The sequence below is a fragment of the Dietzia sp. IBK-p2-16D genome (assembly GCF_057773085.1).
In genome coordinates this window covers 1-228981 of sequence record NZ_JBYMTL010000006.1, presented here as the reverse complement: position 1 = coordinate 228981, position 228981 = coordinate 1, and the positions used below count along the sequence as shown (strand labels likewise).

Genomic DNA, 228981 nt, shown 5'->3' with positions numbered 1-228981 from the left:
CTGTCGTCGGAGAGTTGGTCGCGCAGGAGGTCGACCACACTCTTCTCGGAGGGGTGTCCGTAGACGGGGTGAGCGGGGATGACACGGGGCATACATAAGAACTACCTTCGCCACCACCCCGCGGGCCGGCCACACGCCGCGACTCACCGCGTCAGGGCCTCCGGACGGCCTTGACGACGACGTCGTGGACCGTCACCGGGACGACCCCGCGACCCGGCATGGCACGAGAGGTCTCCTCGGCGAATCCGATCTCCCACCCCTGCGCCTCGAGCCGCGCGGTGACGGTGGCCGCGGTGACGCCGGCCCCGGCCGGCGGATGAGCACCGCCACCGTGCCCCTGGTGATGTCCGTGCCCCTGGTGATGTCGGTGTCCCTGGTCATGCCCCTGCCCCTCGTGGTGCAGGTGCCCGACTATGAACAGCGTCCCGCCGGGCGCCACCCACCGGGCCAGCCGGTCGTAGAAGTCCAACTGCGGTATCGACGGGTGCGCGTAGTGCGTGGTGACGAGGTCGTACCGCGCCGGGGGTTCCCAGCCGGAGAGGTCGGCCTCGACCCACGACACCCGATCGGACAGCCCGCGTTCCGCAGCGCGCCGGGCGGCGATCGCCAGCGCCTCGGCGGCGATATCCGCCCCGGTGACCTGCCACCCCTGCGAGGCGAGCCACAGCGCCTCGGACCCGGCGCCGCACCCGGCCTCGAGTGCCGTGCCCGGATCCAGCGGAGTGACCGCCCGGATCAGGTGCGGGTTGGGAGGGCTCGCGGCCATCGCGGCCGCGCGGTCGCCGGCACCCGTCCAGACGTCGCCCCAGTAGGCGCGGTCAAACTCGGGCGCCATCGTGCACCTCGATCGCCTTCTTGAGGTCGGCCATGATCAGCGCGGCATTGATCTGCTGCGCGGCCCGGGTCCCCTGCGCCGCCGCGCCGCCGACCTGCGCCATGGGGTCCGCGCAGTTGCCCGCGGCCCACACCCCCGGCACCGGGGTGGCGCCGAACTCGTCGGTCGGGATGACCGTGCCGACCGGGTGATCGACCGCCACCAGACCGATGGCCGCGTAGGGCTCCACCCGAACGGTGATCCGGGTGGCCACCACCACCGCGTCGAGTCCGATGACCTCGTCGTCGTCGACCCTGACCCCGACCACCCGCCCACCGTCGGCCTCCACCCGCGAGAGCCCACGCTCCTCGGTCGGGATGCCGAGCGCGGCCAGGTGGAGCCGGTCCTGCTCCTCGATCGGGCGACCGCCGCCGAAGAACGTGATGTCCCGACTCCACTGGTGGAACAGCACGGCCTGGTGGGCGGACATCGGATGGGTCCCCAGGATCCCGATCCGCTGGTCGCGCACCTCCCAGCCGTGGCAGTACGGGCAGTGCAGGACGCCGTGTCCCCACTGCTCCCGGACGCCGGGGACGTCGGGCAGTTCATCGGTCACGCCGGTCCCGATGAGCAGCGTGCGGGTGGGCAGCACGGCCCCGTCACGCAGGATCACGTCGAAGCCGTGTCCGGCAGCGCGGGTGTCCACGACCTCGCCGTCGATGACCTCGCCGTCGTATCCCCTGACCTCCGCGCGGCCCCGGGCGAGCAGCTCCAGCGGGCCCACCCCGTCCAGCGCGAGCAGCCCGTGGACGCCCTCGGCGGGTGCGTTGCGCGGCTCGCCGGCGTCCACCACCGTCACCCGACGGCGCGCACGGGCCAACGTCAGGGCGGCACCCAAACCGGCCGCTCCGCCGCCGACCACCACCACGTCCCGCAGTTCCCGGTCGTGCGTGTCCATGTCCGTCCCCCTGTCCGTCCCCCTGTCCGGGCCACCGGTTCCGGCCCGCATCCCTCGACGATGACCTCCGTGCGCACGAGACGCAACATTCATTGCCGTTCTGGCAAAGTCGGTCCCATGACCGATCCGAACGGGACCGACCCGACCGCCCGCACCCTCGACGCGGTGGGGCCCCGACTGCGGGCCCTCCGGCAACGCCGCGACCTCACGCTGACCGCGCTGGCGGAGTCCACCGGCATCTCCACCAGCACGCTCTCCCGACTCGAGTCCGGGCAACGCCGCCCCACCCTCGAACTACTGCTGCCGCTGGCGCGGGCACACGGCGTCACCCTGGACCAACTCGTCGACGCCCCGCCGACCGGCGACCCGCGGGTGACGCTGCGGCCGATCGCCACCGACCACGGCGCGACCGTGATCCCGTTGTCGCGCCGGCCAGGCGGGATCCAGGCGTACAAGTTCGTACTCCCCACCGGTCGCGACGACGACGAGCCCCACCTCCACGTCCACGAGGGCTACGACTGGGTGTTCGTCCTGGACGGCAGGCTGCGACTGGTCCTTGGCGAGCACGACCTCGTCCTCACGCCTGGCGAAGCGGCCGAATTCGACACCCGCACCCCGCACTGGTTCGGCGCCACGAGCGCAGGCCCGGTCGAGTTCCTCAGCCTGGTGGGCAGACAGGGCGAGCGGGCGCACATCCGGGCGACACCCGCCCGGTGATCTTCGCGACACGATGTCAGTATCTTGTCGACACGGAGTTAGGATAATTCTCGTCCCCCACGTCGACGCCGGAAGGCCTCCATGTTCCTCGCTTGGCGCGAACTCATACACGCGCGTTCCCGATTCACCCTGATGGGCTCCGTCGTAGCCTTGATCAGCGTCCTGATGGTCCTGCTGGCAGGGCTGACCTCCGGCCTCGTCAACGACGGCGTCTCCGGCCTGCAGCGCATGCCCGTACAGGCGGTCGCCTTCGCCCCGGAGACCAAGACCGACTCGGCCTTCACCCGCTCCGTGGTCGGGCCGGACCAGGTCGAGGCCTGGGCCGCACAACCGGACGTCGAGATCGCCACCCCGATGGGCCTGTCGATCATCAACGCCAAGTCCTCGGCCGGCACGCCCGTCGATCTCACGTTGATCGGCGCCGACCCGGACGGGCCGCTCGTGCCCGCTGCGGCGGAGGGCCGCACCCCGACCGCGGACGGCGAGATCCTCGTCAGCTCCACGGCCGCCGAGAACGTCTCGATCGGCGACACGGTGACGGTCGACCGGCTGGAGATCCCGCTGACCGTTGTCGGCATCGCCGCCGACCAGCACACCTTCGGCCACGTCGACATGGCCTTCACCACCCTGACCACCTGGCAGGACGTCAACTCCGGCACCCGCTTCGGCGAGGAGCCCCGTGCCGGTGCCCGCGAGGAGTACAGCGTGGTCGCCCTGGCCGGCGTCGACGGGAAGATCCCCGACCTGGCCGCCGGCGACGCCGTCGCCGACACCTCGGCGCGCCCGATGGAGGACGCCTACAACGCCTCCCCCGGTTATCAGGCGGAGACGACGACGATGTCGATGATCACCTGGTTCCTCTACGCGATCTCCGCGCTCGTCGTGGGCGCGTTCTTCGCGATCCTCACCGTCCAGCGCTCCCGCGAGATCGCGGTCCTGCGCGCCATGGGCGCGTCGACCGCCAAGCTGCTGATCGACGCGGTCGGCCAGGCGCTCATCCTGTTGGCGGCCGCCATCACCGTCGGCGTCGCGATCGGCGTGGGCCTGGGCTCACTGCTGGTCGGGACCGGGATGCCGTTCGCACTCGAGGCCGGACCGATCGTCCTCGGGGCCGTCCTCCTGCTGGTCCTGGGCCTGGTCGGCGCCACGCTCGCCACTGTCCGTATCAGCTCCGTCGATCCGCACAGCGCACTGGGAGAGAACCGATGACCACGACCGCACACACCGACGCCACCGCGGGACTGCGCTTGAGCGGGGTCGAGCTGGCCTTCAAGGACGGCGACGAGACCCTCTACGCGCTGGCGGGGATCGACCTCGAGGTCGCCCGCGGGGAGGTCCTCGCCGTGGTCGGCCCCTCCGGCGCGGGCAAGTCCAGTCTGCTGGCCGTGGCTGGCGGCCTGGCGACCCCCACCGCGGGCACCGTCGAGGTGGGTGGCCGCGACATCACCGGCCTCGGCCGACGTGAGCTCACCCGCTTCCGCCGCGACCACGTGGGCTTCGTGTTCCAGTCGGGCAATCTCGTGCCCGCCCTCACCGCCCGCGACCAGCTCCGGCTGGTGGGCACGCTGGGCGGCGACCGCTCCCGACTCCGCGACCCGGACCAGCTGCTCGAGGCGGTCGGTCTCACCCACCGCGCCCGGCGCCGCCCCGCCACCATGTCGGGTGGCGAGCGGCAGCGGGTGGGCATCGCGCGCGCCCTGATGTCCTCGCCCGATCTGCTGCTGGTCGACGAGCCCACCGCCGCGCTCGACCGGAAGAACAGCCACGACGTGGTCCGACTGCTGGCCGAGGAGACGCATGAGCACGGGGTGGCCACGGTGCTGGTGACCCACGACCACGAGATCCTCGAGCACTGCGACAGGGTCCTCGAGATGGTCGACGGGCGCCTCGCAGCGCACGTATGATCTGCACTTCTCCAGTCCGCTGACCCGGGAGGTCCTCATCCCCCGCATCGACGCCCCCACCGTGGGCGAACACCGTGACGCGCGGCGCCGGGCCCTGCTCGACGCCGCGCGCTCGATGCTCTCCGAGGCACCAGGGACCCCTCCGGACATCAACGAACTGACCACCCGCGCCGGGATGACGAGGTCGAACTTCTACACCTACTTCCCGTCGCGGGCGGAGCTGATCGTGGGCGTCGCCGAGGACCTCATGCCCCGGTGGATCGACACCGTCACTGCCGCGGTCCGGGAAACCGACGGCGGCCGGGCCGGAGTCCTCGCATTCATCCGGGCGACCCTCGACCGCGTGGCGGCGGGCGACCACGCGATCCTCACCGCACTGGCCGCCCAACTCCCCGAGGGCTCCGCACGGGATGACCTGCACCGGATGCACGGCCAGATGACAGCCCCACTGCGCGAGTGCCTCGTGGAGATGTCCTCCGCGGACCCCGAGGTGCTGACGGAGATCGTCATGGCGGCGACCTTCAAGGCGTCCGAGCTGGTCGAGGGTGGCCGGCGGGTGGACGAGGTGCTGCCCGCGGTCGAGGTGCTGTTGGCGCCCGCACCCATCACCCCGGGGTGACCGCCCACCCCGAGGTCATCTGCCCGGCGAACTCCGGAAGACGCATCACTATCCGGTTCTGCTCGGCGCGCGGGCGAAAGCCCACGTCGAGATACCGCGGCGCCTCGTCGGGCCGATCGCGGACGAGCGATCGGTACGCGGGCACCAGCTCCTGTTCGATGTACTCCCACCGCGGCTCCCTGTCGGCCCAGTTGAAGGCCGGCAGCGGCGTGTGCGCCACCATCGGCCGGCCACTCACGTCCGCGCGGACGGAGAGCGGCCGGAACTGACCCAGCGTGCGGGCACCCGGGATGTCGGGGGCACCGCCGACGGTGGTGATGTAGGTGAGCACCCTGCCGAGGTCGCCGCGGTCGGCGGCGGTGGCGTCCCACTGGTCGGCGATGATCTGGTTCTGCTCCCGGGAGGCCATCCGCTGCAGCGCCTCGGACAGGCCGTCGGGGGATCCCTCGTCGAGCATCCGCCAGGACTCCAGCGCGTAGTCGTCGTACGCCCCTCCCGCGGCGAGCTCGTCGACGGCCGTCAGTCCCCCCTCGGCGTAGGCCTCGTGCACCGGGATCATGTCCGTGAAGATGTGGCGCTGCATGACGAGTAGCCGGTGCATGTACCAGTCGACGTCGGGTCGCCGCAGGGTCGGACCGGCGGTGGCCAGGAGGCGCACGTCCCGGGGCATCTCGCGGGCCACCTCCCACGGCATCCCGGCCATCGCTCCCCCGACCCCGAGTCCCACCTCGTGCACGCCCGGCACGGTGAGCAGCCCACCGACATCGTCGAGGTCCCAGAACCCGGCGGCGAACGACATCCCCGCGAGCCCCGCCATCCCCGACCACCAGAACCCGTCGTGGGAGTTGTAGAGCCGGAGGTAGTTGACGTACACCTTGTCGACCGTGTCGAGATTCGCCGCCAGGCCCCGGGCCGGTGCCCACTCGTCGAGGTCGATGCGGGCGTGTTCCGCGCCCACCGCCAGCCAGTACTGGCGTGTCAGGGTCGAATAGCGTCGCGGGTCCACCCCGGCCGCCCTCACCACGTCGAGCGCGGCGCGGAGCTCGTCGACATCGGTGGTCAGCCCGGTGGAGACGCCGCCCGCCGACTCACCGTCCGCGTTGTCGGCGGGGACGTCGAGGTAGGCCGCGTACGTCGCGGCGTCGGCTGCCGCCGGCGAGTGGACACCGGACGCCACGACGAGGATGAGCGCCGCCAGGAGAGCGGTGAGGATCGCGCCGGGTCCGCTTCGTGCTCGTGCCATCCCGTACCGCCCCCGGACCGTGGTGTGTGATTCACGTCACTTTAGGCACGATCCCGGCCGGTGGCGACCGAACCCGCCGGTGCCCGATGAGGTCATCCGACGTGACAGGCGCGACAATGGACCGCATAAGGGGTGTCAACCAGCACCCGCGGAGCCAAGGAGTCCAGTGAGCATCCCCGTCGACCGGGCCCCGGCCCGTAGCGCCACCCGAGACCTCGCCCAGATCGCGGTGTTCGCCGCCCTCATCGTCGTCCTGGGCCTGCCCGGTCAGATCAGCATCGGCTCGGCCGGCGTGCCCATCACCCTGCAGACGCTCGGCGTGATGCTCGCCGGCTCACTGCTCGGGTGGCGCAAGGGCGCCCTCTCGGTGCTCGCGGTCATTGTCATCGGCCTGGCACTGCCCGTGCTCGCGGGCGGCCGGACCACGCTCACCTCGCTGGCCGGCCCCACCGCGGGCTTCCTCATCGGCTGGATCCCGGCGGTCATCGTGATCGGCCTGCTCACCGCGTGGATCATGCCGCGCTACCGCCTCGTCCCGGGACTGCTCATCAACGTCCTCGGCGGCATCGTCGTCATCTACGCCGTCGGCGTGACCGGGATGCTCATCCGCACCGAACTGACGCTCGGCGGTGCGATCGCCGCCAACACGGTGTTCCTCCCGGGCGATCTGGTCAAGGCGGTCGTCACGGCGATCGTCGCGACCCAGGTCCACAAGGCACGCCCCGGCCTGATCGCCCCGCTGCGCCGGAAGTGACCAGAACGGAGATCCGGTTCGACGGTGTCGGTCACGCCTACGGTGACCGGACCGTCCTCGCCGACGTCGACCTGACGCTCACCGAGCGACGCATCGGGGTCGTCGGGGTCAACGGCAGCGGCAAGTCCACGCTGGCGCGGATGATCAACGGGCTCGTCGTCCCCACCTCCGGCACGGTGACCGTCGGCGGTCTCGACACCCGCCGCAAGGGCGCGGCGATCCGCCGCCGGGTGGGGTTCTGCTTCACCGACCCGGACACCCAGATCGTCATGCCGACCGTGGAGGAGGACGTGGACTTCTCCCTGCGCCGTTCGGGTCTGAACCGGGAGGAGCGACGACGACGAGTCGCGGAGGTGCTCGAGACCTACGGCCTGGCCGGCCATGCCGAACATCCGTGCCACCTCCTCTCCGGGGGGCAGAAGCAGTTGCTGGCCCTGGCGGCGGTGTTGGTGATCGAACCCGCCGTGGTGGTCGCCGACGAGCCCACGACCCTGCTCGATCTGCGTAACCGCGCGCTGGTCGCCGAGACGTTCGCCGGGTTGGAACAGCAGCTCGTGGTGGTCACGCACGACCTGGACCTCGTCGCCGACTTCGACCGCGTCCTGGTGGTGGACGGTGGCCGCGTGGTGATCGACGACGCCCCCGGCCCCGCGCTGGCGGGCTATCGGCGGATCGCCTTGGGCCCGGGGCCGGGGGCCTAGGTGTTCGCCACCTATCAACCGGGGAACTCGCTCCTGCACCGACTGCCGGCGGGGCTCAAGATCCTGCTGGTGTGCGTGCTCATCCTCGTCGCCACCCTGGCGATCCGGGAGCCCTGGCACGTACTGCCCGCCCTCGCGCTCACCGCGGCCCTCTACGCGGTCGGGCGTATCCGTCCCCGGGCGGCGTGGGACCAGGTCCGCCCGGTGCTGCCGATGCTCATCGCGATCCTCGTCCTACAGTGGATCGTCGCCGATCTCGACACCGCCCTGAGGGTGTGTGGCGCGCTGCTGGTGGCGATCACCGTGGCGGGCCTCGTCGCCCTGACCACGCGCGTCTCGGACATGCTCGACGCGGTCACCCGCGCAGCCCAGCCGCTGCGGCACGTCGGGGTCTCGCCGGACCGGATCGCGCTCGTGCTGGTCCTCACCATCCGGGCCATCCCCCTGCTCGCGCGTCAACTCCGCCAGGTCACCGAGGCCCGCAGGGCCCGCGGCCTGGGGATGTCGATCCGCGCGCTCGTGGTACCGACCGTGCTCGGCGCGCTGACGACCGCCGACCAGCTGGGCGACGCGTTGGCCGCCCGCGGCGTGGATGACTGAACACGACCGACGACCGAGCCCGGGCCCGCGCCGTTCCGCGCAGCGCTGCGTATCGTGGGGCCATGTCCCGACGCACCCGGAACGCCGGCCGCGACTACGCCGAAGCGGGTTCGCCAGCTGAGCCTTCTTCCCCCCAGCCCTCCTCCCTCGTGCCCTCCGCCCTCGTGCCCTCCGCCCTCGTGCCCTCCACGCGCGAGTCGAAGGAGGTCGCACTGCGCTCGGCTCCGCTGGCCAGCCTGGCCGGGTCGGCATTCGGCGCCGTCGCCGCGGTGGCGCGGCTGGCCCGCCCCAAGGCCCTGCACCCCAAGGGCGTCATCGCCGAGGCCACGCTGAGCGTGACCGGGGTGGGACGCACGGGTTCGCCCTTGCTGGACGTGACGGGCCGCTGGCCGGCGACCATCCGGTTCTCCCGCGCGGTGGGCCTCCCGGACGCGGTGCCCGACATCGGCGGCATGGCGGTCCGGATCCACGCCGAGAGGCCGGTCGACATCCTGCTCGCGAGCACGGGGACGGGCCCGCTGAGCCGCTACCTCCTCACCGCGGGCTGGCGCACGATGGGCCGCACCATGACGTCCATGTTCCCGGTGCTCATCGCCGGTCGCCCGCTCCTCCTGGCCGCGATCCCCGCCGGCGACGGCGGCACGTGGACCCTGCAGCACGCGACGCCGCTCGGCAGGTGGAAGACGCTGGGCCGGCTCGAGGTGGACTCGTGGGAGGACGACGACGAGGGCCTGCACTTCGATCCGATCGGGAACCGTCTGCCCGGGTCGCGCTATCCGCATGTCCTCAGGGCGTTGCGGGACCCGTCGTACCCGCCGGCCGACCGCGGCGTTTAGAACCGGTCAGCACTCGGCGGTCCCACGCCGCCAGTAGCCCATGAACGCCACGGCCCCCTTGGGGATCCCGGCGGCGTCCACGGCGAGGCGGCGCATCGCCCGGACCAGCCCCGCCTCCCCGGCCAGGAAGACGTAGGGCTCGCCTGCGGAGACCGCGGTCGCGGGTTGCCATTCGCGTTCCGCGGGTCGACGCCCGTCCAGGACCGTGTGCACGCAGTCGTCGCCCAGATCGAGGACGGCGGCCAGGTGCCGGGCCACCGCGGTGCCGGGCTCCCCCTCCCTCGGCAGCACGGTGACGAAGTCGGGGGCGCCGTCGGCGAGCGCCACGGCGTCGGCGGGGGTCGGGACCTCCACGACGATCCGTACCTGCCGCCGGTGGGCCGACCCGACCGCCTTCGCCTCCGCGGCGAGTTCCTCGGCGATCGCGAGCAGCGCCGGGGCCGCGGTCTCGTCGCCGGCACACACCACACGTTCGGCCCGCCCGGGGGCCCAGGCGGCCCACGGTGCGTGACCGCGGCCCGGGCCGGCGATGTGCACGATGTCGCCGGGCCGTACGGAGCGAGCCCAGGCGGATCCCGGCCCCTCGTCGCCGCCGGGGTGGACCACCATGTCCACCGTCAACGCGGGAACCGGTCCCCCGTCCATGTCGACGGTGTCCGCGCGACGCACGGTGTACGTGCGCATCCAACCGCGCTCGCACTCGGACAGGGCGAGCCAGTCGCGGATCGCCGCGGCGTCCGGGAGTACACCGCCGCCGCCCGGTGGGGGCACGATGACCTTGATATAGGCGTCCCGCGCGGTGCCCGGGTCCACCACGTCGGCTGACCAGCGGAGCAGCTCGGGCCCGGCCACCACGAGGCGGACGAACGAGTCGCCCAGCGGGCGGGCGGCGATGACCCGGGTCCGCGAGACGACGATCGGTGCCTCTACGGCGAGTGCGGTCATGGTGTCCCTTTCCGTCGTCCCCGTGGGAGTACCACGGGGTGGCCGGTGGCCGGGTCGGTGATGATGTCGGCGTCCAGGTCGAACACGCGACGCAGGGTCTCCTGGGTGATCACCTGGTCCGGCGGGCCGGCGGCGACGACGCCGCCCTCGGCGACCGCCACCAGGTGATCGGCCACCCGGGCTGCCAGGCTGAGTTCGTGCAGCACCGCCACCACGGTGCGTCGGCCGCTGCCCCTGCCGCCGTGGACGGCGGGCAGCGGCAGGTCGCGGACGAGGTCCAGCACGTCGAGTTGATGCGCGAGGTCGAGGAACGAACAGGGTTCATCCAGCAGGAGGGTGGGGGTGGCCTGGGCCAGCACGAGTGCGACCCAGACGCGTTGACGTTGGCCGCCGGACAACTCGTCGACCCGCCGGTGGGCGAATTCGGCCGTGCCGGTCATGCCCAGGGCGTCGGCGACTGCGGTGTCGTCGTCGTCGCCCCCTCCCCACCAGCGACGGTGCGGGTGCCGACCACGCGCGACGAGTTCGGCCACGGTGAGTCCCTCCGGCACCAGTGGTGACTGCGGCAGGAACGCCACCGACCGGGCGTGCTCACGGGCCCCGACCTGGGACAGCGGGCGGCCATCGGTCTCGATCGAGCCGGACAGTGGCCGCAGCTGTCTCCCCAGGGCGCGCAGGATCGTGGACTTGCCGCAGCCGTTGGCGCCGATCAGCACAGTGGTCCGCCCGGCGGGGATGTCCAGGTTGAGGTCGCGGATCACCGGTTCGGCGCCGTAGCCCAGGGTCAGGCCGCGCATGCGGAAGGCGGGGTCGGGTTCGGGTCCGAGGTCCATGGGCAGGACCGGGGTCACGGAGGCGACGGGCGCGGGGATGCTCATCAGGCCACCTTTCTCGAGCGCAGGAGGATCCACAGCATGGCGGGGGCACCGAGGGCACCGGTCACCACGCCGGTGGGCAGGTCGACGGTGCCCAGGGCTTCGGAGGCGACGATGTCGGCGGCCACGACGATCACGGCGCCGGTGAGCGCGGCCGCACCGATGTGAGGCCGCCCGCGACCGAGCGCGGCGGCGACCGGGGTGGACAACAGGGCGACGAACGCGAGCGGGCCGGCCACGGCCGTCGCGACGGCGGCGAGCAGGCTGCCCACCCCGAGCGCGGCGGCGCGGGTGGGGATCGGGCGCGATCCGAGCCCGACGGCGAGCTCGGGACCCAGCTCGGCGGGCCGGAGAGCGGCGTGCAGCCACATGCCCGGCGGGAGCAACACCACCAGCGCGACGGCGAGCCAGACGATGCGCTCCCCCGATGCCCCGGACAACGAACCGACGGTCCACACCGCGGCCTCCCGGGCGCCGTTCAACGGCACTCGAGCGATGAGCTGGGTGACCACGGCGGTGCCGAGCGCGGCGACCGCCACGCCGCCGAGCAGGAACCGCTGGCCGACGATACCGGTGTGCCGTCCCGCGGAGGCTGCCAGGACGACAGCGAGCGCGGCTGCGGACCCGAGCAGCGCGGCGGGCACGACCCCGACCCCGCGCAGTCCCCACAGCGTCATCCCCGCCACGGCCCCCGCGGAGGCCCCGTGGGAGATGCCGAGGATGTCGGGGCTGGCCAGGGGGTTGCCCAGGACGCGACGGAACAACGCCCCGGACGCGCCGAACGCCAGACCGGCGAGCGCGCCGAGGACCGCGCGCGGCAGTTTGTCCTCCATCACGACGAACGTGGCGCCGGGGATCGTCGCGCCGCCGAGGATGGATATGAAGTCGGGGATGGTCACCATGTAGCGCCCCAGCAACACGCGCGCCGCCATCACCGCCAGCAGGGTGGCGCCGAGCCCGACGATCACGAGGAGCGCGTGCCTGCGCCGGCGGGCCGACAGACCGCGCACCACCCGCTCGGTCCCGGGGTGGTCGGCGCGGGCGGCGGGGTCGGCGGAGCGGTCGAGGACGTCGGGGCTCACGAGCCGCTCACCCCCCGGTTCGCGCGCAGGAGGGCGATGAGGAAGGGCACCCCTATCGCCACGGTCATCACGCCGACGGCGATCTCCCCGGGCGGGGCGATCACTCGCCCGACCGTGTCCGCGAACAGCAGGACCACGGGCCCCACGATCGCCGACAGTCCCAGGACGACGCGGTTGCCCACCCCGACCAGCCGACGGAGCAGGTGCGGCACGAGCAGTCCGAGGAAAACGATGGGGCCGGCGAGCGCCGTGGCGACCCCGGACAGGATCACGACGCCGGCGAGGACAACGGCGCGCCCGGCGACGGGTCCCACGCCCAGTCCCCGGGCCAGGTCGTCCCCCAGCGCGAGGGCATCGAGGGTAGCGGCCCCGGCCAGGACCAGTATGAGCCCCAGGAGAATCAACGGCGCGGTGGCGCCGATCTCGGGGGCGGCCGCACGGGCGACCGAGCCCAGACCCCAGAAGCGGAACCGGTCGAGAACGCCCGGGAGGGCGATGACCAGGGATGAGGTGACCGCGGTGCAGCCCGCGGTGACTGCGGCCCCGGCGAGGACGAGCCCGGTGCCGGAGTCGGCGCCGAGTCTGCCGGCGGCCACCACCACCATTCCGGCGGTCAGGGCACCGACGACGGCGAACACGGCGACGGCGGACGGGCCCGCGGCCGGCGCCAGGGCCAGGCCGAGCACCACACCGAGCGCGGCGCCCGCGGTCAGTCCGAGCAGGCCCGGGTCCCCGAGAGGGTTGCGCGTCGCGCCCTGCAGACCGGCACCGGCCACCGCGAGAGCGGCGCCGACGAGGATCGCGGTGATCGTGCGCGGCACCCGTGCGGCCACCACCACCTCGTCCATCCCGGCACCGGATCCGGGGGCGAGGGCGGCCGAGAGGTCCCCGGCGAACAGCTGGCCGGGCAACGCCGTCAGCGCCGCCCACACCACGGCGGGGTCGACGGGGCGGGCGCCCACGAACAACGACGCGGCCACGCCCGCGGCGAGCAGCACCAGCGACGCCGCCGTACCGATCGCGACACGCCGGCGCCCCGGCACGGGGGGCGTCGGCACGGGGGGCGTCGCCGCCCCGGATCCCGCGGGCACGGCAGATCCGCCCGCCCGTGGGGCGGGCGGGACCGTGCTCGTCTCGGGGCCGGTCACCGGGGTCAGGCCCGCTCTGCCGCCGCGATGATGTCGGGCACGACGTTCTCCAACGCCCACGGCAGGCTCAGCGGCGAGGCGGCCGAGATCGAGAGCACCTGCTGCTCGTCGGTCTGGACCACCATGCGGCCGGCCTCGACCGCGGGGATGCGCCCGAGCAGCGGGTCGGCCTCGATGGCCCGGCGGACGTCCGGGGACGCGGCGTAGGTGACGAGGATGTCGGAGGCCAGTTCGTCGGCGCGCTCGGGCGACCAGGTCACCGCGAACTCGTCGGGCGATCCACTGGAGGCCTCGGCGATGACCGGTGCCTGCACCATCCCGAGCTGCTCGAGGAAGCGGGGCCGGTTGTCGACGTCGGTGAAGGCGTAGATCTTCTCCGCGGCGTCCGGGTCGACCGTGCCGTAGATGAAGGTCGTGTCGCGGATGCCCGGGGTGTCTGAGGCGACCTGCTCGATCTGGCCCTCGACGTCGGCGATGAGCTCCTCGGCCGCATCGGAACGCCCGAGGGCCTCGCCGATGAGCCGGGTCGAGTCCTGCCAGGCGGTGCCGAACGCGACGTCTCCCTCCGGCATCGCGATCGTGGGAGCGATCTTGGAGAGGGTCTCGTACTCCTCCGCGGTCATCCCGGAGTAGGCACCCAGGATGAGGTCGGGCTCGAGGGCCGCGATCGCCTCGGTGTTGATCCCGTCGGTCTCCGAGTAGAGCGTGGGCATCTCGCCACCGACGGCCTCGAGCTCCGCGTCGAACCAGTCGGTGGAGCCGCCCGCGTTGGCACCGAACGAGTTGCGGGGCATCCCCACCGGCACGACGCCCAGCGCCAGCGAGACGTCGGCGTTGACCCAGGAGATCGTGGCCACCCGCTGGGGTGCCTCGGCGATCTCGGTCTCGCCGTAGGCATGTGTGATGGTGCGGGGGAACTCACCCTGCCGCTCGACGCCGCCTGTCGTGCCGGACTCCCCCGACCCGCCGACCGCGCCGGTCGAGCAGCCGGCGAGCACCGCGAGGAGGGCGACGAACGCCGCGAGGACGACCAGCATCGCCCGGGCCCGCCGGCGCTCGGGCGCCCCGGGTCGGGCGAGGGTCAGCCGGGAGCGTGCGGCAGGTGCGGTCATCGGGTCTCCATCTGCTGTGGGAACGTCGCCCAGGCGACTTAGGCATGGCTTACCTTGGTGGGCGCCACAGTAGGGGCGAAATGACCCCCAACGCAACAGCTACGCCGAAGGTTTCCAGCTCGCCTGTATCAGTGAGTGATTCATATCACCCAACGGTTGCTTAGGTAAGGCTAGCCTGCATAGCGTGCGCCGTACCGAATTCCCCGAGTAGGTCGGAGTACCCGTGAACGATCCGTTGTTGGGCAGTCGAAACCGGGAGGCCCACGCCGCCGCCCTCGCGGCCGCGGCCGCCGAGGTGAATCGCTATCTCGTCGGTCGGACCACACCCCGCTCGTCCGTGTCACCGGCGACGCTGGCCGCCCAGACCGCCGCCGTCGACCTCACCACACCCCTGGGCACACTGGACAAGGCGCTCGACGAAGTCCGCTGCCTGTACCTCGACCATGCGGTCGGCTACCACCACCCGCGCTACCTCGCCCATCTCAACTGCCCGATCACCATCCCCGCCGTCGCCGCCGAAACGCTGGCGACGTCGGTGAACACCGCAGTCGAGACGTGGGACCAGGGCACCTCGGCATGCCTGATCGAGCAGAGGCTCATCGACTGGGTCACCGGCCTCATCGGGTTCGCGTCCTCCGAAGACACCCCCGACCACCCGGACGACTCCCACCGGACACGCGGCGCCGGTCCTGACGGCGTGTTCACCACCGGTGGTACGGCCTCCAACCTGCAGGGTCTGTTCACCGCCAGGGAGGACCGCCTCAGCAGGCCGGGGCCCGGGCGGCGCACCGGTAGCGACGGGGCCTCCGATCGGGGCGCGCGACTGTCGCGCCTGCGCATCGTCACCGGCGAACACGCCCACCTCAGCGTGGTCAAGGCGGCCCGCCTGCTGGGACTCGCGCCGGACGCCGTCATCACCCTGCCCGGCGACGGCGATCGCATGGACCCCGCGACCCTGGACCGGACCCTGTCCGCACTGACCGACGCCGGGGACGAGGTCGCGGCGGTCGTCGCGCTGGCCGGTACGACCGACCACGGAGCGATCGACCCACTGCGGGAGGTCGGTGGGATCTGCCGCCGCCACGACGTCTGGCTACACGTCGATGCGGCCTACGGCGGCGGGCTCCTGGTCTCCCCCACGCGCCGGGACCTGCTCGACGGGATCGAGCTCGCCGATTCGGTGACGGTGGACTTCCACAAGACCTTCTTCCTGCCGGTGGCCGCCTCGGCGCTGCTGTTGCGCGACGGTTCGGGCTTCCGCCACTCCACCGTGAGCGCCGACTACCTCAACCCCGCCGACGGCGAGGACCACGCAGTGGACAAGTCCCTGCAGACCACCCGCCGTTTCGACGCCCTCAAACTGTGGATGACGCTGCGGGTGATGGGCGCCGACGGCATCGGCCGCTTGCTCGACGGAGCGATCGACGTCGCCGCCCGGATCGGCCGGACGATCGACGCCGACCCGGAACTCGAGCTGGTGCGCCGCCCCGACCTGTCGACCGTGCTGTTCCGACCCCGCCCCGCTGCGGTCGCCGGCGACGAGTCCGACGCCCTCGTACGTCCCGTCCGCGACGCGCTGTTCGCGGAGGGCCGTTCCGTGGTCGCGGCGACGGTGGTGGACGGCAGGCCCTGCCTCAAGTTGACCGTGCTCGACCCGTACCTGCGCGACGAGGACGTGGACGCCGTACTGGCCGATGTCCGTGACGCCGCGAGCTACCTCGCCGAGGGGATGCGACAGGCCACGACCGCGGGGGTACTGACATGAGCGCGAGCGCCCACCACGCCCGGAGACCCCCGCACCCCGAGCACGTCCACGACCTGCTCGGCGTCGGTATCGGGCCGTTCAACCTCGGCCTGGCCTGCCTGTCCGAACCACTCGGACTCGACGCGGTCTTCCTCGACGCCCGCGATGGCTTCGCCTGGCACCACGGGCTCATGTTCGACGACGCCACCATCCAGGTCCCGTTCCTCGCCGACCTGGTCACGTTGGCCGACCCCACATCGCCGTACTCGTTCCTCGCGTACCTCAAAGAGATCGGGCGCCTGTATCCCTTCTACATCCGTGAAGACTTCCAACCGCTCCGTGCCGAGTACGACGCCTACTGCCGATGGGCCGCGGACCGGGTCCGCGGAGTGCGGTGGGGACGGGAGGTGGTCGACGTCCGACGGGAAGAGGGGAACGACGACGAGTCCCCCGTCTACCGGGTCACCGCCATCACCTCCGAGGGCACCGAGACCTATCGCGCCCGACACCTGGTGCTGGGGATCGGCACCACGCCCTGGACGCCGATCGAGGTGGACCCGCTCGACGGTGGCGACACCGTGGCTCTCCACGCCTCCGACTACCTCCACCGGCGGGAGGATCTGCTCTCACTCGGGTCGGTGACCGTGGTGGGCAGTGGCCAGTCGGCTGCGGAGATCTACCACGATCTGCTGTCCGCCACCGGGGCGGCCGGCCCGCGGATCGACTGGGTGACCCGCTCGCCGCGGTTCTTCCCGATGGAGTACACCAAGCTCACGCTCGAGATGACCTCGCCGGAGTACATCGACCACTTCCACGCGCTGCCCCCGGACCGACGAGACCGGATGCTGCGGGAGCAGCGCTCGCTGTACAAGGGCATCGATGCCGAGCTGATCAACCAGATCCACGACCTGCTCTACCGCCGCTCGGTGCAGGGCCTCGGCACCGGGCTGCTGGCGGCCGCCACGGCCCTCGACGGTGCCCGCCGGGAGGCCGACCCCGCCACCGGTGCCGCCCTGCGCCTGGACCTGCACTGCACCGACACGGGCAGGCCGTGGACCCACCACACGGAGGGGCTCGTCCTGGCGACGGGCTACTCCCCCACGCCGCCGCGGTTCCTCGACGGGATCGCCGACGAGATCGACCGGGACGAGCGGGGCCGCTACCGCGTGGCCCGCGACCACACGGTCGATCGCGCGCACTCGTTCATCCACGTCCAGAACGCCGAGGAGCACACCCACGGGCTCACCGCCCCGGACCTGGGCATGGGCGCGATGCGCAACAGCATCATCCTGCGCGGCATCTGCGGCCGCGAGGTCTACCCGATCGAGTCCTCGATCGCATTCCAGCAGTTCGGCGCCCCCGCCGCCCGGCACCAGGAGGCACGATGAGCCCCACCCGCACCAGCACCACCTGCACCAGCACGTTCCACTCCCCCGCCGGGTTGGTCACGCTCGAGTCCCTGACCCTCGACGCCGACACCGTCCACACCCTCCACGCCTGGTTCGATCACCCCGGTTCGGCCTACTGGGGACTGCGGGGCACGACCCCGACGCAGGTCGAGGCGTTCCTGTCCGACTGGTCGGCGAGTCAGCACCGGTCGTTGCACATGGTGCGCATCGACGGCCTGCGCGTGGGCCTGGCGGTGTTCTACGACCCGGCCGCCGTAGAACTCGTCGGTCGATACCCGCACGAGCCCGGCGATCTCGGGATGCACCTCCTCGTCGCGCCGACCCGCACCCCGGTACCCGGGACCTCCGCGGCCGTGATGGGTGCGATCTGCGCGACCGCGTTCGAGGTGCCGTTGTCCGGGAACTCACCGGCCCGCCGGGTCGTGGTGGAGCCCGACATCCGGAACACCGCCGTGCACCGGCTCAACGCCCGCGCCGGCTTTCGCGAGGACGGCCCCGTCGACCTGCCCGACAAGACGGCACTGCTCTCCATCTGTAGCGCCGACGAGTTCCGCGGTTCGGAGCTCGGCCGCGTGACGAGGTCGGTCTCGTCGTCGACCCCGTTCCCGGCGCTGCCGTCGCCGACCGGCATCCACGCCCACGCCCATCTCACCGGTCACGCAATGCGCCGCGCGCACCGCCACCTCTGTGCCAAGGCGCTGGCCGAGTTCTCCCATGAACGACTCCTGGCGCCCGTCCGCACCACCGATACCGACACCGACACCGACGCCGGCCCCGACACCTACGAGGTGCGCGCCGGCGACGAGCGGTGGACGTTTCGAGCGCGGGTGTTGCCGCTGGAGCACTGGGCGATCGACGAGGCCACGCTGCGCCGCGAGGTCGACGGCGCCCCGACCGAACCGGACGCACAGGAACTGGTCATCTCCCTCGCGCCGCACCTGGGGATCCCCGAGTCGCTCGTGGGCATCTACCTGGAGGAGATCGCGGCCACGCTCGGCTCGGCGGCGTTCTGTCTACATCATCGCGATCGCCCCGCACAGCAGCTGGCGGAGGCGGGCCTGCAGGAGGTCGAGGGCGCGATGACCGAGGGGCACCCCGGATTCGTCGCCAACAACGGCCGCGTGGGCCTGGGGCTGTCCGACCGTCACCGTTACACGCCCGAGGCCCCGTCGACCGTCCGGCTGGTGTGGCTGGCCGCCCGCCGCGGACTCAGTCATCTGGCCACCGTTGCGGGCCTCGACGAGCATGAGCTCTATGTGCACGAGTTCGGCGCCGACACGCTCGAGCGTTGCGATGACCGGTTGCGTTCACTGGGGCTCGACCCCGCCGACTACCGCATCCTGCCCGTGCACCCGTGGCAGTGGGAGCACGAGGTCGCGGTGGCGTTCGGCCCCGATCTCGCCCGCCACGACCTGGTCCACCTCGGCGAGTCCGACAGCGAGTACCGGCCACAGCAGTCGGTGCGCACCTTCTTCGATGTCTCCCACCCCGAGCGCGGCTACGTCAAGACCGCTCTCGCCGTGCAGAACATGGGGTTCACCCGCGGCCTGTCGCCCAAGTACATGCGCGACACCCCGGCGGTCAACGACTGGGTGGCCGGGGTCGTCGCCTCCGATCCGGTGTTGCGCGCGCTGGATTTCCAGATCCTGCGCGAGGTCGCCGCCGTGGGATACACCGGCGACGCCTATCACCGGGCGGCCGCGGCCGGGATCTCCGACGAGGGCCCGCACACCAAGATGATCGCGGCACTCTGGCGCGAGAGCCCCGTGCCCCGACTGACTCCCGGAGAGCGGGCCGTCACGCTCGCCTCGATGCTGCACGTGGACCTCCACGGGCGGGCCCTCGCCGTCGAACACCTCGAGCGGTCCGGCCTGGACGCCCGCACCTGGCTCCGGGCGCTGCTCGACGCCTACGTGGTGCCCGTGGCGCGGTGCCTGCTCGTGCACGGACTGGTGTTCATGCCGCACGGCGAGAACGTCATCGTGGTGATGGGTCCCGACCACACGGTGCGCCGGGTGCTGTTCAAGGACATCGGCGAGGAGGTGGCCGTCGTTCGCGACCGCCCCCTGCCGGCGCGACTCGAGCGGATCCGCCACGTGGTGGACGCCGAGACCGGCGCGCTGAGCGTCCACACCGACGTCATGGACGGGGTGCTGCGCCACCTCGCCGCGGTCCTCGACGTCGCCGGGGCGCTGGACGCCGATCAGTTCTGGGACGAGACGCGGCAGTGCCTGGAGACCCTGGGGCCCGGCGCGGGAGGTCGCGGCGGCGGAAGTCGCGGTGGCAAGGGGAACGACAACGAGGACGACGACGACAACGAGGTGCACCGTCCCACCTGGGAGGCGCTGTTCGCTCCGCGATTCAGACATTCGTGCCTCAACCGACTGCAGCTGCGGAACACCCGGCAGATGGTGGACCTGACCGATCAGGCCGGGTCGCTGCAGTTCGCCGGGACGCTGGCCAACCCTCTCGTCGCCGGGTCGTCATGCGCGAACGACACGCAGGAGCACTCGGGGCGGGACACCCGGCCGGACGCCGGGGCGGTGACGGTAGCGTCGACGCCGTGAACGGACGGGAACTCCAGAAGTGCGCCGCGATGCGGGCCCGCGAACTGCCCGCATCGACTCTGGAGTTCCCGTTCGGGCCGGGCGTCGACGTGTTCAAGGTCCGCGGGAAGATGTTCATGTTCCACACAACCGTCGACGGCGAACGCCAGGTGATCCTCAAGGCGCTGCCGTCTGATTCGATGTCGCTCCGCGATGCGCACGCCGACATCACGCCCGGATACCACATGAACAAGCGGCACTGGATCTCGCTGCACCCGGGCGGATCCCTGGACGCGGACATGGTGTCCGAGCTGGTCACCGAGTCCTATCGGCTCGTGGTCGCCGGCCTGCCCAGGACGCAGCAGCCCGTCGAGCCGCACGCGTTCGGCCGCGGGCAGCGGTAGCTTCCGGCACCCCTACCCGGGATTCACCCGGCCCCTCGCCCCTCGGTCGGGCGCGGGGCGGGGCGCGTCTCAGTTCCCCGGCGTCAGCGAGGTCTCGGCGAGAGAGCCGAGCCGATCGCCCACAGAACCTTCCACCGACTCGGTGGCCGACCCTGTGTCCAGTTGATCCTCGAGCGAGTTGCCGACCAGCGGCACGCCTGAGACCACGGCACCCACGGAGCCCGCGACGTCACCCTTGAGCAGTGAATCCGCAGACGCGGCCACCGGGTTGAGCACCATGCAGACCACGCCGACCGGAACCTGCAACGGCGCCCCCATCAGGTTGGCGGCGGCGCCGACCGCGGACCCGATGTTGCACGCGAGCGTGGCGGTGGACCCCAGCGGACCGGAGGCGTAACCGGGCAACGACCCCGTCACGGAACCCGGCAGCAGCTCGCCTGCCTCACCGAGGTAGTCGCCCTCGGTCTCGGACGATCCCGTGAAGGAGTTCGAGCTGGTTGCGCCTGAACTCTGCGCAGTTGCGGCTCCCGTCGACATGACGACTAGCGCGGCAGCGACCGCTCCGGCACAGGCAAGAGTCTTGGACATGGAACGCCTCCGAGGTGTGGGTCCACGGGGCATTCACCCCGAACGATAAAAAAGAGTGGACCACAGATCAGGCCGAGGTGGGCTCCCGTTGCTCCGGAGCCCCTGCACCAAGATCCTCTGAAGTGACCCTTGCCGGTGCGAACCTACTTTCGTATACTAGAACACAAGTTCGATGCCGGGTTAGCGACGACGGAGGGGGTGGGTGGATGCAGGAGGACGCGGATCGCGCGGCCGCTGGCCCCGCCTCCCCCGCCTCGCCCGGTTCGTCTGGTTCTCCCGGTGCCTCGAGTTTGTTGTCGGGTCTGCGGGCGGCGGTGCGTGCGGGTTGGATGGGCGAGAATCGTGCGGCGGCACGCCGGTTCGTGGCGTGTTACGAGTTGTTCCTCGAATGCCAGCGCCGGGAGGAGTCCGGGGCGGGCGCCGGTGAATGCCGACCCGGGCATGCGGTGGTCGATCCCATCGACGTCGCGACCGGGTACGTGGTCGCGGCGATGGCGATCTCGTCCCGGCGGGCCACCACCATGATCTCCTTCGCCTTCGACCTGCACACCCGGTACCCGGCGATCCTGACCGCGATGGCGCAGGGGCGTCTGGACCAGCGCGCCGCCGAGGTGCTCGCCTCCCAGATGGCCACCGTCCACGTCGACGTGCTGGATCTGGTGCAGCAACAGGTCGTCGACGAGTACCTCGCCGCGATCGAGGGCGGGATCCGCCTGGGCGAGAAAGTCATCCGCAGCAACGTCGATGCCATCATCGCCGGCTACGACGCCAATGGCATCCGCCTGCGCCGCCAGGAAGCCGCCCGCACCCGCGGGGTACGCGTGAACAAAGGCATCGACGGCATGTCCACCATCTCGGCGATCCTGGCAACCGAAGAGGCCGCCGTCCTGGCCGAGGCCCTCGACCACCGCGTCGCCGACCACCGGGCCACCGACGCCGCAGCTGCCGCCGACGCCGCCGCCAACGCCCGCGATGGCGACGGTGATGGTGAGGCCGCCGGTGAGGTCGACGATTACTCCCTGGCCGAACGCCGCGCCGACGCGTTGATGTCTCTGGTGTGCGGCGACGTCGGCCCAGGCGGCGCCCGCAACGGCTCCGACACTGCAGCCCACCCCGGCCAGCCGGGTGCCGCGGGCCAGTCCGCCATCGCGGGTGCCGGGGTGGCGCCGTTGCGGCCACGGGTCACCGTCATCGCCACCGGCAATCACGCCCGCGACGACGGCGGAGCCCGGGTGGAGTTCGCCCGCACCGGCCAGGCCGCCCTGCAGTCCCTGCTCGACATGCTCGCCACCAGCGACGGGGCCACGTTTGAGGCCGTCGATCCCCGGATCGGGGCCGCCGACGACGCCCGGGCCGCCCTGACCTATCGGCCCGGCGCCGACCTGGCCCGCCGCATCCGACTGCGCGACGGCACCTGCCGCCACCCCGGCTGCGCGATCCCGGCCGAGGCCTGTGATCTGGACCATGTGGTGCCGTTCGATCACACCGACCCCGAGCGTGGCGGGCACACCACCGAGGCCAACCTCGCCGCGATGTGCCGGCGCCACCACCGGTTCAAGACCTTCTCCGACTGGCGCTACCACCTCCACCCCGACGGCACCCTGACCGTGACCACCCCCGAGGGCTCGACCATGCTCACCCGCCCCTCCGGCCCACTGGCCGACTACCGACGCGAACACGCCCACACCGAGACCCGCGCCTGGGCCCGTCAGCAACGCCGCACCCCCCACCCCACCGGCGACGAACGGGCCGACGCCGAACCGACCTACTGGTCCCGCCGCGCCGCCCGCCACCGCACCGAACGTGCCCGCACCGCAACAGGGGACACCGCCGCCACCACCGACACGATCCCCACCCCACCGGCCGAGTCCAGCCGCTGGTGGGACCGCAACGCCCCACACGCCAGCGCCATCGAATTCGGCATCCGCACCCTCCTACTCGACCACCACCGCCAACGCCTCGACGACATCATCGACCCACCACCCTTCTAACGACGCAGCCGGAAGCCGGGCAGTCGGGCCCCGCCATGAGATGCAGTCGCCCATCAGTCGCGTATCTCCCCCGACCCGCGGGACTTGGGGGATGGTGAGGACATGATCGCGATCCCGACCAGCCCGTCCGAGAATTCGCTCGCCGATGTCATGCCGTCGATCGCCGCCGCCTTGGGTACCGGCTTCCGCAGCCCGCTGGAGATAGCCCCCACGAGCGATGCGGTGCTCGTACTCATCGATGGCCTGGGGGCCGAACTCATCCGCCAGCACGCCGAGGCGGCTCCCACCCTCGCGGCGACGACCAACCGAATGATCTCTGCCGGGTTCCCCGCGACGACGGCCACGAGTTTGACGAGCCTCGCGGTGGGCGCCCCCTGCTCCAAGCACGGCATCGTGGGATACAGCTTCCGCATGTCAGACGACTCCGGCGCCCCACCGACGTCGTTCAATCCGCTGCGGTGGACTCTCGAGTCGTCAAGCGGCCCCTCGGCGTTGGATCGCTTCCCGCCCCGGCAGGTCCAGCAACAGCCGAGCCTGCTCGAGTTGTTGGCAGCCGACGGGGTCGATGTCACCTACGTCATGCGTGAGGACTTCCGTGATTCCGGCCTGACCCGAGCGGCGTTCCGGGCGGGAGGCGACTACCTCCCGGCGAACTCACTTGACGAGATCCGCCAGGGAATCCTGGACACCTTCAGTCAGCCGTCCCGCGCCCGACGATTCGCATACGCCTACTTCGGCGACCTCGACCTCATCGGCCATATCCACGGCCCGGGATCATCCCAGTGGCTTCAGTCCCTGCGCGAAGTGGACAAGTTCGTCACGGACCTCGCCACCGATCTCCCCCGCGACTGCAAGCTCCTGCTGACGGCGGACCACGGAATGGTCGCCGCTGAGACCGTGATCGACATCGACGCGACCCCAGCGCTCCTCACCGACGTCGAGGCAGTGGCCGGGGAGGCCCGGGTTCGTCATGTCTATGCCCGCCACGGGGCGGCGCGGGACGTCCTGCACTCGTGGCGGGCACAATTGACCGACCTCGCCCGGGTCATCAGCCGCGAGCAGGCCCTCGTCGAGCAGCTTTTCGGCCCAGACCGCGACCACGCCGACCGCCTCGGGGACGTCATCGCCATCGCGACCGGCGGCGTTATTCTCGCGCGGCCACAACTCGAGAAGATGGAATCCTCCCTTCTCGGTCATCACGGGGCCAACACCGCGGCCGAGCAGCACATCCCACTTCTCGTGCGATAACTACTGTCCGGCCCGTCGCGGGTTCAGCAGCTCACGAGGGCGGACGGATCACTAGTTGTGTCCAGCCATCGCCCGTAGGCCGGCGGGCCCGCTGCCCGCACGTCGCCGCACAGCTCCTGCCTCGTATAACCAGACGGCTGGTAGACCGCGTAGATGACGTTGCCGTTCTCGTCCCGGGGGCGCAGCGACGGGCACGCCATGTCCGTGCGGAGGTACGACGATCCGGGGTACGTGGCCAGTGCGGAGGAGATCTCCTGTGCATAGGCGCCGGGGGTGACGGCGGAGTAGAGCACCACGATCCCCCGCCCGTCGCAGAGTGGCCTCGTCATGGGCGTGGACAGGCCGAGGTCTCCCGTCGACACCTCTGATCGCGGGCACTCGTCGAGAAGCCGCGACAGTTCGGCGGGCATCCCGTCACTCTCCGCGTCGTCTGCGCAGATACCCGAGGGAATGCTGGTGTACCGGCTCCATGCCCCGTCGACGCGGCCGACGATGTACTGCGTGTCGCCGGCCGGTTCGCCGGGCGGAACATAGACGTGGGCGAGCGCCCAGTCGCCCAGACATCGGTCGATGTTCACATTTCGACGGGCTATTCCCGCTTCGCCCGAGATTTCGTCGGGGTCGCAGGCGGTCACTCCAGCCGGGGAGATCGGCACGCCGTCCTCGTTCGAACCCGTGGGGGTGGTCCGCGGCGTCGAGGGCTCGATGGTGGTCGACCTGGGGGCAGGGGCTGCAACCGGCCGGTGTTCGTCGGATGCGAGGAGGTACCCGACGATGCCTGCGAGGGCGATCAGCAGTACCACGATGAGCACCCCCGTCGCCCAGACCAGTGGGCTGCGTCGCGGGACCGACGGAGGTGTTCCATACGGGGCGTGCCCCCATCCGTCGTCGCTCCAGCCAGATCCGTTGGGCGGACTACTCATGGTCACCACCGTTGACGGGGCCGGGTAACCGACCTATCCGATCTGAATGGTGGTTACTTTATTCGGCTCGGCGTCGAAGAATCTTCGATTCGGTTCGGCCCGGCGCGGAACCAGCCGTCACGCCCCGCGCGTCATACAGGTTGCAGGAATGAAACAGCGCCGGGGTACGGCCATCACGACAGCAGGGCGGGTATGAAGACGACGACGAGGACGACCACACCTCCAGTGCGCTCGCACCGGGATGAGCTGAACCGGTTCGGGGACGCATTGTCGTCGAAGCGGGGCTCGCGATGACCGGGCCGCTGCACGTCGCACCGGTCGAATTGCACGATCTGGCCGGGCGGATCGATGGATACTGCGTCGACGTCGGTGAGATCGCACCGGAGGTCTCGCTCACGGCCGCGGCCGCTGTCCTGGGAGAGAGCAGGGTCGCTGCCGTCACGCGCAAACTCGCCTCCCGGTTGGGCGAGTCGACCGACAGGCTGAGCTCCGACCTGTCCGCGGCAGCAGACCGACTTCGGAACGCTACCGACGCGATCGTCGACTCGGATGTCCACAACGCGACGACCTTCGGCGGGAGGTGACCCGGTGTCCGTGCGCCTGAGCGAGGCCCTCTCCTGGCGACTGGACGCGGTCGAGTCGCAACTGACCGCGGTTCGTGCCGGAGTCGCCACCACGAGCGACGTGGCGGATCTTCTGCGGGACGACGTGGAACGAACACTCGACGAGATGCGGGGTCACTCCGTCGAATCGGCGCGACTCGCTCTCGGCGACCTGCGGAGAAGGTCCTTCGCGGTCGGGGACGACTTGCGTAGTACCGCCGACACGTTGTCGTCGTTCGCTCGGGCCGCGGCGTTCCACCGGGACCGGTTGGCCGTGGATGTGGAGTCCGTTCATCAGAGGGGTGGTGCAGTCGGAGAGGACGGGACGGTGACGCCCCCGGCAGCTGCGGAGTCTGCTGTCGAGGAAGAACTCGACGAACTCGGAAAGTCGATCATAGCCACGCTGCGGGCGCTCGACTCGCTCGATGTCGAGACGTCCCGGGAGCTCGCTCTCCTCAATGAGTCCATTGCGTTCTACGGTGACAACGCCGATCCGAGGACTGCGATCGCAGGGTTGGTCATGGGCGCCATGACGCAGCCGCTCGGAGCCCTCATCGACGCGAGCGACGATGGGTTGCGGGGCACGCGGCTCGTGGCGAAAGTACTGGGTCCTTTCGGGAACGCACTCGGGTTCGTCGCCGGAATCGCAGGAGCACCGGACGACGAGCGGATGTCGGAGACGCTCGCCGCCGAGGGCGGCGGACTGGTCGCGGGGTTGTTCGTGGGCGCTGCGGCCGGCAGTTTCATCCCCGGTGCCGGGACTGTCGCGGGCGCCGCGTTCGGACTCCTCATGGCGAGCGGCGCCGGTTACTTCACCACCGTCGCTATTCGGAATCACTTCGATGACGAGCGAGAAGGCGGCTGATCAGATGACTCATGTCAGGACCACCCACGGAGTCACAGCCGAGATGGCGTGGGAATACCGCGTGGCGCAGAATCCCCGGTGGATCTGGGTGCTGTCGGCACCGCTGTTCCTCGCGCTCGGAGTGGAGACCAGCGCAGATTTCTTTCACGATCCGGGCCGGGCAACGGTCTCGTCCCTGGCCGGCGCAATCACGATGTTCTCCCTGTTGGGGCTTGTCCCGGTCGTGGGTGGGTTCGTCTATCTCAGTCCGGCCCGACGGCTCAAGGAGCCGACCGGACCGATTCCCACGGTCACCCTTGCACGCTTCCATGTACCGACGCTCGTCGGCGTTGTCGCATTGGCCACCTTCGCGGCACTCGAGTACCTCGAACCCCACATGACGCTCGGCTCACGATTCGCACCGCCGCGACTGCTCGTGACGGCTGTCGGGTTGTACGGATTCGTTCTGTTGTCGTTTCTCCTCGCCGGGCATCGGCACCTACTGCGTTTCACCCCGGAAGGGTTGGAACACCACCGCGGGCGCTTCCGCACGACCATTCCGTGGACAGAGGTACTCGACGTCAGGGCGATCGGCGACGCGAACCTCAAGCACGGCGGCGGCTCCCGGATTTACTACGCGAACAGGCGCAACCTACGGGCCGGGGTACAGGTGTCGGTGCGAGACGAGGTCCCGAGCCGCGGAAGGGGGAAGCGATTCCGGTTCAACGGCGTCGACGTGATCAATATCGATTGCTCCGGGTACAAGATCGACCCCAATACCCTGATCAATGCCATTTACCTGCTGATCGAGAACCCAGAGCTGCGTCCGCTGCTGGCCACGCCCTGGGGTGCTGAACTGTTCGTCGGTCCGGGATGGAACACCCGCCGGAAGATGCGCGTCGGGGACCGCTGGGAGCGCGGTACCGGAGAGATCATCCGCGCCGGCGAGGAAAGCGCCCGATGACGACGCTCCCAGAATTCCTGCAGATTCACGGCTGCGTCCTCGAACCGCTGGAGGAGCCGTCACTGAGAAGCCTCGACCCCGGCGACGGCTGGCGGTTGGTCGAGCAGAACGAACCGGTCGGCAACGCCGCGGTGTGGGTGCACCCGGGCCTGGGCAGGGAGGGTTTCCAACCGACGGTCGTGGTCTCCACTGCGAGGATCAGACCGGCTGTGGACTGCACGACGGTCCTCGACAGGCTCGCCGATACTGCGGCGGTTCTCGGCGGGTGGCGGCTACGGGCGACACAGCGGGTGAAGGATGCCCGAGGCCGGTGGGTCGCGGACACCCTGGGCGAGTTCCGCGTGGGCGACCATGAACTCACAGCCTCCACGATCGCCACCGTGTGGCGCGACGACGGAGGCGACAGCGGCGAAGGAGTCGTCAGCGGAGACACCGCCTGCGAATCGGGAGGTGGGGCGACGGTACTGCGCCAGGTGGTTGTGACGACATTCGCCGACCAGTTGACGAGTCATGCGGAGGTCTTACGCGCACTGGATTGACCTCCGACCGCGGCGAGCCGGTGGCCACGTCTACCGGATGCGGAGGCCGCCCTGCGTTATTACGGTCGGAGGCATGCGTGAACGCGCATGGCACGACCAGAGAGGAGCCCGCTCATGAAGGCAGTCACCTGGCACGGCAAGCGCGACGTCCGCGTCGAGGACGTCCCTGATCCACAGATCCAGGAGCCCACCGACGCGATCGTCAAGATCACCAGCACCAACATCTGCGGATCGGATCTACACCTGTACGAGGTGCTGGGTCCCTTCATGAACGAGGGCGACATCCTCGGACACGAGCCCATGGGAATCGTGGAGGAGGTCGGCGCGGAGGTGACCGGGCTCAAGCCCGGCGACCGCGTGGTGATGCCCTTCCAGATCTCCTGCGGCCACTGCTTCATGTGCGACAAGGGCCTGAACACCCAGTGCGAGACCACCCAGGTGCGTGACCAGGGCATGGGGGCGGCGTTGTTCGGCTACTCCGAGCTGTACGGCAGTGTCTCGGGCGGTCAGGCCGAATACCTGCGGGTCCCCCAGGCGCAGAACACCCACATCAAGGTGCCGCACGAGCATTCGGATGACCGATACCTTTACCTCTCCGACGTCCTGCCCACCGCCTGGCAGGCCGTGGAGTACGCGGAGATCCCCGACGGTGGCACGGTCGTCGTGTTGGGCCTCGGGCCGATCGGCGACATGGCCGCACGCATCGCCGCGCACCGTGGACACCGCGTGATCGGCGTGGACCCCGTAGCCGAGCGCCGGGCCCGCCAGGCCCACCGCGGGGTGGAGGTGATCGATCCAACTGACGTTCCCGGCGAGATCGGCGACGTCATCCGCGACATGACGGACGGCCGCGGGCCCGAATCGGTGATCGACGCGGTCGGCATGGAAGCCCACGGTTCTCCCGTGGCGAGCGCTGCGCATGCCGCGGTCGGTCTGATGCCCAAGTTCTTCGGCAAGAAGATGATGGAGCACGCCGGGGTCGACCGACTCGGGGCGTTCTACTCGGCGATAGACATCGTGCGCCGCGGCGGGGCAATCTCGCTCTCGGGTGTGTACGGAGGCACCGCCGATCCGCTGCCCATGCTCACGTTGTTCGACAAGCAGATCACCCTGAAGATGGGCCAGGCCAACGTCAAGCGCTGGGTTCCGGAGATCATGCCGCTGCTCACCGACGACGATCCGTTGGGCGTCGACGACTTCGCCACCCACCGGCTCCCGCTGGCCGACGCACCCCGCGCATACGAGATGTTCCAGAAGAAGGAGGACGGCGCCGTGAAGGTGGTCCTCGAGCCGTGACCGAACTCGCGGGACTCCTGCTTGTCCGCCACGGCCAGAGTGTCGGCAACGTCGCCAACGACAATGCCCGCGCCGCCGGTGCCCACCAACTCGACCTGGACCACCGCGACGCCGACACGCCGTTGTCGGACGCCGGGGTGCGCCAGTCCCGGGCGGTGGGTGCCTGGCTCGGGGACCTGCCCACCGAGGCCCGCCCGACCGTGTGGCTGACCTCGCCGTACCGCCGGGCGGCGGACACGGCCTCGGCGGCACTCGAGGTGGTCGGTGGTCATGCGCGCGGAGCTGGGTCCGGCGGTGCCGCGCTGCTCACCGACGAACGGCTGCGTGAGCGTGATCTGGGGATTCTCGACGGATTCACCGGCCGTGGGATCCGGGAGCGGTATCCGGAGGAAGCCGAGCGGCGGGACCGTATCGGCAAGTTCTACTACCGTCCTCCCGGTGGCGAGAGCTGGACCGATGTGCTCCTGCGGGTGCGCTATCTACTGACGGATCTGCGTCAGCAGTACGCCGGCGAGCGGGTCGCGGTCTTCAGCCACCAGGCGGTCATCATGTGTTTCCGCGTGGCACTGGAGCAGATGGCCGAGGAGGAGGTCCTCCGGATCGACCGGGAGGACCCCCTGCCCAATTGTTCGGTGACGACGTACCGGGTGGGCACGGGTACAGGCCCGCGCGCCGACGCCCGGACCGAGCGACTCGAACTCGAACGCTACGCGGACACGACGGCCGTAGAGCGAGCTGACGAACCGATGACCCGGGAGATCCCGGCTGGGACGGAGGAGGCGGTGCGGTGAGCAGCAGCGAGTCGGTCCTCACGCCGCACCTGCTCCGCGGGTGGGCTCTCCCCTCCCCCGACGGCGGGAAGGAGGGTCGAGGGCGGGTCCTGGTCGTCGGTGGCAGCCGGTCCACCCCGGGCGCGGTGCTGCTGGCCGCGGAGGCGGCGCTGCGGTGCGGGGCCGGCAAACTGCAGATCGCCACGGCCGGGTCGGTGGCGCCGACCCTCGCGATCCATATCCCGGAATCGAAGACCGTCGGTCTTCCCGAGGACGACGCCGGCGAACTCACCGCCGCGGGGGCCGACACGATCGTCGAACTCGCTCAGGGGTGTGACGCAGTGGTGTTGGGCCCGGGCATCTGCGACAAGGTCGCCGCGGTGGAGCTGCTCTCCGATGTCGTGCCCCGGCTGGACACCACGCTCGTGCTGGACGCGCTGGGGATGGCCTACGTCACGGAGAATCCCGACGGGCTCGCGCACCTCGAGGGGCGCGCGGTCCTCAGCCCTAATCCCAGGGAGCTCGCCCGCACCCTCGACGTGCCCGAGGACGAGGTGGAGTCCGACACCCCGGGACACGCCACCGAGCTCGCCGGGCGAGCCGGGGCCGTGGTGGTGACCGGCACCGCGACCTCGTGGATCGCCGCGCCGGACGGCCGGTTATGGCGGGACGAATCCGGCTCGTTCGGTCTCGGCGTCTCGGGGTCGGGTGACGTCAAGGCCGGGCTCATCGGCGGGTTGCTCGCCCGTGGGGCCGAACCCGCCCAGGCCGCCGCGTGGGCGACCTTCGTTCACGGTCGGGCCGGGGAGCGGTTGTCCGCCCGGGTCGGTGTGACCGGATTCCTCGCGCGCGAACTGCTGCCCGAGATCCCCGGTGCGCTGGTGGAACTCTCGTCCTGAACGGGTCGACGCGGAAGGTGGGGAATCGCATGCACGTCCGTCGAAATCCAGTCGAGCGTGGTCGTACCCGCGGCCCGCTGGAGACGACCGGCCGAGGCGTCGTCTCCGTCGCTCACTCCGTCGTTCTCACCGTCGTCGTCGCGGTCCTCGTCGCGGTCCTCGGGGCCGCCTGCGGCGGACCACTCCCCAAGGACACCGACGGCAGTCTCGGGCGCATCACCGACGGCGTGCTGAGGGTGGGCGTGTCGGAGAACCCGCCGTGGACCGAGGTGTACGACGACGGCCGGGTCGCCGGGCGGGAGGTCGACCTGGTCACCGGATTCGCCGAGTCATACGCCGCGGACGTCGAGTGGACGCCCGGCGCGGAGAGTGAACTCGTGATGGCGATGGTCCGCGGGGACCTCGACGTGGTCGTGGGCGGACTGACCTCCGACTCCCCGTGGGAGAAGGAGATCGCGTTGACGAGGCCGTACACCGACGAGGTCACCCCCGACGGGGACACCGAGAAGATGGTGATGGCCACTCCGCTCGGGGAGAACGCGCTGTTGGTGGCGCTGGAGACCTACCTCGCCGAATCCGAGGGCGCATCATGAGTGCCGAGAGGGACGACGACCGACGGAGCCGCGGCGCGTCGGGGCTCGGGCGCGACGACTTGCCCGACGATCAACGATCCGCGCTGCGTCGCGCGGTCCGCCTGGAGTGGGCGACCCTCGCGGTACTGGTCGTCACCGTCGCAGCGGTGTACGCCGTGTCCGGCCAGTCGCAGGCGATGAAGGCCGCCTGGATCGAGGACTCGCTGTCCCTCCTGCCGCCGATCGCGTTCCTCGTGGCGGTGCGGATCGCGCGCACTCCGCCGTCGGCTCGTTTCCCCTACGGCCGGCATCGCGCCGTCGGGATCGGGCATCTCGTCGCCGCGGTGGCTCTACTGACTATGGGGGCGTTCCTCGTCTTTGACTCCGTGACGGGTCTGGTGACGGGCGAGCGGCCGCCGCTGGGGGTCGTGGAGATCGGCGGGTGGGTGGTCTGGTCCGGGTGGCTGATGATCGTGGTGATGGGGTTGTCCGTCATCGGGCCGTTCTTCCTCGGCCGGATGAAGGCCGCACCCGCCGAGACGCTGCACGACAAGGTCCTCTACGCCGATGCGGACATGAACCGCGCGGACTGGAAGACCGGCCTGGCCACCATCGTCGGCGTCCTCGGGATCGCGGTGGGCCTGTGGTGGGCGGATGCGGTGGCGGCGTTGGTCGTGAGCGTGTCGATCGTGCGGGACGGGTGGTCGAACCTGCGCGGTGCGATCGAGGGCCTGGCCGACGCGCGTCCCACCCGGTTCGACGGCACCGACCCGCATCCACTCGTGTACCGGATCGACGACCTCCTGGCGGGTGTCGACTGGGCAGACGACCACGGCGCGCGGGTTCGCGACCAGGGGCACGTCTTCCATGTGGAGGCCTTCCTGGTCCCGTCGCCCGGCCGGGAGATCACCGTCGAGCGGCTCGCGGACGTCCGGCGTCGGCTGGCCGAGCTGAGCTGGAAGATCGAAGACGTGGTGGTGACGGTGGTGCCGCAGGTGCACGACGCCCACCGCCCCTGCTGACCGGCTGCACGCCGCCGCCCGGACTGGCAGGCTCGGGGTATGACCTCACTCGAGACCATCCGAACCGCCATCGACGCCGCGACCGAACCCGAACAGCCCGCACTGGAACGAGCCCGCATGATCGTGGTCGACAAGCTCGGCGAGCGGGACAGCCTGGCACTCGACGAACTGATCGAGTCGGTGTGCGAGGCCTACGAGGCACCGTCGGGCGAGCCGCTCCGGCTGGCCGACGTGGACCCGTCCGCCCCCGAGACGGACACCCCGGCCCTGCGCAACCTGCGTTACGCCCGCGCCGCGCGCACGGCGATCATCGACCTGCTCGACGAGGGGACGATCGTGGCCGTCGATCCGCTACCCGGCGACGGTGAGATGGTCCGCGCGACCGGCGAGGGCGACCCTGCCGGAGGCGGTTCGGGTGATGGCGCTGTGGGCGATGGCGCTGCGGGGGATAGCGCTGTGGGCGAGACCGGTGGGAGCGACGACGACGAGGTCACCGCTGCCAAGGAGACCACCGACGCGGCGGCCGCCGAGGCCGGAGCCGACGAGATCGTCCTCGCCACGGGCCCGCGGCCCGAGGGGCGGCGATTCGCCCTCGGGGACCGCTGACACGCGGCCGGCGGGGCCGGGGCACGGCAGGGCCGGTTACAGGGCGACCGTCTCGTCCGGGTGGTCGGTCTCCTTGAGCGGCTTCTGGGCCCCGCCGGACAGGGTGGTCTCGCCGAGACGGGCGTCCCGGTAGCGCTCCGCCTGGGCCTGGGTGATGGGCTCGCGGGCACCGTCCTTGGCGTAACTGACGGGCAGCCAGGCGCCCTCGTTGTCCAACCTGGCGACGATGCGCTGCCGGAGCCGGAACGGCTGGATCGTGTCGGACCAGGCCACCAGCAGGTCGAGGTCGGCGCCACGGGCGTCGGGCGTGGAATCGGTACTGCAGAAGTGCTGCACACTGCGCCACACCGCGAACTGCGCTCCGGTCACCGCGAGCGGGTCGACGGTCGGGGCCTTGGCGGTGCGGGCGGAGCGCGTCGGCCTGGTGCTCCTGGCGGGTGCGGGCAGAGGGGGCGGCGAGGTGTTCTCCCCCGCCTCGACGCGGCGGCGCGCCTCCTCCATCCGCTGCAATCGTCGTTCCGCTGCCGTGCTCTTCTCGCCTGAGTCCCAGAACCCCGTCATGGTCCTCGACTTTACGCGGACCGCGGCCGGTGGCCCGAGCCCGAAGGCCACGGTGGGGCGGACCTCACATATCCAGTCCCAGATCGAGCACCGCGACGGAGTGGGTCAGGCCCCCGACCGCCAGATAATCGACCCCGCAGCGGGCGTAATCGGCCGCCGCGTCGAGCGTCAACCCACCGCTGGACTCCAGGCGGGTGGCCGGTGAGACCTTGTCGCGGCGCTGGACCGCGATCTGGGTCTGCCAGACGGGGAAGTTGTCGAGCAGGACGAGGTCCACGCCGGCTCCCAGCATCTCGTCCAGTTGCTCGAGCGAGTCCACCTCGACCTCGCACGGCAGATCCGGGAAGCGCTCCCGCACCGCGGCCAACGCCGGGAGCACCCCGCCAGCGGCCACCACGTGGTTGTCCTTGACCAACACCGCGTCGCCCAGGCCCAGTCGATGGTTGACCCCGCCACCGCAGCGGACCGCGTACTTCTGCAGCAACCGCATCCCGGGCATGGTCTTGCGGGTGTCGCGAACGGCGCAGCCCGTCCCGGCGAGCTCGTCGGCCCACGCGCGGGTCGCGGTGGCCACGCCGGACAGGTGGCACACGAGGTTGAGCAGGGTCCGCTCGGCGGTGAGCAACCCGAGCGTCGGAGCGCTGATCTCGGCGACCACGTCGCCGGCCGAGACGCGGTCCCCGTCGTGGGCGTGCAGAACCACCGAGAAGTCCGCCCGCCCCGGCTCGGCCCGGCCGAACACCTCGGCCAGGACCATCTCCACCAGCGGCAGTCCGGCCACGACCCCGTCGGAGCGGGTCGCGAGGCGGGCCGTGGCGCGGGCGTCTGCGGGCACCGTCGCCAGCGAGGTGGCATCCGGGCCGTATCGCAGGTCCTCCTCGAGGGCACGCCGTACCGCGATCAGGGCGTCGGCACGGGTGTCGGGGTCGAAGACCTCGTCGTCGTCGTCCCCGGGTGCAGCGCCGCTCACTCCCCCGACCCCGGATTGCCGATCGCGATCATCCGCTCGACGGACCCGCGCGCGGCCTCGGCGGTGACCGGGTCGACGTGCACCTCGTCGGCCCCCTCGACGAGGGCGCGCAGCAGCGCGGCCGGGGTGATCATCTTCATGTAGGGGCAGCTGGCCTGGTCGTTGACCGGCAGAAAGTCGATCTCCGGGGCGGCCTTGCGCAGCTGGTGGATCATCCCGACCTCGGTGGCCACGAGGACCTCGCGGGCACCCGAGGCGCGGGCGGCGTCGACCATCCCGCCGGTGGACAGGATCTTGACCTGGTCGGCCGGGACCGCGCCCTCGGTGGCCAGGTGCAGGGCACTCGTGGCGCAACCGCACTCGGGGTGGACGAACAGCTCGGCGCCCGGGTGCGCCTGCGACTTGGCGGTGAGCTGGTCACCGTTGATCGCGGCGTGGACGTGACACTCGCCCGCCCACACCAGGACGTTCTCGCGGCCCGTCTTGCGCCGGACGTGCGCGCCGAGGAACTGATCGGGCAGGAACAGCACCTCGCGGTCCGGGTCGATCGACTCGACCACCTCGACCGCGTTGGAGCTCGTGCAGCAGATGTCGGTGAGGGCCTTCACCGCGGCGGTCGTGTTGACGTACGAGACCACCACCGCGTCCGGGTGCTCGGACTTCCACTCCGCCAGCTGCTCGGCGGTGATGGAATCGGCCAGCGAGCAGCCCGCGGCCTCGTCGGGGATGAGGACCGTCTTGTCCGGGGACAGGATCTTCGCGGTCTCCGCCATGAAGTGGACGCCGCAGAAGATGATGGTCGACTGCTCTGCCTCCGCCGCGATGCGCGACAGGGCGAGGGAGTCGCCGACATGGTGGGCGATGTCCTGGATCGCGGGGACCTCGTAGTTGTGCGCGAGGATCACCGCGTCGCGCTCGGCGGCGAGTCGGCGGATCTCGGACGCCCACTGCGCGTCGGGCTCGACGCCCGTGTAGACCGCGCCGTCGTGACGGATCTTGGCCGCGAGCGGCGAATCGAGCCGTCCGGCGACGGTGTCCGGCCTCGGTGCGACCGTCGTGCTCGCGGTGTTCAGTCCTGTGGCAGTGCTCATCGCTGCCCCCTCCCGGGTGAATCGGTGCGGACCGGCAAACCACCGGCCGGCCGTTTTCGACTTACAATCGAAAACATGATGCAGTGTAACACCGGTCACGAGGTCCTCGTCGTGGTGACCCAGGTGCGGCCGGTCCCCGGGGCCGCCGCTCCCGCGCTCCACGTCCTGCTGTGGCGACACTCCCTCGGGCCGGCCGCCGGCAGGTGGGCTCTACCCGGTGGCGAGGTCCGCGACGACGAGGACCTCCCCGCCTCCGCCACCAGGCAACTCGCCGAGAAGGTCGACGTCCGATCACTGAGTCACCTGGAGTCCGTCGCCGAGTTCTCCGACCCCGCCCGCGTCCCCGGCCGGCGCGTGTTCGCCTCCGGCTTCCTCGGAGTCCTGCCCAGTGACGCGGACCCGGCGATCCCCGCCGACACGGCATGGTTCCGGGTCGACCAGCTGCCGGACACCGTCTACGACCACGCCGAGATCGTGGCCCGCGCACGAGCCCGACTGGCGGCCAAGCTCTCCTACTCCACCCTGGGGTTCGCCCTGGCGCCCGAGGAGTTCACGCTGTCATTCCTCGCGCAGCTCTACGGCGCCGCCCTCGGCCACCCGGTGGACCCGACCAACCTGCAGCGCGTCCTCACCCGCCGCGGCGAGCTCGTGCGGTGCGGGCGCAGCGCTCCGCCGGGACCGTCGGGGGGTCGGCCGGCGGCGCTGTACGCGTTCGCCGAACGACGGCTACGGATCACCGACCAGTTCGCTACGCTGCGCCCGCCGACGACGGCCGGGTGACGGACGGGTCACGCAGATCCCCCGAGGGACTGAGGTACGCCAGGACCGCCACGGTGAACGCCGCGATCATGCCCCCGAGGACAACCCAGTCGAAGCCGGGAGGGAACCAGTCCCACGCGGGGCCGGAGGTCCCGAAGACCATGCGGTCGAAGAACAGATCGCCGGCGGCCGGCGCCTGCCGGACGAGCTCGCCGTAGGGGGCATCGACCGGGGGCGCGGCCAGCACATCGGCCAGCGGGGTGGCGGCCGCGGCGGCGAGCGCGCAGATCACGCCCGGCAGCACCGCGAGCGCGGGAACGCCCGCCGGCCGCCGGAGATGAGGATGTCGCCGCCACAGAACCATTACCGCGCAGACGGTCGCGAACCCCAGCAGGACGACCAGGACGAGCAGCTGACTGCCGCCGTCCGCCCCCGAATCCGGTAGCCGCAGCCCCCGGCCGCCGCCCACCGACAACAGTTCCGCGCGGGGCGCCGCGACGATCCACAACAGCACCGCGGCGAGGAACGGGCCCACCACGCCGAGCAGGGTCGACGCCGCGTGCGCGACCGTACCGCCCGGGCGCGCGGGAGGGGTCGACGACGACGGGCTGGTCATGCGCACGGACTGTACCAACGCCGGTGGTGCCGACCCGTTGTGGTGTAATCGGACCCGGCTCCGCCGGCTTCCGGCACGGTGCCCGGACGCCGGGCCGGGCCCCACCGACCAACCGGACGACACGTCAGGAAGTACCCGCCAGTGGCCACCACCTCTGCTCCCGCGCCTGCCGGTCGGCGCCGCGGGACGATGGCCTACCGGCACGACATCGATGGCCTGCGCGGCCTCGCGATCGCGCTCGTGGTGGTCTTCCACATCTGGATGGGCCGGGTCTCCGGCGGCGTGGACGTCTTCCTCACCCTGTCCGGCTTCTTCTTCCTCGGGTCGCTCCTGCGCGGCGCCGGAGACCCGGGCTCCCCGCTCTCCCCCCTGCCGCACCTCAAGCGACTGGTTCGCAGGCTCTACCCCGCCCTGGTCGTGACGATCGCCGCCACCGTCCTGGGCACCGTGCTCATCAAGCCGCCGACCCAGTGGTCGGCCATCTTCGAGCAGACCGTCGCCTCGCTGCTCTACTACCAGAACTGGGAATTGGCGTTCACGGCGTCGGACTACGCCGCCGCCGACGCCACCATCTCGCCGCTGCAGCACCTGTGGTCGATGTCCGTCCAGGGGCAGTTCTACCTCGTGGCCCTCGCGGTGATCCTGGGCGGGACCGCCCTCTGGCGCCTGGTGATCCGACGCGGAACACCGAAATGGCTGCTCGTGGGGGTCGTCGCCGCGGGGACCGCGGCCTCGGCATGGTGGGCGGTCCTCGGGCAGGCCACCAACCAGGCGTGGAACTACTACGACACCGGCGCCCGCATGTGGGAGCTCCTCGTCGGTGGCCTGGTGGCCATCGTGCTCGCCGGGATCGTCCTGCCCTGGCCGCTGCGCCTGCTCACCACTGCCGCCGGCCTGTTCCTCGTGGTGAGCACCGGCTTCCTCTTCGACGGCGCCGGGTACTTCCCCGGCCCCCTCGCCTGGTACCCCATCGGCGGCGCCCTGCTCATCATCCTCGGCGGCAACCTGCCGCCCGGTCAGCGCGCCACCCCGTGGAAGGACCCGATCACCTGGCTCCTGTCCGCGCGGGTGTTCCGGCGCCTGGGGGACATCTCCTACTCGCTGTACCTGTGGCACTGGCCGCTGCTCATCCTGTGGTTGTCCCACGACCGCGAGGCCGAGATCACCGTGGTCTCCGGACTCGTGATCATCGCCATCTCGATCGTGCTGGCACTCATCACCGAGAAGTACGTCGAACGCCCGGTGCGGATGCCCAGCCGGGCACGCGGACGCACCACCCCGGCGGCTGCGGCACGCGACCGGAAACGGGGCGGTCCGGCCCGTTCGGCCCGTGAGCAGAGGCTGTTCGTGGGCGCCAGCGTCCTCGTCGTCGTCGCCGCCGTCGCCAGTCTCGGCACCGTCGGCTGGTGGGGCGCCACCTCCAACTCCCGCTCGGCCGTCCCCTACGTCGACTCCCTCACCGACCCGGACCACCCCGGCGCGCGGGCGTACCTCGAGGACGTCCCCGTGCCCGACGACGTGTCCTACGTCCCCTCCCTCATCCAGGTCGGCAACGACCTCCCCGCCAGCACCCTGGACGGCTGCATCTCCGACTTCGAGTCCACCGAGGTCGAGATGTGCGTGTACGGCGACGTCACCTCCCCCCGCACGATCGCCCTGACCGGCGGGTCCCACGCGGAACACTGGATCAGCGGCCTCGACGAGGTCGGCCGGCACTACGGCTTCCGGGTGGTCACCGTCCTCAAGATGGGCTGCCCGCTCACACTCGACGCCTCGGTCTCCGACGGTGACGAACCGCTGTACGAGAGCTGCGCACAATGGACCCCCGAGGCGCTCGCCGCCCTCGTCGGACTGAACCCGGACTTCGTGTTCACCACCGCCACCCGCCCGGTCGGCGTCGTGGGGCCCGACGTCACCCCCCGCCAGTACGTGGACCTGTGGCGGGCGCTGGGCGAGCAGGGCATCGGCGTGATCGCCATCCGCGACACCCCGTGGCTCAACCGGGGCCGCGGCCCCATCCGCGCCAGCGACTGCCTCGGCGACGGCGGCACCCCGGAGGAGTGCGGTATGCCGCGGGAGCGCTCCATCTCCCCCATCAACCCCGCCGCGATCGCCGCCGCGGGCCTGGACTCGGTTCGCCTGCTCGACCTCAGCGACGGCCTGTGCAACCCGGAGGACTGCCCCGCCGTGGTGGGCAACGTGATCGTCTACCACGACTCCCACCACCTCTCGGGCTCGTGGGTCCGGTCCGCCTCTGGCGAACTCGCCCGTCAGATGGGGCCCGCCACCGGGTGGTGGTGACCCGCCGCTGTCCGCACAACGGCGGCTCGACGCCGCTAGGCACTACCCTTGGTTCTCGTGACCCAAGACGACGAGACGCAGTCCGCCCCGGAGCTCATCCGAGCCTGGCCCGGTACCCCCTACCCGCTGGGGGCCACCTATGACGGCACCGGCACGAACTTCTCGCTGTTCTCCGAGGTAGCCGAGCGGGTGGAGCTCTGCCTGATCGACGACGACGGCAACGAACAGCGCATCGAGCTCACCGAGGTCGACTACCACATCTGGCACTGCTACCTGTTCGGCGTCACGCCGGGGCAGCGGTACGGATTCCGCGTCCACGGACCGTACGAACCCGAGAACGGCCTGCGGTGCGACGCGTCCAAGCTGCTCATGGACCCGTACGGCAAAGCCTTCGACGGCTCCTTCGACGGGGACCCGAGTCTGCACAGCTACGACCTCGAGAACCCGGACGAGCGCAACACCGACGATTCGCTCGGGCACACCATGACCACCGTCGTGATCAACCCCTACTTCGACTGGGGCAACGACCGGGCGCCCGGGCACGAGTACCACAACACGGTGATCTACGAGGCCCACGTCAAGGGCATGACCGCCACGCACCCGGAGATCCCCGCCGAGATGCGCGGCACCTACGCCGGGATGACCCACCCGGCGATCATCGACTACCTCACCGAGTTGGGCGTCACCGCGATCGAGCTCATGCCGGTCCACCAGTTCATGCAGGACCAGCGACTGATCGACATGGGGCTGCGCAACTACTGGGGCTACAACAGCTTCGGGTTCCTGGCGCCGCACAACGAGTACGCGTTCTCCGACCGGCCCGGGGACGCGGTCAGCGAGTTCAAGGCCATGGTGAAGGCCTTCCACGAAGCCGACATCGAGGTGATCCTCGACGTGGTCTACAACCACACCGCCGAGGGCAACCACATGGGCCCGACCATCGGTTTCCGTGGCATCGACAACCAGGCCTACTACCGACTGGTCGAGGGCGACGAGAAGCACTACATGGACTACACGGGTACCGGCAACACCCTCAACGTCCGGCACCCGCACTCGCTGCAGCTCATCATGGACTCCCTTCGGTACTGGATCCTGGAGATGCACGTCGACGGGTTCCGCTTCGACCTGGCCTCCGCGCTGGCCCGGGGCCTGCACGACGTCGACCGACTGTCCTCGTTCTTCGATCTCGTCCAGCAGGACCCGGTCGTCAGCCAGGTCAAGCTCATCGCCGAGCCGTGGGACGTGGGCGAGGGCGGGTACCAGGTGGGCAACTTCCCACCGTTGTGGACCGAGTGGAACGGGCAGTTCCGCGACACCGTGCGCGACTTCTGGCGCGGCGAGCCCGCGACCCTGGGGGAATTCGCGTCGCGCCTCACCGGGTCCTCGGACCTGTACGAGCACACCGGTCGCCGGCCCAACGCCTCGATCAACTTCGTCACCGCCCACGACGGCTTCACGCTCAACGACCTGGTGAGCTACAACGAGAAGCACAACGACGCCAATGGTGAGGACGGCAACGACGGCGAGAGCCACAACCGCTCCTGGAACTGTGGCGTCGAGGGGCCGACCGACGACCCGGAGGTCCTCCGGCTGCGCCACCGTCAACGACGCAACCTGCTCACCACGTTGATCCTCTCGCAGGGCACGCCGATGATCGCCCACGGCGACGAGATCGCCCGCACCCAGGACGGCAACAACAACGTCTACTGCCAGGACAACGAGATCTCCTGGATGGACTGGGATCTCGACGACGAGAAGCAGGATCTCCTGGACTTCACCCGTCGCCTGGTCCAGCTGCGCAAAGACCACCCCGTGTTCCGTCGCCGCCGGTTCTTCGGTTCCCCGCTGCGGGGCGAGGAGGAGCCTCAGGACATCGGGTGGTTCACGCCCGAGGGGTCGGAGATGACCAGCAAGGACTGGGACTCCGGGTTCGGCAAGTCCATGGCCGTGTACCTCAACGGCGAGGGGATCCACGAGCCGGATCCGCGCGGCCAGAGGATCGTCGACGACTCGTTCCTCATGCTGTTCAACGCCCACCACGAGCCCATCGACTTCTCCCTCCTCGGCTCCGACTACGCCGAGAAATGGGAGGTCGTCCTCGACACCGCCGACCACCTGGAGGAGCGCGCCGGAGAGTTGAGCTCGGACGACACCATCAGCGTCGCCGACCGGGGCACCATCGTCCTGCGCAAGGTCAGCTGAGCATGGCCGTCGAGGACCCGACCGGGGCGACGCCGCTGGCCCGCGCAGCAGTGCTGGCGAGCACCTATCGCCTCCAGCTGCGCACCCCCGCCTCGGATCCCGACGGCCGCGGCTTCACCCTGGCCGACGCCGAGGACCTCGTGCCCTACCTGGCAGACCTCGGCGTGGGCGCGGTGTACCTCTCGCCCGTCCTGACCGCCACACCCGGTTCCACGCACGGGTACGACGTCGTGGATCCGACCACGGTCTCGGCCGAACTCGGCGGGATCGACGCGCTGCGCTCACTGCGGGCGGCGTGCCGGTCCCACGGGCTGGGTCTCGTGGTGGACATCGTCCCCAACCACCTCGGTGTGGACGAGCCGGCCGCCAACCCGTGGTGGTGGGACGGGCTGAAGCGGGGCCCCGACTCGCCGCATTTCCCGTTCTTCGATTTCGACACCGAGGACGCGAACGGGGCCGGCGGCAAGATCGCGATCCCCGTCCTTGGGTCACCGGACGACGTGGCCGACTTCGTCGTCGTCGCACCCACCGACACCGACTCCGGCGAGGCCGAGCTCGGCTTCTACGACCACCGGTTCCCCATCACACCGGGCACCGCCGACGGCACCGCGCAGGAGGTCCACGACCGCCAGCATTACCGACTCGTCCACTGGCGTGAGCCGCTGCTGGGCTACCGGCGGTTCTTCACCGTGACCGGGCTGGCCGGGCTGCGGCAGGAGGACCCCGCGGTCTTCGACGCCACCCACGCCGAGGTACGCCGCTGGTGCGAGGAGGACCTCGTCGACGCCATCCGCGTCGATCACCCCGACGGGCTCGCCGACCCCGTCGGGTACGCGCGTCGGCTGCGGGAACTCGCCGGTGACGACCGTGTACTGCTGGTGGAGAAGATCCTCGCGCCCGGTACCGATTCGACCCCGCCCGAGGTGCTCGACCCCACCATGGGCGTCGACGGCACCACCGGGTACGACGCGCTGCGGCTGATCGACCACCTGCTCGTCGACCCCCGCGGTGAGGGCCCGCTGTCGGAACTGGCCCGACGGTACAGCGGCGGCCCCGGCGACGAGGACCAGGTCCACGCCCAGTCCGCCGAACTCAAGCGGCAGATCGTGGAGGAGGATCTGGCGCCCGAGCTGTCGCGGTTGGCGCGCGCGGTGCGCCGCGAGGCCGCTGTGGGGCCGGGCGGCTCCGGGGTCGACGGTTATGGAAGCGACGACGGATATGGAAGCGACGACGACGAGGACGCCCTCCTCCGGGAAGCACTGATCTCGGTGGTCGCGCGCACGCCGTTCTACCGCGCCGACTACCCCGTCCTGCGCGGCACCCTGCCCATGATCCTCGGGGAGCTGCGTCGGCAGCGGCCCGAGCTGGCACCCGCGCTGGGGCTCGTGGCCGGGGCGCTGGCCCGCGGCGGCGAGGCGTCCACCCGGCTCGCGCAGGTCACCGGCGCCGCCACCGCCAAGGCCGAGGAGGACCGGTTGTTCTACCGGCTCGGGCGGCTGGTCTCACTCAACGAGGTCGGCGGCTCCCCCGGGCGGATGGGCCTGCCGGTCGAGGCGTTCCACCTGACGATGGCCGAACGGGCCCGCGACACCCCGCTGGCGATGACGGCCCTGAGTACCCACGACACCAAGCGCGGCGAGGACGTCCGCGCGCGGATCTCGGTGCTCTCGCAGCTCCCCGACGAGTGGGCGGGTTTCGTCTCGCGCGTGTTCGACCGGTTCCCGCCGCCCGCCGAGGACGCCGGATACTTCCTGCTCCAGGTGATCGTGGGTGTGTGGCCCGAGCGGGGCGGGCCGACCGACGAACTGCGGTCGCGCCTGCACGACTACGCCGACAAGGCGATGCGTGAGGCCGCCGTCCACACCACGTGGACTGATCAGGATGCCGATTTCGAGTCCGGCGTGCACCGGTGGATCGATGCTCTGATCGACTCCGGCGGCGGGGTGCTCGGGCCGTTCGTCGAGCGCATCGCGCCGGCGGGCCGGGACAACTCGCTGATCGCCAAGGCCGCGCAGCTGCTCGGCCCCGGCATCCCCGACGTCTACCAGGGGACGGAGGTGTGGGAGGACTCCCTCGTCGACCCCGACAACCGCCGGTTCGTTGATTACGGGCCGCTGCGCTCCGGCGCCGTCGCCCGCGCGGGACACCCGAAGTTCGTGCTGGTCCGCGAACTGCTGCGGTTGCGGCGGGCGTATCCGGAGGCCCTGACCGGCGGGGCGTACGTGCCGCTGCCCGTGCAGGGGCCCGCCGCCTCCGACGTGGTGGCGTTCACGCGGGCCGTCGATGATCGGCCGGCGGTCGGGATGATCGCGCGGCGGCGCACCGCGGTGTTGCCCGCCGCGGAGTTCACCGGGACCGAGGTGCTCTTGCCGGAGGGGTCGTGGTCGGTCCGCCCGGACGGGTCGCCGATCTCGGGCCGCGTCGATCTCGGCGAGCTGCTCAGTGACACGGCGGTCGTGGTGATCGTCCGCGAGGACGGCTGACTCGCGAGCTCGCCGGGTCGCTCGGACGCGGGGCCCTCGGTCGCGGTTTCTGAGTCGCGGGGCCCTCGGTCGCGGGCTCTCAGTCGCGGGGCCCTCGGTCCGCGGCGCTCTCAGTCGCGGCCCAGCAGCCGGTCGGTCTCCCTCCGCTCCCGCTTGGTGGGCCGTCCCGCGCCGCGGTCCCGCCGCGGCTGGGAGGCCAGGACCTCCTTGGGCGGAGGCGGGGGCGAATGGTCGATGTAGCAGGTCGCGGCCACCGGGGCGCCGACCCGCTTGTTGACCGTCCGCACCACCTCGAGGATGCGGACCCGCCCGAGGGCGCCGGTGACCTGCACGCGGTCGCCGGGTACGACGGGCTTCGACGGCTGCACCGCCTCGCCGTTGACCTTGACGTGCCCGCCACGGCAGGCTGCCGCCGCCTTGGTCCGCGACGGGAACAACCGCACCGACCACGTCCACGCGTCCACCCGAACACTCATGGCGCGAGGATAACCCCACCATGCCCGCAACCTGACCTCTCGGATTCCGCCTCACCTGCGGGACCCCACGGGTCAGGCAGAATCGGACAGGTCAGCCGGGATGGGTAGCCACGACGGGCAGGGCGGGCGGGACGGAGTGACGGGTCTTGCCGCGCCGTGTCGTGGTTCCCCGGCGCCCTCCGCACTCCCTCGGCTCACGCGGCGGCCGGGTAGAGGACTTTTCGAATCCGCTCGGCGAGGAGACGCGGCTGCTCGAGATCCGCCCACCGCCAGTGCAGGACCCGATAGCCGAGGGCCAGCAACTCAGCGTCCCGGTCTTTCTCACGAGCCAGTCGGCGTCTGAGTTCGAACCCGTCCGCGCCGTCGAAGTACTTGCCGAACCCATCGCATTCCCCGATCACCCCGAACTCGCGCCACAAGAAATCCACCCGCGCGATGCGGTTGCCGTGGGTGTCGAAAATGTTCGCCTGGGTCTCGGGCGTCGGCAGCCCGTGATCGATGAACGTCAGCCGGCTCAGCGTCTCCGCCACGCTCTCGCTCCGATGATCGACCAGGCCCAACGCCGACCGGGCCTTCCTTATCCCCATTCGTCCCGAGGCCTGCTGCAACGCGAGTTCCACATCCGGGTCCGTGACGAGTCCACGATGCCGGGCGGCGTCCGCGACCGACACCGCAGCGTCCCTTCCCGTTGACAGCGCGACATCCACCACCGTCCTCGCCGGAGTCGTCACCTGCAGCCCGTCGACTCTGGTGACCTCCTCATCGTCGAGCCCCACCGTGTGGTGCGTGACCAGACGCGACGTACGGCTGCGGCCCTTGTCACCCGCAGCCGAGGTGGTGACCCGCCCCAGCGGCAGACCCCATCCGGGCAAGCCGTGCACCAGAGCGGCAGACGAGTGGGAGAACACGGGCGAGCCCAGGGCAGCATCCGCCGCCAACACCGACAGCAGGTGACGGGACTCCCGCGGGAGCTCCTTGGCGGTGCCCGGGACATAGAACCCGGGTCGCAGCCTGACCAGTTCTCCGGAGGCCACCGATCGGCTGAGCAACTGGCTGGACATCCCCCGGCCGACCAATTCGTCGGTCGTCAACAGCATCTGGCGTAGTTCGTTGATCTCGTGCACACGCTGATGATCACCGAGGCACCGCTCCGGGCCGGGTTTCGGATGCCCGATTCACGCTCACCTGTGGAGGCGGCAGCGGTTGTGGACAACGGGCACCGCCACTCCCGTTGGACCCTCGTCCGCCGAGCGGCGACTGCCACGGACCGGGGCGACGCATCGTGACCTGTCCGATTCCGACTCACCTGCGGGATCCCGCGCGTCAGTCGGAATCCGACAGGTCAGTCGGAATCCGACAGGTCAGTCGATCGCCCGCGGTCCCGTGGCTCGTGCTGTGCTCAGCCGCGGGTGCGGCGGCGGGTGCGGCGGCGGGTGCGGCGTCGGATGCGGGTGCGGGTGGGGCGGATGGGGCAGTAGTGGCAGTAGTGGCAGCGCAGGCGGCTGCAGCCCCTGTCACGTCGCCCGGGGCACCGTGCGAGACTGGGATCACATCGCCCCGCCGCCCACTGGAGGACCCATGACCGACGCCGCCGCCACGCTCGACGCTGCCGCCACGCTCGACGCCGCTGCCACGCTCGAGCAGATCCTCGACGGCCGCAACAGCTGCCGGGGCTTCACCTCGGAGCCGGTCCCGGAGGAGACGATCGACCGGATCTTCCGGATGGCCCAGCGCACGGCATCGTGGTGCAACTCGCAGGCCTGGCAGGTGGAGCTGGTGACGGGGCAGGCGACGGCCGCATTTGGTAAGCACCTCACCGACCACGTGCTCTCCAGCGACATGAGCTCGGATTTTCCCGCGCCGGAGCGGTATGACGGTGTGTATGGCGATCGCCGCCGGGCGAGCGGATTCGGGCTCTACTCGGCGCTCGGCATCGAGCGGTCGGACAAGGATGCGCGGCTGCGTCAGATGCTGGAGAACTACCGCTTCTTCGGCGCCCCGCACGTCGCGGTGATCACTTCGGACGCGGGCCTCGGCACGTACGGCGCGGTGGACTGCGGCGGCTATGTGTCGACGTTCCTCGCGGCGGCCACGTCACTGGGAGTCGCCACGTGCGCCCAGGCCGCGATCGCCCTCTACTCGGACGCGGTCCGCGAGCACCTACAGATCCCCGAGGACCGGCTCATCGTGTGCGGGATCTCGTTCGGTTACGCCGACGCCGACCACCCGGCCAACACGTTCAGGGCCGAGCGCGCCGACCTGACCGACGTGGTGCGCCGCCACGGCTGAGCCCGGAGCGACCGGCTCGCCGCGCTCGAGTCCGCCCGCGTCGCAGCCGGTCCCCCCCGGTTCGTCTCAGTACAGCTCGCGCTTCTGCCCGGACTTGCCGGAGATGGCCTTGCGGACCTTGTTGCCGTTGTAGATCGCCACGATCGCGGCCAGGATCGCCACCACCGTGAAGAACGAGCTCGCGAACAGCGCGATGGGCAGCGACACAGCCGTCACACCCAGCGCGATCGCGGTGGTGCGCGCATCCTTGCGGACCTGCTGCTTCTGCTGCTCGATCGAGTTCGGCTGGTAGGGCTGCATGCTCATGTAGTCAGGATTCCATATCCGGGCGAACGGCCGCGTTCTCGGTGGTGGCCACACCCGCGGACTCCCATTCGACCCCGCCCGAGGTGCGGGTGGCAAGGATCGGGCCGAGCACGTCGATCTGGCCGGCGACGGTCAACCGCACCCGCCGGCCGTAGTCGACGTCCATCACCCGGGCACCGACCGAGCGCAGCGCCCCCTCGAGACCGCCGGCCACGGCGTGGTCGACCTCGGCCGCCCACGCGGGGGTGCGGGTGACCTCCGCGACGCGACCATCAAGCCACGCGGAGTCGACCGCCTCGGACACCGCCGCCGAGTAGGCCCGCGCCAGCCCGCCGGTGCCCAACTTGGTGCCGCCGAACCACCGCACGACCACCGCGCACACCCCGGTGAGGCCACTTCCCCGCAGCACGTCCAGCATGGGTGTCCCGGCGGTGCCGGAGGGCTCGCCGTCGTCGTTTGACCGCTCGATTCGGCTGGACCCGGGAACGTCCACGATGAAAGCACTGCAGTGGTGGCGAGCCGACGGGTGCGCCGCCCGGAGTTCGGCGATCAGGACGCGGGCGTCCTCCTCGTCGTCGCACCGTCTCAGCACGGCCACGAACCTGGAGCGTTTCTCCTCGTACTCCCCCGTCACGTCCGGTCCGGCGGTGAGCCGGAGCACGCGGGGCGGGGAGTCGGTCATGTCCCCAGTATCGCCGTTGGTCGTGGATGGGCGCAGGTCGGCCGACGGTGATCGCTCGCGTCTCCCCGCGGCGGCGCGTTTTCCCTACGCTGGGCGGTGTGACCTCACCGAGCCAAGCGACCCCGCCCGACTCGAGCGCGACAGCCACGACCGCGCCGACCTCGTCCACCGTCCCCGCCGGCGCCACCCCGCGCGACGAGATGTTCTCCGTCTGGGCGCCCACGGCCCGCGGGGTGGGGCTGGTGCTCGACTCCCCCGACGCCGACCCGGTTCCGATGCGACGCGCCCCGGGCGGCTGGTGGACGTCCGGCATACCCCGGGAGCAGGGCAGGGACTACGGGTTCGTGGTGACCGGCGACGACGACGAGGTCAGCCCGCCGCGGCCCGACCCGCGGTCGCCGCGTCAGCCGAACGGGGTGCACGGGCTGTCGCGGGTGCACCGCCTCGACCCGTCCCGCTGGACGGACGAGGGGTGGACGGGGCGACAGCTGGCCGGATCGGTGATCTATGAGATGCACGTGGGCACCTTCTCGGCCGGCGGGACGCTGACCAGCGCGATCGGGCACCTCGACGAGCTGGTCGAACTGGGCGTGGACATGGTCGAGGTGATGCCGCTCAATGCCTTCAACGGCGAGTATGGCTGGGGCTACGACGGCGTCGCGTGGTTCGCGGTGCACGAGCCGTACGGCGGGCCGGACGCGTTCCAGGATTTCGTCGACGCCTGCCACGCGCGGGGTCTGGGCGTGTGTCTGGACGTGGTCTACAACCACCTGGGCCCGTCTGGGAACTACCTGCCGGAGTTCGGCCCGTACCTGTCCGCCGCGGACGGCCCGTGGGGGTCGGGGCTCAACCTGGACGGCGAGCACGCGGGCGAGGTGCGGCGCTACATCATCGACAACGCGCTGCGCTGGTTCGACGAGTTCCATGTGGATGCGCTGCGGCTGGACGCGGTCCACGCGCTGCACGACGCGTCGGCCGTGCATCTGCTCGAGCAGCTGACGGTGGAGGTGGAGTCACTGTCGACGCATCTGGGGCGGCCGTTGTCGCTGGTGGCGGAGTCGGACCAGAACGATCCGCGACTGGTCACCGCGCGCGAGGGCGGCGGCTACGGCCTGGACGGGCAGTGGGACGACGACGTGCACCACGCGATCCACGCCGCCGTGTCCGGGGAGCGCCAGGGCTACTACGCCGACTTCGGGTCGCTCGAGTCGCTGCGGCAGGTGCTCACGGGGGCGTTCCTGCACGCGGGGACGTTCTCGACGTTCCGGGGGCGCGTGCACGGGCGGTCGCTGGACGTGGGCCGCGTGCCGGGATCGCGGTTCGTGGCCTACACGCTGACGCACGACCAGGTGGGCAACCGCGCGGCCGGCGATCGTCCGTCGATGAACCTCACGCCGCAGCAGCAGTTGGCCAAGGCCGCGATCGTGCTGTGTTCGCCCTTCACTCCGATGCTGTTCCAGGGCGAGGAGTGGGGCGCGCGGACGCCGTTCTGCTTCTTCACCTCTCATCCCGAGCCGGAGCTGGCCGAGGCGGTGCGCCGGGGCCGGACCCGCGAGTTCGCGGCGATGGGCTGGGATCCGGACACGGTGGCGGACCCGCAGGATCCGGACACGTTCCGTCGCTCGGTGCTCGACCGCACGGAGCAGGCGGCCGATGAGCACGCCGAGATCCTGCGGAACTACCGCGCGCTCATCGCCCTACGGAAGGCCGAGCCCGAACTCAGCGATCCGTGGCTGGGCTCGGTCCGGGTGGACTGCGGCGTGGGGGCCGACGACAACCGCTGGCTGGTGGTCCACCGCGGCTCGCTGGCGCTGGTGGTGAACCTGGGCACCGAGCCGTCGCGGGTCCCGCTGGCCGGCGAGGCGGTGTTCGCCTCGGGGGCGGTCGCCGACGACGACTCGGTGTTCTGCCAGGCGTTCGGGTTCGCGGTGGTGCGGACCGGCTGAATGGGACAGCAGTGTCCGGGCCGACCAGGCTCTAGTTTGCGAACCCCACCGAGAACCTGCCGCCCTGCCCGATACTCCCGGTCAGCCAATCCCACACCAGCTGAGGCGCGCGGAAGAATCCTTCGAGGCTGACCGACCCCTCGCCGCCCTCTGGCAGGGGCGAGCTCGGGTTCGTCCCGGTGACAATGGCAGCGACGGAGACCGGCGATTGTCCCGCGTAACGGTCCAGGTCGTTGATGATCAGGGGCACGATCTCGGCGCGGTAGCGGTAGGTCTTGGTGTTCTGTGCCTGCGTCAGGGTGTCCACCGGAAAGGCGATCTGCTTGGTGCCCGTGCCGCTGGGCACGGGCAGCGGAGCACCGTGCGGCTGGTCGTCCTTGTACAGCTGGATCTGGAGGTTCGCCGGGAACGAGCGCCCGGACGGTGGGGTGACGTTGGCCCTGAGAGTGACGGGCATGGTGCCATTCGCGAGCTGCCCGTTGGTGGACGAGAGGGCAACCGTCGCGTTGATCTCGTTGTAGCCCACCGAGTAGCTCATCGGCGCGGACGTGCTGGCCTCGATGTCATCCGCTCGCCCGGTGTACGTGGCGGTCACCTCGTAGTTGTCGCGGATCTCCCCGATAGAGATATCGGGGAACGTGTAGGTGGTCGACGCCACGCCGGTGGCGTTGATGTTGGCGGTCGGCGAGGCGATGATCGCGCCGGTCTCGAGATCTTTGATGTCGAATCGCATGAGCGCCCCTCCAGCAATCACATTCGTCATCAGCTCCTCACTCGTTGAGACCTGCGCCGAGAGGGTCGCACTGAGGCTTGACCTGGGCAGATGCGTCCCCGCACTCGTCATGGCGGTGGAGGTCTTGGCGATGTATCGAGGACGGGAACCATCGACATTGGTTGAAGAGAGAGCGGCGCCTGCGGACGACGTTCCGCAGTAGAGGAGCATCGTGAAAGTGTTCGAGCTTCCCGACTGCTCGGAGAGCATAATGGTGTTCGCCGTACCGTTCGTATTGCTGCCACTCCCCCCCTGAGCGGCCTTCACGCCCGCCCGGATGGTGGTCCCACCCGAGTTGACTGGTGCACGCACGGTCATCATGACCTCCGGAAGACGGAAGGTCGTGTTGGCTTCGACTTCAATGCCCCCCTGCCACTTGTTGACCTGGGTGGTGTCAGCCCAGGTGTCCGTCTCGAACGAAGTGGCCGTCCCGCCCCAGAGCCGGGCGAACGCGCCGTTCGCATCAGGCGCGCCAGCTGCGTTCACCCGTGCGACCGACGGCGTACCGGAGAAGTTGGCGCCGCCGCCATAATTCGACGCAGCCAGTCCCACCGCTCCGCTCGGGAACGCGATGTCGTAGCTGACCTTCCCGACCTTTCGGTTGCCGGTGGCCATTTGCCCGGGCTGGACGAATATGTTGAACACCTCACCTGGCGCAACCGTCGCAGGGTGCCGGACCGTCACCGTCTCGGGACTCACCGTGACGCGCTGCCCCTTCTCGGTATCCCACCAGTTGTTGAACCGAGTACAGGAGTGGGTGACCGAGGTCGGCGTGGTCACCAACCCGTCCGCGAGCGCTGACGGCACGGTCGGCAGTGCCACACCTCCCACTACTGTCGCCGCCACCAACGCTAGGGACTTACGCCACAGGCCCATTCGCAGGCTCCTTTATAAATTCGTAACTGGAATTTGCAGACACGGGGCCGCTACCTAACGGACCGTGAGACGCTCGTCACACTAGCAGTCGAAGCTTAGATTGAAGGTACCTGCGCGGAGATCTTCGGCTCACCTGCACAGATCTCCTTAACAAGAGATTAGAGAAGGATGTTGTATTTTGGGTCACACAGATTCATACTTCAGTGAACCTCGCCGATCGCCGATCGCGGCGACGAGATTGCGCGACCTCACACCCCAGGAGTTAGACGGATGCCCACTTGGCGGAACCTCGGCCATCTCGCAGCGGCAGTTGCCGTCCTCAGCGCATCCGGGACGGGCGCGGTGGCGTCGGCACAGCTGCCCGGGGTGACTCCGGGCAAGAGCGTGGTGATCGTGGACGACACGACCATTCAGGTCGCCGTCGACGCCCCCAACCTCGCGGCCGGCACCGTCGGGGTAAGTCTGCAGAACAATTCGGACTCCGCTGTGACGTGCTCCGGAATCCGCGGCGACAGGTCAGGCACCATGACCCGGGCCGGAACCGTCACGACCTCTGAAATCGTCAGCCGCACGGTCGACTACTACGCCAAGTACCTCCACGCTTTCGACCCCAGCCTGCCCATCTACGTGGGCAGCGGGACGCTCATCAATATGAACATGGCTGCGGGTCTCGGGAGCGTCACCGATCTGGTCCCGGGCAGCATGACCGGGGGGCTTCGCCCGGAGTTCGGGGCGGCCGGCCGCCTGGGCGAGCTGTACACCGAGGCGCGCGTAAACGGGCTCGTCGCCACGGTCAGTTCCGTGTCCATTCCGGCACGGAGCGGAATCACCCTCACCGCCCAACTGAACGATCCCGCCGCCGGGCCTCGTCCTGCGAACTTCCGACCGGCCGCTGTATTCGGCTGCCAGCGCGGTGGGCAGGACTACATCTACTCCGGCTACCACGGAGAGGACACCCCGAGCATTCCGCTGGGGAGCATCTCGTCCTCCGAGACCGGCCGCTTCGGCAGCTGACCCCGAACTTGCCCCTCGTGCCGTACCAGGAGAGACCATTGAAGACACCTTCCCGTCGTGCCCTCGCCGGCATGGCCGCCATCGTCGTGGGCTTGAGCTCGTCGGGCGCCGCAAGCGCCCAGATTCCCGGAGCAATAGACACCGGAACGGTGGTGATCACCAACAGTGACCGCCTTCTCGTCCGTGTCAATCCCGCGGGAGCGGCCGCCACACAGGTCACGGGCACCATTCAGAACACCACCGGAACCACCTTCCGGTGCGCCACGCCCGGCGTCCGTAGCAACGAGTACCCGGGGCAAGTCACCGAAGCCATGATCGTGGCGAGGTCGATGAAGTACTACTCCAAGAACGTGTTCGTTCCGGTCGGGGGCGTCGAGTTGGACGTGGAGGCGCCCATCACCCTCGACCCCCTCGCCTTCGGAAGCCTCCTGGATTTCTTCCCGACCGGGAGCTTCAACAAGCCGGTGGGCGACACTCGCTCCGAATACATGGGCATCTACGCCGCCCAGACCGACGCGCGGATCAACGGTCACACGGGAGACCCCAAGGTCAGCAACGCGACGGCGTTCAACGTGGGCGGTAATGCAACCGTCAACTGGACCGCAGCCCTCGGAACTCCGGCCTCCGGAATCCGGACCGACTTCGACGCAGGCGCGATGTTCTACTGCCGCACCACCAGCGGCAGCCCGGAACGCCACTACGTGTTCGCCGGCTACGAGACCGGCTCCGCGCCCACCATCTGACCGAAGATCCCGACGGAGAGAACCTATGACACTGGCACGACGCGCCTCGCTCATCGCCGCGGCAGCCATGGCCATCGCCGCCGTCGCGGCACCGACAACAGCCCTGGCCCAGAACGTGATCCCCGGAGACCTTGCTGCCGGGAAAACCGTCATCACCTGGCTGCCCGGGGTCGACATCGCCGTAACCCAGCCGGATTCCGCGAGCGTGCGATTCGTGATGACGAACAATTCCGGCCGCAATCTCACATGTAATGGACCTGCCAACGACTCCGGGATCGGCGCGACGGCGACGACTGCGAGGGTCGCCCAGGCCGCTGTCCAGTACTACGCGAACTTTCCCTACAAACCCGACCCCAAGGACAGTTTCGGCAGCACCGGCAACGTCGGGGCGGGCGATGGCGACCTCACGGTTGATATCGGATGGGCGCCCATTCTCGGTTTTCTCCCGACCGGAAGCATCGCGCCGTTCCTCGGCGACTCCTACGCCGCTCGCGACTGGATCTCCAGTCAGCATTACAAAGCGACAATGAAGGGTCAGACCGGCACGACCGCCAACTTCTCCCTCAACAGCGGCGCCGCCCCCCTGACAAGAACCATCAACCTCGGACCGCCGAGCAACGGGGTGCGGGACATGAACAAGCTCGACGCCGGTGTCTACCTCGTATGCACGTCCGGGGACGACGCCTTCGCGTTCGCCGGGTACGAGAACGGGCCTCCGTCGCCAACCAACGAGGGAACTCTGCCGATCGGTTCGACGGGCAACCGCTAGCACCGGGGCGGGACCACTCAGTCGCTCACATGATCGCCGGGACATGGTTCTCGGCGACCATGCGGGCGGCCACGTGTGGTTACGAGATCATCACGAGAGCAGTGATTAAATCCTCACGCTTGACCCGAGGGGTGTCACGGACCGCGCTCAACGCCCCGGAGACGGAGAGGCGCCGGACTTATCCGCGCTGCTCATAGGGGTTTGCCTTATCGAGAAGCGCTGCTGCTGGACACTTTTCAGAAATGTGTTTGCAATCACACTCCGCATATGTAACGCTTAGCAAGCGTCCAGTTTGTAAGGCGCATCACAGTCTCGGCCATCAGGGGAACGAGACCTTCCAACATCCTTAAGGGGACTCTTCATGGCATCCGCCTCGCTTCGTTCGACCCTGCGTTCCGCCGTCGCCGTCGGCGCGTTCGGTGCACTCGCAGTGTTCGGCACCGCGGCCACCGCCGGCGCCCAGCCGACCGGGCCCGTCCAGGTCGACGCACCGTCCTTCGGCAGCCTCGGTTCGTTGTCGGGCCTCGTCGGAAACTGGACCAACCTGGACGGGTTCTTCGACGGCTCCGTTGGTGAAACCGGCTCGCTCACCGGCTCGGTCGGTTCGGTGTCGGGTTCCGCCGAGTCGGACTCCCAGCAGGGTGTGGCCGAGACACTCGAAGCAGGGTCGTCCACCGGTTCGGCGGGCTCACTGGGCCAGATCGCCGGCAACATCGACCCCGACGGTCTCGAGGACGCCAACACCGGTTCCGCGGGCATGTCTTCCGACCTGCTCGGAATGGTCGGAAACGTGCCGGCCGGTTCGGTCGGCGACTTGATCCAGTCCGGCTCCACCGCGCTCGGCGCCTTCAACCCGCCGGCCCCGTGATCCCCTGATCAAGACGCACGTCTGACACCGTCTAGCTGACACCAGGCCAGAACCCCTGCAGGACGAGAGATCGTCCGGCAGGGGTTCTGTTGTGTCAGCGGTCGGAACGGAGGGAGCCGTCGGTACGGCGGCGCAGCCCGCCCGTCAGGTCAGATACTCGTACGCGGCGGTGCCGGGCTCGAGGCGCTCGCAGTCGATCCGGGAGGCGTCCATCCGCTCCAGCAGCGAGTGCAGGCCGGTGGCCGAGCCGAGCTCGATGCCCACGAGCGCGGCGCCGTATTCACGGTTGTTGCGCTTGAGGTACTCGAACTGCGTGATGTCGTCCTCGGGGCCCAGGACCTCGTCGAGGAACCGACGGAGCTGGCCGGGCTCCTGGGGGAACTTGACCAGGAAGTAGTGCTTGAGCCCCTTGTGGACCAGGGAGCGCTCGATGATCTCGCTGTAGCGCGAGACGTCATTGTTGCCGCCCGAGACCAGGCAGACGACGGTGGCGCCCTCGTCGATCTCGAGCTGATGCAGAGCCGTCACCGACAGCGCGCCGGCGGGCTCGGAGATGATGCCCTCGTTCTGGTACAGCTCCAACATCTCGGTGCAGACAGCACCCTCGTCCACGGTGAGGACCTGGATCCGCTCGGACATCGACGAGATGATGCCGAAGGGGAACTCGCCGAGTCGGGCGACCGACGCCCCGTCGACGAAGGTGTCGACGGTGTCGAGGGTGATCGGCTCCCCCGCCTCGAGCGCCTTGGTCAGCGACGGGGCCCCGGTGGGCTCGACCGCGATGATCTTGCAGTCGGGCGCGTACTCGGCGAGATAGGTCGCCACGCCACCGACCAGGCCGCCGCCGCCGACGGGGACCACCACGGCGTCGGGCGTCTCGTCGAGCTGGGCGAGGATCTCGGCGGCGATGGTGCCCTGCCCCGCCATCGTGTCGGGGTGGTCGAACGGCGGGACCATCGTCGCCCCGGTGCGCTCCGCGTCGGCCCGGGCCGCGGTCTGGGCGGCGTCGAAGTTCGTCCCCGTCACCACGAGCTCCACCCAGCTGCGTCCGTGGGCGAGGATCCGGTCCCGCTTCTGTTTGGGCGTGTTGGTCGGTACGTAGATCCGCCCGTTGATGCCCAGCACCCGGCAGGCGAACGCCACGCCCTGGGCGTGGTTCCCGGCACTGGCCGTCACGACGCCGGCGCTGCGCTCGTCACTGTTCAGCTGCGCCATGAGGTTGTAGGCGCCGCGGATCTTGTACGAGCGGACGTCCTGCTGGTCCTCGCGCTTGAGCAGGATGTGCGCGCCGGTCTGCTCACTCAGCCGCTCACTGATCTGGAGGTCGGTGCACCGGACCACGTCACCGATCCGGCGGGCGGCTTCGTCGATGTCGTCGGGGGTGACGACCTGGGTCGTGGTGGAATCGGTGACGGTCACAGCCACCAGTGTCCCACCGCGCCCACGATCACCGCCAACCCGGTCAGCCCGTGAGGCAGCCGGGGCCGAGCAGCGCCTTGAGATCCCCCATCAGTGAAGACGATGTCTCGACCCGCAGGTGGTCGTCGAGCCGCAGGACGGTCGAGGAACTGCCGTTGACCAATCGCAGGTGCACGTCCGACGGGCCCGGGTGTCGCCCCAGAACCTGCTTGAGGGCGGTGACGGTCTCGATGGTGCACATCCTCGTCGGCAGCGTGAGCGCCAGCGGCGCCCCGTTCCCGCCGACGACCAGATCCGGCACCTCGAGGGTGTCTCCGAACACCGAGACGCGGTCCTCACGGATGTTGATGCGCGCCTTTACCAGGACCACCGCGTCCTCGGCGATGTCCATTGCCGCGAGTCGGTAGGTCTTGGGGAAGAACAGCACCTCGACGCTACCGTTGAAGTCCTCGATGGTGACGATCGCCCACGGCTCGCCGTTCTTGTTCACCCGCCGGTCGACGCCCGAGATGATCCCGCCGATCGTCACGGCGGTGCCGTGGGAGAGCTCGCCCTCGTGGATGGTGGCGATGGTGGTGTCGGTCTTGGCCTCCAGTGCGGCCTCGAGCCCGTCGAGGGGATGACCGGACACGTACAGACCCAGCATCTCGCGTTCCAGCGCGAGCTTCTGTTTGATATCCCATTCCTCGTCGGGGACCCGCACGGCGAAGACGTCATTGAACGACCCCGCGCCGGAGTCGTCGGTGTCTCCCCCGCCGAACAGGTCGAACTGCCCCACCGCCTCGGCCTTCTTGGTGGACATCACCGATTCCACGGCGTCGGCGTGGACCAGGAACAGGCCCTTGCGCGGGTGGCCGAGCGAGTCGAAGGCGCCGGCCTTGACGAGGGACTCGGTGACCTTCTTGGTGCAGGCGGTCTGGTCGATCTTTGCCAGGTAGTCCGAGAAGTCGCTGAACTCGCCCTTGGCCTCGCGGGCCGCGACGATCGAGTCCACCACCTGGGCGCCGACGTTGCGCACGGCGCCGAGCCCGAAGCGGATGTCCGTGCCCACCGAGAGGAAGTTGGTCAGCGACTCGTTCACCGAGGGCGGCAGGACCTTGATGCCCATCTGGCGGCAGTTGGACAGGTACAGGGCGGCCTTGTCCTTGTCGTCACCGACGGAGGTGAGCAGCGCCGCCATGTACTCGGCCGGGTAGTTGGCCTTGAGATAACCGGTCCAGAAGGACACCAGGCCGTAGCCGGCGGCGTGGGACTTGTTGAACGCGTACGAGGCGAAGGGCTCGATGGTGCCCCACAGCGCGTCGACGGCGTCCTTGGAGAAGCCCCGCTCGAACATTCCGCCGGAGAACTTCTCGTACTCGGCGGCCAGCACCTCGGCCTTCTTCTTGCCCATGGCCTTACGGAAACCGTCGGCCTCGCCGGCCGTGTATCCCGCGAGCTCGCGGGAGATCGCCATGATCTGCTCCTGGTACACGATCAGACCGTGGGTCTCACCGAGGATCTCCCGCAGCGGCTCCTCGAGCTCGGGGTGGATGGGCACCAGATCCTGCTTGCCGTTCTTGCGGTCGGCGTAGTTCCAGTGCGTCCCCATGCCCATGGGGCCGGGGCGGTACAGGGCGAGGGCGGCCACGATGTCGTTGAAGCCGGTGGGCTTCATCCGCTTGAGCAGCTCGCGCATGCCACCGGAGTCGAGCTGGAACACGCCCAGGGTGTCGCCGCGGGCCAGCAGGTCGTACGTCGCCTGGTCCTCGGTGCTCAGGGTGTCGAGGTCGATCTCCTCGCCGCGGTTGAGCTTGATGTTCTCCAGGCAGTCGCCGATCACCGTGAGGTTGCGCAGGCCCAGGAAGTCCATCTTGAGCAGGCCGATGTCCTCACACGACGGGTAGTCCCAGCCGGTGATGAGGGCGCCGTCCTGGGCGCGCTTCCACATGGGGATCACGTCGAGCAGGGGCTCGGAGGACATGATCACCGCGCACGCGTGCACGCCGGCCTGGCGGACCATGCCCTCGAGCCCGCGGGCCGTGTCGTAGATCCGCTTGACGTCGGGATCGGTCTCGATGAGCTGACGGACCTCGGCGGCCTCACCGAAGCGCTCGTGCTTGGGGTCGGTGATGCCGGATAGCGGGATGTCCTTGGCCATGATCGCCGGCGGCAGCGCCTTGGTGATCCGGTCGGCGATCGCGTATCCGGGCTGGCCGAAGTTCACGCGCGCGGCGTCCTTGATCGCGGCCTTGGTCTTGATGGTGCCGAACGTGATGACCTGGGCGATCTTGTCGGCGCCCCACTTGTCGGACGCGTAGCGGATCATCTCGCCGCGGCGGCGGTCGTCGAAGTCGATATCGATATCCGGCGCGGACGGGCGCTCGGGGTTGAGGAACCTCTCGAACAGCAGCCCGTGCTCGATCGGGTCGATGTTGGTGATCTTCAGCGCGTACGCGACCAGGGCGCCGGCGGCGGAGCCTCGGCCGGGGCCGACCTTGATCCCGATGGAACGGGCGTGCTCGATGAGGTCACCGACCACGAGGAAGTAGCCGGGGTAGCCCTTGCCCTTGATGACCTCGAGCTCGAACGCTGCGCGATCGAGATACTCCTGCGGGACGCCGTCCGGGAACCGCCACTCGAGGCCCTTGTGGACCTCCCGGGCCAGCCAGGTGTCCTCGGTCTCGCCCTCGGGCACGGGGAACTTGGGCATCCGGTCCTTGGGCGCCCAGATGTCGTCGTACGGCTGGACGCGCTCGGCGATCCACAGGGTGTTGTCGCACCCGCCGGGGACCTCGGTGTCCCACTGGGCGCGCATCTCGTCGGCGGACTTGAGGTAGTAACCGTCACCGTCGAACTTGAAGCGGTTCTCGTCGGCGAGGGTCTTTCCGGTCTGCACGCACAGCATGGCCTCGTGGTAGTGGGCCTGCTCGCGGGTGACGTAGTGGCAGTCGTTGGTCACCAGCGGCGGCATCCCCAGGTCCCTGCCGAGCTTGAGCAGGTCCTCGCGGACGCGCCGCTCGATGTCGATCCCGTGGTCCATCAGCTCGAGGAAGAAGTTGTCCTTGCCGAAGATCGACTGCCACTTCTCCGCGGCCTCGTAGGCCTCCTTCGTGTGGCCCAGGCGCAGCCGCGTCTGGATCTCACCGGAGGGGCACCCGGAGGTCGCGATGATCCCCTCGGAGTGCTCGGCGAGGATCTCGGCGTCCATGCGCGCCCACTTGCCCAGCTGTCCCTCGTAGGAGGCCAGCGAGGACAGCAGGAAGAGGTTGCGCAGGCCGGTGGCGTTCTCGGCGACCATCGTCATGTGGGTGTACGCGCCCGAGCCGGCGACGTCGTCGCTCTTCTGGTGCTTCTCGCCCCACAGCACGCGCTTCTTGTTGAAGCGCGACTCGGGGGCGACGTACGCCTCGATCCCGATGATCGGCTTGATGCCGGACTTCTTGGCCTGCTTGTAGAAGTCCGAGGAGCCGTACATGTTGCCGTGGTCGGTCATCCCGACCGCCGGCATCCCGAGCCTGGACGCCTCCGCGAACAGCGGGTCGATCTGCGCCATCCCGTCGAGCATCGAGAACTCGGTGTGATTGTGCAGATGCACGAACTGGTCGCCCACGCAGCATTCCTCCTACGGCTTGTCCGAGACAGTCTAGGTCGGTTCTCCGACAGGACCAGAAACGCCAGTTCGACGGGAGCGTGGTTGCCTACCGGCCAGCGTGAACGCGATCACCGCGGCCCAGATGAGCGCGAACCCGACCCATTGCACGGCGTCGAGCCGCTCGCCCACGACGAGCAGTCCCCAGGCCATCTGCAGCACCGGGACGATGTACTGCAGCATCCCCACGGTGGCCAGCGGGATGCGCTGCGCGGCCACGGCGAACAGCAGCAGCGGGACCACCGTGACCAGGCCCGACGTCGCCAGCAGGGCGGAGTGCCCCACGCCCTCGGTGCTGAACGTGCCCGCGCCGGTCGCCCCCAGCCACAGCAGCAGGACCGTCGCGAACGGGGCGATCACCAGCACCTCGCCCGTCATCCCGATCACCGGGTCCACGCGCAGCTTCTTCTTGAACACCCCGTACATGCCGAAGCTCAGCGCGAGGATGACCGAGAGGTACGGGAAGTGACCGTATCCGGCGGTGAGGACCCCCACGGCGACGACGGCGAGGGCCACCGCGAGCCACTGTGGGCGGGTGAGCCGTTCGCGGAACAGCAGGACGCCCAGCAGGACCGAGACCAGAGGGTTGATGGTGTACCCGAGGGCGGCTTCGGTGACCCGCTCGGAGTTCACCGCGTAGACGTACACGCCCCAGTTGGCGGTGATGAACAGGGCTGCGCCCGCGACCCGGGCCCACGAGACGCGGTCGATGGCCCACAGGTCGCGCCAGCGCCGCAGCACCGTGAGGACCACTGCCATCACGACGAGCGACCACACGATCCGGTGACCGACGATCTCGACGGCGCCGGCGGGCTCGAGCAGTGGGAAGAACGCGGGGAAGAATCCCCACAGGGTGTAGGCGGCGATGCCGGCGACCATCCCGCCGGCGGCCGACTTCTCGCTGTTGCTCACCCGCCCGCTCGGACCCCTGTTGCTCACCGGCGCAACCCTAGCCACGCCCCGGTTCGGGCCCGCGGGGCGTGCGCCGTTCGGGGGTGGGGGGCCCGCCGGCAGGTGCCGTCCCGAGGACGAGCACGCGCCGTCGGTGGGTGTGCGCGGTTCAGGAGGCCGGGACGGGGCCGTCGTCGGGCAGCGGGTAGGCCGCGTCGACCTGCTGCGGCTGCAGCGGGCGGACGGCGAAGCGTTCCCACACCGCGTCCGGCGGCAGGGCCTCGACCGCGCGGACCCAGGGTTGATCGGCCACCGCGCGCAACTGCGCGGTGGTGCCGCGGGCGAGCAACCCGATGATCGCCGGCTCACCGGTACGGATTCGCGCGACGGTCAGGTTGGAGGTGGCGGCGGCCCGTCCGGCGTCGGACGGCTGCGGCACCCCGGGTCCGGTCGGCGGCCCCGCCTCGAGGCGCCGGATCACCTGCTCGAGACCGCGGTGGAAGACTGACTCGCGTCCGGTCTCCCCCGCCACCGGCTCGGCCAGGGTCGCCCCGGTGACGGGCATCGCGACCCCGTCGACCGGCACCTGCACGTACAGCCCCGAGACGCGCGGCAGTTCCCGGACCACGCCGGCCGCCTCGGGCACCGTCCACGCCCAGCCCGCCGTCACGAGGGCCCAGCGGTGGGCGTCGGTGTCGGAGGCGGGGGCGTCGTCGTCGTCGTCATCTCCGCCGGAACCCCGTGCGGCCTCTCCCCCGCCGTCCGCGGCGACCAGTGAGTCGGCCGCGCGGGCGAGGTAGTCGTCGACGCGCTCGCCGTCGGTGGGACCCAGGGCGTCGGTCATCACGCCGGGACTGCGCGGCAGCTCGGTGCGCAGCGCGGTGAGGACCGCGACCAGTGCCAGCACGATCACCACCCCCACGCCGGCCACCTTGAGCACCCGCGCGGCGAGGGTCATGCCGAGCGCAGGACGTCGATCGCGTGCTGGAGATCGTCGGGGTAGGTACTGGTGAAGTCCACCCGCGAGCCGGTCCCCGGGTGCTCGAAGCCCAGCCCCACCGCGTGCAGCCACTGCCGCTCGAGGCCGAGCCGCCTGGCCAGGACCGGGTCGGCGCCATAGGTGAGGTCGCCGGCGCACGGGTGGTGCAGCGCGGAGAAGTGCACGCGGATCTGGTGGGTGCGGCCGGTCTCGAGCTTGACCTCCACGAGCGTTGCGGCCTGGTGTGCCTCGAGGGTGTCGTAGTGGGTGATCGAGTGCTTGCCGTCGGAGGTGACGGCGAAGCGCCAGTCGTTGGACGTGTGTCGGCCGATCGGCGCATCGATGGTCCCCGAGATCGGATCGGGGTGGCCCTGCACCAGCGCGTGGTAGGTCTTGTCCACGGTGCGGTCGCGGAACGCCCGCTTGAGTAGCGTGTACGCCCGCTCGGACGCCGCCACCACCATGAGGCCGGAGGTGCCCACGTCGAGCCGGTGGACGATCCCCTTGCGCTCCGGCGGGCCGGAGGTGGAGATGCGGTACCCGGCGGCGGCCAGGCCGCCGATCACGGTGGGACCGGTCCAGCCGACCGAGGCGTGTGCGGCGACGCCGACCGGTTTGTCGACGACGACGATGTCCTCATCCGAGTACAGGACCGCCATCCCCTCGACCGGCTCGGCCACCACGGCCGGCTCGGCCCGCGGTGCGGGCATCTCGACCTCGATCCAGGACATCCCGGTGAGCTTGTCGGACTTGCCCACGGTGTGCCCGTCGAGCAGGACCTTGCCCTCGCCGGCGAGGTCGGCCACCGCGGTCCGCGAGATGCCCAGGAGCCGGGAGACCCCGGCGTCGACCCGCATCCCGTCGAGCCCGTCGGGGACGGGGAAGGTGCGGACCTCACCCATCGGCGGGGTCTCTCTCGGCCTCGCCCGCGGCGCCGGAGTGGCCCGACACCCGCGAGCCGTCGACGTCGATGTTGCGGAACACGGCCACAGCCACCACGATCACCCCGGCGACCAGGCAGGAGTCCGCGACGTTGAACACGGGCCACCAGCCGATGGACACGTAGTCCACGACGTGGCCCTGCAGGATGCCGGGCGCCCGGAGGTAGCGGTCCACGAGGTTGCCGGCGGCGCCGCCCAGGATGAGGCCGAGGCCCCACGCCCACCACCGTGAGTGGACCCGGCGGGAGAACCAGATCAGCCCCGCCACCACGACCGTGGCGATGATGCTCAGCACCACCGTGAACTCGGTACCCATGGAGAACGCGGCGCCCGGATTGCGGAGCAGGACCAGACGGACCGTGTCGCCGACGAGTTCCACGGGCCGCGCGTTCTCCAGGTTCGCCACGGCCAGCACCTTGGCGACCTGGTCGATGAGGATGATCACCGCGGCGATCACCAGCATGACCACCGGCCCGTGCCGGAAGTAGTGGGGCAGAGGGTTGTGGGGCGCGGGGTTGTGGGGCGCAGGGTTGTGGGGCGCGGGGTTGTGGGGCGCGGTGCTCGCGGGCGAGGCATCCTGGGGTGCCGCACTGCCGGGCGTGGGCCCCGGTGCGTCGGGCGGCGTCCCGTTGGTCTCCGTCATGGGCACCAGTATCCCTGATCCCGCCGCGGGCCCGCCTGCGCCGGGTGGGCGACCCTCTAGGCTCGGGGCCGTGGATCTGCGATCGAACGTCTCCCCCAGCCCCTCCCGCACCGCCCGCCGCGGTCGACGTCTCGTCGCGGCGGCGCTGGCCGTGACGCTGGTGGCAGGCGCGTCCGCGTGTGGCGAGGACGATGCCGCGGGCCCCGCCGCCGACGGCCCGGGGTCGTCGTCTGCGCAGGACGGACAGGGCCTCGAGCCGGAGTTGACCGTCGATCCCGGCCCCGCCCCGGTCGTGGACCTGATCCACGCCGGTGGGGGCGAGCGGCGGGTCCTGGCGTACGCCCCCTCCCGGGAGCCGGCGGTCGTGGCCGTCACCCGGTCCGCCACCTCGCGGACCGAGGTTCCGGGGGCGGAGCCGCGCTCCGACGACACCCCCGCGCAGACGCTCACCGTCGAGGGGCGGTCGGAGCCCGACGTCGACGGCGCGCAGCGGGCCACCGTCACCGCGCGGGAGTTCACCTCCGTCGACGAGCTCCGCAACGCCCAGTTCGCCACCGCTCCCGGTTTCACCGTCACCTGGAGCCGCAGCGCCGACGGCGTGGTCCGGGAGCTGTCGCTGGCCGCGCCGTCGGCGGCCACCGACGCCGCACGCGCCGGCGTGGAGATCACCGCCAACGCGGTGTCGGACGCGACGGTGGCGTTCCCCACCGAGGCGATCGGCGTCGGCGCCCGCTGGACCGTCACCCGACAGGTCGACGACGCGGTGGCCCCGACGCGGGTCGTCACCTACGAACTGGTCGGGCTCGAGGGCGACGTGGCCACGGTCCGGTCGACGACCACCGCCCCAGACCCGGCCGCCACCCTGGCCGCGCCGGCCCCCGACGGCGGGCCCGGCGTGACCCTCGATGTGGAGTCCTACGAGGTCGACGGCTCGGGCGAGCTCACGGTGGATCTGCGGGCCGCGTTACCCGTGGACGGAACGACCGAGTCCTCGACGCGGGCCGTCTACGTCGATCCCGACTCGGGACGACGGACGACCTACGACGAGGACTCGGTGCTGCAGTTCCGCAGCGTGGACTGACTCGCGAGCAGTCCGGTGCGATCCGCGATCAGACGCCGGCGCAGGTGGCCGGCGGCTCCAGACCGGCGTTGGTGATGAGCGCGCAGGCGAACGCCTTCTGCAGCTGCCACTGACCGCCCTGGTCGATGAACTGGGCCTGGACGTTGATGTTCTCCTGGCCGGGCTGGGCGATCACCGCGTTGGCGATGAGCGTTCCGGGGATGTCTCCCTCCGCCGCGCCCGTGATCGTCACGTCGGCCCCCTGCTCGGCCTTGAGGGCGGCGATCTGGTCGAAGATCTCGGGCGCCTCCGCACCGCCCTCGACCAGGTTGACCTTCTCCTCGACCGGGACCGCCGGGTCGGACGCCCGGGCGAGCAGCTGGGTCAGCTCCTCGGCGGTGGGGATGGCGGTCTCCTGCGCGCTCGTGGTGGGCGCGGGGGCGGTCTCACGCCCGCCGTCCTCCCCGCCTCCACAGGCGGCGAGGCCGCCCAGGGCGAAGGCGGACAGGGAGACGGCGGCGATGGTGCGTCGAAGGCTCACACGGGGTCCTTTCGTCGAGATGTGCGGCACCGGGCATGCGGTACCGAGCCGGTCATGGCTGGCGGGCCGGGTCACCGGCCCAACGAACACTGATGCGCCATTGTTCCATCGTCGGCGGCCGGGATGGTTGACGACGGGCCGTCGGCCCAGCACTGTGGACCGGGTGACCAACGCCGAGACCAGCACCGATACCCCCCACATCGTGATCTGCACCACCGGGGGCACGATCACCGCCTCGACGACGCCCGAGGGGGCGGTCCTGGCCGGCGATTCCGACCCCGCGACGCACGCCATGCTCGACGGCCTCCGCGCGGTGTTACCGGAGGAGATCCGGGTGAGCGCGCGGACGGTTCTCGACGCCGACTCCTCCACCTTCGGCCCCGCCGAGTGGGACCTGCTCGTCGACGCGGTGGCCGACGTGTTGTCCGATCCCGGGGTGTCCGGGGTCGTGGTGACCCACGGGACCGACACCCTCGAGGAGACCGCGATCGCGCTCGATCTGCACCACGACGACCCGCGGCCCGTGGCGATCACCGGGGCGCAGCTCCCCGCCGACCACCCCGAGGCCGACGGGCCCGCCAATCTGCTGGACGCCGTGCTCCTGGCGGCGGACCCCGTCTCCGGCGGCCTGGGGGTGCTCGTGGTGCTGGGCCGGGCGATCCTCCAGGCCCGCGGCGTGCGCAAGTGGCACACGACCGACCCCGTCGCCTTCGCCCGCAACTCACCCGAGCACCCGGTCGAGGACCTGCCCCCGGAACTCGAACGCCCCACCCTGCCCGCCCGGGCCCGGTTCGCCGACACCCGGGTCGACGTGGTCGCCTGCCCGCCCGGCGCGGACGCGGTCGCACTGCTCGCCTGTGTCGAGGCCGGCGCGCGCGGACTGGTGCTCGAGGGCTCGGGATCCGGAAACCTGCCACCGCTCGTCGCCGACGCGGTCGCCCGCCTCGCCGAGGAGCGCCCGGACCTCGTGGTGGTCGCGTCCACCCGGGTGCCACGGGGCGAGGCGAGCTCGACCTACGGTGGCCCGGGCGGTGGCGCCGAGCTCGCGACCCGCGGCGTGCTGAGCTGCGGGTACCTGCGGTCCGGGCAGGCCAGGGTCCTGCTCGCGGCGCTCCTGTCCACCGCGGACGCTGCAAACGGTCCCGGCGGTGACAATGGCGATGGTGGCGACGGCGGTGACGGTGCGGCCGCAGAGGTGCGTCGACGGTGGGCTCGCTACCACCTCTACAGCTGAGCGGCCTGCGCAACAAACCCCTTAGGCGCTGCGCCCCCTTCGGCCTGCGCGCCCCCTTTGCGCACGAACCGCCCGGGTGCGCTGCCGGAATGGACCGATCCGGGCGCGTACGTCCCGGGGGATGGTCGGCGAACTACCAGCCCAGGGAGTCCAGGGGGTCCGCGGGTTCGAGGTCCGGGTCGTCCTCGGCGAACGTGCGCATCCGGCCCGGACCCGTCGCCGCCGTCTCGAACCGCACCGACACCCGGCCGTGGCCCGACCCCTGCACCCAGCCGTGCCCGAACTCCGGGTGTCTCACGTCCGCGCCCGTCTCGAAACGCTGGTGCCCGGCCTGCCGCCACGCCCCGATCGCCGGGAGTTCCGCGGCCTCCCGCCCCGCGGACGCCCCGTCGCCCGCTGGCCCCGACCCGGGGTCGGCCACGTCTGACCCATCGGTGGTGACCGTGGTGCCCACTCCCACGATGTCGGGCAGGTCCTCGTCGTCGTCACCCGGCCCCGTCCGGTCCCCGGGGACGAACTCCTGCTCGAAGAGCGCGTCCTGGTAGAAGTCGGTGAGGCCCGACACCCCCACGCCCAGCAACCGAATCGCCCCGAACTCCACCGGGTCCGGTGCCAGCGATCGGGCGACCGCGACGATCGTCTCCAGTGACGTGGTGCCCTGCGGCAGGGTGTACGAGCGGGTGATCGAGGTGAAATCCGACCGCTTGACCTTGACCGTCACCGTGCGCGCCGCGCGGCCGTCGGACAGGAGTCGGCGGTGCGCGGCCTCCGCCGCCCGGCGCACCGCTGCCGTGACCTGGCCCGGAGTGGTGAGATCGGCGGCGAACGTGCTCTCCGCACTGATCTGCTTGGCCTCGGCGCGCTCGTGGACCGGACGGTCGTCGTACCCGCGGGCGATCCGGGCGATCGCCGGGCCCACGGACCTGCCGAGCGCGTGGGCCACGTCGTCGTCGTCCATCTCCGCGAGGTCCCCGATCGTGGCCACACCGAACTGGGACAACCGCTCCCCCGCCACCGGGCCCACACCCCACAGGCTCCGGACGGGCAGCGGATACAGCACCTCGGCGTGATCGCGACGCGGCACCACCGCCACCCCGTCGGGCTTGGCCAACTCCGACGCGATCTTGGCGTACTGCTTCCCCGCGCCCGCCCCCACCGAGGCGGGTAGCCCGGTGGCCTCGCGGATCGCGGCCCGCAGCTCGTGGGCCCACCGCCGCGTCCGCTCGACATCCGCACCGCGCAGTTCGGGCGGCTCGAGGAACGCCTCGTCCACGGAGATCTGCTCCACGACCGGCGCGTGCTCGGCGAACACCTCGAACACCCGGCGGCTCAGTGCCCGGTAGACCGGCATCCGCGGGGAGACGAACACCGCCGAGGGGCCCACGAGCCGGCGGGCCTGGTGCGACGGCATCGCCGACCGCGCCCCGAAGGCCCGTGCCTCGTACGAACAGCCCGCCACCACGCCGCGGCCACCCTGCCCGCCGACGAGCACCGGCCGACCCCGCAGGGTCGGCCGGGTCAACTGCTCACAAGACGCGAAGAACGCGTCCATGTCCACGTGCAGGACCCACCGGTCCTGCCCGCCACTCATGACGAGCCGCCGGTCAGACCCGAGCCAGCGTCATCCGGACGCCCTCGGCGAGTTCGACCGGGGTCCCGTCAGCGGGGTCCAGCGCGTCGACCACCGCGAAATCGGTGGCCAGCACCTCCCCGGCGATGAGCTGCGCGTGACGGTCCGCCCACTCGCGGCGGGCGGCCGGTACCTCCATGCGCACCCGGATGCGGTCGGAGATGTCGAACCCGGCGCCGCGGCGGGCCTCCTGGATCTCCCGGATCCGGTCCTTGGCCCAGCCCTCGGCCTCGAGCTCCTCGGTGACCGTCAGGTCGAGCACGACCAGGCCGGCACCGCCGGGCAGCGCCGCCGTGGACTCGGGATCGGCGGCCACGAGCCGGTGCTCGTACTCGCCCTCCTGAAGCTCCACGCCGCCGGCGACCACGACACCGTCGGTCTCGGTCCAGTCGCCGGACTTGGCGGCCTTGATGCAGGCCTGGACCTGCTTGCCCAGCCGCGGCCCGGCGGCGCGCGCGTTGACCGCCAGCTCCATCCGGCCGTGGGCGGCCACGTCACTGGTGAGGCGCACCTCGCGGACGTTGACCTCGTCGGCGATGAGCCCGGTGAACGGCTGGAGCCGCTCGGCGTCGGGCATCGCGACGGTGAGCGAGTTGAGCGGCAGGCGCACGCGCAGGTGCTTGGCCTTGCGGATCGAGGACACGGTCGAGCACACGTCGCGCACGGCCTCCATCGCCTCGACCAGGCCCTCATCCCCCGGCAGTTCGTCGGCAGTCGGCCAGTCCACCAGGTGCACCGACTCCTCGCCGGTGAGGCCGGTCCACACGACCTCGCTCATCAGCGGCAGCAGCGGGGCCGCGAGGCGCATGGTGGTCTCGAGCACCGTGTAGAGGGTGTCGAAGGCGTCGCGGGAATCCTGGCCACTGTCCTCGCCGGCCCAGAAGCGCGAGCGCGACCGGCGGACGTACCAGTTGGTCAGGGCGTCCGCGAACAGGCGCAGCTCGTCGCAGGCCGCGGCGATGTCGGTGGCGTCCAGTGCGTCGGTCATGGCGTCGCGGGTCGAGGCCAGGCGGGACAGGATGTAGCGGTCCAGCACGTGCTCCGAGTCCGTGCGCCAGGTGGCCCGCCGGGAGGCGTACAGCTGGAAGAAGCTGTAGGTGTTCCACAGCGGCAGCATGGCCTGGCGGACGCCCTCGCGGATGCCCTGCTCGGTCACCACGAGGTTGCCGCCCCGCAGGATCGGCGAGCTCATGAGGAACCAGCGCATGGCGTCCGAGCCGTCGCGGGAGAAGACCTCGTTGACGTCCGGGTAGTTGCCCTTGGACTTGCTCATCTTGAGGCCGTCGTTGCCCAGGACGATCCCGTGGGCGGCGACGTGCGTGAACGCCGGGCGGTCGAACAGCGCGGTCGCCAGCACGTGCAGCGTGTAGAACCAGCCGCGGGTCTGGCCGTTGTACTCGACGATGAAGTCGCCCGGGTTGTGGGTCTCGAACCACTCCTTGTTCTCGAAGGGGTAGTGGACCTGGGCGAACGGCATCGAGCCGGACTCGAACCAGCAGTCGAACACGTCCGGGATGCGGCGCATCGTGGACTTGCCGGTCGGGTCGTCGGGGTTGGGTCGGGTCAACTCGTCGATGTACGGGCGGTGCAGGTCGGTGGGCCGGACGCCGAAGTCGGCCTCCAGCTCGTCGAGGGACCCGTAGACGTCCACTCGCGGGTAGGCGGGGTCGTCGGACTCCCACACCGGGATCGGCGCCCCCCAGTAGCGGTTGCGGTTGATGTTCCAGTCCCGGGCGCCCTCGAGCCACTTGCCGAACTGCCCGTCGCGGACGTGCTCCGGCATCCAGGTGATGTGCTCGCGGTTGAGCTCGACCATGCGGTCCCGGAACGCGGTGACCTTGACGAACCACGCCGGCAACGCCATGTAGATGAGCGGCTGCCCGGAACGCCACGAGTGCGGGTAGGAGTGCTCGATGGTCTCGTGGCGAATCAGCCGGCCGTCGGCCCGCAGGTCGCGGGAGATCGGCGCGTTGGCGTCAAAGACGAGCTGGCCGGCGTACGGCGGGACCTCGGAGGTGAACTTGCCGTCCGGGCCCACGGGGATGACCAGCTCGATCCCGGCGGCGTCGCAGGCGTCCTTGTCCTCCTCACCGAAGGCGGGTGCGAGGTGCACGACGCCGGTACCCGACTCGGTGGTGACGTAGTCGGCCGAGAGCACCACGTGGGCGCCGGCGTGCCCGGCGAAGAAGTCGAACGGCGGGGTGTAGCGCAGTCCCACCAGCTCGGAGCCCTTGACGGTGGTCACGACCTCCGCGTCGTCGCCGAACTCGGCGGCGTACACGCCGCGGCGAGCCTCGGCCAGGACGAACAGTCGGCCGGCGAGCTCTCCGGAGTTGACCCGGACCACCGAGTAGTCGATCTCGGGATGCACGGCGGCGGCGAGGTTGGACGGGAGGGTCCAGGGCGTGGTGGTCCACACCAGCGCCTCGGCGCCGTGGAACGGGCTGTCCTGCGGGGCCTCCAGCGGGAGCCCCACGGTGACGGCCGGGTCCTGACGCATCTTGTAGGCGTCGTCCAGGCGGGTCTCCTGGTTGGACAGCGGGGTCTGCTCGTACCAGGAGTACGGCAGCACGCGGAAGCCCTTGTAGATCAGGCCCTTGTCGTACAACCGCTTGAAGGCCCACAACACGGACTCGGTGAAGTCGATGTCGAGCGTCTTGTAGTCGTTCTCGAAGTCCACCCAACGGGCCTGACGGTGGACGTACTTCTCCCACTCGTCGGTGTACTGCAGAACCGACTTCTCGCAGGCGTTGTTGAACTCGGCCAGACCCATGTCGAGGATCTGGGACTTCTCGGTGATGCCGAGCTGCTTCTCGGCCTCGAGCTCGGCGGGCAGTCCGTGGCAGTCCCAGCCGAAGCGGCGCTCCACCTTGTAGCCACGCATCGTGCGGTAGCGCGGGACGACGTCCTTGACGTACCCGGTGAGCAGGTGGCCGTAGTGGGGCAGGCCGTTGGCGAACGGGGGCCCGTCGTAGAAGACGTACTCCTGCGCGTCTGCGCGGTTGCGGATGGACCGGCGGAACGTGTCGCGCTCGTCCCAGCGCTGGAGGACCGTCTCCTCGAGGGCGGGGAACGACGGCGTCTGGGACGTGGTGCCCCCGGCGAGGTCGAGCACGGGGTACGCGCTGCCGGTGGCAGCGGGCTCGCCGTCGGCGCGCTCGGTCGCTACGGGTTCGGTGCTCATCTGGGCGGACTCCTCGCGTACGGGGCCCGCACGAGTTCGCATCCGTGGGGCCGTCAGGCCTGCGCTCGGGGACGATCCGGAACGCGACTGGCGCGTTCCGTCCGCGGTACCACCCCGTTTGGCGACGACGTGCGACGCCCACTCGTGGGTCGGGCTGTGACGGGCTCCCCCGTTCGGTTCTACTGAGCGGGCCCGATACGCGGGCTCCCGCCGTTCTTCCGAGCGCTCCCCGGTGATGGCCGGATCACAGCGCATCCGGCTCGCGGCCGGACAGGACCCGATATTACCCGTCGGTGCGGGCGTCCGCCTCTTCCGCGGTCACCGGCGGCTCGTGGCCGCGGTCCGCTCGACCCCGGACCAGGTCGACCACCAGCAGAACGAGCCCCAGTGCTCCGACGACGATGCACGCCCACGCCCACCCGATCTGACCGGTCGCGACGGCCGCCACGAGGAAGCCGAAGCCGAGGATCGTCAGTCCGAGAGCGGCGACGAGCATCCGTGCCTCCTGGTGCGTGCGAATCCGTGGTGCTGAATCGTGGTGCTGTGCGAATCGTGGTGCTGTGCGGTGCGGGTCGGGAACGCGCACCGTCGGCGGCGACCCCGTCCTCCCCCGAATATACGTCGGTCCCCGCACCCTCGGGCAGGGGCGGGGACCGTTCGTGTCACACGGTGTAGATCACACGGTGTAGATCACACGGTGTAGATCACACGGTGTAGATCACTCGGCGCGGTGGCCGCCGTCCTTCTTGGCCGCCTGGTCCGACGAACCGGGGGCACCCGGGACGTCGCCGCCGGCGGACGAGGTGGACGCGGACGAGGCGGCCGGGGCCGCCGATCCGGTCTTGCCCAGCTCGGACAGCTGGTTCTCCAGGTAGCTGGTGAGACGGCTGCGGTAGTCCTTCTCGAACGTGCGCAGCTGGTCGATCCGGCTCTCGAGAACGCCACGCTGCTGGTTGATCGTGGCCATGATCTCGGTGTGCTTGCGCTCGGCGTCGGCCTGCAGGGCGTCGGCCTTGGCCTGCGCCTCCCTGACCTGCTGCTCGGAGCGGGCCTGGGCGTCCTTGACGATCCCGTCGGACTTGCTCTTGGCCTCGGCGAGGAGCTTGTCGGCCTCCTTGCGGGCGTCGCCGACCATCTTGTCGGACTGCGACTTGGCGTCACCGACCAGCTTCTCGGACTGGGTCCGGGCGTCGCCCACCAGGCGGTCGGACTCGCTGCGGGCCTTGGCCATGAGTCCGTCGGACTCCTTCTTGGCCTCTCCGGTGAGCCGGTCCGCCATCTCCTGGGCCATGGCCAGGACGCGGGCGGCGCGCAGGTGGGTCTCGTTGTTGGCGGCGCCGTCGTCCTCGCTGCGGCCCAGCGACGGGGTCGCCGCGGCGGGAGTCGGGGTGGCAGGCGCCGGGGTGGTGGGCGCCGGGGCCGGAGCCGGGGTGGGCGCGGGCGCCGCGGCGGCCGGCTGCTGCGCGGCACCGGAGCCACCGGAGGACTTGCCGGCCTCGTCGGCGGCCTTGCGCGCCTTCTCGAGGTCGCGGGTCAGCTCCTCCACCCGCTGGCGCAGGTCCTCGTTGTCCGAGACGAGTTCCGCGAGCTCCGTCTCGACCAGGTCGAGGAACTGGTCGACCTCGTCCTCGTTGTAGCCCCGCTTGCCGATCGGCGGCTTGGAGAACGCGACGTTGTGCACATCGGCTGGTGTCAACGGCATGGGATACCCCTCGTGGTCGTCTCGGGTGCCGGCCCGGCGATTTCGCACCGGACCCACGACTTCATTACTACCTTAACGGTGGCCAATCTAGTCACAATCGGCCCGCGCGTCACCAGCGGCCGCGGCTCGGCCTCACGCCACGCTCATCATCAGCCCGCGCAGGATCACCTGGATGACGATGATGATGACGAACAGCACCAGCACGGACAGGTCCAGGGAGATCTGCCCCAGACGCACGGGCTTGATCACCTTGCGGAGCGCCTTGACCGGCGGGTCCGTGACGGTGAACAGCCACTCCAGCACCACGGCGAGGATGCCGCGCGGGGTCCACCCGCGGGAGAACGACGCGATCATCTCGACCACGATCCTGGCGAGGAGCATGTACCAGAAGACCTGGGTGATGATGTAGAGGACCAGCAGGGTTTCACGCACGGCTCAACCCTACTGGCCCGCGGCGTCGCGCCGTCACGGGCATGCTGTCGGCTCCGGTCAAGATGGTGGGCGTCAGCGCCGGAAGGCGCCGTTGACGGCGTCGCGGACCTCGGCCTCGGTGAGGTCCATGCCGGCCGGCTGCAGGAGGAAGGTGCGCTCGCGGTCGGCGACCTTCTCCATGCGGCCGTCGAGGCCGAACACGAGGCCGGCCGCGAAGTCCACCATGCGACGCGCGTCGCCGGAGGCCATGGTCGACAGATCCAGGACGACGGCGCGACCGGCGCGGAAGTGCTCGCCGAGACTCTTGCCGTCACCGAAGCCACGGGGGCGCTCGACGACGGTCTCGGGCACGGTCACCAGGCCGTCCTCCACGAAGTCCTCCTCGGGCGCGAGCGCGACGGCGCCGCGGGTGGCGGGCACGCCGCGCAGGGTGGCGCGCGCTCCGGCCTCGGCGGCGTGGTAGCGGCGCGGGCGGGGGGCGGGCTCGTCGACGTCGGCGCGTCGCGGTGCCGCGGGGCGCTCGTCGGCCGGGCCCAGATCGGCGAGGCGACCGCGGGGGGCGGGCTCCTCCGGGTACCGGTCCACGGCGTAGCCGTAGTCGTCGCGGCGGTCGCGGACAACCGGGCCGAGGTCGTCCGTCTCGTGGATGCCCCGGGGGGCACGCACGTCGTGGTGGACGGGCCGGTCGTAGTCGTCGAGGTACTCGTCGTCGTACGCCGCGACGGGCGCCATTCCGAAGTACTCCTTGAACCGGGCGATTGCGCTCATCTTCCGGGCCCTTCCTGGTAACGGGGTCGTCGCGGGCGTGTGTTCTTCGCGGGCGGGTGTCCCCGCGAGGCTGGATCTCAAACTACTGGCCGGCGGCCGAGGATGGCCGTTCCGACACGCACGCAGGTGGAACCCGCCGCGATCGCCACCTCGATGTCCCCCGACATCCCGGCGGAGAACTCCGCCGCCCCAGGATGCTCCCGGCGCAGGGCTTCCGCCACCGCGGCGGCATCGGCGAAATGGGCGCCCGCGTCGCCCTTGAGCGGGGGGACCACCATGAGCCCGGCGAGGCGCAGGTGGTCCAACCCCGCCACGTGGTCGGCGAGGGCGGGCAGATCCTCACGGGTCACCCCGCCGCGCGAGGTGTCACCGTCCAGGCTCAGCTGGAGCAGGACGGGCAGGGGCGTGACGCCCTCGCGCTCGCCGGCCGCGCGGGCCCGGCCCTTCTGGAGGCCGTTCGCGACCTTGACCGAGTCCACGGAGTGCACCCGGTCGGCCCACCCGGCCACCGCGGCGGCCTTGTTGGACTGGATGTGCCCGACCATGTTCCAGCGCACGGTCGTGGCCAGCGCGGCGTCGGCGGCGGCCAGGTCGGCGACCTTCGCGGCGGCCTCCTGGACGCGGTTCTCACCGACGTCGCGCACCCCGAGGCGGGCGAGCCGGAGGACGTCGGTGACCGGGTGGTATTTGGTGACGACGACGAGGTCGACCTCGTCGGTCCGTCCCGCGGCCGCCCGGGCCGCGTCCAGACGCTGCCGGGTCTCGGCCAGTCGGGTGGCGAGTTCCTCGGCCCTGGGATCGGTCATGTCCCCCTCTTCCTTTCCGGGCCGGCGGGTCCGCCCGGCGGCCTCCTGCGGTCCCGTTACCCCTGCCGCCAGATCACGCTGGCCTGGCGCCCGGTCCGTCCCTGTCGACGATAGGAGAACAGGGAGTCCTCGGCGATCGTGCATCGCGGGTCGGAATCGACGCGGGTGACGCCGAGCCCGGCGAGCTGGCGGGTGAGGCCCTTGCGCAGGTCCACCCCGGCGGTGCCGGCGAGGGTCCGGGCGCGACTGCCGGGGAGGGCGGCCTCGACCTCGCCCACCATCTCCGGGGGCAGCTCGTAGTGCTCCCCCGCCGCGGCCGGCCCGAGGAGCACGGTGATGCGTTCCGCGCGGGCGCCCAGCGAGGTCATGGCGCCGATGAGCGCGGGGACGATCCCGCCGACCGCGCCGACCCGGCCCGCGTGCACGGCCCCGATCACCCCGGCCTCGGAGTCCGCGGCCAGGACCGGCACGCAGTCGGCGGTGAGCACCGCCAGCGCCAGGCCCGGCCGGTCGGTCACCAGGCCGTCGGTGGCCGGGACCGGCCCGCCCGTGGGCCGGGTGACGCGGGCGATCCGGGTGCCGTGGACCTGGTCCATCCACACGACGTTGGCCGCGGGCAGGCCGAGCCGGCGGGCCAGGCGCGCCCTGTTGGCGGCGACCGCCGCCGGGGAGTCCCCGACGTGGTCACCGAGGTTGAACGAGTCGAAGTCTCCGGTCGACGCGCCGCCGCGGCGGTCGGTGACCACCCGGCGGACGCGCCCCGTACCGTCGGCGGTCACGGGTCGGGCCGTCAGTGCCGCATGAACGGCGGGACGTCGATGTCGTCATCGTCGTCCCGGCGGCGGGAGGAGGATGATCCCGCGGAGGACGACGACGTGCCGGCCGAGGAGGCGGGACCCGGGTAGGCCGACTCCTCGCGGCGGCGACCGTCGAGGGGGGTCGATCCGAGCTCCGAGGCACCGCCGGTGTCGCCGGAGGCGCCGGGGACCGACTCGTCGTCGTCGAGGTGGTGGCGGCCGCGGCGCGGCTGGCCGGCTCCGGCGGTGACCGGGCGCGACCCGCCGTCGAACCCGGCGGCGATGACGGTCACGCGGACCTCGTCGCCGAGGGAATCGTCCACGACGGTGCCGAAGATGATGTTGGCGTCCGGGTGCGCCTCCTCCTGGACGAGCGACGCGGCCTCGTTGATCTCGAACAGGCCCAGGTCGCTGCCGCCGGCGATGGACATGAGCACGCCCTTGGCGCCCTCCATCGTGGTCTCGAGAAGCGGGGAGTTGATGGCGGCCTCGGCGGCCTTGAAGGCGCGCCCCTCGCCGCGGGAGGAGCCGATGCCCATGAGAGCGCTGCCCGCACCCGACATCACGCCCTTGACGTCGGCGAAGTCGACGTTGATGACGCCGGGCGTGGTGATGAGGTCGGTGATGCCCTGGACACCGTTGAGGAGGACCTCGTCGGCGGTCTTGAACGCCTCCATCATCGACACGCCCGCGTCGCCGAGCTGGAGCAGGCGGTCGTTGGGGATCACGATGAGCGTGTCGCAGGCCTCGCGCAGCTGGTCGATGCCGGTGTCGGCCTGTCCTCCGCGGCGCTTGCCCTCGAACGAGAAGGGGCGGGTGACCACGCCGACGGTCAGGGCACCGAGCTTGCGGGCGATCGCGGCCACGACGGGCGCGCCGCCGGTGCCGGTGCCGCCACCCTCGCCGGCGGTGACGAAGACCATGTCGGCCCCCTTGAGGACCTCCTCGATCTCGTCCTTGTGGTCCTCGGCGGCCTTGCGACCGACCTCCGGGTCCGCGCCGGCGCCCAGCCCGCGGGTGAGCTCGCGACCCACGTCGAGCTTGACGTCGGCGTCCGACATGAGGAGGGCCTGCGCGTCGGTGTTCACGGCGATGAACTCGACGCCCTTCAGGCCCTCGTCGATCATCCGGTTGACGGCGTTGACGCCGCCGCCGCCGATCCCGACGACCTTGATGACTGCGAGGTAGTTGTGCGGTGAGCTCATCGAGGCCCGGCCTTCCTATGGGGGTGTCGTGCTCGGTTGCATGCTGTCTCGACGAAAGTTCCGCGAACCTAAAGTCTCACCCTCTAGTTGAGGGTTAAACTTGCTGGTCAGAGGCCTTTTCCGCCGTCTGCACACACGGTAGGGCCAGCGGCGCCGCGCGTCCACGAGGCTCGCGGGCGTGTCGTGCCCAACAGATGTCCGTGGCCCGGTATCCCCGGGCCCGGCGGCTCTACCGCGAGGCCGGCAGGGCGGGGTTGGACACGTTCCAGGTCTGCCCGGGCTGCTCCAACACCATCCGCAACGCGACGGCCTTCTCGTGGTCGCGTCCCGCCGCGCCCCACTCGACGATCCGACCGTCGGCGAGCGTGAGGACGATCGACGCGGGTGTTTCCACCTCGACCGAACCGATCTCCTGACCCGCCGTGTCGCGCACCTCGGTGAACACGGTCGCCAGGTCGCGGACGATCGAGGGCAGGTCGGACCCCGCCGCCTCGCCCACGGTGAGCAGGGGCGTGCCGGGAGGGGCCTCGCCGGGCCCGAAGTCGATGCCCTGGGCGTCCACCAGGTGCTGGGCACCGTCGACCTCCACGACCACCAGGGCGGTGCGCTCGACCATCTCGATCCGCAGCGCCGACGGGTAGTCACGCTTGACGGTCACCTGGTCGACCCGGGGCAGCCCTGCCACCCGCCGCGCGACGGCGTGGGTGTCCACCTGGAGCAGCGGGGTCCCGGGCGCGACGGCCGCGCGCTCGGTCACGACCTCCGACGCGATGGTCCGTGTGCCCACCACACTGATCCCCCGAACCGAGAACACCGGTAGGAAGTACAGGGCGATGTACCCGATGAGCAGTACCACCAGCGCCACCCCGAGGCCGGCGTAGATGCGGTTGGTCCGCCGCCGACGCCTGCGCAACCGCGCGCGGACCGCCGGGTCGGAGTGCCGGACCCGCTCGTCGGATCCGCGGACCGTGGCCGCGGCGAGCCGGCGGTCGGGGTCATCGGTGAACGCGGCCTCCGGCCCGTCGACGGGCGCGTCGTCCGGTCGCTGCCCGGGGTGATCGGTCACCGCGCGGCCCTCCTCACGAACCCCGGCCCCACGGACCGCTCTCGGCGACGATCCGCGGGCCGAGGGTGGTGATGTCCCCGGCCCCGAGCGTGAACACCACGTCCTCGGGCTCGAGGAGGTCGAGCACCGCCGCCAGCGCGGAGTCCAGGTCGGGCACGTGCTGCACGGGGACCGTCACGTGCCGCGCGACGGACCCGCCGTCGATGCCGGGTTCGGGCTGTTCGCGGGCACCGTAGACGTCGAGCACCACGACCCGGTCCGCCAGGGAGAGCGCCCGGCCGAACTCCTCGGCGAAAATGCGCGTCCGTGAGTACAGGTGGGGTTGGAACACGGCGACCAGACGACCACCGTCCGTCTCGACGATCTCCCGCGCCGCGCCGAGCACCGCCGCGACCTCGGTCGGGTGGTGTGCGTAGTCGTCGAACACCCGGGCCCGTCCACCGTCGACGACGGCCTCGCCCTTGGGCTCGAAGCGGCGTCCCACTCCCCCGAACCCGGACAGGCCCGCGAGGAACCCGTCGACATCGAACACCCCGGAGTCGAACCCGGAGGCTCCGATCCCGCTCGCGGCGATCCCGCCGGTGGCGGTCACCTCGCGCGCGGCGAGCAGGGCGGCCACCGCGTTGAGGGCCATGTGCTCGCCGGGGGTCCCGACGTGGAGTTCGCCGTGGGGGACGCCGTCGAGCGTGAGGTCGGCGCGGGTGCCGGCGGAGTCGACGGCGATGTCCGCGAGTTCGCCCGCCACGGGCAGGTCCGTGGCCGGTCCGTTCGCGGTCCGGTACCCCAGCACGCGCACGCCGGCCGCCGCGGCCCGCCGGGCGCGTTCGGCGGCGCCCCGGTCGTCCAGGCACACCACCAGCGCCCCGGTCGCGGGGATGCGGGCCAGGAAGGTGTCGAACACCTCGTAGTAGGCCTCGGCGGTGCCGAAGTGGTCGAGGTGATCGGGCTCGGCGTTGGTGAGGATCACCACGTCGGGCTCGTAGTGGACGAGCGAACCGTCGGACTCGTCGGCCTCGGCGACGAACACCGGGTCGTTCCCGCCCCGGGCGTTGGTGCCGAACTGCAGGACGGTGCCGCCCACCGCGAACGACGGGTCGGACCCGGCGGCGAGCATGCCGGCGATGAGCATCGAGGTCGTCGAGGTCTTGCCGTGCGTCCCGCAGACCATGACCGATCGGCCAGACCGTGCCAGGTGTCCCAGTACCTGCGACCGTGTGACGACGGGGATCCCCGCCGCGCCGGCCGCCGCCAGCTCGGGGTTGTCGGCGGGGATGGCGGCCTTGGAGATCACGACGATCTCCGGTGGTGCGCCGAGGGCCTCGAGATTCTCGGCACTGTGCCCCACCCGCACGATCGCCCCCCGGTCGGCCAGCGCCCGGAGGCCCGCCGAGTCACGGGCGTCACTGCCCGAGACCGCGACGCCGTGGTCGAGCAGGATCCGGGCGACTCCGGACATGCCGGCGCCGCCGATCCCGATCATGTGGACGCGGGTGAGGGTGGAGGGGACGTCATCGACGGACGCCGTGGTCGTCGGGGCCGGCGGGACGGACGGGGTCGGCGGGGTGTGATCGGTCAACGAGGGGCCTTTCCGGCGGCGTCGAGCGCGATCCGCGCCACGACCTCCGCCGCGTCTCGGGAGCCGCCGCTGACGGCGGCGGTGGACATCGAGGACAGGCGGCCGCGGTCAAGCAGGAGCGGCAGGACCTCGGTCCGCAGGTAGTCGGGGGTGAGTGCGCCGTCCTCCACGAGGAGGGCGGCCCCGCCGGAGACCAGGTCGCGGGCGTTGAGGGCCTGCTCGCCGTTGCCGTGCGGGAGCGGGACGAACACCGCGGGCAGTCCGACGGCGGAGACCTCGGCGACGGTGATGGCGCCCGACCGGCACAGGATGAGGTCGGCGGCCGCGTAGGCCAGATCCATCCGGTCCACGTAGGGCACGGTCACGTACGGGGCGCCGCCACCGGGCACCCGGGGGGCGTCGGCGACGTTCTTGGGGCCCACGGCGTGCAGGACGGCCACCCCGGCCCCGGAGAACTCCTCGGCGACGCCCGCCATCGCGGTGTTGAGCGAGCGCGCGCCCTGGGAGCCACCGACCACCAACAGGGTCGGCACGTCGGGGTCCAGTCCGAAGAACTCCCGGGCCTCGGCGCGCAGGGCGGCGCGGTCGAGCGTGGCCACGGAACGCGAGACGGGGTTGCCCACGACGCGGGCGTCCAGGCCCGAGCCGGACACGGCGGCCAGAGTGGCGACGGCGAAGCGGGCGCCGAGCTTGTTGGCGATACCGGCGCGGGAGTTGGCCTCGTGGACGACGATCGGGATCCGGCGACGCCCCCGGGATCCCGGGCGGCTGATCGGTGCCGCCGCCGCGAGGTACACCGGCACGCAGGCGTAGCCACCGAACCCCACCACGACGTCCGCCTCGGTGCGTCGCAGGACCTCGCGGGCACCCCGCACCGCGCGGACGAGCCTGGCGGGCAGCCGGACCAGGTCGCCGCCGATCGTGCGCGGCAACGGGACGGGGTCCACCAGTTCGAGCGGGACACCCCGCCGCGGGACCAGTTCGGTCTCGAGGCCGCGGGGTGTGCCCACCGCGGTGACCCGGGCGGTCGGGTCGAGGGCGGTGACCGCCTCACCGACGGCGAGGGCCGGTTCGATGTGCCCGGCGGTGCCGCCGCCGACCACGAGGACGGACGGTCCGCCGGTCCGTGGGGCGGTCATCGCTCCCGCCCCCGGTGGATCGGGCTGGGCCGGGAGACACCGGGCGTCTGCCGGGTGCCCGCGTCGGGCGCGGGGCGACGCGGCTGGCGACGCTCGGCCTCGCGTCCGCGCACGGGTCGGGCGGTGCGCCCGGTCATCGCGGTGGCACCGCGGCGCCGGTCACGGGCGGCCTCGGCGGGGATGGGCATCGTCTCGTACGCCGGCGGCCGCGGGGCGCCCCGGGGCGGGCGCGGGACGGGGGCGGGCTGGGCCGTGCGGCGACCGCCCGCGGACCGGTCCCGCGGCGCGGGTCCGCCGCTGCGCGTCGGCTGCGGCCGGGTCACCGGGTCCCCGTACCGACGGGTGCCGGCGCTGGACCGGCCGGGCGTGGCGGAGGCCGGGACCGGGCGCTCGGGCGTGTAGGGCCGCGGGTCCGGCAGTGAGAGCCAGCGGCGACGCCGCCGCGCCGGGGAGCTGAGGATCGCGGAGATGGCCTCCGGCTCGTGCCGTGCGCAGTTGGCGAGCAACCCGAGCGAGGTCAGGGTGACCACGGCCGAGGTGCCGCCGTTGGAGATGAGCGGCAGCTGCAGACCCGTCACCGGCAGCAGGCCCACGACGTAGCCGATGTTGATGAAGGCCTGGATGACGATCGTCGCGGTGATGGTCCCGGCAAGCAGGCGGCGGTACGGGTCGACCGACCGCAGTGCGACCCGCATGCCGACCCACCCGAGGGTGAGGTACAGCGAGACCACGACGGCGGCACCGAACCAGCCGAGTTCCTCGCCGATGATCGCGAAGATGAAGTCGTTGGTGGCCTCGGGGAGGTAGAACCACTTGGCGCTGGACTGCCCCAGTCCGACGCCGAACAATCCGCCGTCTGCCAGGGAGAGCATGCCCTGGTAGGACTGGTAGGCCGCGCCCTGGGGGTTGGAGAAGTCACCCCGGAAGGTGTCGAGGTAGGTGCGGATCCGCTCGAAACGGTAGGCGAACGCGACGGCGAGTACACCGAACACCACGACGCCGACCGCGATCACCCACACGAAGTGCCGGGTGGGGTACCCGGAGAACCACAGCACGCACAGGAACGCGATGGTCACCGCGGTGGCCATGCCCAGGTCGGGGGCGACGACGACGAGGACCGCCACGGCGAGATAGCCGACCACGGCCGGGAAGAGCAGATCGAGCCAGTACCCCGTCCGGATGCGCTTGGCGACCACCGAGCACGCCCAGAGGATGAAGGCGAACTTGGCGATCTCGGCGGGCTGGATCGAGAACAGGCCGAGGTCGATCCAGCCCTTCGACCCGTTGACCTCGGATCCGACCCCGGGGATCAGCACGGCCACGAGCAGTCCGATCGCGACCAGCAGCAGCGGGAGCGCGGCGGCGCGGACCAGTTCGATCCGGATGCGCAGCGCCGTGACGAAGCCGACCCCGCCGATGAGGACGAACAGTGCCTGGCGCAGGAAGATGTCGAACGGCGTGCCGCCGCCGGAGAAGGCGAGCACGTTGGAGCTGGACAGCACCATGCCCAGGCCGATGACGGTGAGCAGGGCGGTGACCACCATCACCACGTGGTACGAGGTCAGGGGCGCGCGGCTGATGGCGGCCAGGGGCGCCGCGATGCGCCCGAGCAGGTCCGGCCGTGCCTCGTTCGTGGTGTCGTCGGTTGCCATCGCCCTACCTCCCGGCCACGCGGCCCACGGCGAGGACGAAGCTCCGCCCGCGGTGGCCGTAGTCGGTGAACATGTCCATCGACGCGGCCGCGGGGGCGAGCAACACCGTGTCGCCACCGGTGGCCATCCGTGCGGCCTCGGCGACCGCCCGGTCCATCGTCTGCTGCGGCTCGTCGGGACCCGCGGCATCGTCATCGTCTCCCGAGGCCAGCTCGACCACGGGCACCGCCGGCGCGTGTCGGGCCAATGCCTCGGCAATCCGCCCGCGGTCGCGTCCGATGAGGACCACCCCGCGCAGGACGTCGGCGACCTCGGCGACCAGTGGCTCGACGTCGGCGCCCTTGAGCAGGCCGCCCGCGATCCACACCATCTTCCCGCCCGCGAGCAGCGAGGTCCGGGCGGCGTGCGGGTTGGTGGCCTTGGAGTCGTCGATGTAGGTGACCCCGTCGACGGTGTCGACCGGCTCCGCCCGATGCGCGCCCACCTTGAACGAGCGCAGGGCCGCGGCGACGTGCTCGGGTCGCGCGCCCACGGAGAGGGCGACGGCCGAGGCGGCGAGGGCGTCGAGGACGCCCGCGGGCCCGGCCGGGCGGACGTCCGCGGCGGGCAGCAGCGCCACCTCGTCGTCACTGCCTTCAGGACCGCTGCCATCCGGACCGCCTCCATCCGGATCGCTGCCCTCCGCGCCGATCCGCGCGGTGAGGACACCGTCGACCACGCCGCACTCCCCGGCACCGGGCGCGCCGAGGCGCACCCCGATGCGCGTCGCGGCGGGAGCGTCGGCGAGAAGCCGCGCGGCGATCTCGTCGTCGGCGCCGGCCACGGCCACCCGACCGGTGAGGACCCGGGCCTTGGCGGCGGCGTAGGCGTCCATGGATCCGTGCCAGTCGAGGTGGTCCTCGGCGACGTTGAGCACCACCCCGACGTCCGGGCGGCAGCTCGGCGCCCAGTGCAGCTGGAAGCTGGACAACTCGGCCGCCAGCACGTCGACTCGGGGTTCGGCCAGGAGCACGTCGGTGACGGGCAGCCCGATGTTGCCGCAGGCCCGTGCGGCCATCCCCGCCTCCAGGCAGATCGCCTCGAGCATCGAGGTGGTGGTGGTCTTGCCGTTGGTACCGGTCACCGCGAGCCAGGTCCGCCGCGGCCCGAACAGCTCGGTGACGTCGGCCCGCCAGGCCAGCTCGACATCCCCCCACACCGGTACCCCGGCGTCGGCGGCAGCCCGCAGCAACGGTGAGTCCGGCCGCCAGCCGGGGCTGGTGATCACGAGGTCGACGCGACCGGGGCCGCCGGAGGAGTCGAGGAGCTCGGCGGCGCGGTCGAGGTCCACGCCCGCACACCCGACGCCGTCCGGCAGCGCCTCGCGCAGCCGGGCGATGGCCTCGGGCCGGGAATCCGCCACGACGGGGTCTGCGCCCAGCGCGTCGAGGATGCGTACCGCGCCCGGGCCGGACACGCCCGCGCCCAGGACCAGCACCCGCGCGCCGGACAGCTCGCGCACGTCGGGCCCGGACCCGGCTGCGGTGTCGGTCGGTCGCGTGGAATGGGTCGTGTCGGTCATCTCGGTCATCCCGTCGAGCTCGCGAGCCAGTCGGCGTAGAACAGGGCGATCGCCAGACCGCAGGAGATCGCGACGAGCAGCCAGAAACGGATGGTCACGGTGGTCTCGGCCCAGCCGCCGTTCTCGAAGTGGTGGTGGATGGGGGTCATGCGGAACGGCCTGCGACCGGTGGTGCGGAACGCGGCCACCTGGATGAGGACGGAGACGAACTCGATGACGAACACCGCGCCCACCACCACCATGAGCAGCTCGGTGCGCGAGACCACGGACACGCCCGCGACGATGCCGCCGAGGAACATCGACCCGGTGTCGCCCATGAAGATCTTGGCCGGGGCGGCGTTCCACCACAGGAAGCCCAGGCACGCGCCGAGCGCGGCCGAACACAGCACCGCGATGTCGAGCGGGTCGCGCACCTGGTAGCAGCCCGACAGGTCGACGCCCTCCGCGGTGGAGAAGCAGGAGTATCGGAACTGCCAGAACGTGAACACCACGTAGGTGCCCATGACCATCGCCATGGACCCGGCGGCCAGGCCGTCGAGCCCGTCCGTGAAGTTGACCGCGTTGGACCAGCCGTAGACGAGGAAGACGATGAAGATCAGGAAGACGACGACGGGGAAGGTCACCGCGACGAAGTCCCGCACGTAGCTCAACGACGTGCTGGCCGGGGTGAGCCCGTCGACGTTGCGGAACTGCAGCACGAGGATGCCGAACGCGAGGGCGGCGAGCACCTGGCCCGCGGTCTTGGACAGGATGCCCAGACCCTTGTTGTGGCGTTTGAAGACCTTGAGGCCGTCATCGATCATCCCGACCACCGCGAGCGCCGTGGCGAGGCCGAGCACGAGCAGCACCGAGGCGGTGAACCCGCCCCCGCCGACGGTGATCTGACCGACGATCCCGGCGACGATGTACCCGAGCCAGACGGCGGCGAGGATCGCCAGGCCGCCCATGTTGGGCGTGCCCCGCTTGCTCATGTGGGACTGCGGCCCCTCGAGCCGGATCTCCTGGCCGTAACCGCGACGGCGGAAGTAGATGATGAGCAGCGGTGTGAGGAAGATGCTCACGACGAAGGCGACGATGCCTGCGATCATGATCTGGGTCATTACTGGTTCTCCTCACCACGCGCCGCGAGCAGGTGCTCCGCGACGCTCCACAAACCGACGGCGGCCGAGGCCTTGACCAGGACGATGTCGCCCGGCTCCACGCGCTCGTCCAGGATCGCCACGGCCTCCTCTGCGGTGGCCACGTGCTCCGCCTCGGAACCCCATGAACCCTCCTGGATCGCGCCCTGGAACATCGCGCGCTGGGGACGGCCCAGGCCCACGACCACCAGCTGGGACACGTCCAACCGGACCAGGAAGCGACCGAGCAGGTCGTGTTCGGTGACCGAGTCCTCGCCGAGTTCGGCCATCTCCCCCAGCACCGCCCAGGTCCGACGGTGGCCACCGCCGGAGCGGGCCATCACGGCGAGAGACTTGAGCGCCGCCCGCATCGAATCGGGGTTGGCGTTGTACGAGTCGTTGATGACGGTGACGCCGTCGGCGGTCGTCCGCACGTCCATCCGGCGGACGGAGGCCGCCTCGGCCGTGCCCAGCGCCGCGGCCACCTGCTCGACCCCCATCCCGCACGCGAGCCCCACCGCGGCCGCCGACAGTGCGTTGCCCACCTGGTGTTCCCCGTGCACACGGAGCGCCACCTCGGCCTCACCCCGCGGGGTGACCAGCCGGAAGGAGGCGCGTACCTCGTCGTCGAGCCGGACCTGTTCCGCGCGGACGTCCGCGGATCCCCCCACTCCGACGGAGACCACCTCGGCGGTGGTGCGCGCGGCCATGGCCGAGACCCGCTCGTCGTCCGCGTTGAGGACGGCGACCCCGCCGTGGGCGGCGTCGGGCAGCGCCTCGACGAGCTCGCCCTTGGTGGCGGCGATCACCTCACGCGAACCGAACTCGCCGAGATGGGCGGTCCCGACGTTCAGCACGACGCCGATGCGCGGTGGCGCGAGCGCCGCGAGCTCACGGATGTTGCCGGGTGCCCGGGCGCTGAGCTCCAGGACGAGGAAATCGGTGTCCTCGTCGGCCCGCAACGCGGTCCAGGGGTGCCCGATCTCGTTGTTGAACGACCCGGGCGGCGCAACGACCGTGCCGGCCGCGGACAACACGGCGCCGATGAGATCCTTGGTGCTGGTCTTGCCGGACGACCCGGTCACCCCCACGACGACGAGACCGTGGTCGGCGACGAGCCGGTCGACGCTCGCGCGGGCCAGGGCGCCGAGCGCGGCGAGCACCGACGCGCCGGAGCCGTCGGTGTCGGCGGCCAGCGCCATCGCATTGGTCTGCTTCCAGTCGACCGGGGGAACGACGATCTGGGGGCCGTCCACCCCGTCCACCTCGTGGGCGACGAGCGCCGCGGCTGCCCCGGCGTCGAGGGCGCGGGCGACGAAGTCGTGACCGTCGACGCGTTCTCCGGGCAGGGCCAGGAACAAGCCTCCCGGCTCTGTCCGGCGGGAGTCGAACTCCACCGATCCGGTGACGGGCGAGGCGGGGTCACCACCGACCAGGCGACCGCCGACGATCCCGGCGATCTCGCCGAGGGTGAGGTCGATCATGGTGCGCTGTCCTCCGTCTCGCCCGTGGGGGCGGCGTATCCGAGTCGTCTGACGAGTTCTTCCGCGGCTCGGGTGCGATCGTCGAACGGGAACACCGTCCCGTTCCTCTCCTGACCGGTCTCGTGGCCCTTGCCGGCGATCACCACCACATCCCCGGTCCGGGCCCAGTCGATCGCGGTGGCGATCGCGGCGCCGCGGTCGCCCACCTCCTCGATCCTGGTGCCCTCGCGGGCGGCCTCCTCGGCGCCCGCGAGGACCGCCGCCCGGATCGCCGCCGGGTCCTCGCTGCGCGGGTTGTCGTCGGTCACCACGACCAGGTCCGCCACCTCGGCGGCGGCGGCGCCCATGAGCGGCCGCTTGCCGGGGTCGCGGTCGCCACCGGCGCCGAGGACGACGGCGACGCGTCCGTCGGTCTGCGCACGGACGGACCGGAGCACCGCCGCGACGGCCCCGGGCTTGTGCGCGTAGTCGACGAGGACCCTGAAGTCCTGCCCCCGCACGACGGGCTCGAGCCTCCCGGGGACCCGGACGTCCGACAGGCCCGCGGCAGCGGACGGAACGTCCCCGCCGAGCGCGTCGACGACAGCCAGCGCCACGAGGGAGTTGGCGACGTTGAACCGGCCGAGCAGTGGCAGTTCCACGTCGACGGTCAGCCCGCGGGGACCGTGCACGGTGAACGTCTGGGTACCGCGTTCGGTGGTCGTGGACTCCCCCGCCGTCCAGTCGGCGTCGGTCCCGGCCTCGGCGGAGACGGTGACCGCGTCCGGGCGCATCCCGACCAGTCGGCGGCCCCATTCGTCGTCGACCACGACCACGGCGCGTTCCGCCGGTCGCACCGCCGACCCCGGGTCCGCCCCGGCGTCGAACAGCCGGCACTTCGCGCGGAAGTAGTCGTCCATGCTCGGATGAAAGTCCAGGTGGTCCTGGGACAGGTTGAGGAAGGCACCGACGACGAAGCGGGTGCCGTCGACCCGCCCGAGCCGCAGCGCGTGGCTGGAGACCTCGGCCGCCACCGCGCGGGCCCCCTCGGCCCGCATCCTGGCCAGGAGGGCCTGGAACTCGGGGGCCTCGGGGGTGGTGAGGCGGCTGGGCAGGGCCCGACCGTCGACGCGACTACCGGTGGTGCCGATGAGGCCGGCCACGTGGCCGCACCCCTTGAGGGCGGCCTCGACGAGGTAGGAGGTCGTGGTCTTGCCGGACGTGCCGGTGATCCCCACGACGTCGAGCGCGGCGGAGGGGTCCCCGGTGACCGCGGCGGACACCTCTCCGAGAACGGACCGGGGGTCGGGGTGCACGAGCACGGGGAGCCGGTCGGCTACGGCGGCCATCAACTCGAGCCCCTCGGGATCGGTGAGCACCGCCCCGGCGCCGGCCTCCACCGCGGTCGCGCCGAACGCGGCCCCGTGGACCCGGGTGCCGGGAAGTGCCGCGAAGAGGATCCCGGGGCCGCAGTCCTGGGCCCGGATCGTCGCGCCGGTGAGCTCCTCGCCGCCCCCGGTCCGATCGCCGAGAAGGGTGGCCCGCACCGCATCTGCCAGCTGTCGCGCTGTCGTCATCGCCTGTCCTCGCCCCGCCTTCCTCGCTCGCTACCCTCCCGTGAACCCGCTACACGCTACCCTGCCGGGCGTCGGTCACTGCGCCTGCAGGACCAGTTCCGGCGCGGGAGCGGACGGCGGGATGTTGTCCCGGTTGACCAGCCACGAGGCGATGTCGTGGAAGAGCGGGGCGGCGGATGCGCCGAGCGTTCCGCGGGACGGGGCGTCGAGCATGATCGCGATCACGTAGCGCGGGTCGTCGGCCGGCAGGATGCCGGCGAAGGTGATCCAGTAGCGCGAGTTGGAGTAGCAGGAGCACCCGGGATCGATCTGCTGCGCGGTGCCGGTCTTGCCGCTGATCTGATAGCCGGCGACCGCGGCCTGGGGGCCGGTGCCCCCGGACTGGACGACGGACCGGAACATGTCCCGCACCGTGCGGGCGGTCTCGGTGCTGATCACCCGCTCGCCCTCGGGACGGTCGGGCTCGGCGCTCTGGCCGTCGGGGCCGACCCGCTCGGCGACGATCCGCGGCGGCACGCGGACACCGTCGTTCGCGATGGTCTGGTAGATGCCCGCCATCTGCAAGGTGGTCATCGACAGACCCTGACCGATCGGGAGGTTGGCGAAGGTGCCGCCCTGCCAGTTCTGCAGGTCGGGCACCAACCCCTCGGATTCACCGGCGAGTTCGATGCCCGAGCGCTGGCCCAGCCCGAACTTCTCCAGGTACTCGGAGAACGACTCCTTACCCACCCGCTGGGCGAGCATGAGCGTGCCGACGTTGGAGGACTTCCCGAAGATCCCGGTGGTGGTGTACGGCGTGGGGCCGTGCTGCCACGCGTCGGAGACCGTGACGCCTTCCATCCGGATGCTGCCGTCCACGGAGTGGATCTCGTTCGGGTCGGTCAGCCCCGCCTCGATCGCGGCGGCGGCGGTGATGATCTTCTGCACCGAGCCCGGTTCGAACGGTGAGGTGATCGCCGGGTTCCCCAGGTCCGCCCCACGCTCGAGCTCGGCGCCGACGCCGACGGCCGGGTTGAACGTGTTGTCGTTGGCCATCGCCCTGACCTCGCCGGTGCGCGCGTCGAGCACGACGGCGGACGCCGTCTCGGCCCCGGAGGTGTCCTTGGCGGACTGGATGGCCTTCTGTACGTGCCACTGGAGGTCGGCGTCGAGGGTGAGCCGGATGGTGTCGCCGTCGCGGGGCTCGGTCACGTTGCGGAGGGTGCCCGGGATCACGGTGTTGTCCTGGGCGCGGTCGAACGTCTGACGTCCGTCCTCCCCGTCGAGCTCGTCGTTGAAGTGGGCCTCGATGCCCTGGAGTCCGATCAGCTTGCCCTGGTCGCTCTTCGTCGTCGCACCCACCACGTTGGCGGCGAGCGCCCCGCCCGGGTACTCGCGGATGTCGACCCGCTCGGCACCGATCATGGGGTACTTGCGGGTGATCGCGTTGGCGAGGGTGACGTCGACGTTGCGGACGAGGTAGGTGAAGCCGCCCTCCGAGGAGAGTTTGGCCTCGATCTCGTCGCGGTCGACGGAGTCACCGATCACGGTCTCGAACTCGTCGGCGATCTCCTCGACCAGCTCGTCCCAGGTCGGCTTGGTGCTGTCGAGTTCCCGACGGGCCTCGGCGTTGCGCTGTTCGACCAGCGGTTGGATCGACAGGTCGCGGGCCTCACGGGTGAAGGCGATGGGGTCGCCGTTGAGGTCGACGATCGCCCCCCGTGTGGCGGGGAGGACCTCGTGGACCTGCCGTTGGCTCTCGGCGCGGGCCGCGAGCTCGGTGCCGCCGATGGTCTGCACCCAGAACAGCTTGACCAGTGCGATGACCATGATCAGCGCGAACGCCGAGCGCATGAAGGTGAACCGACGTTCGGTCGCCGAGGCGGTGAGGACCCGACCGAATCGGTTCGGAGGCCGGCCGACCCCCGGCGCGGAGCCGCGCGGGGCACCCGTGGGGACCCGGGGTCCCGTTCCCGGGCTGCGTCGTTCGGTCATCTCCAGCGGGCCTTTCGGGGGTTCGGGGGTCTAGAAGGGCTGTCCGGGCACCGGGGCGAGGGTCGCGGTCTCCCCACCGGGCGGTGCCGGCGGCGGGACGGGGTCGGGCGCGGGTTCCGTCCGGACGTCCGCGGCCGGCGGGGCGGGCTCGGCCACGGGGGCCGGAGGGGCGACAGGTGACGGAGGGGCGGCGAGGGGCGGGTAGGGAACGGGAGCGACCCCACGGGGCGTGCGGTCCTGGGGCGCCTGGGCGGGCGGGGCGTCGAACCCGTCCCGGTCGGACGACCTCGACGGCCCGGACGCTACCGGAGCGGGCTGCAGGGGCTTGATCGGCGCGCCGAGCTTGGCCTCGGGCTCGCCGACGATCTCGAGGACCCCGTCCGATCCCCTGGTCAGGATGGGCGCGCTGGCGACGCCCACCATGCCCAGCTTCTCCGCACGCTGCGCCAACACCTCGGCCGAGCGGGCGCGTTCGTTGGATGCCTGAAGTGCCTCCATCCGCTCCACCAGTTCCACGTTGGCATCGCGCGCGTTCTTGAGGTCGTAGGTGTCCTGGGTGGTCTGGGCGGACAGCAGCAGGGTGCCACCCACCCCCGCGCCGATGAGGAGGAGGAGGACGACGACGAAGGGAACCCTCGCGGCGAGCTCGGCAGGACTCAGACGTTCCGCCGGGACGACGACGGTCCGGCGACCTCGCACCGAGCGGGTGACCGGTTTGCGTCGGAGGCCGACCGCCCGTCCCGCGGGGGAGGGCGCGTCGACTCCCGGACTCGTCGCCGGGCGGGTGTCGAGCCCGCCGGCGGTGCCTGGCGTGTCGATCATGCTCGTCATGGGGTTCTCCCGTCGATACGCCGGACACTTCGCACCCGCACCGAGGCCGAGCGCGGGTTGTGGTCGATCTCCTCCTGTGACGCCTTCTCCGCTCCCCTGGTGACCGCCTCGAACTCGGGCCCGTGTCCGGGGAGCTCCACCGGCAGGCCCGCCGGCGTTCGCGATGCGGTCCGCGTGGCCAGTTCGCGCTTGACGATCTTGTCCTCGAGGGAGTGGTAGGACATGAAGACCGCCCTGCCGCCGAGGCGGAGCAGGTCGAGGTATCCGGGTACCGCGTTCTCGACGGCCTCCAGCTCGGCGTTGACCTCGATCCGCAGTGCCTGGAACACGCGTTTGCCCGGGTGACCCCCGGTTCGGCGGGCCCCCTGCGGGATCGTGTCGTAGAGCAGTTCGACGAGCTGGGAGCTGGTGACGACGGGATCGGTGTCCCTGCGGCGGACGATCGCGGCGGCGATCTGGCGGGCGAAACGCTCTTCGCCGTACACCCGGAGGACGCGGGCGAGGTCGTCCCGCGGGTACTCGGCCAGGATGTCGGCCGCGGTCGGGCCCGTGGTGGGGTCCATCCTCATGTCTAGCGGGGAGTCCACGGAGTACGCGAAGCCGCGTTCGGCGACGTCGAGCTGCATGGAGGAGACACCGAAGTCGAGCAGGATCCCGTCGATCGCGGGACCCGCCCCGTCCCGGGACTCGTCGGGCAGCGCGGCCACGACGCGGTCGAAGTCGTCGAAACGGGCGTGCACCGGCGTGAAGCGGTCCCGGTAGGCGGTGAGGCGACGGGTCGCCATCTCGAGAGCCTCGGGGTCGCGGTCGACGCCCAGGATGCGCAGCTGTCCGAACTCGGCCAACAGATGGGAGGAATGCCCACCTAGTCCGAGGGTGCCGTCCACGATGACCGGAGCCCGGCCCTCCTGCGCGGCGGCCTCGACGACGGGCCGGAAGAGTTCGATGGTGCGCTCGAGGAAGACGGGGATGTGCCCGGCGCGCGTGGAGTCGCGGTCTGCATCGGCTTCTCCTGCCATCTCGCCTCCTCGCCTTCGGAAGTCGTCGGCCCGCCGGTTGTGGTGGAGCCCCCTGGTCCCCGTCCGGTACCCACCTGGCGTTGGGGAAGTACGTCAGGGTGGTGCCGGGCAGGGGCCGGGGGGCTCCGTCCGTCGTGCTCTCGCTTGCGTCTCGTCTGTCTCTCCCCGGATCAGAACTCGATCCCGAGAGAGGTGCCCTCCATCTCGGAGAACACGGGTAGGTTCTCCGCGCTGTAGCGGTCCCACGCCTCGGCGTCCCAGACCTCGAGGCGTTCCCCGAGGCCGTTGACGACGCAGTCCTTGTCCAGACCCGCGTAGTTCCGCTGACTCGCCGGGATGGAGATCCGTCCCTGCGAATCCAGTTGTTGGACCTCCGCGCCGCTCACCAGGAGCCGGAAGAACGCCATGTGCCTCTCGCTGAGGTTGGCGGTCGGCCGGACCTTTCTGACCAGCGCGTCGAACTCGTCTTCAGGGAAGACCGACAGTGTGTTGGTGAACCACCCACACACCACCACCCCGTCTGCCAGACCTGGCCTGAATCTGGCGGGGATCGTCAGCCGCCCCTTGTCGTCCAGCTTGGGACGGTGTGTCCCGTACCCGACGAAGGCTCGTTCACGTCCGGAGTCGACGAGATCGGTGTCGGTCACCCGCCACCTCCTGGGGTCCAGGCCCATCGAGCTCCTTGCGTGCCCCACTCTACCCCACAACGCCCCACAAACAAGGCCTGCGCCCCACTTCTCCCCACACTCTCGTATCCCTGCAGTTCAACGCGATTATCGGCCGGGGCGCCGCAGTCCGAACGCCAGCGGCGAGGGCGGAACCCCGTCCGATCTAGCCGCCCCACTGGGGCCTGTGTGACTCAAATGAATGAACGAGGCGTGAGAGGTGAGTCCGGTGGGGAGATGTGGGGCCACGGGGTGGAGCGTGGTGGGGAGGAGTGTGGTGGGGAGGAGGACGAGCCAGCGGCCACCTCGGCGGTCGGCCCGGCCGCGGCGGGTGCCGGCTCGGCGGCGGGTTGCGGTGGTGTCGGTCGACCGACAAATGGGAGAAGGGGTGAGCGCGTGTGCGCTCACCCCTTCTCCGGAGGTCGTGGGACCGGTCGGCTACGGCTCCTGGTCGAAACGCCGACGGAAACGGTCTTCCATCCGTGACGAGTAGTTCCGGCCGTCTGCGGGCTTGGCCGACGCACGCCCGGCGCCGGGGACCCGTGAGCCACCGGGACCCTTGGGCCCGACTGCGCCCTTCGACGGCGTGGACCGCAGGGCGAGCACCCCCGCCGCGAACATGAGGAGGAACCCGACGAGACTCAACACAGGGAAGCCGCCGGGCTTGAAGTCGAGTGCGAGGCCGCCGACCAGAAGCGCCACCCCGAGGATCGCGAGCGCGACCACCAGGCCCGCGGGACGACGAGCACCGGTCGCGCCGGTCTTTCGGACAGACGACGCGAACTTGGGGTCGTCGGCGTAGAGCGCGCTCTCGATTTCCTTGAGCATGCGCTGCTCGTGCTCGGACAGGGGCACTTCGACCTCCTTCAGATGCTCGTGATGACGAGCGCGGCCGGCTCGGTCGGTTCGCACCAACCGTGGATGGGGATCAGCCGGTCAGGGTTCCCACCATCATACGAGGGCGACGCTGCCGGGACCACCGGGATTCCCCTCGGAGGGCTGAGGAAACACGCGCTTCGCGGCCGAGTCTCTCAGGCTGCGGGTCCCAGGACCCCCAGCCGCTCGTCCACCAGGTCGAGAAACCTGCCCACCGCCCACAGGAAATCGTCCGCCATGCGATCGGAGACTGTTCGTGGGAGCCCGTCCTCGACCGCCGCCGCCAGCGCGGAGTACCCGCCGAACGCGGTCGCCCACCGCCCCATCTCCGGCACCTCGGCCGCGAGCCGGTGCCACACGTCCGCGGGCCCACGGCGCCGCGGCCCCGGCGTCAGGAGTGCGCCCGCGGCGTACCGGGCGGAACGGTAGGCCTCGAGGAACCGCTCCGAGGGAACAGCGGCGGCGATCGCACGCCCCCTGTGGAGCTCGGCACGACCTGCCCGTCCGAGGGTCCCCACGGCTCCCCCGGTCGCCACCCGCATCCTGTTCCTGGTGTCCATCTCCACCGCACCTCCCCTTCTGCGCGCACGGTATCGCCGGGGTACGACACAACCGGACGTCCCGGATGCCCGCCCGTGATGAAATGGGGTGGATGGACACCGTGATCACCCGGCTCGACGCCGCCGACTTCCGAGACCGACTCCCCGAGGCTCTGGGTGTCTACGTCGACGCCATGGGCTACCCCCCGCAGGTGATCCGCTCCCGGGCCGCGGCCTGGATGGAGCACAGCTACCGGGATGGGTGGTCCGGGGTGGCCGCGTTCGAGGCGCCTCGCAGGCGCCTGCTCGGACAGTCGCGGGGTCGACTCGTCGCCATCTGCTACGGCTATCACGGCGCTCCCGGGCAGTGGTGGTACGACCAGGTCTCCCGGGGACTGCGGAACCGTGACCGTGAACTCCCGCCCGACTATGTGGAACTGACGGAGTTGCACGTGTCGCCCGCCCTCCAGGGACGCGGTATCGGCGCGACCCTCCTCCGCACCTTCCTGGCCGATCGACCGGAGGGCACGGTACTGCTGTCGACCCCGGAGGTCGAGGGCGAGGACAACGGCGCCTGGCGCCTGTACCGCTCGCTGGGGTTCACCGACGTCCTGCGGTCGTACCGGTTCCAGGGCGACGCCAGACCCTTCGCCGTCCTGTCCCGTCCCCTACCCCTCACCGATAAAGGAGAGCGCGCGTGAACCCTCGGCACGATGTGGTCGTGATCGGCTCCGGCCACAACGGGCTGGTCTGCGCCGCCTACCTCGCGCGTTCCGGGCTGGACGTGCACGTGGTCGAGAGGGACACGGTGATCGGCGGAGCGACGTCGACGGTCGAGCGGTACCCGGGGCACCGCACCGACCGGGGGTCCTCGGCACACCTGATGATCCGGCACACCGGCATCCCCGAGGAACTCGAACTGGAGACCCACGGGCTGCGCTACGTCGACTGCGACCCGTGGGGGTTCGCACCCGCCCCACCGGGATCGGACTCACCGCCGATCGTCTTCCATCGTGATCTCGACGCCACGTGCTCCAGCATCGCCGAGGCCTGCGGTGACGCCGATGCTCTCGCCTACCGCGGGTTCGTCCGCCGGTGGGATGTGCTGGCGGGACGGATGATGAAGGGGTTCGCGGTCCGTCCCACCGCCCCCGGCCTCGGTTCGGCGTTCCTCGGGGCTGACGACCTGCGAGATCCGTTCGGCGCCGTCCAGACCTTCCTGTCCTCCGGAGACGCGCTCCTGGACTCGATGTTCAGCTCCGAGCGGCTCAAGGCCGCACTCTCGTGGTTCGGAGCGCAGTCGGGACCGCCGATGTCCCACCCGGCCACCGCCCCCATGATCGGATTCGCCGCCCTGATGCACCGGACCCCGCCGGGGCGCGCGATCGGCGGGTCGGGCGCGCTCGCCGAGGCCCTGACATCCGCCGTCCGGGCACACGGGGGGTCGGTCACCGCCGGCGCCGGGGCCACGTCGATCCGCCGCTCCGGTTCGGGATGGCGCGTGGACACCGAGGGTGGGCGTTCCCTGTACTGCTCTGCCGTGGTCGCCGCCTGCCACGTCCACACCACCCTGGACCTCCTCGCAGGCGAACTCCCGGCCGCGACCCTGGACGGGTGGAAGCGGCGGATCCGACCCGGTTTCGGACTGGGGATGGCCGTCCGGCTCGGGACCACTGCACTGCCCACATACCCGGGAGTGCCCACGAGTACCAGCGCCCACGGCCTGCAGCTGCTCGTCACCGACAGACGGGACCTCGACCGCCGCTACGGGATCGCCGCGGCAGGGGGCCTCGACGCCGACCCCGCCGTCCTGGCGATGAGCTTCAGCTCGCTCGACCCCTCCCTCGCCCCGGAGGGGCGCCACGAACTGACCCTGTGGTCACAGTGGCACCCCCGCCATCTGGCCGACGGCCGGACGTGGTCCGACGAGGGCGATGCGGAGGCGGACCGGATCATCGAGGTCGCGGACCGCTTCGCCCCGGGGCTCGCCGCGTCGATCATCCACCGACACGTCCAGACCCCGGAGGACCTGGAGACGGAACTGGGGCTGATCGGCGGGAACGTCATGCACGTGGAGATGTCGCTGGACCAGATGTTGCCGATGCGTCCGCACCCCGATCTGCGCGGCCACGCGGTACCGGGTGCCGACGGCGTGTACCTGGCGGGGGCCTCGACCCACCCCGGAGGCGGGGTGATCGGGACCAGCGGCAGGACGGTGGCACGGCTCGTGACCCGCCGACTCGGCAGGTCGGCGCGTCGGCGACGGGGACCCCGGGCACAATGACGGCCGTGACCTCGCCCCACCCGTCAACGAACGCCCCCGTGAGCAGTGGCCGCTCCCGACTGCCCCGGCGGCTGGCGGGTCTCACGGCCCTGGCCGCCCTCCTGGTGCTCCTGACCGGGTGCCTCCAGCTCAACGCCCAGATGAGCGTCCGCAAGGACGACACGGTCTCCGGACGGATCCTGGTTGCCGGCGATCAGCCCGCGCAGGCGGCTGCGCTCGACCGGATCACCACCCCGTCCGGACTCGAACAGAAGGTCCGCATCACGCCCTACTCGGCAGACGGTTTCACCGGCCGCGAGATCTACTTCACGCAGCTGACGTTCGCTGAGGTCGACGCACTCACCCTGGCGATCGACATCGAAGGCGCACGGCCGTACACCCTGGGCTTCCGACGCAGCGGCGACACGGTGTCGTTCAGCGGATCGGTCGACCTGTCCGTGTTGCCCGCCGACCGGGCCGACTCGGCGAGCACCCGCGTCGACCTGACCTTCCCCAACCGCATCAGTGAGACGAACGGCACCATCGGGGCCGGGAACTCCGTCAGCTGGTCCCCCGCCCCGGGTTCCATCACCCGGATGCAGGCCTCGTCGTCATACCCGGACCCGGCAGCACGCGGCTTCGCCGTGTGGATGATCGTCGGCATCGGCGCCGCGCTGCTGGTGTCCATCGGGACGATCCTGGCCGCACGGACGGCCAGGGCCCGCGCCGACCGCCTGCTTCGCTGACCGACCGAACTGCGCGGTACCCACCCGGGCCGGGACCGCCCGGCACGGATCAGATCCGGCCGGCCGCCACCCCGGACGCGGGAACCATCGACAGGTTCGAGAGGACCTCGTGGGTGGCCTTGGAGAAGTTCAGCGTGTTGAAGTGCAGGCACGGCGCACCTTCGGCGATCAGCCGCTCGCACATGCGGGTGGTGAGTTCGATCCCCACCTCGCGGACCGCCGCCCGGTTCTCCTCGGGCCCGTCCCCCGCCGCGGTCTGGAGTCGCTCGGACAGGTCGTCGGGAAGCGCGCAGCCCGAGAGCTCGACCATCCGCGTGACCTGGCGCAGGCTCGTGACCGGCATGAGTCCGGGGATGATGGGTTTGGCGCCCTGCTCCTGATCGGCTCTGACGGCGCGGTCCCGCAGGCGCAGGTAGTGCTCCACGTCCCAGAACATCTGGGTGATCGAGTACTCCGCACCGGCCCGGAGTTTGTTGACGAGGATCTCGGAGTCGTGCTCGAGATCGCGCGCCCGGTAGTGCCCCTCCGGGAAGGACGCCACCCCCACGTGGAAGTCGCCCACCTCGTGGATCAACCGGACGAGTTCCTCGGCGTAGTGCAGGCCCTCGGGGTGTGCCGTCCACTCCCCCAGCGGGTCGCCGGGCGGGTCGCCGCGCAGGGCGAGGATGTTGGACACCCCCACCTCGCCGTACATGCGGATCATGTCGCTCAGTTCGGCGACCGTGTGGTCGACCGCCGTCAGGTGCGCGATGGGCAGCAGGTTCGTCTCTCGCACCAGCCGCTCGACGACCCGGACCGTGCGGTCCCGCGTGGATCCACCGGCCCCGTAGGTGACCGAGACGAACGCCGCACCGAGGTCGGAGAACACGGTGGCGGCGCGCCAGAGGCGGTCTTCGGCGGCCTCGTCACGAGGCGGGTAGAACTCGACGGAGAACGGAACCCTCGGGGTGGTCGACGTCGCGATCCGCTCCACGATGCTCGGGTGCCGGCCGCCGTCCGTCGGGGCGGAGTCGGGTAGCTGGGTCACCCGACCAGGGTAGCCCGACGCGCGTCCGGTCCGGCCGCCGCCCGACGACTAGGATCGTCGGCGACGAGGGCGGCCGGACCGGGCGCCCGGAAGGGATGGTGCCCGTGGTCACGGCGACTCGCCCGGACGACGGAGAACGCGTCCTCGACGCGCTCCGCCGACACATCGAGGGACGGCGTGTGGTCGTGGCGGGGGTCGACGAACGGGTCGATCGCCTGGCCGGCCTCCTCTCCGACTTCGTGCTCGACGGCGGCAAACGCATGCGGCCCCGGTTCGCCCTGGCCGGTTGGGCGGCGGCGAGCGAGACCGACGCGCCCGCCCCGGACGAGGTCGTGGCCGCCTGCGCCGCCCTCGAGTTGATCCAGGCGTGCGCCCTCGTCCACGACGACATCGTGGACGCCTCCGACACCCGACGCGGCCGACCCACCGTCCACCGCACGATCGAGGCCGCGCACCGTGACGAGAGGTGGGACGGTGAATCGGCACGGTACGGCGTCTCCCAGGCCATCCTCGTGGGTGACCTCGCACTGACGTGGGCTGATGAGATGTTCGTGTCCTCCGGCGTCGCACCCGAGGCCCTGGCCCGCGCGCTGGGCCCCTGGTACGCGATGAAGACCGAGGTCCTGTCCGGCCAGATGCTCGACATCCTCGCCGAGGCCTCCGGCGCCACCGACGAACTCACCCCGGCCCGCGTGAACCGCTACAAGACCGCCGCCTACACGGTCGAGCGGCCGCTGCACATCGGCGCCGAGCTGGCCGGTGCCGGGACGGACACCGTCTCCGCCCTGCGGGAGTTCGGGGTGGCCGTGGGGCAGGCGTTCCAACTGCGCGACGACATGCTGGGGGTGTTCGGCGACCCGGAGGTGACCGGCAAGCCCTCCGGGGACGACCTGCGCGAGGGCAAGCGCACCCTGCTTCTCGCCCGCGCGACCGCCCTCGCCCCCCGTCGGGACGCGGACTTCCTCCTCGGCGTGCTCGGGACGGAACTCGACGCGGCCACTCTCGACCGCGCCCGTGGCGTCCTCGTGGACTCCGGCGCCGTGGCCTCGGTGGAGGCCGAGATCGGCGAGTTGACCACCCGGGCCCTGGACGCCATCGCCTCCGACGCGGTCAGCGACCACGGGCGGGACACGCTGCGGGCACTCGCGGAGGCCGCGACCCGCCGGCGGGCCTGATCCGTGCCCGGAGCGACTGAACCCCGGCCGGAGGCGGTCACCTCGCCGTCGTCATCCTCGCCGTCGTCATCCTCGCCGTCGTCTTCATCGCCGTCGACATCTCCCGCGTCATCCCCGTCGTCGCCGGGACGGATCCGAGCGGCGAGCACCGTCACCGCGGCCTCGGCCCGGGCCGCCCTGACCGGCCCCTCCGGACCCGCTCTGTGGCGCGGCGTCCTCGGGTCGGTCCTGCTCACGCTCTCCGGCTTCGGGGCGGGCGCCCTGCCCGTGGACGGTGGTGTGGCGGTCGCGGTGGGCCTGCCCGGCTTCACATTCGGGCACGGCGAGATCCTCGCCCTCATCCTGTGCTGGGCCGGCGTCGCACTCCTGGTCACCTCGTGGCTCGCGCTCGGCCCCCGCGCGGTCTCGGGCCGGCTCCACACCCGCGACGCCGTCTGGGCGACCGCCCTGTGGTCGGCACCGATGCTGCCCGCGGTCCCCCTGTTCAGTCGCGATGCGTGGTCCTACCTGGCACAGGGCGCCATGAGCGCCGCAGGAGCCGACCCGTACCACCACGGCCCGGAGGTCAACCCCGGTCCGTTCACCGACGAGGTCAGCCCGGACTGGCAGTCCACCGCCACCCCCTACGGCCCGTTACACCTCCTGCTCATGCGTGTCATCGTGGCCCTGTCCGGCGGACACCCGGCGGTGGGGATCATCATCCTCAGGGTGGTGGTGCTCGTGGCGCTGGCCGCGCTCGTCGCCCTCGTCGTCGCCCTGTCCCGCCGCGCCGGGGTGGACGCGGCGGCGGCGGCGGTGTGGATGGCCGGCGCCTCGCCCCTGACCGTGATCCACCTCGCGGGCGGGCTGCACAACGAGATCTTCCCGCTGGTCGCGTGTGTCGGCGCCGTCGTTCTCACCCTGGACCGGCGCTACGCGTGGGCCGGCGCGGCGATCGGGATCGCCGTGGCGTTCAAGGCCACCGCAGTGATCGTCGCGCCGTTCCTGTTCTGGATCGCACTGGACCGACGACGGACCTCCCGCGGGGCGCGGCGCCCACTGACCGGGGCTGTCGTCGACACGGGCGTCGCGGCGGGCGCCGCCGTCGTCGCGTTCGTCCTGGCGACCCTCGTCGCGGGCACCGGCTTCGGCTGGGTGGACGCGATCTCCGTCTCCGACCGGGTCATCAACTACCTCAGCGCGCCCACCGCGGTGGCGCACGTCGTCCACGCCGCGTTCGACACCCCCGGTTTCGAGGACGTCCTGGCCGTCACGCGCCGCGTCGGACGGGTCGTCCTGGGCGCGACGCTGGTGCTGGTGTGGTGGCTCCACCGGCGCGATACCCGGTCGGCGCTGCGCGGCGTCATGGTGGCGCTGCTCGCCTTCGTCGTCCTCAACTCGCTGGCCTGGCCCTGGTACCACGTATGGGTCGCGGCGTTCTGGGTGGCCGCCCGACCCGGTCGGCGCGCGACCACGGTCGCCGTGGCGGTGACCGTCTTCCTCGTGATGGCGATCGGCCCCAACGGGTCGACCAGCCTCTACAGTCCCGGACTCGTCGCGGCGGCCGTCGCGGCGGCCCTCGCCGCAGTCGGGTGGTGGTGGCGGGCGACCGCCGGGATCAGAACGCCATCGCCTGGGCGCGACGCATGACCTCGCGCGCGCCGTGACCGTGCAGCGCGTCGGCCGGCCGGCCGGGTAGGGACTCGTCCTCCTCGAACAGCCAGCGCAGGATCTCCTCGTCCCGGTAGCCGCCGTCCCGCAGGACCGCGACCAGCCCGGGCAGGAAACGCACGACTTCGTCGTCGTCGTCGAGGAACAGTGCCGGCACCATCACGATGCCCGCGCGCCGGACGGCGAGCAGGGTCCCGTCGCGCAGCAGATCGTGCACGCGGGTCACGGGGATGCCCAGACGTTCGGACACCTCGGGCAGGTTGATGGTCTCGACGTCGGCGGGAAGGACGTCGTCGGCGTGCGGAACGGTACTCACCCCTCCCAGGTTAGTCCCACGGGTGCGCCCGGGTCCCACCGGCGCGCGACCGGCTCCCACCCACGGGACCGGCGCCGCGGGGTTGCGGACCCCGTCGGCTCGGGACATACCGCCGACGGGACGGGAGGGGCAGAATGGACGCCATGAGCACTTACGACGGGAAGCCCCCCGGACCAGGCACCCTGCTCGACGGTCGATACCGGCTCGACGCCGTGATCGCCCGCGGCGGGATGTCCACCGTCCACCTGGCCACCGACGAGCGGCTGGACCGCCACGTCGCCGTCAAGCTGCTCGATCCGACCCTCGCCGGTGACCGCGCGTTCGTCGACCGCTTCACCCTCGAGGCCAGGTCGGCGGCCCGCCTGTCCGATCCCGGGATCGTCCAGGTCTTCGACCAGGGCGTCGAGGGCGACACCGCGTTCCTGGTGATGGAGCTCGTGCCCGGCGGGACACTGCGGGAGCTACTCGACGAGCGCGGTCCGATGCCCCCGTACGCCGCGGCCGCCGTCCTGCGTCCGCTGCTCGGCGCCCTGCGCGAGGCACACCAGGCCGGGTTGGTACACCGCGACATCAAGCCGGAGAACGTGCTGATCTCCACCAACGGCGCGGTCAAGCTCGCGGACTTCGGCCTCGTCCGCGCCGTGGCCGAGTCCCGTGCCACCTCCAGCAGCGTGGTGATGGGGACGGCCGCCTACCTCTCCCCCGAGCAGATCTCCGGCGCCGACACCGACGCCCGGTCCGATCTCTACTCGCTGGGCGTGCTCGCCTACGAGATGCTCACCGGGGAGCCACCGTTCAGCGGCGACAACAACATCGCCGTGGCCTACCGTCGCCTCGACACCGACGTGCCCGCCCCGTCCGACCAGTCCGACACCGTGGCCGAGGACCTGGACCACCTCATCCTGCACGCCACCCGACGCAGCCGCGAGGACCGCTACGCCGACGCCGGGGAGATGCTCCGGGACCTCGACCAGGCCGCCAGGATCGGCCGGTTCCCCGACTACGTCGTCCCGGCACCGAGGCAGTCCTCGTGGTCCAGGGCGCGGGCGAACGCCGCGCGCGCGACCCCGGGCGGGGAGTCCGAGTTCGACGCCGCCGACCGTGAGAGCGGCGAGACGCTGCGACGGGGCGACGGGCCGACGCCGACCCGGGTCGAGACCAGAGCCGTCCCGGTGCCGACGGACGCGGGAGCGGCTGCGGGGGCCGGCGCCGCCCCCGCGCACTGGCACGGCGCGGGCTCGGGTCACTATCCGCCCGGTGACCTCGACACCGCCCCCGACCGGGACGTCATCCGTCCGCGTCCCCGGCGCGGGATGCTGTGGCTCATCGTGGTGCTCGCGGCCGCGATCGGCCTGGCAGTGGCCGGCTGGTGGCTGGGGTCCGGACGGTTCGTCGAGGTACCGGCGGTCCAGGGCATGTCCGTGGGGCAGGCGACAGAGGCGGTCAACGCCGTCGGACTCACCGCCGCCACCCGGGACGCCTTCAGCAACGACGTCCCCCCGTCCGCCCTGGTGGGTACCGACCCCGCGGCGGGTGAGAAGGTCCCCCGCGGGGACACGGTGGCGGTACTGGTGTCCGTCGGTCGTCCCGTGGTTCCCGAGGTGGGCGCCGACCGGTCGGTCGACGCCGTGTCGGCGGCACTGCGGGAGAACTCACTGGAACCGGTCCGCGGCGGGAGCGAACACTCGGACTCGGTGCCCGTCGGTCAGGTGGTCTCGGTGCAGCCGAGCGCGGGGACGACCGTCGACGTGGGCACGCGCGTCGCCATGGTCACGAGTTCCGGGCCCGCCCCCGTCGCGGTCCCCGAGGTGGTGGGGCTGGAGGAGGATCAGGCTCGCGCGGCCCTCGAGGGCGCGGGCCTGACGGTGTCACAGGTCAGGAGGGTCTACGACGACGAGGTGGACGGCGGCCTGGCCGTGGGCACCGACCCGGATCCCGGAACCGACGTGTCCCGCGGTGACGGCGTCACCCTGCTCGTCTCGAACGCGCTGACCGTGCCGGACGTCCGGGACGTCCCCCTCGACGAGGCGGCGGATGTCCTCGACGAGGCCGGGTTCACCATCGTCCGCGAGGCGCCCGTGACCGATCGACAGATCGCCGACGGGCGTGTGGTCCGCACCGACCCCCCGGCCGGCACCCGGGTCGACCCGGCGAACGCGGTCCTGCGGATCGTTCCCTCCGACGCGGTGACCGTCCCGGTGTTGTTGGGGGCGCGGGCCTCCGACGCGCGTCGGACGCTGCAGGACGCCGGCCTCAGGGCCACCATCGACTCTGGCACCGCCCGGGGCATCGTCTACGGGCAGAACCCGCTGCCCGGCCGCGTGGTGGCCCGGGGCAGCGAGGTCGAGATCGACGCGCTGGGCTGACGGCTCAGCCGCGCAGCATCTCCGCCACGAGGTACGCCAACTCCAGCGACTGCTGGGTGTTGAGCCGCGGGTCGCAGGCGGTCTCGTAGCGGCCCGCCAGGTCGAGGTCCGAGATGTCCTGGGCGCCACCGAGGCACTCCGTGACGTCCTCGCCGGTGAGCTCGATGTGGATGCCGCCCGGGTGCGAACCGAGCGAGTGGTGGACCTCGAAGAATCCCTGCACCTCGTCGATGATCCGGTCGAAGTGGCGGGTCTTGTAGCCGTTGGACGTCGAGTGGGTGTTGCCGTGCATGGGGTCGCACTGCCAGATGACCTTGTGGCCCGTCGCCTCGACCGCCTGGACGATCGGGGGCAGGGCCTCGCGGACCTTGTCGTTGCCCATGCGCGAGACGAGGGTCAGCCGACCCGGCCGGTTGTGGGGGTCGAGCTTCTTCACGTACTCGACCGCCAGCTCCGGAGTGGTGGTGGGGCCGATCTTCAGACCGATCGGGTTCTGGATCAGTGAGGCGAACGCGACGTGGGCGTCGTCGATGCCACGGGTGCGCTCCCCGATCCACAGGAAGTGCGCGGACAGGTCGTACAACCCCTGCTCGGCGTCACCGGTCAGTCCGGTGCCGTCATCGGCCAGCCGCAGCATGGCCCGCTCGTAGTCCAGCACCAGGGCCTCATGGGAGGAGAAGATGTCGGCCGAGCGCAGATTCGCGTCCGACACCCCGCAGGCGTCCATGAAGCGCAGTCCGCGATCCACCTCCGCGGCCAGGGCCTCGTAGCGGGCACCCGCGGGCGACCCGGCGACGAACTCCATGTTCCACTCGTGGACGCGATGCAGGTCGGCGGTACCGGACGCCGTCAGGGAGCGGACCAGGTTCATCGCCGCGGCCGCGTTGGCGTACGCGCGGACCAGTCGCGACGCATCGTGTCCGCGGGCGGCCTCGTCCGGCTCGAGGCCGTTGACCATGTCGCCGCGGTAGGACAGCAGCCCGGTGCCGTCCCGGTCCGCGGAGCGGGGCTTGGCGTACTGGCCGGCGATCCGACCGACCTTGACCACGGGCATCGACGCGCCGTAGGTCAGCACGACCGACATCTGCAACAGGGTGCGCAGGACGCCCTTGATGTGCGGCTCCGTGTTCGCTTCGAACGTCTCGGCGCAGTCGCCGCCCTGGAGAAGGAACGCGCGTCCGTGTGCGACGTCGGCGAGGCGGTCGGAGAGGTGCTCGACCTCGGAGGCCACGCAGATGGGCGGCACGCTCTCGAGCACCTTGCGCATCGCCGCGGCGTGCCCGGGATCCCACGACGGCTGCTGCAGGGCGGGCCGCGAGAGGGCGTCCGCCAGCTGGCGATCGAGGTCCGCGGAGAGCGGCGGCAGGTCGGGGAGTTGCGCGATGTCGACGTCGACTGTCCAGTTGCTCACCTCGGCGACGATACGCCACCCCCGGTCGACCGGGGCTCAGAGACCCAGGTGGGGCGCTTTCGCGGCGATGGCGCGGAAGCGCATCGCCGCGTGACGGGCGTCGGCGAGCGCGTCGTGTTCCCCGCCGGGGTGCCGGGGCAGTTCGGGTCTGCCCGCGGTCTCCCAGAGCTGACGGACATCCCGGGTGAACCGGGGCATGGCGGCCGGCAGCGCCGTCATGTCGCCCCACAGTTGGCACACGGCCACATGGTCGTAGGCGCCGATCCACGCCCACATCTCGACCCCGCCGGTGGGTGGGGCGGTGACGAAGTCGTAGAGCTCGTCCCGGATCCGTGTCCGCGACATCCACGCGGACGACGACGGGTTGGGCAGCTTGGGAAGGACGTTGCGCCGCACCCACGGCCCCGCCGCGGAGGCGTCGAACTCGGTGGAGACGGCGTAGAACTCACGGCCGTCCTCGGCGACGATCCCCACGGAGACCAGCTCGATGGTGGTGCCGTCCTCGATGAACTCGCAGTCGTAGAAGTAGCGCACCGGCGGTCAGCGCTGTCCCTCGACGGGGTGGTCGAGCAGGTTCCGCCCGGCCTTGCGCACCGCCTCGTAGCGCTTCTTCATCTCCGCGCCGTACGTGTGGTGGACGTACTCCTGACCGGTCAGCGCCTGGATCCGGCGCATGAGCTCGTCGGTGATCTCACGCTCCGCGTCCCGGTCCCCTTCGCGTCCGGCCCACGGCGACAGGTCGAGCGGCTCGCCGAGCATCACGCGGATCTCGGTGCGTCGTCCGGGGCGGAACCGGGAGATCCGGCGGACGTACTCCGAGGTCCCGGTCACGCCCACCGGGATGATGGGCACCCCGGCGCGGAGCGCGAGGCGGGCCGGTCCGGTCTTCCCGCGGTACAGGCGACCGTCCGGCGAGCGGGTCCCCTCCGGGTAGATGCACAGGATCTCCCCGGAGGAGAGGACCTCGAGTCCCGCGTCGAGGGCGGCCTGGGCGGCGTCCGCATTGGTGCGGTCGATCGGGTGCTGCCCCGAGCCCGCGAAGAACCACCGGCTGAGCATCCCGCGGATGCCCGTGCCGGTGAAGTAGTCACTCTTGGCCAGGAAGGTGACCCTCCGGGGCAGGAGCAACGGGGTGAACAACCAGTCCGCGACCGACTGGTGGTTCCCCACCAGCAGCGCACCGCCGCGCTCGGGGAAATGCTCGCGGCCGGTGACGACCCGACGGCTCGTCAGCCGCAGGAACGGGCCGATGAGCACGTATTTGAACAAGTAGTACAGCAACGGGTCACCGGTCCTCTTGTGATGGCTGTCGACGAATGCGGATACTACCCGGCACGGTCCGCGGATCCGGACGGTACGAGGTTCGGGGGCCACAGGTCCGGGTCGGGCAGGAAGCGGACCACCACCCGGCCCGTGTCGGGCTCGAACACCGAGTCGGTGAGCACACACCGGGACAGCAATGCCGGCATCGACATGACGGCCCGGAACCCGTCGAATTCCAGGCGGAGCCGGTCCCCCTCGACCGACACCGGCGCGGACGGCCGCATCGGGGCGGGGTACTCGACCCGGTATCCGCCCTGACCGTCGGGGGCCACCACCGGGGTGACGGCGCCGCGGGCCAGGGCCGCCATCTCGGCGGTCCCTCCCGCCGGGGCTCCCGCCACCCGGATCTCGATCGACCCGGCCAGGAAGTCGGCCACGTCACCGGCGAGCAATGCGAGGCGGTGTGCCTCGCGGACCCGCACGTCGGCGCGTCCTCCCGCCGCCATGGAGGCGAAGCGCACGTTGGCGGGCCACCGCGACTCCACGAAGGCGGCCAGTTCCCCGGCTGCTGCGATCCGACGTACCGCGGTCAGGTCACCGTCGAGCTCGACCACGACGACGTCCCAGTAGTCGGACACGGCGGCGCGCCGCGCGTACTCCCATCCGAGCACCGCGGCCAGCGGGGTGTCCCCGCCCGCGGCGAGCGCGGCGAGGACGTCGTCATCCGGGTCGGCGGCCCCCGACCGGTAGGCCTCGAGCCTGGCGGTCGGGTCGTCGACCCGCACCTCGACGGACCCGGCCTCCGAGACGTCGAGACGGGGATCGACGGCGTCGGGATGGCCGGTCAGTACCAGCGCCGTGAGTTCCCCGTCCGCGAGCTCATCGGCGGTGACGCGCGCGCGGTCCCCGGGGTCACCCCCGAGCACGACGACGACCCTGGTCCTGCTCACAGCGATTCCGCCCGGCGCTTGAGTTCACTCAACGCATCCCCGAGGATCCGCCGCTGGGCACGGCTGCGCAGGCTCCCGATCACCGGGACCGTGAGCTCGATCTCGAGCTCGTAGTCCACCCGTGTGCCGCCCTCGACGGGTTCGAGGCGGTAGCAACCCCGCTGGGCCTTCTGCAGCGCCGAGCTCTCCAGGCGCCACTCCAGTCCCCTGTCGTCCGCCGACCACGAGTAGACGAGGACGTACTCGTCGGTGATCGCGCCCGCCTCGAGCTGGAACCGCACCCGGTCCGGGCGACCGTCCTGACCGGACGACAGCACCTCGGCGGCCCGGATCGACGCGGACCATTCGGGGTACGCCGCGAAGTCGGAGATCACGGTCATGACGTCCTCAACCGGCGCGTCGACCACTGTGGAGTCTCTGGTCGGCCAGACCTCGGGGGCGCCATCGTGCTCGCTCATACCCCCAAGCTTCACACATCGGGCCCCGCGATGCGCCCCACCCTCCGTGCCCGGAGGGCAGGCGACGTGACCGACGGTCGACACCGGCGATAGTGTGTGGTCACCGACATACACTGAACGGCTTTACCGGGAGGACCCTTTGCGCGAATACGTCGCGGTACCCGCCAACTTCACCGTCCCTGATGACTGGTCCTGCGTTCAGTCGGCATACGACCGGGCAGAACGGACCCCGGAGAACGTGGCTTTCCAGAAGCCGGTCGACGGTCGGTGGACGGACGTCACCAACCTCGAGTTCGCCGAGGAGGTCCGCACGATCGCCCGCGGCCTGGTGGCGCGCGGTGTCGAGGCGGGCGACCGGGTCGCCCTGCTGAGCTCGACCCGGTACGAGTGGAACGTCATCGACTTCGCGATCTGGGCGGTCGGCGCGGTCACGGTCCCGGTGTACGACAGCTCGAGCGCCGACCAGATCCGCTGGATCATGGAGGATTCCGCGGCGCGGTTGATCATCGTCGAGAACGACACCCACGCGGCCACCGCCCGGGAGGGCGTGGAGGGCCTCGAGGTCGCCGACGTCCTGGTGATCGAGGGTGACACCCCGGCCCTGGAGGCCCTCGCGTCCGCGGGGTCGTCGGTCGACGCCTCGGTGCTCGGCGCCCGCCGCGCCTCGGTGCGTGCCGACTCGCCCGCGACGTTGATCTACACCTCGGGCACCACGGGACGTCCCAAGGGCGTCATGCTCAGCCACCGCAACTTCATGTCCGAGACGCTGGCCGTCCTCGAGACGCCATTCAGGGGGATCCTCCGCGACGACGCCACCTCGGTGATGTTCCTGCCCCTGGCCCACGTGCTGGCCCGCGCCATCACGTACGCCGGCTTCCACGCCGGTGTGACCATCGCGCACTCCGCCGACCTGACCAATCTGGTCGAGACGTTCGGCGAGATGAAGCCGCACTACATCCTGGCCGTGCCCCGCGTCTTCCAGAAGGTCTTCAACAAGGCCCAGGCCACGGCTCAGGACGGCGGCGCGGTCAAGGCGTGGATGTTCGACAAGGCCGCCGACACGGCCGTCGCGTACTCCAAGGCCAATCGGAGCGAGGGCCGTGTGGGCCCGCTCCTCAAGCTGCGCCACGCCATCTTCTCGAAGCTCGTCTACGCCAAGCTCGTCAACGCCCTCGGTGGGCGCTGTGAGGTCGCGATCTCCGGCGGAGCGGCCCTGGGTGAGCGTCTGACCCACTTCTTCGACGGCATCGGGGTCAACATCTTCGAGGGCTACGGCCTGACCGAGACCTGTGCCGCCATCACGGTCAACACCCCGGGTCGGATGCGGATCGGCAGCGTCGGTCAGCCGCTGCCCGGCTGCGCGGTCCGCATCGCACAGGACGGCGAGGTCGAGGTCAGCGGACCCGTCGTGGCCTCCGGCTACTGGCAGAACGAGAAGGCGACCTCCGAGTCCTTCACCGACGGGTGGTTCCGCACCGGCGACCTCGGTTCGCTGGACGAGGACGGCTACCTGTCGATCACCGGCCGGAAGAAGGAGATCATCGTCACGGCCGGCGGCAAGAACGTGGCACCCAACCAACTCGAGGACGCGCTGCGCGCGGACCCCCTCGTGGCCGAGGCGGTGTGCGTAGGCGACGGCAAGCCGTTCATCGCGGCGCTGCTGACCCTCGACCCGGAGGCGGTCGACCGGTGGAAGACCCACCACGACAAGTCCGGCTCGCTGTACGAGCTGTTGAAGGACGCCGACATGATCGAGCACCTCGACCAGGCCCTGGCGCGCGCCAACCGGAGCGTCTCGCACTCCGAGTCGATCAAGAAGTACCACGTGCTGCCGGACCAGTTCACCGAGGAGACCGGTGAGCTCACCGCCTCGCTGAAGGTCAAGCGCAACGTGGTGCACCAGAAGTACGCCCAGCAGATCGAGTCGCTCTACGCCTGATCCGACGGCGCCGCGGAACGCGTGCTCTCGCGGGTCACTCCCCCGAGAGCACGCGTTCCATGTCTTCCGCCAAGTCCTCCCAGCGCCAGTTCTCCAGGACCCAGGTCCGGCCGCGCACGCCCATGGCCGACGACCTGGGCCGGTCCTCGAGCAGCCCGGCGACCGCGTCGGCGACCTCGCCCTGCGAGGTCCCGTCCACCACGAGTCCGGTCCGACCATCGCGGACCGTCTCCGGCGCGCCCCCGCTCCGGCCGGCCACGACCGGCACCCCGCACGCGGACGCCTCCAGGTAGACGATTCCCAGTCCCTCGACGTCCAACCCGCCCCCGCGGGTTCTGCACGGCATGGCGAAGACGTCTGCCATCCGGTGGTGGTCGACGATCTCGTCAGCCGGGACGCGCCCGGTGAAGATGACCCGATCGGTCACGCCGAGGCGGCGCGCAAGTCCCTCCAGCGTGCGCCGGTAGGGTCCCCCGCCGACGACGACGAGGACCGCCCCGGGCACCCGCCTGGCGATCTCCGGCATCGCACGGATGAGCATGTCCTGTCCCTTCCTCGGCACGAGGCGCGACAGACACACGATCACCTCGCGGTCCGCGAGCCCGTAGCGATCGCGGATCGCCCTGCGCCGGGCCGGATCCGGTCGGAACTTCTCCGTGTCCACCCCGCCCGGTTGGTGCACCAGACGAGCACGGGGACCGAACGCGGCCGCGAACCGCCTGCGCGTGTAGTCGCTGACGTAGGTCACCGCGTCGGTGGACTCCCCGATCAATCGGAGCACCTGGCGCGAACCCGGGAGCATGGACCACCCCACCTCGTGACCGTGGGTGCTCGCGATGATGCGGTCCACCGACCCCTCTCGCAGTACCGGCGCCATCGCCGCGAGGGGGGCGGCCGCCCCGAACCAGATCGTGGTCGCGCCGAAGTCCGAGGCGAGCCTCCGTGCGCGCGACGCGAGGTCGGGCGTCGGGAGCAGCATCTCGGTGGGCACCCTCTCCACCAGGTAGGGCCTCGAGGCGTCGTACTCCTGCGACTCCACGCCACGGAACGTCGAGGCGAGGACCGCGACCTCGGTCGGGTCCAGGTGGCTCAGATACGTCTCCAGATACGACTGGATCCCGCCCGGGCGCGGCGGGTAGTCGTTGGTGATCAGCAGCGTCTTGGTCATCGGCTCCGAGCCTGCCACAGAGCCCCCGCCGGCATCGCCCCGACCGGCGCACCCGGCACCCCACGGCCGGAGGGTGGTCGACGGGCCCGCCGCGGTCAGTAGCGGCGGATTCCGTGGATCGGCATCGCGTCGGCCCTCTCGAGCCGGACCGGGACGCCGTAGGTCGGGGCGTGCAGGACCAGCCCGTCGCCGGCGTACATACCGACATGGGTGGCCCCGGGGAAGTAGATGACGAGGTCACCCGGCCGGATGTCGGCCATCGCCACCGGGGCGCCGGCGACCGCCTGCGCCTGACTCGACCGGGGAAGCGTCTTGCCCTCCCGGGCATACGCCCAGACCATGAGGCCCGAGCAGTCGAACTCGGACGGGCCCGTCGCCCCCCACGAGTACGGCGCGCCGAGCCGGGACAGCGCCACGCGCAGCGCGGCCGAATTGACGTCGTCCACGGGCGGGGCGACATACCCCTCCGGCATCACCGGTCCGCCGGCCCACCGGGCTCGTTGGGCGTCCGACAGCGCATCGACCCGTCGACGTACCTCGTCCATCCGTCCCCGCATCTCCTCGGAGCGCCGGGCGAGGTCGTCGGTCCGTTCCTGTGCATCGCGGGCCGCGTCACGGGCCACTGAAGCGGACCGGGTGGCGTCCTCCCTGAGCCGCACGGCTTCCCGCGACGCCGCCCTGGACACGTCGAGGGCGATGGTGGTGGCGCCGGACAGTCGACGGAGGGCGTCGACCCTGTGGACGAGGTCCCGGGGACTCTCGGCGAGTACCGCCGCCCGGGTTGCGCCGGTGTCCCCGCCCCGGTATCGCATGGTCGCGAGCTGGTCGACGGTGGACTGATCCCGTTGCGCGACTCCGTCCGCGAGGGCGGACCGGCTCGCCGCCACCCCGGCCGCACGTTCCAGGCGGTCGCGTTCGCGAGTGGCCCGGTCCAGTTCCTCACGTGCCAGGTGCAGCTCCTCCCCCAGGGCTCCGGCCTCCTCGGAGAGCCGTGCCAGCTCTGCGAGGTCCTCGTCCACCCCGTCGGACACCACGGAGGGCGACGACCCGGTGGTCAGAGGCTCCGAGGTGACGGGCGCCGAGGTCACAGGGGCGGTGGCGTCGGGCGGGGATGACGACGGCCCCGTAGGAATGGACTCGGCAGCCGGCTCGGTGGACGGTGACCTGACGGGGCCGGAGGTCTGTGCGCCGGCCACGGCGAGACCCAGCGTCAACGAGGTGGCCGTGGCCGCTGCGATCGCGACCGCGCGGAGGCTGCGGGTCATCTGGTGTCGTCGAACTTTCGGATCCGGGGTCACGCGGGGCGTGGGCGTCGCACCGACGCCTACGGTGGAATCGGGGACCTGAGAGCGCATGTTACAGACGCCAGACCCCGCCGGTGACCGGTTCGTGACCGGTTACCGACGGGGTCTGCGGGAGTTCGGTGTGTGCGACCGACTCAGTAGTAGCGGGTCGCGCCGTAGAACGGCATCGAGTCCAGCGGCGCGTAGCTCACCGAGGTGCCCGAGTAGGGAGCGTGGACGACCTGGCCGTTACCGGCGTAGATCCCCACGTGGCTGGCGCCACTGTAGAAGGCGACGATGTCACCCGGCTGCAGGTCGGCCTTGGAGATCTGGGTCCCGCCGCCGATCTGGGCCTGGCTGGTACGCGGGATGGAGATGCCCGCCTCCTTGTAGGCCCACGAGGTCAGACCGGAGCAGTCGAACGAGTTGGGGCCGGTCGCGCCCCAGACGTAGGGCGAGCCGACGCGGGTGGTGGCCGCGTCGAGGATGCGCTGGCCGGTCGAGACCACCGGGGCGGGCGCGGCGAACTCGACGGGGGCGGCCTGGGCCTGTGCCAGACCGGCCGGCAGCTCGATGCCCTCCGGGAGGTCGAAGCTGACCTGGTTCGGCACGCCGGGCAGCTGCAGCTCGACGGGCACGTCCACGGTCACGGGCGCGGCGGCGGCGGTTCCGGAACCGGCGACAGCGGCTCCGGCTGCGAGCAGGCCGGCGGCGGCGACACGGCGGCCGGTCGAGCTGGTCTTGATGCTGTGGGCTCCCACGAAGACTGTTCCTCTTTCTTCCTGCGGCACCGACCGGGTTAGCTGACGGGTTCGGACACGGAAGTCTGTCCTACACTCTCCGACCTGTAGGCCCTCGAGCGATTCACCCCAGTGGATCTTGGTTCCCCGGCGCGCCCTGCGGCGCTTAGGTGTGACCCCGGCTCCCCGCCGGCGGGCGGGCGATGACTTCCGAGGTCTCGAAAAGGTTACGAAACCATCTCGTCGAAGTCCAGTTCATCGCTCACGCGGCGGCTTCGGCCCCCACGATCCGGACCGTGGAGACCATCCCCACCTCACGCAGCACTTCGATCGCCTCACGCACCTCGGGGTCGAGAACATAGCCGCACGACTCCGCCGAAAGCCCGTTCACCTGCGGTTCCGCCGATTCGAGAACGGTGATGATGCACCCGTCACAGGCGCCGGGTCGAGCTGGGCAGCGCTCGCAGTCCATCGTGAACATGATCTACCTCACACTCCGTCCTGGGCGTGTTGCCCGTTCGTTATCGGGCCGCGATCCGGGCCCGTGCGGTCGTTCCGCGGCGAATACTAGGAACCGGGTACGACACGGACAGCCGCGCGAGGGTGATGTCGGACCGCAGGGCTACCGTCTCCGGCATGTCCCGATCCCCCTCCCTCGTCCCGTCCGGGGTGCAGGCCGCCTTCGACGAGCTCGAGCCACTGCTCTCCGACGTCACCTTCGTCGTGGTGGACCTGGAGACGACGGGTACCCGGCCCGGGAGCGACGAGATCACCGAGATCGGTGCGGTGCGCGTCCGCGGCGGTGAGGTGCAGGCGGAGCTGTCGACGTTCGTCTCGATCGACGGGACCCTGCCCGGCCACATCAGCAGACTCACCGGGATCGCCCCGGGGGATCTCGTCGGCGCGCCCGCTCTCGGCGAGGTGATGTCGACCTTCCTCGAGTTCTCCCGCGGTGCCGTCCTGGTGGCGCACAACGCCAGGTTCGACCTCGGATTCCTGCGGGCCGCAGCCATGACGACCGGACACCCGTGGCCTGATCCCCCGTCGCTGTGCACCCTGGCCCTCGCGAGGCGGGTGTTGGACCGCGGGGAGACGCGGGGCCACCGGCTGGGGGTTCTCGCCGCACACCTGGGGGCGACGGTCGAACCCAACCACCGCGCCCTGCAGGACGCCCGTGCCACGGTGGACGTACTCCACGCACTGATCTCGCGGGTGGGCGACTGCGGGGTCTCGACGCTCTCGGATCTGCGCGCCTACGACGGCCGCCTCTCCCCCGAGGTCAGGCGGCGGTCCGCCATGACCGAGTCACTGACCGACGGAGCGGGGGTCTATGTGTTCCGGGACGAATCCGGTGGCGCCTTGTACGTCGGCTCATCCGGAGCGGTCCGCAGACGGGCCCGTTCCTACTTCTCCGGCGGGGACTCACGTGGACGGATGCGGACCATGGTCGGACTGGCCGCCTCCGTCGACTCGGTCGCGTGCGCCCACCTCCTCGAGGCCTGGACCGTCGAGGAGCAGCTCATCGACTCCCTGCAACCACCGTTCAACACGCGGTCGCGCCGTCCTCGCCGCGGCTGGTGGCTCTCCCCGCCCACCGGCCGCGCCACCCGACCGAAGGTCGTCAGGTCACCGGACGATCCCGCTGCCGTCGGGCCTTTCCGACGAGCCGAGGACGCCCGGGCCGCATGGGAGGACCTCCTCACCGTGTTCGGCACGGTCCCGGGGCCCGATCGCTGGGCGGCGCTGGCGGCGGGACGGGACTCCGGTCCGCTCCGTGCCCTCGTCGACCGGGTTGAGGTCCTCGCCGCTGAGGGAGCGTTCGAACGCGCGGCCCGGCTCAGGGACAGGACCGCCACTCTCGTCCGCGTGCTCTCCCGGGGGCAGGAACTCGCCGCGACGGCCGCCCTGCCAGAACTCGTGCTCGTCCAGCCGGCGCCGCGTCGGACATGGGCCGTCGCGGTGGTGCGTCACGGTCGCCTCGCCGGGTCCGGGATCGTACCGACCGGTGCGGCGCCGATGCCGGTCATCCGGGGCCTGTGCGCCGCCGCGACCACCGTCCAGCCCGGACCGGGGCCGTTCGCCGGGGCCACCGCTGCCCAGATACGGAACGTCCACCGGTGGATAGACTCCGCCCGGACCCGCATCGTCTCGGTCGAGGGGTGCTGGGCGTTCCCTCTGGACGGGGCACACACCCTGACCGGCTGGGCGGATCGGGCGGAGAACGCCGCCGCCCAGCACCGCGGGACGGGACTCGTCAGCTCGCGCTGAAACCGGCCCATCTCTCGAGCAGTCGCGCCGCCTCGCCGTCGTCGATCGCCGCCGACGCCCGGACCACCGCAGCCCGCATGGCGGGCACGAGGTCGTCACCACGCCCGAGACCGTCGAAGGCCACCAACGCGGCCGCGGAGTTGAGCAGAACGGCATCGCGGACCGGGCCCTCCACGCCCGCCAGGAGATCGCGCGCGACCCCTGCGTTGTGGGTACCGTCGCCACCGCGCAGCTCCTCGATCGAGCAGGTGTCCATACCGAAGTCCGCGGGTTCGATCCGGTCCTCGTCCACCTGCCCGTCGGCCACCCGCAGCACCCGGGTGGGGCCTGTCATGGTGATCTCGTCGAGGCCGTCCGACCCCCGAACGACGAGCGCCGACTTCCCACGCAGTGCGAACACCTCGGCCATGACCGTCATCAGGCTCTCGAAGGCGCATCCGATGAGGTTCGCCGCGGGCGCGGCGGGGTTCGTCAGCGGACCGAGGATGTTGAAGACGGTGGGGATCCCGATCTCACGCCGCGGGGTCGCGGCGAAACGCAGCGCCGGATGGAACACGGGCGCGAAGCAGAAGGCCACGCCGACCTCGTCGAGGCACCGTCCGACCTCCTCGGGACCGAGGTCGATCGCCACACCGAGGGCCTCCAGCACATCGGCCCCGCCACTCTTCGACGACGCGGCCCGGTTGCCGTGCTTGACCACCGGCACGCCGCAGGCACTGACGACGAGGGAGGACATGGTCGAGATGTTGACGGTGCCCTGCCGATCACCTCCGGTACCCACGATGTCGACACAAGCGCGGTCGGTGGGCACCCGACGCGAATAGTCGAGCATCGTGGAGGCGAGTGCGTCGAGCTCGGGCCCGGTGACGCCCTTCATCTTCAACGCGACGCCGAACGCGGCGATCTGCGCATCGGTGGCCACACCCTCCATGATCCGGGACATCGCCCACCCGGCGTGGACCGGATCGAGATCCTCGCCCGCGGTGAGGGTGCCGAGGACCCCGGGCCACGACCGGCCCCCGTCGAACGCTGCCGAACTGCCCACGTGTCCCGACCTCCTCTGGTGTCATGGAAGCGAGCGCACCCCGGGGGCGCCGCCCGCACGCGATCAATCGTGCCACTGGTCCGCCCCGACCCGCGCGCGGACTCCCTTTACACACTGGTGGGGCACCGTAGGCGGGGCCGCCTGAGAGGGCCCTGATAGCCCCTGAAAGGGGCCCGATTCCGGCCCCTGTTCGTGCGGTTTTCAGAACGACCTGCGGAAATGCTGAGGGGACACGCCGATTTCGGGGGTCCGTGCAGACCTGTGCCTCCTGAGGGGTCATACTTGGCCACGTGACGAGCGCAGTAGATAACTCAGGATCGGCCATGGCCCAGCGTGTTCATTCGCTGAATCGGCCGAACATGGTCAGTGTGGGCACCATTGTCTGGCTGTCCCAGGAGCTGATGTTCTTCGCGGGGCTGTTCGCGATGTACTTCGTCTCCAAGGCGAACTCGGGAGGTGACTGGCCCTCCTACCCGGTGCACCTCAACGTGCCGTTCGCCCTGACGATCACCGTCATCCTCGTGGCGTCGTCGTTCACCTGCCAGATGGGCGTGTTCGCCGCCGAGCAGGGAGACGTCTTCGGCCTCCGCCGCTGGTACGTCATCTCCGCGGTGATGGGAACGGTCTTCCTCATCGGGCAGACGTACGAGTACGTGATGCTGGTCCTCGAGGGCACCACCATCTCCTCCAGCGTGTACGGATCCGTCTTCTTCATCACCACCGGCTTCCACGGCCTCCACGTCGCGGCGGGTGTCCTGGCCTTCGTCGTCCTCGTCATGCGGACGACGATGTCGCGGTTCACGCCGGCGCAGGCCACTGCCGCCATCGTGGTGTCGTACTACTGGCACTTCGTCGACGTGGTCTGGATCGGCCTCTTCGTCACCATCTACTTCATCCAGTAGCAGCTGGCCGCAGGACGCTGTGTCCAGCAGGTCCCAACACCAAAGGGAACTCACAATGAACTCACCTCACCCACCCGCTGCGGACACGCCGTCGCCGGACCCGGCGACGACCCCTGCGCGTCCGGCCTCCACCAAGCGGCGCCGCAAGGCGACCGGCGCGCTCGTCATCGCTGCCGGCCTCCTCGGCGCGGGAGCCATCGCCACGGCAGTCGTGCCCGAGCCGCAGGTGGCTACGGCCCAGCAGGACCAGGCGGCGCTGATCGCCGAGGGCAAGTCGATCTACGACGTCGCGTGCATCACCTGCCACGGGCAGAACCTGCAGGGTGTCGAGGACCGCGGGCCCTCGCTCGTGGGCGTCGGCGCGGGGTCGACCTACTTCCAGGTCCACTCCGGTCGCATGCCGGCCGCGGACAACGAGGCCCAGGCGGAGCGCAAGAAGCCCCGCTACAGCGAGCACCAGATCATGGCACTCGCCGCGTACGTCGACGTGCACGGTGGCGGGCCCGGCATCATCACCAACGCGGACGGCACGATCGCCCAGGAGTCGCTGCGCGGCGCCTCCGGCGAGAACCGCGCGGAGGAGATCGCGCGCGGCTCGGAGCTCTTCCGGCTCAACTGCGCGTCCTGCCACAACTTCACCGGCCGCGGTGGCGCGCTCTCCGGGGGCAAGTTCGCCCCGGTTCTCGACCCTGCCAACGAGCAGGAGATCTACCAGGCGATGCTCACCGGCCCGCAGAACATGCCCAAGTTCTCGGACCGTCAGCTCACGCCTGACGAGAAGAAGGACATCATCGCCTTCATCAAGGACACAGACAGCAAGGTCTCGCCCGGAGGCTACGGCCTCGGTGGCCTCGGTCCCGTGACCGAAGGCGTGGCCATGTGGCTTGTCGGCATCGTCGCCCTCATCGGTGCGACCCTGTGGATCGGATCCCGTTCATGAGTGAGACCCCGAAGAACCCGTCCCCGGCGGACCTGGACCGGATGAGCGATGCCGAGCTGGTGCGACTGGGCACCGAACTCGACGAGGTCGACGTCCGGCACCGCGAGAACCGCTGGCCCGAGGGCGTCACCACGCGCTCGGAGAAGCGGGCGGCCCTGACCGTCACGATCTGGTTCGCACTGTCGGCCCTGTTCGGCCTCGCATTCGCCGTCGTCTACATCTTCTGGCCGTGGGAGTACCGCGGCGAGGGTGAGGACGGCTTCTGGCTGTACATGGCCTACACGCCGCTCCTCGGACTCACGATCGGCCTGTCGATCCTGTTCCTCGGCTTCGGCGCGGTCCAGTTCACAAAGAAGTTCGTCCCCGAGGAGATCGCGGTCCAGACCCGCCACGACGGCGCCTCGGACGACCTCGACCGGCGCACGTTCGTCGCCGAGCTCAACGACTCGTGGAAGACCTCCACCCTCGGCCGACGCAAGGTCATGGGCGGCTTCCTGGGTGCGGGCGTGGGACTCATCGGACTCTCGGCGATCCTGCCGCTCGGCGGCATGATCAAGAACCCGTGGAAGCGCGGCGAGATGACGGTCGCCGGCGACGGCACCCTGCACACCACCGGGTGGACCCTGGCGTCCGACAACCGTCCCGACGGGCTCCCGCCGGAGAAGGTGTACCTCGGCCGCGACACCGGCAAGGTCTACCCCGACGGGCACCCGCCCGCCGGTGAGGGCCGCCTCGAGCGCATCCGTGTGGACGATCTCGCCGCCGGTGGTCTCGAGTCCGTCTTCCCGCTCCCCGCGACCGCCCTGGGCAACTTCGAGGAGCACATGCACTCGATCCACGGCTCGCGCAACTCGGTCATGCTCATCCGCTTCCGTCCCGAGGACGCGGCACGGGTGACCAAGCGCAAGGGCCAGGAGAACTTCAACTACGGCGACCTGTACGCCTACTCGAAGATCTGCACCCACCTCGGGTGTCCCACGTCGCTGTACGAGCAGCAGACCCATCGATTCCTCTGCCCGTGCCACCAGTCGCAGTTCGATGCGCTCGAGTACGCGAAGCCGATCTTCGGCCCCGCCGCCCGCGCGCTGCCGCAGCTGCCCATCGCCGTCGACAGCGAGGGTTACCTCGTCGCCAACGGTGACTTCATCGAGCCGGTCGGACCTGCCTACTGGGAGCGTCGTTCATGAGCAACAACACGAGACTCGCGGCACTGGGCGACGGCCTGGACTCGCGGTACACCATGTCCAAGGGCCTGCGCCGGCAGATCAACAAGGTCTTCCCGACGCACTGGTCGTTCCTCCTGGGTGAGATCGCCCTGTACAGCTTCATCATCCTGTTGATCTCGGGTGTCTACCTCACCCTGTTCTTCGATCCCTCCATGTCGAAGGTGATCTACCAGGGTGCGTACGCCCCGCTCAACGGCATCGAGATCTCCCGTGCCTACGAGACGGCGTTGAACATCTCGTTCGAGGTCCGCGGCGGTCTCTTCGTGCGCCAGATCCACCACTGGGCGGCACTGCTGTTCGTCGCCTCGATGGTCGTGCACATGATCCGCATCTTCTTCACCGGCGCGTTCCGTCGTCCGCGTGAGGCCAACTGGGTCATCGGCTGCGTGCTGCTCCTCCTGGGCATCGTCGAGGGCTTCCTCGGTTACGGCCTGCCGGACGACGTCCTCTCGGGCACCGGCCTCCGGATCACCTCGAGCATCATCGTCGGCCTGCCCGTCATCGGCACCTGGATGCACTGGATGATCTTCGGCGGGGACTTCCCCGGCGAGCTGATGATCCCCCGCTTCTACGTGCTGCACGTGCTGATCATCCCCGCGATCATCCTCGCGCTGATCGCCGCTCACCTGGCGCTGGTCTGGTACCAGAAGCACACGCAGTTCCCCGGGCCCGGCCGCACGGAGAACAACGTCGTCGGCGTCCGGATCCTGCCGGTCTTCGCCGTCAAGTCGATCGCCTTCGGTGCCATCACCATCGGCATGCTCATGCTCTTCTCCGGCCTGTTCACCATCAACGCGATATGGAACCTCGGGCCCTACAACCCGTCACACATCTCGGCGGGCTCGCAGCCTGACTGGTACATGCTGTGGACGGAGGGCGGCGCCCGTGTGATGCCGGCCTGGGAGCTCTACCTCGGCCCGTACACCGTGACCGCGACCACCTGGGTGGCGGTCATGCTCGGAGCAATGGTGGCGCTGATGTTCGCGTACCCGGCGATCGAGTCGAAGCTCACCGGCGACAAGGGTCATCACAACCTGCTGCAGCGTCCGCGCGACGTGCCGGTCCGCACCGCTGCCGGAATGATGGCGATCACGTTCTACGTGATCCTCGTGCTGATGGGCGCCAACGACCTCATCGCGTATCACTTCTCCATCTCGCTCAACGCGACGACGTGGGCTGGCCGCATCGGTCTGATCATCCTGCCGCCGCTGGTGTACTTCTTCACCTACCGCCTGTGCCTGGGTCTCCAGCGCGCGGACCGCGAGGTGCTGGAGCACGGTATCGAGACCGGCATCATCATGCGGATGCCGCAGGGCGAGTTCATCGAGGTCCACCAGCCGCTCGGCGCGATGGACGAGCACGGCCACGCCGTACCGCTCGCCTACGCCGGCTCCAAGGTGCCGACCAAGATGAACCAGCTCGGCGTGGCCGGCCGTCCCCCGCGGGGTGCGCTCAAGGCCGACCCGATCGAGGAGGCCCGCCTGCTCGAGGACGCCGAGCACGACAAGCACCACCGCGAGCACTCCATGCTCACCACGCTGCAGGAGGAGAACCGGGGCCGTCGCCACGACGATCACTGATTCACCGGCAGCACCCGACCGCCGTGACCTGCGAGAGGCGCACATGAGGAGGACCGCATGAGCGTGCACGCCGAACGCGGACTCGTGCCCACAGCAGAGTTCGACCGCGCCCTCGACCTCCTGCACTCGGGGCACGACCTCTTCCTGACCGGTAGGGCCGGCACCGGGAAGTCGACCCTCATCCGCCGGTTCCTCGCCGAGACCGATCAGCCCGCCCTCGTCGCGGCGCCCACCGGGATCGCCGCCCTCAACGTCGGCGGCTACACCATCCACCGGCTGTTCGGCTTCCACCCCGACCACACGGTGGACCATGTGCGGAGCAACTCCTACCGTCCGGGGAGGTTCGCGCAGGCCCTCTCCGGTGCGCACACCCTCGTCCTCGACGAGGTGTCGACGCTCCGCGCCGACGTCTTCGACATGATCGCGATCGCCCTCGAGCGGTTCGGCCCCGACCCCACGCTGCCGTTCGGGGGTGTCCGACTCGTCCTCGTCGGGGACCTCTTCCAGCTGCCTCCCGTCGTCACCGCGACCGAGAATCCCTCCTTCGAGGCGACGTACGCGACGCCGTACTTCTTCTCCGCCGAGCGCTTCCACCCCGAGCACTTCCCCACCGTCGATCTCACGCATGTGTTCCGGCAGTCCGGCGATCCGGAACTCACCGCGATCCTCAACTCGATCCGCGAGGGCGCACTCGTCGGCCCGGCGCGCGAGCGGCTCAACTCGCGTACCGACCCCGGCTTCGAGCCGCCGGACGACGAGTTCTGGCTGACGCTCACCACCACCAACCGCAGGGCCGCGAGCCACAACCAGCGGCGCCTCGAACGCCTGCCCGGTTCCGAACTGGCGATGGAGGCGACGCTCAGTGGCGACCTCACGGGGTTCGAACTGCCCACCCGGGAGGTGCTGGGCTTCAAGATCGGCGCCCAGATCATGATGCTCACCAACGACCCCGCCGACCGCTGGGTCAACGGTTCCATCGGACGGGTGCTCGACGTGACCCTCGGGCGACGGGGGGACCGCGGCGAACGCGGGCCCGTCGTCGTCGTCGGATTCACCGGCGGCGAGGTCGCCGACGTCGCGCTCCACACCTGGGACGTCACCCGTCCGGATACCTCCGGCGGAGGGATGCGGCACGAGGTGGTCGGGTCCTTCACCCAGTTCCCGTTCACCCTCGCCTGGGCCGTGACCATCCACAAGAGCCAAGGTCAGACGCTGGACAGGGTCGTGGTCGACCTCGGCGGTGGCACGTTCGTGGCGGGCCAGCTCTACGTGGCGCTGAGCCGTTGCCGATCCCTGGAGGGCCTCGTGCTCACGCGCCCGGTGCTCCCGGCGGACCTCAAGACCGACCGGCGGATCATCCGGTTCCTCCGATCGCCAGTCGGTGGTCCCTCCACCCGCCGGTACTGCGCCGTCGCGGTGGTGACCGTGGGCGAGGACGGGCCGCGGCCCCTGCCCCGGCCGGTGGAGCTCGCGGTCGCCTTCCCGGACGGCACCGCGGTGACCACCCTGGTCAACCCGCAGCGCGACCTGGCCCGGGCGCGGACGGAGTACGGGATCACCGTCTCCGACGTCCTGCTCGCCCCCACACTCCTCGAGGCGTGGTCCGTGCTCGCCCCGCTCGTGGACGGTCACACCCCGGTCGGTGTGGACCTCGACGTCACGCTCGGCCTCCTCGACGCGGAGTTCGCGCGGCTGGGCGGCGCGGTGGCGATGCCCCTCGGGGTGGACATCCCGACCGAGGTCCTCACCCCGGGCGAACGGGCCCGGAGCCGCGCCGGTTCCGCCCTCGCCCGGGCCCGGGTCGCGCTCGAGGCCCACGACCGCGTGCACCTCGACGACACGGCGGCCGGTACCTTCGACGCCGATCTCGTCGCCGAGGCCGCGGTGAGCTACCTCCTCAGCCGGGACACCGACGTCCGTCCCCCGACCTCCGAGGTGCTCCCCCAGTTGTCGGCGCTGCTGGGTGTGAGCGCCGAAGTGGGTGCCGCCTTGTTGGGACGTCCGCGCCGTGGGGGGCGCCCGGGTCCCGGGGGCGACGACGAGGTGGTCGTCACCCCCGGGGACCGCGATGTCCTCGCCGGGGCGCGCGCGCTCGTCGCCGAGCAGATCAGACGCGCCGCACAGCGCGTTCCGATGACCGCCGATGTACTCGACCGACTGCGGCTGGCCTCCGGGGTGGTGGGCGCGGATCTGACCCGGGGACTCGAGGCCCCGCCGGCGGCCGGCGCGGCGGACGTGCTGCAGCCCGGGACCCGGGTGTGTTTCTCCGGCAGCGCCCTGGGCCGCGACGGGGCTCCCGTGTCACGGGAGGAGATGGAGACGCTGGCGCTCCGTCACGGTCTCGTGCCCGTGGATTCGGTGACGAAGAGCCGCTGCGACGCCCTGGTCGTCGCGGAGCCGGGGAGCCAGTCGTCCAAGGCGCGGGCGGCCCACAAGTGGGGCACGCCGGTCATCGCGGCCGTCGACTTCCTCGACTGGTCGAGCCGGTGACCGGGCGGGCCGGTGGCCAGGCGGGCGGGTGACCCGGCGTCGCTCAGGGAGCGATCGGCAACGCCTGTCCGGCCATGTCGGCGACCGCGCGGTACGCCATCGTCATCCCGGACCCGAGCGGCACACCCGGTCCCGGGTAGGCCTCCCCGGACACGGACGCCGACGAGTTACCCGCGGCGTAGAGGCCGGGGATGGGGCTCCCGTCGGCGTCGAGAGCGGCGCCGTTCGCGTCGATCACCGCGCCCCCCTTCGTGCCGAGGTCACCCAGCACGAGACGGACGGCGTGGAACCGCTCCCCGCCCACCGGCCGCAGGCACTGCTCGGGCGTCGAGGCACCGAGGAAGAACCGCCCGTACGGATCCTCGCCACGGGCGAAGTCCGCGTCGCGGCCCTGCTCGGCGAAGCCGTTGAAGCGGTCGATGCTCTCGCGCAGCGACGCGGGATCGAGCCCGGTGGCCCCGGCCAGCTCCTCGACGGATCCCGCGGTGTGCCACAGGCCTGCCTCCCGCAACGCGTCGGGCTCGGGGGCCGGGATGCAGATCGCCGGGTAGCCGCCGGCCTCGGCGTCGTCGAACACCAACCAGAAGTCGTCACCGGCACCGTCGGCCATACGGGCGTGCATCTTCCGCCCCATCTGGTCGTACGGCAGCAGTTCGTTGGCGAAACGGCGTCCGGTGCCGTCGACGATGATCCCGGAGCGGAAGCCCAGGGTGAACGCGGCGTGCCCGTTGGGGAACAGCGTGGCCGGGCACCACCAGGACTGGTCGAGCAGATCCAGACGGGCGCCGACCTGCTCGAACATGCGGACCGCGTCGCCTGATCCGGTGGCGGGGTGCGACGAGGACCAGTCGGCGGTGGGCATGTTCTGCCAGCGCTGACGCAGGTCGGCCGACCGTTCGAAGCCGCCGGCGGCGACCAGCACACCGCGGCGGGCGCCCAGGATCTGACGGCCGGACTCGCCCTGCACGACCACCCCGACGACTCGTCCGTCGCCGTCGCGGACCAGTTCCTCGGCGGCCGTGTTCAGCCGGGTCTCGGCGGTGTCCATGGCATCCAGTGAGAGCACGAGCCGGGCCACCCAGGCCCTCCCGCCCTCGAGCTTGGTGGTGTCCTCATCCGCGCCGAACTGGTCGGCGGGCACCGGCGGCCGGATGTCGGCCGCCCGGGCTCCGACCTCCTCGCCCTTGATGGGCTTGGGGTAGATGCTGCGCCCCAGCTCCTGGCGTCCGGGGGCGTCGAAGTAGTCGGGGAAGGCCTGGAACCGGGTGGGGATGCCCAGCTCGTCCCGGAGGAACTCGACGACCCGCGGCCCGGTGTTGAGGAACGCGTCCTGGACGTCGGCGGCCGTGCGATCGCCCACCACGGCGCGGAAGTAGGTGCGGCCACGCTCGACAGAGTCCTCGACCCCGTCGTGGGCCAGGACCGGGTTGCCGGGAAGCCACACTGCTCCGCCGGAGTATGCGGAGGTGCCGCCGAAGCGGTCGGTCTTCTCGATGAGGCAGGTCGACAGCCCGCGAGAAGCGGCGGTCGCGGCGCCGAAGAGAGCGGCCACCCCCGACCCCACGACCACCACGTCGAATTCCGCGTCGAATGTGTTGTCCTGCGCCGTCACGGCAGCCCTCGTCTTCTCTCGGTCACGGTGGAACACGTTCCAGTTCCTTCGGTGACCTTAACACCGGCCCTCCGCACGGCACGGCCGTTCCGGACCGGTGGGCAGCGGGGGGCGCGCGGGGCAGGATCGTGGACGTGACCGATCGTGACGAGGACACCGGCGGCGCCGTGGAACGCACGGAGGACGGACGCTACATCGTGGTCAGGGGCCGGCGATGGCGGGCCACGGACCCGTCGATCCCGGAGAAGCTCCGCGCCGAGCTCGTCAGCGCGCTCATGACCGGCCGGCGGCTGGTCAAGACCGAGGGGAACGCCGCGCGGGTGATGGTGCACGACGCCAAGGTCGCACTCGGCGAGCGCGGCGACCCGTGGTGGGAGCCCACCGAGGACGGGAAACGCGACCGCCTGGCCGCGACGATCAGGACACTCCTGCGTTCGCGTGGCGAGGGCTCGATCTGCCCCTCGGACGCCGCCCGCGTTGCCGGTGGAGATCACTGGCGCGACCTCATGTCCACCGCGCGGGAGGTCGCTTTCGAGCTCCGTGAGGAGGGCGTGGTGGCGGTGACCCAGCGCGGCCGTCGGGTCTCCGGTCGCGAGGTGGCCGGGCCGATCAGGCTGATCGCGGACGACGGTCTGGAGTTCACGCCGCCAACGGGGTGATTCCTGGCCCTCGGATCGGTCGGTGGACGGGTGGGAGATGCGGGATTCTTGTACGCTACTCACCAGTAGGAAAACACCCATCTGACGCTCCGCTCCCCTCCACGGTGGCCCATCCATCGGAGCCGACCGTCCAACGGAAAGGCACGCACTTGCGCCGCACTGTGTTCAACGAAGACCACGAGGCCTTCCGCCAGACCCTCCGCGACTTCATCGAGTCCGAGGTGACCCCTCACTTCCAGGAGTGGTTCGAGGAAGGCATCGTCCCGCGCGAGTTCTACTACAAGCTGGCCGACCTGGGCCTGTTCGGCATCAACGTCGACGAGGAGTACGGCGGCGCGGGGATCAACTCCCACAAGTTCGAGGCCATCCAGTCCGAGGAGACCGCCCGTGCCGGCGTGAATTTCGGCGGCTCGGGCGTCCACGTGCTGCTCGGGCTCCCGTACATCAAGGCGCTGGCCACGGACGAGCAGAAGCAGCGTTACCTGCCCAAGTTCGTCTCCGGCGAGGAGATGTGGGCGCTCGCGATGACCGAGCCCGGCACCGGGTCGGACCTGGCCGGCATGAAGAGCACAGCCAAGCTTTCCGAGGACGGCACGCACTACGTCCTCAACGGCGCCAAGACCTTCATCACGGGTGGCGTCCACGCCGACCGCGTGATCGTGGCCTGCCGCACCGCTCCCCCGCGCGAGGACGATCGTCGCTTCGGCATCTCGCTGCTGGCGGTCGACACCAAGCTCGAGGGTTACTCGGTGGGTCGCAAGCTCGACAAGGTCGGCCTCAAGACCTCCGACACCGCGGAGCTGTCCTTCACCGACGTCAAGGTGCCGGTAGAGGACCTCCTCGGCGAGGAGAACCGCGGCTTCTACTACCTCGGGCAGAACCTCCCGTCCGAGCGCTGGGGCATCGCCTACGGCGCGTACGCCCAGGCCGCGGCCGCCGTGCGCTTCGCCAAGGAGTACACCCAGCAGCGGACCGTGTTCGGCAAGCAGGTCTCCTCGTTCCAGAACACCAAGTTCGAGCTGGCCGCCTGCCAGGCCAAGGTCGACGCGGCCCAGGCCGTCGCGGACCGCGCCCTGGAGGCATTGGACGCCGGCGAGCTGACCGCCGCCGAGGCGGCCTCCGCCAAGCTGTTCTGCACCGAGGTGGCGGGCGAGGTCATCGACCGCTGCCTCCAGCTGCACGGCGGCTACGGTTTCATGAACGAGTACCCGATCGCGCGGCTCTACTCGGACAACCGCGTGAACCGCATCTACGGCGGTACCAACGAGGTCATGAAGTCGATCATCGCCAAGGACATGGGTCTGTAGAACCCACGCCCTCGATCGCCCCAGGGCCCCGTCTGCTCCCCGCAGACGGGGCCCGAGGCGTCCGACGGGCTCCGCCTGCCCGTCAGTCCCCGGGCGCGGCCTCGTAGTCGGCGTGCCCCTCGACCCCGTATCTGTTGGTGATGGGGTCGATGAAGACGTCGGGTTCGGCGGGGGGCCTCAGGGTGAAGACCAGGTAGGCGGCGATGATGCCGACCAGATAGAAGACCGAGAGGACGACGACGAGGACGTCCGCCTCCAGACCGTTGAGCAGACTCACGAAGATCGCCTGCGCGAGCGCGATGCACAGGCCGAACACGGCGATGTCCACCCACAGCACATTGCGACCTGCGACCGCCTTGTAGGCGAAGACCACCCCGATCATCGTCACCGGGATCGAATAGAGAGCGACAGTGGCTGCGGGCACGAAGGAAGGCTGCGAGGCGCCCCCGAGCACGAAGAGGGCCGCGTACAGCACCATGGTCGGCCAAGCGGCGATCTTGATGTGCTCCCAGTAGCTTTCGTTGACCGCGGCGAACACGGCCACGACCCGGTTGTGCCCGCTCCAGTCGTAGGCGAAGTGGAGCACCGAGCCGACGGCGATCAGCGGGATGACCGCCCACCAACTCACCGAGACGACGGCATCCGTGTCCAACACGCTCCCATCCTCCCACCGATCGGCGTCGGTGGCAGGTTTTCCCTGCTCAGGGCCGTGTGTCGTACCCGGTTGCTAGTGTTTCCCCAATCGAACACACGAGCGATAGCAGGCGGCCCGGCTCGCCGAAGGGGGTTCACATGCGGGAGGCAACTACCGACGACGGCAGTGCCGCCGACCGCGGCGATGATCCCGGCGTCGATGATCCCGGCTCCGATAATCCCGGCGCCGTGGCTGCCAGCCCCTCCGTCACCGACGCCAGCTCCGCCGCCGTGGCCGCGCTGCACGCCGAGAACCGCGCCGCCGCCGCCAGACTGCGGGCCTGCCACGACCTGTGGGCGATCTGCCGCGAAGAACAGGAACTGCGCGACATCGCCGCCGGCTACGGACCGGGCCTGGACCAACGCCCCGAACACGCCGTCATCGACCCACTGACCATCGCCACCAGCCAGATCGTCGCCGCCTACGGCGTCCACCACAACCGCGCCCGCAACCTGCTCACCCTGGCCATCACCCTGGTCACCAAGTTCCCCGACCTCGTCGAGGCCATGGACACCGGCCACCTCGACGAGGCCACCGCCACCCTGCTCGCCCGCCAGATGCGCACCGTGGACTCCCTCCACCGCGACGACGTCCAACGAGAGGTCATCGCATGGCTCCTGGCCGCCCTCGCAGCCGGCAGACGCCCCGGACGCGACGCGATCCTGTCCCACACCGACCGCATCATCGCCGCCCACGACCCCGCGGGCGTACGCCTGCGCCGCGCCGCCGCCGTGCGCGCCCGCCGCATCCGCATCCGCCGCGGCCCCGACGGCATGGCCGACCTGCACGCCCACCTGACCGCCACCGAAGCCTTCGCCATCCACACCCTCCTGCAGACGATGGCCACCGACCAACACCACCGCGACCGCCGGACCCGCGTCGAGACCACCCGCCGCCACGGCGCAGACTCCCTCGACCCCGAATTCATCCGCAGCATGGACGAACTGCGTGCCGACGCCCTCGTCGCCACCCTCCTCGGCACCACCACACACCAAGACACAGCCACGGGCCCAGACGCCGCCGCGGGCACGGGCGGAGGCGGGGGTCAGCGGCCGCCCGCCACCCAGATCCGCCCCACCATCACCGTGCTCGCACCCCCGGGCCCCGACGGCGACCCCGAGGTCTACCTCCCCCGCGGCGGCCCCGCCACCATCGACGCCCTCATCGAACTGCTGTCCCGCAGCACCGGCGCCACCATCACCGTGCCCGACACCGAACCCGGCACCGCCGACACCCCCCACGGCGCCCGCCGCTACCGCATCAGCGCCGACCTGGCCCGCCGCATCCGCCTACGCGACGGCACCTGCCGCCACCCCGGCTGCTCCGTCCCCGCGGACGACTGCGACGTCGACCACGTCCGACCCTTCAACCACACCGACCCCACGGCAGGCGGCCCGACCACCGAGAACAACCTCGCCTGCCTGTGCCGACACCACCACCGCTTCAAAACCTTCCACGGCTGGCACTACCACCTCGCCCCCGACGGCACCCTGACCGTGACCACCGACACCGGCCACACCATCACCACCCACCCCGACGGACCCCTCGCCCGCTGGCGCCACCGCACCACCGAGACCGACCCCGCGGCCGGCACCGACAGCTACATCCCACCCCCACGCCGACCCTGGCTCGACCCCCGACCACAGAGCACCCACTGGTACCGCCGCGCCCAACGCCTGGCCGCCGAACGCAAAGCCAACACCATGGCCCCACCAGCACAGACCCACCCCGACGGCCCCGACCACGACACCGACCCCCCGCCCTTCTGACCGGACGGAGCGGTGTCAGCGCGCCGCTGCCCGGTGACGCGACAGCACGAGGGCCCGGTGTCGCGGAATGCGACACCGGGCCCTCGTGGAAGGTGTGGAACAGGTCAGTGCTTCTCGCGACCCCAGTGGTACTCGAAGACCAGGCCGGAGGCGCAGATGATCAGGGCGACGGCGCCGCCGATGAGCACCCACCAGTTCCAGAACGCCGCCCCGTACCCGATGATGAAGATCGAGAAGGCGACCAGAACCGGCCAGAAGCTGTGGGGGCTGAAGAAGCCCAGCTCGCCGGCGCCGTCAGAGACCTCGGCCTCCTCGTAGTCCTCGGGAAGGGTGCTGATGCGCCGCGCCACGAACCGGAGGTAACCACCGATCAGCAGGCTCAGGCCGGCGGAGAGCACGAAGGCCGTGGTGCCGACCCACTCGACGCCCGTCCGCGACGTACCCGTGAGGTACGCGTACCCGATACCCATGACGGCCAGGAAGATAAACAGGGCGTCGAAAATTCGTACTGTTGCGTTCATCGTTCAGGAATCCTTCGCGTGATACCGGGAGAGCCGTCAGTTGCCCGACGCGGTCTCGATGATGTTGTTCTGGTCGCGGGTATCGCTGCGTCCGGTCTTGAACGGTGCAGTGGAGGTCGAGTACGGGTCCTGACCGATCGACTCCAGCGCCTCCGCATTGGACGCGGTCGGGTTCTCCTGGCGGAACTGGATGTACTGGGCGAAGTCCTCCGGCGACACCGCGCGCAGCTCGAAGTTCATCATCGCGTGGTAGATACCGCACATCTCGGCACAGCGTCCGACGAAGGCGCCCTCGCGGTCGATCTCCTCGATCTGGAACATGCTCAACTGCTGGTTCTTGCCCGGGTGCGGCATGACGTCGAGCTTGTAGATGAACTCGGGGATCCAGAAGGAGTGGACCACGTCGGCCGACGCGAGGCGGAACTCGATGCGCGTGTCGGTCGGCAGCACCAGGACCGGGACCTCATCGGAGGTGCCGACGGTCTCGATGTTGTTGTAGTGGAGGTACGACTTGTCCTCGGCGAGACGACCGTGGATCGGGCCGCCGGCCGCCGGCTCACCGTGGTGCCCCAGGGCCTCACGGACCTCGTCGGAGAGCACACCGGCCTCCTCGGCCGCGCGCTGCGCCTCGACGTTGGTGCCGTCCTCGATGCTGACCCCGGCGACGTCGACCTTGTTGTAGCCGAACTTCCAGTTCCACTGGTAGGCGGTGACGTCGACCTTGACGCCGACCTCCTCCTGCGGACGGAGGTCGAGGACCTTGTTCTGCGTGACCACGGTGAAGTAGAAGAGGACGGAGATGATCACGAACGGCACGGCCGTGTAGATGAGCTCCAGAGGCACGTTGTAGGCGGTCTGACGCGGGAACTCGCCGTCGTCGTTCTTCCGCTTGCGGTGGAACGCCATCGACCAGAAGATCAGGCCCCACACGAAGAACCCGACGATGAGCGAGGTGATGACGGTGCCCGTCCAGAACTCGCGGATCGCGATGCCCTCCGGGGTGATCCCGTTCGGGAACCCGAAGTTGATCGTCTGGTTCCACCACTTGTTGTCGGTGTGGAGGCTACAACCGGACAACAGCAAGCCCAATGTGCCGAGAGACACCGCGAGTGTCGCCCTGCGCGTCCGACGACGCCCGTCACGCTGTTCCACCATCACGCCTTCCTGATCAGCGGCACCGGCCACGTGGCCGGGACACCTTAGAAGAGTAGACCACGGCTCTCAGAATGGAAGCCGCGGGTCCGGCAATTCACCCATAGGGCCCCCGCGCCGTCCACGGGGGGCCGGAGGGGTCTTGCGGACCAGTAGTATTCGATCGCGTCGCGACCCGCGCGGGCGGGTCACCCACCGACGCCCCGACGACGATGGACGAGGTTTCCGACGCATGTGTGGCCTGCTTGGTCTGATCACCCCCGACGGCTCCGCCCGTACCCACGAGGCGCGGGTCCTGGGCGCCATGGGGTGCCAGCGCCACCGCGGCCCCGACGAGGTGGGCACCTGGGTCGACGGCGATATGGCCTTCGGGTTCAACCGGCTGTCCATCATCGACATCGCGCACTCGCACCAACCCCTTCGCTGGGGACCGCCCGAGCAACCGGACCGCTACGCGCTGGTGTTCAACGGCGAGATCTACAACTACCTCGAACTGCGCGAGGAGCTCCAGCGTGACCACGGAGCAGTGTTCGAGACCGAGGGCGACGGCGAACCGATCGTCGTGGCGTTCCACCACTGGGGCCCCGCCGCGGTACGCCGGCTGCGCGGGATGTTCGCCTTCGCGATCTGGGACACCGTCGAGCGGTCGCTGTTCGTCGCCCGGGACCCCTTCGGCATCAAGCCCTTGTACATGGCGACCGGCCCCGGCGGAACCGTGTTCGCGAGTGAGAAGAAGTCGGTCACGGAACTGATCGACCTCGTCGTCGTCGACACCTCCATCGACACCCGCGCCCTCCAGCACTACGTCACCCTCCAGTACGTCCCCGAGGACGAGACCCTCACCCGCGGGGTCCGACGGTTGGAGTCGGGGTGCCACGCCACGCTCGCCCCCGGCGCGGCGCCGGTGATCGAGCGCTACTTCGAGCCGACGTTCCCGGTCGTGCCCGTCGCCGACGGCGACGCCCAGCGACGCTACGACGAGATCGCCGCCGCACTGGAGGACTCGGTCGCCAAGCACATGCGGGCCGACGTCACCGTGGGCTCCTTCCTCTCCGGTGGCATCGACTCCACCGCCATCGCCGCGCTGGCCCGCCGACACAACGAGAACCTGCTGACGTTCACGACCGGTTTCGAGCGCGAGGGGTACTCCGAGATCGACGTCGCCGCCGAGTCGGCCGCGGCGATCGGTGTCGAGCACATCATCAAGGTGGTCTCGCCCGAGGAGTTCGCCGCCGCGATCCCCGAGATCATCTGGTACCTCGACGAGCCGGTCGCCGACCCGGCCCTGGTCCCGCTGTACTTCGTCGCACGCGAGGCCCGTAAGCACGTCAAGGTGGTCCTGTCCGGCGAGGGCGCGGACGAGCTGTTCGGCGGGTACACCATCTACAAGGAGCCGCTGTCGCTGGCGCCGTTCGAGAAGGTCTCCGGCGGGATCCGCCGTGCGCTGGGCAGGCTCAGCACCCGGATCCCGGAGGGCACCCGCGGCAAGAGCCTGCTGCACCGCGGCTCGATGAGTCTCGAGGACCGGTACTACGGCAACGCCCGCTCGTTCTCCGAGGAGCAGGTCCGGTCCGTGCTGCGCGACTACCGGCCCGAATGGGGTCACCAGGACGTCACCGCCCCGATCTACGAGCGTTCGCGCGGCTGGGACCCCGTCGCCCGGATGCAGCACCTGGACCTGTTCACGTGGCTGCGCGGCGACATCCTGGTCAAGGCGGACAAGGTCACCATGGCCAACTCCCTCGAGCTGCGGGTGCCGTTCCTCGACCGTGAGGTCTACGAGGTCGCCTCGCGTCTGCCGCACACGGAGAAGGTCGCGCACGGCACCACCAAGTACGCACTGCGCAAGGCGCTCGAGCAGATCGTGCCCGCCCACGTCCTGCACCGGAAGAAGCTCGGCTTCCCCGTGCCCACCCGCCACTGGCTGGCGGGGCCGGAGCTGCACGACTGGGCCCGCGAGCACGTGGCGGCGTCCGGCACCGACGAGTTCGTCGACAAGGGCGCCGTACTGCGGATGCTCGACGAGCACCGGCGGGGCGAGTCCGACCACAGCCGCCGCATCTGGACCATGCTGTGCTTCATGATCTGGCACGGCATCTTCGTCGAGGGCCGGATCACCCCGGACATCGAGCAGCGCGAGTACCCGGTCCGCCTCTAGCCCGGGGCCGCGGGGCGGTCAGGCGGGCAGCAGCGCCGACAGCTCCTCGGCGGCCTCGTCCCCGTACGCGTCGACGAGCCGGCGGCGGGCGGCCGCCGGGTCGATGGTCCACTCCTGTGTTCCCGTGGTCTCCAGGACGTGGGTCGCGACGAGGGCGCCGAACTGGGCGGACCGTTCCAGCGACAACCCGTCGAGCACCCCGGAGAGGAAGCCCGCCCGGAACGCGTCGCCGACTCCGGTGGGATCGAGGAGGTTCTCCGACGGCACGATCCCGACCTCGATCGGCTCCGCACCCTGCTCGACGATCACCACGCCCTTCCCACCGCGGGTGGTCACGCGCGTGCCGACCTTCGCGTCGAGCTCCTCGGCCGTCCAGCCGGTCTTGTTCAGCAGCAGCTCGTACTCGTACTCGTTGGTGAACAGATAGCGTGCACCCTCGACCAGTGCGCCGGCCGCGTCACCGTCGAGGAAGGCCAGCTGCTGGGAGGGATCGGCGGCGAAGTCGAGACCGAGCTCGCGGCACTCCATCGTGTGCGAGTGCATTGCCGTGGGGTCGTTGGCCCCGATCAGCACGATCTCCGGCGTACCGATCCGCTCGACCAGACGGGCCAGGGAGATGGTGGACGCCTCCCCCATCGCACCGGGGTAGAAGGACGCCAGCTGCGCCATCTCCGAATCGGTCGTGCACACGAACCGCGCGGTGTGCAGCGCGGAGCTGATGTGGACCGCCGAGCAGTCGACGCCGTGGCGCTCGAGCCAGTCGCGGTACTCGGCGAAGTCCTCGCCCGCCGCCCCCACCAGATGGGGCTGACGGCCCAGGACGCCGAGGGCGAAGGCGATGTTGCCGCCCACCCCGCCGCGCCGGATCTGCAGAGAATCCACCAGGAAGCTCAGCGACACGTGCGCGAGCTGGTCCGGCAGCAGCTGCTCGGAGAAGCGACCCGAGAAGGTCATGAGGTGGTCGGTGGCGATGGAACCTGTGATCACTACGGGCATGACCCAGACAGTAGACGACCCGGGCCGATGGGTGATCGGCCCGGGTCGTCGGGTACTCCGTGCGACCGCGGCGTCAGTTGAACGAGTCGCCGCACGCGCAGGAACCGGTGGCCTGCGGGTTGTCGATCGTGAAGCCCTGCTTCTCGATGCTGTCGACGAAGTCGATGGACGCACCGGTCAGGTACGGGACGCTCATGCGGTCGACGGCGAGCTTGATGCCGCCGAAGTCGTCCACCACGTCGCCGTCGAGCGAACGATCGTCGAAGAAGAGCTGGTAGCGCAGGCCCGCGCAGCCTCCGGGCTGGACGGCGATGCGCAGCGAGAGGTCGTCGCGCCCCTCCTGGTCGAGCAGGGCCTTGGCCTTGGCGGCGGCTGCTTCGGTGAGCAGTACGCCGGTAGCGGTGTTCTCCGCAGTGGTCATGTCGGTTCTCCTTGCGATCGGAAAGAGGGCTTCGGGGGCGTTATGACAGATCCAACGCCCACCGGGGAGTCCTCTATTCCCCGGCACCCGTTCCCCCGCACACGATACGCCTGCCGCGGCCGATGGGTGAATGTCCGGCGTCGGTGTCGATCGCCTAGCCTGGGTGTGTGAAGTTGCGTGCATTCGGCTCCAGAGACGACGAGACCGCCAAAGGCTCCCCCGCCCCCGAGGCGCGGCCCGAGCCTGCCTCGGCGTCGGCGTCCGTGCCCACCGCGGACCCGCGCCGCCCCGCGGGCAAGGGCAAGCCGACTCCCCGTCGTCGCGACCAGGAGCGGGCCCGCGGGATGCGCCAGGGACCGGTGACGGCGCCGGTCACCCGCAAGGAGGCCAGGGAGCGCAAGAAGGCGGCCAGGGCCACGATGTCCAAGGACGAGCGCCGGGCCGCCAAGGCGGAGGAGCGTGCCGCCCGCGAGGAGCGCCGCCAGCTCATGATGGAGGGCGACGACCGCTACGTGCTCTCCCGCGACCGGGGCGAGGTCCGTCGCTTCGCACGCGACTGGGTGGACACCCACCGTCGTCTCATCAACTGGTTCATGCCGCTCGCCCTGTTCGTGATCGTGTTCCAGCTCATCCCGAACCCGGCTCTCATGGCGTACAGCCAGACCCTGTTCCTGGTCCTCATCGTCGTCGTCATCGTCGACGGCGTCTTCCTCGGACGGACCGTGAACCGGGCCGTCCGCGAGCGGTTCCCGTCCACCGACGACACCGGTTTCGGAATGGGGTGGTACGCCGTCATGCGCGCGACCCAGCCCCGGATGCTCCGCACCCCCCGCCCCCGGGTCCGCCCGGGCGACGCCATCTGACCCGTTCCCACCGCTGACCCCCGGAAGGGCCCGACCCCCATGCGCCTGCTCGTCCTCGGTGGTACCCGCTCGGGAAAATCCGCCCACGCCGAGTCCGTGGCGGCCGACATCGACGACGACGTCGTCTACGTCGCCACGGCCCGGCGCGATCCCGACGACGACGAGATGACCGCCCGGATCGACGCGCATCGCGATCGCCGGCCCACCCGGTGGGCCACGGTGGAGACCGACGAGATCGCCCGTGTCCTCGCGGCGAACCCTGACGCGACGGTCCTCGTGGATGACCTCGGAGGGTGGTTGACGCGCCGGATGGACGCCACTCTCGGGTGGGCCGACGGCGGCGCCGCGGTGGCCGACGACCTGGACGAGCTCGTCACCGCGGTGACGGAACACTCCGGCTCCGTGGTCCTGGTCTCCCCCGAGGTCGGCCTGGGAGTGGTCCCGGATTCGCTCTCCGGCCGGGTGTTCGCCGATGTGATCGGGTCGCTCAACCGGCGGCTGGCCGGGGTGTGCGACTCGGCGGTGCTCGTCGTCGCCGGTCGCGCCCTCCCCCTCGACGCGGCCCGCCCGGCGCCGGCGCCGAGCACCGGGTCCGTCGGCGCCGTCGGTGGGGCCGGTGCCGTCGACACGCCCGAGGCCGCAGCCGCCCCGCCCGCGGATCCCGGACAGGCCGGTTCCCACCACGAGGACGTCCCCCACGACTTCCCCGGCCTGGGCGACGTCGCGCACTACGACGACCCCGTGGCGTTCCCGCCGGTCCACCCCCCGTCCCACACCGTCGCCGACGAGGCGCGTGCCCGGCACCTCACGCTGACCAAGCCCGCGACATCCCTGGGCCGACTCGAGGAGCTCGGTGTCTGGATCTCCTCCTGCCAGGAGACGTGTCCGCCGCGCCCGCTCGACCGCGCCAGGGTGGTGGTGTTCGCCGGTGATCACGGGGTCGCCGGGCACGGCGTGTCCGCGTTCCCGCAGGAGGTCACGCTGCAGATGGCCGACAACATCGTCGGCGGTGGAGCAGCGGTGTCCGTCCTCGCGCGCACGGCCGGCGCCTCGGTCCGGGTGGCCGACATGGCGATGTCGGCCGAGCGACCCGGCGGGCTCGACGACCACAAGGTCCGCCGCTCCAGTGGTTCGATCGACCGGGAGGACGCCCTGACCGCCGACGAGGTGCGGGCCGCGATCGCCGCCGGACGCCGTATCGCCGACGAGGAGGTCGACTCCGGGGCGGACCTGCTCATCGCGGGCGACCTCGGCATCGGCAACACCACCCCGGCGACCGTGCTGACCTGCCTCGTCACCGGTCGGGAACCGGTCGAGTTGGTCGGGCGCGGAACCGGCATCGACGACGAGGGCTGGATGCGCAAGACGGCGGCGATCCGGGACGCGATGTTCCGGGCGTCCGGCGATCTGCGGGATCCCGTGGCCATGCTGCGCAAGGTCGGTGGTGCAGACCTCGCCGCGATGGCCGGATTCCTGGCCCAGGCGGCGATCCGGAAGACCCCGTGCCTGCTCGACGGATCGGTGGTCACCTCCGCCGCGCTCATGGCCGAGGCGATGGCACCCGGTTCCCGCCAGTGGTGGGCGGCCGGCCATCGCAGCGCGGAGCCCGCCCACACCGCCGCGCTGACGTACCTGTCCCTCGACCCGATCCTCGAACACTCGATGCGTCTGGGTGAGGGAAGCGGGGCCGTCGCCGCCCTGCCCGTCGTCCACAACGCCGTTGCGATCCTCACGCAGATGGCGACCTTCGCCGACGCCGGGGTCGCCGGCAAGGACTGACGACCCGTGCTCGACGCGGCCCGGCTCGCCCTGTCGTGGATGACGGTGCTGCCGGTCGGCCGGCCCGGGGTACCCGATGCCGCGGCGGCCGGGAGGGCGATGACCGCGATGCCCGTCGTGGGACTGGTGTGCGGCGTCGTGGCGACCGCCCTCGCCCACGGCGCACACGCGTCGGGAGCGGGCGCGCTGCTGTCCGGGGTGGTCGGCGTGGCAGGCGTGCTGGCGCTGACCCGCGGCATGCACGTGGACGCGTTGGCGGACACGGCGGACGGGCTGGGGTCGTACGCCGGCCCGGATCGCGCGCTGGAGATCATGCGGTCCGGGTCCGTCGGGCCGATGGGGGCCGCCGTCCTGGTGTTGGTTCTGCTCGCCGAGGTCGCGGCGCTGGGCACCCTGGTCGACTCGGGTGCCTGGCTCGCCCCGGTCGCCGCCCTCGTCCTCTCGCGCTGCCTACCTGCCGTCCTCCTGCGTCGGGGCGTCCCCGCGGCGTCGCCGACCGGTTTCGGCGCGCTCGTCGCCGGCTCGCAGTCCCGCGTCGCCGTGGCGGGGACCGCACTGGTGTGTGCGGCCGCCGGCGCCGCGCTGGCGGGGTCCGGGTGGTCCGCCGCCACGTGGTGGGCGCCGGTGGTGGGCGCCGCCGCGGGGATCGCCGCCTGTGCCGCGGCGGCGGGGTTCGGTCGTCACGCCGTCCGCCGGCTCGGTGGGATCAGCGGGGACGTCCTGGGAGCGGTGATCGAGACGGGCAGCGCCGCCGCGCTCGTGACGGCGGTGCTCCTCCTCTGACGCGCCCGCTCAGGCCAGACGCGTCATCCAGCCGAACGGGTCCTCCACGGAGCCGCGCTGGATGCCGGTGAGCGTCTCGCGCAACCGCATGGTGATCTCCCCCGATCCCCCGTCGCCCACCGTGTATCCGCCGGCGGCGTGCTGCACGGATCCGACGGGGGTGATGACGGCGGCGGTGCCGCACGCGAACACCTCGGAGATCTCGCCGGAGGCCACGCCCGACTCCCACTCCTCCACGGAGACCTTGCGTTCGGTGACGCGGTAGCCGAGGTGGCGCGCCAACTGCAGGAGGCTGTCGCGGGTCACGCCCGGCAGCAGCGAACCGGACAACTCGGGGGTCACGATCTCGGCGGAGTCACCGGAGCCGAGCACGAAGAACAGGTTCATCCCGCCCATCTCCTCGACGTACTTCCGTTCGATCGCGTCGAGCCAGACCACCTGGTCGCAACCCTTGGCGGCGGCCTGCTCCTGGGCTGCCAACGAGGCGGCGTAGTTGCCGCCGAACTTGGCCGCGCCGGTGCCGCCGGGGCTGGCGCGCACGTACTCGGTGCTCAGCCAGACGCTCACGGGGGCCACGCCGCGGGAGAAGTACGCGCCGGCCGGGGAGGCGATCACCGAGTAGAGGTACTCGTCGGCCGGGCGCACGCCGAGCCCGGTCTCGGTGGCGATCATGAAGGGCCGCAGGTAGAGGGACTCCTCACCCCCGGCGGCGGGCACCCAGTCACGGTCGATCGCCACGATCTGGCGCAGTGACTCCATGAACAGCTCCTCGGGCAGCTGCGGCATGGCGAGGCGCTGCGCAGAGCGGTTGAAGCGGGCGGCGTTCTGCTCGGGCCGGAAGGACGCGATGGAGTCATCGGACTGCCGGTAGGCCTTGAGCCCTTCGAAGATCGTCTGGGCGTAGTGCAGGACCACGGCGGACGGGTCGATGGACAGGGGTGCGTACGCCTCGACGACCGGGGTGCCCCACTGCCCGTTCGAGTACGGGAGGGTGACCATGTGGTCGGTGAAGTACTTGCCGAAGCCGGGGGCGGCGAGGATGGCCTCACGCTCCGCGGCCGACCTCGGCGAGGCGGACGGGCGGACGTCGAACTCGGACATTGCGGGTCTCGTTCCTTGGGGAAGGGGGGGCTGGTCAGCGGGTGCGGATCTCGACGAGCGGGGGTACCGCGAGGCGGCACGGTACCTCTCGGCCCCGTACGTCGACGACGACCTCGTCGCCCTTCTTCAGGCCCGCGTCGAGCTCGATGAACGCGAGCGCGATGCCCGTCTTGAGGGTCGGCGAGAACGTGCCGGAGCTGGTGACGCCCACGTCGCGTCCACCGGCCCGCACGGTCTGGCCGGCGCGCAGGATCCCGCGCCCGGTGACCTCGAGGGCGTACATCCGGCGGGCGGGGCCGGCCGCCTTTTGACGCAGCAGTTCCTCGCGGCCCCAGAAGGCGGGCTTGTCCCAGCCGATGGCCCAGGCACAGCGCGCCTCGAGCGGGCTGAGGTCGACCGACAGTTCGTTGCCGTGCAGCGGGTACCCGGCCTCGGTGCGCAGGGAGTCGCGGGCACCGAGGCCGCACAGCGCGCCCTCCCGCGAGAGCACCTGCTCGGCGAGCGCGTCCCAGACGGCGCCGGCCTCGTCCCAGGCGGGCAGGACCTCGAAGCCGTACTCGCCGGTGTACCCGGTGCGGCAGATCCGCACGGACCGGCCGTTCCAGTCGGCGTCGACGTACGCCATGTAGTCGAGGTCGGTCGGCAGGCCGAGAGCTTCGAGGACCTCTCCGGCGCGGGGCCCCTGGACCGCGATCACGGCACGGGAACGGTGCTCGTCGGTGACGCTGACCTCGGGCGCCCGCTCGGCCGCCGCGGCCTGCAGCCGGCGCACGACCTCGGCGTTGTTCGAGGCGTTGGGGATGAGGAAGATCTCGGAGTCGGAGACCCGGTAGGCGATGAGGTCGTCGACCACTCCCCCGGACTCGTCGCAGCACAACGTGTACTGGGCGCTGCCGGCGGAGATCCGGTCGAGGTCGTTGGTGAAGCACGTGTTGACGAACTCTGCGGCGCCGGGGCCGGTCACGAGCGCCTTGCCGAGGTGGCTGACGTCGAACAGTCCGACGGCCGTGCGGGTGGCGGTGTGCTCGGCGACGGTGCCGGTGTACTGCACCGGCATCGACCAGCCGCCGAAGGGGGCGAAGGTCGCACCGGCCTCGACGTGACGGGAGTGCAGCGGTCCCTCGTGAAGGTCCCCTGTGTCTGTCATCTGACCACTCCTCGCGCTCTACGGTCCGGCTGCCTGCCCACGTTAGTCGATAGACTATGGTGCCCTCGCCGTGGCGGTCCCGCCGCGTCGCCCGGGCATCGCACTCACTTCCCGCCGGACCCACCGACCCCCAGGAGCGCTTCATGCCGACCGCGCAGTCGATCCTCACCCACAGCCCTGATCTCGCCCCGATCGAGGCGGTGACGTCGCCGGTGGACGCGGACGTGGTGGTGGTCGGGATCGCCGCGGATTCCGCGGATGCCGGGGCGGATGCCGCGCCCGTCGTCGTCGCCCCGGGGTTGGACGCCGAGGTCACCGCGGCGCTGGCCACGGTCGCGCGGTCGGTGGGCGCGTCCACCAAGGTCGCCGCCACCACCCGTGTCCCCGCACCGGACGGCGTGCCGGCCGGGTCCGTGGTGCTCGTGGGGCTCGGGTCCTCCGACGACGAGGTGTCCGACGAGTCCCTGCGCCGCGCGGCCGGTGCCGCCGCGCGTGCGTGCCGCGGACTCGGGACCGCCCTGGTGTTGCTGGACGCCGAGCGCGCGGAGCCGGTGGCCCTGGGAGCGGGGCTCGGATCGTTCCGCCCGGCCAAGGTCACCTCGAAGAACGACGACGACGACGAGAACAGCGATTCGCTGAAGGTGTTCGTCGCCGAGGGCGGCGCCGACGCCGTGGCCCGTGCCGCCACCATCGCGGAGTGTGTCGGTCTCGCGCGCGATCTGGTCAACACCCCACCCAACCTGCTGTTCCCCGGATCGTTCGCCGATCGGGCCGCCGAGCTCGCCGGCGAGGCCGGTCTCGAGGTCGAGGTGCTCGACGAGGCCGCGCTGGCCGAGGGTGGCTTCGGCGGCATCCTCGCCGTGGGTGGCGGTTCCTCGCGCGGTCCGCGTCTGGTGCGTCTGACCCATCGTGGCGCCGCGGGTCGGCCGACGGTCGCGTTGGTCGGCAAGGGCGTCACCTTCGACACCGGCGGCATCTCGATCAAGCCGGCCGCGGGCATGGAGCAGATGACGATGGACATGGGCGGGGCCGCGGCCGTGGTCGCGACCGTGATCCTGGCCGCCCGTCTGGGACTGGACCTGACCGTGGTCGCCACCGTGCCCATGGCGGAGAACATGCCGTCCTCCACCGCGTACCGGCCCGGTGACGTGCTGACCATGTACGGGGGGACGACCGTCGAGGTGCAGAACACCGACGCCGAGGGGCGTCTCATCCTCGCCGACGCGATCGTGCGTGCCTGCGAGGATTCGCCGTCGCACCTCATCGACACCGCCACCCTCACCGGCGCGCAGATGGTCGCGCTGGGCAAGAAGACGCCCGGCGTCATGGGCACCGAGGACTTCCGGGACCGGGTGGCCGAGCTCAGCCGCGGGGTCGGCGAGGGCGGTTGGCCGATGCCGCTGCCCGAGGAGCTCCGTGCCGGGCTGGACTCCGAGGTCGCCGACCTCACCAACGTCACCCCGCACCGCTGGGGCGGCATGCTGTCGGCCGGGTTGTTCCTCTCCGAGTTCGTGGCCGAGGGCGTCGAGTGGGCGCACATCGACGTGGCCGGGCCCGCCTACAACGACGGTGGCCCGGAGGGTTACCTGCCCAAGGGCGGAACCGGGGTGCCCGTGCGGACCATGCTCGCCGTCCTGGAGGACATCGCCGCCGCAGGCTGACCGTCACCGCCGCCGCGGGCTCGCCCTAGCGCCCGTCGGCTTCGCGCATCTGCTCGCGGAGCCGACTGGCGCGTTCGCGCCGCTCGCGCTTGATGCGGACCTCCTCGTAGTCGCGCATCCGCCGGGGGTAGCCCTGGACGGCGGCGTCGAACAGGGGAAGCTTGAGCTGCGCCGCGAGCCTGCGCGCGGTGGCCACGTCGCCGACGGGCCTGCGGGTCCATTCGCCGTCGAAGGCCACGAGGCACAGTCCGGGGACCGAGACGAGGGTCTCCGGCTCGAGATAGGCCTCGACGCCAACGCGGGTACGGCACCACCGGCGCAGGTGATCGAGATCGGCCGGATCCGCCGGGATCCGCGGCCCACGACGTCCGAACAGGTCACGGATACCCACCGCCGGCTCCCTCCCGTCGGGCCCCCGTACGGGGTGAGGGCCGCCTGTGGAAAACGATCGTACCGACGTCCGACGCCCGTCACGCTGCGGGCAACCGGCGGATCGGGCACCCGGCCGGGTCCGGATCGGCACGTCCGCCGACACCGACAGGTGGCAGAGGGCACAATGGACGACGATCCTGGGTAGGGGCGCCACCGCGCACCCGGCTCCGGACCGACACGACGAACAGATAACTCACACCCACGACGCCGCTCACGCGGGCGCGGACCGCGCCTGCTGACAGCGCCTGAGAACTCTTGAGGAGTCACGACACCATGGCCTTCTCCGTACAGATGCCGGCTCTCGGTGAATCCGTCAGCGAGGGCACGGTTACCCGCTGGCTCAAGAAGGAGGGGGACACGGTCGAGGTCGACGAGCCGTTGCTCGAGGTCTCCACCGACAAGGTCGACACCGAGATCCCGTCGCCCGCGGCCGGCACGCTGAAGAAGATCGTCGCCGAGGAGGACGAGACCGTCGAGATCGGCGGGGAGCTCGCGGTCATCGACGACGGCTCCGGCGGATCCGATGACGCCGACTCCGGGGATGCCGACGACTCCGACGATCAGGCCGACGACTCCGCCGACGACTCCGACGAGCCCGCCGAGAAGTCCGGCAGCAGCAGCAAGAGCGGCGGTAACAAGGGCGGCGGCAAGGGCACCGACGTGGTCATGCCCGAACTCGGCGAGTCCGTCACCGAGGGCACCATCACCAACTGGCTCAAGTCCGTCGGCGACACCGTCGAGATGGACGAGCCCCTGCTCGAGGTCTCCACCGACAAGGTCGACACCGAGATCCCCTCCCCCGTCGCCGGCACCCTCCAGAAGATCGTGGCCGAGGAGGACGAGACCGTCGAGGTCGGAGCAGTCCTCGCCGTCATCGGCGACGGCGACGCCGGAAACGACGACGACTCCGACGATCAGGACGCCGCCGACGACGCCGACGACCAGTCGGCGGACGCGTCTGACGACCGGGCAGAGGCCGAGGCCGACGAGCCCGCCGACGAGCCCGCCGAGAAGTCCGGCAGCAGCAGCAAGAGCGGCGGTAACAAGGGCGGCGGCAAGGGCACCGACGTGGTCATGCCCGAACTCGGCGAGTCCGTCACCGAGGGCACCATCACCAACTGGCTCAAGTCCGTCGGCGACACCGTCGAGATGGACGAGCCCCTGCTCGAGGTCTCCACCGACAAGGTCGACACCGAGATCCCCTCCCCCGTCGCCGGCACCCTCCAGAAGATCGTGGCCGAGGAGGACGAGACCGTCGAGGTCGGAGCCGTCCTCGCCGTCATCGGCGACGGCGACGCCGGAAACGACGACGACTCCGACGATCAGGACGCCGACGACGACGCCGACGACCAGTCGGCCGAGGATCAGAACGCGACCGACGCCAAGGACGAGGGCGTGGACGCCTCCGACGAGGACGAGGTCCCCGAGGACACCCCGGAGACGGAGAAGAAGGCAGCCGCCGAGGCGGAGGCCAAGTCCGAGGAGAAGGCCGAGAAGAAGTCGGAGAAGTCCTCCGGCGACTCGTCGTCCGGTGACCTGCCGAAGCGTGCCGAGCCCGCGGCGGCCGCGAAGTCCGGGACCTCGCCGTACGTCACCCCGCTCGTGCGCAAGCTCGCGCAGGAGCACGGGGTCGACCTCGACTCGGTCAAGGGCACCGGCATCGGCGGCCGCATCCGCAAGCAGGACGTCCTCGCGGCGGCCGAGGGTTCGGGTTCCGACTCCGGGTCCGCGGCCCCGGCGGCCGAGAAGGCGACCACCGGCGGCCCGTCCACGGCCGGCGTGCGCCCCGAGCTCGCCGAGCTGCGGGGCACCACCAAGAAGGCCAACCGGATCCGCAAGATCACGGCGAAGAAGACCCGCGAGTCGCTGCAGCAGACCGCGCAGCTCACGCAGGTCTTCGAGGTGGACATGACCCGGGTGGCGCAGCTGCGTTCGCAGGTCAAGGAGCAGTTCGCCGACAAGCACGGCGCCAAGCTCTCGTACCTGCCGTTCTACGCCAAGGCGGTCGTCGAGGCCCTCGTGTCGCACCCGAACGTCAACGCCTCCTACAACGAGGACACCAACGAGATCACCTACCACGGTTCGGTGAACCTCGGGATCGCCGTGGACACCGAGGCGGGGCTGCTCTCCCCGGTCATCCAGAACGCCCAGGACCTGGACATCCCGGGGCTGGCCAAGGCGATCATCGACCTGGCCGAGCGGGCGCGGGCGTCGAAGCTCACCCCGGACGACCTCCAGGGCGGCACGTTCACCATCACCAACATCGGCAGCGAGGGGGCCCTGTTCGACACCCCGATCCTCGTCCCGCCGCAGGCGGCGATGCTGGGCACCGGCGCGATCGTGCGGCGGCCCGTCGTGGACGCGGACGCCGACGGCGAGTCGATCGCCATCCGGTCCATGGGCTTCATGCCCCTGACCTACGATCACCGCCTGATCGACGGTGCCGACGCCGGCCGCTTCCTCACCACGGTGAAGGACCGGTTGGAGAAGGCCGAGTTCGACAGTGACCTCGATCTGTAGATTCGGCTGAACCCCGCGACGGGCGCCCTCCCCAACGGAGGGCGCCCGTCGTCGTCGTCACACCCTTCGGCCTACCCTGGAGACATGTCCCACACCGGTCAGTCCCTCCGCCGCGACCCGGCGCCCCCGGAGATCCGTCGGCTCGGCACAGTCGAGTACAGCCCCACCTGGGAGCTCCAACGCTCCCTGGCGGAGGAACGCGCCGACGGGAAGCGTGGTGACACGATCCTGCTCCTGGAGCACCCCGCGACGTACACCGCCGGCAAGCGCACGGAGCCGTCCGACCGCCCCACCGACGGGACCCCGGTCGTCGACGTCGACCGCGGCGGGCGCATCACGTGGCACGGGCCCGGCCAGCTGGTGGGGTACCCGATCATCGAACTGACCGACCCCATCGACGTGGTCGAGTACGTCCGACGCGTGGAGCAGGCCCTCATCACCACCTGCGCGCGGCTCGGTGTGGAGGCCGGGCGCGTCGACGGGCGTTCCGGGGTGTGGTGTGCGGCCTCGGACGGCAGGCCCGAGCGCAAGATCGCCGCCATCGGGATCCGGGTCCAGCGGGGCGTGACGATGCACGGGTTCTCCCTCAACTGCGACTGCGATCTGACCGCGTTCTCGCGGATCGTCCCCTGCGGCATCGTCGACGCCGGGGTCACGTCACTCACCGCCGAACTCGGGCGGACCGTGCCGGTGTCGGAGGTTCTCGACCAGGTCACCTCCGACATGGTGGAGGCGCTCGACGGCCGACTGCCCGTGGCGTGATTCGCGCGTAGGCTTGCGGCCGTGACTGTCACCCCTGAAGGCCGCAAGCTCCTCCGTATCGAGGCCCGCAACGCCGAGACGCCGATCGAGCGGAAGCCGTCGTGGATCCGCACCCGGGCCACCATGGGTCCCGAGTACAAGGAACTCAAGACCCTGGTCAAGACCGGTGGCCTGCACACGGTGTGCGAGGAGGCCGGCTGCCCCAACATCTACGAGTGTTGGGAGGACAGGGAGGCGACGTTCCTCATCGGCGGCGAGCAGTGCACCCGTCGCTGTGACTTCTGCCAGATCGACACCGGCAAACCGAGTGCCCTCGACCGTGACGAGCCGCGCCGTGTCGCCGAGTCCGTGCGCGAGATGGGATTGCGCTACTCCACGATCACGGGTGTCGCCCGCGACGACCTCGACGACGGCGGGGCGTGGCTCTACGCGGAGACGGTCCGCAAGATCCACGAACTCAATCCCAACACGGGTGTCGAGAACCTCATCCCCGACTTCAACGGGAACCCGGAGCAGCTGGCCGAGGTGTTCGAATCGCGCCCCGAGGTGCTGGCGCACAACCTCGAGACCGTTCCCCGGATCTTCAAGCGGATCCGCCCGGCGTTCCGGTTCGACCGGTCCCTCGACGTGATCCGCGCCGCCCGCGACTTCGGCCTGGTCACCAAGTCCAACCTCATCCTGGGGATGGGCGAGACGACCGAGGAGATCGTCGACGCGATGCGCGACCTGCACTCCGCCGGCTGCGACATCCTCACCATCACGCAGTACCTGCGGCCGAGCCCGCTGCACCACCCGATCGACCGCTGGGTCAAGCCCGAGGAGTTCGTCGAGCTGTCCGACCAGGCCCGCGAGATCGGCTTCGCCGGCGTCATGGCCGGCCCTCTCGTCCGCTCCTCGTACCGCGCCGGTCGCCTCTACGTCCAGGCCATGGAGCACCGCGGACAGGCCGTGCCGGAGCACCTGCAGCAGCTGATGACCGGGGGATCGGCGTCCCAGGAGGCGTCGAGCGTCCTGGATCGCGAACGCGCCCGCGTCTGACCCGCTCGCCGTCGGCCCGGCGGGTCACCCCTCGCGCCCGCCGCGGTTCCCGAACCGCGGCGGGCGCCACGTATCCTGGTGGGCATGGCGAAGAGCGAGCTCACCAAGGCGGATAAGAAGGCGGCCCGCGCCGTCCGGCGGCAGGCGGGCAAGGAACAGCGCGGCCAGATGTGGCAGGCGCTGAAGATCCAGTCCAAGCAGGACAAGCTCCTGTGGCCGCTGATGATCGGCGCCCTGGTGGTGTCGGTGGTCGTGTTCTTCCTTCTCGGCACACTGTGGGGCGGCGAGTGGTGGATGCTCCCACTGGGCGTGCTCACCGGTCTCATGCTCGCGATGGTGATCTTCTCGCGACGTGTGCAGAACACGGTGTACGGCAAAGCCGAGGGTCAGCCCGGTGCCGCGGCGTGGTCCCTGGACCAACTGCGGTCCGGATGGCGGGTCAACCAGGCCGTCGCCGCCACGACGAGCTTCGACGCCGTTCACCGGGTGGTCGGACGGTGCGGCATCGTGATCGTGGGCGAGGGTGAACCGCGCCGCCTCAAGCCGCTCATGGCGCAGGAGAAGAAGAAGGTCGCCCGGGTCGTGGGCGACACTCCGATCTACGAACTGATCGTGGGCGATGAGCAGGACGCCACCCCGGAACAGGTGCCGCTGCGCAAGCTCAATCGCCGCCTCACCCGCTACCCGATGAACATCAGTCGGGCCAAGGTCGACGCGCTCGATACGCGGCTCCGCGCGCTGAGCACCAAGACCGGCGTGCAGAATCAGATGCCCAAGGGCCCGATGCCCCAGGGTGCGAAGGTCCGCAACATCCAGCGCAGCGCCCGCCGCCGCGGCTGACCCGGCCCGCCGGCTCGTCAGCGGGTGCGGATGAGCGTGGTGCCGGTGGCGCGGTCGTGCATGCCACGGCCGTCCTCGTCCTGGATGAGCGGGGGTAGCAGGAAGAAGATGAACACCACCCGCACGAGCGCGCGGACGAAGCCCACGCGCTCGTCGGCATCGATCCGCGCCGTGCCGATGCCCACCACTGCCTGCCCCGGGGTCTGTGCGAACAGCCACACGCAGACCACGCCGCTCACGCCCCAGATCAGCGGCACGGCCCAGCTCGAGACAGTGGAGAACGAGTCACCTCCGAGGACGCCCGGGCCGGCCAGCATCACGATGATCGCGACCAGGCCGTACGCCAGGGACCAATCCACCACGAGGGCGCCGATCCGGAGGCCCAGCGGGGCGATCGACCCCTCCCCGTGGCGGGGGAGCCCGAGGTTCTCTCCCTTGAACTTCTGCTCCGGCCCACTGCCGGCGGTGGGTCCGGACAGCCATGATCCCGCAACGTCACGCATGCTGACCAGGGTAGCCGGGCGACCTGCCGATCCCCATGTCGGCGATACCCCGCCGCGGATGACTAAACTGACCCCATTGGGAGGGACCCCACCCGGTCGATGGTGTTACACCAGCGAAACATTCGGTTGACGGCCGGGCAACACCTCGCCCATATCGTGAGGTCACCGCACGACGGGAGACACCGGTCGCCCGTCGCACAGAGAGACGAGGAGCGAATCGTGGCATTCTCCACTCCGGACGAGGTCATCAAGTTCATCAAGGACGAGGGCGTCGAGTACGTCGACATCCGGTTCACCGACCTGCCGGGCAACGAGCAGCACTTCACGATCGCCGCAGCGGCGTTCGACGAGGACCTGATCGAAGACGGTCTGGCCTTCGACGGCTCCTCCATCCGGGGTTTCCAGTCGATCCACGAGTCCGACATGATGCTCCTGCCGGATGTCGCCACGGCCCGCCTCGACCCGTTCCGCAAGGCCAAGACGCTCAACATCAGCTGCTTCGTCCACGATCCCTTCACCCGTGAGGCCTACAGCCGCGACCCGCGCAACGTCGCCCGCAAGGCCGAGGAGTACCTGGTCTCCACCGGCATCGCCGACACCTGCTTCTTCGGCGCCGAGGCCGAGTTCTTCATCTTCGATTCGGTCCGCTACGGCTCGGGCACCAACCACGGCTTCTACGAGGTCGACTCGACCGCCGGCCACTGGAACAGCGGCGCCGAGACCGAGGCCGACGGCTCCCCCAACCTCGGCTACAAGGTCCGCGCCAAGGGTGGCTACTTCCCGGTCGCCCCGTACGACCACTTCGTCGACCTGCGCGACGAGATGTCCACCAATCTCACCAACGCCGGCTTCGAGCTCGAGCGTCTGCACCACGAGGTCGCCGGCGCCCAGCAGGAGATCAACTACAAGTTCAACACCCTGCTGCACGCCGCCGACGACGTCCAGCTGTTCAAGTACATCGTCAAGAACACCGCGTGGAAGAACGGCAAGTCCGCCACGTTCATGCCCAAGCCCCTCTTCGGCGACAACGGTTCGGGTATGCACGCCCACCAGTCGCTGTGGAAGGACGGCAAGCCGTTGTTCCACGACGAGTCCGGCTACGCGGGCCTGTCCGACATCGCCCGGTACTACATCGGCGGCATCCTGCACCACGCGCCGTCGCTGCTGGCGTTTACCAACCCGACGATCAACTCGTACCACCGGCTCGTCCCGGGCTACGAGGCCCCGATCAACCTGGTGTACTCGCAGCGCAACCGCTCGGCGTGTGTCCGGATCCCGATCACCGGCAACAACCCCAAGGCCAAGCGCATCGAGTTCCGCTGCCCCGACTCCTCCGGCAACCCGTACTTCGCGTTCGCCGCGATGATGATGGCCGGCATCGACGGTGTGAAGAACAAGATCGAGCCGATGGCCCCGGTCGACAAGGACCTCTACGAGCTCCCGCCGGAGGAGGCCGCCGACATCCCGCAGGCGCCCACCTCGCTGCCCGCGGTGATCGACCGCCTCGAGCAGGACCACGAGTACCTCACCGAGGGTGGCGTGTTCACCGAGGACCTCATCGAGAACTGGATCTCGTACAAGCGCGAGAAGGAGATCGCCCCGGTGAACCTCCGCCCGCACCCGCACGAGTTCGAGCTCTACTACGACTGCTGACGAATCCGCGGCCCTGACCTGATGGCGGATCAGGTCAGGGCCGCGGCCACGTCGCAGTAGTTCCGGGCGCCGCCCGTCCGGTCATCGTGATGACGATGGCCGGACGGGTGGCGCCTTCCGCGTCCCGGTTGGACGGGCGGGCCGGGGTCAGCCGGTCGAGTGACCGAAGGACCACGCGTCGACGGAGGAGATGCGCACGCGCATGACCGGCATGACGCCGGGAACGCCCCGCTGCCACGCGTCGGTGAGGTGGATGAACGAGGACACCCGTTCCTCGTCGTCCAGGGCGTTCTCGTACTTCATGATGCCGATCTGGCGGAACATACTCGCCTGGGCGCCGGCCACTTCCTCGGACTTCTCGTCACCCGACAGTGCGTCGAGGGTGGCCGCCTGGATCCGCATGAACTCGCCCTCGGTGATCAGGTTGCCCTCCCAGGCGTTCCCGTTGATCACGAGGGTGATCGGGAAGTTCACGGGGGCTTGCTCAATGCCCTCCGCCATCCGGCGGAGCAAGTAGTCGAGGTCGGTGGCGCCTTCATTACCAGTAGTCACGGCTCGAGTGTATCGACGCCGGTCGGTTACACGGACAGGACGCCGAGGACGCACACCCGCCCGTCGGCGCTCCCTCCGGATGCCGTTCCCCACCCCGTCGGGAAAACCCCTGATTCCGCCGGCCGCCCCGGCCGGGGCGTTTACGGTGGTGGCAACCCGGCGACCACGGCCGGGCGCCACGCCGGGAAGGAGCCGGGATCATGGAGACCGACGGATTCGACTTCCGCAGTTCCTCGCCCCGGGCCCGGCCGCTCAAGGTGGTCGCCGCGGCACTCGATCCGGAACACGACCCCGACAGGCAGGGACAGGGCTACCCCGTCCTGCTCAAACTGTCGCGGGTCCTGGACCCGGAGGAGGCGCGTCTGATCCTCGAGCGCAATCCCTTCCTCCACGCCACCGCCGGTTCCCGGAAGCTCATCGCCATGGACACCTCGGTCGAGACCCTCCGCGAGCAGAAGGACCGGCTCCAGCTCCTCCTCGCGGAGGTCGAGGCCGACGCCCTCGCCGAGCAGGCCCGCCAGCGGATGGAGGAGCACCGGGCGGCCGAACTCCGGGTGGAGGAGCTGCGTCGGCGGAACGAGATCCTCGGGGAGATCGAGTGGTGACCGGGTTCGGGTGGTGAATGTGCAGCGGCATGGGAGAGTTCACCCATGAATTCCCCGCTCCGCTCCCGGTCCGTCTCCGGCGCCGCACGCTCCGCCGCGGACCACCCCGCACTCGAATGGCTGGCCCGCGCCGGATTCGTCATGAACGGGGTGCTCCACCTGCTCATCGGGTGGATCGCCGTTCGCATCGCGCTCGGGTCGGGAGGCGGTGAGGCCTCCAACTCGGGTGCCCTGGCGCAGATCGCGAGCGCCCCCGGCGGGCAGGTCATGCTGTGGGGTGGCGCGGTGGGCTTCGTCGCGCTGGGCCTGTGGCAGATCACCGAACTGCTACTCGGGTCCGAGGATGCCTCCGACCGGGTGAAGGCCGGGGCCAAGGCGGCCGTCTACGTGGCGCTGGGGCTCACCACCGCGCGGTTCGCCTCCGGCGGCGGCGGGTCGGATTCCCAGACCGCCTCCGACGCCACGTCCGGCCTGCTCGCCTCCGGGCCGGGGAAGGTGGCGTTGGTCATCGCGGGCCTGGTGATCCTCGGGGTGGGCGGGTACCACGTCTACAAGGGGGCCACGGCGGCGTTCGTCGAGGACCTCGAACGCACCGGCGGTGGTCAGGTCGGCCGGGCCATGATCATCGCGGGCCGGGTGGGTTACGTCGCCAAGGGCATCGCGCTGGCCATCCTGGGCGGTCTGGTGGTCGCCGCCGTCGTCACCACGGACCCGGAGAAGGCCGGCGGGCTGGACTCCGCGCTGCGCACGGTCGGCGAGCAACCGTTCGGGCAGGTCCTTTTGGTGCTGACCGGCGCGGGAATCGCCCTGTACGGTCTCTACTCGATCGGGCGGGCCCGCTACGGCCGGATGTGACCCGGCGAGCGTGACACGGCGGGGCGCACGCGTGTCTCAGCCGAGCTTGGGGAAGTTCTGGGGACAGTAGGTCCCGACCGCGGCGCCGAGGAAGAAGCCCTGGCCGTCGGGGTCGAGGCCGGCCCGCTCCCCCAGCCATCCGGAGACCTCGTCCATCTGCTGCCCGCCGTCGAACCGGCCGCAGGCCTCGGTGGCCGTCACGACGGGATCCACGCCCTCGGGCAGGGTGACGCCCCGCCGCTCGAGCAGTGCGACGAAGTCCCCACCCCCGGGAGCCGGCGGCGGGGGCTCGGCAGCCCCCGGGCCGGGTGCGTCCGCCGGTGCCTCCTCGGGCGGCGGCAGCGGTTCGGGCTCCCCCGGCATCGGCTCGGGAGCCGGCGACTGGGGCGAAGGAGGCGGAACCGGGCCGGTGGGCTTCTCCGGGCGCTCCTGGGCGAACGGCGACGAGGTGGCCACCGACGCAGTGGGTTCTGAGGACACCTCCAGGGCCTCACCGTCCACCGTCGCCCCGCCGCACCCCGCGAGGACTGCCGCCACCACAGCGGTGGCGACGCCGGAGGCGGTCAGGCGCGTACGTGAACTCATGGTGCGCATGTTAGGTCACCCGGACCCGGGCGCGGGGAGAAGCACCGTCGCGAGCACTCCGAGGTGATCCGTCCTGGCCACCTCGACGGTGTCCGTCTCCCCCACGGCGACCGCACCGCGGGCCAGCACGTGGTCGATACCGATGAGCGGGGGGATCCGCCGACCCGCCGGCCAGGTGGGCACCCACCCGTCGCTCCCGCCCGAGACGGAGTCCGTGTAACCGAGACCCCGCAGGTCCCGGAACCGCACGTGATCCCAGGTGGCGTTGAAGTCCCCGCCCACCACGACCGGCCCGGGCCCGGGCAGGCTGCCGAGGTACCAGCGCAGTCGATCGGCCTCGTCCACGGCGGCGGGTGCGTCGAACACCGGAGCCACGGGGTGTGCGGCCACCACCGTCACCGGTCCGCCCGGACCCGCCATCTCGGTGCGCAGCAGTCCGAGGCTGAAGCCCTCGACCCTCTCCGGCGGCGAGAGGGGGAACCGCGACCACACCGCCACCCCCTGGGTCGTGGGAGCGGTCGCGGCCGCCTCGTGCGGCAGCAGCCCCGTCAGCCCCGCGGTGCGCAGCGCGTCCGCCGCCTCCGGCGTCGTCTCCACGGTCATGAGCAGGTCGACCCCGCCGGTGCGGACCGCCCGGACCACGTCGTGCGGGGCGGCTCGGCCGAACTCGAGGTTCTGCACCATCACCCGAACCGGCAGGCCCTCGTCGTCGTCGATCTGGCGTGGCGGGGCCACGAGGGGCCCGTACTGGACCACCCCGGCGCCGACGAGCGCGACGGCGATGATCCCGAGAAGCACCGACCGTGCGCGGACGGCCGCGATCAAGGCGACCAGGGAGAACGCCCACGCGGCGACCGCGAACGAAGCGAGGACCGGCACCGCCGGGAGCTCCGAGCGTGAGTGGTGCAGCGTCACCCCGGCGCCGGCGACGAGCACGGCGAGGACGGCGATGGCCCGGGCGACCGGGCGCCGACGGGTCAACGCAGAAACTTGCGCAGGTCCCCCAGCGCGGCGATCACGCGGTCCAGGTCGTCACCGTTACGCACCATCGAGCGCACCGTCTCCGCGACCGACGCGACGGTCGGTGAGGATGCGGTCGCGGTGGGCCCGTCCACCGGCTGGCCCACCAGCGCCCCCGAGGCGGCGCGGGCCGCACCGGGGCGCCGGCGGTCCGGGCCGAGCTCCACCTCGAAGCGGTCGCCCTTGTCGTCGGACCCGAGGCAGCGGACACGCTCGTCGGCGGGGACCCCGGCGGCGCGCACGGCGTCGACGAACTCGTAGAGCTCGCCGTAGGTCACGCCGTCGAGGGTGAGGGTGAGGTTCATCGTCACAGCCATGCGCCCAGGTTATCGGCGCGCGGGTGGGCCGCGCATCAGGGACGACCCTGGTTCCGACCCTGGCCCACCCCCGCGCCGGGCCGGCGTCCCCCGTCAGTCCTCGCCCCAGAACACGTGGTCGACAGCCTTGCGCCCGAGACGGGTCACGCGGAGGTACTCGTTGAGGAACCCCGCACCGTCGGCCGAACCCGTGCAGATCATCGCCACCGCCGCAAGGATCGCACCCTGCCCCGGGAGCTGGTCGACCGCTTTGCCGCGTGCCAGCACCAGAGCGTTGCGGGCGTGCCCGGCCATCAACCACGAGTCGACCAGGGCATCGCGCTCGGACTCGGACAACAGTTCGGCGGAGGCCGCGGCGTCGAGCGCCTCGAGCGTGGACGTCGTGTGGAGGCCGGGTACCCGGGCGGCGTGCTGCATCGTCAACAGTTGGGCGCACCATTCCACATCCGCCAGGCCACCGCGCCCGAGCTTGGTGTGGGTGGCCGGGTCCGCGCCGCGGGGCAGTCGCTCCGAGTCGATCCTCGCCTTCATGCGGCGGATCTCCTGGACGATCTTCGGCGGCACACCCTGTTCCGGGTAGCGGAACTCGTCGATCATGTGGAGGAAGTCCAGCCCGAGGTCGCGGTCGCCGGCGGCGAACGCGGCGCGGAGCAGCGCCTGCAGCTCCCAGGTCTCGGCCCACTTGGCGTAGTAGGCGCGGTAGGAGGCCAGAGTGCGCACGAGGGGGCCGTTCCGCCCCTCGGGGCGCAGGTCGGCGTCCAGGTCCAGCGGGGGATCCGACGACGGCGAGGACAGCAACCTGCCCACCCGCTCGGCCACCTGCGTGGCCCACCGGACCGCCTCGTCCTCCGGGACGCCCTCGGCCGGGTCGCAGACGATCATCACGTCCGCGTCCGAACTGTAGGACAGCTCGTCCCCGCCGAGCCGCCCCATCCCGATGTAGGCGATGCGGGCCGGCGCCGCACCGCCCTCGGGCATCATGTCGCGGACCACCGCGGCCAGCGACGCCTCGAGCACCGCACGCCACACGGCCGACAGTCGCCTGCCCACGTCGGGGACCGAGATCATCTGCAGGACGTCCGCGGCACCGATCCGCGCCAGCTCGGCGCGGCGCAGCGACCGCGCCGCCGCGATGACCCGCTCGGGAGTCGGGTGCCGGGCGGCGGAGGCGGTGAGCGCGGAGGCGATGTCGGAGACCTTGGAGTCCACCAGCACCGGCCCCTGCGCGCCGTCGGTGAGATCGGGGATCACCTCGGGATTGCGCGTGAGCAGACCGGCCACGAAGGCCGAGGTCCCCAGGACCCGCACCAGACGGCGGGCGACGATGCTGTCATCGCGCAGTGTGCGCAGGAACCAGGTGACCTCCTCGTGCTCCTCGCACAGGCGCCGATAGGCCAGCAGCCCCGCGTCGGGGTCCGCCGTATCGGCGAGCCACTCCATGAACGTGGGCAGCAGCAGCGCCTGGATGCGGCCCCGGCGACTGTTCTGCCCCGCGAGCGCTCGCAGGTGACCCAACGCGTTGCGGGGAGCCGCGAAGCCGAGGGCGGCCAGCTGACGCTCCATCGCCTCCGGGCTCAGGGAGAGCGCCTCGGCGTCGTAGGAGGCGATCGAGTCCAGCAGCGGGCGGTAGAAGAGCTTCGAGTGCAGGCGTCGCACCCGGCGGCGCAGCTCCCGCAGACTCTGCCGCAGCACCTGGGCGGCGTCGTTCGGCCCGTTCGGCCGGATGTGCGCCGCGCGGGCCAGCCAGCGGTAGGCCTCCTCGTCGTCGTCCTCCGGTAGCAGGTGGGTGCGCTTGTAGCGCTGCAGCTGGAGACGGTGCTCGAGCAGGCGGAGGAACTCGTAGGCGGCCAGCAGTTCCGCGCCGTCCTCACGCGCGATGTACCCGCCGTCGCGCAGGGCCCCGAGCGCCTCGACGGTGCTGGTGACCCGCAGGTCGTCGTCGGTGCGGCCGTGGACCATCTGCAGCAGCTGCACGGCGAACTCGACGTCGCGCAGGCCACCGCGCCCGAGTTTGAGTTCCCGCTCGCGCAGGGCCTCGGGCACGTTCTCCTCGACCCGCCGTCGCATCGCCTGCACGTCGTGGACGAAGTCGTCCCGTTCGGCGGCGGTCCACACCATCGGGTGGACGGTGTCGTGGTACTCCACGGCCAGTGCCATGTCGCCGGTCATGGGGCGCGCCTTGAGCTGTGCCTGGAACTCCCACGTCTTGGCCCAACGCTTGTAGTAGGCCGTGTGTGAGTCGAGTGTGCGCACCAACTCGCCGGACTTGCCCTCCGGGCGCAGCGCCGCGTCGACCTCGAAGAAGGCCATGGACCCGATGCGCATCATCTCCCCCGCCACCCGCCCGGTCCTGGCGTCGGCGGGCTCGGCCACGAAGATCACGTCGACGTCCGAGATGTAGTTGAGTTCCCGCGCGCCGCCCTTGCCCATGGCGACCACGCCCAGCCTGGCCGGCATCGGCGAATCCGGGTAGACGGTGGCCACCGCGACCGCGAGGGCGGCGGTCAGTGCGGCGTCGGCGAGGTCGGACAGCCGCCGACCCACCTCGATGAAGGGAAGTGCGGGTTCGTCGTCCTCGACGGCCACGGCCACGTCGTGGGCGGCGAGCAGGGCCACGTGGTCGCGGTAGGTGGAGCGCAGCACGCTGACCGCGGCGCCGCCGGTGACCCCGGCGCGGTAGGTGCCGACGCTGCGCAGATCCTCCTGCTGGGACGGCTCGGGGGCGTCTGCCACAGCTTGCTCCGGGACCGCCTCGACCGCACCGAGCATGTCGGCCAGGATGTCCTCGAACGCGGGGAGGTCCGCCCGCAGCAGCGTCCACCGGGTGGGCTCCGCGACGAGGTGGTCCCCCAGAGCGCTCGACGACCCGAGCAGCCCCAGCAGTCGCGCGCGCAGCCGCGAGTCGGACCGCAGGGCGTCGTCCAGCGCCGCGACGCCGGCGCCGGCGGAGCCGCTCTCATCGTGGGAACCGGCGGCGAGTGATTCGTGGAGCCGCACCAGGGCTCCCAGAGCGAGGTCGGGGTCCGGAGCCCGGGACAGCGACCACAGCACCGGGACCGCGTCGTCGTCGGTCCACCCCAGGTAGTCGAGCCAGTCCGCGGCTCGGTCGTCTAGCAGCCCGAGGCGGCCCGGGCTCGGTAGCCGTGGTCGCGAGGAATCCCTGCTCACGATCCCACCGCCGGTCACAAGTTGAGGTAGTGCCGCAGCTCGTACGGGGTCACGTCGTTGCGGTACTCGCGCCACTCACGCCGCTTGTTGCGCAGGAAGAACTCGAAGACGTGCTCGCCCAGCGCCTCGGCGACCAACTCGGACTCCTCCATCGCGTCCAGCGCCTGCTCGAGGCTGCCCGGGAGGTCGGTGTACCCCATCGCGCGCCGCTCGCGGCGGCTCATGGTCCACACGTCGTCCTCGGACTCCGGCGGGAGCTCGTAGCCCTCCTGCACACCCTTGATCCCGGCGGCGAACATCACCGCATAGGCCAGGTACGGGTTGCAGGCCGAGTCGGGACTGCGCACCTCGATCCGCCGCGACGACGCCTTGTTGGGCGTGTACATGGGCACGCGGACGAGGGCCGAACGGTTGGCCCGTCCCCACGTGGCCGCGGTGGGGGCCTCGCCGCCGCCGATGAGACGCTTGTAGGAGTTGACCCACTGGTTGGTCACGGCGGAGAACTCGGGCGCGTGGGTGAGGATGCCCGCGACGAACGACTTCGCGGTGGTCGACAGCTGGTACTCGTCGTCCGGGTCGTGGAACGCGTTGGCGTCGCCCTCGAACAGGCTCATGTGGGTGTGCATCGCCGAGCCCGGGTGGTCACGCAGGGGCTTGGGCATGAACGACGCCCACACCCCGTTGTTCATGGCCACCTCCTTGACCACGTAGCGGAACGTCATGATGTTGTCCGCCATGCTCAGGGCGTCGGCGTAGCGCAGGTCGATCTCCTGCTGCCCCGGCGCGTTCTCGTGGTGGGAGAACTCCACCGAGATGCCCATGGCCTCCAGTGCCTCGATCGCGTGGCGTCGGAAGTGGGGCGCCGAGTCGTGGACCGCCTGGTCGAAGTAGCCACCGTTGTCGGTGGGCACCGGTTCCGCGCCGTCGGTGTCCAGGTCCTTGAACAGGAAGAACTCGATCTCGGGGTGCACGTAACAGGAGAATCCGAGGTCGGCGGCCTTGTTGAGCTGGCGGCGCAGCACGTGCCGGGGGTCGGCCCAGCTGGGGCTGCCGTCCGGGTTGTAGATGTCGCAGAAGATTCGTGCGGAGTGCTGCTTGCCGTCGGCGTGGGCCCACGGGAGCACCTGGAAGGTCGACGGATCGGGCTTCGCGACGGTGTCCGCCTCCGAGACCCGGGAGAAGCCCTCGATGGCCGAGCCGTCGAAGCCGATCCCCTCCCCGAAGGCGCCCTCGAGCTCCGCCGGCGCCACGGCGACCGACTTGAGGGTGCCGAGGACGTCGGTGAACCAGAGCCGGACGAACCGGATATCGCGCTCTTCCAAGGTCCTGAGAACGTACTCCTGCTGGCGGTTCATGCCGTCCAACCTAGCGCCTGTCGCATTACGAGCGTGTGACACCCGCCGTGCCGACTCCCACCGCCCCTCTCCGGGCCGGTCGTGGCAGACTCGTCCGCGACAGCGCGCCGATTCCGCCGCGCACGTCACCGCCCCCTGTCCACCCGGGTACCGGCCACCGCCGCCGGCCTCGAGGTCACCGAAGGAAGGCCACATCTCCATGAGCGACTCCCCCGACACCCCGGTCTACGGCGCCGGCGGCGCACCGGCTCCCACACCGCAGGGCGACGGGCCGCAGGGCCTGACCCGGGTCACCCGTCTGCACCACCTCGCCGAGCTGAAGGCCGCCGGCGAGCCGTGGCCGATGCTCACCGCCTACGACTTCGTCTCCGCGCGGCTGTTCCAGGAGGCCGGGATCCCTGTGCTGCTCGTGGGCGATTCGGCGGCCAACGTGGTCTACGGCTATGACACGACGGTCCCGGTGACCGAGGACGAGATGATCCCGCTGGTGCGGGCGGTCACCCGCGGCGCCCCCAAGGCGCTCGTCGTGGCGGACCTGGTCTTCGGCAGCTATGAGGCCTCGCCGACGCAGGCCGTGGCCGCGGCCACCCGCATGATGAAGGAAGGCGGCGCCCAGGCCGTCAAGCTCGAGGGCGGGGTGCGGATGGTCCCGCAGATCAAGGCGATCGTGGACGCCGGGATCCCCGTGATGGCCCACATCGGGTTCACCCCGCAGTCCGTCAACGGGCTGGGCGGGTTCCGGGTCCAGGGCCGCGGCGACGCAGCGGATCAGCTGCGTGCCGACGCGCGCGCCGTCCAGGAGGCCGGGGCGTTCTCCGTGGTGATGGAGATGGTGCCCGCCGACCTCGCCCGCGAGGTGACCGCGGAGCTGCAGATCTCGACCGTGGGCATCGGAGCCGGCAACGGGTGCGACGCCCAGGTGCTGGTCTGGCAGGACATGGCCGGTCACAGCACCGGTCGCACCGCGAAGTTCGTCAAGCGGTACGCCGAGCTGGCGGACACGCTGCGCGACGCCGCCCGTGAGTACGGCACCGAGGTCCGCTCGCGGGCCTTCCCCGGCGCCGAGCACTCCTTCTGACCGTGATGGCACCGACGACCGACACCGGGCGCGGCGCCGCCCGCCGCGCCCCCTACCCCGCGATCGAACCGCACGACAGCGGGATGCTCGACGTGGGCGACGGCCAGCAGCTCCACTGGGAGTGCTCCGGCAACCCGGACGGCGCCCCCGTGGTGTTCGTCCACGGCGGACCCGGCGGTGGGACCACCCCCGCGCACCGGCGCATGTTCGACCCGGCCGCCTACCGGATCATCCTGTTCGACCAACGGGGATGCGGACGGAGCACCCCGCACGTCGCCGAGGGCGCGGACCTGTCGGTCAACACGACCCGTCATCTGATCGACGACCTCGAGCGACTGCGGGAGCACCTCGGCGTCGAGACGTGGCTGGTCTTCGGCGGCTCGTGGGGGTCGACTCTGGCACTGGCCTACGCCCAGGACCATCCGGACAGGGTTCGTGGTCTGGTCCTGCGCGGCATCTTCCTGTGCCGTCCGAGCGAGATCGACTGGTTCTACCGCGGTGGCGCGGCGCACCTGTTCCCCGACGTGTGGGAGGGCTATCTCGCGCCGCTGCTCGCCGCGGACGGGGCGGACGCCGTCCACGGGCCGGGCTACGACCACGTCGCCGCCTACCACCGGCTCCTGCACTGCGGTGATCCGCAGATCGAGATCGAGGCGGCCCGGGCGTGGACCACGTGGGAGACGTCGACCTCGACGCTGCTCCCCCGGCCCGTCGACACCGGCGGGGACCACGACCGTTTCTCGCTGGCCTTCGCCCGGATCGAGAACCACTACTTCGCCAGCGACGCGTTCCTGCAGGGCCGGGCGATCCTGGACCGGATGGACCGCATCGCCCATCTCCCGGCCGTGATCGTCCACGGCCGGTACGACGTGGTGTGCCCGGTCGTGAGCGCGTGGGAACTGCACGCGGCGTGGCCGGGTTCCGAGCTGCACATCGTCCCCGACGCCGGGCACGCGATGGCCGAGCCCGGCACGACCCACCACCTGCTGGAGGCCACGGACCGCTTCCGGCCCTGACGAGCCCCTTACGCGCTCCCGGGTCAGACCACCCCGAAGCGGCGCGACACCGCGACGGTGCCCCTCTGGTAGCCTGCCGGGAACAGCCGGACCAGGGCGTCCAATAGGTGCGCGTCGACCCCTACCAGCACTCGCGCCTTGCGTCGCTCCACGCCGTCGAGGATCACCCGTGCGGCGGTCGACGCCTCCGTGCGCGCGAACTTGGTGTCGAAGATCGTGGCGAAGTTCGCGCTGTCGAGGCCCTCCGCCGCGCCGGCGCTGCGGGCGACGGCGGTCTTGATCCCGCCCGGGTGCACGCAGGTGACGTCGACGGGGTGCCCGGCCGCCAGCATCTCCATCCGCAGGGACTCGGTGAACTGCTGCACCGCCGCCTTGGCCGCGTTGTAGGCGTTCTGGGTGGGGACGGACAGGAACGCGAAGATGCTGGAGACGTTGACCAGGTGGCCGTCGCCGGAGGCGATGAGATGCGGCAGGAACTCCTTGGTGCCGTGGACGACGCCCCAGTAGTCCACGTCCATCACCCGCGCGATGTCCTTGTATCCGGACTGCTCGACCGCCCCGGTGAAGGCGATCCCGGCGTTGTTGACCACCAGGTGGACCGCGCCGAAGTGCTCGGCGACGGCCCCCGCGTACTCGGCGACCATGGCCTGCTCGGTGACGTCGAGGCGCTGCGAGTGCACGTCGGTGGCACCGTCACCGCGCGCGAACTCGACGGTACGGGCCAGGCCGTCGACGTCGATGTCGCTCACTGCCAGCCGCGCGCCGCGCCGCGCGGCCTCACGCGCCAGTTCGCGCCCGATCCCCGAGCCGGCGCCGGTGACGACGACGACCTTGCCGTCCATCCGCCAGCGGGGGCGGCGGGCCAGTGACCCGACGGTGCCGAACAGTCGGCGGACAGGGGCGCTCACGAGAGGGCCTCCTGCCCGGTACGCGTCACGTCCGTGGCGTCGGCCGCGGTCCGCCGATACGCGCTCAGGTCGAACTCCCGCGTCTGGTTGCGGAAGGAGAACGTGAAGTCCGGCCACACGGCCGGCGCGTTGCCCTTGGCGTCGAGGTACCAGCTGCGACAGCCGGTCACCCACACGGTCTCGCCGGTGCTGTCGCGCAGCTCACGGTTGTACGCGTCCTGGACGGCCGAACGCACCTCGACGGTCTGCAGGTCGCGGTCGCGCATGGTGCGCAGCGCGTCCACGAGGTAGTTGAGCTGGGACTCGATCATGTAGATCATCGACGAGTGCCCGAGCCCGGTGGCGGGGCCCACCAGGACGAACAGGTTGGGGTAGCCGGCGACGGTGGTGCCCTTGTAGGCCTCCATGCCCTCGCTCTGCCACTTGTCCGCGAGCGTGCGTCCGTCCGTTCCGCGGACCCGCTCGAAGAACGGGGAGTCGGTGACGTGGAAGCCGGTGGCCACCACCAGGACGTCTGTGGGGTGCTCGACGCCGTCACCGGTGACGATCCCGGTCCCGGTGACGCGGGTGATCGGCTCGGTGACCACGTCGACGTTGTCCCGGGACAGTGCCGGGTACCAGGTGTTGGACAGCAGGATGCGCTTGCACCCGATCTCGAAGTGCGGGGTGAGCCGCGCGCGCAGCGCCCGGTCGCGCACCTGCATTGCCAGGTGTGCCCGTCCGAGCGCCTTGATCGGTGCCAGGGCCGCGCGCGTGCGGGTCAGGCCCACCACCTGGAACTCGCGGCTGGCGTACTGCAGGACCCGCACCGCGCGTTGCAACCCGGGCACCCGGCGGTACAGCGACCGCTCGAACCGGGGGTACTGCCGGTCCATACGCGGCAGTACCCAGGGCGCGGTGCGCTGGTAGACGTCGAGGTGCGCCACGGTCGGGGCGATGGACGGCACCACCTGGATCGCCGAGGCGCCGGTGCCGATCACCGCGACGCGCCGATCGGCGAGCGTCACCGAGTGGTCCCACCGGGCGGTGTGGAAGACGGGCCCGGCGAAGTCTCCGATGCCGTCGATCTCGGGGAGCCTGGGCTCGCACAGTGCGCCGACGCCCAGCACCACCACGCGGGCGTCGTACTCCCCCTCGCTGGTGCGCACCGTCCACCGGCCGCGGGACTCGGAGTAGTCGACGGAGGTGACGTCGACGCCGAAGCGGATCTTGTCGCGCACGCCGGCCTCGTGGGTCACCCGGCGGATGTAGTCGTAGATCTCGCCCTGCGGCGAGAAGGCCCGCGACCAGTCGGGGTTGAGGGCGAAGGAGTACGAGTAGAGGTGGGACGGGACGTCGCACGCCGCCCCGGGGTAGCTGTTGTCCCGCCACGTCCCGCCGACATCCGGGCCGCGCTCGAGGACCACGAGGTCGTCGAAGCCCTCCTGCGCGAGTCTGATGGCCGCGCCGAGCCCGGAGAACCCGGCCCCCACGACGAGGGTGTCGACGATTTCCGGCTGATCCACAGTCTCTCCCTACGACGAACGTGTGACCGTTGCCACCGACCTTACCCGTCGGTAAGTCCACCGGGGGCCGTGCTCCTTCACGCCGTTCATCCTTTACTGATACAACCGGTCCATGACGATCAACGAGACCGTCGAGGTCGAGAGCAAGTTCGAGGTCGACGAGCACACCCCGCTGCCCACCGTCGACGCCCTCGCGCCTCTCGTCGCGGACGTCCCGGTGCAGCATCAGCTCTCCGCCACCTACTACGACACCGCGGACCTGTCGCTCACCCGCCACAAGGTGACCCTCCGGCGCCGGACCGGTGGGGACGACGAGGGCTGGCACCTGAAGTTGCCCGCCCGGGGTGGTCGCGTCGAGTTGCAGGCGCCGCTCGGTGACGGCGACCCGCGCGACGACGTCGTCCCACCGGAGTTCCTCTCCGCGGTCGCCGGGGTGGTCCGGCGCCGGCCGCTCGAGCCCGTCGCCCGCATCGACAATCGTCGGCAGGTCCTCACGTTGCGGGACCCCGACGGTGCCCCGGTGATCGAGTTCTGCGACGACCACGTCTCCACCGAGTCCTTCGTCGACGGCGGGTCCACGTCCGGGTGGCGGGAGTGGGAGACCGAACTGGTCGATCCGGGACGGCCCGACGCGCACGACCTCCTCGAGAGCGTCGCGACTGCATGCGCTGCCGCGGGCGCCGCGGCCTCGTCGTCGTCGTCCAAACTCGCCCGCACGATCGGGCCCCTCCCCGAGGCCCACGAGCGCGGCGTCTCCCCCGTGCGGGACGCCCTGGCTCGTGACCTGCACCAACTCCTCGATCACGACCCGGGCGCCCGTCGCGTCACCATGGTGGGCGTCCACCAGATGCGCGTGGCGGTCCGGGGTCTGCGCAGCACCATCAGTTCCTACGCCGACGAGCTCGGGTCGGCCACCGCCGGCACCGACCTCGACCTCGCAGCGATCCTCGCCGAGCTCAAGGTGCTCGCCGCCGTACTGGGCAAGGTCCGTGACATCCAGGTGGTCGACCAACGGCTCGGGGCGCTGGCCGCCGGCTACCCCGAGGACGTGGTGACCCCGCGGACCCGGCACCTCCTGCGTACCGAACTGGACCTCGAGGAGGCCAGGGCGGGCGAACGACTCACCGCGGCGCTGCTCTCCGACCGGTACCTCGACCTCCTCGACCGGCTCCACGACCTGGTCCGCATCGCGGGCACCGACGCGGCCCCGGCGGAGGGCGGGACGCGGACGAAGGGCGGCGGGACGCGTCGCGACGCCGAGGACCTCCTCCTGCGCGGGGTCGATCGGCAGTTCAGGAAGTTCACCAAGGCCCGCACCCGCACCGAGCGCGACCTGGACTCCCTCGACCTGACGCTGGCCCAGCGGGAGGAGCTCACCCACGTCGTGCGCAAGCGGGCCAAGGCGTTGCGCTCCAACGTCAGCGCGGTGCCGGCCTCGGACGACCTCGCCATCGCACCGTTGCGCACCGCCTGCGACCGGCTGCACTCGGTGCTCGGCGAGGTGCAGGACAGTGTCACCACCCGGCAGTGGATCAGACGCATCACGCGGCGTGCCGAATTCGCGGGCGAATCGACGTTCGGCCTCGGGGTGCTCTTCGAGCACGAGCGGGGGTTCTCCGAGCGCGCCCTCGAGGGGTTCGAGGGCGACGCCGCGGCGGTGACGGCCGCCTACCGCGAGCTGTCCGAATCACGCCGCGCGGCACGGCGACGCAGGAGGAAGGACGAGAAGGGCGGGAAGAAGGGCAACAAGAAGAAGGGCCGCGGGAAGTAGGCGCGCCCGGCGGGTCAGTCCTTCTCGTCCTCGGCGTCCCACGCCTCGTTGCGGGCCTTCGCCTTCGCCAGCGCCGCCTCCGCCTCCCCGCGCGTGGCGTACGGGCCCATCCGGTTGTCCCAGTTGGTCACCTTGCCCTGCAACGCCTGACCTGTGGTGATGTCGTAGTACCACTGTTCGTCCGACATGGTGGACCTCCTCGGTGCGACGGATGGCGTTCACTCCGGACCCTACTACCAGCGCCTCGGAGTATCAGTCTTCCGGCCTCGTCGGCTTGCGCGCCGGAAATGCACGATTCCGAGGGACGTGCGCTCCCGGAGTGGACCATAGGGAGCACGCAACCGGCGGGCGCACCACCAACCGGGGATGGGGCGAACGAGCCGGCCTGTAAGCCGGATCCTGTGCCCTCCGCGGGCGGAGGGCGACGACCATCCATCTGGACACACCGTTGCCGGGTGCCTCGAGCGGTCCACCCGCGGACTCGGGCGAGCAGCCCTCCCGTGCATCGCTGCACACCATCCGCGCAGTCGCACCGCGGGCGGTGCGACCTTCGACCTTGCTCCGGGCGGGGTTTACCTAGCCGCCCCGGTCACCCGGGGCGCTGGTGCGCTCTTACCGCACCGTTTCACCCTTACCGCGCCCGCAGGCGCGGCGGTCTGTTTTCTGTGGCACTGTCCCGCGGGTCACCCCGGGTTGCCGTTAGCAACCGCCCTGCTCTGTGGAGTCCGGACTTTCCTCGGACCCGGGCCTGGTCGCCCGAAGGCGCCGGTTCCCCTGTCCGCGGCCGTCCGGCCGACTCGTTCGCCCCAGGGAGTCTAGTCGCCCGCGCGGGGCGGTCGGGGTGCGGGCTCAGACGAGGTGGGAGGTGTCGTTGACCAGGTGCACCGAGGTGGGACCGTCGGGGTAGAAGCGCACGTCGGAGACGGAGGCGAGGTCCAGGTGCAATCGGAACAGCAGTTCGTCCCCGGCGCCCAGACCCGCCCGGATCGCCAGTTTGATGGGCGTGACGTGGCTGACCACGGCGACGACGCCGCCGGGGCGGTCGGTCACGATGCGCTGCAGTCCCCGCTCGACGCGCGCCCGCACCACGGCGAAGCTCTCGCCACCCGGTGGTGCCACGGCGGTGTCGGCGAGCCACCGCGAGTGGAGGGCGGGGTCCTGCTCGGCGGCCTCCCGGAAGGTCAGCCCCTCCCACCCGCCGAAGTCGGTCTCGATGAGGTCCTCGTCCACCACCAGGGGCACGCCTGCGGCATCGGCGGCCCGCTCGGCGGTCGCCAGGCAGCGTCGGAGCGGGGAGGAGACCACCGCGGTGAGATCCGGCAGTGCCGCGAGCCGGGCGGCGGTCCGCTCGGCCTGGGTGACGCCCAACTCGGTGAGGTCGGGGTCGCCCTGTCCGGAGTAGCGCCGGTCCACCGACAACGGGGTCTGTCCGTGGCGGGCCAGGACGATCCGGGTGGGGTGGCCGGTGGCCCCGGTCCAGCCGGGTCCGCTGCTCGAACCCGCTCCGCTGCCCGAACCCGGTCGGCTGCTCACGAGTTGTCGGTGCGGACCACGATCACGCCACACTCGGGGCAGTTAAGCACCTCGTCCTCGGGGGCGGAGCGGAACGCCGAGACGGTGCTCCGGTCGAGGTCCATCGCGCAGGCGGAGCAGCGGCCGCCGTTGAGGATCGCCGCGCCCCGGCCCGCCTCCTTCGCGCTACGGGTGTAGTGGTCGAGGAGTGCGGCGGGGATGGTCTCGGCCACGCGGGCCCGCTCGGCCATGGTCTCCGTCACCGCGTCCTCGAGCTCCGCGAGGGCGGTGTCGCGCAGCGTCACGGCCATCCCGATGCGCGCGTCCAGGTCGGTGACGATCGCGCCGGAGTGGCGGACGTCGGCCTCCATGGCCTCGTGCCGCTCGCCGAGCTCACCGAGCTCACCCTCGAGTGCCTCCTGCCGGCGGGCCAGCGAACGCAGTTCGTAGTCCAGTTCGGTGGTCTGCTGCTCGGACAGGCCACCCTTTGCGAGCAGGTCGGAGTCCGCGGCACGACGCCGACGCACGGCCTCCAGGTCGGACCGCAGCTTGGCCAGTGCGCGGTCGAGATCCTCCAGGTGGATCCGGGCCCGGGCGACGGACTCCGTGGCGGCCCGCCGCTCGGCCTCCAGCGCGTCGAGGGTCGCCTGCTCGGGTAGCTGCGACCGCCGGTGCTCGAGACTCGCCAGTCGCAGGTCGAGGTCGGCGATGTCGACGAGTCGACGCTGGTCGTGGGGATCGGCCTTCATGGGTGCCAAGACTACCGCTGCCCGCGCGCTCCCCCGGCGGCCACCGTCCAGGGGTCGGTCCGCTGCTCGCAGACCGTCGCCGTGAGATCCGCCCCCTCCTCGAGCAGGGCCGCGGCCTGTGCGCACCACGGGAACTCCAGCGCCCAGTGCGCGGCGTCGACGAGCATGGGCCCGCCCGAGCGAAGGTGCTCGTCCACGACGTGATGGCGCAGGTCCCCGGTGAGGTAGACGTCGGCGCCCGCGGCGCGGGCCGCGCCCAGCAGGGAATCGCCGGACCCGCCGCACAGCGCGACGCGCCGGATCTCGGCGTCGGGATCGCCCGCGGCGCGGACCCCCCACTCGGTGGTGGGCAGGCGCTCGGCCACGAGCTCGGTGAACCGCGCCAACGTCATCGGTGCGTCGAGTTCGCAGATCCGACCGAGCCCGGTGTCCTCGGGTCCGGGTCCGGGTCCGGCGTGGTTGACGAACACGTCCATCGCGGGCACCTCGTACGGGTGCCCGGCCAGGACGGCGCGCCGCACCGCGGACCGCAGTTCCGGCGGCGCGACGAATTCCACCCGGGTCTCGGAGACCTGCTCGGGCTCGCCGATGCTGCCGATGGTCGGGTCGGTGCCGTCGCCGGGGCGGAACCGGCCGGTGCCCCGGACGGAGAACGAGCACTCGGTGTAGCCGCTCATCCGCCCGGCGCCGGCGGCGAAGACCGCGTTCAGCAGGTCGTCGCGGTCGTCGTCGGGCACGGTCACCACCCACCGGTCGACGGTTCCGTCGCCGGTGGGGGCCAGGGGGCGGCCGGGGGTCAGACCGAGCGCGTCGGCGAGGGCGTCGTTGACTCCGGGTCGGGCGGAATCGGCGTTGGTGTGTGCGGAGTACAGCGCACAGCCGCCCGCGATGAGCCGGTGGAGCAATCGACCCTTGGGGGTGTCGGCGGCCACGGAGTGCACGCCGCGCATCAGCGGCGGGTGGTGGACCAGTAGCAGGTCGGCGCCCTCGGCGAGCGCGTGGTCGACCACTGCGTCGGTGGCGTCCACCGCCACCACGACCCGCTCCACCTCGACCGCCGGGTCACCGGCGACCAGTCCCACGCGGTCCCACGATTCGGCCAGCCGCGGCGGGTAGGCGTGCTCCAACAGGTCGATCACGTCGGCCAGGGTGGGCCTGCCGGTGGTCATGGTCGCTCCCCTTCCTGTTCACCCGCCGCGCCGCGATCAGTCCGTGCCGCGATCTGCCCGTGCCGCCATCTGTCCGTGCCAGGCTCCGACGAGTTCGTCCACCATCGTGCCCGGCCGCACGGCCAGTCGCAGGTAGGTGGCATCGAGGCCGGGGAACGTGTCGCAGCGACGGGTGACGATCCCCCGGCGCACGAGCCCGGTTCGGAACGCGACCGGATCGATCCCGGCCGGGGTGCGGACCAGGACGAACGGCGCGGCCGGCGGCACCACCACCTCGATCCCCGCGGCGCCGAGTGCGCGGACCATCTCATCCCGCTCGGCCGCGACCTGCACCCGCGCGGCGTCGAGCTCCGGATCCGCCTCCGGACCGACGCATGCCCGGACGGCCTCCAGCTGGAGGGTGCCCAGGGGCCAGTGCGGCCGGCGCGCGGCCAGGTCGGCCAACACCGACGGGTCCCCGACGGCGTACCCCACTCGCAGGCCGGCCAGCGCCCACGTCTTGGTCAACGACCGCAGCACCACGAGGCCCGGCAGCTCGGCGCCGGCGAGGGTGTGGGCCGCCTCGTCCGGGAGGATGTCGCAGAACGCCTCGTCGACGACCGTCACCCGCCCCGGACGACACAGCGCCGCCACGGCGGACCGGGGGTGCACCACCGAGGTGGGGTTGGTGGGATTGCCGACGACGACGAGGTCCGCCTCCTCCGGGACGAGGCCGGGATCGAGGTCGAACGGAACCGGCAGGAGGACCCGCTCCACCGGAACGCCGGCCCGTCGCAGCTCGAGCTCCGGTTCGGTGAAGGACGGGTGCACCACCGCCGCTCGCAGCAGGTTCCGGGCCGCGTGCGCGGCGAGCAGGTGGAACCCCTCCGAGGCGCCGCCCAGCAGCAGGACGCGGTCGCGTCCGACCCCGTGACGGGCGGCCACGGCGGCCACCGCGGCGTCGTCGTCGTCGACCCCCGGATATCCCCCCAGGTCGGCGAGGCGGGCCGCCAACCTGTCGCGGAGCCAGCCCGGCGGCCCGGACCCGCGCACGTTGACGGCGAAGTCCAGGGCGCCGGGGACCAGCTCGGCGTCACCGTGGTGTCGCAGCGCCGCCCACGACGCCTGGTCGGGGCCCTCTCCGGGTTGTTCGCTCATTCCCGGAAGCGTAGGACGACCGCGCGCGCCGCGCGGCGCCGGACGGGCGGAGGGGCCCGCCCGGCGGACTCTGGGAGGATGGCGGCATGACCGACCGCCCGATCCTCCTGGTGGACCTCGACGGCACCATCACCGACTCCCTCGACGGCATCGCCAAGTCCCTCCACCACGCGCTCGGCGTGGTGGGCACGCGCTGGGACGACACCCGCGACATCCGTTCCATCGCCGGCCCGCCCATGGTCGACACGTTGACCTCGCTCGGCCTCGCCGGGTCCGACCTGGACCGGGCCGTGGCCGCCTACCGGGAGCGCTACGACGAGGTGGGGTGGTTGGAGAACGCCGTCTTCACCGGGATGGACGCGTTGCTCGACCGGCTCGCCGTGGACGGCTACCGGATGGCGGTCGCCACGAGCAAGGACGAGGTTGCCGCGCGCCGGATCCTCGGGCACTTCGACCTGGCCGCGCCCTTCGAGTTCATCGGCGGGGCCGACATCTCCGTCGGCCGGATGGCCAAGGCCGACGTGATCGCGCACTCCCTCGCTGCGATGGGGGTCGAGCCGACGCCCGTCGACGGGGGCGGGACCGGGCAGGTGCTGATGATCGGAGACCGCGAGCACGACATCGAGGGCGCCGCCCGCTACGGCGTCCCCACCGCGATCGTGCGGTGGGGTTACGGGCGCCCCGACGAGTGGGACCGCGCCCACTGGTCGGCCGTCGACACCGCCGCACTGGAGGAGATCATCCGTGGGTGGTGAGTCGCGGGTGCGCGTGGTGTTCGTCTGTACCGGCAACATCTGTCGCTCCCCCATGGCCGACGTCATGGCGCGTCGGGCGTTCGCAGACGCCGGGCTCGGCGACCGGGTGGTCGTCTCCAGCGTCGGCACCGGCGGCTGGCACGTCGGCGACGGCATGGACCCGCGCGCCGCGGCCGAGCTCGCGGCCCACGGCTACGACACCGGGCACGTGGCCGCGCAGCTGTCCGAGGAGGACCACGACGCCGACCTCGTGGTGGCCCTCGACGCCGGCCACCGCGATCACCTGCACCGCGCGGGCGTCGACCCCGACCGGATCCGGCTGCTGCGTTCGTACGAACCCGGCGCGGACGGTGCGGACGTGGCCGACCCGTACTACGGCGACGACAGCGGCTTCGCCCGCACCCGCCTGCAGATCTCGCGCGCCCTGCCCGGTCTGGTCGCCGAGGTGCGCGGCCTCACTGCTTAGCGGGCGCAGGGTAGCGGGCGCGGGGTAGCGGGCGCGGGGTGTCGGGCGCACCGGCGACGGGACCCGCCGGCGCGCGACGGATACCCTGGGACCATGCGGACTCTGCGGCGATTCCTGACCCCGGGATGGGTGATCGGCGTCCTCGCCGCGATCCTGTTCGCCTGGGCGTGCTTCGCGCTGCTGGCGCCGTGGCAGCTGGGCAAGAGCGACGATCTCGACGCCCGCAACGCGCGGCTCGCCGAGTCCGTCGAGGCCGCCCCGGCGCCGCTGGCGCAGGTGGTCGACGGGCCGCAGGCCTACGCCGAGCGGGAGTGGCGCCTGGTCACCCTCTCCGGCGAATGGCAGCCGGACTCCGAGGCGCTGTTGCGTCTCCGGTCCGTGGACGGGGATCTCGTCTACCAGGTGCTCACCGTGTTCGACCCCGCAGACGGCGCGGACCTGCTGGTCAACCGCGGGTACGTCCTCGTCGGGGAGAACAACGCCGTCCCGGACTACCCCGCGGCTCCCACCGGCGAGGTGGAGATCACCGCGCGTCTTCGCGTCGCCGAACCCGGCGAGGCCGAGCCCGTACCGATGGCCGGACTGCCGGCGGTGCGGGTGGTCGATCCCGCGGCCATCGGAGACACCCTCGGACACGACCTCGTCCCAGAGGGGTACCTGCAGTTGACCGGGGACCAGCCCGGTTCGTTGACCCCCGCGCCGATCCCCGGCATCGAGAACGGCCCGTACCTGTCCTACGGGCTGCAGTGGCTGGCCTTCGGCGTGCTCGCCCCGGCCGCGCTCATCTACTTCGCCTGGGCCGAGATCCGGGCCCGGCGACGCGACGCCGAGGTCGCGGCCGCCGACGCCGAGGCGGACGCCGACCGGGGTTCGGATGACGACATCCCCCCGACCGCGGGGAGAAGCGACCATGGTGGCGGGACGACGGGCGGCATCGCCCGTGGCAGCGGCAGCAGCGTCGACCGGGATGCCTCCGACGTCCACGTCGACGAACTCTCGGCGCGCGAACGGGCGATGCGAGCCCGCTACGGCGACCGCGACGACGTCGAGAAGCGCCGGGCCCTCCGCCGCGCCGACCGCCTGCGGACGTGACCACACCCCGCCGTATCCACCGCTGCCCGGAGTGTTCGGTGGGGTGATCGGTGATGTGATCGGGAACGGCTCCGAGATGCGATGCGAGAGGCCCCACCTCGTACGGGTACGGGGTGGGGCCTCTTCCTCGGTGCGCGCGGAGGGAATCGAACCCCCGACCGCTGGTGTGTAAGACCAGAGCTCTAACCGCTGAGCTACGCGCGCGTACGCACCGGCGCCGAGAACGCGCCGGTGCGGTCAGATTATGCCATCCGGGAGATCGCCCCACCCCGGGGCGGGGCGGGCATCCCGGGTACCGGGATCACTTACGCGGCATGCTGTTCTTGCGCAGGGCGAGCCGGCTGCCGGCCCAGTCCCCGAGCGCGGCGGTGCGCGTCTGCAACATCCCCGCGGTCTGCGCGGACTCCGCGATCACCGCGGGCACGACATGCCCGTCGCGCCCCGTCTTGGGGGTGAGGACCCACACGGAACCGTCGTCCGCCAGGGGGGTCATGACGTCCATGAGCCGGTCGACGAGGTCACCGTCACCGTCCCTCCACCAGAGCAGCACCGCATCGACCACCTCATCGGTGTCCTCCTCCAGCAGCTCTGATCCGACGGCGTCCTCGACGGCCTCGCTGATCGACTCGTCACAGTCGGAATCCCATCCGACCTCCTGAACGAGCATGCCCTCCGTCAGTTCGAGCTGACCAGCTACCTGGTCCGCTCCGTCCTGCTGGTTCGCCGCGGCGACCACCGTGGTGTTCCTCCCTCTATTCCGTCGTGCTACTTCTCGGGTCCTTCGCTGACCAGGAACACTACCCGCGCATGCTCACCGGGGAAACGACTACCGCCCATTTACCGGTACGCGGACCCAGGTGGCGGTGTCGCGCGTCACGCTTTGGGGCACAATCGGAACCGGTGGGCCTACGGTGGCCCGTCCCGAGCCCGACGCGATCCGCCCACACCCGCGGACCGCGGCCCGGGCCCGACGATGTACCACGACATGTGGAGGCCCCACCGGGCGTCCACGGTACGAATCACAGAAGTGAGGACGATACGCATGACCGGAAACGACGTCTCCAGGGACGGTTCCGCACCCACCAACGTGCCGGTTCTCCGGGAGGGGGTCGCGTCCTACCTGGCGGACTCCGATCCGGAGGAGACGCAGGAGTGGATGGACTCCCTCGACGGCATGCTCGCCGAGGCCGGGCCCGAGCGCGCCCGCTACCTGATGCTCCGTCTCCTGGAGCGGGCCTCCAAGCAGCGTGTACCGTTGCCCGCCCTCACGTCCACGGACTACGTGAACACCATCCCCACCAGCCTCGAACCGGAGTTCCCCGGAGACGAGTCGGTGGAGCGGACCTACCGACGGTGGATCCGCTGGAACGCCGCCATCATGGTCCACCGCGCACAGCGACCCGGAATCGGCGTCGGTGGCCACATCTCGACCTACGCGGGCGCGGCCCCGCTCTATGAGGTGGGGTACAACCATTTCTTCCGCGGCAAGGACCATCCCGGCGGCGGCGACCACATCTTCTTCCAGGGTCACGCCTCCCCCGGCATGTACGCCCGCGCGTACCTCGAGGGCCGACTGCGTGAGCAGGACCTCGACGGGTTCCGCCAGGAGAAGAGCCATCCGGGGCGTTCACTCCCCTCCTACCCCCACCCCCGCTCGCTGCCCGAGTTCTGGGAGTTCCCCACGGTCTCCATGGGCCTGGGGCCGATCAACGCGATCTACCAGGCGCGGTTCAACCGCTACCTCCACAACCGCGGCATCAAGGACACGTCGCAGCAGCACGTGTGGGCGTTCCTCGGTGACGGTGAGATGGACGAGGTCGAGTCGCGCGGCGCGCTCCAGATCGCCGCGAACGACGCCCTCGACAACCTCACCTTTGTCATCAACTGCAACCTCCAGCGTCTCGACGGGCCGGTCCGCGGGAACGGGCAGATCGTCCAGGAGCTGGAGTCGTACTTCAGCGGCGCTGGCTGGAACGTCATCAAGGTGGTCTGGGGTCGCGAATGGGACGCCCTGTTCGACAAGGACACCGAGGGCGCCCTGGTCTCGCTGATGAACTCGGTCTCCGACGGCGACTACCAGACCTTCCGCGCCAACGACGGTGCGTGGATCCGTGAGCACTTCTTCGGACGCGACCCCCGCACCGCGAAGCTCGTCGAGGACATGACGGACGAGGAGATCTGGGCGCTGCGCCGTGGCGGGCACGACTACCGCAAGATCCACGCCGCGTACAAGGCGTCGCTCGAGCACACCGGTCGGCCGACGGTCATCCTGGCCCACACCATCAAGGGCTTCGGGCTGGGCCAGAACTTCGAGGGACGCAACGCGACCCACCAGATGAAGAAGCTGACGCTGGACGATCTCAAGCAGTTCCGCGACAAGCAGGAGATCCCCATCACCGACGAGGAGCTGGAGGCCGACCCGACCCAGCCGCCCTACTACAACCCCGGACCCAACTCGCCGGAGATCCGGTACATGTTGGAGCGCCGGTCCGCTCTCGGCGGACACGTCCCCGAGCGGCGCCAGACGTTCACGCCGCTGGCCGTGCCGGACCTCGATTCCCTCAAGTCCCTGCGCAAGGGGTCGGGCAAGCAGGCCGTGGCCACCACGATGGCGCTCGTGCGGACGGCCAAGGAGCTCATGCGCGATGAATCACTGCGGGACCGCTTCGTGCCGATCATCCCCGACGAGGCCCGTACCTTCGGCATGGACTCGTGGTTCCCCACCCTGAAGATCTACAACCCGCACGGGCAGAACTACACCTCGGTGGACCACGACCTCATGCTGAGCTACAAGGAGGCCAAGGACGGCCAGATCATGCACGAGGGCATCAGCGAGGCGGGCTCGGTCGCCGAGTTCACCGCCGCCGGGACCGCCTATGCGACCCACGGTCAGCCGATGATCCCGCTGTACATCTTCTACTCGATGTTCGGGTTCCAGCGCACCGGCGACGGCATCTGGGCCGCCGCCGACCAGCTCGCCCGGGGCTTCCTGCTGGGTGCGACCGCCGGCCGCACCACGCTCACCGGCGAGGGACTGCAGCACATGGACGGCCACTCCCCGCTCCTGGCCGCGACCAACCCGGGGATCATCTCCTACGACCCCGCGTGGGCGTACGAGGTCGCCCACATCATGCGTGCGGGTATCGAGCGCATGTACGGCCCCGGGGCGGCCCACGAGACCGAGACCGACGGCATCGACCGCAACGTCTCGTACTACATCACCCTGTACAACGAGCCCGTCCCCCAGCCGGCCGAGCCCGAGGACCTGGACGCCGACGCGCTCCTGCGCGGCCTGTACCGATTCCGTGCGGCCGAGACCGGGACCCACAAGGCCGCCATCCTCGCCTCCGGCGTGGCGATGTACGCGGCGGTCGAGGCCCAGAAGATGCTCTCCGAGAAGTGGGACGTGGCGGCCGACCTGTGGTCCGCCACCTCGTGGACGGAACTCGCCCGCGACGGCTTCGAGTGCGAGCGTCATGCGCTGCGCCATCCCGACCAGCAGCCGCGCACCCCGTTCGTCACCGCCGCCCTGGCCTCGGCCGAGGGGCCGAAGGTGGCGGTGAGCGATTTCCAGAAGGCGGTTCCGGACCAGATCCGCGCCTGGGTGCCCGGCGACTTCACCGTTCTCGGGTGCGACGGCTTCGGGTTCTCCGACACCCGGCCCGCCGCGCGCCGCTTCTTCAACACGGACGCGGAATCGATCGTCGTCGCCGTCCTGGCAGGTCTGGTTCGTGAGGGCGCGATCGAGAAGCGCACCCTCCTCGAGGCCGCCCGCCTGTACCGGATCGACGACGTCATGGCCGCGCCCGAGCCGACGACGGACCCCGGAGTGGCGTGACAGACCCGACCGGCCCCGGGACCGGGGAGAGGGATCCACAGCCCGTCCGGCGGCGTTCTTCGACGCCGCCGGACCAGCGACCCGTCTCCGATGCCCTGCTCAAGCGCATCACCCGGTACTCGGGGACCCTGTCCACCGAGGCGGTCCGCGCGCTCGAGCAGGAGCTGCCGTTCTTCGGCGAGCTGTCCGCTGACCAGCGGGCCGAGATCCAACTGATCATCCAGAGCGCGGTGCGCGACTTCGTGACCTGGATGCGCAACCCGGAGGCGCCGCACACGGACACCATCGCGGGATTCAAGCTGCTCCCCAAGGGGCTCGGCCAGGGTCTCACCCTGCAGCAGACGGTCCAGCTCGTCCGGTCGACGTGTGAGTACTTCGAATTGGTGATGCCCCGGATCACCCACAACGAGCGCCAACGGGGTCTCATGATCACCGCGGTGCTCAAGTTCGGTCGCGAACTCGGCTTCACCGCGGCGTCGGTCTATGCCGCCGCCGCGGAGAACCGGGGTGCCTGGGACACCCGGATGGAAGCCATGCTGGTCGACGCCGTGGTCCGCGGTGACCGCCATGCCGACCTCGCCTCGGGGGCCTCGGCCCTGAACTGGGACCCGACCACCGCCGCGACCGTGATCGTCGGCCGGCCCCGTGAGGAACTGGGACTGGCGTCGGTACCCGCCGCCCACCGGGCTGCGGTCGCCGCCAACCGGCACGCCCTGGCCGTGGTGCAGGGCGCCCGCCTCGTCGTCATCCTCTCCGGTGAACTCGAGTCCTCCTCCGCCGTGCCGGCCGGGGTCCTCGACTCCTTCTCTCCGGATGCACCGATCGTCGTCGGGCACACGGTGGGCTCCCTCGCCGAGGCCCCCGACAGCGCGGCCGAGGCGCTCTCCGGGTCGGCGGCCGTCTGCGGTTGGCCCGGTGCACCCCGGCCGGTGGCAGCGATCGACCTCCTTCCCGAGCGGGTCCTCGCCGGCGATCGTGGCGCGGCGGCGATGTTGGTCGATCGGATCGTCACTCCCCTGCGTGGCGCCGATTCCTCGGTCGAGGACACCCTGCGGGCCTATCTGGACTCCGGAGGGCACGTCGAGGCCTGTGCCCGCGAGTTGTTCGTCCATCCCAATACGGTGCGGTACCGCCTCAAGAGAGTGAGCCAAATCACCAAATTCGATCCGCTTAACGCAAGGGACGCTTTTGTCCTCAGAATCGCCCTCGTCCTCGGGAAGTTCGCCGATCGAAGTACTCAGGAGTCCTAATTAGTCACTTCTGTAACAGGGTGTAACGAAACCGCACAGAATGCAGATGGACGACCGGCCAGCTCGGCATTTGTGGGAAGTGTACAAAATCCGGGCTGTGTTTCTGGCTTGGGGAACATCATCCGAAGTGGGTGCGGACGTGTTCTCTGATATTCGTGCTTTGCCTTACCTCCCCTGGACAAGGGTCTCAGAAAGCCGGGATGCTCGCCCCCTGGCTCGAGTTGCCCGGTGCCTCGGACCGCCTCGACGAGTGGTCCGCATCGAGCGGACTCGACCTCGAGCGTCTCGGCACCACCGCGACCCTGCAGGAGATCACCGACACCGCGGTGACCCAGCCACTCGTCGTGGCCTCCGCACTGCTCGGTGCCGCAGAGCTGCGCCGTCGTGGCCAGGTCCCCTCCGACACGATGGTCGCCGGTCACTCGATCGGCGAGATCGCGGCGCTGGCGATCGCCGGGGTCGTGTCGGAAGCCGACGCCCTGCGCCTGGCGTCCGTTCGTGGTGCGGCGATGTCCCGGGCGTGCGCCGAACGTCCCACCGGGATGATCGCGGTCCTGGGCGGCGTCGAGGCGGACGTCCTGTTGTCCCTGGACACGGCCGGTCTGCAGCCCGCCAACCGCAACGGCGCGGGCCAGATCGTGGCCGCCGGCCCGCTCGAGGCCTGCGACGCGCTGGAGCAGAACCCGCCGAGCCGGGCCCGCCTGCGCCGACTGGAGGTCGCGGGTGCGTTCCACACCCACCACATGGCCTCCGCCGTCGCCGAGTTCCGCGAGCTCGCGGACACGATCGAGGTCAACGACCCCGAACTGACCCTGATCTCCAACGCCGACGGCATGGTGGTCACCTCCGGTCGCGACGCCCTCGACCGGGTCGTCTCCCAGATCACCCACCCCGTCCGGTGGGACCTGTGCACGCAGACCATGCTCAAGCTGGGCGTCGACACGTTCGTCGAACTCCCGCCCTCCGGCTCGCTCGTGGGACTGGCCAAGCGCATGATGCGCGATGTGCCCCGCTACGGCGTGACCACCGTCGAGGACCTCGAGTTCGCACTCGAGTCGGTCCCCGCTCTCAGCGGCGCCTGACCGCTCCATCCACCCCCGATCGGCGGCCCCGGCCGTCGATCGCGATCAGACCACCCGTCGCGCCCGCCGGGCACGACACCACCCATCAGAAAGGGACACCACATGGCACGCACCGAGGCCGAGATCATCGCAGGACTGGCGGAGATCGTCGAGGAGGTCACCGGGATCGAACCCTCCGAGGTGACCCCGGAGAAGTCCTTCGTAGACGATCTCGACATCGATTCGCTCTCCATGGTGGAGATCGCCGTGCAGACCGAGGACCGCTACGGGGTGGAGATCCCCGACGAGGACCTCGCAAAGTTGCGTACTGTTCAGGATGCGGTCGACTACATCCAGAAGATCGACCAGAGCTGACATCCGGCCCCGTGTGCCGGGGCGGGGACGCAGTCAGGGCCGAAGGTGCGGTCGGTGCACCACGTCGAGCCCGCGTCCCCTCCCCCACACAGGGCCCAGCAATGACCGCCCCGCTGACCGCGGGGCACCGGGCGAGAGGTCCGGATCGGGACGGGGGTCCTGATCCGAACGCCGATCGCCCACCAGCCAGTCCGGGGGTCCATCGCAGGCGCGCTCTCCGTCACGGGGACACGCGCCGAGGAAAGGACTGCACTTATGACCATCACCAGCGCTGTTGACCAGAACATCCAGATCGATCCTCGCGATCCCGTCGTCCGGCTCGAGAATCTCTTCGACCCGGCCTCACTCGAGTTCATCACCGAACCCGACGCCTCCGGCGCTCTGGCCGCACGCGGCCTGATCGACGGCGAACCCACCATCGCGTACGCGACGGACGCCACCGTCATGGGTGGCGCAATGGGCCTGGACGGGTGCCGGCACATCGTGCGCGCCATCGACGTGGCGATCGACGAGCATCTGCCCGTCGTCGGCGTCTGGCACTCGGGTGGGGCGCGACTCGCGGAGGGCGTCGAGGCGCTGCACGCGGTCGGCCTCGTATTCGAGGCCATGGTCCGCGCATCGGGCCACGTGCCCCAGATCTCAGTCGTGCTCGGGCCCGCCGCCGGCGGCGCCGCCTACGGTCCCGCCCTGACCGACGTCGTCATCATGGCGCCGGCAGGCAAGATCTTCGTCACCGGACCCGACGTGGTCCGCTCGGTGACCGGCGAGCAGGTCGACATGGAGGGCCTGGGCGGCCAGGACGTGCACCACCGCAAGTCGGGCGTCTGCCACATCGCCGCGACCGATGAGCGTGACGCCCTGCACCGGGCGCGCCGGCTCGTGACGCTGCTGTCCGCGCAGGGCGAGTTCGACACGCGTGCGCTCGAGGGCGACCACACCGATCTCGCGGGCCTGCTCCCCGAGTCCCCCAAGCGCGCCTATGACGTCCGCCCCCTCGTACACGGGTTGCTCGACTCCTCGGAGCTCGATGGCAGCACCACGTTCGAGGAGCTGCAGGCGAAGTGGGCCCCCAGCATCGTCGTGGGCTTCGGTCGTATGGCCGGCCGCACCGTCGGCGTGATCGCCAACAACCCGCTGCGGCTGGGCGGCTGCCTCAACTCGGAGTCCGCCGAGAAGGCGTCGCGCTTCGTCCGGCTCTGTAACGCCTTCGGCGTGCCGCTGCTCGTGATCGTGGACGTGCCCGGGTACCTGCCCGGCGTCTCGCAGGAGTGGGACGGCGTGGTGCGTCGCGGTGCGAAGCTGCTCCACGCGTTCGCCGAGGCCTCGGTCGCCCGCGTCACCCTGGTGACTCGCAAGATCTACGGCGGCGCCTACATCGCGATGAACTCACGCGCGCTCGGCGCCTCGGCCGTGTTCGCCTGGCCCGACGCCGAGGTCGCCGTCATGGGGGCCAAGGCCGCCGTCGGCATCCTGCACAAGCGCACCCTCGCGGCGGCACCGGAGGACGAGCGGGAGGCGCTGCACGAGCGTCTGGCCGAGGAGCACGCGGCCATCGCCGGCGGCGTGGGCCGGGCGGTCTCCATCGGGGTCGTCGACGAGGTCATCGAGCCGACCGACACCCGACGCCGCCTCGCGGAGGCCCTGGACGCCGCCGCGCACACCCGCGGCCGGCACAAGAACATCCCGCTGTGACCTGATCCCCCGGCCGGACCACCCCGGCAGGATCTGCGAACGACGACTGCGCCCTCTCCCCGATCGTCGGGGAGGGGGCGCAGTCGTGTGTCGGGCGCAGTCGTGTATCGGGTGAACGGGAAAGCGCCCGCCCCGAGAGGGTGCGGGCGCTTCCCTGCGCGAGTGCGGTAGTGCGGGAGTGCGGAAGTGCGGTGGGTCAGCCGACCCGGGAGAGCCAGGTGACCTCGGCTGCGGCCGGGTGGCCGCGCAGCGGCTCGAGGGCGCGGTCCCAGGCGGTGCCGAGCTCGTCCTCCACCGCGGAGTGGAAGGCGGCGGGGCCGGCCTTCATGAGATGACGCAGGCGGTTCTCGCTGATCACCACGTCACCGCTGGCGCCCGTCTGTCCCCGCCACATCCCGAGTTCGGGTGTGTGCGAGAAGCGTTCGCCGTCGACGAGGTCGCTCGGGTCCTCGGTGACCTCGAACGAGAGCATCGCCCACTTGGCCAATGAGTCGGCCAGGCGCGCGCCGGTGCCGACCGGGCCGATCCAGTCGACGATCGCCTTGCGAGCGCCCGGCTGGGCCGGCTGGTCTTCCCAGCGCATGGCTGAGTTGGCGTCGAGCGTGGCTGCGAGAGCCCACTCGACGTGAGGGCATAACGCGGTAGGCGCGGCATGGATGAACACCACGCCGGTCGTCGTATCCGCGAGATAGTTATGGTCAGACATCACTTCACTCCCGACTCACTGAGGGACGTCTTCCCCAACGACCTCACGAAATCGTGTGAATGATGTTGCTTATGTTGCTTGCAGTTACCACTGTGCCTGAAGTGGTCGAATTACACCAGCGACACTTCTCGACTCTCAGCAAAGTTACAGCACCGTGATTCCGTCGCCCGGCACGACTGCGGGCGTGTCGGGAGTGACGAGCTCACCCGCCCAACGCATCGTCCTCGCGCGAGCGCCGGGTGGCCGCGTCGACGACCCTGTCGGACAGCTCCGGCCACAGTGGCTTGGCCCAGTCGCCGAAGTCGCGGTCGGTGAGCACCACCAGCGCCGTGGAGATCTCGGGCTCGACCCACAGCAGCGTCCCGGACTGTCCGAAGTGACCGAAGGTCGCGGGCGAGTTGTGCTGGCCGGTCCAGTGGGGGTGCTTGGCGTCGCGGAGTTCGAAGCCCAGTCCCCAGGGGCACGGCTTCTGCATGCCGTACCCGGGCACGATCCCGTCCAGGCCGCGGAACTGCTCGCTGACGGCCTCCTCCAGGGTCTCGGCGGCGAGCAGGCCCGGGGCCACGAGTTCCCGGGCGAACGCAATGAGGTCGGCGAGGCTGGCGGACGCGCCGTGGCCGGCGGATCCCTCGAGGGTGGTGGACTCCATGCCCAGCGGCTGGCACACCGCCTCGTGGAGGTAGTCGGTGAACGCGATCCCGGTGGCGTCGGCGATGTGGTCGGCGAGCACCTCGAACCCGGCGGAGGAGTAGATCCGCCGCTCCCCCGGCTCGGTGCGTGCCTTGTCGCGGTCGGCGAAGTCCAGTCCCGAGGCGTGGGCGAGCAGGTGGCGCACCGTGGATCCCTCGGGCCCGGCGGGCTCGTCGAGGGTGATGGCCTCCTCCTCCACCGCCAGGAGGGCGGCCACCGCGACGAGGGGCTTGGTCACCGAGGCGAGGCGGTACACGCGGGACTCGTCGCCGTGGACCGCGAGGGCGCCGTCGGGGCCGACGACCGCGGCCGAGACGTTGTCCACCGGCCAGTCCGTGACCACCGACAGCGCGGTGGAGAGCCTGTCTCGATCGAACTCGTCCGACATCGGTTCCTCCCTGGATCGCCTGCGGCCGGCGGAGCCGGCGGCCGTGTCGGCCTCGCCGATGAGGCGTAGCGGCCGTGCCGGCCAGTCTGTCAGGTCGGGTCGGCCACCGCGGTCAGGTCCGCGGCACGTCGCGGCGCCGGAATCCGACCAACCCCACGGCGACGAGGACGGCCGCGAGGACGAGGAGCACGGTCACGCCGACCGTGTCCACGGGACCGACGGGGGCGGTGCCCACCGCGCCGAACGGGGACAGGCGCATCTGGTCCTCGCTGAGCCGGAGCGTGGGTCCCATGAAGGTGACGACGACGGCGAGGACGAACGGCGCCCAGGCGAGGACCTGCAGCCGCGGGGCCGTACCGAACAGTCCGATGGAGACCGCGACGAACACCAGCGCGGCGGGGATGTACCACGCCCCGGCCCCGATGATGCGCACCGCGAGGCCCGCGTCGTCCAGCACGGCGGCCGCGGTGATCCCGAAGGCGGCCGCGCCGGCGAGGACCACCACGACGGTGCCGGCGGCCACGACGGCCGCGTGCGCGGCGAGCCATGACCACCGCGAGCGCCCCGTGGACAGCTCCACCTCGAGCCGGCCGGCGGTCTCCTCGGCGCGCAACCCGGTGAGGGTCTGCAACGCGAAGCCGGCTCCGAGGAATCCGGCGAAGGCGACGAGCATCTGCACGATCGAGTCGACCAGGGTGCCCGCATCGGCGAGGAACATCGCCAGGTCGGGGTTGGAGAGCATCGTCTCGACCACCACGTTCATCAGCGCGCCGTACATGGCCATCAGCGCCACCACGCCGATCGTCCAGCCGGCGAATGCGCCGAGGTGCTGGTGCACGGCGGACCCGGTCCGGGACGCGCGCCATCTCGACGCGGTGGCGGGGCCGGTCCGGGCCGGGACCAACCCCTGGCCCACGTCCCGGCGGCCGGCGAGCCACAGGGAGACGGCCGCGAGTCCGGCCGCGACGGCGACGGCCACGATCAGAGGCACCACGGACGCATCGCCGAACGGCCGGGTGAGGCCGTGCCACCCCAACGGGGAGGTCCAGCTCAGCCAGTTGCGGTTGACGTCACCGATCCCGCGGGTGATCAGGGTCAGTCCGGCCGCGGCCATCGACACCGCCCACACGGTGCGGGTGTGCGCGAGTACCTGGGCGACCACGGCGGTGCCCGCGGCGTACACCCAGCCGGCGGCGACGATCGAGCCCACGTACAGCGCCGCGCCGCCGGGATCGATCTCGAGGGTGAGGGTCGCCGTCCACAGCGCCAGTCCCAGGACGGTGAAGACCCCGACGACGACGACAAGTGCGGCCGCCGTCGGGGCGAGCCGACCGACCCGGCCCGACAACAGCAGTTCGGACCGTCCGGACTCCTCCTCCCTGCGGGTGGAGCGCGCGGTCAGGGCGATCGCCATGACGGGGATGCCGAAGGCGACCATGAACGAATACTCGTTCATCATCACGCCGCCGAGGGTGTCGAGTCCGGCCACCCGGCCCGTGAGCATGATCATCGACTCGCCGACCGAGGTGCCGTACGCGGCGAGGTCCTGCGGGGTGTCGTAGAGGGCTGCGATCGAGAGCCCCGTGATGAGGTACAGCGCGGCGAGGCCGAGGACCCAGGCGGCCGCGACCCGCCACCCCGTGCGCAGGGCGATGTGGGTCAATAGTCCGGTGCCGGCGAACGGCGAGGTCATCCCCGGTCCCCTGCTCCGGAGTAGGCGCTGAGGAACAGGTCGTCCAGGCTGGGCGGGGTCGCGGTGAGCGTGTGGATGCCGGCCGCGTGCAGGACGCCGGTGACCTCCCCCAGCTGCGGGGCAGGCACGTGGCAGCGGACCTCGAACCGACCGTCGGCGGCCTCCTCGATCCGCAGGCCGTCGACCCCCGTCACGCGCTCGAGTGAACCCGGATCGGCGTCGGTGACGGCATGGACCTCGGTCGTGGTGTGGCGCCGCAGGTCGGCCAGCGTCCCCGAGGTGACGGTGCGTCCGTCGCGGATGATGCTCACCCGGTCGGCGAGCGCCTCGACCTCGCCCATGATGTGGCTGGACAGCAGCACGGTGGCGCCACCGTCGACGGCCTCGCGGACGCACTCCTGGAACGTCTGCTCCATGAGCGGGTCGAGGCCGGAGGTGGGCTCGTCCAGGACGAGCAGCTCCGCGTCGGACGCCAGCGCGGCGATCAGTGACACTTTCTGTCGATTGCCCTTGGAGTAGTCGCGCGTGCGCTTGGTGGGGTCCAGGCGGAAGCGGTCGATCAGTCCGTCGCGCCTGTCGGGGTCGAGTCCTCCGAGCGCCCGGCCCAGCAGGTCGATGCACTGGCCGCCCGTCAGCCGCGGCCACAGGGTCACCTCACCGGGGACGTAGGCCAGCCGGGCGTGCAGCTGGACCGCGTCTCGCCACGGGTCGCCGCCGAACACCGTCACCCGGCCGGAGTCGGCGCGCATGAGCCCGAGCAGGATCCGGATCGTGGTGGATTTTCCCGACCCGTTGGGGCCGAGGAACCCGTGGACCTCCCCCCGGCGCACGTCCAGGTCGAGCTCGTCCAGGGCCCGGGCCCGGCCGAAGGTCTTGACCAGGCTCTCGACCCGCACCACGCTCTCGTCTTCTGAACGCATGACCAGCTCCTTCGTCCGATTACCCTGATCATCCCAGGGATCCGCGTCACAATGTGGGCATGCGCTCTCCCATGTCCGGCCACCGTGCCTTCTCCCCGTCGATCGCGGATCGCGTCACCAAATCGGTCATGACCGCTGCGGGGTTCCTGCCCGGCCGGCTGCTCCGAGTAGTGGGTGGGACCCCGAGGCGGCTGGACGGCCAGGTTCTCGACCCGCACTTCCAGGCCGGGCTCCGGGTCATCTCGATGACGTCCGAGGGTGAATACGAGGACCTCACCGTCGACAGGGCTCGTTCGGCTGTCGAGCGGTCGGCGTTCACGGTCTCGGGCAAGAAGATCGACCTCGCCGTCGTCTCCGACATCGTCCTCCCGCTCGGCGGCACCGGTCCGGACCGGGCCGACCTGCCCGCTCGCCTCTACTCGCCGGTCGAGGGGGACGAGCCGCTGCCGGTGCTGGTGTACTTCCACGGCGGCGGCTGGGTGCTCGGCAGCGTCGACTCGCACGACGCGACCTGCCGCTACATCGCACGGGCGGGCCGACTCAAGGTGATCAGCGTCGACTACCGGCTGGCACCGGAGTTCCGGTTCCCCACCGCCGCCGAGGACGCCCTCGCCGCGTTCCGGTACGTCCGCGACCACGCCGACGAATTCGGCGTGGACCCGACGCGCATCGCGGTGGGCGGTGACAGCGCCGGCGGCAACCTGGCGGCGGTGGTGTGCCAGCAGACGCGCGACGCCGGGGAGAAGATGCCGGACTTCCAACTGCTGTTCGTCCCCGCCACCAACATGTCCGCGCGGACCCGCTCGTACGAGCTGTTCGGCGACGGCTTCTTCCTCACCCGGGCCAACATGGACTGGTACGAGGAGACCTACATCCGGTCCGACGAGGACCGGTTCGACCCCCGCGCCTCCCCCCTGCTGGCGGAGGACTTCTCGGGACTGCCGCCCGCCCACGTGGCCACGGGCGGGTTCGACCCGCTGCGCGACGAGGGCGAGGCGTACGCCCGGAAGATGGCCGACGCCGGTGTCCCGGTCTCGCTGCGCCGCCACGATTCGCTGGTCCACCCGTTCGTCAACGCCGTCGGGGCCACCCCGCTCGCGCGCTCGGCACTGTCCGAGGCGGTCGGCGCGATGCGGATGGGGCTGGCGTACTGACCCTGGAGCGCGTGTTACCTTGTGATCGCCAGCGAGACCGATCGGTCGCGGGAATCCGGTGCGAATCCGGAACTGACGCGCAGCGGTGAGGGGGATGGCGGGGCACTATGCCACTGGGCCGCAAGGTCTGGGAAGGCGCTCCGTCCAGGTGATCCCGAGTCCGAATACCGGCTGGCCCTCGCGGTGACAACCGCCAGGTCATCACCGGGCTTCGCGTTCCAGGCCCGCGACCTCGGAGCACAGCCATGCGTTCTTCCGCCTTGTTCACCCTCGCCGGCGTCACCATCCTCGCCCTGACCTCCTGCACGGCTCACGATCCGGCGGCAACCGCCGGCGCGGGCACCGATCCGATCGACAACTGCGGGGAGCAGGTGCAGGTCGAGGCCCCGCCCGAACGGGTCGTCTCGCTCAACCAGGGCTCCACCGAGATCCTGTACGCCCTCGGCCTCGGCGACCGGGTGGTCGGCACCGCCACCTGGACCGACCCGGTCCTGCCCGAGTTCGCCGAGCTGAACAGGACGGTCCCCCGCCTGGCCGACAACGCGCCGTCGATGGAGGCCGTCCTCGACGTGGAGCCGGACTTCGTCACCGCCTCCTTCGGCAGCACCCTCGGCGAGGGCGGGGTCGCCGCCCGCGAGCAGTTCCACGAGTTCGGCGTGGGCACGTACCTCTCCCCCACCGACTGCGTGGGCAAGGTCGCCGACTCCGGGGACGGCGTCCGCGAGACCCCGCTGACCCCGGACCTGCTCTACCGCGAGATCACCGAGCTCGCGATGATCTTCGACGTGGAGCAGGCCGGTGACGAGCTGGTGGCGGATCTGCAGCGCCGACTCGACGAGGCCGCGGAGAGCGTCGACGCCCGCGGGGTCTCCGCGATGTACTGGTTCGCCAACTCCGAGTCCCCGTACCTGGCCGGCTGCTGCGGTGCCCCCGGCCTCATCTCGACCACCCTGGGCATGGAGAACGTCTTCGACGACACCACCCAGGAGTGGCCGCAGATCAGCTGGGAGGTCGTGGCCGAGCGCGACCCGGACGTGATCGTCGTGGGCGACCTGACCCGCAAGAGCCAGACCGCCGAGACCGCGGAGGCCAAGATCGCCTACCTCGAGTCCAACCCCGTCACCCGGGAGATGGCGGCGGTTCGCGGGAAGCGATTCATCGACATCACCGGCGCCGAGATGAACCCGTCGCTGCGCACGATCTACGGGGTGGAGACCGTCGCGGCGGGACTCACCGAGCTTGGACTCACCACACCGGGGGCCGGCGCGCCGGACCCGGCCAACTGACCCGATGACCCTCGCACCCGAGAGGACCACCGCCCCGGTGGTCCCGGCGCCACCGCACCGGCGACCGCCCCTGCGGCGACCGTCCGCACTGGTCACCCTGTGGCTCGGCGGCCTGGGGCTGCTGGCGGTGTCGACGGCGCTCGTCATCACCATCGGCCCGTCCGGACTCACCGCCGCCGACGTTATCCAGTCCGCGCTGGCCCGCCTCACCGGAGCCGACTCCGGGCTCACGCGGATCCAGGAGGGGATCATCTGGAACCTGCGGCTGCCGCGCACCCTGATGGCCGCACTGGCCGGGGCCGGGCTCGCGCTGTGCGGCGTGATCCTGCAGTCGCTGCTGCGCAACCCACTGGCCGACCCGTACATCCTCGGCATCTCCTCCGGGGCCTCGACCGGGGCGGTCCTCGTCGTGGTGCTCGGGGTCGGGGCGGGCGCGGTCGGGCTCACCACGGGGGCGTTCGTCGGGGCGCTCACCGCGTTCGGCTTCGTCCTGGTCCTGGCCTTCGCGTCCGGCGGCACTACCGACCGGGTGGTGCTGGCCGGGGTCGCGGCCACCCAGTTGTTCTCCGCCGTGACCTCGTTCGTCGTCTACATCGCCGCCGACGCCGAACAGACCCGCGGCGTGCTGTTCTGGCTGCTCGGCTCGCTGGCCTCCGTCCGCTGGTCGGACGTGGCGGTGTGCGGCGTCGTGGTCCTGCTCGGGCTGGTGGCGTGCCTGCTGCACACCTCCAGCCTCGACGCGTTCACCTTCGGCCAGGACGCCGCGGCCGCCCTCGGCGTCAACGTGGCGCGCACGCGGCTGGTGCTCATGGTGGTGACGGCGCTCGTCACGGCCGTCATCGTGAGCACCTGCGGGGCGATCGGCTTCGTGGGCCTAGTGCTGCCACACGCCGCCCGTGCCCTGGTCGGCGGCCGGCACCGGGCCCTCGTCCCGACCGCGGCGCTGATGGGGGCCGTGTTCGTGGTGTGGATCGACGCGGTCTCCCGCACCGTGATCGCACCCCAGGAGTTGCCGATCGGAGTGGCCACCGCGCTCATCGGCGTCCCGGCCTTCGTCGGGCTCCTCCTCCGACGGGGACACGGCCGATGACCACGGGTGCCCCCTCGACGCTCGAGGCTCGAGGCGTCTCGTGGTCCGTGCGCGGCCGGACCGTCCTCGACGACGTCAGCGTGGCTCCGGCCCCCGGCACCATGGTCGGGGTGCTGGGGCCGAACGGCTCCGGCAAGTCGACGCTCCTGCGCATCCTGACGGGCCTACTCCGCCCCGACACCGGATCGGTGCACCTCGACGGCACGGACATCCGATCACTCCCCCGCAAACGCCTGTCCCGGCGCCTGGCGCTGGTGGCGCAGGAGGCGACCACCGACCAGAACCCCACGGTCCGGGAGGTCATCGAACTCGGCCGCATCCCGCATCGCCCGGCCTGGTCGGGCCCCGCTCCCGGGGACGACGGGGTGGTGCGGCGCGCGGCGGCCACGACCGGCCTCGGCGACCGCCTGGACCAGCGGTACGCGACGCTGTCCGGCGGCGAGCGGCAGCGGGTGCAGATCGCGCGGGCCCTGGCCCAGGAGCCCGGGGTGCTGGTCCTCGACGAACCGACCAACCACCTCGACATCCGCCACCAGCTCGACCTGCTGGCCCTCGTCCGCGCCACGGACACCACGGTGATCGCGGCCCTGCACGATCTCACCCTGGCGGCCACGTTCTGCGACCATCTCATCGTGTTATCCGGTGGGCGACTGGTGATCGGCGGCGCGCCCCACGAGGTGCTCACCGCCGATCTGATCCGGGAGGTGTACGGAGTGGAGGCCGAGGTGACCCACGACGGGCGGGGGGCGCATGTCCGCTATCTCGCGCGCTGACGGGACCGCACTCGCGACCCGCGCGGCAGGCATCGCGGCCGGGTTCGCTCTCGACCGCCTCGTCGGCGACCCGGGGCGGTTCCACCCCGTCGCGGGCTTCGGCCGGGTGGCGCTCGCCGTGGAGTCGCGACTCCTCCGGCCCGGCCGGACGCCCAATACGCAGCGGGCGGCGGGCCTGCTGTTCACCGGCCTCCTCGTGGGGGGCACCGCCGCTGCGGTGACGGGCGTCGGACGTCTCGCCGGACGGAACCGCGTCGCGGCAGTGGCGTGGGACGCCGCCGTGGTGTGGTCGTGCCTGGGCGGGTCGTCGCTGCTCGCGGTCGCGCGGCGGCAGGGTGACCTGCTCGCCCGGGGCGACCACGCGGGTTCCCGGGACCTGTTGCCGTGGTTGTGCGGTCGCGATCCGGCCGCGCTCGGCCCGGAGGATCTCGCGCGGGCGGTCGTCGAGTCGGTCGCGGAGAACACCTCCGATGCGGCGGTGGCGACGCTGTTCTGGGCCGCGGTGGCGGGTTCGCCCGGTGCCGCCGTCCACCGCGCGGCCAACACGCTGGACGCGATGGTGGGTCACCGTTCGGATCGGTACCGCCACTTCGGCACCGCCGCGGCGCGGTTCGACGACGTGCTGGGGTTCCTGCCGGCCCGGGTGGCCGGCGCGCTCGGGGTGGTCTGTGCCCCGACCGTGGGCGGGAGTCCCGCCGGGGCCCTGCGGGTGTGGCTCCGTGATGCGCGGGCGCACCCGAGCCCGAACGCCGGGGTCGTCGAGGCCGTGTGCGCGGGCGCACTCGGGGTCCGGCTTGGCGGGCCCACGCCCTACCCCTACGGCGTGGAGGACCGAGCGGTCCTCGGCGACGGCCGGCCGGTCCGCGCCGACGACATCCGCCGCGCGATCCTCCTGCACGACCGCGTCCAGGCGGTCACCGCCGTGCTGGCCGTGCTGGGTGTGGTCGTGCGTCGCGCCGTCCTCGGGCGGCGCCGGGCCACGAAGCGCGCGTGGTCGGCTCCGCCGAGCCGGGGTACCTGCAAAGCACGCGGACGCGGTGTGCCTATCCTGAGGGCGTACTGCTGACATCCGGAACGAGCAGGGGAAGACCGGTGGGAATCCGGCGCTGACCCGCAACGGTGTGTGGCCACTTTCGTGACCGCGAGCCCGATTACCTGCCCGGATGTTCGCGACTCCGAGTACATCGCCGTGGTCTGCGATCCGGGGTCCTGTCAGGTGACGTGGTGTCGTCGTCGACTCCTACCCTCCTGCGGGTCTCACGTGTCGTCGACCGCACGACACGATCCGAGGACTGATCATGTTCCGTCGCCACACCAGAATCACGCTCGCCACCCTCCTCGTCGCGGGGGTCGCACTCACCGGCTGCTCCCGCGGCGAGGCGCAGGAGGCCGCGGGCTCAACCGAACCCTTCGCCGACCCGGTGACCATCACCAACTGCGACCGCGAGGCCACCTACGACGCCCCACCCCAGCGCATCGTCTCGATGAACGACCACGTCACCGAGACCCTCATCCAGATGGGGGCCGGCGACCGGATCGTCGGCATGGGCTACGGCGAGCAGGACGATGTCCTGCCGGAGGTCGCCGATCAGTTCCACACCATCCCCTCGCTGGCCGAGGAGTACCCGACCTGGGAGCAGATCGTGGACCTCGAGCCCGACCTCGTGGTGGCCGGGATGCGCAGCGCCTTCGACGACAAGGAGGGCCGCAGCCGCGACGCCCTCGAGGCCGCGGGGATCAACACCTTCCTGTTCTCGGAGTACTGCGGAGAGGGCTTCGGTGACCTGTCGATGCTCGAGACCGACTTCTCCCAGCTCGGCCGGATCCTCGACGTCGAGCAGGGGGCCCGGGACCTGACGGACCGGATCACCGGCGAGATGAGGGAGGTCCGAGAGACGCTCGATGCGTCGGGTGTCACCGGCACCCCCACGTTCTTCTACGACGGTGGCGAATCAGAACCGACGACGATCGGCGGCGTGGGCATCGGACAACTGATCGGCGAGTACGCGGGCGCGGACAACATCTTCTCCGAGGGCGACCGCCCCTATCTCACGTCCACATGGGAGCTCCTGGGCGAGCGTCAGCCCGAGGCGATCGTGGTACTCGACTACGGCGCCACCAGCGCGGAGGACAAGATCGCCTACCTGCGCGCGCAGCCCATCATGTCCACGACGCCGGCGATCCGGGAGGATCGCATCGTGGTGGTCCCGCTGTCCGACTTCTTCGAGAGCTCGCGGATGACGACCTCCACCGAGACCATCGCCCGTGAGCTGCACCCGCACGCGTTCGGGCAGTGACATGACGACCGTCGCCGAGAACACCGGCGGGCGCGTTGACCGCGCCGGCACGGGCGTCGATCCCCGCCACGGCTCCGGGCGCATCACGGATGCCCCGCCCACCGGGCGGCGGCCGCTGTGGCTCATCTGCCTGCCGCTCGTGGCGGTGCTGGCGATGACGATCGCGGCCGGGGTCTCACTGGGTTCGGTCTCGATCCCGATCGGGGACGTGTGGGCGATCGTCGCGCACCGCCTCGCCCCGGGCGCGTTCGATCCGTGGTGGACCGACGCCCGCGAGGCGATCGTCCTGGAGTCGCGACTGCCCCGGGCGCTCATGGCGGCGGCCGTGGGCGCGTCGCTGGCCGTGGCGGGTGGCGTCGCCCAGGCGGTCACCCGCAACCCGCTCGCCGACCCGTACCTGCTCGGGGTCTCCTCGGGCGCGGGCTTCGGCGTCGTGGTGCTGACGGTCCTCGGCGTGGGCGCCGGGATGTGGGGCGTGTTCACCCTGCCGATCGCGGCGTTCCTCGGCGCGCTGCTCCCGCTGGCCGGCGTCGTCCTGGTGGCCCGCCGCGCCCACGACACCACGGCCATCGTGCTGGTCGGCGCGGCCATGACCATGGTCTTCGGCGCGCTCAACACGTTCACGCTGCTGGTCCTCGGCGACGACCATCAGCTGGGCACGGTCATGCGCTGGCTGGCCGGCGGGTTCGGTGACGCCGGGTGGACGATGCTGTGGGCGCCGGTGATGATCCTCGCCGTTGCCGGCACGGTGTTGATGCTGTGCAGCCGTCACCTCGACCTGCTTCTCACCGGTGACGACGGCGCCACCGCGATGGGCGTCAACGTCCCGCGCTTCCGGGTGCTCATGCTGCTGCTCGTCTCGTTGCTCACCGCGGGCGCGGTGGCGGTCTCCGGGACGATCGGCTTCATCGGCCTGCTCATCCCCCACCTCGCGGGGTTCTTCACGGGCCGCACCGCGGCGCGCCTGCTTCCCGCGGCGGCGCTGCTCGGCGCGGTCGCATTGGTGCTGGCCGACCTCGCCGCCCGCGCGGTGAGCGAGGGCACCGAGCTGCCGGTGGGCGTGGTGACGGGCGTCGTGGGCGGCCCGGTGTTCCTGCTGATGTTGTGGCACCGCTACGGGAAGGCGTCCCGATGAGCAGCCTCACCGCGCGCGATGTCTCCGCCCACCTCGGCGGTCGGCGGATCCTCCACGGCGTGGACCTCACGGTGGCACCCGGCCGGGTCACCGCACTCATCGGCCCGAACGGCAGCGGCAAGACGACGCTGTTGCGCACCTGCTACCGCGCTCTGCCGGTGTCGGCGGGGATGGTCTCGGTGGACGGAGAGGACGTCTCCGCGCTGCGTCGCCGCACGCTGGCCCGCGCGGTGGGGGCCAGTACGCAGGAACCGGTCTCGTTGGGCGGCATCACGGTCCGCGAGTCGGTGCGCCTGGGCCGGACGGTCACCCGGGGACTTCTCGAGCCCTTCGGCACCGACGACTCGACCGTTGTGGAGCAAGTGCTCGCCCGGGTCGGGTTGACCGGGCTGGCCGAGCGGGACGTTCTGGCCCTGTCGGGCGGCGAGCGGCAACGCGTGTCGATCGCGCGCACCCTCGCCCAGCGGCCCGAGGTGCTCCTGTTGGACGAGCCGACCAATCACCTCGACCTGCACCAGCAGTTGTCGGTTCTCCTCCTGCTCCGCGAGTTGGCGGCCGACGGGCTGGCGGTGCTGCTCACGATCCACGATCTGCGGATGGCCATCGAGTACTGCGACGTCATCGCGGTCCTGCACCGCGGTCACCTCGTCGCGACCGGTGCGCCGGAGGAGGTCCTGGACGCGGCGGTGCTGCGGGAGGTGTTCGGGGTGCGTGGCGAGGTGCGGGCGGGGCCGGACGGCCGCCGCACGCTCGACGTGGCGGGGCTCGCCGATGACTAGAAACGGCGACGACGACGAGCTCCGCGCCCCCGAGACCGTGACAGCCGCGTACTCGGGCGTCTCGGACCTCCTCGGCGACTTCGTCCTCACCATCGAACACGGCCCGGAGGTCCTGCCCGGATCGGTGCTGACGGACCCGCGGTGGCTGGCCCGGCGGGTGGAACACACCGGCCGGCGCTGGAACCATGGCGATCCGCGGGTGAATGGCACGTTGTGGTGGTACTCGGCCAGTTCGACGCTGGTGGCCGCGCCGCTGGCCATGTTGCTCGCGATCGGCCGCGCGCCCGGTCCCCGACCGCAGCGGCTCTCCGTCTCGCTGCAGCCGAACGGCTATCTTCACTCGGCGCTGTCGGAACACCTCCTGCCGTCGACCGCCGCCTACGCCGACGCGCTGCTGGAGGCCCACGGTGAGGTGATCGCCGCCCTCGCGGAGGTCTCGGGCGCGGCACCGCGGGCGCTGTGGGCGATCGCGACCGACTCCATCGCGAACCGCGCGCTCGAGGCGGGCCGCGCGCTCGAGGCGGGCCGCGCGGCGGGCGACCCGGATCGCGGCGTCGAGCTCGCACACGCCGTGTGCCGCCCGCCGTTGCTGCCGGCTCGGTACATCGATGTGGAGGGCCCCGAGCGGACGCGCCGGTTCGTCCGCCGCAGCTCCTGCTGCCTCATCTATCTGGCCACCGACGGCAGCACGTGCGCGAGCTGCCCGCGCCGTGCCCCGGAGGACCGCCGAGTCGAGCTCGTCCGTCGGACGTAGCCCGGCCCCTGTGCTCGCGGTGAAAAAGACGTCAGCAGAATTGTTACGGTGCCCGCCGTCGGCACCCGTGGCATCACGGGTGACATCACCACGTCGGAGCTCCATGACTCTCTCTACTTCTCACTCCGTTCTTCGGTCCGTTATTGCCCTGGGCACGGCGATGTCGCTTGTCTTCGCCGGCTCCACCGCGGTTGCGGTGCCGTCCGGCTCGGCGGGCGGTCAGTCATCGTCAACCCAGGTCGTGGAAGAGCAGGTTCCGGTGCCGACCACGGCTCAACTGGATTTTCTCTCGGATCAGCTCGGGCCTGCGGCCGGGGAGATCGAGCGCGCCCAGCAGGGTGACACCTCCGAGGGCGAAGTCCGGTCGGTCGCGCTACCGATCGCCGCCGCCGCGGTCGCCGCGGCGGCGTGGTGCGCCAGTGGCGCGCTGGGGAGCGTGCCGACCTCCGTGCTCGACGACCTCACGAACGGTGGCGCAGGCACCGACTATGCGCGCAACGCGATCATCGGGTGTCTCGCGGGTAACGTCGGTTCGTGGGCGTGGAAGGTGCTGCCCGGATGGGCGAAGGAGAAGGCGGTCGCCGCTGTCGCCGCCTTCATCATCAGGTACGTCCGCTGAGTCGAGAGAGGTACGGGTGGCCACCACAGTGCTGGCCGGGTTGTTTCTGCTCGGCGCGATCACGTCGGCTCTGGCGGCCTACACCGGTTTCAAAGGTTGGGTGACCGATCCCCGTCGCGGCTACCGCGTACCCGACCGGGTTCGGCGGGACCCCGACGCGTCCCGCCGCGCCAACTCGCTGGTGGCCACCTGGTGTCTCCTTGCCGCAGGCCTGGCTCTGGCTCCCGCTGTCGCGGTGGTTCCGCTGCTCGCCTCGAGTTTCCGCGTGGAGGTCTCCACGGGCTTCCTCGCCGCGACGGCCGCCTACGGGCTGATCGTGGCGATGATCGCCCGGTACCCGTTCGAGCGGATCAAGCGCATGTGACGTGGCTGCCGGATCCGGTCAGCCGCCGAACACCGGGCTATCCGGCCAACCCGGCGACCGCACCGATCACGGTGATCGCGGGAGGCTCGACCTCCGCCTCGGTCGCCTGCTGCGCGATCGTCGCTAGCGTCCCGCGCAGGACCCGCTGCGCCGGGGTCGATCCGTTCTCGATCATGACCGCGGGAGTATCCGCTGCAAGCCCTTCGGCGAGAAGCTCAGCGGCGATGGCGGCGAGGTTCGTCACCGCCATGAGCAGCACGAGGGTGGTTCCGGATCGGGCGAGCGCCCCATAGTCGAGGGTCGACTGCGGGTCGCCCGGCGGGACATGGCCGGAGATCACCGACACGCCCTGCGAGAGTCCGCGGTGGGTGGCCGGGACGCCGGCGAGGGCCGGAACCGACAGCGCCGAGGTGACGCCCGGGATCACGGTGACGGGCACCCCGGCCGCGGTGCACGCGAGGTGCTCCTCGGCGCCGCGGCCGAACAGGAAGCTGTCGCCGCCCTTGAGTCGGACGACGGTCCGCCCGCGCCGCGCGTGCTCCACGAGGATCCGGTTGATCTCCTCCTGCGGGGTCGCCGGACCGAAGGGCACCTTGCCCACGTCGATCACCTCGATGCCCGGGTCGAGCTCGTCGAGGATCGACACCGGTCCCAGGCGGTCGGTCACCACCACGTCGGCGGTGCGGACGGCGTCGAGGCCGGCCACGGTCATCAGCCCCGGGTCCCCCGGCCCGCCGCCGACCAGCACGACCCGGCCCGCGCTCTCCTTCTCAGCCGTCATCGGGCCGTCGTCCCTTCTCCGCGTCGCAGTAGATACACGTCCATCACCCAGCCGTGCTCGTCGCGCAGTCGCTCGCGGTGCGCGCGCAGCTCCTCCAGCACGTCGCCCACCCGGCCCGCCACGAGCGTCTCGCCGGCGTCGCCGAGGTTCCCGCCCCACCAGATGTGCCAGTCGGCCAGGTCATCGAGCGGCAGGTCGCCGTTGAGCATCACCACCACGTTGTCGGCGCCGGCGGCCACGACCTCGCGCAGCCGGCGGCCGGTGGTCACGGTGACCGTGCCGCCGATCTCGTGCAGGACCAGCCGGTGGCGAGCGGCCAGAACCTGGAGCGCGGAGATCCCGGGCACGACCTCCACCTCCAGGTCCAGCGCACCGCGTTCGGCGACCCGGTCGAGGATCCTCAGCGTGGAGTCGTAGAACGCCGGGTCGCCCCACACCGGGATCGCCACGTCGCCGGGCCGGGAGGCCAGGACCTCCTCCCAGGCCAGCGAGCGGGCCTCGTGCCAGTCCGTCACGACGCCGCGGTACCCGGCGTCGGAGGAGGTCGACGACGACGAGCGGTCCCTCTCCGGATCGGGCACACCCACCAGCTCGACGCCCGGCGCGTGGCGGGCGAGCACCTGCGCGCGGAGATCGATCAACGGGTCGGCCGGGCCTTTCACGGCCGCGAGGGCGTAGTCGCTGGCGCGCAGGGCCCGGGCGGCCTCGACCGTGATCTGGTCGAGCCCGCCCGAGCCGATGCCCACGACCCGCACCCGCCTGCGGCCGGTGGGGAACTCAGTCACCGTGGGACTCCTCGAGATCGCCCTCCACGTCGAGGTAGACCTGCCGCATCCGGTCCATGATGTCCGCGTCGGGCTCGGCCCACATCCCGCGGTCGGCGGCCTCGGAGAGCCGCTCGATCATCCCGCGCAGCGCCCACGGGTTGGACCGGCGCAGGAACTCCTGGTTTGTCTCGTCCAGGACGTACTCGCGGGCGAGCGAGTCGTACATCCAGTCGTGGACCACGCCGGCGGTCGCGTCGAACCCGAAGAGGTAGTCCACCGTGGCCGCCAGCTCGAACGCGCCCTTGTAGCCGTGGCGCTGCATGGCCGCGATCCACCGCGGGTTCACCACTCGCGCGCGGAACACCCGCGTGGTCTCCTCCGCCAGCGACCGGGTGCGCACGGCGTCGGGCGTGGTCGAGTCGCCCACATAGGCGCGCGGCTCGGCGCCGGTGAGCGCGCGGACGGTGGCGATCATCCCGCCGTGGTACTGGAAGTAGTCGTCCGAGTCGGCGATGTCGTGCTCGCGGGTGTCGATGTTCTTGGCCGCCACCGCGATGCGCCGGTAGTTGGTGCGCATGTCGTCGGCGGCCGGGACGCCGTCGAGGTCGCGGCCGTAGGCGTACCCGCCCCAGCGGGTGTAGACCTCGGCCAGGTCCCGGTCGTCGCGCCAGTTGCCCGCCTCGATGGTCTGCAGGATCCCGGCGCCGTAGGAGCCCGGTGCTGAGCCGAAGATGCGGGTGGTGGCGCGGCGGTGATCGGAGTGCTCGGCCAGATCGGCCCGCGTGTGGGCGGCGACGAAGTTGTGTTCGTCGGGCTCATCCAGCTCGGCGACCATCCGCACGGCGTCGTCGAGAATTCCGATGACGTGCGGGAACGCATCGCGGAAGAAGCCGGAGATGCGGACGGTCACGTCGACGCGCGGGCGGCCCAGTTCCTCGGACGGGACCACCTCCAGACCCGTGACCCGGCGGGAGGCCTCGTCCCACTCGGGGCGGACGCCCAGCAGGGCCAGGACCTCGGCGATGTCGTCCCCGGAGGTGCGCATGGCCGAGGTACCCCAGATCGACAGCCCCACCGAGCTCGGGTACTCACCGGTCTCGGCGACGTGCCGGTCGAGCAGCGAGTCCGCCATGGCCTGACCGGTCTCCCACGCCAGCCGCGACGGGACGGCGCGCGGGTCCACCGTGTAGAAGTTCCGGCCAGTGGGCAGCACATTGACCAGACCCCGCAGCGGGGATCCCGAGGGCCCGGCCGGGATGAACCCGCCGTCCAGGGCGTGCATGACGGCGTCCAACTCGTCGACAGTGGCGGCCAGTCGCGGCACCACCTCGCGGGCGGCGAACTCGAGAACCTGCGCGACCTCGTCGTCGTCGCCCTCCGGCGCGCCGTCACCCGCGCCGCCGTCACCCGCCCCACCCGCGGTGAGGCCCGCGGCGGCGAGAACGTCGTGCACCGCGGCGACGTCCCACTCCCGCGCGTCCATCCCCTCGACCAGCGCCTTGGCGAGCGCCTCGACCCGGTCGACCTCCTCGGTCGGCGCGCCCTCGGCCAGCCCGAGTGCGCGGCGCAGGCCCGGAACCGCCCCGGACTCGCCGCCCCACACCTGCGAGGCCCGCAGGATCGCCAGCACCAGCTTGACGCGCGCCTCGCCCGCGGGCGCCTGGCCCAGGACGTGCAGGCCGTCGCGGATCTGGACGTCCTTGATCTCGCACAGCCAGCCGTCGACGTGGAGGAGGAAGTCGTCGAACTCCTCGTCGTCGGGCCGCTGCTCGAGGCCCAGGTCCTCGTGCATGTGCGCGGACTGCATGAGCGTCCAGATCTGCGCGCGGATGGCCGGGAGCTTGGCCGGGTCCATCGACGCGATGTTCCCGTACTCGTCGAGCAGCTGCTCGAGGCGGGCGATGTCTCCGTACGACTCCGCGCGGGCCATCGGCGGGACCAGGTGGTCGACGATCGTCGCGTGCGCGCGGCGCTTGGCCTGGGCGCCCTCGCCGGGGTCGTTGACGAGGAAGGGGTAGATCAGCGGCAGGTCGGCGATCGCCGCGTCGGTGGCACAGTCCGCCGAGAGCGCGGCGTTCTTGCCCGGCAGCCACTCCAGCGAGCCGTGCTTGCCGATGTGCACCAGCGCATGCGCCCCGAAGCCGCGGGCGAGCCAGCGGTAGGCGGCCAGGTAGTGGTGGGAGGGCGCGAGCTCGGGGTCGTGATAGATAGCGACCGGGTTCTCGCCGAATCCGCGGGGCGGCTGGATGAGCAGGACGACGTTCCCTGCCTGGATGGTGGCCAGCACGATCTCGCCGGCGTCGTTGACGAACAGCTTCCCCGGCGCTGGCCCCCACGCCTCGACCATCTCCGCGCGCAGCGCCTCGGGCAGGTCCGCGGTCCAGCGCAGGTAGTCGTCGGTGGAGATCCGCACGTGACTGTCGGTGAGCTGGGCGCTGGTGAGCCACTCCTCGTCCTGCCCGCCCGCGGCGATGAGCGCGTGGATGAGTGCGTCGCCGGCGGCGGTGTCGTCGGCGAAACCGCCCTCCGCGACGGTGCCATCCGCCCCCGGCTCGGTGAGGTCGAGGCCCGGTCGATCGAGAAAGCGCGCGATGGGGCCGTCGTCCGGGCCCAGGTCGTAGCCCTCGTCGCGCATCCGGCGCAGCAGGCGGATGGTCGAGACCGGGGTGTCCAGACCGACGGCGTTGCCGATGCGGGAGTGCTTGGTCGGATAGGCCGACAGGACCAGCGCGACCTTGCGGTCGGCGGGCGCCACATGGCGCAGCCGCGCGTGGGCCACGGCGATCCCGGCGACGCGAGCGCACCGCTCCGGATCGGCCACGTAGCGGGGTAGGCCGTCGGCGTCGATCTCCTTGAACGAGAACGGCGCAGTGATGATCCGGCCGTCGAACTCGGGGATCGCGATCTGGTTGGCGGAGTCCAGCGGGTTGACGCCGTCGTCTGAGGCAGCCCAGTCCTCGCGGCTCCACGTCAGGCACAGGCCCTGCAGGACGGGAATGTCCAGCGCGGCGATGCGCTCGACGTCCCACGTCTCGTCCTCGCCGCCCGCACTCACCGCGCCGGGCGTGGTGCCGCCGGCAGCGAGAACCGTCACGACCAGCGCATCGAGAGTGCCGAGGGCGTCGAACAGCTCGTCGGGGGCCGAGCGCAGGGAGCCGGCGAAGACCGGCACTCCCACCGCGCCAGCGGCGTCGATCGCGTCGGCCAGCGCGTGGGCGAACCCGGAGTTCCCGCTCACCTCGTGGGCGCGGTAGTAGAGCACGCCCACGCGGGGCAGGCCGGGGGCTTCCGTCGTGTCCGGCCGCGGCGGCATCCCCCACACCGGCACGCTCTCCGGCGGCTCAAAGCCGGCACCGGTGAGCAGCACGGTGTCGGCCAGGAACGCGTGCAGCTGCGCGAGATTGCCCGGGCCGCCCTCGGCGAGATAGCGGTGCGCCTCGGCCGCGATGCCGATCGGGACCGTGGACAGCTCCATCAGGTCGGCGTCGGGGGTCTGCTCCCCACCCAGGACCACCACCGGGACGCCCGCGCCGAGCACGGCGGCGAACCCGGCCTCCCAGGATCGTCGGGAGCCGAGGATGCGGACCACCACCAGGTCGGCGCCGCCGAGCAGTGCGGGCAGATTCGCCTCGACGTCGAGTCGCGACGGGTTGCCGAGCGTGAACGCCGCGCCGGATTCGCGCGCGGAGAGCAGGTCTGTGTCGGAGGTGGACAACAGGGTGATGCGGGGCACGTCGTGCTGTGCCGAGGCGTCATCAGGGGACGCCGAACGCCGGTCGGGGCGCATGTTCTTCTCCAAACCCTCGTGGAACATGTCGCCGTGGCCGGTCTCCTGGCTTCCGCATCAACGCCGCGCGACCGACCTTCCCGGACCGATGAGTCCAGTGGTCTCCGACCCGGGAGGGACGGACGAGGGTGCGCGACTCCGCGACTACAGTGGCGAGGGCCGCGCCGGCTTTTCCTCCGGCTTCCCGAACACCACGGCACCGGGGAGCCTATCCGCCGGCCGCGGCCCCCGGCCGCCCGGCCGCCGCGCGAGGGTCGCGGGAGCCCGGGACGGCCGCCCCGATCAGGGGAAGTCCACCACCGCGAGGTTGAGGGGCAGCTCGTTCATCCGCGGCTCCGGCGAGAGGGTCGCCTCGTCGACGAAGGTGCCGGACAGGAAGTCGTCGGCGTCGGCGATCCGCTGCGGCGGGACCTGCCCGGCGTAGTCGAACCCCTTCAGCTCGTACGGCAGCGAGTCGGCCTCGAGCAGGCTCGGCCCGTCCATGAGCTGGAAGTGCAGGTGCGAGGCGTTGGCGTTGCCGGTGTTCCCGAGCTTGCCCAGCACCTGGCCCTCGGTCACCGTGTCGCCGGGTTTCACCGTGACCGAGCCGGAGATCATGTGTGCGTACATCGCGTACACGCCGTCACCGAGATCGAGCACCACGTGGTTGCCGTCCACGTTCTCGACGGTGAGCTTGGAGGCCAGTTCCGGGTTGCTGGCGGGCAGGACCCCCGGCGCGTTGGCGTCCATCCCGTCGAGGACCGAGACGACGGTGGCGTCGGCGACGGCGAGGATCTCGGCGCCGTAGTCCACGTAGCTCTCGTTGTGGTTCCTGTCGCCGGTATAGAACTCGCCCTGGTCGTTGGTGCGCTTCCAGTCGATCGCGAAGCGCTGGCTGTTGTTGAGCTTGCCGTTGACCGACATCACCGAGCTGCGGTGCGGGAAACCCGGTTCGCAACACCCGTTGAGGGCCACCCAGTTCTCACCCCGCACGGGCGGTGCGATGGCCGGCACGGTGCGGGTGGAGAAGGCGACCGGCGTCGAGAGGTAGTCGATGGGTCCGGGCTCGCCGAAGGCCGGCGAGGCGGCGCCGGTCCCGTAGAGGTGGTGCAGCACCGCGTCCGGGGCCTGGTCGAGCGAGTCGAGGGTGAAGTCGATGAACACGACCCGGCTCTCCTGCGGCGGGATCTGCGCGGTGTCGACGTACCCGGCGGGCAGGTCGCGCAGGCGGTTGCAGTCACCGAAGACGCAGTCCGGGTCCACGAGAGCGGCGGCGGAGAAGCTGGCGATGACCTTGGTGGGATCGGTGCCGTCCACCACGTCGATCTTGTCCACGCTCGTCGGCACCTTGGTGGCGTTGGTGAGCTGCAGGTCGTAGGCCACGTGGTACTTGCCGTCGGTGCCCTTGAACGGCAGCGGCGGGTTGCCGATGGGGGTCATAGTCAGCGCGGTGAACGCGTCCGGCACGGTCACCCCGGCGACGGACCCCGCGGCCGGTGATGCCGTGGTGGTGTTGGCCGCTTCGGCGGCGGCGGGTTCGGTGGCGGCGTCCGACGAGCACCCGGCCGCGACCAGTGCGACTGCGGTGAGGACGGAGGCGAGAAGGGTGGGAACGCGGCGAGGTGTCACGGTGGAGCTCCGTTTCTTCAGTTGTGAAGAAAAAACTTACCATCTGCGATCTGGGAAAAGTACACCCTCGATGGGCTGCCACAATGGCCGCCGTGAGCATCAGCGAACCCACCCGCCGGACCCGTGGCGACCTGTGCCCGGGCGTCCTGCGGCCGTGGCCGGCCTCCGACGGCGCCCTGGTCCGGCTGCGCGTGCCGGGTGGCCGCGTGTCACCGGCGGCCCTGTCCGCCCTGCACGGGGTCGCCGTGAGATATGGCGACGACGACAACGTGCACGTGACCACGCGCGCGAACCTGCAGCTGCGGGCTCTGCCGATCGGTCCGGACGGGCGGCTGCCCGGCGAGGTGGTGGCGGCGATCGCGGAGACGGGCCTGCTCCCCGCGCCCGGGCACGAGCTGGTGCGCAACGTCCTCGTCTCGCCGCTGACGGGCCTGGACGAGTCGTTCGGCGGGCAGGCCCGGGGCCGCGCGGACCTGCGGCCGGTGACCGAGGCGCTGGACGCCGGGCTGCTGGACGATCCCGCGCTCGGCGGCCTGCCGGGCCGGTTCTTGTTCGTCCTGGACGACGGCCGCGGGGACCTGCTCGAGCGCTCCTGCGATCTGGGCCTGGTCGCCCTGGATGCCGACACCGCGCAGCTGCGCGTGGGTGACCGCTGGTCCGAGGTGGTGCCGCTGGCCGACGCCGCCGACCGGCTGGTCGAGCTGGCCCGCGAGTTCGTCGACGCCCGCGGCGTCGGTCCGGACGCCCCGTGGCACGTGCGGGAACTACCAACCCCGCTCGTCGCGGCCCGCCCCGCGGACGGCCGACTGCCGAGCCCGGCCCCAGTCCTTCCGTACGGGCCGGTCGCGGGGTCGGCGGGGCGGATCGAGCACGTCGAAGCGCCGGGCGGGATCCTCGACCGCCACCTCGTCGCCCGGCTCACCGGCGGCGACGTCGACGAGCTCATCGTGACCCCGTGGCGCGGGGTGCTGGCCGTCCACGAGTAGGCTGCGGGCTGTCCCACGGCGAGGAACCCGGTGCAAGTCCGGGGCGGTTCCGCCACTGTGAGGCCCGTCGAGCCGATGGGCCCAGCCAGATACTCACCGGGGATCAGCGCGCTCCTACCGCGTCGCTGCGACTTCTCACACCGGGGCGAGAACCCCGAGGAGGACCCCATGAGTGCTGCCCTCAGGCCGCCGCGTCGCTACGACTACGTCGACGACGGGCCCGCCATCTACGTCGACTCCTTCGCGACCATTCGCGGCGAGACCGACCTGTCCCGTGTGCCGGCCGACGCCGAGCGACTCGCCGTGCGGATGGTGCACGGCACCGGCCAGACCGACCTGACCCGTGACCTGCAGGTGCACCCCGGACTGGTCAGCGCGGCGAGGTCGGCGCTCGACGCCGGCGCGCCGATCCTCTGCGACGCCCACATGGTCGCCTCCGGGATCACCCGGGCCCGGCTCCCCCGCGACAACGACGTGGTGTGCACCCTGTCCGATCCCGGCGTTCGCGACCTGGCCGCGCGAATGGGCACCACCCGATCCGCCGCCGCGCTGGCGTTGTGGGGCGATCGCCTCGACGGCGCCGTCGTCGCGATCGGCAACGCCCCCACCGCCCTGTTCCACCTGCTGGAGATGATCCTCGACGGCGCTCCCCGACCCGCCGCGATCGTCGGCTGCCCGGTAGGTTTCATCGGAGCCGCCGAGTCCAAGGCCGCGCTCGCCGCGTTCGCTGACGATCACGGCATCGACATCCCCTTCGTCACCGTGCACGGCCGGCGCGGCGGTTCGGCCATGACCGCCTCTGCCGTCAACGCCCTGACGCAGGAGGCGGAGTGACCGGCCGGCTGTATGGCGTCGGCGTGGGCCCCGGCGATCCCGAGTTGCTCACGCTCAAGGCCGCCCGGCTCATCGGCGCGGCCGACGTCGTGGCTTTTCACGCCGGCCGGGGCAAGGAATCCAACGCGCGTCGCATCGCCGCCGACCTCATCCCTTCCGGCGCGATCGAGGAGCGACTGGAGTACCCCGTGACCACGGGCGTCACCGACCACCCGGGCGGGTACGCGGGCGCGATCGCGGACTTCTACGAGCGCAGCGCGCAGCGGCTGGCCGAGCACCTGGCCGCCGGCCGGGACGTGGTCCTGCTCTCGGAGGGAGACCCGCTGTTCTACGGCTCCTTCATGTACATGCACGACAAGCTCGCCCCTCGGTTCGACACCGAGATCGTGCCGGGCATCCCGGCCTTCGCCGCCGCCACCGCCGCGGCCGCCACTCCCCTGGTCAGACAGACTGACGTCCTCACCGTCCTGCCCGGCACCCTGCCCGAGCCCGAGCTCGCGCGGCGGCTGGCCGACACCGACGGCGCGATCATCATGAAACTCGGCCGGAACTTCCCGGCCGTGCGCCGGGCGCTCGAGGCGGCCGGTCGGCTCGAGGGCGCGGTCTATGTGGAGCGCGCGTCGACCGACGCGGAGGCACATCACCCGGTCAGCGAGGTCGACCCGGACTCCGTTCCGTACTTCTCGCTCATCGTCGTCCCCGGCGACTCTCAGCACTCCGACCCCACCGGCCGCCGGCCCGCGCAGCTCGCTGCACCCGGGGAGCCCTCCCCGGGGCGTACCGCCGGCTCGGCCGAGGAGCAGTCCTCTGCATCGCGCGGCGTGGTGCACGTCGTCGGCCTGGGCCCGGGCCCGGCAGAGTGGCTGACCCCGGAGGCCTCGCGGATCCTGTCCGAGGTCGACCACGTGGTGGGGTACGCCCCGTACGTCGACCGCGTCCCGCAGCGGGCGGGCTTGCGCAGACACTGCTCCGGCAACACCGTCGAGGTCGACCGGGCGGCACTCGCCCTGGAGTTGGCCGGCGCGGGCGAGCAAGTGGCCGTGGTCTCCGGCGGCGACGCGGGCGTGTTCGGCATGGCCTCGGCGGTCTTCGAGGCCGCGGAGGATCCGCGCTTCACCGGCATCGACATCCGCGTCGCTCCCGGCGTCTCCGCTGTACAGGCGGTGGCCGCGCGGGCGGGCGCTCCCATCGGTGCGGACTTTGCCGTGGTGAGCCTGTCGGACCGGCTCAAGCCGTGGGACGTGATCGACCAGCGGCTGGACGCGATCGCCGCCGCGGATCTGATCCTGGCGATCTACAACCCCGCCTCCCGCTCGCGCACCCACCAGGTCTCCGACGCCCGCGAGGTGATCCTGCGTCACCGTTGCCCGACCACGCCCGTCGTGGTGGGCCGTGACGTGGGCCGAGCCGAGGAATCGTTGACCGTCACCACCCTCGGCGAACTCCACTGTGGGTCGATCGACATGAAGTGCCTGCTCATCGTGGGCGCTTCCGGGACGCGGATCACGGACTCCGGCCGGGTGTGGAGCCCCCGGTTCGTGCGGGCATGAGCACCGGTCCCGGCCCCGGCGACGATCGCGCGGTCGATGTCGAGGCATTGTGGCGCGTTCTGGCGACGCGCGCCGGGACCATCGGCACTTCCACCGCACCCCGGTTCCGCGCGAAACCATCGAGCGGCTCCTAGGGTCTTCGCCGTGGCGCCGAGCGTCGGGCTGAGCCAACCATGGCACGTCACGAGCTTCGTCGATCCCGACCACTTCTCCGGGAGCGTTCCGCTGCCGGAGGACGCCCGTCCCCTGGCATACCACTGTTTGGGGCACCCCGCTCTGGAGCTCGAGGAGCCGCTGCTGCAGACCGTCGACTAGGTCTAGTGGCCGGCGGGAATTGACGGCCCGGCGGAGACTCACGACCAGCATTGCTGTTGAGATGCACCCGGCATACGGGTCAGCCGTCAGCCCTCTACGGATGGAAGTACGAGGCTCCGTTGAGGTCGAGTACGGCGCCCGAGGACCAGACCGCCTCGGGGGAGGCAAGGTAGAGCACGGCGTGTGCCACCTCTTCCGGGGTGGCAACGCGACCGAAGGGGCTCTGTGCGCGCAGCCCATCGCCGTCCGGGCCAGCCAGTGTTGTCGCCTGGCGTTCGGTGGCTACGACGCCCGGCGCCACCGACGAGACCGAGATTCCGTACGGGGCAAGCGTCGCGGCGATTGACTGCCCGAACGCGTGGAGTGCGGCTTTGCTGGCCGCATAGGCTGGGTGCTCGGGCTCGCCCTTGAACGCGCCGCGCGACCCGATGTTCACCACGGCGCCAGAACCGGCGCCTTCACGGAGCTGCTGCGCGAACGCCCAGGTGACGTGGGCGGCTCCCAGGAGATTGACCGACAGCATCTGCTCCCAACGATCCGTCCAGTCCTCGAACGTTGCGTCTGCGATCGGATGAGCGTTGAACGGGCTCGGAGCGATACCTGCGTTGTTGATCAGCACGTCCACCCCTCCTAGCTCGCTCAGAACCTTCTGCATGAGGGCTCGGCACTGGTGCGGGTCACTGATGTCGGCGTTCACCATGACGTGCCCCTCGCCATCAAGGGACTCGAGCGTACGTCGAGCTTCCTCGGGACGCGATGCGTAGTGAACAGCCACGATATCCCCGAGCCGGGCAAACGCCTGCGCCACGGCACGGCCAATACCCTGGGTGGCGCCGGTGACCAGCACCCGCCGTCCGGACGCGGGCACGGTCATGTCCGTTGCCCACGGTCGGTGCGCTGCGACTCGATTGCAGACCCTGCGCCACCGGAGATCAGCCGGTGCTGCTGGACGCAGGAGCTCAAGCGGACGCAGGCGGTAGGGCCAAGGGCCCTGATGAGCCGTTCATCATTGTCGCGAGGCGTCATGCCTGTTGAGATTACGCGTGCGCCCTCGAGACGGGCGGCTGTATTTTTGTCCTGCGCCACGGGGTAGCCCATCAGGCCTTATCCACCGCGTAGAACGGGCATGCGGTGAGGATCTCCGGACCAGGTTCGGCGACCAATCCTGTCGACTCACCATTACCGACATGCGCGACAGCGGCCGACTCAAACCCAAGTAGCCAGAGCCCGCAAGAACCATCGCTGTAGGGACGTTCTTCTCTACTTCATCAAGGTCGCCGGACTTGGAGCACGCCAAGCCTCACCGTAGCCACTGTCACCTGCGATGTGGCGTTGGAGTATGTCGCCGGACCCGATCCATCTCACGTAATCGGAACAATGGCCGAGAAGCTCGATTCTGTAAAGCTGATGAATCACTAGGCTGGTAATACGTCGTGCTCCTGGCTGCGCTTCCCGGCCACTACCCGGGTCTCCCCCCTTTTTTTAGTTGACGGTCACACGCCCTCTTCTCAAAGGAAGTCGGCGATGTCGATTCGTGTGACCGTGCCATCCGGGTGCAGGCCGCGTATTTCTCGCCCGGGCACCCACACCGTGCCATCGGCGTCGGCCGTGACACGCAAATAGTTAGAGTTCACTGCCATCGCACCCGCAGGTTCAAGTGACGGCAATTCCAGTAACCCGAACAGCCCGAAGCCCTCCTCATCGGAGAATGTCGTCTCGCCGTCGCGGTTGGTCCACCCGCCCGAGGAGGCGGCGGCACTGCGGTGGTGTGCGAGTATCCACAGTTGGTTCTGCACGAAACCCGCCTCCAGCCCTAGTCTCGACGCGTTCAGGACGGTGTGGGGTGCCAGGTCGTCTGCGAACGTATGGATCGCGCTTTGGGTCACCACCCAGATCTGTCCGTCGACTATGCCGACGGCATCGACACGGCTGGTGAACTCCACCTCGGGTCCCGCAGTGACGTCTCCGGTGTCGGAGATCGTGACCAGGCGATAGTTGTACTGGGCATCAGCGCCCCCGTATCTGTTCGGGCGCATCGGGACATCGGCTTTGCGCAGCGCGACGACGAAGCGGGGATCGCTGCTGCGGCGCTGGGCGATCACCGGGCTCGAGTCCCATTTCGGCAGATCTAGTGCGATCCGGCGTCCGTCGGGGTGGATCAGGGTGGAGCGCTGCCCGAGGATGAGCATCACGTGGCCGTCGTAGGCGCAGGCTGACCATTCTCCCAGCGGTTCCGTATCGAGGACCGCCTCCGGGCTGTGTTGGTCGATTCGGTAGCGGTGATCGCGAGTCAGGACCCAGCAGCCCTGCGTGTCGGGGTACACCGACAGGTGGTGCTGAGTAGTCGGGTGAGACGTGGCGACCGGAAGCGGAAGTACCGTCTGCACCGCAGGACCTGTGAGGTTCAGGTCTAGGCGCGCGATGATTGGAAGCTGTTCATCGGCCACCCACAGGGTGTGACCGCTCACCGCGGAGCTGCCGGCCACGAGTCGGGGTCGCGGCGTGGGCGGCTGGGCGGTGTCCAGGTCCAGGTGCACGACCACGTCGACCGGGTATTCCCGGGTGCCATCAGGCAGAACCTTCGAGCGCTCGGGAATACCGAAGACGTGGGGGCAGGTCTGGACATCGATCCATCGGGCCGAGTCGGCAATGTCCTCCCATCTCGTGCGCATCGCGGTCTGGACTCTGCATTGTCGCTGCAGCTTGACCTGGATCCGGCATACCCGCCCGCGGGTATGCATCAGATCCGTGCCGAACACTGCTTGGCCGAGTGCGTCTAGCCATAAGAAGCCGCGCACCGCCACTGTTCCCACCACCGGCCGTTCGGCAGCCCACGCTGCGCACCATCCGTCGCCCTGCAGATGGGTTGGCCAGCGCCTGGTCTGCGTGGAGTCGACGTGGGGGTTTTGGTCCTTGGCGGGGGCCGCCTCGGCCAGGATCGTCACCACCGCAGACTCGACCTCCGGCCTACCCTCGTTGTCGGTGCTGAACAACAGTGGCCAGTGCACGGTGTCCCCCACTCGAGGTGGGGCTACCGAGCCGTCCTCGATCAGCCACAGCGGTATTTGGACCGGATACACGCGTCGGCCGGCGTAGGGCTCGGCGGCGGTCGACGTGGTGAGCTCGTCGACGGTCCAGGTGCCGTCTTCGCGGTCGATGAACTCCACCGGGAGCGCCTCGGCGGAGGGCCCATCCCACCCGAACACTGCCGGGTCGATCGACTCGGGAAATTCGATGGAGGTGAACTGCGCAGCCCAGTCGCCGTCCACTGCGGCCACGGCCACCACCACGCCGGTGCCCTGGTCGACGGTCAACTGGGCCGCCACGCCGTCCACGGTGCCCGGGATGACCCACACCGGTCGGCCCAGATGTGTGCTCTCCTGCACCGGCCCCGAGGGAAAACCCTGCTCAATACTCTGCTCGACCCCGTCCGAGGCGGCCACCACCTCATAGCCTGGGCCGACGATGCGAGCGAACCGCAACTCGGTTGTCACCGGCCGCTCAGGGTCCTCGGCAAAGTACCAGGCCCTGGCACCGGTGGAGATGAAGTGAGGCGTCCCGTCGACCCGATCCAGCCTCAACTGGCCCTGCGCGCGATGAACATCCAGGCCCTGCGGGTGCAGAAACACCAACATGAGCGGAGACCCTGCCGCATACCCAACGCTGAACCTGGAGTGGCGGTGCGCGGTGACTCGCCCTCGAACCGGCAGCCGGCGCCCATTGGCCATCGCCCCCTTCACTTCAGCCCACTCGGCCACCGGAACCTCCCCGACCTGACATCCACTGTGGCAGACACCCGCGGTGATGACCACGCCCGAGAATTGACGAGTCGACCCGCTCCCGCCGCCACAGCGGAAAGAGCCGGCACCTCTCCCGTACCGGGAAATAACGCACGGCCGATAACCAGACCTTATGTAAACGTGACCGCGGGCGTAGGCGTTCCGCTAACAACTTGCCTCGTTCCGCGCTGCCCCGGTTCGGGCAGGCCAGAGGCCTGTCACCCGGTCTGACTCGCAACGGGCTCGCGGAGCCCCTCCCCGAACTTGCAGGCCACGCGCACCTACCTGGTTCGAGCGCGGTACTCCCGAAGGCCCACGATTGACAAGAGCACTGCGGCGAGCGCTATCCACACAGGCCAGCTGGAGAACCACCGGAGCGGATAGTTCATAATTGTCAGCATCACGGAAGTAATCGTGAGCCCCGGATCGTGTGGCGCGCCGTATGCCGTGTGCGCCACTTGAGCATCCGGGACCGGAGTTCCTCCTGCATCCCGAACATCTATGGGGCACTGGTCTGTGCGGGTGACGTCCCCGATCCCCCGAGGATTGTCTCCGCGGATCAGCCGGGCAGGACCACCGGCCGGGCCGTCCGCATAGATGTCCTTCGCCACGAGAACGCGTTTACCCAAGTCGCCCTTGTGTACTTTGAGCACCACGTATTGGTCGAATCCGATGAGTCCGCGCTCCTTGAACCCGACGAACACGGCCTCGCTTGCGCGGAAAGCCTCGACCGCCGACTCCGCCGTCACCGCCCTATCAATACAGGACAGCGCAGTGGAGTCCCCCGCCCCAGGGACGACCACCACCAGAGCGCCTACTAGGACTGCCCCGGCGCAGGTGAACCTCGACGTGCGCATGCATCGGAGTATGCCCGGGAACATTTCGGTCCACGTTGAATCGGACCCGACACACCCGGATGACGACGAGGCGCGTATTGGCCCAGAACGATGGGAGGGCCTTCGCCTTCTGATTTTGCGGCAGGTGGTCCATGCCCTTCGCGCGAGCAATAGCTCAGGCGCGGGCAGAAGGCGGAGGGGATGTCGCCCGAGCTGCCATAAAGGACACGCAGCTTCCAAGGAAGGCAATGAGGCACAGGAGGGGATAAATCAGCAATGGAGGCCAGAAGTACATAATCGTCATGAGAACTGTAGGAAGTAGTACGACTCCTCCCAGCGCACTCAACGCGGAGAGGACGTAAAACAGCGTCTTGCTTCTGCTTAGAAGCGTCGCGCAAATTACTACCAGGGTTACCGCACCAAAGAGCGCCGCACAGATTCCCAAGGGCTGATTTTTAAGTCAATGGACACCCAATCGACGGTAATATCAATCACGAGCATCTCGCCAGCGACGGTGGATAAGCCCGCCAAACGTCCAAGTGTTCTTAGGGCGCGGCCACTCAAAACGAATCACTCCAACAAGTTGCGTTCGCGGGACGGCGCCCAGCCGGGTCATAGTAGCGGTGTCAGTTTCATAAGCTGCCTGCACGGATGTCAGAAGTCGCCGTCACGGGCCTCACAGCGGGGTTCCGTCCAGACCGTTTCTCGGTGCTCGGTGCTCGGTTGATCGGGAGAAACGGACAGCGATACGGCAGCGGTCACGCCAGTGGCACCAGTAAAGTCCGGGGCATGGACGCTTTGAGGGTCCTCGTGGGAGTGGCTGCGATCGCATTGCTTTCGGGCTGCAGCGATACGGGCGCCGGCATCGAGGTATCGGCATCACCAAAACCACAGGAAGCCGTGCCTGGCTTGGTCGAACCGACCTGTCTGGCCGCCAATCTGCTCAGCTTCTCCCAATTACCGCAGAGCACGCCCCCCGCACCCGACCAGATGTCGATCCCAGCAGGGTTCGCGCCCACGCGCGTCGTGACTTGTGACGGCGATTGGAACGCCGGGGTGGTTAACCACACCGTGACCTGGGTCGAGGAACACCGCACCGGCAACCTGGACGCGGTCCTCGCTGGCTATGCGCTGCCGTCTGAGCCCCGAGATCTGCAGACCTGCACCGTGGATCAAATGACCCCACCGATCGTCTGGCTTGTCGACGACTCGAACATGGGGATGCGTGCCCCAGAGTTATCGACCGGCGAGTGCGGAGCCTTCAAGTGGGACGCGATCACCGCGATCCAAGCCCTGCCGGTTACCGAACGAATCGTCCACCAGATCCCCGTGGCGCCGGAAGTCGAGGCGCGCTGGGAGCAGTAACCCGCCCCAGGAGATTTCGGAGCTTCCGCAGTCCGGACAGCTGAATTACCGACCCTCACGAAACTTTCCGCCGGGACGCGTGCCGGCGGAGCGACATTCGACGCCGCAGTCCATAGACGTCGGTCAGGGACGGCCCGTACACCGTGTTCGGCGCTGCCTGCTCTGTCTTTCGCGGTCTGCGGCAGGCCCGACTGATCAGGGTGCTCTTCGCGTGAGAAGGCTTGGGTTGACCACTCGTGCGGCCTGGGCGACGGCGATGATGAGGAGTCCGTAGATCCACACCGAATATGACCAAGGACTGTGGGTGACGGCCGTGATTCGGGGGTCGTCTCTAGTCCAGTAGGTGCAGCGAACCCCGGCGGGGAGCAGTTCGTACCCATGAGACCAGTCGATGTTGGGGTGAAATCGGTGCGTGGCGTCGGGATGCGGCGGCGGGAGCCGCTCGGGCGGAAAGCCCTCCGGCACGTGCCCGTCGCGCAGGGAGCAGGTGTAACCGGGGTAGTCGTTGTAGTCGTCACTGCCGGTGAAGCCGAGGAAGGCGATCGCTCCGCAGATCGACAGCAGCACAGAGACAGCGGCCGCAGTTCGTCGCACGCCTCGCCCAGTAGCCCTGAAGGACACCCAGATGATGAATGCCCAGAGCGCGAGCGCCAGCGCCACCGGGGGCAGAAGCGGAACGAGGAATGCCTCCACGGGTACCTCCTGGTTGTCGCACAGTTCGTGGGCGGAACACCGACAACAAGGTCAGCCCGGTGGCGGCCGTGTTCAGTCGTCGCGATGTCGGAGGATTCGGAAGTAAGCCACCACGAATTCGGCCAGGTCCGACAGCATCGTTTTCAGAGGGGGACGTGGCTGCCGTGGTGGCGCTGGAGCCGGGCCGGGCCATGGGTCGGGTAGCCGTGAGACGAAGCCTGGCGGCAACACGCCGGCGCGCAGTTGCTCGGGGGTTCGGGGAAGGTTCTCGCTGAACTGCAACGTCGGATCCCAGTGGATGATTGAACGATCGACTTTTGCGGGCAAATCGAAGCTGCGACTGCCGCCAGGTTCGAGCATCTCCATCAACTGGTCAGTGAAGAGATTGCCGACTTGCTCTGCGCGACCCCAGTCCTCGTCGATAGTGTCCCCGACAAGCAAGCCGGGGACACCAACCGGCCACGGCTCGTAGACACAGACCACGGTGGACCCGATGTAACCCGAGAGATGCAGTCGGGCTTCGCGGGTGCCCGTCATTCGAGCGCAGCCCCTGAACACTTCGGCGAACACGTCCGCCACATGGTCCATACGGTCGGAGCGCGCATCGTCGGACATGCGCCGAGCTTAACCATGGGAACGCGACCTCCTGGGAGAGAACAGCGTTCCCAGCCTCGCAGTCCGCAGACCTCTCCCGGTCCCTACTCCCAAATTGAGGAGTCACAGAAACCGTCCCAGTTCCTTGGTTGTGGGACGGTCCCAGTCGACCGCGGGCTCCACTCGTCGCGATTGAAAAATACGTTCCAAAAGTTGGGCCCATTATCGCGTCCCGTGACGGTAGTTCGGGTCTAACTTTCGGTACGCTTCCCGCATGGAGTCGGGGTACGCGCGGGTGTCGACGGCCAAACAGGACCTGGATCGGCAGATCGACGCCCTGCGCCGAGAAGGCATCGACGCCGATCGCATCTATATGGATAAGAAGTCCGGGTCCACGGTCGACCGCCCCGGATTGCGCGCGGTCATGGAGTACGCCCGCGACGGCGACGTGATCGTGGTGCACACTCTGGACCGACTCGGGCGCACCGTGCGCGACACCTTGAACTTGATCCACGAACTGTCCGAGCGCGGGATCGGGATACGGAACCTGGCCGATCCGATCAAGATTGACTCGACCAACCCGGACGACCCGATGTCCCAACTCGCGGTGGTGCTGCTGGCCCTGTTCGGACAGATGGAACGCACTTACACCCTCGAGCGAGCGGCGCATGCCCGGGCCGTGGCCACCGCCAAGGGACGCCGGGTTGGACGCCCCTCAGTGGTGGATTCAGACAAGTTGGCCTACGCAGTGCACCTGAGGGACACCGGACAGACCATCGCCGAGATCGTCTCCAAGACCGGCATTACCCGCACCACCCTCTACCGGCACCTCCCGCCCCGGCCCGTCGAACCGGTCACCGCCGGGCCGGCGTCAGCGGACACGTCCGAGCCGGAAACGTAAACGTCGATGAATATGCGATCGACGCGGTGCGACTTTCAAGCCCAGCAGGAGCGCAGCCAAAGCAACCCGCCGAGCGGCATCGAGAGAACGGTTCGCTCTCACCATGTGCGTGCTTAGTCGATGCCTGTCGGGTACCGTCCGAGTCAGGTAACCTCGCGCCCGGTGGCTTCGCCCACTGGTTCGTCTACTGCGTGGGGCTCATCAATGAAAACCGGTATCACGCCGCGAGTGATTCAAGTCCTCGTCGGCCATGAAATATTCGAAGACGGAACCCTTCCCCCACTTCACGTGGATGACGTCATCAGCGTCAAACTCTCCTTGTGCTCATCCGCAGCAACCAACGAACCGGGCACGACCGCCCACCGCGTCACGGTGCAGCCGAAGTTCGGAGATGCCCCCTGGTCTGACCAGGACGACACCCTCTGGTGGCCGTTCGACGTCACCGGCGACGGGTGGAGCTCCACCTGGCGTCACCACTCCCCTGTAGCCGGTCTGATGCACGTCACCGGCTTCCTCACCCCCGACTTCAATCACGCAGTGCCTGGCCGGCCTGGCACAGTGACCGGCAGGGTGCGTCGCCTGCAGCTCGTGGAGCAACAGGTCAAGAAGACGGGTAGATCGCACGGGTATGTCCCGGGTACCGAGCGGCTCACCGACCTCGGCACGTCGCCGGACCGCTACTGGCCAGCCTGGTGGAATTTCGCCGAGGACGGCGAGTTCGAAGAACGCTGCATCCTGGTTGATCTTGACCTGGATGATGTTCCCGACCAGTCGCCCCGGTTCGAGGCCGGCGACGTGGCGGCCCACGGTTCCGATGTGTGGGTCATGGATCGATCCACGCCCGTCCTTCTTCACCTGGACCGATCCCAATCCCCCAACAGGCTGACCGAGTACCTACTCCCGCTGGCGTTCGAGCCGCCCGGTTACGGCGGGAGCCGGCGTCTTCACGCCGACAGCGGCGGGTGCTGGATCACCTGCCCGGCAGAGATCGTGCGCTGCGACCACAGTGGACCATCGGAGGTGACAATTCGACGCGTCACCGAAGACGGAGGCAACTTCACCGTCGTTGTCGACGGTCGGCTGTTTGCCATCACCCAGCCGTATCCGTCCGTGCGTATTCACGACCGATACGGTCCGATCCGCTTCGACCCCGACGACTACCCGTTTCGTGAGCTCATCGACGGCAAGCTCGTGCGCGTCGAGGACCGGAAGACGATGACTCTGGCGTGGGGAGATCGAGAACAACGGTGGCACCGGGACCAGGCCAAAGCCACCAGGGGGACGAAGTGGACCGACGACGATCAGCTAATCATCTGTGCGGCTGACGGCACTGAACACGCGGTCGACTTCACCGGTAGAGCCCGCGGACACGTGCACTGGATTCACCCCGACCCCGATGACGACCCGGCCAATGCCGACCTCGACGACCCGATAACCTATCCGCCCGCCTGGCAGGAATGAGCGAAGCATGCAGCTGAATCGACTCGTTGCCCATCTGGAGCCCTTGGACACGTCTACGGTGACTGGCATCAAGGGTGTCGCACTGATGATCGACGGGCGACCGTTGGTGGATCACGCTGCAGACGTCGAGAGGGCAGAGATCCGAGCAGGGAAAACGGACGGTCCGGCCGGCTCGTACCTCCCGATGTTTGTCGCGGACGTGAAGGGCCCTGAGCATTTTCTGGGCCGGCCCGAGGTATCGCGCTTCGGCGATGGAGACACCGTTCTGCTGGGGTGCGCCTGCGGGACCTGGGATTGTTGGCCGCTGACGGCACACGTCGAGGTCCGGGATGACGTCGTCGAATGGCACGGGTTCCGGCACGGAGTCAGGGAGTGGGACTACCAAGCACTCGGACCGTTCGTTTTCGACCGTGCGGCGTACCAAGAGCAGTTCGCGGCCATCGATTGGTCCGACACCGGGATCCCTCCAGGCGGGTGGTGAAGGCTCGGCCAGACGCCCCTCAAGCGACCCACTCGCTCCAGGGGGCTTGCACAAAGCCCAGCGCAACGGCGGTTGATCGCTACTGTGGCACTGGTGGGCACTGATCGCGTTGAGATGGCGTTGGATCCAGCAATGATCGGCGCGTTGCTTGGATCCCCCTACTTCCATGCCGGTTTTCGCGCTTTCGCTGACCCTGAAGCTGCAGCGTTGTACCGCTTGACTCCGACTCCCCCACTTCGGGCGGGAGACACCGTCCAGTGGCCCGCTCGAGACGCGCGTACCCGACGACTCCGACAGAAACCACCCTCACTGAGGCCGTTCGGCACCTGGCGCGACTTCGTCCAGCACAGACGACGTCCTCGCCTGTCTCGCCCGTACACCGTGCAGTCCCGCAGTCCCATGCAGCTGGAGCTTCGTAGCCCACGCGGGGCAACAGTGGGCTTCAGGATTGAAAGATCAAGCACCGACAACAACGCGGTGGTCTGGATCGAGTCAGACTTGCCCGACCGGATGACTCGGCTCCTGTTCGCCTATCTCGAGGCCGAAGGACGGGACTGGCAACACTTCCTCCACAGCGGGATCCAGCCCCTCACCCGAGATCCCCACCTCGAATGGGTCCAGGAACATCGAAGTCTGGGTGATGTACACGCGGCCCGTACCGAGAGCACGGTCGAGCTCGCCGGCTTCGACATTCTGCTGCTGATCCGACACCCCGCTCGCACGGACGAACGGGACATCACCTGGACCGAAGTGGCCAGCGCAAATGGTGTGACGATCTCGCCATCATCGTTGTGGTGGGACCTGGCAGTCACCGACGGAAATCCCCCACCTCAAGACCCATACGATGCCTGCGATGACCGCTTCGGGACACCGCTTGAAGGCGCAGAAGGACTTGTCGAGATCGAGGCGCTCTTCGAGGTTCTTGCCGGCCACACATCGACACCCGAGGTGGCGTTCGGCGCGGTCTTCGACACCTCAGGCCTTGCCTGGCATACCTACGGACCAGGCCCCGACCACTCGGTGGCGTACTACACCACCGATCCCACCGCGGCTATCCACCCGGAACTCACCGTTGTCCCTGCCTCCCAGATCTGCTCACCGCTCGTGGAGCTTGGACGCGAGATGCGGGTTCTCGAGACCAAGGTCACCGACATACCCGCGATGACGCGTCTCGCCTCTGACCGCTTCCGCGGCGTCGATGCCCTGTGGCCCGAAGGCCAGGAGTGGCTCTTACTTACCGACATCGACTGGGCATACTCCTTACTCGGTTGCGCCCAGGCCACCGCGGACGCGACCCGCACCGCAGATGGAATCGAGGCTGTCGAGGTCACCTGACCCGACAGGTCCCCCAGCTTGGGCAGCATCCTTGGTGTTGCGACCGGCACCCCAGCGGGACTCGTGCCACAAGTGGGGATATCGACCCTGCGACACAGCGAGAACGCCGCCACCCGCTCCGTCCCGCACGGGTGTACCCCACAGGGGACGTGACTACGCCTCGATGCTGGCGAGCGCAGCTGAAGCCTCTCCGATCCTCGCGGGTCTCGCAGCTGGCGTTCCTGGCGAGCCACGCGGCCCTTCGCCGATACCGTTGCGTCAGTTCGGGCTTCCTGGCGGCCGGAGGCCACTGTCTGTTGCCCGCTGCCTTCGGCCTATCCGTTCAGCCCCGCCGCTTCGACTCTCGCTCCGGGCTCGACGCGTACAACCACGATTCCGCCTCGCCCGGCCGCACCAACGCCGGTCCCACGAGGATCACCGCTGCCTGGCGCAGGCCAGCCGCCTCCACCGCTGCGGCGATGTCAGCGAGAGTGCCGCGCAGCTCCACGCGGTGCGAGCGGCTCGCGTTGGCCACCACCGCCACCGGGCAGTCGGCGCCGTGCGTGGGGATCAGCCGCTCAGCGAGTTCGCGGGTACGGGTGATCGCCAGGTGCAGTACCAGCGTCGCGCCGGTGGCGGCGAAGTTCTCCAGTGACTCCGTCGACGGCATCGCCGTCGACCGAGCCTGAACGCGGGTGAGCACCACCGACTGCACCACCTCGGGAACCGTGAGCTCCACCCCCAGCTCGGCGGCTGCCGCCGCATAGGCGGGAACACCAGGAACCACATCCCACGGAACGCCCGCCGCGTCGAGTCGGCGAGTTTGCTCGGCGAGCGCCGAGTACAGCGACGGGTCACCCGAACAGAGCCGGACCACCTCAAGACCCTCGGAGTGGGCCGCGGTGATCTCCGCGATGATCCCGTCCAGGTCCAAATGCTGGGTATCCATTAGCCGGGCCTCGGGTCGGCAGTGGTCGAGCACACCGTCGTCGAGATAGGTCCCCGCGTACAGGCAGACGTCGGCGGCGGCAAGCGCCGCAGCCGCGCGCAGCGTCAGCAGGTCAGCGGCGCCGGGGCCGGCTCCCACGAAGTGAACGGTCACGAGCTCTCCCCTGTCTCCGAAGTATCAGCCGCAGCGACGAAGGGCTTCGCGGCCGCCCACTGCACCACCGCACGGGCCGGGGCCCAGCCGGTGAATCTGCCGATCGAGTCGGCGTGCTCGACCTGGATCCTTGTCAGCTCCCCGCCGAATTCGGCGCGGGCGTCGATCACCACGCGCTCGGTCTCCAGGGTCACCGCGTGGGCGACCAGCCGGCCGCCCGGCGCGAGCGTGTCCCAACACCGTCGCAGCAGGCCAGGGGCGGTGCCACCCCCGCCGATGAACACCGCGTCCGGCCGCGGCAGACCGTCCAGAGTCTGCGGCACCCGGCCGTGGACGACCTCCAGCGCGGGCACCCCGAGCGCGGCCGCGTTGCGCTCGATTCGCGCCGCCCGCTTGGGATCGGCCTCGAGGGCGATCGTCCGACACGACGGGTGCGCGCGCATCCACTCGATGCCCACCGACCCGGCGCCCGCACCCACATCCCACAAGAGCTCACCGGGGGCCGGTGCGAGCCGCGACAGAGCCGAGGCCCGCAGGTCGCGGCGGGTGAGCTGGCCGTCGTTCTCAAAGGCGTCGTCGGGCAATCCCGGCGCCAGCCCGAGTGGGCGGGCGGAGGAATCGGCCACGCACTCGATGGCCAACACGTGCAGGGCGGGAGCCTCGCGATCGACAGCCCAGTCGCGCGCCGCGCGGGAAAAACGGGCCTCGGCCGGGCCCCCGAGATCGGCGAGCACGGTCATCGCGCTCCCCCCGAAGCCGGCGCCAACAAGCATCGCGACGACCTCTCCCGGCGTGTGCCGGTCGGCCGAGAGCACCAGCACCCGCCGCCCCGGCGCGAGCTCTCGGGGCAGCGCGCGGTGGTCGCGCAGCACCGCCACGGACTCGGCGGGCCACCGCATCCGGGCGCGGGCCAGCGCGACAGAGGACACCGCCGGGAGCACCTCGACCGCGTCCACGCCGAGCAGGTCGATCAGGGTGGTGCCGATCCCGGCGACCAGCGGATCACCCGAGGCCAGGGCCGCGATCGACCGCCCGCGGAACCGCTCGAGGAGCTCCGGCAACCCGTCCCGCAGCGGCCGCGGCCACGGCACCCGTTCGGCCGTCACGTCGCCCGGAATCATCGCCAGATGACGCTCGCCGCCGAGCACCACATCGGCGCCCAGGACGGCGCGACGGCGGGCCTCGTCGAGCCCCGCCCACCCGTCGCCGCCGATGCCGACGACCACCACCCGTGCATTCATGACGCGGAACCCTACCGCGACACCTGAGGCGCCCCGGGACAGGCCGTTGGGCTAGCCTCGGGACCACACAACCGAACAGACCCCACAGCACGAGGTGCCCCACGACCCGCCACAGGCGGGGCGGAGGGGAGAATCAGGGAAGCCGGTGAGAATCCGGCACAGGGCCCGCTACGGTAACCCGGCCTCTCAGGCGATCGCGCCCCGCGCGCACGTCCGAGATGAGCCGGGAAGTCCGGAGACCGGCCTCGCGCTGACCAGCCTGGCAGACGAGAGCGGGAGCCCCCATGCCACTGCACTACCCCTTCAGCGCTGTCGTCGGTTCCGACGACATGGCGCTGGCCCTGACGCTGACCGCGGTGTCCCCGGCGGTCGGCGGCGTGTTGATCCGCGGTGAGAAGGGCACGGCCAAGTCCACGATGGTCCGCGCCCTCACCGGGGTCCTGCCGGAGGTCGAGGTCGTCACCGGCGACCGCTTCTCCTCCGCACCCGAGGACCGCGGCTCCGAGACCCCGGACGGGCGTATCCCCCACGACGCGCCCACCGAGCGGCGGCCGGTCCGCCTGGTCGAGCTACCGATCGGGGTGTCCGAGGACCGCATCACCGGATCACTACACCTGGAGAGTGCGCTCGCCGACGGTGTGACCGTGTTCCAACCTGGCCTGCTCGCCCGCGCGAACCGCGGACTGCTCTACGTGGACGAGGTCAACCTGCTCCACGACCACGTGGTGGACCTGCTGCTCGACGCCGCTGCGATGGGCCGGGTGACCGTGGAGCGCGACGGCATCTCGGTGGAGCACGCCGCGCGCTTCGTGCTGATCGGCACCATGAACCCCGAGGAGGGTGAGCTCCGGCCCCAGTTGCTGGACCGCTTCGGCCTCACCGCGGAGGTGGCCGCACCTCGCGACCCGGAGCTGCGCGCCGAGGTGGTGCGCCGCCGGATCGCGTTCGAGGCGGACCCGGCGGGGTTCGTTGCCGCCCACGCCGCCGACGAGGCCGCAGTGCGCGAGCGGATCGCCGCCGCGCGGCGCGTGCTCGACCGGGTGAGACTGACCCCCTGGGCGCTGTCCACCATCGCCCGGGTGTGTGCGGGCTTCGACGTGGACGGCATGCGCGCCGACATCGTCACCGCCCGCACCGCCGCCGCCCACGCCGCTTGGCAGGGCCGGACCCGGATCACCCGCGAGGACATCCGCGTCGCCGCGCGCATGGCACTACCCCACCGCCGCCGTCGGGCCCCGTTCGATGCGCCGGGCCTCGACGAGGACCTGTTGGAGCGGCTGCTGGGCGACGACGACGAGCCCGATCCCGACCCTCGAGACGAGACCGCGCCGGCCGACGACGCCGAACAGTCGGAGTCCGCAGACGAGTCCGCGTCGGCAGACACCTCGGATGCAGAGTCCGCCCCGGCGCGGGCGTCGGCCGAGGACGCCGGGCACGAGCACCCGTCCGGCCAGGCCGAGCAGACCGAGGACAGCCCCGGCGCTGGCGACGACTCCGGCACCGCGGGCACCGACCAGGCGGACGGCCAATCGGACGACGACGCCGACGGCCGAGCCGACGAGCTGCCCGGCGGACACGCCGCGGAGGACACCCCCGCCGACGCCTCCGGGTCCGACGCTCCCGGGCCCACCCCGCCCGAGCCAGGCACGGTCACCGCGGCCGCGGCGCCGTACCGCACCCGCCTGCTCGCCGTCGCCGGTACCGGCCAGGGCGCGGCCGGCCGCCGGTCGAGGGCCCTCACCACCAGCGGCCGCCGCATCGGCGCGGGCGCGTTCACCGGGTCCGACCTGCACCTGCCCGCCACGATCCGGTCCGCCGCGCCGCAGCAATCCGCCCGCGGTCGCGGAGCCGGCCGCGATGGTGGCCGACTCCGGCTGGCCGCCGAGGACCTGCGCTCGTCCGTACGCGAGGGCCGCGAGACCAACCTCGTGCTGTTCTGCGTGGACGCCTCCGGCTCCATGGCCGCCCGCACCCGGATGGAGCAGGTCAAGACCGCGATCCTCTCCCTACTGCTGGACGCCTACCGACGCCGCGACAAGGTGGGACTGGTGACCTTCCGCGGGGCCGCGGCCCACGTGGCCCTGCCGCCCACGTCGTCGGTCGACATCGCGGCCACTCGCCTCGCGGAACTCCCGGCGGGCGGCCGGACCCCACTGGCGGAGGGACTGATCACCGCTGCTGAGGTCCTGCGCATCGAGGGCGTCCGCGATCCGCGGCGGCGGGCCCTCCTCGTCGTCGTCACCGACGGCCGCGCCACCCACGGCCCGGACGCCCTCGCCAGGTCCCGCACCGCGGCGACCGGGCTGGCCTCCCTCGGCGTGGCCTCGGTGGTGGTGGACTGCGAGACCGGCCGCTTCCGGATGGGCCTGGCCTCCGAGCTCGCCGGGCACCTGGGCGCTGAGCACGTGCCACTGGGCGAGGTCACCGCCGAGGGACTCACCGATACCGTCCGCGCCCGCACCGCGCGCCCCCGGGGCGTCGACCCCCGGAACGAGGTGGCCTGATGCCCAAGGGACAGCCGGAGATCGTGCCCGACGACGGGCTCAGCACCCGGCAACGCCGCAACCGGCCGCTGGTCATGGTCCACACCGGGCCCGGCAAGGGGAAGTCCACCGCCGCGTTCGGCCTGGCGATGCGCGCCTGGAACCAGGGCTGGGACATCGGGGTGTTCCAGTTCGTCAAGTCCGCCAAGTGGCGCATCGGCGAGCAGACCGTCATGGAACGCCTCGCCCGCCTGCACGACGAGACCGGCGAGGGCGGGCCCGTCGAGTGGCACAAGATGGGCTCGGGGTGGTCGTGGTCGCGCAAGGACGGCACCGAGGACGACCACGCCGCCGACGCCGCCGAAGGATGGGCCGAGATCAAGCGGCGCCTCGCCGACGAGCGGCACGACCTCTACCTGCTCGACGAGTTCACCTATCCCATGAAATGGGGCTGGGTGGATGTCGACGACGTGGTCGCCACCCTCGCGAACCGCCCCGGCCGGCAACACGTGGTGATCACCGGCCGCGACGCCGACCCCCGGCTGCTCGAGGTCGCCGACCTGGTCACCGAGATGGGCAAGGTCAAGCACCCGATGGACGCCGGGCAGAAGGGGCAGCGGGGCATCGAATGGTGACCGAGCTGCCGCGCATCGTGGTGGCCGCACCGGCGTCGGGGCACGGCAAGACCACCGTCGCGACCGGCCTCATGGCCGCGCTGCGCCGCACCGGGCTGGAGGTCTCGGGTCACAAGGTGGGCCCCGACTACATCGACCCCGGCTACCACGCCCTGGCCACCGGGCGGCCGGGCCGCAACCTCGACCCGCACCTGGTGGGCGAGGAGCGGATCGAGCCGCTGCTGCTGCACGGTGCCGCCGCGGGTGGGGGCGAGATCGGCGCCCGGCCCGTGGGACGGCCCGCCGACGTCGCGGTGATCGAGGGCGTCATGGGCCTGTACGACGGGCACATCGGCGGCGACGGGTTCGCCTCCACCGCCCACGTCGCCGCGCTCACCGGGACCCCCGTCGTGCTGGTGGTGGACATCTCCCACGCCTCGCGCAGCATCGCCGCGGTGGTGCTGGGGATGGCCTCCTTCGACCCGGCTGTGCGGATCGCCGGGGTGGTGCTCAACAAGGCTGGCTCGGTCCGCCACTCCGACGAGGTCCGACGCGCGCTGGCGCCCCTCGGCATCCCGGTGCTGGGTGTCCTCCAGCGCGACGACGACGTCACCGCCCCCTCCCGCCATCTCGGCCTGGTCCCCGCCGCCGAACGCCCGGAGGCCGCGCGCTCGCTCGACCACCTGGCCGGGAAGGTGGCCGCGTCGATCGACCTGGAGGCCGTCATGCGGATCGCGCGTGAGGCGCCGCCGCTGGCGGGCGAGGCGTGGTCGGCGGGAGCAGCGTTGGGCGGCATCGGCACTGGTGGTGTCGGCGCGGGCCGAGGCACGGCGGTGGATGACCGGGCCCACGAGGTCGACGACGACGAGGTCCGCCCGCTCATCGCCGTGGCCGGTGGCCGGGCCTTCACCTTCCGCTACGCCGAGACGGTCGAGCTGCTCGAGGCGGCCGGCTGCTCGGTCGTGCCGTTCGACCCGCTGGCCGACGAGGCACTGCCCGACACCGCCGCGGGGATCTACCTCGGGGGCGGGTTCCCCGAGGTGCACGCCGCGGACCTCGCCGCCAACGAGCCGATGCTGCGGGCACTGCGCGCGGCGACGGCCGCCGGGACGCCGACCGTCGCCGAGTGCGCGGGCCTGCTCTACCTCTGTCGCACCCTCGACGGTGTCCCCATGGTCGGTGCGGTCGACGCCGACGCGGCCATGGCCCCGCGGCTCACGCTGGCCTACCGCCGGTCGACCGCCGTCGCCGACAGTGTCCTGGCGACCGCCGGCACCGAGGTCACCGGCCACGAGTTCCACCGCACGGCCGTGAACCCGCCCGCCGGCGCGGCGGGCTCGCGCGCGGACGAATCGGGAGCAGCTCCCGCATGGACCAGCAGCGCCGGACCGGAGGGCTTCGTCAGCGGGTCGGTCCACGCGTCCTACCTACACACGCACTGGGCTGGGCATCCGGCGATGGCGGCCCGGTTCGCGGCGCACGCGCGGCGCTTCGCCCGGTTAGCGGGCCGCGGAATGGGCACGGCCGCCGAGTTGGTCTGACTCCGCGACGACGAGCGCGCTGTCCGACGACACCAGCCGCTCAGACCGCGCTCACCGATACACATCCCGTCTGTGCTCGACCCGGAGAACGAGGACCTCTCTGGCGTCGTCGTCGATCCGATACAGGATGCGGTAGGTCCCGCGACGAGCGAAGTACACGCCGGTCAGCTCCCTGCGCAGTTCGTTTCCCGCTCGCCGTGGGTTCGCGATCAGTGGCCCGGTGAGGAATTCGACCACCGCCGCGGCGATGTTCTCCGGAAGGCCCCGCTGGATCGCCCGAGCCGCGGGTGGGGCGACGACGAGCTCGTAGCCCTCCACCGCGCGGCCTACGAGCGGAGGGCCCGGACGGCATCGACGCCGCGCACGACCTCTCCGCGCGCCCGCGCCGCATCGGCCTCCCGGAGATCCCCCAACGCTGACGGGTTGGAGAGGACATCGAGGGTCTCCTCGAGAGCGACGAGATCGTCCGGGCTCATGACCACGGCCACCGGACGTCCGTTCTTGGTCACCGTGACGCGCTCGTGGTGCTTGGAGACACGGTCGACCACGTCGCTGAAGTTGGCCCGGACATCACGGAGCGGCTCGGTAGACATGTACACAATTGTGCCGCGCTTCGCGCGTGGGCGACATCTTCAATCCAGGCTGCTGGCCCACTCCGCGGCGGCTGCGGCACTGTCCACCACGGGCACGCCCGGCGCGGACCCGGGCCGCCGCACCACCACGACCGGCACGCCGAGCTCGTCGGCCACGGCCATCTTCGACCACGTGTGACCGCCGCCCGAGTCCTTGGTGACCAGCACGTCCACGCCGTGGTCGGCGAAGAGCTCACGCTCACCCTCCACCGAGTAGGGGCCGCGGTTCAGCAGCAGTCGCCACGACGCGGGCAGCTCCACCTCCGGCGGGTCCACCACCCTGACGAGCGCGTGGTGCTCGGCGAGCGGGCCGACGAACCTGTCCAGCGACTGCCGGCCGATCGTGAGGAACGGCCGCCGGCCCACGCGGGACGCGGTAGCGGCGGCCTCGTCGTGGTCGTCTACCCAGTGCCAGCCGTCCGCACCGGGGGCGGCGGCCCACCCCGGTCGCTCGAGGCGCAGCAGCGGGACCTCCGCGGCGGCGCAGGCTGCGGCGGCATTGGCCGAGATGCCGGCGGCGAAGGGGTGGGTGGCGTCCACGACCGCGGTCACGCCGGCCTCCGTGAGGTGCCGCCGGAGCCCGTCGATGCCGCCGAACCCGCCGACGCGCACCTCCCCCACCGGCAACCGGGGCCGCGCGACCCGGCCCGCCAGAGACGAGGAGAACCGCAGGCCGCCCTCCTGCAGCAGGACGGCGAGGTCGCGGGCCTCGGCGGTGCCGCCGAGGATCAGCACGCTCATCGGTCCGCCCCCGGCGGCAGCAGCGGCAGCTCCGGAGCACCCGAGCGGGCCAACTCGAGAAGCGCGTCCAGGTCGAGGTGCTCCTCGGCGAGATCGGCCAGCAGGTCGAGCCTCGCCTCGCGGGCCCGCGCGAAACTCACCCCGGAGGCCGGACGCACACGACCCGCGCCGCCGGAGCCCTCCCCCACGCCGCCGGAGCCGCCGACGACCTCGGCCAGCAGAGCCGACCGGAAGCCGTCCGACTCGAGGGTTCCGTGCCACATGGTGCCGAACACGCGGCCCCGCCGGGCTCCGCCGGGGAACTCCTCGTCGTCGTCGACCCGCTGGCCCCCGCCGCCGACGCTCACCCTGCCGTGGTGGATCTCATACCCGCCCACGTCCTCGCCCAGCGCACGTCCGGTGGGCAGTCGCAGGACCTTCTCGGCGCCGAAGCGCGTGGTGGTGGGAAGCAGTCCGAGTCCGGTCACCCGCGCGCCGGGCTCGCCCTCGATGCCGTCCGGGTCGGCGATCTCCCCGCCGAGCATCTGGAAGCCGCCACAAATCCCCAGCACCGCGCCGCCGCGCTCGACGTGGGAGGTGAGCGCCCGGTCGAGGCCCCGGGCGCAGAGCCAGGCGAGGTCGTCGAGGGTGGCGCGGGTCCCGGGGACGACGACGAGGTCCGCCCCCGCGAGGTCGCGGGGCTCCGTGACGTACTCCAGATCGACGTCCGCCTCCAGGCCGAGGGCGTCGACGTCGGTGAAGTTGCTGATCCGCGGCAGACGGATCACGGCCACCCGCAGGGTGGCGGCGGCGTCGGCGGCGCGGGGACCCACCGCGAGGGCGTCCTCCGAGTCCAGCCAGAGGTCGGGATTCCAGGGCAGCACCCCGTGGACCGGCCGGCCGGTGAGGTCCTCGATCTGCCGCAGCCCGGGGGCCAGCAGCGTCGGGTCGCCGCGAAACTTGTTGATGACGAACCCCGCGACCAGCCGCTGATCGGCGGGCTCGAGCAGTGCGACCGTGCCGTAGAGGGCGGCGAAGACCCCGCCGCGGTCGATGTCCCCCACCACGACGACCGGCATGTCCGCGTGCCGGGCCAGGCCCATGTTGACGTAGTCGCTCGAGCGCAGGTTGATCTCGGTGGGACTGCCGGCCCCCTCGCAGATGACGAGCTCGTGGCGGGAGGCGAGGTCGGAGTAGGCGGCGTACGCGGCCTCGGCCAGGTGGGTCCGTCCGTCGACGAAGTCGCGGGAGGACACCGACCCGGCTGGCTGTCCCATCACCACCACGTGGCTGCGCCGGTCGCCGCCGGGCTTGAGGAGCACCGGGTTCATCGCGGGCTCCGGGGCCACGCCCGCTGCGAGGGCCTGGATCCATTGCGCGCGCCCGATCTCGGCGGTGCCGTCCGGGCCTGTGCTGTGCGGACCTGTGCGGCGAGGGGCGGCGACCACCATCGAGTTGTTGGACATGTTCTGGGCCTTGAACGGGGCCACGTTGATGCCGCGGCGAGCGAACGCCCGACACAGCGCTGTGGTCACGACGCTCTTCCCAGAATCCGAGGTCGTACCGGCGATGAGCAGGGAGGCGACCATGGAGATCGATCCTAGTCGGGCGCTCCTGACCCGCCCGACCGGGCCGACCCGCGTCCGAGGTGGGGTCGCGGCGTGGTGGTGGGGCCAGCTGTGGTGATGAGTCGAGCGATGGTGGGGCCAGCGGGGCTCGAACCCGCGACCAGCGGATTATGAGTCCGCGGCTCTAACCAACTGAGCTATAGCCCCCCGCACGCGCCGGGTACGTCACCGGCACGCGCGGCGCAATCGTAGCAAGGCGTCAGGAGCCTCCGGCGGGCCACCAGACTGCGCGGACATCGGCCAGTCCGTCCTCGACGACAGCGGGAGGGTCATCCCACACCTGCACGCGCCTCCCGGGGACCTCGTAGGGCGGGGACCCCGGGTCTCCGGAGCGGACGAAGTCGACCCACGACCGGTGCATCGCGTCGACGAGCTCCGGCGACGCATCCGCTCCGAGGTAGGCCCGCACGTTCGCGGCTTCTGGAACCGACCAGAAGAACGGTAGGTCCGCGCAGTGGACGGCGCCGCGGCCCTCGGACCAGCGGAAGTCGTACACCCAGGTGGGCGCGCCGGCGGCCACCCGGGTCTCCGCCGCCCGCACGACGGTCGAGTGGATGGTCGCGGCGTCGACCACCGCCCCCACCGCCCGTCGCAGCGACTTGCCCGCCGACTGCCTGGCCAGCGCGCGCAGTCCGGTGGTGGGCAGCTCCTGGGACCGCAGGATCATCGCGGCCCCCGGCACCAGCGCCGGCCCGGGGAGGGCCCGGACGACCCCCTCGAACTCCGTGGCCGTGGAGCCGATGAGCAGGGGCAGGGCGAGCCCGGGACCGCTCCCGATGCCCTCCAGGGGCGGGACCGGGACCGTGTCGTCGCCGACCGTCGGGCGGAACGGCATGAGGAAGGGATTGTCCTTGCGCAGGCGCCGGTGGAACTCGTCGACGGCACCCCGGCCGCCGGCGGCCAGTTCCGCCGCGGTCGTGCCCTTGGGGGCCTGAGCGGCAGGCGATCGCAGTACCGCGGGCGACGAGGCGATCCCCCGGTGGAACAGGCCGGCCGCCAACGGCGAGGCGAGCAGGCAGAGCACCGCCCCGCCGCCCGCCGACTGACCCGACACCGTGACCTGCCCGGGGTCGCCGCCGAACGCCGCGATCTCGTCGCGGACCCACTCCAGGGCCATGATCCAGTCCCGCACCCCGCGGTTGTCCGGGGCGTCGGGGAACGCGGTGAACCCCTCGACGCCCAGGCGGTAGCCCACCGAGACCACGACGATCCCGGCGCGCGCGAAGGCGGTCCCGTCGAACCAGGGCTGGTGCGATGACCCGGACTCCCAGCCGCCGCCGTGGATCCACACCAGCACCGGGTGGCCCGCGCCCTCGGTGGGGGCCCACACGTCGACGTGCAGGATGTCCGTGCCGGCGACGATCGGCTCGGGGATCGCCGGATCGGGGTCGAAGCGCAGCCGCTGCGCGGTGGCGGCCGGCCGGGTCGCGTCGCGGACGCCCGGCCACGGTTCGCGACGGACCGGGGCGGCGAACCGCAGGTCGCCGACGGGGTCCTCGGCGTAGGGGATGCCGTAGTAGCGGACCACATCCCCCAGATCGGTGCCCTTGACGCGGCCGGTGGACAGCGCGATCTCGACGTCGGTCATGGCGGCCAGATTAGCCAGGACAGCTGAGATCCCCCGGCGATCCCTGCTACCAAGAGGAGATGACAAGTGATAGGGACCTGATCATCGAGCGTCTGGCCGAAGTGGCCTCAGCGTTGGACTCACGCGACTGGGACGGGCTGGGCGAGCTGTTCACCGAGGCCGCGACCGGGTACGGCGCGACCGGTCGGCAGGCGATCGTCGAGAGGGTCAGGGAGCACCTCGGGGGCTGCGGACCGTCCCAGCACCTGTTGGGCAACCATCGGGTGCAGCTCGCCTTCCACGGGGACGAGGACCGGGCGCGGAGCCTCACGTATGCGCGGGTCCTCCACCTCGGCGCCGGGGACCGGTCCGATCTGTCCTACGAGTGCCTCGGCGAGTACTCGGACCTGTGGACCCGGACGCCGGACGGCTGGCGGATCGACTCGAGGAGGTTCCACATCAGCTTCGACCGAGGCGATTTCCGGACACTCCAACCGGGCTGACCTCCGGACGCCTCCCATGGGAGGCGTCCACGATCTAGGAGGCAACACCATGACCGCCACCTCCACGTTTGACGTCTTCGCCAGCCTCGACGGCTTCGGGTCGTACAACGACAACGGTGATTGGGGCGGCTACTGACGATTCCGGCGTGTTCGACCCCTGGGTCACCCGGATGACCACGCTGCCGACGACGGTGGTGTCAACGACGCTGGATGGTCCCCTCGACTGGCCGGACGCGGCCATCGTCAGCGGAGACGCCGTCGAGGTGGTCGCTCGCTTGAAGCAGCAATCCGACGTGTCGTTGCGCTCGCACGGCAGCTTGTCGATGAACCGGGCGCTGATGGCCGCCGGTCTGGTCGATCGGGTGCAGGTGACGGTGTTTCCCTGGCGCAGTGGGTGGGTACCCGGTTGGGATGAGTGATCGAACGTGATCGAACCCTTGTACTAATGCGCCGGCGCGGGTAATGTCGAATGTAGGTTCGATGCCGGTGGCGGAGGGGGTGGAATGGTGACGACGACGAGTTCGCTGTTCGCCGTACCCGAGCCCCTCGGCATGGTCGACATGGAGGCCGTCAGCGAGGCGGCCCGGGCCGCGACGCTGGCGCAGAACCGTGCCGGGGCCACGCGGCTCGAGGCGGCACACGTCCTGGTCGACCAGTTCGCCCGGTCCGCCCAGGCCCAGGCGGACGAGGGAGGCGCCTGCGCCGGGTCGCGTCGGCCCGCGTACGCCCGGCTGGATCCGGAGGCCCGGGCACGCGATCACCTCGTGGCGGCGTGTCAGCTCACGTGCTGGCACGCCGCGCGGTTGGTGAAGGCCGGGATGCAGATCCACCGGCGGCTGCCCCGTCTGCGATCCACGGTCGACCGCGGTCTGCTGCCCGAGCAGGTGGCGGTCGATATCGCCTGCCGCCTGGCCGAGGTGCCCG

Annotated in this window: 203 protein-coding genes, 2 tRNA genes, 1 other RNA gene, 4 pseudogenes and 6 riboswitches (1 of these 216 only partly in view); of the genes and pseudogenes, 101 read left to right on the top strand and 109 right to left on the bottom strand. The window is 70.8% G+C overall.

Features of this window, described 5'->3' with window-relative positions; all coding sequences use genetic code 11:
• From AC3DE3_RS13955 to AC3DE3_RS13945, 3 genes and pseudogenes are all read right to left on the bottom strand, one after another.
• A pseudogene (locus AC3DE3_RS13955) lies at window positions 1-92 on the bottom strand (NERD domain-containing protein); it reaches 1518 nt to the left of the window's first position.
• Between the two features lie 59 nt (window positions 93-151).
• Window positions 152-835 (bottom strand): class I SAM-dependent methyltransferase, encoded by a 684-nt coding sequence (locus AC3DE3_RS13950; protein ID WP_488370397.1) that lies wholly within the window; start codon window positions 833-835, stop codon window positions 152-154.
• Window positions 819-1772 (bottom strand): NAD(P)/FAD-dependent oxidoreductase, encoded by a 954-nt coding sequence (locus AC3DE3_RS13945; RefSeq protein ID WP_488370396.1) that lies wholly within the window; start codon window positions 1770-1772, stop codon window positions 819-821. Before AC3DE3_RS13945 ends, AC3DE3_RS13950 begins: the two co-directional genes overlap by 17 nt.
• Window positions 1773-1889: 117 nt before the next feature.
• Here AC3DE3_RS13945 and AC3DE3_RS13940 point away from each other — a divergent pair, with 117 nt between their 5' ends.
• From AC3DE3_RS13940 to AC3DE3_RS13925, 4 genes are all read left to right on the top strand, one after another.
• Window positions 1890-2489 (top strand): helix-turn-helix domain-containing protein, encoded by a 600-nt coding sequence (locus AC3DE3_RS13940; protein ID WP_488370395.1) that lies wholly within the window; start codon window positions 1890-1892, stop codon window positions 2487-2489.
• 81 nt (window positions 2490-2570) lie between these two features.
• Window positions 2571-3698 carry an ABC transporter permease gene (locus tag AC3DE3_RS13935; protein WP_488370394.1) on the top strand — a complete coding sequence of 376 codons (1128 nt, stop codon included), beginning with the start codon at window positions 2571-2573 and terminating at the stop codon, window positions 3696-3698.
• A complete protein-coding gene (locus tag AC3DE3_RS13930) occupies window positions 3695-4393 on the top strand; it encodes an ABC transporter ATP-binding protein (RefSeq protein WP_488370393.1) in 699 nt (232 codons plus the stop codon). Before AC3DE3_RS13935 ends, AC3DE3_RS13930 begins: the two co-directional genes overlap by 4 nt.
• A gap of 61 nt (window positions 4394-4454) precedes the next feature.
• The gene (locus AC3DE3_RS13925; RefSeq protein WP_488370392.1) at window positions 4455-5012 is read left to right on the top strand and encodes a TetR/AcrR family transcriptional regulator; all 558 of its coding nucleotides are present in this window, start codon (window positions 4455-4457) and stop codon (window positions 5010-5012) included.
• On the opposite strand, the gene AC3DE3_RS13920 is transcribed toward AC3DE3_RS13925, so the two are convergent.
• Window positions 4999-6255 carry a hypothetical protein gene (locus AC3DE3_RS13920; protein WP_488370391.1) on the bottom strand — a complete coding sequence of 419 codons (1257 nt, stop codon included), beginning with the start codon at window positions 6253-6255 and terminating at the stop codon, window positions 4999-5001. The genes AC3DE3_RS13925 and AC3DE3_RS13920 overlap by 14 nt on opposite strands.
• Window positions 6256-6421: 166 nt before the next feature.
• On the opposite strand from AC3DE3_RS13920, the gene AC3DE3_RS13915 reads away from it, so the two are divergent.
• From AC3DE3_RS13915 to AC3DE3_RS13900, 4 genes are all read left to right on the top strand, one after another.
• Window positions 6422-7009: a biotin transporter BioY gene (locus AC3DE3_RS13915; RefSeq protein WP_488370390.1), complete on the top strand. Its 588-nt coding sequence runs from the start codon at window positions 6422-6424 to the stop codon at window positions 7007-7009.
• On the top strand, window positions 7006-7710 hold the full coding sequence (locus AC3DE3_RS13910) for an energy-coupling factor ABC transporter ATP-binding protein (protein WP_488370389.1): 705 nt from the start codon (window positions 7006-7008) through the stop codon (window positions 7708-7710). The genes AC3DE3_RS13915 and AC3DE3_RS13910 overlap by 4 nt, the downstream gene beginning before the upstream one ends.
• Window positions 7711-8310, top strand: coding sequence for an energy-coupling factor transporter transmembrane component T family protein (locus AC3DE3_RS13905; RefSeq protein WP_488370388.1), 600 nt, complete (start codon window positions 7711-7713; stop codon window positions 8308-8310).
• A 62-nt stretch (window positions 8311-8372) separates the two neighbouring features.
• On the top strand, window positions 8373-9146 hold the full coding sequence (locus AC3DE3_RS13900) for a phosphodiesterase (RefSeq protein WP_488370387.1): 774 nt from the start codon (window positions 8373-8375) through the stop codon (window positions 9144-9146).
• A 6-nt stretch (window positions 9147-9152) separates the two neighbouring features.
• On the opposite strand, the gene AC3DE3_RS13895 is transcribed toward AC3DE3_RS13900, so the two are convergent.
• The 5 genes from AC3DE3_RS13895 to AC3DE3_RS13875 all read right to left on the bottom strand — a co-directional run bounded on the left by AC3DE3_RS13895 (window position 9153) and on the right by AC3DE3_RS13875 (window position 14308).
• Window positions 9153-10091: a siderophore-interacting protein gene (locus AC3DE3_RS13895; protein WP_488370386.1), complete on the bottom strand. Its 939-nt coding sequence runs from the start codon at window positions 10089-10091 to the stop codon at window positions 9153-9155.
• Window positions 10088-10924 carry an ABC transporter ATP-binding protein gene (locus AC3DE3_RS13890; RefSeq protein WP_488370429.1) on the bottom strand — a complete coding sequence of 279 codons (837 nt, stop codon included), beginning with the start codon at window positions 10922-10924 and terminating at the stop codon, window positions 10088-10090. Before AC3DE3_RS13890 ends, AC3DE3_RS13895 begins: the two co-directional genes overlap by 4 nt.
• A 44-nt stretch (window positions 10925-10968) precedes the next feature.
• Window positions 10969-12048, bottom strand: coding sequence for a FecCD family ABC transporter permease (locus AC3DE3_RS13885; protein ID WP_260487179.1), 1080 nt, complete (start codon window positions 12046-12048; stop codon window positions 10969-10971).
• A complete protein-coding gene (locus AC3DE3_RS13880) occupies window positions 12045-13106 on the bottom strand; it encodes a FecCD family ABC transporter permease (protein WP_488370385.1) in 1062 nt (353 codons plus the stop codon). Before AC3DE3_RS13880 ends, AC3DE3_RS13885 begins: the two co-directional genes overlap by 4 nt.
• 95 nt (window positions 13107-13201) lie before the next feature.
• Window positions 13202-14308: an iron-siderophore ABC transporter substrate-binding protein gene (locus tag AC3DE3_RS13875; RefSeq protein ID WP_488370383.1), complete on the bottom strand. Its 1107-nt coding sequence runs from the start codon at window positions 14306-14308 to the stop codon at window positions 13202-13204.
• A 223-nt stretch (window positions 14309-14531) separates the two neighbouring features.
• Here AC3DE3_RS13875 and AC3DE3_RS13870 point away from each other — a divergent pair, with 223 nt between their 5' ends.
• The 4 genes from AC3DE3_RS13870 to AC3DE3_RS13855 are packed head-to-tail and all read left to right on the top strand — an operon-like array spanning window position 14532 to window position 20411.
• Entirely contained in the window at window positions 14532-16073 is a 1542-nt protein-coding gene (locus AC3DE3_RS13870; protein ID WP_488370382.1) for a pyridoxal phosphate-dependent decarboxylase family protein, read from the top strand.
• The gene (locus AC3DE3_RS13865; RefSeq protein WP_260487175.1) at window positions 16070-17440 is read left to right on the top strand and encodes a lysine N(6)-hydroxylase/L-ornithine N(5)-oxygenase family protein; all 1371 of its coding nucleotides are present in this window, start codon (window positions 16070-16072) and stop codon (window positions 17438-17440) included. Before AC3DE3_RS13870 ends, AC3DE3_RS13865 begins: the two co-directional genes overlap by 4 nt.
• A complete protein-coding gene (locus tag AC3DE3_RS13860) occupies window positions 17437-20028 on the top strand; it encodes a GNAT family N-acetyltransferase (protein WP_488370381.1) in 2592 nt (863 codons plus the stop codon). Before AC3DE3_RS13865 ends, AC3DE3_RS13860 begins: the two co-directional genes overlap by 4 nt.
• Entirely contained in the window at window positions 20025-20411 is a 387-nt protein-coding gene (locus tag AC3DE3_RS13855) for an MmcQ/YjbR family DNA-binding protein (protein WP_488370380.1), read from the top strand. The genes AC3DE3_RS13860 and AC3DE3_RS13855 overlap by 4 nt, the downstream gene beginning before the upstream one ends.
• A gap of 69 nt (window positions 20412-20480) precedes the next feature.
• Here AC3DE3_RS13855 and AC3DE3_RS13850 read toward each other — a convergent pair whose 3' ends face one another.
• Window positions 20481-20999 (bottom strand): hypothetical protein, encoded by a 519-nt coding sequence (locus tag AC3DE3_RS13850; RefSeq protein WP_488370379.1) that lies wholly within the window; start codon window positions 20997-20999, stop codon window positions 20481-20483.
• 329 nt (window positions 21000-21328) lie between these two features.
• On the opposite strand from AC3DE3_RS13850, the gene AC3DE3_RS13845 reads away from it, so the two are divergent.
• Window positions 21329-22990 carry an HNH endonuclease gene (locus AC3DE3_RS13845; protein ID WP_488370378.1) on the top strand — a complete coding sequence of 554 codons (1662 nt, stop codon included), beginning with the start codon at window positions 21329-21331 and terminating at the stop codon, window positions 22988-22990.
• Between the two features lie 102 nt (window positions 22991-23092).
• Window positions 23093-24238: an alkaline phosphatase family protein gene (locus tag AC3DE3_RS13840; RefSeq protein ID WP_488370377.1), complete on the top strand. Its 1146-nt coding sequence runs from the start codon at window positions 23093-23095 to the stop codon at window positions 24236-24238.
• A 23-nt stretch (window positions 24239-24261) separates the two neighbouring features.
• On the opposite strand, the gene AC3DE3_RS13835 is transcribed toward AC3DE3_RS13840, so the two are convergent.
• The gene (locus AC3DE3_RS13835; protein ID WP_488370376.1) at window positions 24262-25161 is read right to left on the bottom strand and encodes a hypothetical protein; all 900 of its coding nucleotides are present in this window, start codon (window positions 25159-25161) and stop codon (window positions 24262-24264) included.
• Between the two features lie 290 nt (window positions 25162-25451).
• On the opposite strand from AC3DE3_RS13835, the gene AC3DE3_RS13830 reads away from it, so the two are divergent.
• The 10 genes from AC3DE3_RS13830 to AC3DE3_RS13785 all read left to right on the top strand — a co-directional run bounded on the left by AC3DE3_RS13830 (window position 25452) and on the right by AC3DE3_RS13785 (window position 33275).
• Entirely contained in the window at window positions 25452-25745 is a 294-nt protein-coding gene (locus AC3DE3_RS13830; protein ID WP_488370374.1) for a hypothetical protein, read from the top strand.
• A gap of 10 nt (window positions 25746-25755) precedes the next feature.
• Complete coding sequence (locus AC3DE3_RS13825) at window positions 25756-26628, top strand: hypothetical protein (RefSeq protein ID WP_488370373.1); 873 nt, start codon at window positions 25756-25758, stop codon at window positions 26626-26628.
• On the top strand, window positions 26606-27571 hold the full coding sequence (locus AC3DE3_RS13820) for a hypothetical protein (RefSeq protein WP_488370372.1): 966 nt from the start codon (window positions 26606-26608) through the stop codon (window positions 27569-27571). Before AC3DE3_RS13825 ends, AC3DE3_RS13820 begins: the two co-directional genes overlap by 23 nt.
• Window positions 27568-28110, top strand: coding sequence for a hypothetical protein (locus tag AC3DE3_RS13815; protein ID WP_488370371.1), 543 nt, complete (start codon window positions 27568-27570; stop codon window positions 28108-28110). The genes AC3DE3_RS13820 and AC3DE3_RS13815 overlap by 4 nt, the downstream gene beginning before the upstream one ends.
• A gap of 114 nt (window positions 28111-28224) precedes the next feature.
• Complete coding sequence (locus tag AC3DE3_RS13810; protein ID WP_488370369.1) at window positions 28225-29406, top strand: zinc-dependent alcohol dehydrogenase; 1182 nt, start codon at window positions 28225-28227, stop codon at window positions 29404-29406.
• Entirely contained in the window at window positions 29403-30197 is a 795-nt protein-coding gene (locus AC3DE3_RS13805) for a histidine phosphatase family protein (protein WP_488370368.1), read from the top strand. The genes AC3DE3_RS13810 and AC3DE3_RS13805 overlap by 4 nt, the downstream gene beginning before the upstream one ends.
• Window positions 30194-31075 (top strand): NAD(P)H-hydrate dehydratase, encoded by an 882-nt coding sequence (locus AC3DE3_RS13800; RefSeq protein WP_488370367.1) that lies wholly within the window; start codon window positions 30194-30196, stop codon window positions 31073-31075. Before AC3DE3_RS13805 ends, AC3DE3_RS13800 begins: the two co-directional genes overlap by 4 nt.
• Before the next feature lie 29 nt (window positions 31076-31104).
• A complete protein-coding gene (locus AC3DE3_RS13795; RefSeq protein ID WP_488370366.1) occupies window positions 31105-31668 on the top strand; it encodes a transporter substrate-binding domain-containing protein in 564 nt (187 codons plus the stop codon).
• Window positions 31665-32669 (top strand): cation diffusion facilitator family transporter, encoded by a 1005-nt coding sequence (locus tag AC3DE3_RS13790; protein WP_488370365.1) that lies wholly within the window; start codon window positions 31665-31667, stop codon window positions 32667-32669. The genes AC3DE3_RS13795 and AC3DE3_RS13790 overlap by 4 nt, the downstream gene beginning before the upstream one ends.
• A gap of 39 nt (window positions 32670-32708) precedes the next feature.
• Window positions 32709-33275, top strand: a complete 567-nt coding sequence (locus AC3DE3_RS13785; protein WP_488370364.1) for a hypothetical protein — start codon at window positions 32709-32711, stop codon at window positions 33273-33275.
• Between the two features lie 36 nt (window positions 33276-33311).
• On the opposite strand, the gene AC3DE3_RS13780 is transcribed toward AC3DE3_RS13785, so the two are convergent.
• From AC3DE3_RS13780 to nadA, 3 genes are all read right to left on the bottom strand, one after another.
• Window positions 33312-33836 (bottom strand): hypothetical protein, encoded by a 525-nt coding sequence (locus AC3DE3_RS13780; RefSeq protein ID WP_488370363.1) that lies wholly within the window; start codon window positions 33834-33836, stop codon window positions 33312-33314.
• A 64-nt stretch (window positions 33837-33900) separates the two neighbouring features.
• Window positions 33901-34806, bottom strand: coding sequence for a carboxylating nicotinate-nucleotide diphosphorylase (gene nadC / locus AC3DE3_RS13775; RefSeq protein ID WP_488370362.1), 906 nt, complete (start codon window positions 34804-34806; stop codon window positions 33901-33903).
• Entirely contained in the window at window positions 34803-35897 is a 1095-nt protein-coding gene (nadA, locus tag AC3DE3_RS13770; RefSeq protein ID WP_488370361.1) for a quinolinate synthase NadA, read from the bottom strand. The genes nadC and nadA overlap by 4 nt, the downstream gene beginning before the upstream one ends.
• Window positions 35898-35972: 75 nt before the next feature.
• On the opposite strand from nadA, the gene AC3DE3_RS13765 reads away from it, so the two are divergent.
• Window positions 35973-36677, top strand: coding sequence for an NUDIX hydrolase (locus AC3DE3_RS13765; RefSeq protein ID WP_488370360.1), 705 nt, complete (start codon window positions 35973-35975; stop codon window positions 36675-36677).
• Here the strand turns inward: AC3DE3_RS13765 and AC3DE3_RS13760 are convergent.
• Entirely contained in the window at window positions 36646-37272 is a 627-nt protein-coding gene (locus tag AC3DE3_RS13760) for a hypothetical protein (protein WP_488370359.1), read from the bottom strand. The two genes, AC3DE3_RS13765 and AC3DE3_RS13760, sit on opposite strands and share 32 nt — an antisense overlap.
• A 141-nt stretch (window positions 37273-37413) precedes the next feature.
• Between AC3DE3_RS13760 and AC3DE3_RS13755 the strand changes: the two genes are divergently transcribed.
• The 3 genes from AC3DE3_RS13755 to treY are packed head-to-tail and all read left to right on the top strand — an operon-like array spanning window position 37414 to window position 44258.
• Window positions 37414-39573, top strand: a complete 2160-nt coding sequence (locus AC3DE3_RS13755) for an acyltransferase family protein (RefSeq protein ID WP_488370358.1) — start codon at window positions 37414-37416, stop codon at window positions 39571-39573.
• Window positions 39574-39630: 57 nt separating this feature from the next.
• On the top strand, window positions 39631-41775 hold the full coding sequence (glgX, locus tag AC3DE3_RS13750; RefSeq protein WP_488370357.1) for a glycogen debranching protein GlgX: 2145 nt from the start codon (window positions 39631-39633) through the stop codon (window positions 41773-41775).
• A 2-nt stretch (window positions 41776-41777) separates the two neighbouring features.
• Entirely contained in the window at window positions 41778-44258 is a 2481-nt protein-coding gene (gene treY / locus AC3DE3_RS13745) for a malto-oligosyltrehalose synthase (protein WP_488370356.1), read from the top strand.
• A gap of 110 nt (window positions 44259-44368) precedes the next feature.
• On the opposite strand, the gene AC3DE3_RS13740 is transcribed toward treY, so the two are convergent.
• Both AC3DE3_RS13740 and AC3DE3_RS13735 read right to left on the bottom strand, forming a co-directional pair.
• Complete coding sequence (locus AC3DE3_RS13740) at window positions 44369-44734, bottom strand: RNA-binding S4 domain-containing protein (protein ID WP_260487150.1); 366 nt, start codon at window positions 44732-44734, stop codon at window positions 44369-44371.
• Window positions 44735-44928: 194 nt separating this feature from the next.
• A complete protein-coding gene (locus tag AC3DE3_RS13735) occupies window positions 44929-45858 on the bottom strand; it encodes a type IV toxin-antitoxin system AbiEi family antitoxin domain-containing protein (protein WP_488370355.1) in 930 nt (309 codons plus the stop codon).
• A 454-nt stretch (window positions 45859-46312) separates the two neighbouring features.
• Here AC3DE3_RS13735 and AC3DE3_RS13730 point away from each other — a divergent pair, with 454 nt between their 5' ends.
• On the top strand, window positions 46313-47023 hold the full coding sequence (locus AC3DE3_RS13730) for a nitroreductase (protein ID WP_260487148.1): 711 nt from the start codon (window positions 46313-46315) through the stop codon (window positions 47021-47023).
• Window positions 47024-47089: 66 nt separating this feature from the next.
• On the opposite strand, the gene AC3DE3_RS13725 is transcribed toward AC3DE3_RS13730, so the two are convergent.
• Both AC3DE3_RS13725 and AC3DE3_RS13720 read right to left on the bottom strand, forming a co-directional pair.
• Entirely contained in the window at window positions 47090-47329 is a 240-nt protein-coding gene (locus AC3DE3_RS13725) for a hypothetical protein (RefSeq protein ID WP_256821287.1), read from the bottom strand.
• 4 nt (window positions 47330-47333) lie between these two features.
• Window positions 47334-48011 (bottom strand): IMPACT family protein, encoded by a 678-nt coding sequence (locus AC3DE3_RS13720; RefSeq protein WP_488370354.1) that lies wholly within the window; start codon window positions 48009-48011, stop codon window positions 47334-47336.
• A gap of 98 nt (window positions 48012-48109) precedes the next feature.
• On the opposite strand from AC3DE3_RS13720, the gene treZ reads away from it, so the two are divergent.
• Entirely contained in the window at window positions 48110-49957 is a 1848-nt protein-coding gene (treZ, locus tag AC3DE3_RS13715) for a malto-oligosyltrehalose trehalohydrolase (protein ID WP_488370353.1), read from the top strand.
• 31 nt (window positions 49958-49988) lie between these two features.
• On the opposite strand, the gene AC3DE3_RS13710 is transcribed toward treZ, so the two are convergent.
• Window positions 49989-51551, bottom strand: coding sequence for a hypothetical protein (locus AC3DE3_RS13710; RefSeq protein WP_488370352.1), 1563 nt, complete (start codon window positions 51549-51551; stop codon window positions 49989-49991).
• A gap of 324 nt (window positions 51552-51875) precedes the next feature.
• Between AC3DE3_RS13710 and AC3DE3_RS13705 the strand changes: the two genes are divergently transcribed.
• From AC3DE3_RS13705 to AC3DE3_RS13690, 4 genes are all read left to right on the top strand, one after another.
• Entirely contained in the window at window positions 51876-52619 is a 744-nt protein-coding gene (locus AC3DE3_RS13705; RefSeq protein ID WP_488370351.1) for a hypothetical protein, read from the top strand.
• 71 nt (window positions 52620-52690) lie between these two features.
• Window positions 52691-53362: a hypothetical protein gene (locus AC3DE3_RS13700; RefSeq protein WP_488370350.1), complete on the top strand. Its 672-nt coding sequence runs from the start codon at window positions 52691-52693 to the stop codon at window positions 53360-53362.
• Between the two features lie 25 nt (window positions 53363-53387).
• Window positions 53388-54131, top strand: a complete 744-nt coding sequence (locus AC3DE3_RS13695; protein WP_488370349.1) for a hypothetical protein — start codon at window positions 53388-53390, stop codon at window positions 54129-54131.
• A 361-nt stretch (window positions 54132-54492) separates the two neighbouring features.
• Window positions 54493-54999: a hypothetical protein gene (locus AC3DE3_RS13690; protein ID WP_488370348.1), complete on the top strand. Its 507-nt coding sequence runs from the start codon at window positions 54493-54495 to the stop codon at window positions 54997-54999.
• Window positions 55000-55143: 144 nt separating this feature from the next.
• On the opposite strand, the gene ilvA is transcribed toward AC3DE3_RS13690, so the two are convergent.
• The 6 genes from ilvA to lspA form a co-directional block, all read right to left on the bottom strand.
• Entirely contained in the window at window positions 55144-56418 is a 1275-nt protein-coding gene (ilvA, locus tag AC3DE3_RS13685) for a threonine ammonia-lyase IlvA (protein ID WP_488370347.1), read from the bottom strand.
• A gap of 43 nt (window positions 56419-56461) precedes the next feature.
• Window positions 56462-60010, bottom strand: a complete 3549-nt coding sequence (gene dnaE / locus AC3DE3_RS13680; RefSeq protein ID WP_488370346.1) for a DNA polymerase III subunit alpha — start codon at window positions 60008-60010, stop codon at window positions 56462-56464.
• A gap of 33 nt (window positions 60011-60043) precedes the next feature.
• Window positions 60044-60928: an EamA family transporter RarD gene (rarD, locus tag AC3DE3_RS13675; protein WP_260489290.1), complete on the bottom strand. Its 885-nt coding sequence runs from the start codon at window positions 60926-60928 to the stop codon at window positions 60044-60046.
• A gap of 181 nt (window positions 60929-61109) precedes the next feature.
• The gene (locus AC3DE3_RS13670) at window positions 61110-61898 is read right to left on the bottom strand and encodes a hypothetical protein (protein WP_488370345.1); all 789 of its coding nucleotides are present in this window, start codon (window positions 61896-61898) and stop codon (window positions 61110-61112) included.
• The gene (locus AC3DE3_RS13665) at window positions 61895-62821 is read right to left on the bottom strand and encodes an RluA family pseudouridine synthase (protein WP_260487136.1); all 927 of its coding nucleotides are present in this window, start codon (window positions 62819-62821) and stop codon (window positions 61895-61897) included. Before AC3DE3_RS13665 ends, AC3DE3_RS13670 begins: the two co-directional genes overlap by 4 nt.
• On the bottom strand, window positions 62814-63503 hold the full coding sequence (gene lspA / locus AC3DE3_RS13660) for a signal peptidase II (RefSeq protein ID WP_488370344.1): 690 nt from the start codon (window positions 63501-63503) through the stop codon (window positions 62814-62816). The genes AC3DE3_RS13665 and lspA overlap by 8 nt, the downstream gene beginning before the upstream one ends.
• Before the next feature lie 70 nt (window positions 63504-63573).
• On the opposite strand from lspA, the gene AC3DE3_RS13655 reads away from it, so the two are divergent.
• The gene (locus AC3DE3_RS13655; RefSeq protein ID WP_488370342.1) at window positions 63574-64584 is read left to right on the top strand and encodes a hypothetical protein; all 1011 of its coding nucleotides are present in this window, start codon (window positions 63574-63576) and stop codon (window positions 64582-64584) included.
• A 28-nt stretch (window positions 64585-64612) separates the two neighbouring features.
• On the opposite strand, the gene AC3DE3_RS13650 is transcribed toward AC3DE3_RS13655, so the two are convergent.
• Complete coding sequence (locus AC3DE3_RS13650; RefSeq protein ID WP_260487133.1) at window positions 64613-65104, bottom strand: WKL family lipoprotein; 492 nt, start codon at window positions 65102-65104, stop codon at window positions 64613-64615.
• A gap of 163 nt (window positions 65105-65267) precedes the next feature.
• Here AC3DE3_RS13650 and AC3DE3_RS13645 point away from each other — a divergent pair, with 163 nt between their 5' ends.
• Window positions 65268-66338, top strand: a complete 1071-nt coding sequence (locus AC3DE3_RS13645) for an asparaginase (RefSeq protein WP_488370341.1) — start codon at window positions 65268-65270, stop codon at window positions 66336-66338.
• Window positions 66339-66471: 133 nt separating this feature from the next.
• Here AC3DE3_RS13645 and AC3DE3_RS13640 read toward each other — a convergent pair whose 3' ends face one another.
• The 23 genes from AC3DE3_RS13640 to AC3DE3_RS13530 all read right to left on the bottom strand — a co-directional run bounded on the left by AC3DE3_RS13640 (window position 66472) and on the right by AC3DE3_RS13530 (window position 93939).
• Window positions 66472-67929, bottom strand: a complete 1458-nt coding sequence (locus AC3DE3_RS13640; RefSeq protein ID WP_488370340.1) for a DNA polymerase IV — start codon at window positions 67927-67929, stop codon at window positions 66472-66474.
• Window positions 67930-67942: 13 nt separating this feature from the next.
• Window positions 67943-71152: an isoleucine--tRNA ligase gene (ileS, locus tag AC3DE3_RS13635; RefSeq protein ID WP_488370339.1), complete on the bottom strand. Its 3210-nt coding sequence runs from the start codon at window positions 71150-71152 to the stop codon at window positions 67943-67945.
• 283 nt (window positions 71153-71435) lie between these two features.
• The gene (locus AC3DE3_RS13630; protein ID WP_260487129.1) at window positions 71436-71648 is read right to left on the bottom strand and encodes a hypothetical protein; all 213 of its coding nucleotides are present in this window, start codon (window positions 71646-71648) and stop codon (window positions 71436-71438) included.
• A gap of 222 nt (window positions 71649-71870) precedes the next feature.
• Window positions 71871-72854, bottom strand: a complete 984-nt coding sequence (locus AC3DE3_RS13625) for a DivIVA domain-containing protein (protein ID WP_488370338.1) — start codon at window positions 72852-72854, stop codon at window positions 71871-71873.
• Window positions 72855-72986: 132 nt separating this feature from the next.
• Window positions 72987-73286, bottom strand: coding sequence for a YggT family protein (locus AC3DE3_RS13620; RefSeq protein WP_260487127.1), 300 nt, complete (start codon window positions 73284-73286; stop codon window positions 72987-72989).
• Window positions 73287-73358: 72 nt separating this feature from the next.
• Window positions 73359-74054 (bottom strand): cell division protein SepF, encoded by a 696-nt coding sequence (locus tag AC3DE3_RS13615; protein ID WP_260487126.1) that lies wholly within the window; start codon window positions 74052-74054, stop codon window positions 73359-73361.
• 77 nt (window positions 74055-74131) lie between these two features.
• Window positions 74132-74860, bottom strand: a complete 729-nt coding sequence (locus tag AC3DE3_RS13610; RefSeq protein ID WP_488370337.1) for a YggS family pyridoxal phosphate-dependent enzyme — start codon at window positions 74858-74860, stop codon at window positions 74132-74134.
• Window positions 74861-74916: 56 nt separating this feature from the next.
• Window positions 74917-75639, bottom strand: a complete 723-nt coding sequence (pgeF, locus tag AC3DE3_RS13605; protein WP_488370336.1) for a peptidoglycan editing factor PgeF — start codon at window positions 75637-75639, stop codon at window positions 74917-74919.
• An 11-nt stretch (window positions 75640-75650) separates the two neighbouring features.
• On the bottom strand, window positions 75651-76862 hold the full coding sequence (ftsZ, locus tag AC3DE3_RS13600) for a cell division protein FtsZ (RefSeq protein WP_260487123.1): 1212 nt from the start codon (window positions 76860-76862) through the stop codon (window positions 75651-75653).
• A gap of 229 nt (window positions 76863-77091) precedes the next feature.
• Window positions 77092-77928, bottom strand: a complete 837-nt coding sequence (locus tag AC3DE3_RS13595; RefSeq protein WP_488370335.1) for a cell division protein FtsQ/DivIB — start codon at window positions 77926-77928, stop codon at window positions 77092-77094.
• A gap of 13 nt (window positions 77929-77941) precedes the next feature.
• Entirely contained in the window at window positions 77942-79408 is a 1467-nt protein-coding gene (gene murC, locus AC3DE3_RS13590; protein ID WP_488370428.1) for a UDP-N-acetylmuramate--L-alanine ligase, read from the bottom strand.
• 92 nt (window positions 79409-79500) lie between these two features.
• Window positions 79501-80643, bottom strand: coding sequence for an undecaprenyldiphospho-muramoylpentapeptide beta-N-acetylglucosaminyltransferase (murG, locus tag AC3DE3_RS13585; RefSeq protein WP_488370334.1), 1143 nt, complete (start codon window positions 80641-80643; stop codon window positions 79501-79503).
• The gene (gene ftsW, locus AC3DE3_RS13580; RefSeq protein ID WP_312027424.1) at window positions 80640-82295 is read right to left on the bottom strand and encodes a putative lipid II flippase FtsW; all 1656 of its coding nucleotides are present in this window, start codon (window positions 82293-82295) and stop codon (window positions 80640-80642) included. Before ftsW ends, murG begins: the two co-directional genes overlap by 4 nt.
• 4 nt (window positions 82296-82299) lie before the next feature.
• Window positions 82300-83856, bottom strand: coding sequence for a UDP-N-acetylmuramoyl-L-alanine--D-glutamate ligase (gene murD, locus AC3DE3_RS13575; RefSeq protein WP_488370333.1), 1557 nt, complete (start codon window positions 83854-83856; stop codon window positions 82300-82302).
• A 5-nt stretch (window positions 83857-83861) separates the two neighbouring features.
• Window positions 83862-84956, bottom strand: a complete 1095-nt coding sequence (gene mraY / locus AC3DE3_RS13570; protein ID WP_260487119.1) for a phospho-N-acetylmuramoyl-pentapeptide-transferase — start codon at window positions 84954-84956, stop codon at window positions 83862-83864.
• Entirely contained in the window at window positions 84956-86458 is a 1503-nt protein-coding gene (locus tag AC3DE3_RS13565; protein ID WP_260487118.1) for a UDP-N-acetylmuramoyl-tripeptide--D-alanyl-D-alanine ligase, read from the bottom strand. The genes mraY and AC3DE3_RS13565 overlap by 1 nt, the downstream gene beginning before the upstream one ends.
• Window positions 86455-88014, bottom strand: coding sequence for a UDP-N-acetylmuramoyl-L-alanyl-D-glutamate--2,6-diaminopimelate ligase (locus tag AC3DE3_RS13560; RefSeq protein ID WP_488370332.1), 1560 nt, complete (start codon window positions 88012-88014; stop codon window positions 86455-86457). The genes AC3DE3_RS13565 and AC3DE3_RS13560 overlap by 4 nt, the downstream gene beginning before the upstream one ends.
• 75 nt (window positions 88015-88089) lie before the next feature.
• A complete protein-coding gene (locus AC3DE3_RS13555; protein ID WP_488370331.1) occupies window positions 88090-89988 on the bottom strand; it encodes a peptidoglycan D,D-transpeptidase FtsI family protein in 1899 nt (632 codons plus the stop codon).
• 30 nt (window positions 89989-90018) lie between these two features.
• Window positions 90019-90819, bottom strand: a complete 801-nt coding sequence (gene ftsL / locus AC3DE3_RS13550; RefSeq protein ID WP_488370330.1) for a cell division protein FtsL — start codon at window positions 90817-90819, stop codon at window positions 90019-90021.
• Window positions 90816-91838 (bottom strand): 16S rRNA (cytosine(1402)-N(4))-methyltransferase RsmH, encoded by a 1023-nt coding sequence (rsmH, locus tag AC3DE3_RS13545; protein WP_488370329.1) that lies wholly within the window; start codon window positions 91836-91838, stop codon window positions 90816-90818. The genes ftsL and rsmH overlap by 4 nt, the downstream gene beginning before the upstream one ends.
• A 170-nt stretch (window positions 91839-92008) precedes the next feature.
• Complete coding sequence (gene mraZ / locus AC3DE3_RS13540) at window positions 92009-92485, bottom strand: division/cell wall cluster transcriptional repressor MraZ (protein ID WP_260487113.1); 477 nt, start codon at window positions 92483-92485, stop codon at window positions 92009-92011.
• Between the two features lie 456 nt (window positions 92486-92941).
• A complete protein-coding gene (locus tag AC3DE3_RS13535) occupies window positions 92942-93358 on the bottom strand; it encodes a DUF3040 domain-containing protein (protein WP_260487112.1) in 417 nt (138 codons plus the stop codon).
• Window positions 93359-93534: 176 nt separating this feature from the next.
• Window positions 93535-93939 carry an SAV_6107 family HEPN domain-containing protein gene (locus tag AC3DE3_RS13530; RefSeq protein WP_260487111.1) on the bottom strand — a complete coding sequence of 135 codons (405 nt, stop codon included), beginning with the start codon at window positions 93937-93939 and terminating at the stop codon, window positions 93535-93537.
• Window positions 93940-94031: 92 nt separating this feature from the next.
• Here AC3DE3_RS13530 and AC3DE3_RS13525 point away from each other — a divergent pair, with 92 nt between their 5' ends.
• From AC3DE3_RS13525 to AC3DE3_RS13515, 3 genes are read left to right on the top strand one after another with little or no spacing between them, the layout of a single operon-like run.
• A complete protein-coding gene (locus AC3DE3_RS13525; protein ID WP_488370328.1) occupies window positions 94032-94619 on the top strand; it encodes a GNAT family N-acetyltransferase in 588 nt (195 codons plus the stop codon).
• Entirely contained in the window at window positions 94616-96202 is a 1587-nt protein-coding gene (locus AC3DE3_RS13520) for a phytoene desaturase family protein (protein ID WP_488370327.1), read from the top strand. The genes AC3DE3_RS13525 and AC3DE3_RS13520 overlap by 4 nt, the downstream gene beginning before the upstream one ends.
• Window positions 96199-96927, top strand: coding sequence for an LppM family (lipo)protein (locus tag AC3DE3_RS13515; RefSeq protein ID WP_488370326.1), 729 nt, complete (start codon window positions 96199-96201; stop codon window positions 96925-96927). Before AC3DE3_RS13520 ends, AC3DE3_RS13515 begins: the two co-directional genes overlap by 4 nt.
• Before the next feature lie 49 nt (window positions 96928-96976).
• On the opposite strand, the gene metF is transcribed toward AC3DE3_RS13515, so the two are convergent.
• On the bottom strand, window positions 96977-97954 hold the full coding sequence (gene metF, locus AC3DE3_RS13510; protein WP_260487107.1) for a methylenetetrahydrofolate reductase [NAD(P)H]: 978 nt from the start codon (window positions 97952-97954) through the stop codon (window positions 96977-96979).
• A gap of 95 nt (window positions 97955-98049) precedes the next feature.
• Here metF and AC3DE3_RS13505 point away from each other — a divergent pair, with 95 nt between their 5' ends.
• Together AC3DE3_RS13505 and mptB are read left to right on the top strand one after the other, a co-directional pair.
• On the top strand, window positions 98050-99129 hold the full coding sequence (locus tag AC3DE3_RS13505) for a polyprenyl synthetase family protein (protein WP_488370325.1): 1080 nt from the start codon (window positions 98050-98052) through the stop codon (window positions 99127-99129).
• A gap of 3 nt (window positions 99130-99132) precedes the next feature.
• Complete coding sequence (gene mptB / locus AC3DE3_RS13500; RefSeq protein WP_488370324.1) at window positions 99133-100758, top strand: polyprenol phosphomannose-dependent alpha 1,6 mannosyltransferase MptB; 1626 nt, start codon at window positions 99133-99135, stop codon at window positions 100756-100758.
• Here the strand turns inward: mptB and AC3DE3_RS13495 are convergent.
• Window positions 100727-101095, bottom strand: coding sequence for an Rv2175c family DNA-binding protein (locus AC3DE3_RS13495; protein WP_488370323.1), 369 nt, complete (start codon window positions 101093-101095; stop codon window positions 100727-100729). The genes mptB and AC3DE3_RS13495 overlap by 32 nt on opposite strands.
• Window positions 101096-101229: 134 nt before the next feature.
• Here AC3DE3_RS13495 and pknB point away from each other — a divergent pair, with 134 nt between their 5' ends.
• Window positions 101230-103461, top strand: coding sequence for a Stk1 family PASTA domain-containing Ser/Thr kinase (gene pknB / locus AC3DE3_RS13490; protein ID WP_488370322.1), 2232 nt, complete (start codon window positions 101230-101232; stop codon window positions 103459-103461).
• Between the two features lie 4 nt (window positions 103462-103465).
• Here pknB and AC3DE3_RS13485 read toward each other — a convergent pair whose 3' ends face one another.
• From AC3DE3_RS13485 to AC3DE3_RS13465, 5 genes are read right to left on the bottom strand one after another with little or no spacing between them, the layout of a single operon-like run.
• Window positions 103466-104872, bottom strand: a complete 1407-nt coding sequence (locus tag AC3DE3_RS13485) for a class II 3-deoxy-7-phosphoheptulonate synthase (RefSeq protein WP_260487102.1) — start codon at window positions 104870-104872, stop codon at window positions 103466-103468.
• Window positions 104873-104908: 36 nt separating this feature from the next.
• Window positions 104909-105406, bottom strand: a complete 498-nt coding sequence (locus tag AC3DE3_RS13480; protein WP_488370321.1) for a polyadenylate-specific 3'-exoribonuclease AS — start codon at window positions 105404-105406, stop codon at window positions 104909-104911.
• A gap of 6 nt (window positions 105407-105412) precedes the next feature.
• Window positions 105413-106153, bottom strand: a complete 741-nt coding sequence (locus AC3DE3_RS13475; protein WP_260487100.1) for a lysophospholipid acyltransferase family protein — start codon at window positions 106151-106153, stop codon at window positions 105413-105415.
• 44 nt (window positions 106154-106197) lie between these two features.
• Complete coding sequence (locus AC3DE3_RS13470) at window positions 106198-107085, bottom strand: hypothetical protein (protein ID WP_260487099.1); 888 nt, start codon at window positions 107083-107085, stop codon at window positions 106198-106200.
• On the bottom strand, window positions 107082-107543 hold the full coding sequence (locus tag AC3DE3_RS13465; protein ID WP_260487098.1) for an SRPBCC family protein: 462 nt from the start codon (window positions 107541-107543) through the stop codon (window positions 107082-107084). The genes AC3DE3_RS13470 and AC3DE3_RS13465 overlap by 4 nt, the downstream gene beginning before the upstream one ends.
• 139 nt (window positions 107544-107682) lie before the next feature.
• Here AC3DE3_RS13465 and AC3DE3_RS13460 point away from each other — a divergent pair, with 139 nt between their 5' ends.
• Window positions 107683-109482 (top strand): AMP-dependent synthetase/ligase, encoded by a 1800-nt coding sequence (locus AC3DE3_RS13460; RefSeq protein WP_488370320.1) that lies wholly within the window; start codon window positions 107683-107685, stop codon window positions 109480-109482.
• Window positions 109483-109516: 34 nt separating this feature from the next.
• Here AC3DE3_RS13460 and AC3DE3_RS13455 read toward each other — a convergent pair whose 3' ends face one another.
• The 4 genes from AC3DE3_RS13455 to AC3DE3_RS13440 all read right to left on the bottom strand — a co-directional run bounded on the left by AC3DE3_RS13455 (window position 109517) and on the right by AC3DE3_RS13440 (window position 113154).
• Window positions 109517-110650 (bottom strand): glycosyltransferase family 4 protein, encoded by a 1134-nt coding sequence (locus AC3DE3_RS13455; RefSeq protein ID WP_488370319.1) that lies wholly within the window; start codon window positions 110648-110650, stop codon window positions 109517-109519.
• Window positions 110651-110745: 95 nt separating this feature from the next.
• The gene (locus tag AC3DE3_RS13450) at window positions 110746-111915 is read right to left on the bottom strand and encodes an NlpC/P60 family protein (RefSeq protein WP_488370318.1); all 1170 of its coding nucleotides are present in this window, start codon (window positions 111913-111915) and stop codon (window positions 110746-110748) included.
• 173 nt (window positions 111916-112088) lie between these two features.
• The gene (locus AC3DE3_RS13445) at window positions 112089-112694 is read right to left on the bottom strand and encodes a C40 family peptidase (RefSeq protein ID WP_488370317.1); all 606 of its coding nucleotides are present in this window, start codon (window positions 112692-112694) and stop codon (window positions 112089-112091) included.
• A 12-nt stretch (window positions 112695-112706) separates the two neighbouring features.
• A riboswitch (cyclic di-AMP (ydaO/yuaA leader) is annotated at window positions 112707-112856 on the bottom strand.
• 79 nt (window positions 112857-112935) lie between these two features.
• Window positions 112936-113154, bottom strand: a complete 219-nt coding sequence (locus tag AC3DE3_RS13440) for a hypothetical protein (protein WP_260487093.1) — start codon at window positions 113152-113154, stop codon at window positions 112936-112938.
• 155 nt (window positions 113155-113309) lie between these two features.
• Here AC3DE3_RS13440 and AC3DE3_RS13435 point away from each other — a divergent pair, with 155 nt between their 5' ends.
• Window positions 113310-114941, top strand: coding sequence for a DEDD exonuclease domain-containing protein (locus AC3DE3_RS13435; RefSeq protein ID WP_488370316.1), 1632 nt, complete (start codon window positions 113310-113312; stop codon window positions 114939-114941).
• Here the strand turns inward: AC3DE3_RS13435 and trpD are convergent.
• On the bottom strand, window positions 114928-115986 hold the full coding sequence (gene trpD / locus AC3DE3_RS13430) for an anthranilate phosphoribosyltransferase (RefSeq protein ID WP_488370315.1): 1059 nt from the start codon (window positions 115984-115986) through the stop codon (window positions 114928-114930). The genes AC3DE3_RS13435 and trpD overlap by 14 nt on opposite strands.
• Before the next feature lie 290 nt (window positions 115987-116276).
• Here trpD and ctaE point away from each other — a divergent pair, with 290 nt between their 5' ends.
• From ctaE to AC3DE3_RS13405, 5 genes are read left to right on the top strand one after another with little or no spacing between them, the layout of a single operon-like run.
• Complete coding sequence (gene ctaE, locus AC3DE3_RS13425) at window positions 116277-116888, top strand: aa3-type cytochrome oxidase subunit III (protein ID WP_120285797.1); 612 nt, start codon at window positions 116277-116279, stop codon at window positions 116886-116888.
• Window positions 116889-116943: 55 nt separating this feature from the next.
• A complete protein-coding gene (gene qcrC, locus AC3DE3_RS13420) occupies window positions 116944-117828 on the top strand; it encodes a cytochrome bc1 complex diheme cytochrome c subunit (protein WP_260487090.1) in 885 nt (294 codons plus the stop codon).
• On the top strand, window positions 117825-119015 hold the full coding sequence (gene qcrA / locus AC3DE3_RS13415; RefSeq protein ID WP_260487089.1) for a cytochrome bc1 complex Rieske iron-sulfur subunit: 1191 nt from the start codon (window positions 117825-117827) through the stop codon (window positions 119013-119015). Before qcrC ends, qcrA begins: the two co-directional genes overlap by 4 nt.
• Window positions 119012-120634, top strand: a complete 1623-nt coding sequence (gene qcrB / locus AC3DE3_RS13410) for a cytochrome bc1 complex cytochrome b subunit (protein WP_260487088.1) — start codon at window positions 119012-119014, stop codon at window positions 120632-120634. Before qcrA ends, qcrB begins: the two co-directional genes overlap by 4 nt.
• A gap of 57 nt (window positions 120635-120691) precedes the next feature.
• Complete coding sequence (locus AC3DE3_RS13405) at window positions 120692-123124, top strand: AAA family ATPase (RefSeq protein ID WP_488370314.1); 2433 nt, start codon at window positions 120692-120694, stop codon at window positions 123122-123124.
• A gap of 43 nt (window positions 123125-123167) precedes the next feature.
• Here AC3DE3_RS13405 and AC3DE3_RS13400 read toward each other — a convergent pair whose 3' ends face one another.
• Window positions 123168-124736, bottom strand: coding sequence for an FAD-binding protein (locus AC3DE3_RS13400; protein WP_260487086.1), 1569 nt, complete (start codon window positions 124734-124736; stop codon window positions 123168-123170).
• Window positions 124737-124870: 134 nt separating this feature from the next.
• On the opposite strand from AC3DE3_RS13400, the gene AC3DE3_RS13395 reads away from it, so the two are divergent.
• Window positions 124871-125395: a DUF3253 domain-containing protein gene (locus AC3DE3_RS13395; RefSeq protein ID WP_488370313.1), complete on the top strand. Its 525-nt coding sequence runs from the start codon at window positions 124871-124873 to the stop codon at window positions 125393-125395.
• A 149-nt stretch (window positions 125396-125544) separates the two neighbouring features.
• On the top strand, window positions 125545-126702 hold the full coding sequence (locus AC3DE3_RS13390; protein ID WP_488370312.1) for an acyl-CoA dehydrogenase family protein: 1158 nt from the start codon (window positions 125545-125547) through the stop codon (window positions 126700-126702).
• 82 nt (window positions 126703-126784) lie between these two features.
• Here the strand turns inward: AC3DE3_RS13390 and AC3DE3_RS13385 are convergent, their stop codons facing one another.
• The gene (locus AC3DE3_RS13385; RefSeq protein ID WP_488370311.1) at window positions 126785-127357 is read right to left on the bottom strand and encodes a DUF6512 family protein; all 573 of its coding nucleotides are present in this window, start codon (window positions 127355-127357) and stop codon (window positions 126785-126787) included.
• A 137-nt stretch (window positions 127358-127494) separates the two neighbouring features.
• Here AC3DE3_RS13385 and AC3DE3_RS13380 point away from each other — a divergent pair, with 137 nt between their 5' ends.
• The gene (locus AC3DE3_RS13380) at window positions 127495-129165 is read left to right on the top strand and encodes an HNH endonuclease (protein ID WP_488370310.1); all 1671 of its coding nucleotides are present in this window, start codon (window positions 127495-127497) and stop codon (window positions 129163-129165) included.
• Window positions 129166-129269: 104 nt separating this feature from the next.
• On the opposite strand, the gene AC3DE3_RS13375 is transcribed toward AC3DE3_RS13380, so the two are convergent.
• Window positions 129270-129686, bottom strand: coding sequence for a cytochrome c oxidase subunit 4 (locus tag AC3DE3_RS13375; RefSeq protein ID WP_488370309.1), 417 nt, complete (start codon window positions 129684-129686; stop codon window positions 129270-129272).
• 36 nt (window positions 129687-129722) lie between these two features.
• Window positions 129723-130841, bottom strand: a complete 1119-nt coding sequence (ctaC, locus tag AC3DE3_RS13370) for an aa3-type cytochrome oxidase subunit II (RefSeq protein ID WP_260489298.1) — start codon at window positions 130839-130841, stop codon at window positions 129723-129725.
• Between the two features lie 229 nt (window positions 130842-131070).
• Between ctaC and asnB the strand changes: the two genes are divergently transcribed.
• Window positions 131071-132996 (top strand): asparagine synthase (glutamine-hydrolyzing), encoded by a 1926-nt coding sequence (asnB, locus tag AC3DE3_RS13365; RefSeq protein ID WP_488370308.1) that lies wholly within the window; start codon window positions 131071-131073, stop codon window positions 132994-132996.
• Window positions 132997-133014: 18 nt separating this feature from the next.
• Here the strand turns inward: asnB and AC3DE3_RS13360 are convergent, their stop codons facing one another.
• Window positions 133015-133992, bottom strand: coding sequence for a carbohydrate kinase family protein (locus AC3DE3_RS13360; protein WP_260487244.1), 978 nt, complete (start codon window positions 133990-133992; stop codon window positions 133015-133017).
• 73 nt (window positions 133993-134065) lie between these two features.
• Complete coding sequence (locus AC3DE3_RS13355) at window positions 134066-134413, bottom strand: HesB/IscA family protein (protein WP_067714160.1); 348 nt, start codon at window positions 134411-134413, stop codon at window positions 134066-134068.
• Between the two features lie 167 nt (window positions 134414-134580).
• Here AC3DE3_RS13355 and AC3DE3_RS13350 point away from each other — a divergent pair, with 167 nt between their 5' ends.
• From AC3DE3_RS13350 to AC3DE3_RS13340, 3 genes are read left to right on the top strand one after another with little or no spacing between them, the layout of a single operon-like run.
• On the top strand, window positions 134581-135276 hold the full coding sequence (locus AC3DE3_RS13350) for a DUF3043 domain-containing protein (protein WP_488370307.1): 696 nt from the start codon (window positions 134581-134583) through the stop codon (window positions 135274-135276).
• A gap of 39 nt (window positions 135277-135315) precedes the next feature.
• Window positions 135316-137055 (top strand): nicotinate-nucleotide--dimethylbenzimidazole phosphoribosyltransferase, encoded by a 1740-nt coding sequence (gene cobT / locus AC3DE3_RS13345; protein WP_488370306.1) that lies wholly within the window; start codon window positions 135316-135318, stop codon window positions 137053-137055.
• A 6-nt stretch (window positions 137056-137061) separates the two neighbouring features.
• Window positions 137062-137838 carry an adenosylcobinamide-GDP ribazoletransferase gene (locus tag AC3DE3_RS13340; protein WP_260487247.1) on the top strand — a complete coding sequence of 259 codons (777 nt, stop codon included), beginning with the start codon at window positions 137062-137064 and terminating at the stop codon, window positions 137836-137838.
• A gap of 9 nt (window positions 137839-137847) precedes the next feature.
• Here AC3DE3_RS13340 and AC3DE3_RS13335 read toward each other — a convergent pair whose 3' ends face one another.
• Both AC3DE3_RS13335 and gcvT read right to left on the bottom strand, forming a co-directional pair.
• The gene (locus tag AC3DE3_RS13335) at window positions 137848-138939 is read right to left on the bottom strand and encodes a branched-chain amino acid aminotransferase (protein ID WP_488370305.1); all 1092 of its coding nucleotides are present in this window, start codon (window positions 138937-138939) and stop codon (window positions 137848-137850) included.
• A 34-nt stretch (window positions 138940-138973) separates the two neighbouring features.
• Entirely contained in the window at window positions 138974-140086 is a 1113-nt protein-coding gene (gcvT, locus tag AC3DE3_RS13330) for a glycine cleavage system aminomethyltransferase GcvT (protein ID WP_488370304.1), read from the bottom strand.
• Between the two features lie 143 nt (window positions 140087-140229).
• Here gcvT and AC3DE3_RS13325 point away from each other — a divergent pair, with 143 nt between their 5' ends.
• Window positions 140230-141747, top strand: a complete 1518-nt coding sequence (locus tag AC3DE3_RS13325; protein WP_488370303.1) for a leucyl aminopeptidase — start codon at window positions 140230-140232, stop codon at window positions 141745-141747.
• A gap of 25 nt (window positions 141748-141772) precedes the next feature.
• Here AC3DE3_RS13325 and AC3DE3_RS13320 read toward each other — a convergent pair whose 3' ends face one another.
• A complete protein-coding gene (locus AC3DE3_RS13320) occupies window positions 141773-142138 on the bottom strand; it encodes an oxidoreductase (RefSeq protein WP_488370302.1) in 366 nt (121 codons plus the stop codon).
• Window positions 142139-142452: 314 nt separating this feature from the next.
• Here AC3DE3_RS13320 and sucB point away from each other — a divergent pair, with 314 nt between their 5' ends.
• The 4 genes from sucB to AC3DE3_RS13300 all read left to right on the top strand — a co-directional run bounded on the left by sucB (window position 142453) and on the right by AC3DE3_RS13300 (window position 147339).
• The gene (gene sucB, locus AC3DE3_RS13315) at window positions 142453-144699 is read left to right on the top strand and encodes a 2-oxoglutarate dehydrogenase, E2 component, dihydrolipoamide succinyltransferase (RefSeq protein ID WP_488370301.1); all 2247 of its coding nucleotides are present in this window, start codon (window positions 142453-142455) and stop codon (window positions 144697-144699) included.
• 84 nt (window positions 144700-144783) lie between these two features.
• Window positions 144784-145461 carry a lipoyl(octanoyl) transferase LipB gene (lipB, locus tag AC3DE3_RS13310; protein WP_488370300.1) on the top strand — a complete coding sequence of 226 codons (678 nt, stop codon included), beginning with the start codon at window positions 144784-144786 and terminating at the stop codon, window positions 145459-145461.
• 21 nt (window positions 145462-145482) lie between these two features.
• On the top strand, window positions 145483-146499 hold the full coding sequence (gene lipA / locus AC3DE3_RS13305) for a lipoyl synthase (protein WP_260487254.1): 1017 nt from the start codon (window positions 145483-145485) through the stop codon (window positions 146497-146499).
• An 84-nt stretch (window positions 146500-146583) separates the two neighbouring features.
• The gene (locus tag AC3DE3_RS13300) at window positions 146584-147339 is read left to right on the top strand and encodes a DUF4191 domain-containing protein (RefSeq protein ID WP_260487255.1); all 756 of its coding nucleotides are present in this window, start codon (window positions 146584-146586) and stop codon (window positions 147337-147339) included.
• A gap of 17 nt (window positions 147340-147356) precedes the next feature.
• On the opposite strand, the gene AC3DE3_RS13295 is transcribed toward AC3DE3_RS13300, so the two are convergent.
• The gene (locus tag AC3DE3_RS13295) at window positions 147357-147842 is read right to left on the bottom strand and encodes an RDD family protein (protein WP_488370299.1); all 486 of its coding nucleotides are present in this window, start codon (window positions 147840-147842) and stop codon (window positions 147357-147359) included.
• A 219-nt stretch (window positions 147843-148061) separates the two neighbouring features.
• Here AC3DE3_RS13295 and glnA (AC3DE3_RS13290) point away from each other — a divergent pair, with 219 nt between their 5' ends.
• Window positions 148062-149495, top strand: coding sequence for a type I glutamate--ammonia ligase (gene glnA, locus AC3DE3_RS13290; RefSeq protein WP_260487258.1), 1434 nt, complete (start codon window positions 148062-148064; stop codon window positions 149493-149495).
• A gap of 147 nt (window positions 149496-149642) precedes the next feature.
• Here the strand turns inward: glnA (AC3DE3_RS13290) and AC3DE3_RS13285 are convergent, their stop codons facing one another.
• Window positions 149643-150047, bottom strand: coding sequence for a hypothetical protein (locus AC3DE3_RS13285; RefSeq protein WP_488370298.1), 405 nt, complete (start codon window positions 150045-150047; stop codon window positions 149643-149645).
• 200 nt (window positions 150048-150247) lie between these two features.
• Here AC3DE3_RS13285 and AC3DE3_RS13280 point away from each other — a divergent pair, with 200 nt between their 5' ends.
• Together AC3DE3_RS13280 and AC3DE3_RS13275 are read left to right on the top strand one after the other, a co-directional pair.
• Window positions 150248-150652: a hypothetical protein gene (locus AC3DE3_RS13280; RefSeq protein ID WP_260487262.1), complete on the top strand. Its 405-nt coding sequence runs from the start codon at window positions 150248-150250 to the stop codon at window positions 150650-150652.
• Between the two features lie 45 nt (window positions 150653-150697).
• Complete coding sequence (locus AC3DE3_RS13275) at window positions 150698-151507, top strand: DUF1206 domain-containing protein (RefSeq protein WP_260487263.1); 810 nt, start codon at window positions 150698-150700, stop codon at window positions 151505-151507.
• A 36-nt stretch (window positions 151508-151543) separates the two neighbouring features.
• Here AC3DE3_RS13275 and AC3DE3_RS13270 read toward each other — a convergent pair whose 3' ends face one another.
• From AC3DE3_RS13270 to glnA (AC3DE3_RS13250), 5 genes are all read right to left on the bottom strand, one after another.
• The gene (locus AC3DE3_RS13270; protein ID WP_488370297.1) at window positions 151544-152092 is read right to left on the bottom strand and encodes a DUF732 domain-containing protein; all 549 of its coding nucleotides are present in this window, start codon (window positions 152090-152092) and stop codon (window positions 151544-151546) included.
• Window positions 152093-152107: 15 nt separating this feature from the next.
• Window positions 152108-153073: an endonuclease/exonuclease/phosphatase family protein gene (locus AC3DE3_RS13265; RefSeq protein ID WP_260487265.1), complete on the bottom strand. Its 966-nt coding sequence runs from the start codon at window positions 153071-153073 to the stop codon at window positions 152108-152110.
• The gene (locus tag AC3DE3_RS13260; RefSeq protein ID WP_260487266.1) at window positions 153070-153429 is read right to left on the bottom strand and encodes a hypothetical protein; all 360 of its coding nucleotides are present in this window, start codon (window positions 153427-153429) and stop codon (window positions 153070-153072) included. Before AC3DE3_RS13260 ends, AC3DE3_RS13265 begins: the two co-directional genes overlap by 4 nt.
• 93 nt (window positions 153430-153522) lie before the next feature.
• Entirely contained in the window at window positions 153523-156600 is a 3078-nt protein-coding gene (locus AC3DE3_RS13255) for a bifunctional [glutamine synthetase] adenylyltransferase/[glutamine synthetase]-adenylyl-L-tyrosine phosphorylase (RefSeq protein WP_488370427.1), read from the bottom strand.
• A gap of 11 nt (window positions 156601-156611) precedes the next feature.
• Window positions 156612-157952 carry a type I glutamate--ammonia ligase gene (glnA, locus tag AC3DE3_RS13250; RefSeq protein ID WP_260487267.1) on the bottom strand — a complete coding sequence of 447 codons (1341 nt, stop codon included), beginning with the start codon at window positions 157950-157952 and terminating at the stop codon, window positions 156612-156614.
• 199 nt (window positions 157953-158151) lie between these two features.
• Here glnA (AC3DE3_RS13250) and panB point away from each other — a divergent pair, with 199 nt between their 5' ends.
• Window positions 158152-159030 carry a 3-methyl-2-oxobutanoate hydroxymethyltransferase gene (gene panB, locus AC3DE3_RS13245; protein WP_260487268.1) on the top strand — a complete coding sequence of 293 codons (879 nt, stop codon included), beginning with the start codon at window positions 158152-158154 and terminating at the stop codon, window positions 159028-159030.
• Window positions 159031-159035: 5 nt separating this feature from the next.
• The gene (gene pip, locus AC3DE3_RS13240) at window positions 159036-160046 is read left to right on the top strand and encodes a prolyl aminopeptidase (protein ID WP_260487269.1); all 1011 of its coding nucleotides are present in this window, start codon (window positions 159036-159038) and stop codon (window positions 160044-160046) included.
• Between the two features lie 23 nt (window positions 160047-160069).
• On the opposite strand, the gene AC3DE3_RS13235 is transcribed toward pip, so the two are convergent.
• Both AC3DE3_RS13235 and AC3DE3_RS13230 read right to left on the bottom strand, forming a co-directional pair.
• Window positions 160070-160888, bottom strand: coding sequence for an SDR family NAD(P)-dependent oxidoreductase (locus AC3DE3_RS13235; protein ID WP_488370426.1), 819 nt, complete (start codon window positions 160886-160888; stop codon window positions 160070-160072).
• 62 nt (window positions 160889-160950) lie between these two features.
• The gene (locus tag AC3DE3_RS13230; RefSeq protein ID WP_488370296.1) at window positions 160951-162459 is read right to left on the bottom strand and encodes a flavin-containing monooxygenase; all 1509 of its coding nucleotides are present in this window, start codon (window positions 162457-162459) and stop codon (window positions 160951-160953) included.
• A gap of 112 nt (window positions 162460-162571) precedes the next feature.
• Here AC3DE3_RS13230 and AC3DE3_RS13225 point away from each other — a divergent pair, with 112 nt between their 5' ends.
• Window positions 162572-164230, top strand: coding sequence for a CYTH and CHAD domain-containing protein (locus AC3DE3_RS13225; protein WP_488370295.1), 1659 nt, complete (start codon window positions 162572-162574; stop codon window positions 164228-164230).
• A 14-nt stretch (window positions 164231-164244) separates the two neighbouring features.
• Here the strand turns inward: AC3DE3_RS13225 and AC3DE3_RS13220 are convergent, their stop codons facing one another.
• The 6 genes and pseudogenes from AC3DE3_RS13220 to cobC form a co-directional block, all read right to left on the bottom strand.
• The gene (locus tag AC3DE3_RS13220; RefSeq protein ID WP_260487272.1) at window positions 164245-164418 is read right to left on the bottom strand and encodes an SPOR domain-containing protein; all 174 of its coding nucleotides are present in this window, start codon (window positions 164416-164418) and stop codon (window positions 164245-164247) included.
• A gap of 184 nt (window positions 164419-164602) precedes the next feature.
• An RNA gene (gene rnpB / locus AC3DE3_RS13215) (RNase P RNA component class A) lies at window positions 164603-165030 on the bottom strand.
• 49 nt (window positions 165031-165079) lie between these two features.
• A pseudogene (locus tag AC3DE3_RS13210) lies at window positions 165080-165727 on the bottom strand (histidine phosphatase family protein); the annotation flags it as partial.
• Between the two features lie 32 nt (window positions 165728-165759).
• Window positions 165760-166491: a zinc ribbon domain-containing protein gene (locus AC3DE3_RS13205; protein ID WP_488370294.1), complete on the bottom strand. Its 732-nt coding sequence runs from the start codon at window positions 166489-166491 to the stop codon at window positions 165760-165762.
• 11 nt (window positions 166492-166502) lie between these two features.
• A complete protein-coding gene (locus AC3DE3_RS13200) occupies window positions 166503-167660 on the bottom strand; it encodes a Nif3-like dinuclear metal center hexameric protein (protein ID WP_488370293.1) in 1158 nt (385 codons plus the stop codon).
• A 36-nt stretch (window positions 167661-167696) separates the two neighbouring features.
• The gene (cobC, locus tag AC3DE3_RS13195; protein ID WP_488370292.1) at window positions 167697-168797 is read right to left on the bottom strand and encodes an Rv2231c family histidinol phosphate aminotransferase CobC; all 1101 of its coding nucleotides are present in this window, start codon (window positions 168795-168797) and stop codon (window positions 167697-167699) included.
• Between the two features lie 86 nt (window positions 168798-168883).
• Here cobC and AC3DE3_RS13190 point away from each other — a divergent pair, with 86 nt between their 5' ends.
• The 3 genes from AC3DE3_RS13190 (at window position 168884) to AC3DE3_RS13180 (ending at window position 171110) form a co-directional block, all read left to right on the top strand.
• Window positions 168884-169552 carry an HAD hydrolase-like protein gene (locus tag AC3DE3_RS13190; protein ID WP_260487278.1) on the top strand — a complete coding sequence of 223 codons (669 nt, stop codon included), beginning with the start codon at window positions 168884-168886 and terminating at the stop codon, window positions 169550-169552.
• Window positions 169542-170018 (top strand): low molecular weight protein-tyrosine-phosphatase, encoded by a 477-nt coding sequence (locus AC3DE3_RS13185; protein ID WP_260487279.1) that lies wholly within the window; start codon window positions 169542-169544, stop codon window positions 170016-170018. Before AC3DE3_RS13190 ends, AC3DE3_RS13185 begins: the two co-directional genes overlap by 11 nt.
• A 93-nt stretch (window positions 170019-170111) precedes the next feature.
• Window positions 170112-171110: an SURF1 family cytochrome oxidase biogenesis protein gene (locus AC3DE3_RS13180; RefSeq protein WP_488370291.1), complete on the top strand. Its 999-nt coding sequence runs from the start codon at window positions 170112-170114 to the stop codon at window positions 171108-171110.
• Between the two features lie 131 nt (window positions 171111-171241).
• Here AC3DE3_RS13180 and AC3DE3_RS13175 read toward each other — a convergent pair.
• Together AC3DE3_RS13175 and AC3DE3_RS13170 are read right to left on the bottom strand one after the other, a co-directional pair.
• Window positions 171242-171314: transfer RNA gene (locus tag AC3DE3_RS13175), tRNA-Val, on the bottom strand.
• Between the two features lie 97 nt (window positions 171315-171411).
• Window positions 171412-171846 carry a DUF3052 domain-containing protein gene (locus tag AC3DE3_RS13170; RefSeq protein ID WP_067714222.1) on the bottom strand — a complete coding sequence of 145 codons (435 nt, stop codon included), beginning with the start codon at window positions 171844-171846 and terminating at the stop codon, window positions 171412-171414.
• Between the two features lie 306 nt (window positions 171847-172152).
• Between AC3DE3_RS13170 and aceE the strand changes: the two genes are divergently transcribed.
• The 5 genes from aceE (at window position 172153) to AC3DE3_RS13145 (ending at window position 179326) form a co-directional block, all read left to right on the top strand.
• On the top strand, window positions 172153-174948 hold the full coding sequence (aceE, locus tag AC3DE3_RS13165; RefSeq protein WP_488370290.1) for a pyruvate dehydrogenase (acetyl-transferring), homodimeric type: 2796 nt from the start codon (window positions 172153-172155) through the stop codon (window positions 174946-174948).
• Window positions 174945-176198: a PucR family transcriptional regulator gene (locus AC3DE3_RS13160; protein WP_488370289.1), complete on the top strand. Its 1254-nt coding sequence runs from the start codon at window positions 174945-174947 to the stop codon at window positions 176196-176198. The genes aceE and AC3DE3_RS13160 overlap by 4 nt, the downstream gene beginning before the upstream one ends.
• Before the next feature lie 155 nt (window positions 176199-176353).
• Window positions 176354-177280: an ACP S-malonyltransferase gene (locus tag AC3DE3_RS13155; protein ID WP_301162364.1), complete on the top strand. Its 927-nt coding sequence runs from the start codon at window positions 176354-176356 to the stop codon at window positions 177278-177280.
• A gap of 102 nt (window positions 177281-177382) precedes the next feature.
• Window positions 177383-177634 (top strand): meromycolate extension acyl carrier protein AcpM, encoded by a 252-nt coding sequence (acpM, locus tag AC3DE3_RS13150; RefSeq protein ID WP_007629089.1) that lies wholly within the window; start codon window positions 177383-177385, stop codon window positions 177632-177634.
• A gap of 255 nt (window positions 177635-177889) precedes the next feature.
• Window positions 177890-179326, top strand: coding sequence for an acyl-CoA carboxylase subunit beta (locus AC3DE3_RS13145; protein WP_335673098.1), 1437 nt, complete (start codon window positions 177890-177892; stop codon window positions 179324-179326).
• Window positions 179327-179522: 196 nt separating this feature from the next.
• On the opposite strand, the gene AC3DE3_RS13140 is transcribed toward AC3DE3_RS13145, so the two are convergent.
• The 4 genes from AC3DE3_RS13140 to AC3DE3_RS13125 form a co-directional block, all read right to left on the bottom strand.
• Window positions 179523-180032 carry a DUF3145 domain-containing protein gene (locus AC3DE3_RS13140; protein WP_260487285.1) on the bottom strand — a complete coding sequence of 170 codons (510 nt, stop codon included), beginning with the start codon at window positions 180030-180032 and terminating at the stop codon, window positions 179523-179525.
• A gap of 202 nt (window positions 180033-180234) precedes the next feature.
• Window positions 180235-181110, bottom strand: a complete 876-nt coding sequence (locus AC3DE3_RS13135; protein WP_488370288.1) for a serine hydrolase domain-containing protein — start codon at window positions 181108-181110, stop codon at window positions 180235-180237.
• A gap of 112 nt (window positions 181111-181222) precedes the next feature.
• A complete protein-coding gene (locus AC3DE3_RS13130; RefSeq protein ID WP_488370287.1) occupies window positions 181223-182803 on the bottom strand; it encodes an ABC transporter permease in 1581 nt (526 codons plus the stop codon).
• Window positions 182800-183723: an ABC transporter ATP-binding protein gene (locus tag AC3DE3_RS13125; RefSeq protein WP_488370286.1), complete on the bottom strand. Its 924-nt coding sequence runs from the start codon at window positions 183721-183723 to the stop codon at window positions 182800-182802. Before AC3DE3_RS13125 ends, AC3DE3_RS13130 begins: the two co-directional genes overlap by 4 nt.
• 59 nt (window positions 183724-183782) lie before the next feature.
• Here AC3DE3_RS13125 and AC3DE3_RS13120 point away from each other — a divergent pair, with 59 nt between their 5' ends.
• From AC3DE3_RS13120 to AC3DE3_RS13070, 11 genes are all read left to right on the top strand, one after another.
• Window positions 183783-184877, top strand: coding sequence for an alpha/beta hydrolase (locus AC3DE3_RS13120; RefSeq protein WP_488370285.1), 1095 nt, complete (start codon window positions 183783-183785; stop codon window positions 184875-184877).
• Between the two features lie 12 nt (window positions 184878-184889).
• Window positions 184890-185067, top strand: a riboswitch (cobalamin riboswitch).
• A gap of 55 nt (window positions 185068-185122) precedes the next feature.
• Entirely contained in the window at window positions 185123-186163 is a 1041-nt protein-coding gene (locus AC3DE3_RS13115; RefSeq protein WP_488370284.1) for an ABC transporter substrate-binding protein, read from the top strand.
• 4 nt (window positions 186164-186167) lie between these two features.
• Complete coding sequence (locus tag AC3DE3_RS13110) at window positions 186168-187253, top strand: FecCD family ABC transporter permease (protein ID WP_488370283.1); 1086 nt, start codon at window positions 186168-186170, stop codon at window positions 187251-187253.
• On the top strand, window positions 187250-188026 hold the full coding sequence (locus AC3DE3_RS13105) for an ABC transporter ATP-binding protein (protein ID WP_488370282.1): 777 nt from the start codon (window positions 187250-187252) through the stop codon (window positions 188024-188026). The genes AC3DE3_RS13110 and AC3DE3_RS13105 overlap by 4 nt, the downstream gene beginning before the upstream one ends.
• On the top strand, window positions 188004-189092 hold the full coding sequence (locus tag AC3DE3_RS13100) for a cobalamin biosynthesis protein (protein WP_488370281.1): 1089 nt from the start codon (window positions 188004-188006) through the stop codon (window positions 189090-189092). The genes AC3DE3_RS13105 and AC3DE3_RS13100 overlap by 23 nt, the downstream gene beginning before the upstream one ends.
• A riboswitch (cobalamin riboswitch) is annotated at window positions 189062-189203 on the top strand. It overlaps the preceding gene by 31 nt.
• Window positions 189204-189324: 121 nt before the next feature.
• Entirely contained in the window at window positions 189325-190323 is a 999-nt protein-coding gene (locus tag AC3DE3_RS13095; protein ID WP_260487293.1) for an ABC transporter substrate-binding protein, read from the top strand.
• Between the two features lies 1 nt (window position 190324).
• A complete protein-coding gene (locus tag AC3DE3_RS13090) occupies window positions 190325-191458 on the top strand; it encodes a FecCD family ABC transporter permease (protein WP_488370280.1) in 1134 nt (377 codons plus the stop codon).
• Complete coding sequence (locus tag AC3DE3_RS13085; RefSeq protein WP_260487294.1) at window positions 191455-192237, top strand: ABC transporter ATP-binding protein; 783 nt, start codon at window positions 191455-191457, stop codon at window positions 192235-192237. Before AC3DE3_RS13090 ends, AC3DE3_RS13085 begins: the two co-directional genes overlap by 4 nt.
• Window positions 192230-192991, top strand: a complete 762-nt coding sequence (locus AC3DE3_RS13080; RefSeq protein ID WP_488370279.1) for a (2Fe-2S)-binding protein — start codon at window positions 192230-192232, stop codon at window positions 192989-192991. The genes AC3DE3_RS13085 and AC3DE3_RS13080 overlap by 8 nt, the downstream gene beginning before the upstream one ends.
• Before the next feature lie 259 nt (window positions 192992-193250).
• Complete coding sequence (locus AC3DE3_RS13075) at window positions 193251-193610, top strand: hypothetical protein (protein WP_488370278.1); 360 nt, start codon at window positions 193251-193253, stop codon at window positions 193608-193610.
• 16 nt (window positions 193611-193626) lie between these two features.
• Window positions 193627-193974 (top strand): hypothetical protein, encoded by a 348-nt coding sequence (locus AC3DE3_RS13070; protein WP_260487297.1) that lies wholly within the window; start codon window positions 193627-193629, stop codon window positions 193972-193974.
• Window positions 193975-194011: 37 nt separating this feature from the next.
• On the opposite strand, the gene cobA is transcribed toward AC3DE3_RS13070, so the two are convergent.
• The 4 genes from cobA to AC3DE3_RS13050 form a co-directional block, all read right to left on the bottom strand.
• A complete protein-coding gene (gene cobA / locus AC3DE3_RS13065) occupies window positions 194012-194755 on the bottom strand; it encodes a uroporphyrinogen-III C-methyltransferase (protein WP_260487298.1) in 744 nt (247 codons plus the stop codon).
• A complete protein-coding gene (cobF, locus tag AC3DE3_RS13060; protein ID WP_488370277.1) occupies window positions 194752-195540 on the bottom strand; it encodes a precorrin-6A synthase (deacetylating) in 789 nt (262 codons plus the stop codon). Before cobF ends, cobA begins: the two co-directional genes overlap by 4 nt.
• Window positions 195533-199309: a cobaltochelatase subunit CobN gene (gene cobN, locus AC3DE3_RS13055; RefSeq protein ID WP_488370276.1), complete on the bottom strand. Its 3777-nt coding sequence runs from the start codon at window positions 199307-199309 to the stop codon at window positions 195533-195535. The genes cobF and cobN overlap by 8 nt, the downstream gene beginning before the upstream one ends.
• An 18-nt stretch (window positions 199310-199327) precedes the next feature.
• Window positions 199328-199520, bottom strand: a riboswitch (cobalamin riboswitch).
• A gap of 71 nt (window positions 199521-199591) precedes the next feature.
• Window positions 199592-200917, bottom strand: a complete 1326-nt coding sequence (locus tag AC3DE3_RS13050; RefSeq protein WP_488370275.1) for a M23 family metallopeptidase — start codon at window positions 200915-200917, stop codon at window positions 199592-199594.
• A 92-nt stretch (window positions 200918-201009) separates the two neighbouring features.
• On the opposite strand from AC3DE3_RS13050, the gene AC3DE3_RS13045 reads away from it, so the two are divergent.
• The 4 genes from AC3DE3_RS13045 (at window position 201010) to AC3DE3_RS13030 (ending at window position 204602) form a co-directional block, all read left to right on the top strand.
• Complete coding sequence (locus tag AC3DE3_RS13045) at window positions 201010-201903, top strand: nitrite reductase (RefSeq protein ID WP_488370274.1); 894 nt, start codon at window positions 201010-201012, stop codon at window positions 201901-201903.
• A riboswitch (cobalamin riboswitch) is annotated at window positions 201891-202018 on the top strand. (Overlaps the previous gene by 13 nt.)
• A gap of 53 nt (window positions 202019-202071) precedes the next feature.
• A complete protein-coding gene (locus AC3DE3_RS13040) occupies window positions 202072-202737 on the top strand; it encodes a precorrin-8X methylmutase (RefSeq protein WP_488370272.1) in 666 nt (221 codons plus the stop codon).
• Window positions 202734-204287 (top strand): precorrin-2 C(20)-methyltransferase, encoded by a 1554-nt coding sequence (locus AC3DE3_RS13035; RefSeq protein WP_488370271.1) that lies wholly within the window; start codon window positions 202734-202736, stop codon window positions 204285-204287. The genes AC3DE3_RS13040 and AC3DE3_RS13035 overlap by 4 nt, the downstream gene beginning before the upstream one ends.
• Window positions 204288-204431: 144 nt before the next feature.
• Window positions 204432-204602: a nitroreductase family protein gene (locus AC3DE3_RS13030; protein ID WP_472985737.1), complete on the top strand. Its 171-nt coding sequence runs from the start codon at window positions 204432-204434 to the stop codon at window positions 204600-204602.
• 94 nt (window positions 204603-204696) lie between these two features.
• Here the strand turns inward: AC3DE3_RS13030 and AC3DE3_RS13025 are convergent, their stop codons facing one another.
• The 3 genes from AC3DE3_RS13025 to AC3DE3_RS13015 all read right to left on the bottom strand — a co-directional run bounded on the left by AC3DE3_RS13025 (window position 204697) and on the right by AC3DE3_RS13015 (window position 209238).
• Window positions 204697-205476, bottom strand: a complete 780-nt coding sequence (locus AC3DE3_RS13025; RefSeq protein WP_488370270.1) for an SDR family NAD(P)-dependent oxidoreductase — start codon at window positions 205474-205476, stop codon at window positions 204697-204699.
• 634 nt (window positions 205477-206110) lie between these two features.
• Entirely contained in the window at window positions 206111-208237 is a 2127-nt protein-coding gene (locus tag AC3DE3_RS13020; protein WP_488370269.1) for a hypothetical protein, read from the bottom strand.
• Window positions 208238-208662: 425 nt separating this feature from the next.
• Window positions 208663-209238 carry a hypothetical protein gene (locus AC3DE3_RS13015; protein WP_488370267.1) on the bottom strand — a complete coding sequence of 192 codons (576 nt, stop codon included), beginning with the start codon at window positions 209236-209238 and terminating at the stop codon, window positions 208663-208665.
• Between the two features lie 768 nt (window positions 209239-210006).
• Here AC3DE3_RS13015 and AC3DE3_RS13010 point away from each other — a divergent pair.
• Entirely contained in the window at window positions 210007-210582 is a 576-nt protein-coding gene (locus AC3DE3_RS13010) for a hypothetical protein (protein WP_488370266.1), read from the top strand.
• 195 nt (window positions 210583-210777) lie between these two features.
• On the opposite strand, the gene AC3DE3_RS13005 is transcribed toward AC3DE3_RS13010, so the two are convergent.
• Complete coding sequence (locus tag AC3DE3_RS13005; protein ID WP_488370265.1) at window positions 210778-211275, bottom strand: hypothetical protein; 498 nt, start codon at window positions 211273-211275, stop codon at window positions 210778-210780.
• Window positions 211276-211347: 72 nt separating this feature from the next.
• Window positions 211348-211890: a hypothetical protein gene (locus AC3DE3_RS13000; RefSeq protein ID WP_488370263.1), complete on the bottom strand. Its 543-nt coding sequence runs from the start codon at window positions 211888-211890 to the stop codon at window positions 211348-211350.
• A 253-nt stretch (window positions 211891-212143) separates the two neighbouring features.
• Between AC3DE3_RS13000 and AC3DE3_RS12995 the strand changes: the two genes are divergently transcribed.
• From AC3DE3_RS12995 to AC3DE3_RS12980, 4 genes are all read left to right on the top strand, one after another.
• Window positions 212144-212770 carry a recombinase family protein gene (locus tag AC3DE3_RS12995; protein ID WP_488370262.1) on the top strand — a complete coding sequence of 209 codons (627 nt, stop codon included), beginning with the start codon at window positions 212144-212146 and terminating at the stop codon, window positions 212768-212770.
• Between the two features lie 288 nt (window positions 212771-213058).
• Window positions 213059-214231 (top strand): hypothetical protein, encoded by a 1173-nt coding sequence (locus tag AC3DE3_RS12990; protein WP_488370261.1) that lies wholly within the window; start codon window positions 213059-213061, stop codon window positions 214229-214231.
• 7 nt (window positions 214232-214238) lie between these two features.
• Window positions 214239-214712, top strand: a complete 474-nt coding sequence (locus AC3DE3_RS12985; RefSeq protein WP_488370259.1) for a hypothetical protein — start codon at window positions 214239-214241, stop codon at window positions 214710-214712.
• Window positions 214713-215111: 399 nt separating this feature from the next.
• Complete coding sequence (locus AC3DE3_RS12980; RefSeq protein WP_488370258.1) at window positions 215112-216047, top strand: hypothetical protein; 936 nt, start codon at window positions 215112-215114, stop codon at window positions 216045-216047.
• A 322-nt stretch (window positions 216048-216369) separates the two neighbouring features.
• On the opposite strand, the gene AC3DE3_RS12975 is transcribed toward AC3DE3_RS12980, so the two are convergent.
• Both AC3DE3_RS12975 and cbiT read right to left on the bottom strand, forming a co-directional pair.
• Complete coding sequence (locus AC3DE3_RS12975; protein ID WP_488370257.1) at window positions 216370-217128, bottom strand: cobalt-precorrin-4/precorrin-4 C(11)-methyltransferase; 759 nt, start codon at window positions 217126-217128, stop codon at window positions 216370-216372.
• The gene (gene cbiT, locus AC3DE3_RS12970; RefSeq protein WP_488370256.1) at window positions 217125-218369 is read right to left on the bottom strand and encodes a precorrin-6Y C5,15-methyltransferase (decarboxylating) subunit CbiT; all 1245 of its coding nucleotides are present in this window, start codon (window positions 218367-218369) and stop codon (window positions 217125-217127) included. The genes AC3DE3_RS12975 and cbiT overlap by 4 nt, the downstream gene beginning before the upstream one ends.
• 75 nt (window positions 218370-218444) lie before the next feature.
• A riboswitch (cobalamin riboswitch) is annotated at window positions 218445-218631 on the top strand.
• 22 nt (window positions 218632-218653) lie between these two features.
• On the opposite strand from cbiT, the gene AC3DE3_RS12965 reads away from it, so the two are divergent.
• From AC3DE3_RS12965 to AC3DE3_RS12955, 3 genes are read left to right on the top strand one after another with little or no spacing between them, the layout of a single operon-like run.
• Entirely contained in the window at window positions 218654-220873 is a 2220-nt protein-coding gene (locus tag AC3DE3_RS12965; protein ID WP_488370255.1) for a VWA domain-containing protein, read from the top strand.
• A complete protein-coding gene (gene cobO / locus AC3DE3_RS12960) occupies window positions 220873-221487 on the top strand; it encodes a cob(I)yrinic acid a,c-diamide adenosyltransferase (protein WP_260486742.1) in 615 nt (204 codons plus the stop codon). The genes AC3DE3_RS12965 and cobO overlap by 1 nt, the downstream gene beginning before the upstream one ends.
• Window positions 221481-223007: a cobyrinic acid a,c-diamide synthase CobB gene (locus AC3DE3_RS12955; RefSeq protein WP_488370254.1), complete on the top strand. Its 1527-nt coding sequence runs from the start codon at window positions 221481-221483 to the stop codon at window positions 223005-223007. The genes cobO and AC3DE3_RS12955 overlap by 7 nt, the downstream gene beginning before the upstream one ends.
• 51 nt (window positions 223008-223058) lie before the next feature.
• On the opposite strand, the gene AC3DE3_RS12950 is transcribed toward AC3DE3_RS12955, so the two are convergent.
• The 6 genes from AC3DE3_RS12950 to AC3DE3_RS12925 form a co-directional block, all read right to left on the bottom strand.
• Entirely contained in the window at window positions 223059-223325 is a 267-nt protein-coding gene (locus AC3DE3_RS12950) for a type II toxin-antitoxin system RelE family toxin (protein WP_488370253.1), read from the bottom strand.
• Window positions 223326-223333: 8 nt separating this feature from the next.
• On the bottom strand, window positions 223334-223600 hold the full coding sequence (locus AC3DE3_RS12945; RefSeq protein ID WP_488370252.1) for a type II toxin-antitoxin system Phd/YefM family antitoxin: 267 nt from the start codon (window positions 223598-223600) through the stop codon (window positions 223334-223336).
• 39 nt (window positions 223601-223639) lie between these two features.
• The gene (locus AC3DE3_RS12940) at window positions 223640-224380 is read right to left on the bottom strand and encodes a cobalt-precorrin-6A reductase (protein WP_488370250.1); all 741 of its coding nucleotides are present in this window, start codon (window positions 224378-224380) and stop codon (window positions 223640-223642) included.
• Window positions 224377-225948: a cobyric acid synthase gene (locus AC3DE3_RS12935; RefSeq protein ID WP_488370249.1), complete on the bottom strand. Its 1572-nt coding sequence runs from the start codon at window positions 225946-225948 to the stop codon at window positions 224377-224379. The genes AC3DE3_RS12940 and AC3DE3_RS12935 overlap by 4 nt, the downstream gene beginning before the upstream one ends.
• Before the next feature lie 109 nt (window positions 225949-226057).
• Window positions 226058-226134: transfer RNA gene (locus tag AC3DE3_RS12930), tRNA-Ile, on the bottom strand.
• 52 nt (window positions 226135-226186) lie between these two features.
• Window positions 226187-227575 carry a carboxylesterase/lipase family protein gene (locus AC3DE3_RS12925; RefSeq protein WP_488370248.1) on the bottom strand — a complete coding sequence of 463 codons (1389 nt, stop codon included), beginning with the start codon at window positions 227573-227575 and terminating at the stop codon, window positions 226187-226189.
• A 59-nt stretch (window positions 227576-227634) separates the two neighbouring features.
• Here AC3DE3_RS12925 and AC3DE3_RS12920 point away from each other — a divergent pair, with 59 nt between their 5' ends.
• The 3 genes and pseudogenes from AC3DE3_RS12920 to AC3DE3_RS12910 all read left to right on the top strand — a co-directional run.
• Window positions 227635-228057, top strand: a complete 423-nt coding sequence (locus AC3DE3_RS12920; RefSeq protein ID WP_488370247.1) for a nuclear transport factor 2 family protein — start codon at window positions 227635-227637, stop codon at window positions 228055-228057.
• A gap of 49 nt (window positions 228058-228106) precedes the next feature.
• Window positions 228107-228452: pseudogene (locus tag AC3DE3_RS12915) on the top strand (dihydrofolate reductase family protein); the annotation flags it as partial.
• Between the two features lie 108 nt (window positions 228453-228560).
• Window positions 228561-228981: pseudogene (locus AC3DE3_RS12910) on the top strand (HNH endonuclease); the annotation flags it as partial.

Excerpts from the sequence above, each read along its gene's own strand:
- AC3DE3_RS13435 (WP_488370316.1), top strand. The coding sequence starts at position 113,310 with ATGTCCCGATCCCCCTCCCTCGTCCCGTCCGGGGTGCAGGCCGCCTTC.
- AC3DE3_RS13840 (WP_488370377.1), top strand. The coding sequence starts at position 23,093 with ATGATCGCGATCCCGACCAGCCCGTCCGAGAATTCGCTCGCCGATGTC.
- AC3DE3_RS13895 (WP_488370386.1), bottom strand. The coding sequence starts at position 10,091 with ATGACCGCACTCGCCGTAGAGGCACCGATCGTCGTCTCGCGGACCCGG.
- murD (WP_488370333.1), bottom strand. The coding sequence starts at position 83,856 with ATGACCGACACGACCCATTCCACGCGACCGACCGACACCGCAGCCGGG.
- AC3DE3_RS13190 (WP_260487278.1), top strand. The coding sequence starts at position 168,884 with ATGACCGACCGCCCGATCCTCCTGGTGGACCTCGACGGCACCATCACC.
- AC3DE3_RS13720 (WP_488370354.1), bottom strand. The coding sequence starts at position 48,011 with ATGACCGACTCCCCGCCCCGCGTGCTCCGGCTCACCGCCGGACCGGAC.
- AC3DE3_RS13865 (WP_260487175.1), top strand. The coding sequence starts at position 16,070 with ATGAGCGCGAGCGCCCACCACGCCCGGAGACCCCCGCACCCCGAGCAC.
- AC3DE3_RS12935 (WP_488370249.1), bottom strand. The coding sequence starts at position 225,948 with ATGGTCGCCTCCCTGCTCATCGCCGGTACGACCTCGGATTCTGGGAAG.
- AC3DE3_RS13135 (WP_488370288.1), bottom strand. The coding sequence starts at position 181,110 with ATGTCGGACGAGTTCGATCGAGACAGGCTCTCCACCGCGCTGTCGGTG.
- AC3DE3_RS13860 (WP_488370381.1), top strand. The coding sequence starts at position 17,437 with ATGAGCCCCACCCGCACCAGCACCACCTGCACCAGCACGTTCCACTCC.
- AC3DE3_RS13010 (WP_488370266.1), top strand. The coding sequence starts at position 210,007 with ATGGACGCTTTGAGGGTCCTCGTGGGAGTGGCTGCGATCGCATTGCTT.
- AC3DE3_RS13235 (WP_488370426.1), bottom strand. The coding sequence starts at position 160,888 with ATGGACGGCAAGGTCGTCGTCGTCACCGGCGCCGGCTCGGGGATCGGG.
- murC (WP_488370428.1), bottom strand. The coding sequence starts at position 79,408 with ATGATCGGGATCGGCGGCGCCGGCATGTCCGGAGTCGCCCGGATCCTG.
- AC3DE3_RS13295 (WP_488370299.1), bottom strand. The coding sequence starts at position 147,842 with ATGCGTGACGTTGCGGGATCATGGCTGTCCGGACCCACCGCCGGCAGT.
- treY (WP_488370356.1), top strand. The coding sequence starts at position 41,778 with ATGGCCGTCGAGGACCCGACCGGGGCGACGCCGCTGGCCCGCGCAGCA.
- AC3DE3_RS13110 (WP_488370283.1), top strand. The coding sequence starts at position 186,168 with ATGACCCTCGCACCCGAGAGGACCACCGCCCCGGTGGTCCCGGCGCCA.
- AC3DE3_RS13920 (WP_488370391.1), bottom strand. The coding sequence starts at position 6,255 with ATGGCACGAGCACGAAGCGGACCCGGCGCGATCCTCACCGCTCTCCTG.
- AC3DE3_RS12985 (WP_488370259.1), top strand. The coding sequence starts at position 214,239 with ATGCAGCTGAATCGACTCGTTGCCCATCTGGAGCCCTTGGACACGTCT.
- ileS (WP_488370339.1), bottom strand. The coding sequence starts at position 71,152 with ATGAGCACCGAACCCGTAGCGACCGAGCGCGCCGACGGCGAGCCCGCT.
- AC3DE3_RS13040 (WP_488370272.1), top strand. The coding sequence starts at position 202,072 with ATGAGTGCTGCCCTCAGGCCGCCGCGTCGCTACGACTACGTCGACGAC.
- AC3DE3_RS13785 (WP_488370364.1), top strand. The coding sequence starts at position 32,709 with ATGACCTCACTCGAGACCATCCGAACCGCCATCGACGCCGCGACCGAA.
- AC3DE3_RS13875 (WP_488370383.1), bottom strand. The coding sequence starts at position 14,308 with ATGACCGCACCTGCCGCACGCTCCCGGCTGACCCTCGCCCGACCCGGG.
- AC3DE3_RS13640 (WP_488370340.1), bottom strand. The coding sequence starts at position 67,929 with ATGAGTGGCGGGCAGGACCGGTGGGTCCTGCACGTGGACATGGACGCG.
- cobT (WP_488370306.1), top strand. The coding sequence starts at position 135,316 with ATGCGCCTGCTCGTCCTCGGTGGTACCCGCTCGGGAAAATCCGCCCAC.
- cobC (WP_488370292.1), bottom strand. The coding sequence starts at position 168,797 with ATGAGCGAACAACCCGGAGAGGGCCCCGACCAGGCGTCGTGGGCGGCG.
- AC3DE3_RS13205 (WP_488370294.1), bottom strand. The coding sequence starts at position 166,491 with ATGAAGGCCGATCCCCACGACCAGCGTCGACTCGTCGACATCGCCGAC.
- AC3DE3_RS13830 (WP_488370374.1), top strand. The coding sequence starts at position 25,452 with ATGACCGGGCCGCTGCACGTCGCACCGGTCGAATTGCACGATCTGGCC.
- AC3DE3_RS13790 (WP_488370365.1), top strand. The coding sequence starts at position 31,665 with ATGAGTGCCGAGAGGGACGACGACCGACGGAGCCGCGGCGCGTCGGGG.
- aceE (WP_488370290.1), top strand. The coding sequence starts at position 172,153 with ATGACCGGAAACGACGTCTCCAGGGACGGTTCCGCACCCACCAACGTG.
- gcvT (WP_488370304.1), bottom strand. The coding sequence starts at position 140,086 with ATGACAGACACAGGGGACCTTCACGAGGGACCGCTGCACTCCCGTCAC.
- AC3DE3_RS13760 (WP_488370359.1), bottom strand. The coding sequence starts at position 37,272 with ATGACCAGCCCGTCGTCGTCGACCCCTCCCGCGCGCCCGGGCGGTACG.
- AC3DE3_RS13565 (WP_260487118.1), bottom strand. The coding sequence starts at position 86,458 with ATGATCGACCTCACCCTCGGCGAGATCGCCGGGATCGTCGGCGGTCGC.
- AC3DE3_RS13930 (WP_488370393.1), top strand. The coding sequence starts at position 3,695 with ATGACCACGACCGCACACACCGACGCCACCGCGGGACTGCGCTTGAGC.
- AC3DE3_RS13300 (WP_260487255.1), top strand. The coding sequence starts at position 146,584 with ATGGCGAAGAGCGAGCTCACCAAGGCGGATAAGAAGGCGGCCCGCGCC.
- cobA (WP_260487298.1), bottom strand. The coding sequence starts at position 194,755 with ATGACGGCTGAGAAGGAGAGCGCGGGCCGGGTCGTGCTGGTCGGCGGC.
- AC3DE3_RS13325 (WP_488370303.1), top strand. The coding sequence starts at position 140,230 with ATGCCGACCGCGCAGTCGATCCTCACCCACAGCCCTGATCTCGCCCCG.
- panB (WP_260487268.1), top strand. The coding sequence starts at position 158,152 with ATGAGCGACTCCCCCGACACCCCGGTCTACGGCGCCGGCGGCGCACCG.
- AC3DE3_RS13845 (WP_488370378.1), top strand. The coding sequence starts at position 21,329 with ATGGGCGAGAATCGTGCGGCGGCACGCCGGTTCGTGGCGTGTTACGAG.
- AC3DE3_RS13360 (WP_260487244.1), bottom strand. The coding sequence starts at position 133,992 with ATGCCCGTAGTGATCACAGGTTCCATCGCCACCGACCACCTCATGACC.
- AC3DE3_RS12920 (WP_488370247.1), top strand. The coding sequence starts at position 227,635 with ATGACAAGTGATAGGGACCTGATCATCGAGCGTCTGGCCGAAGTGGCC.
- AC3DE3_RS13025 (WP_488370270.1), bottom strand. The coding sequence starts at position 205,476 with ATGACCGTGCCCGCGTCCGGACGGCGGGTGCTGGTCACCGGCGCCACC.
- ftsW (WP_312027424.1), bottom strand. The coding sequence starts at position 82,295 with ATGGCAACCGACGACACCACGAACGAGGCACGGCCGGACCTGCTCGGG.
- qcrC (WP_260487090.1), top strand. The coding sequence starts at position 116,944 with ATGAACTCACCTCACCCACCCGCTGCGGACACGCCGTCGCCGGACCCG.
- nadA (WP_488370361.1), bottom strand. The coding sequence starts at position 35,897 with ATGAGCACTGCCACAGGACTGAACACCGCGAGCACGACGGTCGCACCG.
- AC3DE3_RS12925 (WP_488370248.1), bottom strand. The coding sequence starts at position 227,575 with ATGACCGACGTCGAGATCGCGCTGTCCACCGGCCGCGTCAAGGGCACC.
- AC3DE3_RS13100 (WP_488370281.1), top strand. The coding sequence starts at position 188,004 with ATGTCCGCTATCTCGCGCGCTGACGGGACCGCACTCGCGACCCGCGCG.
- AC3DE3_RS13525 (WP_488370328.1), top strand. The coding sequence starts at position 94,032 with ATGGACACCGTGATCACCCGGCTCGACGCCGCCGACTTCCGAGACCGA.
- AC3DE3_RS12955 (WP_488370254.1), top strand. The coding sequence starts at position 221,481 with ATGGTGACCGAGCTGCCGCGCATCGTGGTGGCCGCACCGGCGTCGGGG.
- AC3DE3_RS13795 (WP_488370366.1), top strand. The coding sequence starts at position 31,105 with ATGCACGTCCGTCGAAATCCAGTCGAGCGTGGTCGTACCCGCGGCCCG.
- AC3DE3_RS13120 (WP_488370285.1), top strand. The coding sequence starts at position 183,783 with ATGCGCTCTCCCATGTCCGGCCACCGTGCCTTCTCCCCGTCGATCGCG.
- AC3DE3_RS13765 (WP_488370360.1), top strand. The coding sequence starts at position 35,973 with ATGATGCAGTGTAACACCGGTCACGAGGTCCTCGTCGTGGTGACCCAG.
- AC3DE3_RS13935 (WP_488370394.1), top strand. The coding sequence starts at position 2,571 with ATGTTCCTCGCTTGGCGCGAACTCATACACGCGCGTTCCCGATTCACC.
- AC3DE3_RS13015 (WP_488370267.1), bottom strand. The coding sequence starts at position 209,238 with ATGCGCACGTCGAGGTTCACCTGCGCCGGGGCAGTCCTAGTAGGCGCT.
- AC3DE3_RS13695 (WP_488370349.1), top strand. The coding sequence starts at position 53,388 with ATGACACTGGCACGACGCGCCTCGCTCATCGCCGCGGCAGCCATGGCC.
- AC3DE3_RS13555 (WP_488370331.1), bottom strand. The coding sequence starts at position 89,988 with ATGACCGAACGACGCAGCCCGGGAACGGGACCCCGGGTCCCCACGGGT.
- cbiT (WP_488370256.1), bottom strand. The coding sequence starts at position 218,369 with ATGAATGCACGGGTGGTGGTCGTCGGCATCGGCGGCGACGGGTGGGCG.
- AC3DE3_RS13455 (WP_488370319.1), bottom strand. The coding sequence starts at position 110,650 with ATGACCAAGACGCTGCTGATCACCAACGACTACCCGCCGCGCCCGGGC.
- AC3DE3_RS13530 (WP_260487111.1), bottom strand. The coding sequence starts at position 93,939 with ATGGACACCAGGAACAGGATGCGGGTGGCGACCGGGGGAGCCGTGGGG.
- rarD (WP_260489290.1), bottom strand. The coding sequence starts at position 60,928 with ATGGTCGCCGGCATCGCCGCCTACACCCTGTGGGGATTCTTCCCCGCG.
- asnB (WP_488370308.1), top strand. The coding sequence starts at position 131,071 with ATGTGTGGCCTGCTTGGTCTGATCACCCCCGACGGCTCCGCCCGTACC.
- AC3DE3_RS13225 (WP_488370295.1), top strand. The coding sequence starts at position 162,572 with ATGACGATCAACGAGACCGTCGAGGTCGAGAGCAAGTTCGAGGTCGAC.
- AC3DE3_RS12945 (WP_488370252.1), bottom strand. The coding sequence starts at position 223,600 with ATGTCTACCGAGCCGCTCCGTGATGTCCGGGCCAACTTCAGCGACGTG.
- AC3DE3_RS13465 (WP_260487098.1), bottom strand. The coding sequence starts at position 107,543 with ATGAGCGAGCACGATGGCGCCCCCGAGGTCTGGCCGACCAGAGACTCC.
- AC3DE3_RS13275 (WP_260487263.1), top strand. The coding sequence starts at position 150,698 with ATGAATTCCCCGCTCCGCTCCCGGTCCGTCTCCGGCGCCGCACGCTCC.
- AC3DE3_RS13280 (WP_260487262.1), top strand. The coding sequence starts at position 150,248 with ATGGAGACCGACGGATTCGACTTCCGCAGTTCCTCGCCCCGGGCCCGG.
- AC3DE3_RS13730 (WP_260487148.1), top strand. The coding sequence starts at position 46,313 with ATGACCGACGCCGCCGCCACGCTCGACGCTGCCGCCACGCTCGACGCC.
- AC3DE3_RS13125 (WP_488370286.1), bottom strand. The coding sequence starts at position 183,723 with ATGCGTTCAGAAGACGAGAGCGTGGTGCGGGTCGAGAGCCTGGTCAAG.
- AC3DE3_RS13200 (WP_488370293.1), bottom strand. The coding sequence starts at position 167,660 with ATGACCACCGGCAGGCCCACCCTGGCCGACGTGATCGACCTGTTGGAG.
- AC3DE3_RS13130 (WP_488370287.1), bottom strand. The coding sequence starts at position 182,803 with ATGACCTCGCCGTTCGCCGGCACCGGACTATTGACCCACATCGCCCTG.
- AC3DE3_RS13725 (WP_256821287.1), bottom strand. The coding sequence starts at position 47,329 with ATGAGCATGCAGCCCTACCAGCCGAACTCGATCGAGCAGCAGAAGCAG.
- AC3DE3_RS13890 (WP_488370429.1), bottom strand. The coding sequence starts at position 10,924 with ATGGACCTCGGACCCGAACCCGACCCCGCCTTCCGCATGCGCGGCCTG.
- AC3DE3_RS13740 (WP_260487150.1), bottom strand. The coding sequence starts at position 44,734 with ATGAGTGTTCGGGTGGACGCGTGGACGTGGTCGGTGCGGTTGTTCCCG.
- pknB (WP_488370322.1), top strand. The coding sequence starts at position 101,230 with ATGGACGCCATGAGCACTTACGACGGGAAGCCCCCCGGACCAGGCACC.
- cobN (WP_488370276.1), bottom strand. The coding sequence starts at position 199,309 with ATGCGCCCCGACCGGCGTTCGGCGTCCCCTGATGACGCCTCGGCACAG.
- cobO (WP_260486742.1), top strand. The coding sequence starts at position 220,873 with ATGCCCAAGGGACAGCCGGAGATCGTGCCCGACGACGGGCTCAGCACC.
- ftsL (WP_488370330.1), bottom strand. The coding sequence starts at position 90,819 with ATGACGAGCATGATCGACACGCCAGGCACCGCCGGCGGGCTCGACACC.
- AC3DE3_RS13900 (WP_488370387.1), top strand. The coding sequence starts at position 8,373 with ATGTCCCGACGCACCCGGAACGCCGGCCGCGACTACGCCGAAGCGGGT.
- AC3DE3_RS13440 (WP_260487093.1), bottom strand. The coding sequence starts at position 113,154 with ATGTTCACGATGGACTGCGAGCGCTGCCCAGCTCGACCCGGCGCCTGT.
- AC3DE3_RS13000 (WP_488370263.1), bottom strand. The coding sequence starts at position 211,890 with ATGTCCGACGATGCGCGCTCCGACCGTATGGACCATGTGGCGGACGTG.
- qcrB (WP_260487088.1), top strand. The coding sequence starts at position 119,012 with ATGAGCAACAACACGAGACTCGCGGCACTGGGCGACGGCCTGGACTCG.
- sucB (WP_488370301.1), top strand. The coding sequence starts at position 142,453 with ATGGCCTTCTCCGTACAGATGCCGGCTCTCGGTGAATCCGTCAGCGAG.
- AC3DE3_RS13020 (WP_488370269.1), bottom strand. The coding sequence starts at position 208,237 with ATGTTGGTGTTTCTGCACCCGCAGGGCCTGGATGTTCATCGCGCGCAG.
- AC3DE3_RS13260 (WP_260487266.1), bottom strand. The coding sequence starts at position 153,429 with ATGGCTGTGACGATGAACCTCACCCTCACCCTCGACGGCGTGACCTAC.
- AC3DE3_RS13335 (WP_488370305.1), bottom strand. The coding sequence starts at position 138,939 with ATGTCCGAGTTCGACGTCCGCCCGTCCGCCTCGCCGAGGTCGGCCGCG.
- AC3DE3_RS13945 (WP_488370396.1), bottom strand. The coding sequence starts at position 1,772 with ATGGACACGCACGACCGGGAACTGCGGGACGTGGTGGTGGTCGGCGGC.
- AC3DE3_RS13835 (WP_488370376.1), bottom strand. The coding sequence starts at position 25,161 with ATGAGTAGTCCGCCCAACGGATCTGGCTGGAGCGACGACGGATGGGGG.
- AC3DE3_RS13180 (WP_488370291.1), top strand. The coding sequence starts at position 170,112 with ATGCGGACTCTGCGGCGATTCCTGACCCCGGGATGGGTGATCGGCGTC.
- AC3DE3_RS13145 (WP_335673098.1), top strand. The coding sequence starts at position 177,890 with ATGACCATCACCAGCGCTGTTGACCAGAACATCCAGATCGATCCTCGC.
- AC3DE3_RS13140 (WP_260487285.1), bottom strand. The coding sequence starts at position 180,032 with ATGTCTGACCATAACTATCTCGCGGATACGACGACCGGCGTGGTGTTC.
- AC3DE3_RS13270 (WP_488370297.1), bottom strand. The coding sequence starts at position 152,092 with ATGAGTTCACGTACGCGCCTGACCGCCTCCGGCGTCGCCACCGCTGTG.
- AC3DE3_RS13820 (WP_488370372.1), top strand. The coding sequence starts at position 26,606 with ATGACGAGCGAGAAGGCGGCTGATCAGATGACTCATGTCAGGACCACC.
- AC3DE3_RS13405 (WP_488370314.1), top strand. The coding sequence starts at position 120,692 with ATGAGCGTGCACGCCGAACGCGGACTCGTGCCCACAGCAGAGTTCGAC.
- AC3DE3_RS13375 (WP_488370309.1), bottom strand. The coding sequence starts at position 129,686 with ATGAACGCAACAGTACGAATTTTCGACGCCCTGTTTATCTTCCTGGCC.
- rsmH (WP_488370329.1), bottom strand. The coding sequence starts at position 91,838 with ATGGCAGGAGAAGCCGATGCAGACCGCGACTCCACGCGCGCCGGGCAC.
- AC3DE3_RS13105 (WP_488370282.1), top strand. The coding sequence starts at position 187,250 with ATGACCACGGGTGCCCCCTCGACGCTCGAGGCTCGAGGCGTCTCGTGG.
- AC3DE3_RS13220 (WP_260487272.1), bottom strand. The coding sequence starts at position 164,418 with ATGTCGGACGAACAGTGGTACTACGACATCACCACAGGTCAGGCGTTG.
- AC3DE3_RS13670 (WP_488370345.1), bottom strand. The coding sequence starts at position 61,898 with ATGACCCTCGCCGCGCGGGTGCTCAAGGTGGCCGGCGTGGGGGTGGTG.
- AC3DE3_RS13085 (WP_260487294.1), top strand. The coding sequence starts at position 191,455 with ATGAGCAGCCTCACCGCGCGCGATGTCTCCGCCCACCTCGGCGGTCGG.
- AC3DE3_RS13700 (WP_488370350.1), top strand. The coding sequence starts at position 52,691 with ATGGCCGCCATCGTCGTGGGCTTGAGCTCGTCGGGCGCCGCAAGCGCC.
- AC3DE3_RS13810 (WP_488370369.1), top strand. The coding sequence starts at position 28,225 with ATGAAGGCAGTCACCTGGCACGGCAAGCGCGACGTCCGCGTCGAGGAC.
- AC3DE3_RS13095 (WP_260487293.1), top strand. The coding sequence starts at position 189,325 with ATGTTCCGTCGCCACACCAGAATCACGCTCGCCACCCTCCTCGTCGCG.
- AC3DE3_RS13690 (WP_488370348.1), top strand. The coding sequence starts at position 54,493 with ATGGCATCCGCCTCGCTTCGTTCGACCCTGCGTTCCGCCGTCGCCGTC.
- AC3DE3_RS13780 (WP_488370363.1), bottom strand. The coding sequence starts at position 33,836 with ATGACGGGGTTCTGGGACTCAGGCGAGAAGAGCACGGCAGCGGAACGA.
- murG (WP_488370334.1), bottom strand. The coding sequence starts at position 80,643 with ATGACCGCCCCACGGACCGGCGGACCGTCCGTCCTCGTGGTCGGCGGC.
- AC3DE3_RS12940 (WP_488370250.1), bottom strand. The coding sequence starts at position 224,380 with ATGAGCGTGCTGATCCTCGGCGGCACCGCCGAGGCCCGCGACCTCGCC.
- AC3DE3_RS13940 (WP_488370395.1), top strand. The coding sequence starts at position 1,890 with ATGACCGATCCGAACGGGACCGACCCGACCGCCCGCACCCTCGACGCG.
- AC3DE3_RS13665 (WP_260487136.1), bottom strand. The coding sequence starts at position 62,821 with ATGGGTGAGGTCCGCACCTTCCCCGTCCCCGACGGGCTCGACGGGATG.
- qcrA (WP_260487089.1), top strand. The coding sequence starts at position 117,825 with ATGAGTGAGACCCCGAAGAACCCGTCCCCGGCGGACCTGGACCGGATG.
- lspA (WP_488370344.1), bottom strand. The coding sequence starts at position 63,503 with ATGACGGAGACCAACGGGACGCCGCCCGACGCACCGGGGCCCACGCCC.
- AC3DE3_RS13850 (WP_488370379.1), bottom strand. The coding sequence starts at position 20,999 with ATGTCCAAGACTCTTGCCTGTGCCGGAGCGGTCGCTGCCGCGCTAGTC.
- pip (WP_260487269.1), top strand. The coding sequence starts at position 159,036 with ATGGCACCGACGACCGACACCGGGCGCGGCGCCGCCCGCCGCGCCCCC.
- AC3DE3_RS13615 (WP_260487126.1), bottom strand. The coding sequence starts at position 74,054 with ATGAGCGCAATCGCCCGGTTCAAGGAGTACTTCGGAATGGCGCCCGTC.
- AC3DE3_RS13450 (WP_488370318.1), bottom strand. The coding sequence starts at position 111,915 with ATGACCCGCAGCCTCCGCGCGGTCGCGATCGCAGCGGCCACGGCCACC.
- AC3DE3_RS13115 (WP_488370284.1), top strand. The coding sequence starts at position 185,123 with ATGCGTTCTTCCGCCTTGTTCACCCTCGCCGGCGTCACCATCCTCGCC.
- AC3DE3_RS12995 (WP_488370262.1), top strand. The coding sequence starts at position 212,144 with ATGGAGTCGGGGTACGCGCGGGTGTCGACGGCCAAACAGGACCTGGAT.
- AC3DE3_RS13610 (WP_488370337.1), bottom strand. The coding sequence starts at position 74,860 with ATGACCGATCCCAGGGCCGAGGAACTCGCCACCCGACTGGCCGAGACC.
- AC3DE3_RS13505 (WP_488370325.1), top strand. The coding sequence starts at position 98,050 with ATGGTGCCCGTGGTCACGGCGACTCGCCCGGACGACGGAGAACGCGTC.
- AC3DE3_RS12980 (WP_488370258.1), top strand. The coding sequence starts at position 215,112 with ATGCAGCTGGAGCTTCGTAGCCCACGCGGGGCAACAGTGGGCTTCAGG.
- AC3DE3_RS13625 (WP_488370338.1), bottom strand. The coding sequence starts at position 72,854 with ATGCCGTTGACACCAGCCGATGTGCACAACGTCGCGTTCTCCAAGCCG.
- AC3DE3_RS13705 (WP_488370351.1), top strand. The coding sequence starts at position 51,876 with ATGCCCACTTGGCGGAACCTCGGCCATCTCGCAGCGGCAGTTGCCGTC.
- AC3DE3_RS13560 (WP_488370332.1), bottom strand. The coding sequence starts at position 88,014 with ATGACGACAGCGCGACAGCTGGCAGATGCGGTGCGGGCCACCCTTCTC.
- AC3DE3_RS13080 (WP_488370279.1), top strand. The coding sequence starts at position 192,230 with ATGACTAGAAACGGCGACGACGACGAGCTCCGCGCCCCCGAGACCGTG.
- AC3DE3_RS13630 (WP_260487129.1), bottom strand. The coding sequence starts at position 71,648 with ATGCTCGTCGCCGCTCTCGGACTGACGATCCTCGGCTTCGGCTTCCTC.
- AC3DE3_RS13355 (WP_067714160.1), bottom strand. The coding sequence starts at position 134,413 with ATGACCACTGCGGAGAACACCGCTACCGGCGTACTGCTCACCGAAGCA.
- AC3DE3_RS13815 (WP_488370371.1), top strand. The coding sequence starts at position 27,568 with ATGACGACGCTCCCAGAATTCCTGCAGATTCACGGCTGCGTCCTCGAA.
- AC3DE3_RS12965 (WP_488370255.1), top strand. The coding sequence starts at position 218,654 with ATGCCACTGCACTACCCCTTCAGCGCTGTCGTCGGTTCCGACGACATG.
- ftsZ (WP_260487123.1), bottom strand. The coding sequence starts at position 76,862 with ATGAGCTCACCGCACAACTACCTCGCAGTCATCAAGGTCGTCGGGATC.
- AC3DE3_RS13950 (WP_488370397.1), bottom strand. The coding sequence starts at position 835 with ATGGCGCCCGAGTTTGACCGCGCCTACTGGGGCGACGTCTGGACGGGT.
- AC3DE3_RS13090 (WP_488370280.1), top strand. The coding sequence starts at position 190,325 with ATGACGACCGTCGCCGAGAACACCGGCGGGCGCGTTGACCGCGCCGGC.
- AC3DE3_RS13380 (WP_488370310.1), top strand. The coding sequence starts at position 127,495 with ATGCGGGAGGCAACTACCGACGACGGCAGTGCCGCCGACCGCGGCGAT.
- AC3DE3_RS13515 (WP_488370326.1), top strand. The coding sequence starts at position 96,199 with ATGACGGCCGTGACCTCGCCCCACCCGTCAACGAACGCCCCCGTGAGC.
- acpM (WP_007629089.1), top strand. The coding sequence starts at position 177,383 with ATGGCACGCACCGAGGCCGAGATCATCGCAGGACTGGCGGAGATCGTC.
- lipB (WP_488370300.1), top strand. The coding sequence starts at position 144,784 with ATGTCCCACACCGGTCAGTCCCTCCGCCGCGACCCGGCGCCCCCGGAG.
- mraY (WP_260487119.1), bottom strand. The coding sequence starts at position 84,956 with ATGACCCAGATCATGATCGCAGGCATCGTCGCCTTCGTCGTGAGCATC.
- glnA (WP_260487267.1), bottom strand. The coding sequence starts at position 157,952 with ATGAACCGCCAGCAGGAGTACGTTCTCAGGACCTTGGAAGAGCGCGAT.
- ctaC (WP_260489298.1), bottom strand. The coding sequence starts at position 130,841 with ATGGTGGAACAGCGTGACGGGCGTCGTCGGACGCGCAGGGCGACACTC.